This window comes from Pedobacter riviphilus, assembly GCF_014692875.1.
Taxonomy (GTDB): domain Bacteria; phylum Bacteroidota; class Bacteroidia; order Sphingobacteriales; family Sphingobacteriaceae; genus Pedobacter; species Pedobacter riviphilus.
The window spans coordinates 173,014-403,699 of sequence record NZ_CP061171.1; the positions used below are offsets into that span (position 1 = coordinate 173,014).

At 39.5% G+C, this 230,686-nt stretch carries 151 protein-coding genes, 1 tRNA gene, 1 other RNA gene, 5 pseudogenes and 1 riboswitch (2 of these 159 running past the window's edge); of the genes and pseudogenes, 123 read left to right on the forward strand and 35 right to left on the reverse strand.

The window, feature by feature from the left end; translation table 11 throughout:
- Positions 1–107: the beginning of a hypothetical protein gene (locus tag H9N25_RS00785; RefSeq protein WP_190327615.1), read on the reverse strand. The gene continues 316 nt to the left of window position 1, outside the view; the window shows 107 of its 423 coding nt (coding positions 1–107); the start codon lies at positions 105–107; the stop codon falls past the left edge of the window.
- 89 nt (positions 108–196) lie between these two features.
- On the opposite strand from H9N25_RS00785, the gene H9N25_RS00790 reads away from it, so the two are divergent.
- On the forward strand, positions 197–421 hold the full coding sequence (locus tag H9N25_RS00790) for a helix-turn-helix domain-containing protein (protein WP_190327616.1): 225 nt from the start codon (positions 197–199) through the stop codon (positions 419–421).
- A 340-nt stretch (positions 422–761) separates the two neighbouring features.
- On the opposite strand, the gene H9N25_RS00795 is transcribed toward H9N25_RS00790, so the two are convergent.
- Both H9N25_RS00795 and H9N25_RS00800 read right to left on the reverse strand, forming a co-directional pair.
- Positions 762–1,847, reverse strand: a complete 1,086-nt coding sequence (locus H9N25_RS00795) for an AAA family ATPase (RefSeq protein ID WP_190327617.1) — start codon at positions 1,845–1,847, stop codon at positions 762–764.
- Between the two features lie 93 nt (positions 1,848–1,940).
- Positions 1,941–2,786: a hypothetical protein gene (locus H9N25_RS00800; protein WP_190327618.1), complete on the reverse strand. Its 846-nt coding sequence runs from the start codon at positions 2,784–2,786 to the stop codon at positions 1,941–1,943.
- A gap of 134 nt (positions 2,787–2,920) precedes the next feature.
- On the opposite strand from H9N25_RS00800, the gene H9N25_RS00805 reads away from it, so the two are divergent.
- Together H9N25_RS00805 and H9N25_RS00810 are read left to right on the forward strand one after the other, a co-directional pair.
- The gene (locus tag H9N25_RS00805; RefSeq protein WP_190327619.1) at positions 2,921–4,183 is read left to right on the forward strand and encodes a DNA-methyltransferase; all 1,263 of its coding nucleotides are present in this window, start codon (positions 2,921–2,923) and stop codon (positions 4,181–4,183) included.
- Positions 4,164–5,981 carry a DGQHR domain-containing protein gene (locus H9N25_RS00810; protein ID WP_223833523.1) on the forward strand — a complete coding sequence of 606 codons (1,818 nt, stop codon included), beginning with the start codon at positions 4,164–4,166 and terminating at the stop codon, positions 5,979–5,981. Before H9N25_RS00805 ends, H9N25_RS00810 begins: the two co-directional genes overlap by 20 nt.
- Before the next feature lie 29 nt (positions 5,982–6,010).
- Here H9N25_RS00810 and H9N25_RS00815 read toward each other — a convergent pair whose 3' ends face one another.
- Positions 6,011–7,141, reverse strand: coding sequence for a tyrosine-type recombinase/integrase (locus H9N25_RS00815; RefSeq protein ID WP_190327620.1), 1,131 nt, complete (start codon positions 7,139–7,141; stop codon positions 6,011–6,013).
- A gap of 1,281 nt (positions 7,142–8,422) precedes the next feature.
- Here H9N25_RS00815 and H9N25_RS00820 point away from each other — a divergent pair.
- The 4 genes from H9N25_RS00820 (at position 8,423) to H9N25_RS00830 (ending at position 11,608) form a co-directional block, all read left to right on the forward strand.
- Positions 8,423–8,803, forward strand: coding sequence for an START-like domain-containing protein (locus H9N25_RS00820; RefSeq protein ID WP_147226470.1), 381 nt, complete (start codon positions 8,423–8,425; stop codon positions 8,801–8,803).
- Positions 8,804–8,869: 66 nt separating this feature from the next.
- Positions 8,870–9,898: an LptF/LptG family permease gene (locus tag H9N25_RS00825; protein ID WP_330221070.1), complete on the forward strand. Its 1,029-nt coding sequence runs from the start codon at positions 8,870–8,872 to the stop codon at positions 9,896–9,898.
- A 68-nt stretch (positions 9,899–9,966) separates the two neighbouring features.
- Positions 9,967–10,257, forward strand: coding sequence for an LptF/LptG family permease (locus tag H9N25_RS25200; protein WP_330221071.1), 291 nt, complete (start codon positions 9,967–9,969; stop codon positions 10,255–10,257).
- 139 nt (positions 10,258–10,396) lie between these two features.
- Complete coding sequence (locus tag H9N25_RS00830; RefSeq protein ID WP_167292874.1) at positions 10,397–11,608, forward strand: bifunctional 3,4-dihydroxy-2-butanone-4-phosphate synthase/GTP cyclohydrolase II; 1,212 nt, start codon at positions 10,397–10,399, stop codon at positions 11,606–11,608.
- 634 nt (positions 11,609–12,242) lie between these two features.
- On the opposite strand, the gene H9N25_RS00835 is transcribed toward H9N25_RS00830, so the two are convergent.
- A complete protein-coding gene (locus tag H9N25_RS00835) occupies positions 12,243–16,673 on the reverse strand; it encodes a translocation/assembly module TamB domain-containing protein (RefSeq protein ID WP_190327621.1) in 4,431 nt (1,476 codons plus the stop codon).
- A 74-nt stretch (positions 16,674–16,747) separates the two neighbouring features.
- Here H9N25_RS00835 and tsaD point away from each other — a divergent pair, with 74 nt between their 5' ends.
- The 3 genes from tsaD to H9N25_RS00850 all read left to right on the forward strand — a co-directional run bounded on the left by tsaD (position 16,748) and on the right by H9N25_RS00850 (position 20,665).
- Positions 16,748–17,749 (forward strand): tRNA (adenosine(37)-N6)-threonylcarbamoyltransferase complex transferase subunit TsaD, encoded by a 1,002-nt coding sequence (tsaD, locus tag H9N25_RS00840; RefSeq protein WP_190327622.1) that lies wholly within the window; start codon positions 16,748–16,750, stop codon positions 17,747–17,749.
- Positions 17,750–18,034: 285 nt separating this feature from the next.
- Entirely contained in the window at positions 18,035–18,232 is a 198-nt protein-coding gene (locus H9N25_RS00845; RefSeq protein ID WP_167292877.1) for a hypothetical protein, read from the forward strand.
- A 78-nt stretch (positions 18,233–18,310) separates the two neighbouring features.
- Positions 18,311–20,665 carry a TonB-dependent receptor gene (locus H9N25_RS00850; RefSeq protein ID WP_190327623.1) on the forward strand — a complete coding sequence of 785 codons (2,355 nt, stop codon included), beginning with the start codon at positions 18,311–18,313 and terminating at the stop codon, positions 20,663–20,665.
- A gap of 75 nt (positions 20,666–20,740) precedes the next feature.
- Here H9N25_RS00850 and recA read toward each other — a convergent pair whose 3' ends face one another.
- Together recA and nth are read right to left on the reverse strand one after the other, a co-directional pair.
- Complete coding sequence (recA, locus tag H9N25_RS00855) at positions 20,741–21,754, reverse strand: recombinase RecA (protein ID WP_113950465.1); 1,014 nt, start codon at positions 21,752–21,754, stop codon at positions 20,741–20,743.
- A 135-nt stretch (positions 21,755–21,889) separates the two neighbouring features.
- Positions 21,890–22,555, reverse strand: coding sequence for an endonuclease III (gene nth, locus H9N25_RS00860; protein WP_029280284.1), 666 nt, complete (start codon positions 22,553–22,555; stop codon positions 21,890–21,892).
- A gap of 1,948 nt (positions 22,556–24,503) precedes the next feature.
- Here nth and H9N25_RS00865 point away from each other — a divergent pair.
- Positions 24,504–24,980 carry a DUF3347 domain-containing protein gene (locus tag H9N25_RS00865; protein ID WP_190327624.1) on the forward strand — a complete coding sequence of 159 codons (477 nt, stop codon included), beginning with the start codon at positions 24,504–24,506 and terminating at the stop codon, positions 24,978–24,980.
- 16 nt (positions 24,981–24,996) lie between these two features.
- On the forward strand, positions 24,997–27,288 hold the full coding sequence (locus tag H9N25_RS00870; RefSeq protein WP_190327625.1) for a multicopper oxidase domain-containing protein: 2,292 nt from the start codon (positions 24,997–24,999) through the stop codon (positions 27,286–27,288).
- A 1-nt stretch (position 27,289) separates the two neighbouring features.
- Here the strand turns inward: H9N25_RS00870 and H9N25_RS00875 are convergent, their stop codons facing one another.
- Positions 27,290–28,249 carry a hypothetical protein gene (locus tag H9N25_RS00875; RefSeq protein WP_167292881.1) on the reverse strand — a complete coding sequence of 320 codons (960 nt, stop codon included), beginning with the start codon at positions 28,247–28,249 and terminating at the stop codon, positions 27,290–27,292.
- A gap of 206 nt (positions 28,250–28,455) precedes the next feature.
- Between H9N25_RS00875 and H9N25_RS00880 the strand changes: the two genes are divergently transcribed.
- From H9N25_RS00880 to H9N25_RS00890, 3 genes are all read left to right on the forward strand, one after another.
- Complete coding sequence (locus tag H9N25_RS00880) at positions 28,456–29,103, forward strand: hypothetical protein (RefSeq protein WP_190327626.1); 648 nt, start codon at positions 28,456–28,458, stop codon at positions 29,101–29,103.
- A gap of 7 nt (positions 29,104–29,110) precedes the next feature.
- Complete coding sequence (locus H9N25_RS00885) at positions 29,111–29,569, forward strand: hypothetical protein (RefSeq protein ID WP_190327627.1); 459 nt, start codon at positions 29,111–29,113, stop codon at positions 29,567–29,569.
- Between the two features lie 96 nt (positions 29,570–29,665).
- Positions 29,666–30,244 carry a hypothetical protein gene (locus H9N25_RS00890; RefSeq protein WP_169501927.1) on the forward strand — a complete coding sequence of 193 codons (579 nt, stop codon included), beginning with the start codon at positions 29,666–29,668 and terminating at the stop codon, positions 30,242–30,244.
- Positions 30,245–30,432: 188 nt separating this feature from the next.
- Here the strand turns inward: H9N25_RS00890 and H9N25_RS00895 are convergent, their stop codons facing one another.
- From H9N25_RS00895 to H9N25_RS00905, 3 genes are all read right to left on the reverse strand, one after another.
- Positions 30,433–31,617 (reverse strand): MFS transporter, encoded by a 1,185-nt coding sequence (locus H9N25_RS00895; protein WP_169501928.1) that lies wholly within the window; start codon positions 31,615–31,617, stop codon positions 30,433–30,435.
- Positions 31,618–32,588: 971 nt separating this feature from the next.
- Positions 32,589–32,783, reverse strand: coding sequence for a hypothetical protein (locus H9N25_RS00900; protein WP_167292886.1), 195 nt, complete (start codon positions 32,781–32,783; stop codon positions 32,589–32,591).
- Positions 32,784–32,871: 88 nt separating this feature from the next.
- Positions 32,872–33,456: an RNA polymerase sigma factor gene (locus H9N25_RS00905; protein WP_057933765.1), complete on the reverse strand. Its 585-nt coding sequence runs from the start codon at positions 33,454–33,456 to the stop codon at positions 32,872–32,874.
- Positions 33,457–33,716: 260 nt separating this feature from the next.
- Between H9N25_RS00905 and uvrA the strand changes: the two genes are divergently transcribed.
- The 5 genes from uvrA (at position 33,717) to H9N25_RS00930 (ending at position 41,810) form a co-directional block, all read left to right on the forward strand.
- Entirely contained in the window at positions 33,717–36,530 is a 2,814-nt protein-coding gene (gene uvrA / locus H9N25_RS00910; protein WP_190327628.1) for an excinuclease ABC subunit UvrA, read from the forward strand.
- An 8-nt stretch (positions 36,531–36,538) separates the two neighbouring features.
- Positions 36,539–37,192, forward strand: coding sequence for a LysE family transporter (locus H9N25_RS00915; protein ID WP_167292888.1), 654 nt, complete (start codon positions 36,539–36,541; stop codon positions 37,190–37,192).
- Positions 37,193–37,645: 453 nt separating this feature from the next.
- A complete protein-coding gene (locus tag H9N25_RS00920; RefSeq protein ID WP_190327629.1) occupies positions 37,646–38,488 on the forward strand; it encodes a metallophosphoesterase family protein in 843 nt (280 codons plus the stop codon).
- 16 nt (positions 38,489–38,504) lie between these two features.
- Positions 38,505–39,344 (forward strand): hypothetical protein, encoded by an 840-nt coding sequence (locus tag H9N25_RS00925; protein WP_167292890.1) that lies wholly within the window; start codon positions 38,505–38,507, stop codon positions 39,342–39,344.
- Between the two features lie 24 nt (positions 39,345–39,368).
- Positions 39,369–41,810, forward strand: a complete 2,442-nt coding sequence (locus tag H9N25_RS00930) for a bifunctional YncE family protein/alkaline phosphatase family protein (RefSeq protein WP_190327630.1) — start codon at positions 39,369–39,371, stop codon at positions 41,808–41,810.
- 252 nt (positions 41,811–42,062) lie between these two features.
- Here the strand turns inward: H9N25_RS00930 and msrA are convergent, their stop codons facing one another.
- From msrA to H9N25_RS00945, 3 genes are all read right to left on the reverse strand, one after another.
- The gene (gene msrA, locus H9N25_RS00935; protein WP_167292892.1) at positions 42,063–42,551 is read right to left on the reverse strand and encodes a peptide-methionine (S)-S-oxide reductase MsrA; all 489 of its coding nucleotides are present in this window, start codon (positions 42,549–42,551) and stop codon (positions 42,063–42,065) included.
- 829 nt (positions 42,552–43,380) lie between these two features.
- Positions 43,381–44,256: a hypothetical protein gene (locus tag H9N25_RS00940; RefSeq protein WP_190327631.1), complete on the reverse strand. Its 876-nt coding sequence runs from the start codon at positions 44,254–44,256 to the stop codon at positions 43,381–43,383.
- A 3-nt stretch (positions 44,257–44,259) separates the two neighbouring features.
- Positions 44,260–45,507, reverse strand: a complete 1,248-nt coding sequence (locus H9N25_RS00945) for a YdcF family protein (RefSeq protein WP_190327632.1) — start codon at positions 45,505–45,507, stop codon at positions 44,260–44,262.
- 317 nt (positions 45,508–45,824) lie between these two features.
- Here H9N25_RS00945 and H9N25_RS00950 point away from each other — a divergent pair, with 317 nt between their 5' ends.
- The 3 genes from H9N25_RS00950 (at position 45,825) to H9N25_RS00955 (ending at position 50,636) form a co-directional block, all read left to right on the forward strand.
- Positions 45,825–48,047, forward strand: a complete 2,223-nt coding sequence (locus H9N25_RS00950) for a SusC/RagA family TonB-linked outer membrane protein (RefSeq protein WP_223833524.1) — start codon at positions 45,825–45,827, stop codon at positions 48,045–48,047.
- A gap of 68 nt (positions 48,048–48,115) precedes the next feature.
- A complete protein-coding gene (locus H9N25_RS24240) occupies positions 48,116–49,096 on the forward strand; it encodes a SusC/RagA family TonB-linked outer membrane protein (protein ID WP_223833525.1) in 981 nt (326 codons plus the stop codon).
- A gap of 10 nt (positions 49,097–49,106) precedes the next feature.
- Complete coding sequence (locus tag H9N25_RS00955; RefSeq protein WP_190327633.1) at positions 49,107–50,636, forward strand: RagB/SusD family nutrient uptake outer membrane protein; 1,530 nt, start codon at positions 49,107–49,109, stop codon at positions 50,634–50,636.
- A gap of 540 nt (positions 50,637–51,176) precedes the next feature.
- On the opposite strand, the gene H9N25_RS00960 is transcribed toward H9N25_RS00955, so the two are convergent.
- Positions 51,177–51,356, reverse strand: coding sequence for a hypothetical protein (locus H9N25_RS00960; protein ID WP_190327634.1), 180 nt, complete (start codon positions 51,354–51,356; stop codon positions 51,177–51,179).
- Positions 51,357–51,412: 56 nt separating this feature from the next.
- A complete protein-coding gene (locus H9N25_RS00965; RefSeq protein ID WP_190327635.1) occupies positions 51,413–51,823 on the reverse strand; it encodes a helix-turn-helix domain-containing protein in 411 nt (136 codons plus the stop codon).
- 103 nt (positions 51,824–51,926) lie between these two features.
- On the opposite strand from H9N25_RS00965, the gene H9N25_RS00970 reads away from it, so the two are divergent.
- Genes H9N25_RS00970 through H9N25_RS00980 form a run of 3 tightly spaced genes read left to right on the forward strand, consistent with a single transcriptional unit; the run spans position 51,927 to position 53,909 of the window.
- Positions 51,927–53,093, forward strand: coding sequence for a hypothetical protein (locus H9N25_RS00970; RefSeq protein ID WP_190327636.1), 1,167 nt, complete (start codon positions 51,927–51,929; stop codon positions 53,091–53,093).
- On the forward strand, positions 53,068–53,394 hold the full coding sequence (locus H9N25_RS00975) for a hypothetical protein (RefSeq protein WP_190327637.1): 327 nt from the start codon (positions 53,068–53,070) through the stop codon (positions 53,392–53,394). The genes H9N25_RS00970 and H9N25_RS00975 overlap by 26 nt, the downstream gene beginning before the upstream one ends.
- A gap of 11 nt (positions 53,395–53,405) precedes the next feature.
- A complete protein-coding gene (locus H9N25_RS00980) occupies positions 53,406–53,909 on the forward strand; it encodes a HEPN domain-containing protein (RefSeq protein WP_190327638.1) in 504 nt (167 codons plus the stop codon).
- Here H9N25_RS00980 and H9N25_RS00985 read toward each other — a convergent pair.
- Positions 53,906–57,952 (reverse strand): hybrid sensor histidine kinase/response regulator transcription factor, encoded by a 4,047-nt coding sequence (locus H9N25_RS00985; protein ID WP_190327639.1) that lies wholly within the window; start codon positions 57,950–57,952, stop codon positions 53,906–53,908. The two genes, H9N25_RS00980 and H9N25_RS00985, sit on opposite strands and share 4 nt — an antisense overlap.
- Before the next feature lie 351 nt (positions 57,953–58,303).
- On the opposite strand from H9N25_RS00985, the gene H9N25_RS00990 reads away from it, so the two are divergent.
- The 8 genes from H9N25_RS00990 (at position 58,304) to H9N25_RS01025 (ending at position 72,790) form a co-directional block, all read left to right on the forward strand.
- A complete protein-coding gene (locus H9N25_RS00990; RefSeq protein ID WP_190327640.1) occupies positions 58,304–61,621 on the forward strand; it encodes a SusC/RagA family TonB-linked outer membrane protein in 3,318 nt (1,105 codons plus the stop codon).
- Between the two features lie 10 nt (positions 61,622–61,631).
- The gene (locus tag H9N25_RS00995) at positions 61,632–63,392 is read left to right on the forward strand and encodes a RagB/SusD family nutrient uptake outer membrane protein (protein ID WP_190327641.1); all 1,761 of its coding nucleotides are present in this window, start codon (positions 61,632–61,634) and stop codon (positions 63,390–63,392) included.
- A 199-nt stretch (positions 63,393–63,591) separates the two neighbouring features.
- Positions 63,592–65,886 (forward strand): glycosyl hydrolase family 95 catalytic domain-containing protein, encoded by a 2,295-nt coding sequence (locus H9N25_RS01000; protein WP_190327642.1) that lies wholly within the window; start codon positions 63,592–63,594, stop codon positions 65,884–65,886.
- A gap of 89 nt (positions 65,887–65,975) precedes the next feature.
- The gene (locus H9N25_RS01005) at positions 65,976–68,006 is read left to right on the forward strand and encodes a polysaccharide lyase family 8 super-sandwich domain-containing protein (RefSeq protein WP_190327643.1); all 2,031 of its coding nucleotides are present in this window, start codon (positions 65,976–65,978) and stop codon (positions 68,004–68,006) included.
- 20 nt (positions 68,007–68,026) lie between these two features.
- The gene (locus H9N25_RS01010) at positions 68,027–69,211 is read left to right on the forward strand and encodes a glycoside hydrolase family 88 protein (RefSeq protein WP_190327644.1); all 1,185 of its coding nucleotides are present in this window, start codon (positions 68,027–68,029) and stop codon (positions 69,209–69,211) included.
- A gap of 581 nt (positions 69,212–69,792) precedes the next feature.
- Entirely contained in the window at positions 69,793–71,016 is a 1,224-nt protein-coding gene (locus H9N25_RS01015) for a DUF2264 domain-containing protein (protein ID WP_223833526.1), read from the forward strand.
- A gap of 86 nt (positions 71,017–71,102) precedes the next feature.
- Positions 71,103–71,942 carry a 5-dehydro-4-deoxy-D-glucuronate isomerase gene (gene kduI, locus H9N25_RS01020; RefSeq protein WP_190327646.1) on the forward strand — a complete coding sequence of 280 codons (840 nt, stop codon included), beginning with the start codon at positions 71,103–71,105 and terminating at the stop codon, positions 71,940–71,942.
- Between the two features lie 83 nt (positions 71,943–72,025).
- On the forward strand, positions 72,026–72,790 hold the full coding sequence (locus tag H9N25_RS01025; protein ID WP_167292908.1) for an SDR family NAD(P)-dependent oxidoreductase: 765 nt from the start codon (positions 72,026–72,028) through the stop codon (positions 72,788–72,790).
- A 130-nt stretch (positions 72,791–72,920) separates the two neighbouring features.
- Here H9N25_RS01025 and H9N25_RS01030 read toward each other — a convergent pair whose 3' ends face one another.
- From H9N25_RS01030 to H9N25_RS01040, 3 genes are all read right to left on the reverse strand, one after another.
- Positions 72,921–73,547, reverse strand: a complete 627-nt coding sequence (locus tag H9N25_RS01030) for a carbonic anhydrase (protein WP_190327647.1) — start codon at positions 73,545–73,547, stop codon at positions 72,921–72,923.
- Between the two features lie 487 nt (positions 73,548–74,034).
- Positions 74,035–74,643 (reverse strand): hypothetical protein, encoded by a 609-nt coding sequence (locus H9N25_RS01035; protein WP_190327648.1) that lies wholly within the window; start codon positions 74,641–74,643, stop codon positions 74,035–74,037.
- 336 nt (positions 74,644–74,979) lie between these two features.
- Entirely contained in the window at positions 74,980–75,621 is a 642-nt protein-coding gene (locus H9N25_RS01040; protein WP_190327649.1) for a Crp/Fnr family transcriptional regulator, read from the reverse strand.
- Positions 75,622–75,699: 78 nt separating this feature from the next.
- Between H9N25_RS01040 and H9N25_RS01045 the strand changes: the two genes are divergently transcribed.
- The 9 genes from H9N25_RS01045 (at position 75,700) to H9N25_RS01085 (ending at position 81,756) form a co-directional block, all read left to right on the forward strand.
- Positions 75,700–76,395, forward strand: a complete 696-nt coding sequence (locus H9N25_RS01045; protein WP_190327650.1) for an HAD family hydrolase — start codon at positions 75,700–75,702, stop codon at positions 76,393–76,395.
- Positions 76,392–77,036 (forward strand): chloramphenicol acetyltransferase, encoded by a 645-nt coding sequence (locus H9N25_RS01050; RefSeq protein WP_190327651.1) that lies wholly within the window; start codon positions 76,392–76,394, stop codon positions 77,034–77,036. Before H9N25_RS01045 ends, H9N25_RS01050 begins: the two co-directional genes overlap by 4 nt.
- A 71-nt stretch (positions 77,037–77,107) precedes the next feature.
- The gene (locus H9N25_RS01055; protein ID WP_190327652.1) at positions 77,108–77,314 is read left to right on the forward strand and encodes a hypothetical protein; all 207 of its coding nucleotides are present in this window, start codon (positions 77,108–77,110) and stop codon (positions 77,312–77,314) included.
- A 121-nt stretch (positions 77,315–77,435) separates the two neighbouring features.
- A tRNA-Ala gene (locus H9N25_RS01060) sits at positions 77,436–77,512 on the forward strand.
- A gap of 214 nt (positions 77,513–77,726) precedes the next feature.
- Positions 77,727–78,638 carry a helix-turn-helix domain-containing protein gene (locus H9N25_RS01065; RefSeq protein WP_167292915.1) on the forward strand — a complete coding sequence of 304 codons (912 nt, stop codon included), beginning with the start codon at positions 77,727–77,729 and terminating at the stop codon, positions 78,636–78,638.
- 72 nt (positions 78,639–78,710) lie between these two features.
- A complete protein-coding gene (locus H9N25_RS01070) occupies positions 78,711–79,118 on the forward strand; it encodes a VOC family protein (protein WP_190327653.1) in 408 nt (135 codons plus the stop codon).
- A 10-nt stretch (positions 79,119–79,128) separates the two neighbouring features.
- Positions 79,129–79,752: a YdeI/OmpD-associated family protein gene (locus H9N25_RS01075; protein ID WP_190327654.1), complete on the forward strand. Its 624-nt coding sequence runs from the start codon at positions 79,129–79,131 to the stop codon at positions 79,750–79,752.
- A gap of 432 nt (positions 79,753–80,184) precedes the next feature.
- Positions 80,185–80,763, forward strand: a complete 579-nt coding sequence (locus tag H9N25_RS01080; RefSeq protein ID WP_190327655.1) for a Crp/Fnr family transcriptional regulator — start codon at positions 80,185–80,187, stop codon at positions 80,761–80,763.
- Between the two features lie 72 nt (positions 80,764–80,835).
- Complete coding sequence (locus H9N25_RS01085; protein WP_190327656.1) at positions 80,836–81,756, forward strand: DUF4267 domain-containing protein; 921 nt, start codon at positions 80,836–80,838, stop codon at positions 81,754–81,756.
- 23 nt (positions 81,757–81,779) lie between these two features.
- Here the strand turns inward: H9N25_RS01085 and H9N25_RS01090 are convergent, their stop codons facing one another.
- Positions 81,780–83,732 carry a glycoside hydrolase family 97 protein gene (locus H9N25_RS01090; RefSeq protein WP_190327657.1) on the reverse strand — a complete coding sequence of 651 codons (1,953 nt, stop codon included), beginning with the start codon at positions 83,730–83,732 and terminating at the stop codon, positions 81,780–81,782.
- A 371-nt stretch (positions 83,733–84,103) separates the two neighbouring features.
- On the opposite strand from H9N25_RS01090, the gene H9N25_RS01095 reads away from it, so the two are divergent.
- From H9N25_RS01095 to H9N25_RS01115, 5 genes are all read left to right on the forward strand, one after another.
- The gene (locus H9N25_RS01095; RefSeq protein WP_190327658.1) at positions 84,104–85,282 is read left to right on the forward strand and encodes a FecR family protein; all 1,179 of its coding nucleotides are present in this window, start codon (positions 84,104–84,106) and stop codon (positions 85,280–85,282) included.
- Between the two features lie 394 nt (positions 85,283–85,676).
- Positions 85,677–88,967 carry a TonB-dependent receptor gene (locus H9N25_RS01100; RefSeq protein WP_190327659.1) on the forward strand — a complete coding sequence of 1,097 codons (3,291 nt, stop codon included), beginning with the start codon at positions 85,677–85,679 and terminating at the stop codon, positions 88,965–88,967.
- Positions 88,968–88,998: 31 nt separating this feature from the next.
- Entirely contained in the window at positions 88,999–90,489 is a 1,491-nt protein-coding gene (locus tag H9N25_RS01105) for a RagB/SusD family nutrient uptake outer membrane protein (protein WP_223833527.1), read from the forward strand.
- Positions 90,490–90,623: 134 nt separating this feature from the next.
- Entirely contained in the window at positions 90,624–92,156 is a 1,533-nt protein-coding gene (locus H9N25_RS01110) for an FG-GAP repeat domain-containing protein (protein WP_190327660.1), read from the forward strand.
- A 156-nt stretch (positions 92,157–92,312) separates the two neighbouring features.
- Positions 92,313–94,373, forward strand: coding sequence for an RICIN domain-containing protein (locus tag H9N25_RS01115; RefSeq protein ID WP_190327661.1), 2,061 nt, complete (start codon positions 92,313–92,315; stop codon positions 94,371–94,373).
- Positions 94,374–94,602: 229 nt separating this feature from the next.
- Here the strand turns inward: H9N25_RS01115 and H9N25_RS01120 are convergent, their stop codons facing one another.
- Complete coding sequence (locus tag H9N25_RS01120; RefSeq protein WP_167292925.1) at positions 94,603–94,959, reverse strand: winged helix-turn-helix transcriptional regulator; 357 nt, start codon at positions 94,957–94,959, stop codon at positions 94,603–94,605.
- Positions 94,960–95,092: 133 nt separating this feature from the next.
- Here H9N25_RS01120 and H9N25_RS01125 point away from each other — a divergent pair, with 133 nt between their 5' ends.
- From H9N25_RS01125 to H9N25_RS01200, 17 genes and pseudogenes are all read left to right on the forward strand, one after another.
- Positions 95,093–95,242 (forward strand): hypothetical protein, encoded by a 150-nt coding sequence (locus H9N25_RS01125; RefSeq protein ID WP_190327662.1) that lies wholly within the window; start codon positions 95,093–95,095, stop codon positions 95,240–95,242.
- 64 nt (positions 95,243–95,306) lie between these two features.
- The gene (locus tag H9N25_RS01130) at positions 95,307–95,876 is read left to right on the forward strand and encodes an isochorismatase family protein (protein ID WP_190327663.1); all 570 of its coding nucleotides are present in this window, start codon (positions 95,307–95,309) and stop codon (positions 95,874–95,876) included.
- A gap of 293 nt (positions 95,877–96,169) precedes the next feature.
- A complete protein-coding gene (locus H9N25_RS01135; RefSeq protein WP_190327664.1) occupies positions 96,170–96,748 on the forward strand; it encodes an RNA polymerase sigma factor in 579 nt (192 codons plus the stop codon).
- A gap of 100 nt (positions 96,749–96,848) precedes the next feature.
- Positions 96,849–98,024, forward strand: a complete 1,176-nt coding sequence (locus H9N25_RS01140) for a FecR family protein (RefSeq protein ID WP_190327665.1) — start codon at positions 96,849–96,851, stop codon at positions 98,022–98,024.
- A gap of 216 nt (positions 98,025–98,240) precedes the next feature.
- Positions 98,241–101,498: a TonB-dependent receptor gene (locus H9N25_RS01145; RefSeq protein WP_190327666.1), complete on the forward strand. Its 3,258-nt coding sequence runs from the start codon at positions 98,241–98,243 to the stop codon at positions 101,496–101,498.
- A gap of 21 nt (positions 101,499–101,519) precedes the next feature.
- On the forward strand, positions 101,520–103,163 hold the full coding sequence (locus tag H9N25_RS01150; protein ID WP_167292931.1) for a RagB/SusD family nutrient uptake outer membrane protein: 1,644 nt from the start codon (positions 101,520–101,522) through the stop codon (positions 103,161–103,163).
- 49 nt (positions 103,164–103,212) lie between these two features.
- The gene (locus tag H9N25_RS01155; protein WP_190327667.1) at positions 103,213–104,850 is read left to right on the forward strand and encodes a discoidin domain-containing protein; all 1,638 of its coding nucleotides are present in this window, start codon (positions 103,213–103,215) and stop codon (positions 104,848–104,850) included.
- A 320-nt stretch (positions 104,851–105,170) separates the two neighbouring features.
- Positions 105,171–105,776 carry an RNA polymerase sigma factor gene (locus H9N25_RS01160; RefSeq protein ID WP_167292933.1) on the forward strand — a complete coding sequence of 202 codons (606 nt, stop codon included), beginning with the start codon at positions 105,171–105,173 and terminating at the stop codon, positions 105,774–105,776.
- 260 nt (positions 105,777–106,036) lie between these two features.
- Positions 106,037–108,184: an alpha-N-acetylglucosaminidase gene (locus H9N25_RS01165; RefSeq protein WP_190327668.1), complete on the forward strand. Its 2,148-nt coding sequence runs from the start codon at positions 106,037–106,039 to the stop codon at positions 108,182–108,184.
- 65 nt (positions 108,185–108,249) lie between these two features.
- Entirely contained in the window at positions 108,250–110,112 is a 1,863-nt protein-coding gene (locus tag H9N25_RS01170) for a glycoside hydrolase family 35 protein (protein WP_190327669.1), read from the forward strand.
- A 498-nt stretch (positions 110,113–110,610) separates the two neighbouring features.
- A riboswitch (SAM riboswitch) is annotated at positions 110,611–110,708 on the forward strand.
- Positions 110,709–110,757: 49 nt separating this feature from the next.
- Positions 110,758–111,912, forward strand: a complete 1,155-nt coding sequence (locus H9N25_RS01175; RefSeq protein WP_190327670.1) for a cysteine desulfurase family protein — start codon at positions 110,758–110,760, stop codon at positions 111,910–111,912.
- 38 nt (positions 111,913–111,950) lie between these two features.
- Positions 111,951–113,078 carry a TlpA disulfide reductase family protein gene (locus H9N25_RS01180; RefSeq protein WP_190327671.1) on the forward strand — a complete coding sequence of 376 codons (1,128 nt, stop codon included), beginning with the start codon at positions 111,951–111,953 and terminating at the stop codon, positions 113,076–113,078.
- A 405-nt stretch (positions 113,079–113,483) separates the two neighbouring features.
- Complete coding sequence (locus H9N25_RS01185; protein ID WP_190327672.1) at positions 113,484–116,546, forward strand: SusC/RagA family TonB-linked outer membrane protein; 3,063 nt, start codon at positions 113,484–113,486, stop codon at positions 116,544–116,546.
- Between the two features lie 9 nt (positions 116,547–116,555).
- Positions 116,556–117,164: pseudogene (locus H9N25_RS25375) on the forward strand (RagB/SusD family nutrient uptake outer membrane protein); the annotation flags it as partial.
- Between the two features lie 93 nt (positions 117,165–117,257).
- A complete protein-coding gene (locus H9N25_RS25380) occupies positions 117,258–118,034 on the forward strand; it encodes a RagB/SusD family nutrient uptake outer membrane protein (protein WP_407947450.1) in 777 nt (258 codons plus the stop codon).
- Between the two features lie 10 nt (positions 118,035–118,044).
- A complete protein-coding gene (locus H9N25_RS01195; RefSeq protein WP_190327674.1) occupies positions 118,045–118,836 on the forward strand; it encodes a DUF4843 domain-containing protein in 792 nt (263 codons plus the stop codon).
- Positions 118,837–118,845: 9 nt separating this feature from the next.
- Complete coding sequence (locus H9N25_RS01200; protein ID WP_190327675.1) at positions 118,846–120,339, forward strand: PKD-like family lipoprotein; 1,494 nt, start codon at positions 118,846–118,848, stop codon at positions 120,337–120,339.
- Between the two features lie 538 nt (positions 120,340–120,877).
- Here the strand turns inward: H9N25_RS01200 and H9N25_RS01205 are convergent.
- Together H9N25_RS01205 and H9N25_RS01210 are read right to left on the reverse strand one after the other, a co-directional pair.
- The gene (locus H9N25_RS01205; RefSeq protein WP_190327676.1) at positions 120,878–122,251 is read right to left on the reverse strand and encodes a glycoside hydrolase family 43 protein; all 1,374 of its coding nucleotides are present in this window, start codon (positions 122,249–122,251) and stop codon (positions 120,878–120,880) included.
- Between the two features lie 9 nt (positions 122,252–122,260).
- Positions 122,261–123,118, reverse strand: a complete 858-nt coding sequence (locus H9N25_RS01210) for a sialate O-acetylesterase (protein WP_167292942.1) — start codon at positions 123,116–123,118, stop codon at positions 122,261–122,263.
- 426 nt (positions 123,119–123,544) lie between these two features.
- Between H9N25_RS01210 and H9N25_RS01215 the strand changes: the two genes are divergently transcribed.
- Complete coding sequence (locus H9N25_RS01215; protein WP_167292943.1) at positions 123,545–124,645, forward strand: glycoside hydrolase family 43 protein; 1,101 nt, start codon at positions 123,545–123,547, stop codon at positions 124,643–124,645.
- A 189-nt stretch (positions 124,646–124,834) separates the two neighbouring features.
- Here the strand turns inward: H9N25_RS01215 and H9N25_RS24245 are convergent, their stop codons facing one another.
- The 3 genes and pseudogenes from H9N25_RS24245 to uxuA form a co-directional block, all read right to left on the reverse strand.
- Positions 124,835–125,590 (reverse strand): beta-xylosidase family glycoside hydrolase, encoded by a 756-nt coding sequence (locus H9N25_RS24245; protein ID WP_407947451.1) that lies wholly within the window; start codon positions 125,588–125,590, stop codon positions 124,835–124,837.
- Between the two features lie 27 nt (positions 125,591–125,617).
- A pseudogene (locus H9N25_RS24250) lies at positions 125,618–126,498 on the reverse strand (family 43 glycosylhydrolase); the annotation flags it as partial.
- Positions 126,499–126,572: 74 nt separating this feature from the next.
- Positions 126,573–127,756: pseudogene (gene uxuA, locus H9N25_RS25385) on the reverse strand (mannonate dehydratase).
- A gap of 475 nt (positions 127,757–128,231) precedes the next feature.
- Between uxuA and H9N25_RS01230 the strand changes: the two are divergent.
- The 3 genes from H9N25_RS01230 to H9N25_RS01240 are packed head-to-tail and all read left to right on the forward strand — an operon-like array spanning position 128,232 to position 133,569.
- The gene (locus H9N25_RS01230; RefSeq protein WP_190327677.1) at positions 128,232–129,107 is read left to right on the forward strand and encodes an alpha/beta hydrolase; all 876 of its coding nucleotides are present in this window, start codon (positions 128,232–128,234) and stop codon (positions 129,105–129,107) included.
- Positions 129,108–129,132: 25 nt separating this feature from the next.
- Positions 129,133–131,595: a glycoside hydrolase family 95 protein gene (locus tag H9N25_RS01235; protein ID WP_190327678.1), complete on the forward strand. Its 2,463-nt coding sequence runs from the start codon at positions 129,133–129,135 to the stop codon at positions 131,593–131,595.
- A 42-nt stretch (positions 131,596–131,637) separates the two neighbouring features.
- Positions 131,638–133,569 (forward strand): glycoside hydrolase family 97 protein, encoded by a 1,932-nt coding sequence (locus H9N25_RS01240; protein ID WP_190327679.1) that lies wholly within the window; start codon positions 131,638–131,640, stop codon positions 133,567–133,569.
- Between the two features lie 157 nt (positions 133,570–133,726).
- Here the strand turns inward: H9N25_RS01240 and H9N25_RS01245 are convergent, their stop codons facing one another.
- The 3 genes from H9N25_RS01245 to H9N25_RS01255 all read right to left on the reverse strand — a co-directional run bounded on the left by H9N25_RS01245 (position 133,727) and on the right by H9N25_RS01255 (position 138,482).
- Positions 133,727–135,781 (reverse strand): alpha-glucuronidase, encoded by a 2,055-nt coding sequence (locus H9N25_RS01245; protein ID WP_190327680.1) that lies wholly within the window; start codon positions 135,779–135,781, stop codon positions 133,727–133,729.
- Positions 135,782–135,882: 101 nt separating this feature from the next.
- Entirely contained in the window at positions 135,883–137,262 is a 1,380-nt protein-coding gene (locus tag H9N25_RS01250) for a glycoside hydrolase family 43 protein (RefSeq protein ID WP_190327681.1), read from the reverse strand.
- A gap of 131 nt (positions 137,263–137,393) precedes the next feature.
- Positions 137,394–138,482: an endo-1,4-beta-xylanase gene (locus H9N25_RS01255; protein ID WP_167292951.1), complete on the reverse strand. Its 1,089-nt coding sequence runs from the start codon at positions 138,480–138,482 to the stop codon at positions 137,394–137,396.
- Between the two features lie 296 nt (positions 138,483–138,778).
- Between H9N25_RS01255 and H9N25_RS24825 the strand changes: the two genes are divergently transcribed.
- The 16 genes and pseudogenes from H9N25_RS24825 to H9N25_RS01325 all read left to right on the forward strand — a co-directional run bounded on the left by H9N25_RS24825 (position 138,779) and on the right by H9N25_RS01325 (position 170,545).
- Positions 138,779–139,267 (forward strand): endo-1,4-beta-xylanase, encoded by a 489-nt coding sequence (locus tag H9N25_RS24825; RefSeq protein WP_255524539.1) that lies wholly within the window; start codon positions 138,779–138,781, stop codon positions 139,265–139,267.
- A pseudogene (locus tag H9N25_RS24830) lies at positions 139,216–139,877 on the forward strand (endo-1,4-beta-xylanase). Before H9N25_RS24825 ends, H9N25_RS24830 begins: the two are co-directional and overlap by 52 nt.
- A gap of 207 nt (positions 139,878–140,084) precedes the next feature.
- A complete protein-coding gene (locus H9N25_RS01265) occupies positions 140,085–144,260 on the forward strand; it encodes a hybrid sensor histidine kinase/response regulator transcription factor (protein ID WP_190327682.1) in 4,176 nt (1,391 codons plus the stop codon).
- Between the two features lie 557 nt (positions 144,261–144,817).
- A complete protein-coding gene (locus tag H9N25_RS01270) occupies positions 144,818–144,964 on the forward strand; it encodes a hypothetical protein (RefSeq protein ID WP_190327683.1) in 147 nt (48 codons plus the stop codon).
- Positions 144,965–145,304: 340 nt separating this feature from the next.
- Positions 145,305–148,379, forward strand: coding sequence for a SusC/RagA family TonB-linked outer membrane protein (locus H9N25_RS01275; protein ID WP_223833528.1), 3,075 nt, complete (start codon positions 145,305–145,307; stop codon positions 148,377–148,379).
- Positions 148,380–148,389: 10 nt separating this feature from the next.
- Positions 148,390–150,273 carry a RagB/SusD family nutrient uptake outer membrane protein gene (locus H9N25_RS01280; protein ID WP_167292956.1) on the forward strand — a complete coding sequence of 628 codons (1,884 nt, stop codon included), beginning with the start codon at positions 148,390–148,392 and terminating at the stop codon, positions 150,271–150,273.
- 27 nt (positions 150,274–150,300) lie between these two features.
- The gene (locus H9N25_RS01285; RefSeq protein WP_190327684.1) at positions 150,301–153,177 is read left to right on the forward strand and encodes a SusC/RagA family TonB-linked outer membrane protein; all 2,877 of its coding nucleotides are present in this window, start codon (positions 150,301–150,303) and stop codon (positions 153,175–153,177) included.
- A gap of 22 nt (positions 153,178–153,199) precedes the next feature.
- Positions 153,200–154,960, forward strand: a complete 1,761-nt coding sequence (locus H9N25_RS01290) for a RagB/SusD family nutrient uptake outer membrane protein (RefSeq protein ID WP_190327685.1) — start codon at positions 153,200–153,202, stop codon at positions 154,958–154,960.
- Between the two features lie 41 nt (positions 154,961–155,001).
- Positions 155,002–155,970, forward strand: coding sequence for a DUF5627 domain-containing protein (locus H9N25_RS01295; protein ID WP_190327686.1), 969 nt, complete (start codon positions 155,002–155,004; stop codon positions 155,968–155,970).
- A 13-nt stretch (positions 155,971–155,983) separates the two neighbouring features.
- Positions 155,984–157,666, forward strand: coding sequence for an endo-1,4-beta-xylanase (locus H9N25_RS01300; protein WP_190327687.1), 1,683 nt, complete (start codon positions 155,984–155,986; stop codon positions 157,664–157,666).
- Positions 157,667–157,935: 269 nt separating this feature from the next.
- On the forward strand, positions 157,936–159,492 hold the full coding sequence (locus tag H9N25_RS01305; RefSeq protein ID WP_190327688.1) for a glycoside hydrolase family 43 protein: 1,557 nt from the start codon (positions 157,936–157,938) through the stop codon (positions 159,490–159,492).
- Between the two features lie 159 nt (positions 159,493–159,651).
- Positions 159,652–160,224 (forward strand): hypothetical protein, encoded by a 573-nt coding sequence (locus H9N25_RS24255; RefSeq protein WP_223833529.1) that lies wholly within the window; start codon positions 159,652–159,654, stop codon positions 160,222–160,224.
- A gap of 79 nt (positions 160,225–160,303) precedes the next feature.
- Positions 160,304–161,617, forward strand: a complete 1,314-nt coding sequence (locus H9N25_RS01310; protein WP_223833530.1) for a sialate O-acetylesterase — start codon at positions 160,304–160,306, stop codon at positions 161,615–161,617.
- 679 nt (positions 161,618–162,296) lie between these two features.
- The gene (locus H9N25_RS01315; protein WP_190327689.1) at positions 162,297–165,401 is read left to right on the forward strand and encodes a SusC/RagA family TonB-linked outer membrane protein; all 3,105 of its coding nucleotides are present in this window, start codon (positions 162,297–162,299) and stop codon (positions 165,399–165,401) included.
- Between the two features lie 12 nt (positions 165,402–165,413).
- A complete protein-coding gene (locus H9N25_RS01320) occupies positions 165,414–167,348 on the forward strand; it encodes a RagB/SusD family nutrient uptake outer membrane protein (protein WP_190327690.1) in 1,935 nt (644 codons plus the stop codon).
- Positions 167,349–167,627: 279 nt separating this feature from the next.
- Positions 167,628–170,545 (forward strand): annotated as a pseudogene (locus tag H9N25_RS01325) (glycosyl hydrolase 115 family protein).
- 514 nt (positions 170,546–171,059) lie between these two features.
- Here H9N25_RS01325 and H9N25_RS01335 read toward each other — a convergent pair.
- The gene (locus H9N25_RS01335) at positions 171,060–171,980 is read right to left on the reverse strand and encodes an alpha/beta hydrolase-fold protein (protein ID WP_223833531.1); all 921 of its coding nucleotides are present in this window, start codon (positions 171,978–171,980) and stop codon (positions 171,060–171,062) included.
- Between the two features lie 268 nt (positions 171,981–172,248).
- A complete protein-coding gene (locus H9N25_RS01340) occupies positions 172,249–172,839 on the reverse strand; it encodes a GIN domain-containing protein (protein ID WP_190327692.1) in 591 nt (196 codons plus the stop codon).
- Between the two features lie 448 nt (positions 172,840–173,287).
- On the opposite strand from H9N25_RS01340, the gene H9N25_RS01345 reads away from it, so the two are divergent.
- From H9N25_RS01345 to H9N25_RS01475, 28 genes are all read left to right on the forward strand, one after another.
- Positions 173,288–174,178, forward strand: a complete 891-nt coding sequence (locus tag H9N25_RS01345; RefSeq protein WP_190327693.1) for an ROK family protein — start codon at positions 173,288–173,290, stop codon at positions 174,176–174,178.
- A 131-nt stretch (positions 174,179–174,309) separates the two neighbouring features.
- Entirely contained in the window at positions 174,310–174,942 is a 633-nt protein-coding gene (locus tag H9N25_RS24260) for a hypothetical protein (RefSeq protein WP_223833532.1), read from the forward strand.
- Positions 174,939–175,517 (forward strand): glycoside hydrolase family 88 protein, encoded by a 579-nt coding sequence (locus tag H9N25_RS24265; protein WP_223833533.1) that lies wholly within the window; start codon positions 174,939–174,941, stop codon positions 175,515–175,517. Before H9N25_RS24260 ends, H9N25_RS24265 begins: the two co-directional genes overlap by 4 nt.
- Positions 175,518–176,112: 595 nt before the next feature.
- Positions 176,113–179,271 carry a SusC/RagA family TonB-linked outer membrane protein gene (locus tag H9N25_RS01355; protein WP_190327694.1) on the forward strand — a complete coding sequence of 1,053 codons (3,159 nt, stop codon included), beginning with the start codon at positions 176,113–176,115 and terminating at the stop codon, positions 179,269–179,271.
- Positions 179,272–179,282: 11 nt separating this feature from the next.
- Complete coding sequence (locus H9N25_RS01360) at positions 179,283–181,034, forward strand: RagB/SusD family nutrient uptake outer membrane protein (RefSeq protein WP_190327695.1); 1,752 nt, start codon at positions 179,283–179,285, stop codon at positions 181,032–181,034.
- Positions 181,035–181,056: 22 nt separating this feature from the next.
- Entirely contained in the window at positions 181,057–182,817 is a 1,761-nt protein-coding gene (locus H9N25_RS01365) for a SusC/RagA family TonB-linked outer membrane protein (protein ID WP_223833534.1), read from the forward strand.
- Positions 182,818–182,843: 26 nt separating this feature from the next.
- Positions 182,844–184,139, forward strand: a complete 1,296-nt coding sequence (locus H9N25_RS01370; RefSeq protein WP_223833728.1) for a SusC/RagA family TonB-linked outer membrane protein — start codon at positions 182,844–182,846, stop codon at positions 184,137–184,139.
- 17 nt (positions 184,140–184,156) lie between these two features.
- Positions 184,157–186,010 (forward strand): RagB/SusD family nutrient uptake outer membrane protein, encoded by a 1,854-nt coding sequence (locus H9N25_RS01375; RefSeq protein ID WP_190327697.1) that lies wholly within the window; start codon positions 184,157–184,159, stop codon positions 186,008–186,010.
- Positions 186,011–186,035: 25 nt separating this feature from the next.
- Positions 186,036–186,533 carry a CHRD domain-containing protein gene (locus tag H9N25_RS01380; RefSeq protein ID WP_190327698.1) on the forward strand — a complete coding sequence of 166 codons (498 nt, stop codon included), beginning with the start codon at positions 186,036–186,038 and terminating at the stop codon, positions 186,531–186,533.
- A gap of 268 nt (positions 186,534–186,801) precedes the next feature.
- On the forward strand, positions 186,802–186,975 hold the full coding sequence (locus tag H9N25_RS01385; RefSeq protein ID WP_167292976.1) for a hypothetical protein: 174 nt from the start codon (positions 186,802–186,804) through the stop codon (positions 186,973–186,975).
- A 118-nt stretch (positions 186,976–187,093) separates the two neighbouring features.
- Positions 187,094–188,992, forward strand: a complete 1,899-nt coding sequence (locus tag H9N25_RS01390; RefSeq protein ID WP_190327699.1) for a glycoside hydrolase family 97 protein — start codon at positions 187,094–187,096, stop codon at positions 188,990–188,992.
- A 102-nt stretch (positions 188,993–189,094) separates the two neighbouring features.
- Positions 189,095–190,252 (forward strand): L-fucose:H+ symporter permease, encoded by a 1,158-nt coding sequence (gene fucP / locus H9N25_RS01395; protein WP_330221075.1) that lies wholly within the window; start codon positions 189,095–189,097, stop codon positions 190,250–190,252.
- A 272-nt stretch (positions 190,253–190,524) separates the two neighbouring features.
- Positions 190,525–192,021, forward strand: a complete 1,497-nt coding sequence (locus tag H9N25_RS01400; RefSeq protein ID WP_190327700.1) for a ligand-binding sensor domain-containing protein — start codon at positions 190,525–190,527, stop codon at positions 192,019–192,021.
- Positions 192,018–194,675 (forward strand): hybrid sensor histidine kinase/response regulator transcription factor, encoded by a 2,658-nt coding sequence (locus H9N25_RS01405; protein ID WP_190327701.1) that lies wholly within the window; start codon positions 192,018–192,020, stop codon positions 194,673–194,675. Before H9N25_RS01400 ends, H9N25_RS01405 begins: the two co-directional genes overlap by 4 nt.
- Positions 194,676–194,820: 145 nt before the next feature.
- Entirely contained in the window at positions 194,821–195,384 is a 564-nt protein-coding gene (locus tag H9N25_RS01410; protein ID WP_167292980.1) for an RNA polymerase sigma factor, read from the forward strand.
- Between the two features lie 140 nt (positions 195,385–195,524).
- A complete protein-coding gene (locus H9N25_RS01415; RefSeq protein WP_223833535.1) occupies positions 195,525–196,568 on the forward strand; it encodes a family 43 glycosylhydrolase in 1,044 nt (347 codons plus the stop codon).
- A 341-nt stretch (positions 196,569–196,909) separates the two neighbouring features.
- The gene (locus H9N25_RS01420; protein ID WP_190327702.1) at positions 196,910–198,040 is read left to right on the forward strand and encodes an alginate lyase family protein; all 1,131 of its coding nucleotides are present in this window, start codon (positions 196,910–196,912) and stop codon (positions 198,038–198,040) included.
- 335 nt (positions 198,041–198,375) lie between these two features.
- Positions 198,376–200,145, forward strand: coding sequence for a right-handed parallel beta-helix repeat-containing protein (locus H9N25_RS01425; protein ID WP_190327703.1), 1,770 nt, complete (start codon positions 198,376–198,378; stop codon positions 200,143–200,145).
- A 10-nt stretch (positions 200,146–200,155) separates the two neighbouring features.
- Positions 200,156–201,358 carry an alginate lyase family protein gene (locus tag H9N25_RS01430; protein WP_190327704.1) on the forward strand — a complete coding sequence of 401 codons (1,203 nt, stop codon included), beginning with the start codon at positions 200,156–200,158 and terminating at the stop codon, positions 201,356–201,358.
- 68 nt (positions 201,359–201,426) lie between these two features.
- Positions 201,427–203,031, forward strand: a complete 1,605-nt coding sequence (locus tag H9N25_RS01435) for a hypothetical protein (RefSeq protein ID WP_190327705.1) — start codon at positions 201,427–201,429, stop codon at positions 203,029–203,031.
- Between the two features lie 26 nt (positions 203,032–203,057).
- The gene (locus H9N25_RS01440; protein ID WP_190327706.1) at positions 203,058–204,074 is read left to right on the forward strand and encodes a LacI family DNA-binding transcriptional regulator; all 1,017 of its coding nucleotides are present in this window, start codon (positions 203,058–203,060) and stop codon (positions 204,072–204,074) included.
- A 160-nt stretch (positions 204,075–204,234) separates the two neighbouring features.
- Positions 204,235–204,601, forward strand: a transfer-messenger RNA (tmRNA) gene (gene ssrA, locus H9N25_RS01445).
- Between the two features lie 403 nt (positions 204,602–205,004).
- Complete coding sequence (katG, locus tag H9N25_RS01450; RefSeq protein ID WP_190327707.1) at positions 205,005–207,281, forward strand: catalase/peroxidase HPI; 2,277 nt, start codon at positions 205,005–205,007, stop codon at positions 207,279–207,281.
- 949 nt (positions 207,282–208,230) lie between these two features.
- Positions 208,231–211,431, forward strand: coding sequence for a SusC/RagA family TonB-linked outer membrane protein (locus H9N25_RS01455; protein WP_223833536.1), 3,201 nt, complete (start codon positions 208,231–208,233; stop codon positions 211,429–211,431).
- A 26-nt stretch (positions 211,432–211,457) separates the two neighbouring features.
- Positions 211,458–213,014: a RagB/SusD family nutrient uptake outer membrane protein gene (locus H9N25_RS01460; protein ID WP_190327708.1), complete on the forward strand. Its 1,557-nt coding sequence runs from the start codon at positions 211,458–211,460 to the stop codon at positions 213,012–213,014.
- A 372-nt stretch (positions 213,015–213,386) separates the two neighbouring features.
- Positions 213,387–213,884 (forward strand): cupin domain-containing protein, encoded by a 498-nt coding sequence (locus tag H9N25_RS01465; protein WP_167292999.1) that lies wholly within the window; start codon positions 213,387–213,389, stop codon positions 213,882–213,884.
- A 141-nt stretch (positions 213,885–214,025) separates the two neighbouring features.
- Positions 214,026–214,754, forward strand: coding sequence for an acyl-CoA desaturase (locus H9N25_RS01470; protein WP_190327709.1), 729 nt, complete (start codon positions 214,026–214,028; stop codon positions 214,752–214,754).
- Between the two features lie 404 nt (positions 214,755–215,158).
- The gene (locus tag H9N25_RS01475; protein ID WP_190327710.1) at positions 215,159–217,564 is read left to right on the forward strand and encodes an outer membrane beta-barrel family protein; all 2,406 of its coding nucleotides are present in this window, start codon (positions 215,159–215,161) and stop codon (positions 217,562–217,564) included.
- 53 nt (positions 217,565–217,617) lie between these two features.
- Here the strand turns inward: H9N25_RS01475 and H9N25_RS01480 are convergent, their stop codons facing one another.
- Positions 217,618–219,252: an ABC transporter substrate-binding protein gene (locus H9N25_RS01480; RefSeq protein ID WP_190327711.1), complete on the reverse strand. Its 1,635-nt coding sequence runs from the start codon at positions 219,250–219,252 to the stop codon at positions 217,618–217,620.
- Between the two features lie 46 nt (positions 219,253–219,298).
- On the opposite strand from H9N25_RS01480, the gene H9N25_RS01485 reads away from it, so the two are divergent.
- Positions 219,299–219,751 carry a substrate-binding domain-containing protein gene (locus H9N25_RS01485; protein WP_190327712.1) on the forward strand — a complete coding sequence of 151 codons (453 nt, stop codon included), beginning with the start codon at positions 219,299–219,301 and terminating at the stop codon, positions 219,749–219,751.
- Positions 219,752–220,012: 261 nt separating this feature from the next.
- Here H9N25_RS01485 and H9N25_RS01490 read toward each other — a convergent pair whose 3' ends face one another.
- A complete protein-coding gene (locus H9N25_RS01490) occupies positions 220,013–221,350 on the reverse strand; it encodes a sigma-54-dependent transcriptional regulator (RefSeq protein WP_167293011.1) in 1,338 nt (445 codons plus the stop codon).
- Positions 221,351–221,635: 285 nt separating this feature from the next.
- Here H9N25_RS01490 and H9N25_RS01495 point away from each other — a divergent pair, with 285 nt between their 5' ends.
- The 9 genes from H9N25_RS01495 to H9N25_RS01530 all read left to right on the forward strand — a co-directional run bounded on the left by H9N25_RS01495 (position 221,636) and on the right by H9N25_RS01530 (position 230,445).
- Positions 221,636–222,247: an N-acetyltransferase gene (locus H9N25_RS01495; RefSeq protein WP_190327713.1), complete on the forward strand. Its 612-nt coding sequence runs from the start codon at positions 221,636–221,638 to the stop codon at positions 222,245–222,247.
- Between the two features lie 9 nt (positions 222,248–222,256).
- Positions 222,257–223,360: a M20/M25/M40 family metallo-hydrolase gene (locus H9N25_RS01500; RefSeq protein WP_190327714.1), complete on the forward strand. Its 1,104-nt coding sequence runs from the start codon at positions 222,257–222,259 to the stop codon at positions 223,358–223,360.
- Positions 223,361–223,453: 93 nt separating this feature from the next.
- Entirely contained in the window at positions 223,454–225,922 is a 2,469-nt protein-coding gene (locus H9N25_RS01505; RefSeq protein ID WP_190327715.1) for a PIG-L family deacetylase, read from the forward strand.
- Positions 225,923–226,022: 100 nt separating this feature from the next.
- The gene (locus H9N25_RS01510; RefSeq protein WP_190327716.1) at positions 226,023–227,717 is read left to right on the forward strand and encodes a sodium:solute symporter; all 1,695 of its coding nucleotides are present in this window, start codon (positions 226,023–226,025) and stop codon (positions 227,715–227,717) included.
- Between the two features lie 91 nt (positions 227,718–227,808).
- Entirely contained in the window at positions 227,809–228,432 is a 624-nt protein-coding gene (locus H9N25_RS01515) for a class I SAM-dependent methyltransferase (RefSeq protein ID WP_167293015.1), read from the forward strand.
- Between the two features lie 146 nt (positions 228,433–228,578).
- A complete protein-coding gene (locus tag H9N25_RS01520) occupies positions 228,579–229,097 on the forward strand; it encodes a DUF2911 domain-containing protein (RefSeq protein WP_167293016.1) in 519 nt (172 codons plus the stop codon).
- Positions 229,098–229,271: 174 nt separating this feature from the next.
- Positions 229,272–229,406 carry a hypothetical protein gene (locus H9N25_RS24835; protein ID WP_255524541.1) on the forward strand — a complete coding sequence of 45 codons (135 nt, stop codon included), beginning with the start codon at positions 229,272–229,274 and terminating at the stop codon, positions 229,404–229,406.
- A 71-nt stretch (positions 229,407–229,477) separates the two neighbouring features.
- Positions 229,478–229,669: a hypothetical protein gene (locus H9N25_RS01525; protein ID WP_167293017.1), complete on the forward strand. Its 192-nt coding sequence runs from the start codon at positions 229,478–229,480 to the stop codon at positions 229,667–229,669.
- A 317-nt stretch (positions 229,670–229,986) separates the two neighbouring features.
- Positions 229,987–230,445 (forward strand): NUDIX domain-containing protein, encoded by a 459-nt coding sequence (locus H9N25_RS01530; protein ID WP_190327717.1) that lies wholly within the window; start codon positions 229,987–229,989, stop codon positions 230,443–230,445.
- On the opposite strand, the gene H9N25_RS01535 is transcribed toward H9N25_RS01530, so the two are convergent.
- Positions 230,434–230,686: the final stretch of a DNA alkylation repair protein gene (locus H9N25_RS01535; protein ID WP_190327718.1), read on the reverse strand. It continues 851 nt past the right edge of the window; 253 of the gene's 1,104 nt are visible here — the last part of the coding sequence; its start codon lies beyond the right edge, outside the window; its stop codon occupies positions 230,434–230,436. The genes H9N25_RS01530 and H9N25_RS01535 overlap by 12 nt on opposite strands.

The following is a 230,686-nucleotide window of genomic DNA, read 5'->3' on the forward strand; positions in this document are numbered from 1 at the left end:
AATTGATCCATTAACTTAGACTTTTCTACTCCTAAATTTTTCTGCGCACTACAGGTTAGTACACTAAATCCGATAATAATAAAATTGATAAATAATAATTTCCGCATAACGTCATTGATTAGATTGTTAAAGTAAAAGTAATATTATGAAATATACTTCATAATATTTAAATAGATATTGCCTTTCCTTTGGGGTCGTGATTAATATTAGAGATGAAGCGGCTATAAAGGCTTTTGGGCTTAGAGTAAGGCAACTTAGAAAAGATCAAGGTCTTTCTATGGAAAAGTTGGCTGAGCTTTCTGGTATTGATTACAGACAGATTTCTTATGTTGAACTTGGAGATACGAATCCTACTATTTCTACGGCTTCGGCAATCGCTAAAGGATTAAACCTTCATATTAAGGATTTATTTGATTTTTGATAGAGTGTTTGTCGACAGCTTTAGTTGGGGATTAGTAGAAGTGAAAAGAATTAATAGCTATATTAATTTAAAGCAATTTAATGATAAGTAATTGCATTTACTTATCGTTTATCGGATTAATTGATAGCCTAAGAAATATATACTTGCAATTATTTTGTGCTAAAAGTTTACGGCCAACCCGTTCATCTCTTTCGAAATAAAGTGGGGGGCTTTGTTGTAGGCAGGGAATCACAGATATACTCTCTAATTATTTTATATAGTATAAAGTATATAAAGTAGGGTAAGTATCTTCAGTTGATAATTAATAACTCTACTGTATCTACTTACCCTAGTTAACTTATTATGCGTTAAAGCAATAAAAACCTTTTTTTGGTGAATCTAAAACATCTCTTTCTAGTCCCTTTTCAAGATTTTTATATAAGGTCTTTTCCGACATAAAAGCAGGTACTAATATATCCTTAATGTCTCCTGATTTTACTAATTCTGAATCTATTAGTAATTTCTTAACGCAATCTATCACTTGATTATATGTACTATCATCTTTTCTTCTGTCAGCCCTAGGTACAAGTAAATCTTGTTCTTTTACTGTTCCTGTAACGTTAATCCACAAATTCTCATCAAGCTCAAATTTTGCAACGTTCGGGTTATTATCATCGGCATACCTTGCAGATATAAGTTTTATATATCGTGAATTATCCGATGTTTTATTTATGCCAAAGATAAAGTCAACTTCTTGGCTTATTATTCTGCTGCCTGCTACATCTCGTTGGCTCATAGCATTTTCTTGGTCTATTTTAACACTATGATGTATGATAACTAATGTTACTTTATAATCGTTAGCAATATCACGTAATGTTATCATTGCATCTTTTGCTGTGTCTGAATTTTCAATTTGTCCATCCACAACTCTTGTGAGTGAATCGATAAAAACTATACCAGGTTTTATTTCTTCAATTTCATCTCTTAAAAATGCCCAATCCGCTTTTGTCACCAAAGCTTTTGGAGCATGTTCTGTGACTACAAAATAATTACTTTTTATATTTTGTAATTCATTATCACTAAAAATGTCCAGTTGTTTAATATTTCGACCAGTTCTTGGTGCGTAAAATTCTTCTAGAGATACAAACAACACTTTTTTATTAGCTGCATTAATTTGTTTACCTAAGTATTTATCTCTTCCTGAAGCTATACTCATGCCTAAGTTTTCACAGAAAATAGTTTTTCCTGTCTTTGCAACTCCATATACTAACCCTACTGACCCCTCTTTTATAGCAGAGTACAGCATAGGTATTGACGGTTCACTTTTAACCCTTGCTACCATTTCCCCTAATGTACACGTCATCCTTTTGGGTTTTTGTTTTGGGATATTTGTTTCAATAATAGGGCTATTTTCCTCTCTATACCCAACATCACTAACTCTATTCATATATTTAAATTTATTTTTACAGAATACGCCCAATTGCGCATCTATACAAAATAAATCTAAATTTTAAAGTCTATTAGTCCAAAGAGACCATATTTAGACCATTTTATTCTTTTTATAAGTATGTGGGTTTTGTGGATAATCGATGCCAGCATTTTTATCCTTTATTTTAATGCTAAATCCTTTACTCACTTCAGCTTTAGGAGTTTCCTCTCCATAATCCCTTAATATCAACTTTTCTTTTTTTGCTCTTTTCTCTGGTTTTTCTCTATCTAATATTGTGTAAATTGTTGATCTAGAGAGTTGTTGATTGTTAGCGTCAACAAAATTATCTAGAATAAAGTTTGTTATTTTAGTCCTATCATATTCAATTAATGCTTTGCCTATATTATTTTCTTCATTTGAAATATCATAAAAGAGAGTTGCTAAGGTATTTATGTTGCCATACCACTTAAGTTTATACGAATTTGATTTGGTCTGATTTGGGAGTGCGCTATTTGTAAAACTAATAATTAGGGTTTCAAGAGTTACAAGATATTTAGAAATAATATCTATGAAAGCTATGTTTTTGAGCTTTTTAGTTGAAATTTTCAGCTGTTGTATGATATTTAGCAAAGACGTAGAGTAATTTTCACAATATTCATTGCTTTTCGCTAACAATGATATTCTTGTTTCTTTTTTAAATTCATTGTAATATTCCATTAAGTGTTCTTCTAGATAAGCTCCGAGTGTTAATCTAATTTCTTTAGGCTCTCGGTTACTTTGAAAGATTGAAATACTAAAGTATTTTTCTTCGCTAATCCATTTTATCTCTACGAATTGCCCATATTCTTTATTATAATAAAAAGGGATTGTCTGCCCATCGAAAAACTCATGCTCAATTATTTCAAGTTTGTTATTTTCTATTAGGTCAATATAATCTTGTAACGGATGTTTTCTCATTTGATTTTTTTTACTAAAAATAAGTAATGTTGTATTCTGCCATCAAGAAATTAAAGTAATATAATATTCTTTGCATAACTTCGATTTTTTACAAAAGTTAAGTTAGAGCTTAACAAAAATACCATAAGATTTTAATGAGTTCCTACAAGATAAATAATACATTAAACACGGTCTATAATAAAGATGCTAGATCTATTTTAGATACTATTCCTTCTGACATTAAAATTGCGACCACTATTACCTCGCCACCTTATTTTGATATGAAAGATTATAACTCTGATGATCAAGTCGGATACGGTCAGACATATGATGATTATCTAAATGATCTTAAGCTGATATTTAGCGGTGTTTATGAAATTACAGAGGAAGATGGATCTTTATGGATAATAATAGATACTTTCAAAAGAGAAGGGCAAGTGGTGACATTGCCGTTTGATTTGTCGAGCAAATTAAAGGAGATTGGCTGGCTATTACAGGATGTAATAATATGGAAGAAAGATAAAACTGTTCCATGGTCGATGGGAGGGTTTATGCAAAGGAAGTTCGAATACATACTTTTCTTCACAAAGTCGGCTAAATATAAATCCAATAAAGATAATGTACGGGTTTATGATACAGCGCATTTAAAGAAGTGGTGGGTGAAGTATCCTGAGAGATATAATCCAAAAGGGAAAGCACTAGATGAGGTTTGGGAATTTCCAATACCAGTGCAAGGATCGTGGGGTGATAAGTATATCCGTCATTTTTGTCCATTACCAACAGATATGGTTGCTACTATGATTCAACTTAGTACAAATGAAAACGATATTGTATTAGATCCATTTGCTGGAAGTGGAACTGTTTTGTCTCAATCAGCATATATGAAACGAAATTATATAGGTTTCGAGACAAATAAAGATTATATAGAAATGTTCACGGCTTATTTACAAAAAACTATAGATGAGAATAGTGCGGAATACGAATTGGCAAGCACAGGAGTACAAGATGACTTTGAAAATACCATTCTAAATCTACGTGCTTTAAAATATGCCCGTGTATTGGTAGCAAGTATCCAAAAAAAACTAGCTATAAAAGATATTAAAGTGATAGTTGTTAGAGGTGAGAAAAGTACTTTAAGGAATAAACTCATCAAAGTTACCTATCGTTTTATAACATTAACTCCTAGTGATGCAATTTTAGCTGCGGCAGAAAGCCTTATAAATAAACAGCCACTATCTAAATTTGGAATCGAGCCCTCGTTTGATTTCGTGCAGATTGAAGAAATTGATCTAACGGGTAAGAATGGATATACAATTACAAATACATATTCATTTAATAAACAGTTGGATTTGTTGAATCCATCAATAAAAGTTATAAGTGAGATCAAAGTTGATCTTAATGAAAAAGATTATTTATAGTTCAGCTATGGCTAAAAAGAAAATACAGAAGAAAAAAGTTGTAAAAAAGAAGTTATCTCCTCAAGAGAAACTATTTGCCAAAGAACAAAGAGATCAAAGAAATGAAATCTCTAATATCTTAAAAAACATAGGCTTCTCAAGACTTCCATATATAGATGGGAAGCATTTTCTTTATGATGGAAGGTCGTCAGAAATGGATGACATTTTTGTATTTGAAAATATAATTTTAGTTACTGAGTATACATTAGGAGATCCCAATGATCATCTTTTAAAAAAGAACTATTTCTATGACAAAATTAATGAAGATAAAAGAGCTTTTATTGATTTCCTTTTAAAAGAAGAAAAACTAGCTAGTTTTAAGAAATATTACGATGAAAGTATTAAGAATAAATATTCTGTTAATCAGCTACGCCTAAAAATTCTTTATTGCTCGAAAAAGACGATTGGGTTAGAACACAAGGGGTTAGTCCAAAATGTAATTTATTTCGATTACCACATCGTAAAGTATTTTCAAAGTCTAACGAAGGTTATTAAAAGATCTAGCAAGTTTGAATTTCTGGAGTTTTTAGGAATTCCAATTAAAGATTTTGCTGAAAATATAAAATCATCAAAAGAATCTTCAGATAAATTTCAAGGGCATATTTTGCCGGAAGAAAAAAGCTCATTTAAAGAAGGATACAAAATAGTTTCTTTTTACATTGATGCAGAATCTTTATTAAAGCGAGCTTACGTTTTGAGGCAAAATGGTTGGAGAGATGTTGAAAATGTCGGACACTATCAAAGGATGTTTTTGCAAAAGAAGATAACGAGTATGCGAAAATATTTAACTGATAAAGATAGGGTTTTTGTTAATAATATTATTTCGTCTATAGCAACAGATAAAATCAAGTTGTATGATAAAAATGACGAGTTACTTAAGCTTAATAAAAATGGACAATTTGTTGGTGAAAATTCTACTGAGGTAACACCTACCTCCATAGTAATTAATGATGAGTGTAATATAATAGGAATTATTGACGGTCAGCATAGGACATATGCCTATCATGAGGGAGATGATCAATATGAAAACCATATCTCTACTCAACGTGGAGTTCAAAATCTGCTTGTCACCGGGATTTTGTTTCCCAGTGAAGAAAGCGTAGCTAAAAGGCTAAAATTCGAAGCAAACTTATTTCTTGAGATTAATTCTACACAAGCTAAAGCTGGATCTCAATTGACACAAGAAATTGAGCTGATGATTAGTCCATTTTCATCAGTTGCTATTGCTAAACGAATATTACAAGGTCTAAATAAAAGTGGCCCACTTGGAAATCTCATAGAGCAATACTGGTATGAAAAAGGTAAAATTAAAACTGCTTCTATAGTTAGTTATGGGTTAAAGCCATTAATTAAAATTGAAGATATAAAATCAAAAGATAGCACATATCATCTTTGGGAAAATCCAGATAAGGTGAAGTTAAAAATTAAGGATAATGAAGAACATGAATTATTAGGAGAATATGTGGATTTTACTGTTGAGAAAATTAGAGATGTATTAATAGCATTTAAGTCCAAAATGGATAAAGATCAGTGGTGCGCTTACAGTGCTGCTACTCCAAACGGGATCTTAACGGTGACCTTTATTAACGGGATTCTGAATGTTCTAAGGTTGCTTATAGAATCCAATAATGTGTCAACAGTTGAAGAGTATCAGAAAAGACTTGAAGGGATAAATGGTTTTGGATTTAAAAAGTATAAATCAAGTCAATATCGCAAAATGGGATTGGATATTTACAAGGAGTATTTTAAAATTGAATAGAGGGTGATTTTTCCCCTCCATTCAATACTTTAAAATAATGCTAACTCAGGCATAACGTCTTTTAACTCCTCATTTGTAGCTTCTCCTAATCCTCTTAAGTATTTTAGTGTCACAATCATGTTTGAGTGCCCTAAAAGTTGCTGTAGTATGCTTAGGTCCTTTGATTTTCTATAAACTTTCACTGCGGCAGTATGTCTAAATGAATAAAGAGTTTGATTTTTTGATATTAAACCTATTTTGAGCATTTGTGTTTTCGCCCTAGACCACTGAGTCTTGAAGTAATCATCATTAAATGGTTCATTAGTCAATGTGAAAATATTACTATCTAAATTTTCAATTTCTTTTAAATGGTTGAGTAATACTTCTTTTAGATATGAAGGGATAAACACAGTTCTTACTCGACCACTTTTATTTTCTGCTCCAGATAAATTGAACTTGGTAAAATCATCACTTATATGTTTTTTAGTCAAAAATCTTACCTCTTGATGCGGACGGAGCAAACAGCCATAAGTTATTAATGAGCATAGATATAGATTATAATGATTCTCCATTAAATAATTTAAAACATTATTTAATTGCTCGTCCTTATAAATCTCGTGAAGCTTGGCTTTGGCTTTTTGTTTAGGAGTTTTAATAACAGGATTTTTGCCGATAAATTCTTTTCTTACTAATTCTGAGAAGAAGATAGATAGTGAACGCCTTTTATTCATATAATGTCTCCCGGAGCTTTTAAATTGATTTAAAAAGGTTTCAATTGCTGAATTAGGTAATTCATTAATATTCATCTCTGAAAGTTCCTTTGATAAAGAATTTAAGAATTGTTCACAAACTGTTTTTAGATCCCGCTTGTAAAACTTGCTGTAAGGTGATTGCAGCTTTTCTTCTAACACTTTACTAAAGGCTACCTTAGTTGATAACACCTCATCTAAAAAAGGTGAGGCTGTAGGACTCCAGTTGTTATTTAAGGCTTTAGTGTATTCCTGTTGTAGCTTATGGAGCAATTTAGCTCTTTCTTTAACGGTCTTAGCATGATTGGGGAATATGGGTAGATTCAGTTTGTTGCCATTATAAAACTTATAATGTTTTTTGTTATAATAAAAATATACGTATGAACGTGATGCTAAGTTATCATTAGCTGAAATTTGTGGTGTAGTATACACGATTTTGTAGATTGTGCATATAAGATTCTTGAATAGGTTACTCTAAAAATTCTTAATGAGATTGAAATAAATTTTCTCATTCGCAAATCAAAAGATAATTTTTACTCTAAAAAGCTTGGTTTTTGCGTCTAAAGAGCGATGTTGAAAGGGTTATGAATCCTGCGCTCTAACCATCTGAGCTACCCCGCCGGGTAATATTTACTAAATAACGTAAATATCGATGTGGTTATTTTTAAGAGCTGCAAATATAGAATAAATATACATTCTATTAAAAAGAAATTTGAAAAATACTTTAAAGCCTTACTGCTCAGTAAATTTGATTGTTTTTAGGAGGCTGTAATGGTCATTTCGGGCCTTAAGGGAAGCCTGTTTTTAAAAATTAACAACACAAAAAAGCGCAGCATTTCGGCGGATACCCGCAAAATTAACCGCAATCCTGGTCTCAAAATACCATCAAGTGTATGCTTACGGTAGGTGTGAGGGATATTTCAGCGAACCATTTGTGCTGAAATTAATGGTTTCAAAAAGATTGATTACCCCTTGTTGGTACCAAGTTATCCCCAAGGTAACCTTAGCTATAGCTAATATTCGCCAATCCTTTACCTTTTAGGTAATAAATTAGGTAACGCCAGGGTAAAGAAAAGGTAACCGTGGGGTAACCCTGGGGTTAACTTGGTGTACAGAAAGGGTAAATAAAAGGTAAACAAAGGGTAAAGAATAGGTAGAGAAAGGTAAACAAGGGGGTAGAGAAAGGTAAACAATGTCTTGTCCGTATATAGCTATACAGTTTGCTGAATTAATTTTGAATGGGCTATACAGTCTGTCCGATACTGAAAGTAGTTGACAGATTTCAACAATTAACCAATAAAACAGTCTTGAGTTGGTAGCCTTTAGTCGATTAAGGGGGAAGGAAGCGTTTGGTGTTATGCGTTTGGCGTGAATCATCTGGTGCCGAATACCGCATGGTTTGTTACCCTGGATGTAATGAAAGATCTGTATTACAAGAATTTTTGTAAAATTGCTTCAGCTGATGAAGGATCGGTTTCGCAATAACGCAAAAGGAGCAGGTTGGAGTTGGAAGGAGCTAGTCCGAAGTTGGTTTGTCAATTTAAACAATCAACCGATTAAGCCCGATAACCACCAAACCAATGGCAAATGAACCCATGAACTAGCCCTCGGAACCAATAAAAATTATATTGTTGCAGATATAGAATAAATTACCTTTCTTTAGAAAAATAATATTAAAAAATAGTCCGGAAATTATCCTGGTAGTGTACTAACATGGCAGAAAAGAAAAAATTTACACTAGAGTACGAAGTTAGATCGTCACCAAGAATATTGTATAGTTTTATAAGTGAACCAAACGGCTTATCGCAATGGTTTGCGGACGATGTGAATTTCCGCGATCAGGTATATACTTTTACCTGGGACGATGAGCAGCAAAAAGCAAAACTTGTTTCCGTTAAAGAAAATAAGCTGGTTAAATTTAAGTGGCTGGATGATGAGCCTCAATGTTATTTTGAGATGGAAATTGTGCAGGACGAACTAACCAATGATGTTGCCCTCTCGATTACTGATTTTACGACTGATGAGCTTCTGGCAGAGAAAAAATTAATCTGGGATAACCAGATCGATTATCTGATTAGCGTATTGGGTGCATAATATTATCTTCGTATTGTTTACCTTTGTAGGGTGAAAAAAATACATCTTCTATTAATAAAAGCATTTGTGAAGCCATTCATAGCAACATTTTTTGTTATGATGTTTATTCTGTTAATGTTTTTTCTATTTAAATGGATTGATGATTTAATTGGAAAAGGTTTCGAATGGTACACCATCCTGGAGCTGATGTATTACGCCTCGGCGGCCAACGTGTCGATGGCGTTGCCACTATCGGTATTGCTTTCTTCCATCATGACTTTTGGTACACTGGGCGAAAATTATGAGCTCGTGGCCATTAAATCGGCGGGTATTTCTTTGCAGAAAGCCATGCGCCCCTTATTTGTGGTGATTTTGATGCTCACCATAGCATCCTTCTTTTTTGCCAACTATATGCTACCCAAAGCCAATCTCAAATTTGGCTCGCTGCTGTACGATGTCAGGAACAAAAAACTTTCATTTTTAATTAAGCCGGGGGTTTTTAATAATGCTATTCCAGGTTATGCTATTCGTGTCGATTCTAAAGAAGAAGACGGTACGCTGCATAATATCATGATTTACGATCACCGTGAAAATAACGGTATTCCGAAAGTAATCCTGGCCAGAGAAGGGAAAATGAATAAAACTGCCGATGGTAAGTTTTTGGTGCTTTACCTTAAAAATGGTGTACAGTATGAAGAGCAGGCTTCGAAAAACGGTATGTACAACCCAAGGCAGATTTTTACGCGGAACCGTTTTAAAGAAACTTCCCCGCGTTTCGATATGTCGTCTTTTAATGGCAATACTACCGATCCGAATGCTTTCGGAAACAGTACACCCATGTTAAACCTGAAAGGGATTGTAAAAAAGCGCGATTCGCTGACGAAACAGTTGGATACGATGAAAATGCGCACCATTGCCAACCTCACCAGCAACTTTAAGCAGTTTAATGTAACCAAAGGTTATACCAAGGTAAAAGCCGTTCCGAAAAAGATTGATGATGTAATACTGAAGAGTATCCCGAACGGATCGCGGAAACTGGCCCTCGATAATGCAAACAATACGGTGGCGAATATTATGCAGCACGTACCCAACTGGGGCCGCGCCAAACCGATTTAACCGGCGAAATTATATTTACCACAGTAGAGTACCAGCGTAAATTTACCCTGGCCGCATCTTGTATCCTGTTGTTTTTTATTGGTGCACCATTGGGTGCCATTATCAGAAAAGGGGGGATGGGGTTGCCCGTGGTGGTGGCCATTTGTTTCTTCCTGGTATACCACATTATTACTACAGTGGCCGAAAAATCGGCACGCGAAGGTAATTTAAACCCGATATTCGGGATGTGGATTGCCGTAATTGTTTTATCGCCGCTGGCAGCCTTTTTAACCTATAAAGCTACAGTAGATTCGGCCTTGTTTGATGTAAATTATTACAAGCAGCTGTTCCTTCAGCTGTTTAAAAAGAAGGAAAAATAAGGGCTTTTTCCTTTACTTACAGATGATATTTTAATCCAAATATTGCTCAATAAGGTTGTACATTTGTACGGGTTATTGTTTGTGGTATAAATCGGTTTTAATATGCCTAACACACCATTTGCCCCATAATGTTTATAAAATGCAAACAAAATTAAACACAATAGAAGAGGCCATCGCAGATATAAAAGCTGGTAAAGTGATTATTGTTGTAGATGATGAGAATAGAGAGAACGAAGGTGATTTTTTAACGGCAGCCGAAAATGCAACGCCAGAGATCATCAATTTTATGGCAACCTACGGCCGCGGTTTAATCTGTGCGCCCTTAACAGAAGAACGCTGCAAAGAATTAAACCTGAACCTGATGGTGGGTAAAAATACAGCAGCTTACGAAACTAATTTTACGGTTTCAGTAGACCTGGTTGGACATGGTTGTACCACCGGGATCTCAGCAAGCGACCGCTCTAAAACCATGCTGGCTTTGGTTAATCCTAAAACCAACCCTGAAGAATTGGGCCGGCCAGGGCATATTTTTCCTTTAATTGCTAAAGATGGTGGCGTAATCCGTCGTGCCGGCCATACAGAAGCTGCGGTAGATTTAGCGCGTTTAGCCGGCATGAAACCTGCAGGTTTATTGGTAGAGATTTTAAAAGAAGATGGCGAAATGGCCAGACTTCCTGATTTATTTAAAATTGCCGAACAGCACCAGTTAAAAATTATATCAATTGAAGATTTAATTGCTTACCGTTTAACCATAGATAGTTTGATTAAACAAGAGGTTAGTATTGATTTACCTACCGCTTGGGGCGATTTTAAAATGACAGCTTATACACAGTTAGATAATAATGCTACACATTTAGCCATTTCTAAAGGCGAATGGAATGCCAACGAACCTATTTTAGTACGTGTACACAGCTCATGTGTAACTGGCGATATCTTCGGGTCGTGCCGCTGCGATTGTGGTCCGCAGTTGCACAAAGCATTAGAAATGATCGAAAAAGAAGGTAAAGGTATAGTGGTATACATGAACCAGGAGGGTAGAGGTATCGGGCTGATTAATAAATTACGTTCGTATAATTTACAGGATGCTGGTTTTGATACTGTGGAAGCGAATATTAAGTTAGGTTTTAAAGGCGATGAACGCGATTATGGTGTAGGGGCGCAGATCCTGCGATCGGAAGGGGTGACTAAAATGCGTTTAATGAGTAATAACCCTACCAAAAGAGCAGGTTTAATTGGTTACGGCTTAGAAGTGGTAGAAAATATTCCGATCGAAATTGCAAGTAACGTACATAACGAACGTTATTTAACCACTAAAAGAGATAAAATGGGCCATTCGATTATGAAAGGATAATTCAGTTGGCAGTTAACCGTCTGCAGTTGACAGTTTTGGATTGTATGAACTGAAAATTGCTAATTGAAAACTTATACAAAACCAACAGTTGAACAGGGTGTTCGATTGTTGGTTTTTTTTGTTTTTTATTGGTCAGAGTCTCGCTGACCCAAAAGATAATTATTCTATTTCATCTTGTTCACACTGATTAAGTTTCGGTCGGTGGGACACCAACCGATAGGTAAATTAAGTTGGCAGTTAACCGTCTGCAGTTGACAGTTTGGATTGTATGAACTGAAAATTGCTAATTGAAAACTTATACAAAACCAACAGTTGAACAGATGTTCGATTATTGGTTTTTTTGTTTTTTATTGGTCAGAGTCTCGCTGACCCAAAAGATAATTATTCTATTTCATCTTGTTCACACTAATTAAGTTTCGGTCGGTGGGACACCAACCGATAGGTAAAACGCCCCCTTCTGAGTACGTCATCCTGAACTTGTTTTATTAGTTGTGTTTATTGTTTTTAGTGATCTAATAGCTACTTCGTGGTCAGGATCTAAATGATAGATAGTCTATCAAAGAAGATTTCTGGCCCGAACCAATGACCAATGTATGAATGACTAATGCCCCCTCAACACTAAGCCCTAATCTCTCTACCTCCTTTGGTTCCCTTTGCTTTGATTAATAATCGCTTCTTTATTAATCGATTTATTCGTTTTAACAGGGGCCTGGCTTTGCTTTCTTTTCAGGTTTCGGCGGTAAGCACCAGAAATTTTCTGAATAAACTCCTTAAACGTATCAAATTGCTGGGTATACACCAAACCAAAAGAGGTTACGTTTGCGGTTGAACTAATCCCGCTGTTTAAGAATATACTTTGTTGCGTAGGTGGTTTATTTGCCGCTTTTACAGTTAAGCTTCCATCTTTTTTAATCAGGAAAAGTGCCTCAACCTCTCTACCAACATTATCTTTGGAGAAATCGATAACGGTAAAATCGTTCACACTGTTTCGGTCTACAATACCTGCATTAATAATTAAACGATCGTTAAAGAACTTAAACGATGCATTGGCCTCGCTTAATGAACGTACGTTCAGATCGACAAAGTTTAGGTTTAACGAAGAAAGTACGTTGTTAAACTGGTTAAATACCAATTCGGTAGCTGTACTGGTAGCAGTTGAGCTTAGTTGATTCCCAATTGATTGCCCGCCATTTCCGGGTGCAAAACTTCTTCTGATAATTAAACTGAAAGCCTGTAGGTTCAGGTTGTTCTGATCGCTGAAATAGGTTTGCAGTTCTTCCTTAATGGAAGGCTGTGCAGGGAAATTAATATCAAGCTTAATATCGGGTTTTAATAGTAAACCGGTTAGCCCCATTTCTACCTCTGTATTTACCCTTTGGTTAGCATTGCTGCTGGCATCGCGGTTGGCGGCCTTGTAAAGGTCGTTTAAACTTGCCCTCAAGGCATATACTGCTTTTAAGTTAATCTGTGCGGCAGTAGGGTTGCCTGTCCAGCGGATGGTTCCACCTTGCCTGATTTCGAATTTTTTGTTAATTACCTCCTGGGCCGTAAAATCGAAACTTCCTGTCTCGATAATATAATCGCCAGACATTTCAAAATCGCCGACACTGTTAATGTTTAGGTTCAGCTCGGCATTACCTTTCCCACTTAAATTGCCCAGGGTGGTAAATATATTCGCTGTGGTATTGGGGTCGATGGTTAATTTAAAGGTTAGGGTTAAACCATCAAAGTTGGTTTTTTTCTTAACCAATACAGTCGAATCGCGGCTCACAAAATTAATGAAATCTTTATCCGATACGGTTTCTGAACTGTTTAAAGGCAGGTTAAACACCGTTCCTTTTTCCGTTTTTGCCTTAATATCGATCTTCATCTTGTTGGTCGGGCCTGTAAATGTAAATACACCTGTGCCGTATGCACGTCCATAATAGATCGAATTGTCTTTTGCGGTCGTATTTAAGGCCATTAAACTGTTGGCATTGATTTTTACGGCCAATGTGGGGTAATTGATGTTGTTTAAATCAACCGAACCGGTTGCAGTTGCTTCATGTCCTTCCAGATCGTTCAGCGTAAAATCATCAAGTTTAATGACGCTGTTGTTTACCTCTACCTTATCGGTAATTACATAAGTAGTTTTAAGGTAGTTTACCATCAGCTGCCCCTTATCTAATGATACAGTTCCGTTAATTTCTGGTTTATCTAACTTGCCTTTTACCGTTAAATCGGCAGAGATATTGCCTTTTAAATTGGATACCAGTTGTTTAACAAAAGGCTCGAGGATGGTGAGTTTGCTTTCGTTCATTTTTACAGCGAGGTCGATTTCTTTTTCTTTGAGGTCGAGATTTCCCGTCAGTTTAAAAGTCTCCGAATCGTCGGCCATAATGCGTGTAAATACATTAACCTTTTTGCTCTCGTTGTTGTACGATGAGGTATCGGTTAAGGTGCCGATGTAGATATCGTTAAAGTTTAACGAATCGATCTTTAAATCGTCGGCTACCCGAGGCGCTTTTAATACGCCAAACAAATCGGTTGTGCCGTTAAGGTTTCCGCCCAGTTTAACACCAAAGCCTTTGGTAAAAGGGTTGAGGGTTTTTAAGTTGAAATCTTTAAAGCCAACACTAATTAAATCTTTAGGGTCTTCCGAAATTAACCCATCAATAATAACCTGCTGCTTTCCGTTGGTTAAATCGAAATTACTGATTTCGGTTTTACCATTGTTGAGTACGATACGTACTTTCTCCTGGATGCGCCATTCTTCATTATTAATTTTTAAGATCGATGGCAATACGCTTAATCTTGCCGTTGTATCCTGGTTTTTGGTAAATTCTACCAGCCCGTTTAAATCGAGCTGATTGTCTTCGTCGGCATTCGACATTTTTACGTTGAAGGCCAAACTGTCGTTCCGCAGGATATTGGAAATGTTTACATCCTTAATAAACAAACTGTCGTTAATCTGCACCCTGTCGGAAGTTACAATCAGTTGAAGCTGTTGTGTAGTGGTATTTTCATCGAGGATGATATTGTTTACTACAATACCGCTGTATTTTAGTTTCTTTACAAAACCGTTGAGCGTTGCGGTATTATTGCGCGAATCGAAATCGCCTGTTAGTGTAGCGCCCTCTTCTAATTCCAGGCCCGGTAGAAATATCTGCGCAAGCGGTTCGAATTTTTTAACCTTCAGGTTAAATTTAAAGATCTGGTTACTGTGTTTTATAATATCGGTCTTTAGCGAGGGCACATAGGTTTTAGCAATGGTTTTGTAATAAGAAACAATAGAATTTAAATCGTATTCACCTTTAATGCCGGCATCCAAAATATCTGATCGGATATCGAGCACGCGGCTGGCACCCGTACCGTTGGCTGTTAACTGTACCGAATCTACACTATAAACACCTTTCGGATTTTGCAGTCTAATTTCTTCGATTAATAATTTGCCCGATATATTGTTCAGGTTGGTGCCCGAGAAATTGGTCTTAAATTTAGCATCAACCTGCAACGAATCTTTCAGGAGTTTTAAAGCCTTTAATTTTGCTTTGGAAATAGTGGCATTAAAGTTAAATACGGGTAGTTTAGGGTTCAGGTTTACCCCACCATCAAAAACCAGTTTCACATTACGGTCGTTAATGCTCAGCTTGCCATCAAAATACTTTTTGTTAAAAGTTCCGTCAATTTTCACATTGCGGTAACGGTAATTATTAAAGTCGATATAGTCTACAACGCCGTTTATCTTTTCGGTTAAATCTTTAAGCTCGGTACCACGTCCCTTAACATATAATGATGAGCTGATGCGGCCAAGGCTTTTTTCATTAAGCAGGTTACCGAGGTTAAAATCGTAACTTTTTACGTTTCCGGTATAAGATGGAACATCGTTTTTATCGATTTTCATGTTCACATCCGAAACAATACGGCCAAGTTTGGTTTTAAATTCGCCATAGGCAATAAAGTCGTTCTGGAAACCGGTAAAACTTCCGTTAAAGTTAATGTTACCGAATTTGTTTACAATTACCGGAACAATTTTTTTCTTGCTGTTGGTAATACCTGCCAGCACTTCATCCAGGTCGGTTTTATTCGTTCCTGCCATTTCAATGTTCAGGTCCATAAAAGTTTCTTTCCATTTCGGCAGTCCCTTTAAAATAAAATCTCCCTTAATGTGTGTAGCTTTTCCTGTTCTTAACGATAGTTTTTTGGCTTTAAGGTTATTTACTAAACCCGTAATCTGTCCGTCAACATCCAGGTCGAGTTTCATGCTGTTCATTTCAGGTGCAAAAAATGCAACATCCCTTGAAGTGATATGGCTATTTTTAAAAATAGCTTTCATCCGCACATTATCTACATAGTGGTTAAAATCTTTATAACTTTTAAAACGCATTTGATAGTAGTCGGTTAACCGGCTCTGGTTGGTTTCGAGCAGCAGGTTTTTCAGCTCTATCTCATTACTGTCTATCGTGGTTTGGGCCGTTAGGTTTTTCAGGTAAAATCCGCTTCGCTCTTTAAAAGTTAAGTTTTTGATATTGGTTTTAATCAAATGTTTTTTAGTGTCGAGCCCTTCGAAAATTCCGCTAAGTTCTTTTACATCAATATTCTCAAAATTTACGCTTTTGCCCTGAATGGTATCTTTTGCGCCATAGTTTTTATACCTGAAGGCAAATTTGTTTAAAATAATACGGCCAATATTGATATTGTATGGCTTACTTTTCTTTTTCTTTACAGTGGGCTTACCAGAATCGAAGTAGTTTATAATGAAATCGAGATTAGAAGACTTATCTTTGAAATCTTTTAGGAAAAACCGCCCGTTGTTGATTTGAATGGTATTGATATCGATAATCTTTTTATCTATAGATAATCGATTAATATCGACCATAAACTGAGGGGTTCTCAATAAAGTGTCTTTTTGTAAATCCAAAACCAATAAATCTTCGAGTACAATAGATTTAAATGGCTTGATGTAGAGGCTCTTGATTGATACGGTGGTTTTAAGCTCTTTTGACAGGTATGCAGCAGTTTTCTGCGCAAAAAAAGTTTGAACGGGCTTAAATTGTAGCGAAAAAATAAGAAGCGCAAGCAGCAAGATTATTGATGCAATTACCCAAAGGAGTATTTTAAATAGTTTTTTAATAATTTTGCAGCTTAAATATTAATAATTTGTCTGTTATACTTGCTATCGAATCTTCTTGCGATGATACATCCGTTGCTATTTGTAACAACGGCAAAATTACTGCCAATGTTATTGCAAACCAAACAATTCATCAAAATTATGGTGGTGTTATACCTGAATTAGCTTCAAGGGTACATCAACAAAATATTGTGCCTGCCGTACAACAAGCTTTAATTAATGCTAAAGTTACAAAACAAGACATTAATGCAGTAGCTTTTACACGTGGCCCCGGCCTTTTAGGCTCCCTGCTGGTTGGTGTCTCTTTTGCAAAATCTTTCGCATTAGCTTTAAATATACCTTTAATTTCTGTCAATCATATGCATGCGCATATCTTAGCGCACTTTATTGACGACCCTAAGCCAAGTTTCCCTTTTATCTGTTTAACGGTTTCGGGCGGACATACACAGATTGTGTTGGTAAAAGACTACTTTGATATGGAAATTGTTGGCGAAACATTGGATGACGCTGCGGGTGAAGCTTTTGATAAAACAGCTAAATTGTTGGCCTTACCCTATCCTGGTGGGCCACTGATTGATAAACATGCACAGCATGGAAATCCTTTGGCCTTTAAATTTCCAGAACCACAAATTGCCGATCTGAATTTTAGTTTTAGCGGCTTTAAAACTTCTATTCTGTATTTTATCCGGAAACAGGAAAAGGAGAACCCTAATTTTATTACCGAAAATTTAGATGATATTTGCGCATCGGTTCAACATAGTATTGTGCAGATTTTGCTGAACAAGTTAAAAAGAGCAGCAAAACAATACGGAATTAAAGAAATTGCCATTGCAGGCGGTGTTTCGGCAAACTCTGGTTTAAGGAACGGATTGCAACAGGCTGCCGATGAACTGGGCTGGAATATATATATACCAGCATTTCAGTATTGTACTGATAATGCAGGCATGATTGCCATTGCAGGTTACCAGAAGTACCTGAAAAAGGATTTTGTAGGGCAGGATGTTTCGCCAATGGCGAGGATGGAGTTTTAGGGCGAGGGTTCATTGGTCATTAGTTCATTTGTGTAATCGTCTAAGGACTCAGGACTATTGACTTATTGATTATAGTCATTAGTGTAATCGTCATTGCGAAGCTGGGTAGGGTGAGCCGAAGCAATCTTTTAAGAAGAATGATAATTATCCTGAAACACGTTCAGGATGACGCCCACCTAGGGTACTGTGCCATGTAACTCCGTGTTTCTGTGCTTCCGTGGCAAAAAACTGTAAACCGCCAATTGAAAACTGGCAACAAGAATTGTTTAAACTGAATTTATATATATGACTGGAGCATCGTTAATATTTTGGATTGTTTGCGCGATACCGCTAATCGGTATTTTATATTGGTTGATCAGAAATGACAAAAATAAACTAAAAGGAAGCTGGGGTGTGATTATTTTAGGTGCTTTGATTATTGCTGCACTTTTGGTAATTGTATATGTAACCAAAGATTTTAACGCCATTTTTAGCCAGAACTAAAAGATTATTTCTGTTAATCTTATTTAGACCTAATCTATTTAAGGTTGATTATCTATCTTTGCCGCAAATTAAAGATAGATGAAAAAAATTATACTGATCATTGCTGTCTTATTGCTTAATCTCCTTCGCGTGCACGCACAGAACGTTAAGGTTGAAGGACATGTTAAAGACAAAAATAGCGAAATCCCTTATGTAACCGTTTCCCTGTCAGGACAAAAAGTTCAAACAGATAGCAGAGGTTATTACTCCTTATACATCAAAAGCGGTGTTTCTTTTAAAATCGATATCAATGCTATAGGTTACAAAACGTTTACCCAGAATATTTTATCGGTTAAAAATGATACCACTATTAATTTTGTATTGGAATCTGTAGGCAATACTTTAGATGATGTGGTAATTTCTACTTCCAGAAAGGCAGAAAACATTAAAAATATTACTACCTCAGTTAGTATTGTAAATAAGAAAAAACTGGAGAAAGAAATGGCCATCACACCAGATTTAAGTGCCATTTTGGCCAATCAGGTGCCTGGTTTTGCCCCTACGGCACAAACCGGGAATAATGTTGGGCAAAATTTAAGGGGCCGCCCAATGCTGGTGATGGTCGATGGTGTATCGCAATCTTCGCCGTTAAGAAATGCAGAAGTAGATTTAAGATCGATAGACCCTTCGGTGCTCGAGCGCATAGAGGTGGTAAAAGGTGCCACAGCCATTTATGGTAATGGTGCCGCTGGCGGTTTAGTTAATTACATTACAATGGTTCCGGATACAGCAGCCAGGTTTGCCGGTAAAACCCAGCTTAATTTAAGCGGATCGTTGGTTAAAGTCAAAAACTCCGAAGGTGGTAGAATTAACCAAATGTTTTACGGAAAACTGGGTAAATTTGATTACGTGGTGAGTGGGATGTATGAACAAACCGGTGAATATAAAGATGCAAAAGGCGATGTGGTAGGACCGAACTACAGTTTAGGCGAAACCGACAGTTACAATGTTTTTGCCAAATTGGGTTATGCACCTGCCAAAAACCAGCGGATCCAGTTTAGCTATAATACCTATAGCAGTTTGCAGAACAGTAATTTTACGCTGGTAAACGGTAATGTGGCTACTGGTCAGAAAGCTACCGGTGTATTAGGGAAAGCACTTGGGATTCCGACCGGGGTTGATTATAACCACAATTTAAATCTATCATATAAGATTGATAGTACTTTTCTTCATTCGAGTTTGAATGCAGATGTTTACTACGAAACGCGTAAAGATGTTTTTTATGTTTCTTTAGGACGTTTTGATGGAGGTGATGGCCAGTCGCTTGCCAAAAATGATAAAAAGGGTGCACGTTTATTTTTTGAAACACCAATCCTGAACCTTAACTTTCTAAAAATGAATCTGGCCTATGGTGCCGATTTCATGAAAGATAAAACTGCGCAGCCGCTGGTTGACGGTAGGGTATGGGTACCGACAATGGATATGACCAATATTGCACCTTTTGCACAGGCCGATTTCAACATTCTGGATAATTTGGTATTTAAAACAGGACTCCGTTACGAAAATGTAAGTATTGACGTAGATGATTACCGGACTTTAAGAACTACAGGCGCTAACAATACTACCATTACGCCATCTTTTGATGTAAGGGGAGGAGATTTAAAATACAGTACCTACCTCTTTAATGCGGGTTTAAGATATAATCAATTTAATGTTTTTAATCCTTTTATAAGTTTCTCACAAGGTTTTTCGGTAATGGATATTGGGCTGGCTTTACGTGATGCGAAAGTAAACAGCATAGATAAGATTAATACAGATGCGGTAAAGGTAAATAATTATGAAGCTGGCTTTGAAAGTAAAATTGCTGGGTTAACATTTTCTGCATCGGGTTATATCAGTACATCTAAATTAGGCATTGAGGTGGTTTACGATCCTGCTACAGGTTTGTTCAATACGGCCAGAAATCCTGAAAAAATTTATGGTTTTGAATTGGCGGCTGATTACCGTTTGTTTGATCAGCTAGGTTTAGCTGCAAGTTATAGTTATACAGAAGGCAAGCGCGATATTGACAAAAATGGAAAGTTTAACGATGCTGGCGACTTGTATCTGAATGGCCGCCGCATCTCTGCGCCAAAAGTTACCGCCTCGGTAAGCTATAGCCCTTTAAAGGTTTTGGATTTAACATTGAATTATACCGGCATTAATTCGCGTAATAGGTTTGAGAAAAACAGCAATGGTGTGTATAATGGAAACGAAGGTGCAGTAAAAGCTTATCATTTATTCAGTTTTGCCGGGATTTATCAGGTTAAAAAGAATACGAAGCTTACTTTGGGTGTCGATAATATTTTTAACCAGGATTATTTTCCTGCCAGGGCGCAGTGGTTTATGCAGCCAGGTTTCTACTCAAAGGGGAGAGGTGCTTCGGTAAACTTTGGGATTTCGGTTAGTTATTAACTAAGTTCTAAAACAGAAAAAGCGTCCCGATTTTAAATCTGGACGCTTTTTTATGTCAAACGGAATTGATCTGGTTTATTTTTCTGCCAGGTGTTCGCCTGTAACTTCGGCTTTGATTTTAATTTCCAGCTCTTCTGCGAGTTCAGGATTGTCGCTTAACAATTGTTTTACGGCATCTCTACCTTGGCCAAGTTTGGTATCTCCGTAAGAAAACCATGATCCTGCTTTTTTGATGATACCAAAATCAACACCTAGGTCGATAATCTCACCGTTTTTAGAAATACCTTCACCAAACATCACATCAAATTCTGCGATACGGAAAGGAGGGGCCACTTTATTTTTAACAATTTTTACTTTCACACGGTTACCAGAAACTTCGTCAGAATCTTTGATCTGTGAAATACGACGGATATCTAAACGTACCGATGCATAAAATTTCAAAGCATTACCACCGGTTGTAGTTTCAGGGTTACCGAACATTACACCAATTTTATCACGTAACTGGTTAATGAAAATACAGCAACATCCGGTTTTAGAAATCGTTCCGGTTAATTTACGAAGCGCCTGACTCATTAAACGGGCATGTAAACCCATTTTACTGTCGCCCATTTCGCCCTCAATTTCACTTTTAGGAACCAAAGCCGCAACAGAGTCGATTACAATTACATCAATAGCACCAGAACGGATTAAGTTATCGGCAATTTCTAAGGCCTGCTCACCATTATCTGGCTGAGAGATTAAAAGGTTATCTGTATCTACACCTAGTTTCTTAGCATAAAACTGATCAAAAGCATGTTCTGCATCTATAAAAGCAGCAATACCGCCTTTTTTCTGTGCTTCGGCAATAATATGTGTAGCTAAAGTGGTTTTACCAGAAGACTCTGGACCATAAATTTCAATAACACGGCCTTTTGGAATACCGCCAATACCTAAAGCAATATCTAAACTGATTGATCCGGTAGAAATAAAATCTATCGGTTCAATGGCAGTATCGCCAAGTTTCATGATGGTACCTTTACCGTAAGATTTCTCTAGTTTATCTAAAGTAAGTTGTAAGGCTTTTAATTTATCTGGATTTGCAGTGCTCATTTCTTTTTTCATTGATTGCGTAAATATAATCGTTTATCGGCTAATATGCTTAAATGTTGATATTTATAATACTAATATATTTAGCTAAGGTAAATGTTTTTTAGCTAATGTCAATAGTAAAATAAAAATAATTTTTTAAGCTTTTAGTTTATCTCTTTCGTTTTGGGCGGTTAAACGTTCGAAGTACCTGCACATATAAGTAATTTCACAAACGTCGCATTTGGGGCTTCTGGCTACACAAACATAACGTCCGTGCAGAATAAGCCAATGGTGTGCAATGTGGATATCGTGTTCAGGAAGGTTTTTCACTAAATCCTTTTCAACCGCCAATGGGGTTTTGCCATTGGTTAGTCCTAAACGGTTGGCCACACGGAAAACATGGGTATCAACCGCCATTGCTGGTGCATTGTAAATTACTGAGGCAATTACATTAGCGGTTTTACGGCCCACACCTGGCATTTTCTGTAAGTCGTCAATCCCTGAAGGTACCACATCGTTAAATTCGTTAAGCAAAATATTGGCCATGCCCACCAGGTGTTTTGCCTTATTATTGGGGTAACTGATACTTCTGATATAGTCGAAAACAATATCAGGTGTAGCTTCGGCTAAAGCTTTAGCATTAGGAAAGCGCTGAAAAAGTGCAGGGGTTACCATATTTACCCTTTTATCGGTGCACTGTGCAGAAAGAATTACCGCCACTAAAAGCTGATAAGGATTATTATAATGTAACTCGGTTTCTGCATCAGGCTGCTTGGCCGAAAAATGTTCTACAAAAAGTTTGTAGCGTTCTTTTTTAAGCATGTGCAAATATAGGTTAAAGATAGAAAATGTAACTGCTTAATTGGAAGAAGAGCATGTAGAACGGAAGAAAAACTGTAATTTGTCGCTATGAATTATTCAACCGAGGCTAGGTGACTACAGCAGTATTTCATTTTTAGGGTTGCAGGCGGCATAATCCCTTGTTTTCTAAACCCGATTGCAGCGAACACGGAGTGCAACGGAGTAAAGCGTAAAGCGGGGCTGTCGACCTCCAAGCACCACAGGCTACACATTTCCTAACCCTAAAACACTAACATCACTTGAAGCGCAATACTTGTGCAGAACAAAAAGTTCTTTCCCGTTTTGCGCTTTTACGCTTCGCTTCCTCGTACCTCGTTGCTGCAGGGTAACGCTGCAACCAGAGCTAGGTGGGCAATACAGTATTTCATTTTTAGGGTTGCAGGCGGCATAATCCCTTGTTTTCTAAACCCGATTGCAGCGAACACGGAGTGCAACGGAGTAAAGCGTAAAGCGGGGCTGTCGACCTCCAAGCACCACAGGCTACACATTTCCTAACCCTAAAACACTAACATCACTTGAAGCGCAATACTTGTGCAGAACAAAAAGTTCTTTCCCGTTTTGCGCTTTTACGCTTCGCTTCCTCGTACCTCGTTGCTGCAGGGTAACGCTTCAACCGGGCTAAGTGGCCACAATAGTATTTCATTTGTTGGGTTGCAAAGAATACGAACCCTTATTCCTAAACCCGATTGCAGCGAACACGGAGTGTAACGGAGTAAAGCGTAAAGCGGGGCTGTCGACCTCCAAGCACCACAGGCTACACATTTCCTAACCCTAAAACACTAACATCACTTGAAGCGCAATACTTGTGCAGAACAAAAAGTTCTTTCCCGTTTTGCGCTTCGCTACCTCGTGCCTCGTTGCTGCAGGGTAACGCTGCAACCAGGGCTAGGTGGGCAATACAGTATTTCATTTGTTGGGTTGCAGGGCGCAAAACCTTTGTTTCTAAACCCGATTGCAGCGAACACGGAGTGCAACGGAGTAAAGCGTAAAGCGGGGCTGTCGACCTCCAAGCACCACAGGCTACACATTTCCTAACCCTAAAACACTAACATCACTTGAAGCGCAATACTTGTGCAGAACAAAAAGTTCTTTCCCGTTTTGCGCTTTTACGCTTCGCTTCCTCGTACCTCGTTGCTGCAGGGTAACGCTGCAACCAGAGCTAGGTGGGCAATACAGTATTTCATTTTTAGGGTTGCAGGCGGCATAATCCCTTGTTTTCTAAACCCGATTGCAGCGAACACGGAGTGCAACGGAGTAAAGCGTAAAGCGGGGCTGCAATTGCCAAGAACCACAAAGCGCTTATTTCCTAACCCTAAAACACTAACATCGCTTGAAGCGCAATACTTGTGCATAACAAAAAGTTCCTTCCCGTTTTCCGCTTTTACGCTTCGCTGCCTCGTTCCTCGTTGCTGCAGGGTAACGCTTCAACCGGGGCTAGGTGGCCACAATAGTATTTCATTTGTTGGGTTGCATGCGGCATAATCCCTTGTTTTCTAAACCCGATCTGATAGATATTGGTTGAGCGTGGGATATTACTAAAGCGTTTCGCCGTTTTTGCAGCAACCTTTGTTAAATAAACCCGGTAGGCGCGTGCATTCCGATTTAAGCACGTGTTTATGTTATACTTTGGTGTGCTTGCTTGTTTCACAGGTTTCTATCGGGATAAAGCGGATAACGGGACTGCTGCTCCCGAAGAATTACTGGACGTCCGTTTCCAAAAAAAAAAGATATCGTAAGTAACTGCTCGTGTAGAAATACCTTTATAACTGTTTTAATCCGTTTAACTGCTAATGGCTTAACGCCAAACCCGTGGCCCGATGGTAAGGCTATAATTATATAAACATTTTCGGTAAAAGTATAACATCAGGAAAGGCCATACCGCTAGCTTTGTTTAAAATTTAAACACAAAATGAAGACCTTATTTAAATTATGTGCAATCCAGGTTATTGTACTAATGATGGCTGGCGGTTTATCAGCTCAGGAAAAAGCAGCAGCGGTTAGCCCACTACAAGCTTATTACGAAGTTAAAGATGCCTTAGTTGGCAGCAATGCAAGTGTAGCTGGTACCAAGGCTACTGCATTCATTAATGCAATAAAAGCCAACGAAAAAACCAATGCTTCGAAAGTATTGCGCGATAAAATATTATTTGATGCAGAGCACATTGCCGAGAGTAAAGATATAGAACACCAAAGAGATCATTTTACTTCTTTATCAACCGATTTTTATGCTTTGGTAAAAGCGGTAAAACTGAATGATAAGCCTGTTTATTACGCTTATTGCCCCATGAAAAAAAGCTATTGGTTAAGCGAAGGCGAGGCAATAAAGAACCCATATTATGGGAATAAAATGTTAACTTGTGGTAAGGTTGCCGAAGTGCTTAAATAAAAACACAAGCCACAAAATGAAGTTTATTTTAGTTTGTTGCCTTAGTATTTTGCTCAGTAGTTTTGCTTTTGGCCAACATCAGCACAACGAGGTAAAAGCGGCCGACCCTAAAAAAGCCCCCCAAAAAGGTAACGATTTAGAAACTTTAAGTAACAACAAGCCACCAAGGGTGGTACGTTATGATTTGTACATTGCCGATACAACGGTAACTTTTGGCGGGAAAGCTAAAAGAGCCATTGCGGTTAACGGGCAGATACCTATGCCAACGCTAACCTTTACCGAGGGCGATACAGCAGAAATACATGTGCACAACAGGCTAAAAGAATCAACTTCATTGCATTGGCATGGGCTATTTTTGCCCAATCGGTATGATGGTGTTCCGTATTTAACGCAAATGCCTATTGAAACCAATAAAACCCATGTTTACCGTTTCCCTATTATACAGAACGGTACCCATTGGTACCATAGCCATTCGGGCCTGCAGGAGCAAATTGGGATGTATGGCGCAATGATCTTAAATAAAAGAAAAGAGCCCGCTATACCTACTGTACCTGTTGTTTTAAGTGAATGGACAAATATGATGCCCCACGAGGTGGACAGGCGATTGCACAATGCCAATGATTGGTTCGCCATAAAAAAAGGTACAACACAAAGTTATGCCGAAGCCATAAAAAGCGGACACTTTAAGACCAAGCTCACCAACGAGCTGAAACGGATGACTGCCATGGATGTGAGTGATGTGTATTATGAAGCATTTTTAGTAAACGGAAAAAATCAATATCAGGTGCCAAACCACCTCAAAGCAGGCGATAAGGTAAGGTTGCGTATTGCTAACGGAGGGGCATCTACCTATTTCTGGCTCACTTATGCTGGTGGTAAAATAACGGTAGTGGCCAATGATGGTAACGATGTAACGCCTGTAGAAGTAGACAGGCTGATTATTGCCGTTTCCGAAACCTATGATGTAATGGTAACCATCCCCGAAAATAAAAGTTACGAGTTTTTGGTAACACCTGAAGACCGTACCAAATCGGCTTCATTATGGCTGGGTAGTGGACAAAAAGTGCCGGCTCAAAAATTGCCCAAATTGAAATATTTCGAAGGCATGAAAATGATGAACGAAATGATGGATATGAACGGTAATCTGGTGCAGATGGAAGGCATGAAAATGCAAAATCAGGTGATGGATATGAATACCGTGATGTATGCTGAGCTGGATGATGCGGGAGCAGATACTGTAGTTGCTGATGCCCATAAAGGCCATAATATGGGGGGTAACCATAACATGAAGGGGCCCATCAAAACATTAAATTACGATATGTTGCGCTCGCCCGAAAAAACGGTTTTGCCTAAAGCCCCAACCCGTGAAATGGAGTTTCAGTTAACGGGCAACATGAACCGTTATGTGTGGACTTTAGATAATAAAACCATCTCTGAGGAAGATAAAATCCTCATCAAAAAGGGCGAAAACCTGCGGATCATTTTATATAACAACAGTATGATGCGCCACCCTATGCACCTGCATGGGCACGATTTTAGGGTAATTAATGGCCAGGGGGATTATGCTCCTTTAAAAAATGTACTCGATATTATGCCCATGGAGCGTGATACGATTGAGTTCAGTGCTTCTGAAAGTGGCGACTGGTTTTTTCACTGCCATATTTTGTACCACATGATGAGTGGGATGGGTAAAATTTTCAGCTATGAAAACTCGCCGCTAAATCCCGAAATCCCAAACCCTAAACTGGCACAGCGAAAACTTTTTGCCGATGACAGGATGTTTCATTTTATGGCCGAAAATGATTTTGCCAGCAATGGAAACGACGGTATGGCCATGTTGGCCAATACACGGTGGAGTATTGGAACCGAGTGGCGCTTAGGTTATAATAAAATGCACGGCTTTGAAACCGAAACCCATATTGGCCGGTATATAGACAGGATGCAGTGGCTAATGCCTTTTGTGGGGTTCGATTGGCGCTACCGAAAAATGGAAGTTGGCGAACAGGAAAGCAATATTTTTGGCCAAAAAAGCACCAAGGATAAAAGAAGTATGTTTAGTTTGGGGCTAGCCTATACCTTGCCTATGTTGGTAGTAGCGCAGGCAGAAGTGTACCATGATGGTAATGTGCGTTTACAGTTAATGCGCGAAGATATACCGATTTCTAAGCGATTAAGGGCTAGTTTTATGGTAAACAGCGATAAAGAATTTATGGGCGGACTTAAATTTATTACCACAAAATACATGGGTATTTCTGCGCACTATGATAGCGATATGGGTTTTGGCGCAGGCTTAACGCTTAATTATTAAGCTAACCATTGGTGATCTCCCTCAGTAACTTGTCGCATTCGGCAAAGGCATTATACAGATATTTATTGCGGTGTTTTTCGCCCTGACCGCTAAAAGAAACTGATTTCATAATGAGGCCCTGCATCCATTGTTTGGTTTGTTTGCAATAAGCCTGGTCTTCGGTTCTTAGGTAATTAAAAGTATTAAACCTGTTGTAGCAGGCCATGCGGTCTTTAAAATCGACCAGGTAAGCGATACTTCCCAATACATCGCAATTGTACCAGTTAAAGGTATGGTTGGGGTCGATGGTTTTTTTGCTGCTAATGGCGTACATATTCATATCGGTGAGGCAATACCTTACCTGCTCTACAATTTTCACGGCCAGTTCGGTATCCGTAAGGTGCCCGGCTTCGAATGCATACCTGATCTGTTCGAGTGTACCTGTTACGGTATCTTTAGACCATATTTCGGTGCTTGGTATTTCCAAATATGTGGCATGCAGCTCTTGCGAAATTTTAATAATCTCATCGGATAAGAAGGAAGAGCTGAACGGCATTTCCAGGTTGTTTGCGCTATTTGCCCAAAAGAACAGTTTAAAACTGGTGAGTTCAGGATACTTGAAAAAATGAAATAAAGGAATATCGTCAGTAGTAATGGTGATGTGTTTCTTGTTGCTGTTCTTGATGGCTTTTATATTGTCCAGTAAATTCCGGAGATAGCCAATCATATCTAAATCTTCATTTACACTTAAATAGCTAAAAGTAACCGATAACGATTGTTTCGGGCTGTACAGAAACGGGACATCAAAACAATCGGAAAGCTTGATGATCTGCTGGAAAGTAAGGTTGCTATCCCCCCTGATTTTCTTATAGGCCTCATTGGTACTTATTCCCAATTCTTCGGCTACACTCAGCGCCAGGTTCTGGTATTCGGGCAGGGCCGCTCTGATGGCCTGAAAAAATAATGCTTGCTGATTATCCATAAAGATTAATTTATTAATGAAATCTGAATGTTTTTAATAATCGAATGGATTATTATCAGGTGTTAATGTAAAGAATATAATTTATAATTACATTATAGGTGTATAAATTTCTTTTAGAATTAATTTTTTTATTTGGTGTAATCTTTAAGGATAATTGAGCATTGCGGAGTGTTTTAGATTTGATAAACAATTTAAAATACATCAAAATGAATATGCTAATCTCAAACTCAATTCAACCTAATGCCAACGATAATAGGCTGAATAATAACTTCCGCTGCTTTAGGCAGGCTATCTGTGTTATCACAATCTGCCTATTGTTTTCGGGCTGCGCTTCTTTTTCTGACAGGCCCATTAGGCGCCATAAGGTTAAGCTGGACAAAGACGAGGTATCAAAACTTTCAGGTACCTACCAGTTATTTCCTGATTTAACCTATAAAAAGAATGGGGTGGCCGAGACACTTAGTTATCAGCCTACAACCGAGCACTTTCATCAATATATCAGCAAACGTGGAATATATTTTAAGCCTTCTGAAAATGTGACCGTTGATGTAAAGGTGATGGACAATAACCAAATCGGTTTTCACTTTAAAAAGGACAGTATAATTGTAGATAGTGTAATTCTATCGGCCAGGCTACAATCGAGAGGTTTACTGCTTTTAGGAAACAAGTATGTCGAATTTCAGGGTGTACCTTACATTTTAGGCGGTTCAAAAAGTGAGAAGACACGGATTGGACTGGCTAGCGATGGGGGACTTATTTTAAATCATGCCTACGACAATTCTGGTGCGCTTTTACTGCTTATCGGTGCAGGTCTTTCTTACGATTCTGCTTATCATTTTAAAAGAATTAAATAATACAGCTATGAAAAAGATTATTTTATTATCGGTTTTAACCTTGTTGGGCAATGTTGTTAAAGCGCAAAGAAATGTTGATGATTTTTTTAATCCACTAAGTTTTGGTCTCGAATTGGGTGCTGCAACCTTACAAAAACCCTTGGTTTCGGGCTTTATCGCATACAACAAACCGGGTTCTTACCTTAAGTTTAAAATATCTTCTGTAATGCAGGAGAGCTATGAAGTGAATGTAAATGGAGAAGAAACAACTATGCCGGGTTTTTCTGAAGTAGCACTGATGTTAGGTAGGCGGGTTAAGATCAATTCCAATCATAGGTTTGAATTTGGTGGGGGTGTAGCACTAATTGCAGATCTGAAAAAGTACGATGAGTCGAATAGTGATACCAAAAGGGATAAAATTATACAAAAAACTCGGTGGGACTTGTTGCTGAAGCCAAGTATATATTCCGTTTTGTTGATGGTGTAGGAATTTCTTTATCAGTGAATGGCAATGCAAACAGGCAAAAAACTTTTGCAACGGCAGGTTTAGGTGTGGTATTTGGTTCCAAAATGCTTTAATAATATGCAAAAACATGTTTTAACCTTATTACTCGTTTGCATTAACGTTTTTGTTTTTGCACAGCAGGATACCTTACATAAAAATCATCGATTTTATTATGGCATAGGTTTGAGCGGAGGTAAGGGTACTGAAGATGGCGGCTACGGTGAGCTTCATATTTATTTGCAGCGTAAAACCAATTATATCGCATTTAAATCATCAGGTATTTCGAAATTCGAGCTTTTTGGCGATGAGCCTAATCCCAGCATTTCTGATGTTGGGATTATTGTGGGTAAAAGCTATAGTTTCGATCGCTATTTCAACCTGAAGTTTGGTGCAGGGCTGGCATTTACGGAGCAGATATCAAGAGGCGCATTTTTGTACAATACCTGCAAGTCTATGTTTTGCCTGCTCGATCATGATGTTTATGAAACTATTGCCACCCGAACGATCGGTGTTCCATTAGAAGTAAAGACCAGTTTTTTAGTTGGGAGGGCTGCAGCGTTAACCATTGGGATAAGTGCAAATCTAAATGGCGCTAAGAACTTTTGTGGATTTTCAGTTGGTGTTACATTAGGGCGTTTGAGAGATAGGGCGAGGTGATCTGGATTATCACATTCACTCATTCTTGCATTTAGAAATTCTGCTGGATTTTTAATTAATGGCACAGCCTTTTATTGTAAACCTGATGGGAACGGTAGCCCGAGCTTTTTCTGCGAGGCTATAGTGTACAGCAGGGCAGAAATTTTTGCTTGCACTAACCTCTGTTTTCCAAACAGAATAAAAAGGAATTAGTGAAAAGAGGTAGCTGGAACTTTAACCTGTTCCGTTACGCCCTGATTACTTTTGATCAGCCAGAATGCAAAAAATGCGCCTACCAGAGCCATTGCTGCGCCAACGTAAGCCGGCGAGGTATAATCGAAGCCATATACTAACGGAAGGCCGCCGAAGAAAGCACCGAGCGCATTGCCGATATTAAAACTGGCCTGACTTGCCGAAGCGGCTAACATTTCGGAGCCTTTGGCACTCTGGATCATCAACATCTGGATAGGGGCGGCCAATGAGAAAGCAACCGCACCGGTAACAAAAGTCATAATTAAAGCCAATGGCTGACTTGCGGATACGAAGTGCACAATGGTTAGGGTAACAACCATGGTGAGCAATAATGCTGCAGATGCTTTTGCCGGGGAGAATTTGTCGGCCAAACGCCCGCCAATATAATTACCGAACATCATGCCTAAACCAGCCAGCATTAATATATAAGTTACAGCATTTGGCGAGAAACCGGCAACATCTGTCATTAATGGGGCAATATAACTGTACCAGGTAAATAATCCACCCGTTCCGATAGAGATCATGAAAATAATGATCCACGCTTCTCTTTTTTTGAAGAAACTTAATTCGGCTTTTAAATCGCGGTTTTTTGTGGCTTCTAAAGCTGGTAGCCATAATTTTAAACTTAACAAAGTAACCAGGCCAACAAGTACGACAACAGCAAAAGATATGCGCCAAGAAAAGTTATGGCCAATAAAGGTACCCAATGGTACGCCTACAATATTGGCAATGGTTAAGCCCATAAACATGAGCGATACGGCTTGAGCTGCTTTCCCTTTTTCGGCTATTCTGCTGGCCACTACCGATCCTACGCCAAAAAATGCGCCATGTGGTAAGCCCGAAAGCAATCTGGCAATAAACAGGGTATTAAAAGTTGGGGCAAAAGCAGAGAAAGCATTGAAAACCGTAAACATAATCATCAAAGCAATCAATATCATTTTTGGCGGGTATTTACCAGCAATCATAATCAACAAAGGGGCACCGATTACCACCCCCAGTGCATAGGCTGAAATTAAATGTCCAGCCTGCGGGATGGTTACGGCTAAATCTTTCGAGATATCGGGCAATAAGCCCATCATCACAAATTCTGTAATCCCGATGCCTAAACCGCCTAAAGTGAGTGGAAGTAAATTCTTGTTCATAGTACCCTTAGTGTTAAAATTACACTATGCAAAGGTAAGGCTTTTTTTGGTAGGGGATTGTAAAAATTAGGCCATTTATAGGTGAGGGGAAATGTGGGGGTGGCATATAATGTGGAATATGTGATAGGATGATTCACTGCTAAATTTCTTCATTTCCTAATCACTTAAATTCGATTGTTTTGTGTTTACAGGCCAGCCGAAAGAAATTGCTTCGCCGTTCCTCGCAATTGACGAAATACAATCGGATTCAGGTTATACTAAGATACTTTTCGCATTTGGAGCGCAAGGCCTGTACTAAAGAATAAATTTCTTCCCGTTTTACGCTTTTACGCTTCGCTTCCTCGTACCTCGTTGCTGCAGGGTAGACGCTTCAACCGGGGCTAGATGGCCAGTGCGGTATTTTATTTGTGGGGTTACAGGGTGCACAAACCCTTGTTTCTAAACCAGATTGAGCGGAATAGCCCGGAGCGCAGCGAGGACTATAAGCGAAAGCGGGGCTACAAAATGCCAAGAACCACAGACCGCTCATTTCCTGATCACCTAAATTCGATTGTTTTTATACGTCCCTAGATCCTCCATCTTATTTTTTTGATTTGGAGCGCAAGGCCTGTACTAAAGAATAAATTTCTTCCCGTTTTGCGCTTTTACGCTTCGCTTCCTCGTACCTCGTCGCTGCAGGGTAGGCGCTTCAACCGGGGCTAGATGGCCAGTGCGGTATTTTATTTGTGGGGTTGCAGGGTGCACAAACCCTTGTTTCTAAACCAGATTGAGCGGAATAGCCCGGAGCGCAGCGAGGACTATAAGCGAAAGCGGGGCTACAAAATGCCAAGAACCACAGACCGCTCATTTCCTGATCACCTAAATCCGATTGTTTTTATACGTCCCTAGATCCTCCATCTTATTTTTTGATTTTTCAAAAAAAAAGCTTGTCCCACCCTGTGGAACAAGCTTTTTTGCTCATGTAAAATTTACTATTTTGTTCGGCTGTAAGCTAAAATCTTGTTGATGGTTTCATCTTGAGGATTTTTAGCCAGCCTATCCAACTTACCTTTTATTTGATCATAAAATAAGTCGATTTCTGCGTCCGATTCAATATCAGTTTTAGGCTGAAACATGTTGGGGGTAGATAAATTTACATTGTTTTTTGATGTAGAGGTTTTTGTCATAAGCAACTAAATGTGATAAGTTTTATTAACTTAACGATAGTTCAGATGCTTTATTTCAAGCCCTAAAAAAAAATATGTAACATTTATGCTACCCTTTATAGGTCATCTCTTTTGTTTTAAGCATTTTGCGCAAATTACTGAGGGCATAACGCATACGGCCCAAAGCTGTATTAATGCTTACATCAGTTAAATCTGCTATTTCTTTAAAGCTTAAATCTGCGTAATGACGCATGAGGAGCACTTCTTTCTGCTCATCAGGCAATAAATGGATCATTGCTTTTAAATCTTTATGGGTTTGATCGCGAAGCATTTTATCTTCTGCGCTCTCATCATAAAAGTGTAGCATATTGAATACATCCATGCCATCAGCACTGGTAATGATGGGTGTTCTCTTTTCTTTTCTGAAATAATCAATAACCAGGTTATGCGCAATACGCATTACCCAAGGCAAAAACTTGCCTTCTTCGTTATATCTTCCTGATCGCAGGGTATTAATTACTTTTATAAAAGCATCCTGAAAAATATCCTCCGCCAGATATTGGTCTTTCACCAATAAGTAGATAGAGGTATAAATTTTACTTTTATGTCTTCTTAAAAGTTCCTGCAATCCATTCTCGTTCCCGGTAATATATACCTTTACCAGGTCCTGATCATTATATGATTGTAAATTCATAGGTTTACCTACACTAAATCCCGTACTATTTGCTAAAAATTAATTTGTAGATGTTTAATTTCTATAGCTGCTCTCCTATGTTTTTTGATATGTGTTAGTTTGGTTTTGAGGTTGTTAATGTTCAAAGAAAGTTATTTTTTTATCAAAAAACAAAAAATAAAATGTTAAAAAATAAATTAACCGTCTCAGTACCCTATTTTTGTATGTTCTTAAAACCCTAACAACATTATGGGGTTATATATTTATATTCGTTACCATACATGAGCAAAAAAGAGGCCGAAAAAGATCCACATAAAAATATTATCATAAAAGGTGCCCGTGTGCACAACCTAAAAAACATCGATGTTGCCATTCCAAAGAATAAACTTGTGGTGGTAACGGGTATGTCTGGTTCGGGGAAATCTTCGCTTGCATTTGATACTTTATATGCCGAGGGGCAACGCCGATATGTAGAAAGTTTATCATCGTACGCCCGTCAGTTTATGGGCAGGATGAATAAACCTGATGTTGATTATATTAAAGGTATTGCTCCGGCAATTGCCATAGAACAAAAGGTTATTACTTCCAATCCACGCTCTACCGTTGGTACCTCTACTGAAATTTACGATTATCTGAAACTGCTTTTCTCGCGCATAGGGAAAACCATTTCGCCTGTTTCGGGCAAAGAAGTGAAAAAGGATTCGGTAAGCACGGTGGTAGATTACGTAAATGCCATGCCCGAGGATACAACAGTAACGATTTTTTGCCCCTTATATCCGCATAACAACCGTACGATTAAAGAAGAACTGGCTATTTTACTACAGAAAGGATTTTTACGTGTGCTGATCAACGATAAAATAGAAAAGATAGAAACGGTTTTAGACGATGCTGATTTTAAAGATGCAGAACTTACAGATGATAAAACCGTTCAGATCCTGATCGATCGTATTGTAACCAACCAGGAAGAAGAAACATTAAGTAGACTGGCCGATTCTGCGCAGACCGCTTTTTTTGAAGGTAAAGGTGACTGTTATGTAGAGGCTCAGGGTAAAACGAAACATTTTAGCGACCGTTTTGAACTGGATGGAATAAAATTCGAAGAACCTACGCCAAATTTTTTCTCTTTTAACAATCCTTACGGCGCCTGTAAACGCTGCGAAGGTTATGGAAACGTAATCGGTATTGATGAAGACCTGGTTATTCCTGATAAGAGCAAAAGTATTTACGATAATGCCATTGCGCCCTGGCGCGGCGAAAAAATGAATGTATGGTTGCAGAATTTTATTAAAGCTGCCCCGAAATTCGAATTCCCGATCCACCGGCCTTACAGTGCGCTAACAGAAACAGAACAGCAGTTACTTTGGACCGGAAATAAATACTTTGCAGGTTTAGATGCTTTTTTCAAAGAGCTGGAAGAGCAGACCTATAAAATTCAGTACCGCGTAATGTTATCACGTTACCGAGGTAAAACTACTTGTCCTGATTGTAAAGGTTCGCGTTTACGTAAAGATGCATCTTACGTAAAGATTGCTGAAAAATCGATTATTGATGTGGTGCTGATGCCTTTGGCCAAAGCCCTGGTTTTTTTTAAAGAGCTAAAATTAAATACCAACGATACCAAAATTGCCAAACGTTTGCTGGCAGAGATTGATAACCGTTTTCTTTATTTAAACAATGTAGGTTTAGGTTACCTTACCTTGAACCGTTTATCGAATACCCTTTCTGGTGGAGAATCGCAAAGGATTAACCTGGCAACTTCTTTGGGAAGTAGTTTGGTGGGCTCTATTTACGTTTTGGACGAACCGAGTATTGGTTTGCACCCACGCGATACGAACAAACTGATTGAAGTGTTGATTTCGCTCCGTAATGTGGGCAATACCGTTTTGGTGGTAGAACATGAAGAAGAAATGATGCGCGCCGCCGATCATATTATCGATATTGGCCCCGAGGCAGGTACCCATGGAGGTAATTTGGTTTTTAGTGGTAATTATGAGGAGATTCTAAAAGATAAAAATAGTTTAACAGGCCGGTACCTATCGGGATTAGAAAAAATTGCCATCCCGGATAAACGACGGAAATGGAAAGACCATATTCTGATTAAAGGTGCAAGAGAAAACAACCTGCAAAATATTGATGTTAAATTTCCGCTAGGGGTATTTACCGCAGTAAGTGGGGTTTCGGGTTCGGGTAAAACAAGCTTGGTTAAAAAGATTTTATACCCGGCATTGCAAAAAGCAATAGGAAACTATGCTGGTGAACAAACTGGTGCTTACGATGGCATTTTTGGCAATTATGATCTGGTCAGTGCAGTAGAATTGGTCGATCAGAATCCGATTGGCCGTTCGAGCCGTTCTAATCCGGTTACCTATGTAAAAGCCTGGGATGATATCCGGGCGCTGTTTTCGGGTTTGGCTGCTGCAAAAGCTGCTGGCTTAAAACCTGCTGCTTTCTCTTTCAACGTGGAAGGTGGCCGTTGCGATGTTTGCCAGGGTGAGGGTGAGGTAAAGATTGAAATGCAGTTTATGGCCGATATTTACCTGCCTTGCGAGGCCTGTAACGGTAAGCGGTTTAAACAACAGGTTTTAGATGTAACCTATAAAGAGAAAAACGTATCCGAGATTTTGGATATGACCATCGACGAAGCGGTTGAGTTTTTTAAGGATGAGCAGAAGATACTCAATAAATTAAATCCTTTGGTTGATGTTGGTTTGGGCTATGTGCATTTAGGCCAATCTTCTAATACCTTATCGGGTGGTGAGGCGCAGCGGATCAAACTGGCTTCGTTCTTGATTAAGGGTAACAATGCCAATAAAACGCTGTTTATTTTTGATGAGCCCACCACTGGTTTGCATTTCCACGATATTAAAAAACTCTTGAAAGCATTAAATACACTGATAGAGCAGGGCAATACCATTTTGGTGATTGAACACAATATGGATATGATTAAATGTGCCGATTGGGTGATCGATATTGGTCCTGAAGGTGGCGATGGTGGCGGTAAAGTGGTGTTTGAGGGTATACCCGAAGATTTGGTTAAGGTTGAAAAATCGTACACTGGAAAATATTTAGCATCGCATTTAAATTTAAATCCATAATTTCGGCAATGCTTTTTCTAACGTTTTTCATCGGCATCATTCTCAATGCCATGGGGTATATTCCTCCCGGTAACATTAATCTCACTGTTGCACAGCTTGCCATTAACAAGGGCATGCGGCAGGTTTGGTACTTTATTCTTTCCTTCTCTTGTGTAGAAGTGTTTTTTACCTTCGGTATGATGCGCTTTGCCCGCTGGGCCATGAGTGATATTAATCCGAATGAGGCTGTAAGTGAAGTTCGCTTAAGTACTTTAGTGGATTGTTTTATGATTGTGATGTTTTTGGTAATGGGAACCATTACCTGGAAAAACCGCAAAAAAGTACCTAAAACCAGTAATGCGAAAGAGGATAAACGCAGTGGAAGTGTTTTGTATGGATTAATTTTAGGGGTGTTAAACCCCGTTCAGATTCCATTCTGGTTGTTTTTTGGCAATTATGTAATTTTACACCAATGGATTGAGACGGATTACCTCTCATTAGTGATTTTTAGTCTGGGCTCGGGCGTTGGTTCCACACTTGCTTTATATTTATATGCACACTTCGCTACTTACATCCAAGAAAAATTTGCCTTGAGCAGCCTGATTATCAATAAATCTATCGCCATATTTTTATTTGCACTTGCGGGATATTTAATGGTGAAACAAGCGATTGTTATTCTATAGCCTAATCCAGGGTCTGTGTCCTCACAGACCTTCCAGTTGGCTTTTATCAAGTATTCAATAGGCAGGAATTATTTGCTTTCCGTTCTGTGAGGACACAGACCGGGGAATAAGCCTGTATGGTCATAAAGCAGGCGGTTATTATTCTTTAGGGTTTACTACATTAGAAGAACTTCTTAAATGATCTATTAATGGTCCTTCGACAGGCTTAGGATAACATATGCTTTTGTATTTTGCAAAAAAAATAAATCCTTTTTTAACTGTCAGTCTTGAGCTTGTTGAAGACTCATGATACTGTAGTTAAATGATCTCAACATAGCAATCGTTAAATCTTTCTGTTATAAAATTGATACACAGATAAGGTTCCATTAACCTAATCATAACATTAAATTTATGTTTAAGAAGCCTGACTGGCCGAATTTTGCCAGTTGAAACAAAACATATTTATTTAATATTATGTCTAACAGACGGTTTTTTCTAAAAAGTGGCTTAGCTGCTGCAGTAGTGGCAGGTTTATCACCAGTTCTCCCTTCATTTGCTGAAGAACACACTGCACCTGCCAGATTGGGCAAAGTACCTAAATTGCGTTTCGCCATTGCATCAGATGGACATTATGGTCAGCCTGGAACAGATTACAAACTGCACCATGAGAATATGGTAAAGTGGTTAAATGAATCGCACGATAAAAATCCATTAAACTTTGTAATTATCAACGGCGATCTGGTGCATGACAGGCCTGAATTACTGAAAGAAGTAAAAAAGGATTATTACGACCGTTTAAAGGTTCCTTTTTATGCCGTACCGGGCAACCATGACCATGCAGATACCCCACTCTGGAAATCGGTTTTTGGTTATGATGATAACTTTTCTTTCGAAAAAAACGGGGTTGGCTTTGTTCTGGCCAATACTTCGGATACAAAAGGCGCCTATCTGTGCCCGAACAACGATTTTTTAAAGCAGGAACTGGATAAGTTTAAAGATTTAAAAACGGTGTTTGTAGTATTGCATATCCCGCCACATTTCTGGGTGCCAGAGAGCCCCTTTGTTGAGTGCCCTGATACCCTTAAACTTTTGCACAGCTATACCAACGTGAAAGCTGTATTTCATGGCCACGATCATAGTTTAGATGCTGTATTTTATACCGATAAGCTGCCGCATTTTTTTGATGCTCATATTGGCGGCAACTGGGGCACAGCCTATAAAGGTTACCGGATAGTGGAGGTAGATGAAAATGATAAGATCCAAACTTATCAGGTAAATGCAAGTGGATCGCCATTATTAAATGAAACGAAATTCTAGCTATTAAACAATAACCATGAAAAAAACATTTTTGATGCTCATTTTTGCAGGTACCATTTTAAACTGTGCTGCACAGAAAATAGGCGAAACCAAGCAGGAAGTTAAAACCGGCACTGATGCTGCTCAACCCTTTATGTTTTCGCTGAATACATTAACTGCTGAGAATCCGCGCTGGAATATTCATTATTCCGGAAGTTACGGCGAGCGGACAAACGGGCAGTTCGGATACGATGGCTTGGGACAACAGTTTGGGGTTAAAGGTTATTTAGGCAGCAGGTTTACCTTGTATGCCACTGCGGCAATCGGTTTTGCCAATTCTGGAGGCGTAACATCTGCGCAGCAGGCTGAAGTAATTAGAGATTTAGTGGGAGGCAAAGGCATAAGTGGTTTTAGGTTAGGTGCTGGTTTAGGCTTAAGCAGAGATTGGTCGAGTGTTGGTTCTGCCATTAGCAGGATTACCGCTTCATTCGACAAGACAAATTGGAGAATGGCGGGTAATCTTCGTTTCGAAAAAGCCTTTAATAGAACCAGAGATAAGCTTGATTTTATTAGCAGTTTTGGATATCAACATCGCGTTTCTAACGTTTTATACCTTGGCTTCGAAGCCTTAGGACAAGATTTAGAAGGCTTTTGGGAACAAGACGAGGCAGAAGGTGGCGCAAAGGTAATGATCGGGCCATCAATCAACCTGGAACCTAACCACTCGAAACTTTCGTTCTCTATTTCTGGTGGACCTGTTTTCTACGCCACCCGTAGTCAGGTAATCCCATCAGAGGCTATCCGCGAAATCGGTTCTGTCGCCTCAGGCAATGGCTATACCATCAGGGCCCTGGTTAATTTTAATCTTCACCGCTAATGCGGCAATCCTTAACTTAAGAAAATGAAAAAATCATACATATTTATATTACTCAGCTTCCTGTTCATCCAAAAAGGGTTTGCACAATGGCCTGGCAAAAACGAAAGCACCCAGCAAATTTTGTTGCCCAACGGTTGGAAATTAAGTCCGGCGGGGCATTCGTTACAGTTAGGCGATTTGCCCTTAAATATGCAGCTTAGTGCATCGGGCAAATACCTCGCCGTTACCAATAACGGCCAGAGTACGCAGTCGCTACAGCTTATCGATCCTAAAACCGAACGAATTATCGACGAAAAGGTGCTGGCCAAATCGTGGTACGGGATAGCTTTTAGTAAAGATGAAAAACATCTTTATGCATCGGGTGGTAACGACAATTGGATTTTAGATTTTAATATCCAGAATGATAAGTTCGTAAAAAGCGACACCATTAAACTTGGTCCGGTTTGGCCAAAAGGAAAAATAAGTCCGGCAGGGATTGTGGTCAATAAAAATAACAGTAAATTATATACTGTAACTAAAGAAGACAGCAGTTTGTATATTATTAACCCTGTTGAAAGGCAGATCGTTAAAAAAATACAGCTTCCTGCCATTGCTTATAGCTGTACCCTGGCTGCCGACGAGCGTAAACTGTATGTTTCGCTTTGGGGCGGAAAAGCGGTAGCTGTTATCGATTTGCAATCAGAAAGCATTATTCAGCAGATTCCCGTTGGCGATCATCCGAATGAGCTTCTGCTGAATAAAAAAGGAAATATTTTATTTGTAGCCAATGCCAACGATAATACGGTTTCGGTAATCAATACTGTAGATAACAAGGTAATCGAAACCATTGCCACCACGCTTTATGCCACTCAGTTAACAGGTTCTACCACCAATGGCCTGGCTTTAAGTGCCAATGAGAAAACTTTGTACATCGCCAATGCCGATAACAACTGTTTGGCTGTTTTTGATGTAAGCAAACCAGGGGTAAGCCAAAGCCAGGGTTTTATTCCGGTGGGCTGGTACCCAACAAGTGTAAAGGTTTTGGGTTCGAAAATTTTGGTTACCAATGGCAAAGGCAATACTTCTATGGCCAACCCAAAGGGACCACAACCCATTTCTAAAGTAGATAACAGTGGTTATCAAATGGGAAGCACAGCCAACAGCAGGCTGCAATATATTGCTGGCTTGTTTAAAGGCACTTTATCCTTTATTGATGCACCAAAACCCGAGCAGCTAAAATTATATACCAAACAGGTTTATGCCAATACACCTTTTACGGATAAGCGCGCAATAACTGCCGATGGCGAAGCTGGAAACCCTATTCCACGTAAGCAGGGAGAAAAATCGCCTATGAAGCATGTTTTTTATATCATTAAAGAAAACAGGACATACGATCAGGTGCTTGGCGATATGCCAAAAGGTAATGGCGATTCCAGCTTAACGCTTTTTGGCAGAAAGATTACGCCTAACCAGCATGCCTTTGCCGAAAACTATGTGTTGCTCGATAATTTCTATGTTGATGCAGAGGTAAGTGCAGATGGACACAACTGGAGCATGGCTGCCTATGCAACTGATGTTGTGGAAAAAACATGGCCAACCAGTTATGGTGCTCGCGGCGGAAGTACCACCTTCGAAGGTGGTAGGCCTGTTACTTATCCTAAAGGTGGTTTTATATGGGATTACTGTCAGCGGGCAGGAGTAAGTTACCGCAGTTATGGCGAATTTGGCGATTATGGTAAGGCTAATATTAAATCGCTACAGGGCCATATGTGTGCTGCATCACCAGGATTTGATATGGATATTAAGGATCAGGTAAGGGTAGATGCGTGGCAGCACGATTTCGATTCGTTACTGGTTGCAGGCGTTGTACCACAGTTTAATACTTTAAGGATATCTAATGACCATACCAGTGGGCAAAAAAAAGGTAAATATTCGCCACAGGCGGCAGTTGCCGATAACGATTTAGCCGTAGGCCGTATTTTGGAGCATTTATCACATAGCTCGATCTGGAAAGAGTCGGTTGTTTTTATTTTGGAAGATGACGCACAAAACGGACCAGACCATGTTGATGCACACCGTTCGCCAGCTTATGTGGTTGGACCATACGTAAAAAGGCATACGCCTGTTCATACGATGTATTCTACTTCCGGTTTTTTAAGAACGATGGAACTTATTTTAGGTTTGCCGCCAATGAGCCAGTACGATGCTGCTGCCATGCCGCTGTATGAGTGTTTTACAGCTACGCCTGATTTTACACCTTATAATGTGATTCAGCCGCTTATTGATTTAGATACCAGGAATGTGGCGGTGAACGAGAGCAGCAAACGTTCTGAACTGTTCAATTTTGCAAAGGAAGATTCGGCACCGGATTTAGATTTAAATGAAGTGGTGTGGAAATCGGTTAAAGGCGAACAATCGGTAATGCCAGCGCCAAAGCGGAGTGCTTTTGTGATTTTGGAGAAGAAGAAAAAAGATGATGATGATTAGTGATCTGTTATGATTTTATTTAACAAAAAGGCAATTTTCGATTAAGAAAATTGCCTTTATATAATTTTTTTCCATGGTCTGTGTCCTCACAGACCATTTTGTTTTTATACGTTACATCAAGGATTTCTCCACAATGGAAATGAATCTATATCGTCATTTCCTGAAGTGCAACGAAATGGATAAATCTTTTCTAAGAATCTAGGCGGTCTGTGGGGACACAGACCACGGGGATTAGTCGAATGACGATCTTATCTATAATTTCCAGTCTGGCCTTTCGAAATGGCAGGTATAACCGTAAGGGTTTTTCTGTAAATAATCCTGGTGTTCTTCTTCAGCATTCCAGAAATCTGTTTCAGGTACTACCTCGGTTACAATTTTGCCAGGCCATTTGCCAGACGCATCTAACTCGGCAATTAATGCATTTGCGGTGTTTTTCTGTTCTTCACTATTGTAGAAAATAGCTGAGCGGTATGAGGTACCCACATCATTTCCCTGTCTGTTGCGCGTACTCGGATCGTGGATCTGAAAGAAGTATTCCAATAATTTGCGGTAGGTTAAAACAGTTGGATCAAAAGTAACTTCAATGGCTTCGGCATGTGTGCCATGGTTCCGGTAGGTGGCATTGGGAACATCGCCACCGGTGTACCCCACAACTGTTGAGATAACGCCAGGGTAATGACGGATCAGTTCTTCTACTCCCCAAAAGCAGCCGCCTGCAAGAATGGCTTTTTCAGTATTCATATATCTTTCTTTTTTTTGATTAATAAAGATACGGTGAAGATGTGTAAAGGGAAAGTAAAGAAGGGGAGTTGTTTGGTTGTATGGTTTAGTCGGTGAAACACCAACCGATAGGATAAATTAAAAAGCACCAATTTCATTTGGAGCGCAGGGCCTGTACTGAACAGGAAATTTCCTCCCGTCTTCCGCTTTTACGCTTCGCTTCCTCGTGCCTCGTCGCTGCAGGGTAACGCTTCAACCGGGGCTAATAGGTCAAGGCGGTTTTTCATTTGTGAGGTTGCGGGGTGCATAACCCATTGTTCCTAAACCCGATTGCAATGCAAAGCCCGAAAGCGAGGAACGAGTGCGGACTTGAAATGGAAAGCGGGACTGCAAACCGCCAAGAACCACAAGCCCTCCATTTCCTAATTTCAATATACAAACAATTGCGTTTTCGGTCGGTGAGACACCAACCGATAGAATAAGCTTATATTTGGAGCGCAAGATCTGTGCTAAACAGGAAGTTTCCTCCCGTCTTTTGCTTTACGCTTCGCTTCCTCGTACCTCGTCGCTGCAGGGTAACGCTTCAACCGGGGCTAATAGGTTAAGGTAGTTTTTCATTTGTGAGGTTGCAGTGTGCACAAGCCGTAGCTTATAAACCCGATTGCAATGCAAAGCCCGAAAGCGAGGAACGAGTGCGGACTTGAAATGGAAGGCGGGACTGCAAACCGCCAAGAACCACAAGCCCTCCATTTCCTAATTTCAATATACAAACAATTGCGTTTTCGGTCGGTGAGACACCAACCGATAGACGACATGTTATTTAATTTATTGTTGAGCTTAGCACCAAACGCTACCCGCCAACCGCAAAATCCATAAAACTTACATTGTTTTTGCGTGAAGAACTTACGGCAATCCCTTTGCCGGCCTGATCTGTAAAGGTAAAACCTTCCAGTTCATCCGGTTTATCGGTGTCTATAACTTTAATAACAGATTCCTGCCCGCTGGCAAGCGATTTTTCCAAATTAAGAAAGGTCAGTCTCCATTTACGGCCCTCAATTTGGTTCTGGATTAAAACCAAAATACCTTTATCTGCAATCCAGTGTAGATTTTGGACCCATGGTGAGCAGGTGAATTTTTTAAAGAGAATTCCCTTTTCACTTGTTTTATCAGCTTTTGATAAGGCTATTGGGTTGTATAAACGTACTTCATTGGCTTTATTGCCATAATCGGCCGTTGCTACGAACCACTTCCCTTTATAATTTACATATTCTGGTCGCGTACCCTGGATACAGGCATCATCTTCAATGGATTTTATCAAATTTCCGTCCAATGTTTTCGTCTTTAAAAAACCTTGCCAGTTGATGCAGTTAATTACCGCTTTCCAAGCGGTACCTTCTGCATTTTGTTTTACCGAATTACCCACAAATGTGGGTAAACCCTTATGGTAGGCTATCCCGGTAGGGTGTTTGATGATATTTTCGCCTTTAACGGTGAATTGGTATTCTTTATGCATGTAAATCAAGGAATCTTTCCGGAGCTGATATTCGCGCATTACGCCCACTTCTCTGTCGCCGTAAAGAAAATAACGGCCATTTTGGTGAGAAATCCCCTGACATGCACCTAATGAGTCGATTGTAACTGTTTTCGTGATTTTTCCCTCCGTTTTGCTGTATCTGGCCACAAAAAACATCACGATCAGTACTAAAATTGGGTTTAATGTTTTCATAAACTAAGGATCTAAAGGTTCATCAAAATCAATTTGTAAGGATGTTGTATTTAAGTAGAATTCAGATTCGGTATCACTTAAACGTTTTCCGTTTTTATAAGGATAGTAGCCGAGTTCCTTTTTACAGCGTTCGAGCAGGATATCGGTAATGTAGTAACTTTGCGATTTTACGGTGCAAACCATCCCTGCTTTATCTATTGGCATACCGTACCTGAACATCAGTCTGGCACAATTACGCATATTGGTGGTGGTATGGCGGGCATGTGGCTCCATAATAACGGCACTTTCGGGTATCTGAAGGGTTTCCATTAAAAACTTCTTCATTTCGTATGCTTCACTGAACTTGGTTTTATAAGGGTGAACGCGGCCGCCCGAAACCACGATAAATGGTGCCATGCCTTTATGGTATTGCAAGGCTGCTAACCTGCAACGGATCATTCCGCCCGCGCTTAAGGCTACTTCTTTTTCCTCTGGGCCAGCACCTGGAACTAAAATCACACTATAAGGATATTTTTTCCAATCCGTTTTTTTGATCTGGTTAATGGCGGCAAGGTTTACGCCTTTAGCCATCGGTTCGTAATCGGCGGCATCATTGCGTTCGTTCAATTCTAAAGCTTCCAGTGCAAATAACATGGCAGGTTCGAAAAAGAGCTTATTATTGCCCTGCAGGGATAACAATGCATTGGCAGATGTGAGCTCTACAAACGTTTTATCTGTTAAAGTAAAACTGATCGAATCTATTTTCGGGTAATTGGGCTTATTTCCTTCTACGTAAACGCCAATTGCATAATTTACTGCATTGGCATCTTGTTCCCATGCTTTAACTAAAAGGGTTTTGTGCTGTTCTTTGGCAAACATGGCATAACAGCCTGAGGGGATTAGATGATTTTTTACCATATCTCCCAACAGATTATTTTCTGTATAAAGCAGCGCCAAACGGTTTCCAATATGGGCTATTTCCTCATCGGTAAATTTTAAGGCTTTAGCGTAACAGCTAATATCTGTTTTACAGGTTTTCACCGCTTCATTTACCTGTGCCGTTTTTGATTTATAGATGTTGTTGAACGCCGTATCTGTGCTAAGCATTTTGCGCAGTTCGGGCAATTGCTGAAAAAGTGTAAGCAGATAATAATTTTTGTATTGTACTTCGTTCCTGGTCTTAATTAATTGATAAGACTGTTGTGGTACATCCTGTGCAGCTAAGTCTTTGCAGAACAGGCCGAGCATAAGGAAAGCATAGAAGTATTTCATCGAAAAGTTTTGGAAACAAAATTAAAGACCTGCCATTAAAGAAACATTAAGAAGAAGTTATGCTTTGATGGTTGTTAAAACGATTTATTATATATCTAATCGCTTAATATTAATTTAAAGTGCCAGCTCAAAACGGTGTGTAGAGTTAACATAATAAATACATCTTGTTAAAAGTACGCCGCTACTTTTGCCGCTGTAGAACGCTCAAAAATTACTTGTTAACCTTAAAGGATAAGCCTATGTAAATGTGAAAATCTACACTTCTACTTAAAACAAAATCCCAATTATATTTCAAAACCATTACTAAGAACAAAAAGATGACATCATTTTTTTTAACCGCAAGTATAAAAAGTGCTTGCCGGAAATTGCTTTTGCCTATCGGTTTACTGGCCGTCTGTAATTCCAATGCAATAGCGATTAATCATGAAGTAACTGCTTCGGGCATACATAATAAAGTATTTGCCACTGTAAGCGGAACAGTTACCGATCAAAATAAACAACCTTTACCTGGTGTAAGTGTTTTCGAAAAGAAGACAAAAAAAACAACCGTTACCGATTCCAATGGTAAATACTCCATTTCGGTTGAGGAAGGTGCAATTTTAGTATTTTCTTATATTGGTTACGATAATCAGGAAGTTGCCGTTGATGGCCGCCAAAATATTAATGTTACTTTAAAAGAAAGCAGCAATACCCTAAATGAGGTTGTGGCTATCGGTTACCAGAAGATTAGAAAATCGGATGTAACTGGGGCCATCAGCAGTGTTAAGGCCAGTGAGATGAACTTAACTTCTCCTACTGTTGGCCAGGCCCTGGTTGGTAAGGTTGCCGGTGTACAAGTATCGCAAACAAGTGGTGCACCATATTCCGGTACCAAAATCAGGGTGAGGGGCATCGGTTCTATTAATGCCAGTTCCGATCCTTTATACGTGATTGACGGTTATCCGGCAGGAAACAACGTATCCATCAATCCGGAGGACATCGAAACCATCGACATTTTAAAAGATGCGGCTTCTGCAGCCATTTATGGCTCAAGAGCATCGGGTGGGGTGGTGTTAATTACCACTAAAAGAGGTACTGATGGAAAAGGAAAGTTTGAATATGATGTTCAGGGTGGAATTTCCCAGTTGGCTAAAAAAGTAAAATTATTGGATGCCAACCAGTTTATACAGCTTTTAATTGACGGACGTAACAATGCCTATAAAGATTTATGGGTAAACTCGGGCAAAACCTGGAATGATGCCATGTTTAGCGATAACAATACTACCCGTATTGCCAATGTGGGTAATGGCAGTAGTGTAAGCATTCCGGCCGATCTTTATAATTTTAGTGCACAACAGGCTATCCCTGCTGCCTATAATACCGATTGGCAGGATGAACTTTACCGCAATGCAGCCTTTCAACGCCATAACCTTTCATTTTCTGGCGGTACTAAGGATGTAAAATACTTTTTAAGCGGCGGTTACCAGAACAACGATGGTATTGTAACCAACACCAATCAAAAAGTAACCAACTTCAGGGGCAATATTGATGGCAAGGTGAGCGAGCGTTTACGCGTAGGCGCAAATATTGCTTACACAAAAAACGATAACAGAGAGGTACAGGAGGGACGTTATAATTTAAGTCCGATGATGTCGGCATTAATTTATTTGCCTTATCTGCCTGCAAGAGATGCCAACGGTAACCCTGTTCAGTTTGGCATGGGCGCTTTGTCTTCTCAATACGGTATCCAGAACCCCGAAAACCCTTTGGCTACTGTTGAGCAGTTAAAGATTACCAGAAAAAGCAATAGAAGTAGTTATAATGCCAATGCTACTTACAAAATTTTAGAGGGACTTAATTTTAAGGCTAACTTAGGAACACAAACATACAACGAAAAATACGATTATTATTTGCCTACCAGCTTAAGTAGTGGAAATACCCCACCTTACTCGCCCGAATCGATTAGGGCCGCAAATGCCATAGCACAAACCCTTAGTCAGGTAGATCAACTGGCAGAGTTTACTTTAAATTACAATAAAACATTTGGTAAACATAGCATAGATGTTTTAGGCGGTTATTCTGCTCAGAAAACATCCAGTGATCAGATTAGGGTAGCGGCAAGCGGATTCCAAAATGATTACATTGGTGAAATTACGGATAAGGGAGCGGATGCAGGTTTTTTTACACTAGACCGTAACAGAACTGGTAAAACAGTAACCACTTTACTTTCTTACTTTGGCCGTTTCAGTTATAATTATGCCGGCAAATACTTTTTAACCGGTTCCTTCCGTCGCGATGGTTCATCAAGGTTTGGTCCGTTAAACAAGTATGGTAACTTTCCTTCAATAGCTGCAGGCTGGAATTTATCTGACGAAAGCTTTTATAATAGCTTTTTGGGCGAACAATCGAGAGTTAAACTAAGAGCCAGCTGGGGCTTAAGTGGAAATAATAATATTCCAGACTACCGCACACAGCAAGAGCTAAACGCACCAGGTGGTGCAGTTTTCGGTAATGCAATTTCTACCGCCATTTGGCGGGTGCGATACAGGATAAAGGATTAGGATGGGAATCTACCTCTCAGTTTAACTTTGGGACCGATATCAGTTTGTTCAAAAACCGTGTATCGATTATGGCGAATTACTACTTAAGTTACTCTTTCAACTTATTATTTAACAAACCGCTTTCGGCAATTGCTGGCAGTTCAACAATTTTAACTAATCTTACTGATAGTAAGGTGCGTAATAAGGGTTTCGATTTGCAGGTTGATGGCAAAATTATCCAAAATGAAGACTTTACTTTGGGCCTAAGCGGAAACATCGCTGCAAACCGGAATAAGGTTTTAGACCTTGGCGGTAACAGTACAATATTTACGGCCGGTGCAGAGCGTTCGTACATTACACATGTTACCCAAGAAGGCCAGCCAATAGGTATGTTTTATGGATTTAAAGTTTTAGGCAGAATTACATCCGATAATTTAGGAAAGGTTGCCCCGTCAGCTTCTTCTACCAACCCGGCAAAAATCGGCGATTTATATTTTCAGGATACCGATGGTAACGGCATTGTAAACGATGCAGACAAAACCGTTATCGGCACACCATATGCAAAATTCACCTATGGTTTTGCTTTAAACACTTCTTACAAAACGTTTGACTTAAGAGCATCTTTCAACGGATCATACGGAAACCAGGTTTTAGATGGACAGGATTATTACCTGTACAACTTTGAAGGCTCTGGAAACCAATATGTAGAGGTTGCCGACCGTTACAGAAATGAAGCCAATCCGGGCAGTGGTTTAAATTACCGCGCATCGCGTGCAGGTACGCAAAGTAACAGTACGCGTTTATCGTCTTTTTATATACAGGATGGATCTTATTTCAGGTGTACCAATATTACTTTAGGTTACAGTTTTCCAAAGCAACTGGCCAATACACTGAAAGTAAGCAATATCCGTGTTTATGCGAGTGTAGATAATGCATTTACCATTACCGATTATAAAGGTTATAACCCTGAGGTAGATTATAGTGCAGGTAATAATCTTGCCCCTGGTGTTGATTATGGTAACTACCCATTGGCAAGAACCTATAACCTTGGTATTAAATTGACTTTTTAGAACTAAAGAAATGAAAAAACATATTTATAAAGTATTGGCCCTAAGTGCAATTTTAAGTTTGGGTGCCTGTAAAAAAGATTTTCTAAATCAAAGTAACCCCAATGCCATTGCTGTAGAGAACTATTTCAAAACAGAAAATGATGTACTGCTGGCTGTTAATGGGGTTTACCAATCGCTTAGAAGCAGCAATACCCTGGGCGAAAACAGCGGACTGTTTACTGATGAGCGCTCGGATGATGCGGGCAGGAATGATAACCAGAGTAATGCCGGCGAGCCATTTCAGTTTAACGATTTTTCACTCCTGCCAAGCAATTCTTATTTGAGAAGCCATTGGCTGGCACTTTATGAGGCAATTGGCAGAACCAATGTTGTATTGACAAATATTGATAAAGTATCTTTTGCTAATGCGGCCACCAAAGAAAATTACAAGGCAGAAGCCAAGTTTATCAGGGCGATTATGTATTTCGAACTGGTGAGGAAATGGGGACCAGTACCAGTGGTAACCAAGCAGCTTAGCACAGCTGATGAAGTAAAAGAAAACACTTTTCGTGTGCCTGAAGCGGATGTATACAACCAGATTGTAAGCGATTTAAAAGATGCCCTTAACAGCACATTGCCAAACTTCCAAACGGGAGCGAATATAGGTAGAACTTCGAAAGCGGCCATAAATGCATATCTGGGTAAGGTTTATTTAACGATGGCTACAACACTTTCAGCAAATAAGGCCGAAAACCTAAATAATGCGAATACTTATTTAATGGCAGCTTATAATATGAAAGCTTTCGGGAATCTTTCTGAAATTCCCTATACAGATGTTTTTGACGTGGCGAAAAAAACAACCTGTAAGGAACTGATTTTCCAGATTTCAAATAAGCAGGGCGATATCAGTTTTAGCTCAAGCATTGCTGCAAACAACCAGGCCAAAGGCGAAACCATCAATTCGCTTAAACCTTCTACCGGGATTGGTGGTAATGTAAAACTTGATCTAATTAATGAATATGAAGCAAACGATTTGAGGAAAGATTTCTCGGTTAAATTTGCCAATGATCAGACAGTAAAAGATTGGTTTATTACCAAATTCCGCGATGCGAGCCAATTGGCAACCAATGCGGGTTATGGTGGCAACGACTGGATTTTAATGCGTTATGCCGATGTAATTTTAATGCTTGCTGAAGTTAATATGTTGCAGGGCAACGATGCCGTAGCCATTCAATATTTGGATATGGTAAGAACAAGAGCAGGTATGCCCGTTTATGCGGTTGCTAAAACCGACGCCACTTACGCGGCTAAATTCCCGACTTTAAAGCTTGCTATTTTACACGAGCGTAGGGTAGAGTTTGCTTTCGAACACCAAAGATGGTTCGATTTAATCAGGAATTTTACTGCTGCGGAGCTGGTTACTTACTTAAAAGCGAAACCACAGTCGTCGTATGGAATTGCTAAATTGGCTAACGTAACCTTAAAAGACAGGTATTATCCTATTCCTTTTGATGAAGTGAAATTAGATCCGGTTAAAATGTACCAGAATCCTGGTTACTAAAAAGTTAATATATATTATATTATAATAAGCAAAGCGGGCTGATCATTGATCGGACCGCTTTTTTAGTTTGGAGTTCTGAGTGAGCATTCGTTATGAATCGTTATTATAAAAAGGCTTTTTCAGCCGGTGAAGCAATTTTTATAGTAAAGATCATTAGCATGAAAGATTGCTTCGTCGTTTCTCCTCGCAATGACGATTTTTTTTAGGGAGTCTGTCAATGGTAGCTTGTTGAAGGACATTTTTAAGGTGTTTCGACAGGCTCAACATGACAATATATAGTTGGAAAATTATCGTTTATTTATAAGCAGTTTCCAGTTTCCAAAGTAATTGAAACCGAAATAATCACTTTTGGTTAGATCCTGAAACAAGTTCAGGAGGACGTATGGAGCTGAAATTGATCAGGCGAAATGGTTAGCCATTGATACAGTTTCAGTTGGCAGTTTCCATTTAACAGTTTAATCCATTCTACAATTTAAACATCTGGTAAACATTGCATATACAGTTAACCGATTTAAACAATTAACCAGTTAACCCAAATCATTAAATCACATTTCTCGTAATTTTCCCCTTAATGATGTAAAGTGCCTGGATATTCTTTTTGCTGATTACCGTATTGCCTTTAAAATTTGGATTTGAAGAACGGAGGATGAGTTTGCTATCATCAGCGTGCTGAAAAATTAGTTTTATAGTGCGTAAACTGTTACTATCTTCATCCGTCATTACCACATAAGCTTCGCCCCACTGTAAAATTTCGTAATTGGTAATTTCTTTTATGGCTATAATTTCGCCCGCAGCATATTTGGGTACATGCTATCGCCATAAACCGGCAAGTAGGCTGTGCAATCGTTAAAAGGGAGATAATTTACCAGGTATTCTGCCCGTTGCTCTTCTACGATGAGTTCTTTCGCATCCGATAGGCTCATGTCGAAATAAGGTACACCCTCTTTGCTTTCGCCAACGGCTGGTTTCTTTTTGAAAAACGGTTCGCCAATTCCATCCTCAAGCCAGGTTAAATTTACGTCGAATTTCATCTCCAGCTTATCTTTAATCGCATTAGATACATTAATCCTTTCTCTTAAAATATCTGATAAAGAGCCCTGTTTTATATTCAACGCAGCAGCAAAATCTTTCTGAGTTTTAAAATACAGTAAATCCATTAATGTTTTTAAGCGTTGATTTTCATTCATAAGTAAGTAGATATGTTAATAAGTTTTATGTATAAATTATAGTTTAACTTATTTTATTTTGCTAAATTCGTTAGCTAATATAATCATTTAAAAAATATACGCTATGGAAGAAAACCTGAATTTTAAAAAAGAAACAATGGCATTTATTGGTGCGATTGAAAGCTTCTTTTCAACAAATGGTGTAAGCTATCATTTGAATTTTTTAAAGAACTGGTTAATCCCTCCACAGAATGAATTCGATTTTTCGCCACAAAAGCACCCGGCACAGCTGTTGGTTTTTTACGAAAAATTAGTGCCGCTTTTCGATTATTCGGATTTAATTTTTAACCACATTGAAGCCGATACCGCATTTGTGAAAGCGATTGAGGCTGACGAATGTGGTGTGGAACGCGAAACGGTACTGCTTGATTACTGTCCGAAATTGTTAAGCCACGGAGAAATGCAAAATCCAAAACTTACCTTTCTTGATATTTTCCTGTTTTTTCAATCAGATACCTATAAGCTGGTTTACAAAGAATGGCTGTTGGCGGCATTAGAAAATAACCTCGATCTGGACTGGGACCAGTACGTTGCGGCGTTTTACGAAAACACCAAAAAAATGCTGGAGGCTTGCTGGCTCATCCACGAAAGGATAATTACCAGAAATAGCTTTAAAAGTATCGATCGCTATTATCATATGGCCATATTCGAAAGTACATCGCCTTTGGCTCTTGAACCGGAATTACTTGATGATCCGTTTAAGGTAATTGAATTTTTCTTCAGTTTGGATAACCTCAGGGGGCATAAAGCTTATTTAAAAAACTGGTATAAAGCTGCCTTGGCAGAAGAGCAGTGTGTGAGCGATGTAGCCGATTATTTTTTCCTCTATAACCAGTTTACGAAACTGTTTAACGCAGGTTATTTGATCACAGCCAAAAATCTAACTTACCAGGGTGTTTCTTTTGGAGGTTTACCTGCTATTACAGATCAATTTGTAAACGGCGATAGCAAAGAACTATGTGAGGTAAATACCCTGGGTGCAGCACATATGGCAAATCCTTATCTGTTTGTGAGGTCTTTTTTTATTCCCGAAAAAATTAAACAGCTGCGTTTAGGGCTCTTGGAATGGTTATATGCTGCCTTCAGTACCAAGAGTAGCATTAAACTATTAGATAAGGAATTTTTATTTGAGCAGTATGAAGCCATGATGATGATGATGGAAGCTTTTTTTGTGATGATTAGTAAGCCTGTATTAAGTGAAAGTGATGAAAGGGACTATTATGCGGAGTAAATCTTTAAATCTGGGGCATGTTGCGTTAAAAGATAAAAGGATAGTGCTTTTATTAAAGGGCATTACGGCTGCGGTACCTGTTCAGTATATTTATCTCCATAACAACTTTTTGGCCGGTAAGGCCGTGCAAGAAATGCTGATTATGATTCCGTTTAAACAGGTACGTATTTTAAACGAATTAACGCCATTATTAAATATTGTATTTAACGGGCATACGGAATTGAATTATCGCGTTTTCCATGTACACGAGGTGGAGCAGGCATTGCTGGGGGTAGTTTGTTTTTTTACTATGCCACCATAGCTGAAAATTGTTTGTTCAGTAAATCTGGAACTTTTTTAAACGGGGGCTCAACTCAGCTTATTGCAGATCAGGTGAGCACCGCGTACCAGAATGGAATTGATAAGGCCAATAAATTTTTATCGGGCGCAACCTTCTATTTTAAACAACAGCATTTCGAATACTGCGCTTTTATGCTTCATCAGGTTTTCGATCTGATGTACCGGGCAATTGAAGTTCTGGTAATGGGAAAGGATAAAAAAACGCACCGCATTAAAGTGCATCAATTGTATATTAAAACTTATGTTAAGCCGCTTTCCGAGTTGTTTAACTACGGCGCAGAAGAGGTTGATCTGTTACATTTGCTTGATGAGGCTTACCTGGCCGTCCGCTACGAAAACAATTACCAGATCGGTGAACCAGATGTGTTACGCCTGTTTGAGAAGGCAGATTTATTGTATGTGCTTGCAGAACAGGTTTATCAGGGTGTGATGAACAGGCATTTCGATCAACAGGTTAGCAGAATAGGTATGGGTTAAGTGTTGCTGATAAACTCACTCGGTGTTTTTCCGAAATGTTTTTTAAATTCTGAGCTAAAATATTTCCGGTCGCTAAAGCCCACGGAGTAGGCAATTTCTGAGATATTACCAACACCTTGTTTTAATAGCTGTGCAGCCCTTTTAATGCGTATCGATTTAATAAAATCGTTAACCGAAAGATCGGTAAGTGCCCTTATTTTTTTGTACAGTACAGGCTGGCTCATGCCGATTTCAGTGGCCAGGGTAGGTACATCAAACTCCGTATCGGCAATCCGGTCTTCAATAATCTGAATAATTTTATTTAAAAAGTTTTGCTCTGTGGTATTGATTACCATGTTTTTCGGTTCGAGCGTAACTACCTGCGCAAATTTTTGTTTAATGGTTTCGCGTGCATTTAAGAGGTTCTGAATGTTCAGCTCCAGTATTTTGAGGTTAAAAGGTTTCATAATATAGGCATCGGCACCATTTTCGAAACCATTTACCTGATGTATATAAGCAGAACGTGCAGTGAGTAATACCACTGGGATATGACTGGTTCGCTCATCTGTTTTAAGTTTTCGGCACAGTTCCAGGCCATCCATAACGGGCATCATTACATCGCTGATAATGAGATCGGGAATGATTTCCAATGCTATTTCCAAACCTGTGGCTCCGTTTTCGCTTTCGTAAATGGTGTAAATATTGCCCAGTGCGTTTTTAATAAATGCCCTTACATCTTCATTATCCTCTACCAGTAAAATACTGTATTTTTTAGCTGCAAGAGATACAACAGCTTCCCTTTCTGTAGCCTGCTGATGTTCTGCGGCAGCCGGGAGTTCATAATTGGTCGCATCATCGTAATACACATAGTCTTTTACAAAATCTGCCGGTTTAAAATGTGTTTTCCCGGTTTTTAAACTTATGGTAAAGCAGGTAGCGCCATGTTGGTTTTCGCTTTGAGGAGTACTTTCGAAGGTAATCTCACCGTGATGCAGCGCTACAATACTTTTCGAAAAAGATAAACCTAAACCCGTACCAATGGTTGTATTGGTATTGGCCTGGTAGAAATTGGTGAATAAATTGGCCTGGTTCTCTAAAGCAATGCCCTTGCCGTTATCGCGGATCTTAATATTAACCAACTGTTTTTCCACTTCTATTTTTAAGCTAATTTTTCCCTTTACAGGGGTAAACTTAAAGGCATTTGAGAGCAGATTAAACATCACTTTTTCCATTTGAACTTTATCAAAATAAAGTTCAATTTCTGCCTGTTCCGTTTCAAACTGATAATCGATATTTTTAGAAATGGCCATGTTCTGGAAAGCCAAAAATATTTCTCTGCAAAACTTCACTACATCGCCAGGACTGATGTGCAACGCCATTTTTCCACTTTCGGCCTTTCTAAAATCGAGCAGCTCGGTAACCAGGTTCATCAGGCGGTCGGCATTGTTTTTAATGGGCTGCAGTTCACGGTTTAAAGCCGGATCGTCTTTAGCATTTTCGATCAGTTTATCCAACGGGCCTACAATAAGGGTTAAAGGCGTGCGGATTTCGTGCGAGATATTGGTGAAAAACTCTAGTTTATGCTCGTTAATCTCTTTTTCTTTTTTAAGTACAGCTTTTATTAATAAATAACGTATAAATACAATGGAAATGGCTGCAAAAGCGCAAAAGTAAAAGAGATAGGCCCACCAGGTTTTATAAAATGGAGGTAAAATCTTAATATTTAATGTGCTGATTTTGTTGGTCCAAAGGCCATCATTATTACTTCCCTTCACCATTAGGGTGTAGTTTCCGGGCGAGAGGTTGGTATAACTGGCTGATGGATTATCGACATAATTCCAGTTTTTTTCAAAACCTCCTAGTTTGTAGGCATAATGGTTTTTATCGGATTTTATAAAGTTAAGTAGTGTAAAATCTATTGAAAATACATTCTGGTCTGCTTCGAAGGTAATTGATTTAATGGTGCTGATGTTCTGTTTCAGTAAGCCATCTTCGGTGTTTAGTGCTATTGGTTTATTAAACAGTTTTAGTCCGGTAAAAATAACAGGCGGGGTGTTTTTGTTTTCTTTAATCTCGCTGGGGAAAAAGCTGACCATTCCACTTAATCCACCAAAGAAAAACTCGCCTTTGCTATCTTTCAAAAATGATTTGTAATTAAATTCATTGCCAGGCAGTCCATCTTTAATATTGTAGGTTTTAAAAGTTTTCTGCCTGGGGTTGTATTTACATAAACCTTTGTCTGTAGTAATCCACAGGTTATTAAAATCATCTTCAAGTATACCCATGATAGTGTTGCTCGGCAGGCCATCAAGTGTGGTTACCCGCATATATTGGTGCTTTTCGGGAAGGAGTTTAAACATTCCGTTCCTAGCGGTGCCAATTAACAGGTAACCAGCCTTATCTTCGGTAATGCAACTGATTTCGTTGTAATTTAAAATTTCAGGATTGGCAGCCACGCGGTTTACAAATTTAGCTGCACCGTTTTTTAATTGGAAAAGCCCTGCATTGGTAGCCACCCACAAGGTTCGTTTGCTGTCTTCGAAAATGTAAAGGACCGCATCGATAAGGCCGTTTACCCGGTTGCGGATAAATTTACCAGTAGTACTATTAAAGCTATTTAAGCCACTGTTGGTACCTACCCAAAAGCGGCCATAACTATCTTCGAAAACAGCTGTAATTTCATCGCTGCTAATAGATGAGGTATCGTTTTTGTGCTTGGTGTATCTGACAAAAGTTTTGGTATTGGGGTTAAAAAGGTTTAATCCGCCATAATGTGTACCAATCCAAACTTTATTGTTTTTATCACGGATAACTGATTTTACCAGGTTGGCACTTAGGCTTAAAGGGTTATTGGGGTTGTTTTTGTAACGGATGAACGTATTGTTTTTCCTATCGTAATAATTAATGCCTTCACCTTCAGTAGCAATCCATAGGTTTTGGTGTTGGTCTTCCATTATTGAACTTACAACATTGCTGCTCAGGCCATTTGGCGTGGCAGTGCTGCGATAAACCTTAAAAGGCGTATAATTGGGATAAACCATGTTGATGGCCCCATAATAAGTACCCACCCAAATAATACCCTGACGGTCCTGAAAGATATCGTAAACCGAATTTTGGCTTAAACTGGAAGGATTTTCGGGCTCATTCTGTAAGGTACTGAAACTTTGGGTTGCCGGGTTATAGATGTTGATGCCGTGCAAGGTGCCAATCCATAGTTTACCTTCCTGATCGAGCATGATTTTACGCACATTATTACTGTTGATGCCCTTGGGGTTAAGGCTCGAATATTTATAGTTGATAATGCTTTCGGTGCTTAGGTTGAGCTTACTTACGCCAGTTTGTTTAGTGCCAAGCCAAAGGTTGTTTTCACGATCTTCTACCATCGTGGTGATATGGTTATCAATGGCTTTGGCAAGCTCATCGCTATAGACCGTAAAATGCTTATAAATAACCCTGTTCCCACTGAAGCGCATATTCATTAAACCATTGCTGGTACTTAGCCACAAGGTGCCATTGTGGTCTTCGGTAATGGTATAAATTTGTAAATCTTGTTTTTTCTGGTATAAAAAATGTTTAAAACGATAGTGGGTAGTATCAGTTAGTAAATTTAATCCATTTGCCGTGCCTACCCAAACCCTGTTTTTTTTATCCTGATAAATGCAGTTGATCGTAGAGTTACTCAGACTGGAGGGAAGGCTATCATTGTGCTGATAACGGTCAAAATTATCGTCCTTTTCATTGTACTTATTTAGCCCGTTTTGAGTGCCGATTAACAGCGATCCGTTTTTAAGTGATACAATGGAAGAGAGATAGGAAGATGTGCTCAGGCTTTTTTTATTGCCATTTTTATTATTGTAGATTTTAAAAGTTTGAGAATCGTATTTGTTGAGTCCAAAACGGGTTCCGAACCAGAGAAAGCCCCGTGCATCCTGGGCAATTGATAGTACCGAGCTTTGCGAAAGTCCGTTCTCTACGTTTAGGTGTTTAAAGGCGTACTGGTCTTGCGCTTTGCCTGCCATAGCGAAGAGTGTAAATATAAAGAGGAGCAGGACTTTCATATTCATAAAATACAAGGGTGGTTAGCTTAATAGTATTAAATGTACAACTCTATTTTTATTATTAAAATCAAATTGGTTTAGCACGGGCAATTTTAGCACTTTATCTGCTTACCTACCTTGTTTAATGCTGTTTTCTGCCATTATTTAGGATTTTTATACCTATTTGTTTAGGATTTTATCCCCTCAGTTTGCCTCCAAAGCAACAATTTTGAATAGCCAAATATTAAAGCAAAACCAAACTGTTTAAGCCGATATCCTTTTCATAGTAACCAGAATAGTTCTAGCTGGTGGTAGCCGCAGGTTATGCCCATAATTTTTTGCGATTAAAAAAAACAATGTTAATCAACTAAACAAAAAATGGATAAACTTTACAAACATCTCAAAATTGGAGAAGCAAAACTGAGTCGTTTTTACTGCCCGGTAAAACTATTCTCACTAATTATGCTTTTGAGTTTTACGGCATTTACCGCCTTTGCTCAATCTATAAAAATTTCAGGAACAGTAAAAGATACCCAAGGTGGAACAATACCTGGAGTAAGTGTTACGGTAAAAGGTACTTCTACAACAGCGGTAACCGGAGGTGATGGTAAATACACTATTGCTGTGCCATCGGCCCAAAACACATTAGTATTTAGCTATATTGGTTACGATACTAAAGAAGTATTGGCTGGAAAGGCTACAACCTTAAACGTTACGCTGCAAGAGCAAAACAACAGCTTAAATGATGTAGTTGTAGTAGCTTATGGCGTGCAGAAAAAAGTTAATGTAATTGGCTCTGTATCTAGCATTAGTGCCAAATCAATCGAAAATAGACCCGTTACCAACTTATCATCATCTCTTGGTGGCTTAAGCTCGGGTGTGTTTGTTCGTCAATCATCTGGCAAGCCAGGCTCGGATGGTGCCACCCTCAGGATCCGTGGTACAGGAACAATAAATAACAATAACCCATTAGTGGTGGTAGATGGGGTTATCGGTAGTATAGATGCCGTTAATCCAAACGATGTTGAAAGTGTTTCGGTTTTAAAAGATGCGGCCGCTTCATCTATCTATGGTTCACTTGCTGCAAACGGAGTTATCTTAATTACTACAAAAAGAGGAAATAGCGGAAAAACGGTAGTAAGTTATGCGGGTTTAGCATCAATTGCAAAACCTGCCAACCTGCCAACTTTTGTAACCGATTATATTACCCACATGAATTTGGTTAATGAAGGTTACCGTAATTTAGGCCAAAGTCCTATTTATACCGATGCTACCATAGCACAATGGGCAGCAGCAAACGCCAATCCTGATGGATTAACCCCGCAAGGTGTACCCAATTATATTGCTTATCCGAATACAGATTGGGGCAAAGCTATATTTGAAAATAATGTTGTGCAACAACATAATATTTCCTTAAATGGTGGATCTGAAAATACAAAATTCTTATTATCTGCATTGTATCTTAACAATCCGGGTACAATGGCAAATACAGGTTCTGATAAATACAATTTACGTATCAATCTAGAATCGAAAGTAGCTAAATTTTTAACTGTAGGTACGCAAACCTTTGCTTCCTATCAAACCTATGGTTTAGCCAATACCGATAATGCATTTAACTTTCTTCGTCAAACTACTCCAGGTGTATATCCGGTTTGGAATGGTAAATACGGTTTTCCGTCTGCTGCTGAAGAATCTTCAACCGCAAATAACATTGTGCAATACCTATATGGTACTGGCGGTGATGATAATGAGACCCGAATCAACACAACTGTTTTTGCAAGATTTGATATTTTAAAAGGTTTAGATTTCGAAACCCGTTTTAACTATCAAACCCGCCAGGAAGAATTTAATAACCATGCCATTACTTTCGAAAAATGGAATTTTGCAACCAATACATTAAAAGTACCTAAAACTACAGCCGACCAGTTAACCACAAATTACGGTTTTAATAAAAATTATGGGATAACCATAGATAACATTTTAAAATATAACACCACTATAGCCAAACACCACGATATTAGTTTGTTGGCAGGTTACAATCAATACTACTATAACTATTATAACATTGGTGCTACCGGAAAAGGCTTGTACGATGAAGCGGTTACAACACTTGGTGCTGCTACTGCAATAACATCGGGAACTGGTGGTGAGTATGATTATGCTATGCGTTCGGCTTATGGTCGTTTAAACTACGCTTACAAAAGTAAATACCTTTTTGAAGGGGTGTTCAGGTATGACGGATCTTCAAAATTTGCGGAAGATTATCGTTGGGGATTTTTTCCTGCTTTCTCTGCAGGGTGGCGAATTTCTCAAGAACCATTTATGAGTAAATTGAATGATTACATTGGAAATTTAAAACTTCGTGCCTCGTGGGGTAAAACTGGTAACAACATCATGAATACCAACCCGGCTTTAGGTAACTACGATTATCAGGCACTTTACAGTGGTACCAACTATTCATATAATGGTGCACAAGCTAGCGGATTAATATCAACCAAATTTGCCAACCCATTTTTGGTTTGGGAAGCCACCACAACAACCAACCTTGGTTTAGACGGTAATTTATTTCATGGTAAAATGAATTTTGAAATTGATTTGTATAACAAATTCACATCTAAAATTCTATTTATACCAACTATTCCTATAACGGCTGGAACCGCCACTGCAGCAACTCAAAATATTGCAGAAATGTCTAATAAAGGTTTAGAGCTTACTTTAGGTTATAATAATAACATCGGCGATTTTAAATATGGTGTTTCGGGTAATTTTGCCTATAATTTTAACCGTGTAACCAAATACAAAGGTGCTTATCAGGCTGGTTATACAACAGATGCGTTAGGAAACAGGGTTTATACTTCAAATCTGGGCAGTGTTTCAAGCGGAGGTACGAACCGTATTTTAGCTGATCACGAGTTTAATGAATATTACATGCAAACCGTTTATAAAGGCAATGGAAATTATTTTACAGATGGTAAAGTAAATATTAATGGCGGACCTAAAGATGGTATGATCCGTACACCAGCTGATATGGATTGGTTAAATGCAATGATTGCAGCAGGGTACTCTTTCCAGCCGGCAGGAGGTGTTGGTAAAACCAAAATTTATTATGGTGATTTAATCTATGCTGATAACAATGGTGATGGACTTTATGGTAATAGTTTTGATGCGCAGTTTCTGAATAAATCATCTACACCAAGGTTTAACTATGGCTTTAGCATGAATTTATCGTATAAAAACATAGATCTTTCTATGCTATGGTCGGGTAGTGCAGGTATGTGGTATTACTGGAATGCTACCGGTTATAACAACTCTGTTGTATCTCTTGGTAATGCAGTAAGTACCTTAATTGCAAACGATCATTATTATTACAACGATGCAAATCCTAACGATCCGGCTAATAATATTAATGCAAAATATCCAAGGCTTAAAAACACTACCGATGTTCAAAACGCATCAGTAGCAAGTGATTTTTACTTATATAATGCTTCTTACCTAAAATTGAAAAACTTACAGATTGGTTATACGCTACCAGAAAAAATTTCTAAAAAAGCAGCTATGAGCAGGGCAAGAATTTTCCTGTCAGGAGAAAACCTGTTTACCATTACCAATTATCCGGGCTTAGATCCTGAAATCGGTGCAGGAGTATCTTATCCAACTATGCGCCAGTATTCTTTAGGCTTAAATGTTACTTTTTAACGGAAACAAAATGAAAAAGATTTTAACCATATTATTTACAATTGCAGTAGTTACGGGTTGTAAAAAAGATTTATTAACAACTACACCTCCTTCGCAAGTTGCATCAGAAATGATGTGGACAACTGATAACCTAACCGACCAGGGAATGACCGGTGTTTATGCCACTTTAAGATACGGCATGGCATCAGGTGGTGCCTCAGGTTTAGAATTGTATCAAATGGATTGTTTAGGTTTTACCGGACAAACTTCGGGTGCAGAGTCTTTGTTGTCAGGAACAATAACCCCGAGTAATGGCTATTTCAGTGGGCACTGGCAAAACCTTTACGAAGGTATTCAGCGTGCAAATGATGCATTAAAAAACATTGCATTAAAATCGCCTTCTTCTCCTGAGAAAAAAGCAAGGTACATTGCTGAAGCAAAATTTTTAAGGGCTTATTTTTATTTAAGGTTAAATCAATTGTATAAAGGCGTACCCATTTATTTAGAGCCTTATCTTCCTGAAGAAGCATTTAAACCACGTTCTACAGAAGCAGAAGTTTGGGCTCAGGTAATCAGTGATTTAACTGCTGCAATTGCGGAACCAAACCTACCTGATAGATATGCTAGTGGTAATGGAAATTATGGTCATGTTACTAAGGGTGCAGCTTATGCTTTACGTGGCAAAGCCTATATGTATACGCAAAAGTGGGATTTAGCCACAGCAGATTTTCAAAAAGTTAAAGATGCTGGTTATGGTTTGTTTGCAAATTATAGCGCATTGTTTAAAACTGCTAACGAACAATCTAACGAAATGATTTTCTCTATTCAGAATATTGGAGTTACTGGTTTTGGTTCAACTACGCAATTTTATTGCGGTACCCGTTCTTCTTTTGGCTCTTGCTGGAATACTTATCATGTTTCTCCAAACCTGGTAGATTTATATGAAAACGCTGATGGCTCTAAATTTAACTGGGATGCTGTTATACCTGGATATTCGGCACTTTCTGTAGCAGAACGAGAGGTTTACTTTTTAAGAAACAACCTAACAGCAGCCGAAATTGCAGCAGCCACTACAAGAGGTGCAAAAATGAGTTTGTATTTACCAACAGGTAACGAAGCACGTATTATGCAGGCTTATGCTAACCGCGATCCTCGATTGGCTGCAAACGTAATTACACCATACTCAACTTATTTGGGGGTATTTGGCGGAGCAAATGCAGTGGTAACCTCAAGATGGCCTTATCGTGCTGAAGGCGCTACGAATGGTGATTTGCGTACAGATACACAAAGCCTATTCTATTATTTATACCGTAAATATGTTTACGAAGGTGCAACAGAAACACCTGGCAGAGATTATGGACCAACAGATTTTGTATTGATTAGATACGCAGATGTGTTGTTAATGTGGGCAGAAGCGCTGAATGAACAAGGTTTAACTTCTGAGGCAATCGCTAAAGTAAATGAAGTAAGAACGCGTGCTGGTGTAGCTTTACTTCAAAATGCCAACGCGGTATTGCCAACATTTGTATCTGATCAAACAGATTTAAGAGAAAGGATCCGCAATGAAAGAAGAGTAGAGTTTCCTAATGAAGGTATTAACTTCTTTGATGAAATGAGATGGAAGAGCTGGAAAGACAAAGTTTTTTATGCAGGTAACGGTGTAAAACAGGCTTGGGGCAAAGTTGTATATGCCTACTCATTTAAGGGTGATTATCTTTATAATTGGGCAATTCCAGCTGTAGAGATAGAAAGAAACCCCAGCCTGACTCAAAATGCAGGTTGGATAAATTAGATTGTTGGCAGGATTAGTTCTGGCCGCTATTACGATAGCGGCCAGTTAATGATGAATTTCTATGACTCCAGGCTAATAAACATAAAGAAACATCAGTTCGATCTGGTAAAAAAATGGTTAGTATTGTTAGTTTGGGCCACTTTGCCTAGCTTGGTGGCTTTTTAACTCCCTTATTACCAATTAAAAATAATTGAAAATTATGCAGCGTCATAGCTCATTAAAGTATTGCAGAATAATCATTAATTACAGCCTGTTACTCCTGTTTTCGTTGTTGCCGCGTTGGTGTACTGCTCAAATACCAGCTGGCGAAGTAAACTGGTCGGTATTTATGGCCCGGCAAAATTTAAAGTGGGATAATCTTGGCAAAGATTATTATAGTGGTATTATCTTGGGTAACGGGCTGCTCGGTACCAATATTTACAAAGAAAACGACAGTTTAATCCGTTTCGATATCGGTAGGAGCGATGTAGTGGATCATCGGGAGAAACTAATGCCCTATGCTGGTAAATTATATACCCAATCGCGTTTGCCAATTGGGTATTTTACGCTTAAAACTGAGGGTAAAATAACAGGAGCCAAAATAGAACTCGATATTTACAATGCCGAAGCGAAAGGCAGCATATCTACTACACAGGGAACAATCTCCTTTACCGCCTTTGTTGCGGCCAATCAAAATGTAATTAGTATTTCGTTTAATGCAACACAGCAAGAAAAAGTTTTAGCATGGAAATGGAACCCTGGTAAAAGTATCAGTCCGAGGTATCTTCAGGCCTATCCGACAGATAAACCTGCAAACTATCAGGAAAATCCTCCTGTAAAAATGACGACAGAAAGTGGTTATACTGTTTGTCATCAACCCTTATTTAATAACGGTGGTTATAGCACAGCCTATCAAATTAATGGCAATGCCAGTTCGGGCAAACTGCGCGTAAGTGTGGGCTATGATGGGTATAATAACCTCGATGAAACCAAAGAAGCCTTAAATAGCCTTAAAAATTTTAAGTCAGACGAGGAAAGTATTGCAGCACACCGCAATTGGTGGCACAGCTATTATCAGCAGAGCTTTGTTGCCCTGCCCGATAAACGCATGGAGAATTTTTATTGGATACAACTTTATAAACTCGCCTCTGTTACCCGGGCAGATAAACCTATTGCCGACTTAATGGGGCCTTGGACAGCGGCTACCCCATGGCCAGCCATCTGGTGGAATTTAAACGCCCAGCTTACCTATTCTCCAATTTTTACGGCCAACCATTTAGAACTCGGCGAATCGCTGTTTAAGTCTTTAAATGTTCACCGGCAAAATTTAATCAATAATGTTCCTGCACAATGGCGTAATGATGCTGCGGCTATAGGAAGAAGCTCTTCTTACGATCTGGTAAGTCCGATAACCGAAGCAGAGATAAACAAGGGGGCTTTTGAGCCTGCCAACCTTACCTGGATGTTATACTATTATTATCAATATTATAGCTATACCAAAGATGAGCAGACCCTCCGTACTAAAATTTATCCTTTACTGAAAAGATCTGCAAATTTTTTAATCCATCAGCTTAAGCAAGATGAGAAGGGGATTTATCATTTTCCAATGTCTTATTCACCAGAGTACAAAAATGCAGAAGATGCAAATTATACCTTAGCGAGTTTAAACTGGGCCCTTCAAACTTTAATTAAAGTAAATAAAACGCAACAATTAAAAGATGCAGATGCCAGTAACTGGGATCTGATATTGAAAAACCTAGCACCTTTTCCGGTTGGAGATACTGGTTTTTTAATCGGCAAAGATGTGCCATTAAATAGCTCGCACAGGCATTATTCACATTTACTGATGATTTACCCTTATCGCCTGGTAAATTGGGAACAACCAGAAAATAAGGAGCTGGTCAGCCTGTCTTTAAAAAACTGGCTTTCGTATAAAAATGCGCTTGCAGGATTTTCTTTTAGTGGGGCTGCTTCTATTTATGCAGGTATGGAAAACGGTGATATGGCTTACCAATGGTTAAATGAACTGTTCGATCGTTTTGTGCAGGCCAATACCCTGTACCGCGAATCAGGTCCGGTAATCGAAACACCTTTGGCAGCAGCAACCTCAATACAAGAAATGCTGATCCAAAGCTGGGGAGATAAAATCAGGATTTTTCCTGCCATTCCATCCAGCTGGAAAAACGTATCGTTTAAGCAACTTAGGGCAGAAGGTGCTTTTTTGGTCAGTGCTGATATGCAAAACGGGCAGACAAAAAATATTAAAATAAGAAGTTTAAAGGGAGGAGACTTAACACTGGTAAGCACGCTCGATAAATTTTCCATCAGATCGGATAAGCGGAGCAAAATAGATTATCAACAGTATAAAGAAGGTGAAAAAATCAAAATTGAAATTAAAAATACCATAATCGGAGAAACCATACAGCTCGTTTCTACTTTCTTTGAAGAAAAAAAAGTGCCAGGCTTCCCTTATAGTGAATACCAGAACTGGTTTTGGGGCTTAAATAAAAAATAAAGATGTTTGCCATAAATAAAAAAACAAACAATAAAATAAAGGTTCACCGAAAAATTAGATTTGGATTTCTGTTGGGCAGTTTAATGCTGATGAGTGTAGCAGCAAAAGCCCAAAAAGAACCCTTTAATACCGTTCTGCAACGTATTAATAACGATTTGCAGGCTTTTGTTAAAGATAAGGTGCTGAGTGATAAAATTGCCAATAATCTTAAAAACCTGAATGCCGATGGCAGTTGGGCCGATATCAATTATAATGATGCACAATACGATCCGCTAAAGCGCATTAAAGATATGGTAACAGCCTATATCCGTCCGTCCAATAAGCTCTATCAAAACACCCAACTCTATGGTTCAATTGTTAAATCCCTCCAAAACTGGTTGGATAAGAACCCAAAGAACAAGAATTGGTGGTATAATGACATTTTTTATCCGCAAGCTATTGGAGAAACCTTAATATTAATGCGGAATGCCAAAACACAGCTTCCCGCCGATTTGGAAAATGCATTGATCAAAAGAATGATCAGGCGTTTAAAAACGGGTGATGGGGCGAATACTTCAGATGAAGCTTTACATTATCTCTATAGGGCATGTTTAACACAGAACAAAGCAACTTTAGATTCTGCCGCGAAATACCTGTTCGAGCCTATAGCCATTGCCGATGGAAAAGAAGGTGTCCAGATAGATGGGAGTTATTACCAGCATGGAAAACAACAGGCCATTGCCAGTTATGGAAGGGTGTTTGCCGGAAATTCGGTTAATGCGGCTTTCTATTTACGTGGAACCGAATACGCCTTGCCTAAAGATCAGCTAGCAATTTTGGTTAATTATCTTAAAAATACTTTCCTGAAGACGGTGAGAGGATCATTTTATGATTTCAATGTGCGCGGCCGTGGAATTAGCCGTAAAGACTCCTTAAGTAGTGGTATTGGAAGTATGGTAAGCAAGATTAAACTGTTCGATCCTGAAAATGCTGCCTACTGGGATGCTTCGCTAATGCGAACATCAGGCAAAAAAGCAGTTGACTATGGTATTACAGCTTCCCATAGCCAATATTGGAAAAGTGGGTATACCCTTCACCTGCGTAAGGCTTATACTTTTAGCGTGCAGACTGCATCGACCAGGACTTTGCGAACTGAGCGGGGCAACAACGAAAATATACTGGGGAAATTTCTCTCTGATGGGGCAACTAATATTCAGCGTAGCGGATCAGAATACGCCAACCTGATGCCGGTTTGGGAATGGGATAAAATTCCAGGAACTACCAGTAGGGATTATCCGGATGATAATGGTGCAACTATTAAAAGTGATTGGGGAATACCTGGTACAACCCAATTTGTGGGTGGCGTTAGCGATGGTGTTTATGGCGTTTCTTGTTACGATTTAAATTACGACAGCGTTCAGGCAAAAAAGGCCTGGTTCTTTTTCGATAAGGAAGTGGTGTGCCTGGGTGCTGGAATTAAGAGCAGCACAAAAGAAAATATTACCACAACAATTAATCAGACCTGGTTAAGGGGCCGCGTGTTTTCTTCAAATGGAGCACAGAAAAATGATAAAGGCGAGATTTGGGCAATCCACGATAGTATTGGGTATGTTTTTCCTCAAGGCGGAGATTTAGAAATCAGCAACAAAGTACAAACCGGAAACTGGTACCGCATTAATCATTTTCAAAGTAAAACCGAACTAAAACATGATGTATTTAAAATTTGGTTAAATCACGGTGTAAATCCCCAAAATGCCTGTTATCAATACATTGTTGTGCCTGGTGTTGATGTTGCGGGCTTAAAAAAATACAACCGATCGATGATACAGATATTAAAAAATACGGAAGAACTGCAGGCTGTAAAACATACCGGGCTAAACATGTTACAGGCTGTATTTTATAAAGCGGGAACACTGGCGGCCGATGGTCTTTCGCTTCAGGTAGATCAGCCGTGTACGGTTTACATTAAAGATTTAAGCAGTAAAAACCCTATACTATATATTGCAGATCCAGCACAGGCCAATACAAACATCAAGGTGCTTTTAAAGTTGCCGGCCATGTCAAAAACCCAAAATATAAATTGTAACCTACCTGCCGGAGCACTTTCGGGAGCTACGGCAAACTTTAAAATCAAAGAATAATATACACGTACTATTACATTATGAAAAAAATCAACCTCGCTGTCGCATTACTGATATTAGGCAGTTCAATTTCATCTGCCCAAACCACCAAGAAGCCAATGGCGCAGTTAATTAACGATGAATTTAAATTCGCGGCCGACCAATATAAAATACTTGCTAAAAATATACCTGAAGGTAAAACACCCCAAAGTTTCGAAAAAGGTAAATCTGTCAACTACGATATTAAGTGGTGGTGCAGTGGCTTTTATTCGGGCAGTTTGTGGTACATATACGAGCAAACTAAAGATCAGAATATTAAAAAAGAGGCAGAAGCAGCCTTAAAAGTAATAGAACCGAACCAAACCTATACCGGAAACCACGATTTAGGTTTTATGATGTACTGCAGCTTTGGCAATGCTTACCGTTTAACGGGCAAAGCAGAATATAAAGCAGTCATTCAGCGTTCGGCAGAATCTTTAGCAACGCGCTATCGCCCGGTTGTAAAATCAATCCAATCGTGGAACAAAAGCAAAATGTGGGAGTGCCCGGTAATTATTGATAATATGATGAATCTTGAAATGATGAACTGGGCAAGCGATAATGGAGGAGATAAAAAATATAAAGAAATTGCTGTTACACATGCCAACACTACTTTAAAAAACCATTTCCGCCCCGATTTTAGTTCTTTTCATGTGGTAGATTATAATCCGCAGACGGGTGAGGTGATTAAAAAAGCTACCTGGCAGGGCGCCGCAAATTGCTCTGCATGGGCGCGTGGGCAGGGTTGGGCTTTGTACGGTTACACCATGATGTACCGTTTTACCAAAGATGAAACCTATTTAAAACAGGCCAAAGGTATTGCACACTTTATATTGAACCATCCAAATTTACCTGCCGATAAAATACCATTCTGGGATTTCGATGCCCAGGGGATCCCATTTGCAAAACGGGATGCTTCTGCAGGTGCGTTAATGGCTTCGGCATTATTAGAGCTTGGCCAGTATACATCTGGAAGTGAAAAAACAGAATTCAAATCTGCAGCCGAAACCATGATCTATTCGCTTTCGAGCAATGCCTATCATGCAAAATTAGGTGAAAATGGAGGTTTTTTATTGATGCACAGCACCGGTGCCTACCCATTAAACAGCGAAATAGATGTACCATTAATTTATGCTGATTATTATTATTTGGAAGCATTGGCCAGGTATAAAAAATGGTATTTATAGAAAATATTAAATTGGAAATGAGGGTTCTTAGTGTTTGAGAAACAGCAGTCCCCTTATCCGTTTTATCCAGATAGAAAAAAACGGGATGCATGCTACTACCGGGTTTATGAACAGTGTTTTGTACAAAGACTGCCAAAAATTAATGTTGTTGCTTAGGCACCCAGCCATTAATATTAAGATATGCCGTGCCACCTAGACCCGATTGGAGTGGACATCCTGATCCTTCATCAGGATAAAACGGAAAGCGGGAAGAAACCTGAATCGTAGTACAGAAACCTGCTCTCCAAATAATTAAAAATAACTTGAGTTTTGGTGTAAACTTGCATCATAAAGAAAATGAAATATAAACCTTTGTTTATTCTGGAAATGAACGTTCAGTGATGCTTCGGAAACCGTAGCCCCGTTATTCGCTATAGCTCCGATGAACTATCGGAGGCTGCCGCTACTACCGGGTTTACGAACAACTGTTTGTGCAAAAGAATACAGATCGCCAATCTGGTAAAATAGGAACAGAAGAAACCTGCGCTCCAAATAATTTAGAATAACCAGAGTTAGCTATTACACTCACATATAGAATGAAAATGAAATATAAACTGATTTTTTCTGCACTGCTGATTTTCTCGCAGCTTGCAAATGCGCAAAAGAAACCAACAACTGGTACTGAAGACCGTGCTTTTTGGGTGAAAACGCTTAATCGGATTGCTTATCCTGTAATCCATAATTTAGCCAACGAAACGTTGAAAAAGAATATGCCGGTAGAAAAAGCACCTGGTTATGGCTTAAATGTAGCTAAAGTTACCTATCTCGAAGCATTGGGACGTACCATTGCAGGTGTTGCGCCATGGTTGGCTTTGCCAGATGACGAGACAGCAGAAGGAAAGCTTAGAAAAAACATGCGTACCGAACTTTTAAAAGCTTTGGCCAATTCAGTAAATCCCCAGAGTCCGGATTATATTAGTTACCGTTCAGAAAGCCAGCCCATTGTTGATGCCGCTTATGTTGCCCATGCTTTTCTTCGGGCACCAAAAGCACTATGGGAACCGCTTGATGAAGTAACGAAAAAAAGGTTTATTGAAGAATTTAAATCGCTGCGCACCCGTAGCGGTGCTTATAATAACTGGCTTTTGTTTTCTGGTTTAACCGAAGGTTTTCTGTTAAGCATAGGCGAACAGTATGATCCTGCCCGTGTTCAGTTCTCAATTAATAAAATGAAAGAATGGTACGTAGGTGATAGCTGGTATAGTGATGGCGAAAAATTTAGTATGGATTATTATAACTCTTACGTCATTCACCCCATGTTGGTTGATCTTTTAAAAGTATTAGTTGAACAGAAAAAAGCATCACAGGCCGATTATGACATCGCCTTGAAAAGAATGGTACGCTATTCTGAATATTTGGAAAGGATCATTTCACCAGAGGGTACTTACCCTGCCTATGGGCGCTCGATCACTTATCGTACTGCCGCCTTTCAGGCCTTGGCTCAAACGGCTTTAATGGAAAAACTACCAGAATATGTGAAACCAGCGCAGGTTCGTGGCGGCTTAACCGCGGTAATGCATAAACTGTACGATGGAAACCAGAATTTTGATAATAATGGATGGTTGGTACTGGGTTTTAATGGTCACCAGCCCGAAGTGGCTGATACCTATACATCTACCGGAAGTTTATACATGGCCACACTTGGCTTTTTAACCTTAGGCTTGCCTGCCGATCATAAATTTTGGGCAGATGCACCAGCACCCTGGACCAGTTTAAAGGCCTGGAGTGGAGAAGCCATAAAAAAGGATTATAAAGTTGAGTATTAATACAAATAATAAGTATCGTATAAATATATTTGCGGATAAGATCTGGTATCAGTTCAGATCTTATCGCAAAACTCAATTTTTAACCAATGAACAAATTCGAAAGCCGTTACGCTCAAAGCCCTAAAGAAGTTAAACACATGGATACCGCAGCTTTGCGGGAAAATTTCTTGATCGAAAACGTATTTGAGGCAAACCAGGTAAACCTAACCTTATCTCATTTTGACAGATATATTGTTGGGGGTGCAATGCCTGTTGATCAGAAAATAGCACTTCCAAACCCTGATGATTTAAAAGCAACCTATTTTTTAGAACGTAGGGAACTGGGCATTATTAATGTCGGCGGAAAAGCTATTGTTACTGCTGATGGCGAAAAATACGAGCTGGATTATAAAGAGGCTTTGTATATTGGTAAAGGTACCCAGGAAGTATTTTTTGAATCTGCAAGTCCTGGCGAAGCCGCAAAATTATACATCAATTCAGCTCCTGCACACCATAGCTATCCAAACAAAAAGGTAAGTAAGGCTGAAGCTGAAATTGTAGAGTTGGGTACGCCTGAAACCGCTAATCATAGGGTAATCAATAAACTGCTGGTGAATAGTGTTTTACCAACCTGCCAGTTGCAGATGGGTATGACCGAGTTAAAATCAGGTAGTGTTTGGAATACCATGCCTGCACATACGCACGATAGAAGGATGGAAGCATATTTCTATTTCGAAGTTCCGAAAGGACAGAGTGTTTGCCACTTTATGGGCCAACCACAAGAAACCCGTCATATTTGGATGCAGAGTGATCAGGCGGTAATTTCTCCAAACTGGTCTATCCATTCGGGAGCAGGTACAAGCAACTATACTTTTATTTGGGGCATGGCCGGCGAAAACTTAGATTATGGCGATATGGATCACTGTGCAATTAACGAACTGAAATAAATTTACGCTTATCATCTCTACTGGAGCAGGGTCCCGAACATTCGGGAGCGCGCTCTTTTTTAAATGATCAATTGAATAAAAACATGTCTAACATATTTAATTTAGCAGGTAAAACTGCATTAGTTACTGGCTGTAAAAGAGGAATAGGAAAAGCGATGGCTTTAGCTTTAGCCGAGGCAGGTGCCGATATTATCGGCGTTTCTGCAAGTCTCGAACTTCAGGGCAGTACGGTAGAAAAAGAAGTTTTAGCACTTGGCAGAAAGTTTTATGCTTACCAGTGTGATTTTGGTAAACGCGAAAATACCCTGGCTTTTGCCGCTCAGGTAAAAGCCGATCATCCTGTTATAGATATTTTGGTAAATAATGCAGGAACGATTTTACGTCAGCCAATTGCAGAGCACTCTGATGAATATTGGGATGAAGTAATTGCGGTAAACCAAACGGCACCGTTTATTTTAACGCGCGAAATTGGTAGAGAAATGATTGCAAGAGGAAGTGGAAAAGTAATTTTCACCGCATCATTACTATCATTCCAAGGTGGTATTACCGTTCCCGGTTATGCAGCGAGTAAAGGGGCAATTGCATCTTTAACAAAAGCTTTTGCCAACGAGTGGGCATCAAAAGGCGTAAATGTGAATGCAATTGCACCTGGTTATATCGCAACCGATAATACTTCTGCTTTACGCGAAGATCAGGATAGAAGTACTTCTATATTATCGCGTATACCAGCCGGAAGATGGGGAACGCCGGAAGATTTTAAGGGACCAACAATATTCCTGGCCTCAACAGCCAGTGATTATGTTCATGGAACAATCTTAACCGTTGATGGCGGTTGGATGGGAAGGTAAGTTAGTCCTTAGTCTGGAGTCTTTAGTGCTGAGTCGATAATTCAGGAATTATAAAACCTCGCAGGGTTTTAAAATCTGCGAGGTTTTTTATGTCATTACGAGTAAAAACTTTGGATTTGTGACTGTGGGACTAATAAAGGTTATAAATCTCCTTAATATCCTTCAAAATCTTTTCGAAATCGATTTTTAGGTCGATTAACCTGCCTGTATGGATGTCAAATACCCAACCATGAACGGTTAAACCTCGTTCTGCAATTGCTTCTTGCACTGCTGCGGTTTTTAATAGGTTAACGCATTGCTCCTGAACATTCAGTTCTACCAGTCTGTTGTAGCGTGCGCCTTCATCTTCAATGGCATTTAACTCATCTTTGTGGATACGGTATACGTCGCGGATATTTCTTAACCAAGGATTTAATATACCTAAATCTGCAGGTTGCATGGCTGCTTTAACGCCGCCACAATTATAGTGGCCACAAACCACAATATGGTTTACTTTTAAGTGGCGTACGGCATAATTTAAAACGGTCATTACGTTTAAATCCACATTGTTTACCAGGTTGGCCACATTCCGGTGTACAAAAGCCTGACCTGGTTGTATGCCCATTAAATCTTCTGCAGTAACACGGCTATCAGAACACCCGATGTACAAAAACTCAGGGCTTTGACCTTTCGATAATTCAGTAAAATAATCAGGATTAATGGCCAATTTCTCGGCAATCCATTTTTCGTTGTTCTTAAAAACTTCTTCTACATTCATGCTTTTGCTTTAAATAGAATTCTGGGATATATAATTATAATGAATGCTAAACAAGGTGTTTACATTGCCATAAAACTAAAAAAAGATTTCCTGATTTTGGCAAGTTATTCGTGTTTCCTCTTGTTTACTTAACTAACAAGTTTTGCCCCTAAATGTTTAGTGATCCGACAGATATTGAGGAAGGAAACCCAATTCGAGAATTGTTAATAGGTGTTGTGTAGGTTTTAATATTAGAGCCGTCATCCTGAATTTATTTCAGGGGCTATATTGTAGGAAAGATGCTAACCACGAAGCAGCTACAGGGCAATTGAAAACACTGCTACTTGTAAAATAAATTTAGCATGACGATCGTGTTAAGACAAAAGCACTAAAATCTATAATGAATATAAATATTAGCACCCTAGCTGTTAAAGTAATGATCACCAAAATTAAAGCCAATATCAATTACCCTATGCTTAGTAGGTTTTGATATTGGCTTTATTAACTTTTAACTCGCAACCGCAACCGCATTTTTGTTAATGTGGTTTGGCAGTTCTTCAAGTGTGTATAAGTTAACTAGTGACTCTCTTAATACGTTTTTTGCATCGTACCAAGCGTTTTGTTGAGTGAAATGGCAAACTCCATTGGTCAGCTCGGTAATAATTGCACCAATTAAGGTTGCAAAATGATTTTCGAAAACATCTCCGGAATGGTACTTTAAAGAAAATACTTTGCTGTAGTTTTGAAGCTGGGCCTCCACCTCTGCGCTCAATTTTACAGGTTTCGCAACCTTTCTTTTTTTCTTTTTGAATAAACCCAGTATCTTTTGTACGAAACTCTGTTTGATGATTTTTTCTTTAAAAAGTTTTTTCTTGTATTCTTTCAGATCGAATGATTTAAGAGACGCGCTAAAATTTAGTTTTAGGTTATTCTCATTAAATATTTCTAAGCTAGGTTTGTCCCATTTAAAAACAATCGCTAGGTTTCCGTTCGGGTTTCGAAATGAAAAAGACGAATTAATATCCAGAACATTTTCATGTTCATTTAAACGTTTTAAAATTGTTGGGATAAGATCGTCTGTTAAGGAATTGGTGTAGATGTTTATATAAGCACTCATGTTTAATTAAGATTAGCTGAAATCAATTATCGCAAATGGGCATGCCATAAGCTTTATTTATTGATAATTAAGGATATCACAATATTGCAGGGTGACCTATTTTAATAGATAACACTCCTTAATATCGATTAACTTGGAAATCTTAATGTGGATTGAAGGTTGTAGTTTTTCATTTATATGTGTGTTTGTGTGTGTAATATTGATTTTGAGAGAAAGACATAGATTAATTAATTTCTTTTTTTAAATTTTTAACCTAAACGGACCAAACAGCAGAAACGTTACAGTTAATTTTAAAAATACTCTGTGAGCAATAATTATACCATAAAATAGCTGCTATTATTTTAATCGTTCCAATAGTTTTTTCATGTTGCTTAGCTGTAAGATGTTTTTAAATTCAGATGTGTCAAAATCCTCTTTATTTATAACCTGCTTTAAGCTTCTGTTAAAGCTTCTTACAGAAATACCCAGGTAGGCAGCCATGTCTTCTTTTGATATCGAAATGTGCTCATCGGCCTGTAGTTTGAGCAATTTTAAAAGTGCATATTCTAAAGTGTATAGCTGTTGAAAAGACGCACGTGTACTAGTTTGTATAATTCTGGTAGATAATTCCTGGAGTAAGATTGTAGTAAATTCACTACTCTTGCTTATCAACGAAAGGAAAAGATGGTTAGGAATAACATAGGTGGTAACATCACTTATAGCGGCTACATTGCAGAGGCAATCAATCTTTTTTAAAGCTTCTAATTCGCCCACCACTTCGCCCTTACCTAAAAATTCGATAATAAAATCTTTCCCGTTTTCTTCAGAAATAAAACATTTGCTGATCCCATCTTTAATGATGTAGATATTGCTGATTTTTTCGCCCTGCTCAATAAATTTATATCCTGCTTTAAAGTTTTTAACTGTAATGGCTTCTCCTTCATTTTCGGCACAAAAACGTTCGATAAAAGATAAGAAAGTAAGGTTGGTACGTAGCATATTTAATTAGTCGAGACAAATGTCCTTTTTTAAAGGAAGTTGTTACTTTACTTTTGTGGCACTAAAGTAAGCATAACCATGAAAAATCAAATTACTGTAATTGCTTTTGATGCTGATGATACCCTTTGGGTAAATGAACCTTATTTCCGCGAAACGGAAGAACAGTTTGCAGGTCTTTTAGAAGATTTTATGCCTCGACACAGTATTTTGGCAGAACTTTATAAAACTGAAATGGTCAATTTACCACTTTATGGTTATGGAATTAAAGGTTTTATGTTGAGTATGACCGAAACTGCCATGAAAATTTCTTTAGGGAAAATTGACCCAATAATTGTAGAGAAAATACTCGAACTGGGAAAAGAAATGCTCAATAAGCCAGTTGTATTACTTGATGGGGTAGAAGAGGTATTAAAAACCTTAACTGGAAAATATAAACTTGTTATAGCTACCAAAGGCGATTTACTAGATCAGCAACGAAAATTGACGAAATCAGGACTGGATCATTATTTTCATCATATCGAAATTATGAGCGATAAACAGGAAAAAGATTATCAAAAACTGATTAAACACCTGGATTGTAAACCTGAGGAGTTTTTAATGTTGGGTAATTCCTTGAAATCGGATGTTTTACCTGTATTGAATATTGGTGCACATGCCGTTCACATTCCTTTCCATACCACATGGGTGCATGAGCATATCGATCATGCCATTGAACATGCAAATTTTTATCAGATGGAAAGTCTATCTGAAGTTTTACCAAAATTAATTGAATGAAAGAAAAAATAGATATAAACACCTGGATCAGAAAAGATCATTTTAAATTTTTTAGCGCCTTTGAAGAACCTTTCTTCGGCGTAACCGTAGAGGTAGATTGTACTGCCACCTACGAAGAAGCAAAAGAACATAACGTTTCTTTTTTTCTGCTTTATCTGCACAAATCGCTGGTAGCCGCCAATCAGATAGAACCTTTTAGATACCGTATTATTGATGGCGAAGTTTGGAAGTACAGTAGCGTGAATGCCGCAGCTACCATTAACAGGCCAAATGGTACCTTTGGATTTGGATACATGGATTTCTACAATGATTTTGAAGATTTTAGAACAGCAGCCAATAAGGAGATTGACAAAGTACAGACCAGCACAGGTTTAATCCCTTCTTTATCGGGCGAAAATGTAATTCATTATTCGGCACTGCCCTGGTTAAATTTCACTTCTTTATCACACGCCCGAAATTATGCTTACCAGGACAGCTGCCCTAAAATATCTTTTGGCAAGCTTAGAGATGAAAACGAAAGAAAAATAATGTCGGTTTCCATACATGTAAACCACGCCTTGATGGATGGCTTTAACGTTGCCCAGTTTGTAGATCGCTATCAGGAGCTATTAAGCAACAAGGAAGTTAACGCGTATGTTTAACCTAAACCTTTAAGGAATAAAACCTAAAGGATATTTAATGTTCGGTTAATATTAGGAATTTATTTTCGGTGATGTTTATAGCTGCCGTTATTATTCCTTTTTACCTTTTGGCTGTTGTAGCCATGTGTTATATGGATACTGCTTTTAAGGCGATTATGTTTTTTGTACTGTTACTTATTGCCACATTTATACTTTTTCTGTTCATCAATTATCCCATGCAATCGGTTTTTGTGGTAATCTGTTTAATGGCTATGTTTGCTTTTAAACCTAAAGATTAATTAAAAATTGAATTATGATTTGCATTCGAGAAAGTATTTGCTATTTTTGCTGCTCAAGCCAGAAGCTTGTTTCAATTACCGAATGATTATTTAATTTTTTGATAATTGAATATTTAAAATTGGGGGATTAGCTCATTTGGCTAGAGCGCTTCGCTGGCAGTGAAGAGGTGATCGGTTCGAATCCGATATTCTCCACCATTAAAAGCCGATTTATTAAGTTAGATCGGCTTTTTTATTTTCAAAAAAACAAGGATTATGTTAAATAGCCTGCATTATCCCATCTTTCCTGATCTGTATAATCACTTGTACCAAGGACCTACAGCTTGGGTTTTGGTGTATTGTAATAGGATAATGTAAGATTGTATCGATTTCAAAATCTTTGTACTACTTTTAGCCAAATCTTTTTATAGCCATGAGGAAAACCACCGGCATACTTCCTTACTATACCGAAATTAATGATTTTTTGGCCTCCATTCCATGGCCTGAGCGAACAACAAACCCAGATTTTTATTGTCTGAGGTTGAAACCGATCGAAGGTGGTCAGATGCCGGTTTACAGGCCTCCTTTTAAGCGATCGTTTTACTTTTTTGCACTGCTTTTCAATTCTGGTGAAATCAAAGTGGAATACGGGGAGCAGACCATTCAAGACGCTGACTCCTATTTGGTATTCCATTCACCAAACCTGATTTATAGCTTTACCCATAATAATGCGCTGGAGGGATACGTGGTTTATTTTAAGCCCGACGCTTTTTCTTTTTTTAAGCCAGGGTTCCATCGTCAGTTCACACTGTTCGATCCCCATCGCACCAACCTGTTTAAGTTTGATCACGGGATGTTTAGGCAGTTGGCCCCACATTTTGAGTCTGTTTTTGCCGCTTACGAACATTCCGGGAAAGATGCCCACCTGGAAGCACGATTGAAATTACTGGGACTGTTATGTCATCTGCAGAATTGTGCACTGGAAAGTAAACAGAATGAGGGGCCAAACAGTAGGCCGGAACTATTGATGCGTGATTTTCTACAGTTGATTGAAAACAATTATATCCATAAACGAAGTATCAAAGAGTATGCTGCCCTGCTTTCAGTGACTCCAAATTATCTTTCACGGTCTGTTAAGCAGGTTTCCGGTCGTAATGCATTGGCTTTTATCACAGAACGTTTGGTTTCTGAAGCCAAATCGCTTGTTCGCTACACTGATCTGGAGATTTCCACGATTGCCTACCAGTTGGATTTTTCTGACCCGGCTAATTTTGGTAAATTCTTTAAAAAGCACACAAAGTTTTCTCCTTCTGCCTTCCGCAGTCAGCATAAGGGATTAAATTGACCTGTAAAACCAAGATTTAAACCTATCTTTTCAATCCGCTTCTGCCGTTATTTGCTGTAAAAATTTGAATTTATGCCAAGCAAAATATTTATCAATCTGCCGGTAAAAGACCTGGGCAGATCCGTTGAGTTTTTTACAAAACTGGGTTTCTCCTTCAGTGCGCAGTTCAGCGATGAGAAGGCCGGCTGTATGGTCATCAGTGAGTGCATCTTTGTGATGCTGTTGACCGAAACCTATTTCAGCTCATTTATTGATACCGAAATCTGCGATGCCAACCACCAAACCGAAATGCTCATCGCGCTCGATGCCAGCTCAGTAGATGAGGTAAAAGAATTTATCAGCAAAGCGGAATCCCTTGGTGCCAGGATTTATGCAGAGCCCAAAGACCACGGATTTATGTACCAGCATAGCTTCGCTGACCTGGATGGACACAAGTGGGAGTTGGTATTTATGGACATGAATCAGTTTGGACAATCTTAATAACCTGGAAATGGAAAAATTAAAATATGACCCCGCTATTGATGCCTACATTGCCAACGCCGCAGATTTTGCCCGGCCCATTCTCGAACATTGGCGCCGGCTCGTACACGAGAACTGTCCGGGTGTGGATGAGGCAATCAAATGGGGAATTCCCCATTTCGATTACAAGGGAGACCACATGTGTGTGATGGCTTCGCACAAGGCGCACTGCTCTTTCACTTTTATAAAGGGTGAACTGATGAGAGATGCAAGGTTGAAAGCCGCAAAAGACCTAAAAGCCACTAGCCGGTTTCTTGGTAAAATAACAAAGGTTAACGAGCTGCCTTCCGATCAGGAATTTATCGACATGATAAAGGAAGCGGTACAATTGAATGAACAGGGCGTGAAGATAAAGCGCGAAAAAACAGAAGATAACAAACCTAAAGTACTTGATACACCTGGTTATTTCCAGGATGCATTGGATAGCGAGCCAAAAGCCAAAGCAGTTTATCTGAGCAAATCAAATTCATTCCGTAAAGAATATATTATATGGATTAGCAGCGCGAAGACCGATGAAACCCGGCAAAAACGAATACAAGAAGCATTGGCTTGGATAGCCGAAGGAAAAGGCAGATTTTGGAAACACCAAAAGTAATTCTGCGGCTGGAACTCCGAACCAGTCTTTGCGGTCCCGTTCCAACCTTAGTCATTCCATTATTCTGCTAAGAAAAACCTAGGGAGATTGTGTGATTTGAAAATGATGCAATCTCCCTGCAAATCCCTCTAAGGAAACGATACCTTTTAGTTTTTTTTACATCATAGATTAACCCGTTTTCAATCCTAAGAATCAGTGTTTTTTCATTGCCAGCATAAAGCCAATGCCCATTATAGGTAGGAATAGATGATGAAGCAGTTTATACGAAATCTCCAGGCTAATATGTTAAGTCATTAATACACTTTTGCCTTTTTGCAAAAATATTATGAATTTGACTTTAAATCAGGGTAAAACTTACTTGTAGAATATGTTAAAGGAGCGATTAGGACATAAAATTTTTTACGACCTTTAAAGAACCAATTTGGGGATATTATGATGGATATATTGTTGCAGACGATTGAAAAAGCAGTAAATGTAGACCAGGATGAAAAAGAACTCATTGCCAGACTTTTTCATGAAAAAAAGTATGCGAAGGGCGATTATTTTCTGAAGGAAAGTGACGTATGTCGAAATGTTGGATTTATGATAAGCGGCGTAATGCGATATTATATTAACGATGATGGAGAGGAGAAAACTTATGGATTTGCCAAAGAATCTGATTTTGTCTGCAACAATGAAAGTTTTTTGCCTCAGCAGCCATCCCGGCAAATTATCCAGGCGCTGGAGGATTGTACTTTATTGGTTATCGGATACAGTGATCTTCAAAAATTTTATACTTCAATCAAAAGCGGCGAACGTTTCGGGCGGCTTGTTATCGAGCAGGTTTTTGTCAAAACCTTACAGGGACTCAATTCTTTCTATACGGATTCACCAGACCTCCGTTATGAGAAATTTTTAAAAGAATATCCTGATCTGCTACAGCGTATACCACAGTATTATATTGCTTCCTATGTGGGCGTTAAACCACAATCGCTAAGCCGTATCCGGAGCAGAAATACGCGCAGAGAATGAATTGTTAACTCAGGTGCATGAAACGTGAAAAGGATGCAGATAACTTTGTTGTCAACTTAAAAAATAAATATTATGACAACAAGAATTTGTTACCGCATTGCATTTTTGACCGGAATAGGGTTGCTATTTATAGGTCTAAGATTTTTGATTTCGCCGGTTAAAGCTGAATTCGATTATGGCATCTTCACTAATACCAATGAGGATTATTCTTTTCACTACATCAAAGGTATCAGAGATCTATTTTCCGGCATTCTCCTGCTGCTTTTAGTATTAACAAAGGAAAGAAAGGCTCTGGGCATAACACTACTCTCAGCAACTGTTGTACCGTTCGGAGATTTCATGATTGTAATGGGCAAAAATGGAAGCGATTGGCAGCATGCGATAGCTCATTTGGTCGCCATAGCAATCTGCATGATTACTGGCCCGCTACTTTTATTGCAAAAAACCAAAAAAAGTAGTTCCGACAAACAAGTATCCTTCAATTTAATTCGTTCAGCGGCCGATGGTGGGCCTACAGTAGCTGAGTGTGATCTGCTCCCCGGCGCAAAAACGCCCTGGCATTACCATACATTATTTTCGGAAAAGTTTGAAATCCTGGATGGCGAACTGGAAGTTGGAAAGGCCGGTAAACGTTATCAACTCAAGTCTGGGGACGAGATTGTTATATTGGCCAACGAGACGCATCTTTTTTACAACAGATCGGAGAGCGTGTGCCGGATACGGACAACCATAGACCCTGGAAATATTCCATTTGAGCAGGCCTCGTTAATTTTATTGGGGCTCGCAAAGGATGGTTTTACTAACAGGAACGGGATACCAAAAAAGCTTTCAGACCTAGCTTTGTTTATTTATTTGAATAACTCCAAGATGACAGGAATAATGAAAATCGCAGAGCTATTTTTAAGTCTTGTTGCGAAAATTGCTATAAATACGGGCAGGTTGAAGGTTCTTGAGGATGCCTATTGTAAACCTGCCCGCCAGATAATTTCATAACCTTTACCTCCCGGGGAGCTATTTTATTTTGCCACGATTACATTTGCCCCGCCTGGTAAAAGTTTTACTTTCAATTGTTTTGCCTTGTTTAATTTCAACTGTTTTATTTGAGGTGAACGATCGTCTGCATCTGAGTATAAGCTAACATCAGTACCCGATAACATTGGAAGTGAAATTTCGATCGTTTTCTCTGTGGTTTCAGCATTTATGGCTGCAATATACCAGGTATCGCCATGGCGACGTGCCAGTACACAATATTTCCCCGGATATCCATCAACAAAAACAGTGTTGTCCCATGTAGTAGGTACATTTTTCATAAAATCGATTACATGGGGCGCAACATCGGTGAGGTTATTAGGAGTGATGCCAAAATTCTGCACCGGATTCTGGAAAAGGATAGCGGTTGCCAATTGGAATGTTTCTGTTGTTTTTCTAGTTGTTCCTCCGTCATTTTTCCTGTTGTGGCGCTTATTTAAAAGAACTGGCCCGAAATCCATTGCGCCTACAGCATTCCGGATAAATGGATGAAGGCTGGCGCTGATGGCTTCGTTATCATTTGCATGTTGGGTGAATATCAGGTTCTCTGATGCCAATACGGCCTCACTTCCAACATAGTTGGGGTACATTCTTTCCCAGCCTCTGGGTATTGTACAGCCATGGAATATTACCGTTAAGCCAAAGGTGTTGGCATCAGCTAAAATATCCTCATAAAGTTTCATGGTTTCCTGCTTATCGCCACCAAAGAAATCTACCTTGATCCCTTTTATACCAATCTGCTGCATCCATGCCATTTCCTGTTTTCTAGCCGAGGCTGTATTCATTTTATATTTAGGTCCTTGTGGAGCATCGTTCCAAAAACCATTGGAGTTATACCATAAGGAAATACCAACTTTTTTCTCTTTTCCGTAGGCAACCAGTTCCTCGATTTTTTTCCGTCCGATCCTGCTGTCCCACCAGTTATCGATCAATACAAACTCATAGCCCATTGCGGCAGAAAGGTCGATGAATTTTTTCTGATCTTCGAAATTAATGCTTTCATCTTGCCATAACAGCCAACTCCAGGTAGATCGGCCAAAAGTATAGTCTTTTGATGCGGTATATTGTGGCGCTACAACATCGAACGGCACAGTAGTTTCAACAATTGGTTTAAGTGTACGTCCAACGGTAATGGTGCGCCAAGGGGTATTGCCAGGCAATGATATGGTTGGATTTGCACTACCGATACCATTATTTTCTCCCTTCTCCGGAAAAGCAATTTTGTAATGACCATCTTTAGTACCTTCGCTTAGCTTGGAACCACAGTAGAGGGAATTTACACCAGTTTCTGAAAGCAATACCCAGCCTTCATTCCCCAAATGGAAGAGGGCGGGAAAAGTATAACCTAAGCCATATTTTGAAGGGACGCCCATGGCCTGGTCGGGTGTATATTCTTCTTCGTAGCTTGGCTTGGTTTTCATCCAGCCAATCATGGGGGTGGCCTGCGGTGTTAAAAATGTAGTGGTATTTGCCGGGAATTTGTATCCGCTCAATTCTTCTTCAATGACAAAGGTCGCTGCCTCACCGGTTTGGGGAATCTGATATTTAAAGGCAATGTCGTTATTACTTACGCGGAATACGACTTCGAGCTGATTCTTTTTGGCATTTTCAAACTTGCAGATGAGCTCATTTGCCTGATAATTTACACTACTGATCTTGATTTTTGGTTCATTGTAACGCTCATCTATTCGCCGTAATTGCTTACCCGTTAGTTTGAGACCAGATGATAAATCCATTTGGCTTCCACGAAGCCCCAGCGGTGATTGCTCAATCATTTCTTTACCCTGTAATACCACATTGTAATAAAGTTTACCCTCATTTAAATATAGTTTAACCATCAATTTCTGATCCGGGCTTGTAACATTCAGGTCTTGGGCAAAAGATATAACGTGGCTAGCAACTAGTACTATTATCAGTAAAATGCCTTTAAAATAATTCATAGCTAAAGATTTGTAGCATAATTTTGGGATATTCATCACAACGGAATAAGCTTATTTGGTTTAGATTTATCAGATCAGTCTTGAAAACTGAAAATTAGGAAATATTTTTAAATGTTATGATAACGTTTATTGTTTTTTTCTATTATACCCATAGTTAAATAGAACTGGTGCTGCTAAGATATCCTCAGTCAAGATATTATCGATGTTATTAAATTTTGAGTTACTATACCTTAAAAGCTTCTCTTTGAATAACAATATTTTAGTCGATGGATGTAAAGGCGACAACTGTTGTTAACAAAATCTAAAAAAAATAAAATATCGAGCATAGAGTTTTCTAATTATAAACGTATAGTTATTAAAAGTGGCATAAAATGGGACAAATAAGAAAACTTTATGTTAAATACTTACAAGGCAATAGTTCTGCAGAGGAGCTAGCTGAGCTGATGAGGCATTTTGAAAAATATGGAGAAAAGTCCCCTCTTATGGATCTGATTGAAAAGGAACTGTTGCAGGAGCCACCCAATACTGAAGATTCAGAAGCGGTAAAGGAGGGATTGAGTAGGAATTATGCAGTTCTCAATGCCAAATTAACAACTAAAGATGCTAAAAAAACACTACGGTTGTGGTGGCTATCGGCTGCAGCTTGTTTATTAATAACCATAGGCGCAATCTGGGTATCTTATTTTTCTAAGGGAGGAAATATTAAAGAACTTTCTACATCCAAAAAGTATTATACACATGATTTACCCGCTGCATCAAATAAAGCGATATTAACTCTAGAAAACGGTAGGGAAATTAGTCTCAACGATAGTAGTGAGGGCATACTGGCGCAGAACAATGGGATAAGTATTCAAAAAAACAAAGATGGCCAGGTTACCTTCGTTTTAAAAGGAACAGCTGCAAATAATCAGCAAACGGCATATAATGTTATTTCTACCCCCAAAGGAGGTAAATATGATATCGTTTTGTCTGACGGTACTAAGATTTATCTAAATGCATCATCCAGTTTAAAGTTCCCCAACAGTTTTAAAGGAAATGAACGTGCTGTAATATTGACTGGGGAGGCATTTTTTGAAGTTTCAAAAAATAAAAGAATGCCTTTTATTGTAAATGCCAGTAATATGAAAATAAAGGTTCTTGGTACTCATTTTAACGTGATGGCGTATGAGGATGAAAAAAGTGTTCAAACAACACTTGTTGAAGGAGCGGTAGAGTTAAAGGGAAAAAATGACAAGGTCTTATTAAAGCCTGGGGAGCAAGGTTCATTTTCCGATCAGGATAAGAGAATAAATGTTGCTTCGGTAGATGTTAGCATAGCCACAGCCTGGAAAGACGGCTATTTTGTTTTCAATAATTCGAGCCTGCAGGAAGTAATGCGACAGCTTGCCCGGTGGTATGATCTAAAAATCGTTTACGATGGGCAAATGCCTGAAAGCGAATTTAACGGGAGAATTAAGAGGAATTCATCACTTAAAAAGGTCTTACAGGTTTTGCAGAGCAGTAATGTAGACTTTAGTTTAACTGGAAACACGCTGACTATAAAGCCATAAATTAAACAAAATCAAAACAACCAAACCAAAACAAATATTAACCCTAACCAAATTACATATGAAGAAAAAATACTAACCAAAAACAAAAATTAGTCACAGTTAAGCATTAAAAAAACCAGAGCTGACAGGTCAGCCTGGTCTATCCTGATTCAATGGCGTTGAATCAAGCATGCTTTGGCTAATTGAACTATTCGAAATAAACCAATCTTCAACCAAAACGTACAAAAGTATGCAATTAAATCTATGTAGGGAAATTTCGCCTATGCGCAAGTTTTTCCTATCCAAAATTATCCTGATGATGAAATTGATTATAATTTTATTAACAGTTACCTGTTTATCAGTGTCTGCAAAGGTTTTCTCCCAAAAAATTACTCTATCGGAAAAAAATGTCCCATTGATAACAATTATTAAAAAAATAGAGAGCAAGAGTGGTTACCAGTCATTCTACAATTCGACGCTGTTGAAAAATGCAGGTACGGTAACTGTAGATTTGAAGGACGCTACATTAGAACAGGCCCTTGAACAGGTTTTAAAAAATAAACCATTGGGGTTCGAAATAATAGATGATATTTTTATAATTAAAAGAAAAAAGAATGACCGGTTAGCCGTTCCATTATTTGTGTTCGATCAGGTAATCGGAAAGGTGCTGGACGAAAAAGGGTTGCCCATTCCTGGTGCTAGCATAAAGGTCAAGAATAAAAGCATCGGAACTGTTACAGATAACGAAGGTAAATTTCAATTAAATGTTAGTAAAGGCGATGTCCTTTTGATCAGTTACGTGGGCTACGCAGTAAAGGAGATTACTTATACCGGACAGAAAGCTATCGAAGTTTCTTTGGTTGTTGTAAGTAACCAGATGACAGATGTGGTTGTAATTGGATATGGTACGGTGAAGCGTAAAAACGTAACGGGTGCGATATCTTCTGTAAAAACAGAAGATTTAAACACATCGACCTCAACCAATATCGGTCAGGCACTTGCAGGGCGTGCATCTGGTGTGGCTGCATTACAGACAAGCGGGCAGCCAGGGGCAGGGGTAACTTTACAGATTCGGAGTAATCCGTCATTTGCTTCTGCGGGTGCCTTATATGTAATAGATGGAGTAGTGGTTAATGATAATTCAGCAGAACCTATGTCGGGTACCCGTTATGGTGCGGCAGGTGTAGATCGTTCACCTTTGAATTTTATTAACCCTAATGATATTGAATCAATAGATTTCCTAAAGGATGCAAGTGCTACTTCCATTTATGGTGCCAGAGCGGGCGGAGGTGTTGTATTGATTACTACAAAAAAAGGAAAGGGTGGAAAACCTAGCCTTGATTATAGTGGGAGCCATGCTTTCCAAAAAGCATTTGATTTTTATGATATATTATCAACTAAAGAGTACATGGTGGAACGCAATAAGATCCTGCAAGAAAAATGGATGCTGGATAACCGTATTGCGCCTTATGGAAACGTCCCTGCTTCATCTGTAACCCCATTTGTTCCAAAGTTTACGCAACAACAGATCGATAATCAACAGGAATATCCAAGTGCTCTTGATGCAATAACCAGAAAGGGCTTTACCGATCAGCATAACTTATCTTTGTCGGGATCCGCTAACGATGGAAAAACCAAGTATTTTGCTTCTGGCAATTATTTGAATCAGCAAGGAGTTCTGGCGCATTCAGATCTAAAAAGATATAATGGAAGATTGAATTTAGAACAGGCGATAGGCGACAAATTTAAAATAGGTGCCAATATCATCAGTTCAAATTCAAATGCTAATAATGCTAATGTGGGTACAGGTGCTAACGAATATTCAGGCATGATTTTGTCTGCCTTTTATTATCCGGCAAACCTTCCATTGACTGATGCGGCCGGAAATTATATCATCAATCCTGATTACCAAAACTCGCCTAACCCAGCTTCTTTTCTTGATGTGACAGATTATACCAAAAGTGCTAGATTATTAACCAGTGGTTTTGCAGAGTGGAATATTATAAAAGGGCTTTCGGCAAGGGCAAATTTTAGCTACGACCAATCTACGGCAAAAAGGTATTCTTATTTACCGAAAACATTTTTGTATGGTGCAAGGGCAGGCGGACAAGCAACGATTACCGAAAGAAACTCCACATCCAAGTTGATGGAATATGTATTGAACTATTCTCATAATTTTGGAGAAAAAAATAAGATTACAGCCTTAGCCGGACATTCTTATCAAGTGAGCGATTTTGAAGGCTTTAACGCTGCAAACGATCATTTTGCTACTGATAATTTTCTCTTTAATAATTTAGGTTTTGGTACAGCTCCAAGGCCAACTGTCGGATCATATCGTAATCCAACTAAAATATGGAAATCTTATTTTGCAAGGTTAATATATGAGCTTAATGACAGATATATTTTAACGGCAAGTATCAGGAGAGACGGTGCCTCTAATTTTGCCGAAAATAAAAAATATGGTACATTTCCGGGTATTTCTGCTGCATGGATAATATCGGAGGAACCATTTTTTAAGGAAAAAATACCGCTGTTTGATCAACTAAAGCTTAGAGCAGGTTATGGTTCAACCGGAAACAGTGAACTTGAGGGAAGTGCTTTTCAATACTACTCGCCCGATTTAAACTATGTATTTGGAGGTGTTACCTATCCAGGCGTTGTTTTGAGTCAGATCAGTAACCCTAATTTAACCTGGGAAACGCAAAGAGATATAAACGTAGGTCTGGACTTTGGTGTTTTAAAAAATAGAATTTCAGGATCATTCGATTATTTTAACAGAACAGTTAGTAATCTGCTCACATACATTCCTTTAGCTACAGACTTTCCTGTTAAGCAGGCTGCTTTCAATTCAGGAAAAACGAGGAGTAAAGGTTGGGACTTTAACTTAACTACGAAAAATTTTATTAGCAGCTCTAATGGTTTTACTTGGACATCTACTTTCAATCTTTCCCATTATTATGATTCATGGGTAGAGAGAGATCCATCAGTATTGAAAACTCTCGATAAATTTATAGACCCGCATGGTCCATTTAATGGAATTTATGGTTATGTTTCTGATGGGATCTACAATGGTAATGGGGCAGCGCCATCCTGGATGCCAGGCATATTACCTGGTGGTATTGTTTTAAAGGATCTAAACGGATTTGATGCAGCTGGAAACCTAACCGGTGTACCAGATGGAAAGATCACCTCAGCGGATAAAGTATTGTTAGGCGTAAATGGGCCTAGATATAGTTTCGGTTTTAGCAACACCTTCTCTTATAAAAATTTCGACTTGTCTGTTTATATGTATGGCTTTATTCAAAAGAAACTGAATTCGGATTATTCTTCTGCATTTGCAACCTATGCACAGCTTGGTCAGTTTGGTTGGAATGTGTTAAGTATTGCCAAAGACAGGTGGTCGCCTACCAATCCTAATGCAACATTACCTACAGGCCTGCCTGATCCATATGCATCCTATGCTGCTACCTCAGATTACTGGTTGGAAAATGCAAATTTTATCAGATGTAGAGATATCACTTTAGGTTACAGGGTAGATAACAAGTTAATTTCAAAGCAGAATGTCATTAAGAGTTTAAAGCTATCGCTGAACGTACAAAATCCTTTTATCATTACAAAATATAGAGGCATTGATCCTGAACTTCAGAACTACCTTGCATACCCAATGACAAAATCCTTTACAATCGGAGTAAATGCTGGTTTTTAACAAACAATATTTAAGATAAAATAAATAAGTTATGAAATTATTAAGCTTTTTTAGAAATATACTATTGCCAGTATTCGCACTTTCTGTGCTATGTCTGTCTTGCGAAAAAGCCATCGTTGAAAAGACATATGATAAGTATTCTTCAACAAGTTTTTTTCAAAATGCCGAGGATGCAAAATCGGCTGTTACCGCTATGTATTCGGGAATGACGGAGGATGGTACGTATGGTGGCGGTTATGGAGCGGCAAATGAGGGTTGGCTGGTACAATCTAGTTTTACCAGTGACGAACTGATTTGTTCGTGGGGCTGGGATGGATGGCCAAAATTAAATCAGATCAATTTTTCGGAAGATTTTTCACAGTTATTAAACCACTATAACTCGTTAATACCCAAAGTATCACAGATATCAATAAACATAGAGAAGATTCAGCCGATTGTAATGGATAGCAAGCTCAAGATCAGATATACTGCTGAACTTAAAGCACTGAGGGGCCATTATAGCTGGATGCTTTATAACCTTTATGGCCCTGTTCCGATTAGGCTAAGTGCGAGTGAAGCTTCTGATCCCAATACAAAGTCGATTCCGAGACCTACAAAAGAATGGATGGTGACACAGATCATTAAGGATTATAATGAAGCGATACCTGATTTGCCTAAATGTAGTGAGCTTGCCGGATCTGATTACGGACGTATGACTAAAGATGCTTGTTATATGGGCTTAATGAAGTTATACATGCACGAAAAAAGATGGACTGATGCTATTGCAGCAGGAAGGCAGCTACAACAGCTAGGACACAGTTTACAGCCAAATTATAAGGATATATTTACCTATGCCAACAATGGCAGCAGTCAGGAAATAATTCTTGCTATTCCATGCCGTACTGACGCAACTAATACCAATTTATGGCTTGCCCATTCGTTACCAGGTAACTACGTCGATCCAAATGGCTTAAACCTGACACAATGGGGTGGTTATAAAATGCCATGGAAGACCTATGATAAATTTGCTTCTTCAGATAAACGTTTAAGTGTGTTGTTAGCAAAATGGACAACAACAGGTGGAGCTACCTTTGATGCAAGGGCCAATAATTATATTGGTGCAATACCGATGAAATATGGTCCAGATCCAACTGCTATTAGTGAGCAACAGGGAACAAATATTGTGGTATGGAGATATGCAGATGCGCTTTTACTTCTTGCTGAAGCCATTAACGAAACACAGGGTCCTGTACAGGAAGCTTATGATTTAATTAATCAGGTAAGAACCCGTGCCGGTGTTGTAAATTACACACCTGGCCAATTTAATCAGCTACAGTTTAGAAATAAACTAATGGATGAACGTCTTTTCGAACTTTGGTGCGAAGGCAGTAGACGAGAAGATATGATCAGATGGGGAACTTATATTCAGCATGCGAAAGATGAAGGTTCCGTATTTGCAAAACCAGAATTTGTACTTTATCCAATTCCGAGAAAGGCAATAACGGAAAGCAATGGCATAATAGTACAGAACCCGGGATACTAATTCGTTGTAAATTGATTTTTGCCCCGTAATAGGAATCGCATTAACCAGTAAAGCACATTGGGTGGTTATAAAGCCACTCAATGATGCATTCATCTTGTTCCGTTGGATCCGAATGTCTACTCTCAATTAATCAAATGAAGAAAAGGTATATAATAGGCATTTTTGCAATAGCTTGTCTGATAACGTTATATAGCAGCTGTAATCGGTCAACAACTGATCTATCTGGAAAACAGTTATCGAAAATTTATTGTATTTCTTGTCATACCTATCCAGAGCCAGCACTTTTACCAAAATACATCTGGGATAAAAAAGTTTTGCCGGTAATGGGAGCTTTTGCTGATTTATATAAAGATAAGAATGGTGTATATAAGAAAATTCCGAAAGAGTACCTCAACTTAAGAGATCCGGTAATTGACCCTGTTCATGCTAACATTCCCACTGAATCATGGAATAAGATAGTGGAGTTCTATTTGGATCAGGCGCCGGTAAAACTGGCAAACCCAGTTACAGCAATCGATACCATTGATAATTTTGCCGTTTTAGAAGCACCAAAAAAGAGCGCAAAGTCATTCACAACCTGCGTTTATTTTGATGCTTCATCAAAATTGCTGTTTCAATCGAACTATGCAGATAAGGTACTAAATATCTTTGATGAAAAACTAAAATTCAAAACTAGTTTACCTTTCTGTGAAGGTGTTGTAAATGTATCTCCGATTGGTAATCAGAAAGATGGAGATCATTTTCTAATTACTCATATAGGCAGTTTACAGCCTAATGGTGGAACTGCCAACGGATTTGTGGAAGACGTTATAATTAAAAAAAGCAAAATTGTTGGTCGTGTAAAACTTTGCGACAGCCTTTACAGGCCCGTACAAACTTTGCTTTGTGATGTTGACAAAGATGGGAGGAAAGATATAATTGTTTGCGAATTTGGTTTTATGAAAGGGCAATTGAGCCTTTTTAAAAATATCGGGATTAACCAGTATAAAAAAATTACCCTTTCAAATATTGTCGGAGCCGAAAAAATGTACATAGATGACATTAACAATGACGGTATGCCCGATCTATGGGTTCTTTTTGCCCATGATATAGAAGGCATATATCAATTTATAAACAAGGGCAATGGTAAGTTCGTTCAGAAACCGGTAATTAATTTTCCACCTTCTTATGGCTCGAGCAGTTTTGATATTATTGATATGGATAATGATGGTAAAAAAGACATTATATATACCAGTGGAGACAATGCAGATTTTTCTCCGGTTTTAAAGCCCTATCATGGCATTTATATTTATAAAAACATGGGTAGAGATTTTAAACAGAAATTCTTTCTCCATCTGAATGGCTGTTATAAGGCAATGCCTGCTGATTTTAATGGTGATGGTAAAATGGATTTAGCAGCCATCAGTTTTTCTGCTGATTTTGAGAATAATCCTAAGGAAGGCTTTGTCTGGCTTTTAAATCATGGAAATAATGACTTTAAAACTTTTACAGATAGCAGAACCATTGGTTTAGGCAGATGGATCTGTATGGATGTTGCTGATATTAACCGGGATGGCAGACCTGATGTTATTTTAGGGAATATGGCCGCTATTGCCAATAACAATAGGGAATTAATGCAAAAATGGCTAAAAGGACCAGAGCTTATCGTAGTAAAAACCAAGCCATAAACTAAAAACCAAGATTACCTATTTCATTTAATCGTAAAAATACGATCGAGAAACGATCTCGTTTCCCTATGTAAAAAAATGGGCTTATACATTTTAATCGCTCGTTAACAAACATTAAACTTTAATTAACTATTTATAAACCTTTTATTTTAAATCATGAAAACAAACTATAGGTTAAAACTTTACGTTGCCATATTGGCAATCTTGATGCTTTCGTGCAAAAGGGAAACTCCTGTGGATAAAGGGGTTGGTGCGAATGCAAGGGCGGTTACTGCTATCCGTACTTTTTATGTCTCATCATCAACCGGGAACGACAATAATACGGGGAGAACACCAGAAGATCCTTTTAAATCAGTCAAAAAAATTTCAGGCATGACTTTTTCTCCTGGTGATGCCATTTTATTTAAAGCTGGCGATACCTGGAGCGGTGATACAGTACTCCTGAGGCCCAAAGGCTCGGGAACTGTAAGCAATCCGATCGTTATTGACAGGTACGGAACCGGCCCGGCCCCGATATTAAGCATTACCCAATTTCAAAACACTACGGGGGGTGTTTTTGGGGTTGTAATGTTAAGCAATCAATCAAATTGGCAAATTAACAACCTATCAATAATCGCTAATAACGCCAATCCGTTAAGCTATAGCGGTGATAATACAAGCCATGCATCAATTGCTGGTATTTATGTTAAAAACAGCCCTTCTTCCGCTATGCAATCCAATATTTCTATTACGCACTGTGCTGTGAAGAGTTTTAGAAATAACAATAATATTTATACACAGGCAGTATTGGGGATTGGGTTTGAAGGTTCCTTTACCAATATTGTTGTTGATAGCAATACAATTGATAGCTGTTTGGCTGGTATCCACTCAAATACACATCTACATTTTATAAACCCATCCAATCCTAATTATGCATCTACAAATATAACCTTTAAAAACAACCTATTGAGGGATGTATGGGGAAATGGGATCGTAATTGGCAGTATAACCAACGGTCTGATTGAAAGAAACAGGGTAATTAGAACTTCATGGGGTAATGGCGCTTGTATATGGCTAACACGTAGTACTAATTCAATAGTACAATATAATGAAGTAAGTGATCAATCGGGTGGAAGTCAGGACGGAACAGCCTTTGACGATGATGATGATATAGGTGCTTCAAATGGAGATATTTTCCAGTATAATTATTCACATAACAATGCACATGGCTTTATGTTATTAATGCCAGCTGCAAATAATGTTACTGTACGTTATAATATTAGTGTAAACGATGGTGGCAGTAGCGGTGTTACAAAACGGTTATTTGCGTTATCACCAAGCAATAATAACGGGCTTAAAATATATAATAACATCTTCTACATTGGCCAGGGCATTTCAACACGGATCTTGGGTTCTTACGGAGGCTCTTCTTCTGGTTGGGCAATAAAATTCTATAACAACATATTCTTTTTGGATGGGGGATCGCTAACTGCATTTAGTGAAGCACCAATTAGTCAGTCGAGTGAATTTAAAAACAATTGCTTCTATCCGGCTGCGAGTTTTTCTTCCGCTACTAATTATTTTTCTCCACAGGTTAATGCAATTACATCAAATCCACTTTTTGCTGCAGGAAGCAACTTTGGGGCTACATTATTAAATGCAGCCAGTAATAATGTTGATTTTGCCGCTGCAATAGCCGCTTTCAAATTGCAGGCCGCTTCGCCATGTATCAATAATGGATTTTCATTTGCTAATAATGCAACCCTTGATTTTGCCAATACCAATATAACCGGCCAAACCCCAACCGTTGGAGCGATCTGGCCTGTTGGCGTTACCGCTCCTAGTTATTACGTTATTATTAACAGGAATACAGGGAAACTGATTAATCTTCAAAACAACACCGGTAAAGTAGAATGTACCCAAATTAGTGCTGATTCTACATCCGCGCAATGGTCTCAGGAACTGCATAATGGTTACACCCGTTTTAAAAACCGTAAAACAGGAAAATACATGGAAGAGGAGAACAAACTAGGATATGAAGAATACAATGTTCTGGTTGCCCCTGATCAATGGAGCTGCGATTTTTCTTTAGTTGCAAATGGTAGCTACACCCGGTTACAAAACCGCTATACAGGTAAACTTCTAAATACCCAGCAGAATTTAGGATATGTGGAGACTACAGCTTCATTGCCAACTGGTTATTGGAGTGCAGATTGGAGTATCGTTAAACGCCCATAATCTGCAAGTGGTTGTTTATATTTCTTAGAGCTAACCGTGCTTCAAGCAATTGAAGCATGGTTATGTTTTATCATTTAAGTATCTAACCACTTGCCTACATCGCGGTGTAATTGTTTGTGGAGTGCTGTTGAGGGGAATTACACAATTGGAAATGAGTAAGACGAGTACAGACAGGGAAAATAAGGAGCGTAATGTGAGAGCTAATTTTCCGAAACAGTAATGAGGGCTTTTACGATCTAAAAATTGTCTCTCTATAATGAATTCCCCATTTTGCCATTTCTGTAACTATTTTATTTAGGCTTTTTCCATATTCGGTAAGTTCATATTCAACTGTGATGGGCATAGTGTCCAAAACAGTTCGTTTAACAAGCTGATTTGCCTCTAAGTCTTTTAATTCTTTAGATAAAACTTTTGGCGCAATGTCTTCTATATGACGAACTAAATCCATGAACCGTATTTTGGGATTGTAAAATAAGGCAACTACGATAACTTTTTTCCATTTTCCACTTAATAGGTCTTGCGTATCCTTAACACCCTGGATCTGTAAACGGCAGTAATCTGAAATCTCTATTTTCTGTTTTTTCATATAACCAATTTACAAATTAATTACTAAACCGCCTACTGCTTACTTAATGGTAACCGCTTACCAAAAGGTAAAAATCATTATTAACATGATGTAATCCCTTATTTTTGTATAAATAAATTTAAATGCAGATCAAGTGAAAATAGCAATAATAGGATCAACAGGCTTTGTTGGTTTAGCCTTCACTGAGGAATTGGTCAATCGTAGTCAGAATATCATCGGTATTTCACGGGATATAGAAAATTCAGGCAAAAATAATCTGATTGATGCGCAGATGGCTATATAGTAAGCTTGGCTCATGTTCACTATTTTCTTAAAAAAAACATTTACTCTTTTTCAATATATTTCAAATGAATAACGTAAAAAAAATAGATCTAGACAATGTTATCATTGTTTTGGCAGATTTGCAGCCTGAAATCATTCTTGCTGCCAATAAAACAATCGCTGAGGAAAGTCTCCGGAAAGCGGTATCAGTATTAATTGAAGGAGCGGATATTCTTAATATTCCTGTTTTCCTGTCAGGTGTTGCACTTAAGGCAGGTGTTTCTCCAAGTCCTATCGAGGAATTGAGTAAGTATACAATGGTAGTCCGCTCAACTGCAGGCATTTTTGAAGATGACTCAAATCTAAAAGTTATAAAAAAGTACAAAAGATCTTCAATTGTACTAGGTGGCGTGGCAACAGAATTGGCGGTAATTCAGGCCGCTCTTGGTGCGCTAAGAAACAGCTACAATGTATTTTTATTAACAGATATTTGTGGTGGCTTGAGTGACAGGACTGAACAGGCAGCATTTCGTCAACTTGAAAAAGAAGGCGTAATACTTTCAAGCGTGCCCGCATTTTTAAGTAGCCTGATGCCTCAAATTAACGACGTGCAAACTAAATCACTCTTTGCCACGCTTGCTCGATTTTTAGGTTAAAGAGATCAATGCTTATTGGAATAGTAAAATTATTTGGCTTGATTCGAGAAAATGTTCCACTTTCTTAATCATCACTCCAGTAAAGAAAGGATATTGATGGCAATTACGAGGTTTAAACCAGAGTGATCAACGGTTTAATTGAATTTTTGAGAACTTCAGGATGCTTTGTAAAAAAGATATTAAATAAGTCGGCTATTGTATCTGAATAATCATTTTAAACTGTTATGTGGGTGAATTAAAAAAATATCCACGAAATAACTGTAAAAAAATGTTAGTTTCGTTTTTCAGTACAAATGTCGATTTACCAAATATCGGGTCAAGATGAGCTAATCTCAAGATTAAGAGATGGGGATGAGCTGGCATTTAGTGAAATCTACAATCTATATTGGAAACAGCTTTACCGAACAGCTTTTACTATTCTGCGCGATGAAGAAGGTGCATCTGATGCATTACAGGAAATGTTCCTGCATTTATGGCGACGTAGAAAGGAATTGAATATTGTATCCTTAAAGGCATATCTCCACCAATCAGTTAGGCTAACAGTATTAAAGGCTATCCGTTCACAAAAGGTAGATGCCGGTTTTTATAAACGGCTGGCAGAGATTACTACAGAAATTATAGAAGAAGACCCTATGATTTTTAAAGACCACTTGCATTTGCTACAGCGATTGATAGATAGTTTACCCGCCGATTGCAGGCAGATTTTTCTGATGAGTAGAGAAGAGCAGATGTCATACAAGCAGATTGCAGGCAAGCTGGAGATTTCAGTAAAAACGGTTGAGAAAAAAATGTCGAAATCGTTAAAACTCATCCGTGAAGGTTTAAGCATAGAAATGTGCGTTTGTATAATCGTTTCCTATACCTTTATTTAGATTTTATCGTATTGTATATCAGGTTTTTATGATTTTCTTTTAAAGAAAAGTCATTTTGCCATAGGGTCGCGTGTCTTTTTTGGAACATAATATTAAGACCATGGAAAAAAAACAATTCTTATCTCTTATCGATACTTATATAAACGGCGAAGCAAGCGAAAATGAAAAGCGCCTGGTTGAAGCGTACTATTCCAGATTAAGCAAGCCTGCTATTGAAAGCATTGAAACGCAAGATGAAGAACTTTTTAAAAATGTTTTGTTAAACCGGCTCTTAACGCAGATAAGAGCAGAGTCTGAGACAGAACAAACAGCCAGCCTAAGGCTTAAGAAACACATTAATTTATGGTGGATAAGTGTCGCTGCTATATTACTCATCTGTTTCAGCTTAGGGATATTGTTTTTTAGGGACGGGAAGAGCATCAGTAAGGGATCTGTTGATTATGCGCAACTGATTGAGCCAGGAGGAAATAAGGCAGTTTTAACATTAAGTAACGGATCAAAAGTTGTTTTAGACGGTAAGTCCAATACTGATATTGCAGAAAAAAATGGTATAAAAATCAAAAAGAAAGAAAACGGGCTTTTGGAATATGTTCAGCTAAGCGCTCCCGTTACCGATAATCAATACTCAGCCCTATTTAACACTATTGAAACCCCAAAAGGCGGCCAATACCGGATTGTTCTTAATGATGGCACTATTGTGTGGCTTAATGCTGCTTCCTATTTACGCTATCCTTTGCAGTTTAATGGTGCAGAGCGAAAGGTAGAGTTGGCTGGCGAAGGATATTTTGAAGTTGCGCATAATGCAGCTAAACCATTTATCGTGGTAACTGCTAAGCAGGAGGTTCAGGTGCTGGGTACACATTTCAATATTGGTGCCTATACCGATGAAAGTGTGATTAAAACCACCCTACTTGATGGCAGCGTAAAAGTAATCAACAAACAAGGGAAAAAAGAAACTGGGCAGAAGTATCTGAAACCCGGAGAACAATCTGTTCTAATGGACGGTTCCTGGTCGGTAAGGGAGGTAGATGCGGCCGCCCAGATAGACTGGAAAAATGGGCGTTTTATTTTTAAAGATGAAGATCTAAAAAGTGTGATGCGTAAGTTGGCCCGCTGGTACGATATTGAAGTGGATTATGCCGGTTCAATGGAAAACCTGAGCTTTAGCGGGAAGATTTCTAGATCAAAAACCCTTAAAGAAGTTTTAAGGATATTAACACGTACCAATGATGTAACCTTTAAAGTAAAAGAAAGGAGGATTACAGTTATGCCATAATTTTACATGGGATAGGCTGTATAAAGCCGGAAGTGCTGGAGACACTCCCGGAGATCATTCAGTTTGCCTGCTCAACAACATTTTTCAAAATAATATCAACCAAACACGATGGTCCGGCAGCGGAGCATTTAACAACCTAAACTATTCAAATGTATGAAATTTTATGATTTTAAATCGTACAGGATTCCCTGTGCGAAAAATAAAGTCCTGCTAACCATGAAACTTACCGTTTTCCTACTCTTTGCCCTGGTTTTCCAGGTATGTGCAGCTGGCTTTGCACAGAATAAGATTACCCTTTCAGAAAAGAATATTTCTTTGGAGCAAGTATTAGACAAAATTAGTCAACAAAGCGGCTTAGATATTTTTTATAATGCTAACCGGATAAAAAAGATAAACAATATTACCATTAATGTTAAAGATGCCCCCTTATCTACCGTTTTAGACAAATGTTTTGCCAATCAGCCCTTAACTTACAGCATCGAGGCTTCTACTATTGTAATAACAGACCGTAATGAGGCCAAACCCAACAACGTTAAGCATTTGTTTGCCGATATTCGGGGGCGTGTTGTAGATGAGGCCGGAGCAGGGCTTCCGGGAGCAACTATTAAGGTAAAAGGTACTACAACCGTAACATTGAGTGGCGATAACGGAGATTTTCTGCTTAAAAATGTTCAGGATGGAGCTATTTTACAGGTTTCATTTGTCAGTTATCAAACCCAGGAAATTAAGGCCAACCTAAAAGCAGAAATGCTAATCCAGCTAATTGCAGAGGCTGGGAGCTTAAATGAGGTAGTAGTTTCTGGTTTTGGCCAGACACAGAAAAAGGTTAGTGTAACTGCGGCAATATCTACCGTTCAGACAAAGGAGCTTAAGCAGAGCCCTGTTTCCAATTTGAGCAATGCGCTGGCGGGCCGTTTACCAGGGCTTACCACAATTCAATCGTCAGGTGTTCCAGGAGGAGATGCTTCAACCATCTATATTCGAGGTATTGGTACCTATGGAGCAAGCAAAAGTCCTTTAATTGTTATTGATGGACTAACCAGGGGAGACGTCAACTTTGGAGATATCGATGTAAATGAGGTGGCTTCTATTAGTATCTTAAAAGATGCTGCTGCAACATCATTATATGGTATACAAGGTGCAAATGGGGTGATTTTAGTTACAACTAAACGCGGAAAGATTGGGAAGACAAATATCCAGTTTAACGGACAATATGGTATCCAAACGCCACAGCGCATCCCAGAGCGCTTCAGCAGCTTTCAAAAAGCTACTTTGGATAACCAAGGGTCTGCTAATGACGGAAGCAATCCAATATGGACCCCCAAGGAAATAGAACTGTTCGGAAACCAATCAGATCCATATACCTATCCCGATGTTAATTGGTATGATGTAATTTTTGAGCGCAATACCCCGCAACAACAATATAATGCCAATATGAGTGGTGGGAATAGCAGTGTGAAATATTTTGTCTCTTTAGGATACCTAAATCAAGGAACATTGTTTAAAGGGGCAAAAGACAATAAATATGGCATCTCGCAGAAATATGATCGCTATAATTTTAGGTCAAATATTGACATTACTGCAACTGATATGATGACTGTCCGTTTAGACCTTGCTTCAAGAATTGAACAAAGGACAGGCCCGGGACCTGGCTATGAATCAATTTTTAGCGATGTAGCCCTGATGCAGAATTATACAACACCGATATATAATCCAAACGGTACTTTCGGCGCAGGCCGTATAAACTCAGTTTCCGTAAGAAATCCTCTGGGCTCCCTGTTACAGAGTGGCTATTATGACAATTTTTGGAACAGTACCAATGGCACGATAGAGGTAAACCATAAGCTGGAGTTTATTACCAAAGGATTGAATATTAAAGGATTGTATACCTTCGAGAATTTTGGTGCGATTAACTATGGACAGGATCAAAAATTTACGGCCTTCCGTTACCGTAAAGATCCGGTAAGTGGTGTAGAAACCTACACACCATTTTCTACAGAAACGTCCCTTACAAAATCTTCAAGTACTTCTGCTACACGTTATTATTCATATAATGTACAGTTAAATTATGACCGGTCATTCGGCAGTCATGCTGTCTCCGGTCTGGCATTATTTAACAGAAATTATACCTCGGTTACCGGTGACCTGCCAAGGGCCTATGAAGGTTTTGTTGGACGGGTATCTTATAATTATGATTCCAGATATTTTGCAGACTTCAATGTGGGGTATAATGGATCAGAAAATTTCCCTAAAGGTAAACGTTATGGCTTTTTCCCTGCCGTATCTGCAGGCTGGGTAATTTCAAGCGAACCATGGTACAACAGTAAAGCTATGAATTACTTAAAACTCCGCGGATCATTCGGCTATGTGGGTAACGATAATATTGGTGGTTCCAGATGGTTATTTATATCAGATTATAGCAGGGGTGGAGGTTTTGATTTCGGCTCTCCAAGTCCAAATACAGCTGGAGGATATAATGTGAACCGCACAGGTAACCCAAACATTACCTGGGAGAAGGCACAAAAATCCAATATTGGTTTAGAAACCGGATTTTTTAATAATGCGATTAAGTTAGATGTTGACGTTTTTAGAGAAAACAGGACTAACATTCTTACCACACCACAGACTATTCCTACCTATCTTGGTATTGCGGGTTTAGCGGCAATCAATGTGGGCAAGGTATTGAACCAGGGTTTTGAAGCATCATTAAATTTTAATACCCATGTTAACAAAGTTAATCTTTTTGGCTACATCAACTGGACTTACAATAAAAACAAGATCATTGCCCGCGATGAGCCGAATCTGGCATACCCTTATCAGGCTTTAACCGGGCTTCCTGTAGGTTACCAGTTGGGTTATATTGCAGAAGGCTTATTTAAAGATCAGACGGAAATAGATGCTGCTCCAAAGCAAAATTTTGCCGGAAGGGTAATTCCTGGCGATATCCGTTACCGTGATATGAATGGAGACCGTATCGTCAATGAGAACGACAGGGTAGCGATACAGGTAAGCAACTTTCCCAACAATACTTTTGGAGCTTCTCTTGGCGCATCATGGAAGGGGATTGATTTGAGTATACTGGTACAGGGAGCCCTAAGTGGTAAAACAAATGTACCTTACCTTGGCCCCGACAGGCTACAGGATGTTTGGACGCCTGCAACGGCAAGCACCGCAACCTATCCAAGTGTGCATTACAGTTCGGCTGGGGGGCAGAACAATGCTCAATTGAGTACTTTTTTTATCTACAGTTCGGACTACATCAAAATTAAAAATCTGGAGCTGGGCTATACATTCCCAGCGAGTACACTAGCTAAAGTGAAAATAAATTCGCTCAGGATATTTGCCAACGGGCTGAATCTGGCTACCTGGGATAAACTTCCTTACAAAGATTATGATCCTGAGCAAACAGCTAACGGAACTGCCCTTTACCCAACAATGAAAGTATATAATGTTGGTGTATCGATGAATTTTTAACAGACTTAAATTTTTAAAGTAATGAAAAAATATAGTTATGCTTTATTGGTTGTGTTATTGATCTCGGTCGTAACATCATGTAAAAAAAGCTTTTTAGATAGGGTGCCGAGTGATTATATCGGTGAAACAGAGGTGTTTGGCAATATAGATAATGCAGAAGGTTTTTTAAATAACATCTACTCCGCTATTCCATCCTGGAATTATGGTACTGGTAATTCTTATGTCACATCGGCCATGACAGATGAATCGAAACAGCGCTGGGCAAACGGGGCGGTTTTGTTTAACACCGGTGCCTGGAATCCAAGTAATTTTTCTCCATTAGGAGATGATTGGACAAATGCATACGCCAAAATCAGGGCTTGTAACCTTTTTCTCGCCAATTTTGAAAAGATTCCTGAAGATCCAAATGTTCCAAACAGAAAAGCCAGGTTAAGGGGCGAAGCTTTGATGCTCCGTGCTTTTTATCACTTTGTACTTTTCAGGGGCTGGGGTAAAATTCCAATTATGGACAAGCCGCTTTCGCCTGCAACAGATGGAGACGCCGTATTCCTAAAAAGGAGTGAATATGCCGAAGTGGTGGCTTTTATTGAAAGAGACTTAAACGTGGCCATGCAAAACCTGCCAGCTAAACACGATCCCGGTTTATGGGGCAGGGCTACCAAAACCATCTGTCAGGCAATAAAATCCAGATTAGACCTTTATTATGCCAGCACTTTTTTTAATCCAAACAGCGATGCTTCCAAATGGCAGAAGGCAGCGGCAGCTTCCAAGGAGGCCCTGGATGCAGCTTTGGCAGAGGGTTATAGTTTAGAGCCCAAATTTCCTGATGCCTTTCTAAAATATGCAAACACCGAATGTATATGGGGGCGCAATATTGGAACAGGTACAGTGTCAGGAATAGATCAGGTAATGCAGCCTTTAGGTTATAGCGGATGGAACAACTGTGGGCCGATCCAGGATTTTGTTGATGATTTTGAAATGAAAAATGGTATTCCTATTAAGTCTGCAGGCTCTGGTTGGGATCCCAAACATCCTTATAAAAACCGCGATCCAAGGTTTTACGCAACGGTGTTATATCCTGGTGCAACCTGGAAAAACCGGAAGATTAATATTTACGCCAATGATAAGGATAATGCGGAGCAACCAGGAACCAACTATTGGTGGAGGAAATACATGACCGAAGGCCTGAACTTATCTAACAATTCTGGAGGGGTAACCAAGTCTTTCGCAATCTTCAGGACTGCCGAGCTGATGCTGAACTATGCAGAGGCACAAAATGAAGTAGCCGGTGCAGATGCAAATGTATACAATGCTATCAACCCAATCCGCAGGAGAGCAGGGATGCCAGACATACCTGCAGGATTGACTAAAGAAGAGATGCGGGAGGTAATTAGGCACGAACGGAGGATTGAGCTGGCCTTTGAAGGACACCGCTTCTGGGACGTAAGGAGATGGAAGATTGCAGAGGTGGTTGATAACCGGCCTGTTTACGGGGTAAATTATACTATTTCGGCAAGCAATGCTACGGATACCACATTTACTTATTTCGAAGCCCAAAAACGTGTTTTTGATAAAACAAAGCATTATTTAATGCCTATTCCCCAATCGGAAATAGATAAGCTAAACGGCAAAAACCCAGACTTTAAACAGACTGAGGGCTGGTAACCAGCTCAAGAAGTAATTTTTTTATTCTTCAACTTAAAATATAAAATTTATGAAAACAATATTAATTTATGTTTCTCTAGCGATGTTTTTTTTTAGCTCTTGTAAAAAAAACGATGGTGAAGAGCCTGTTTTGAGGCCATCCACTACTCAATCCGTTATTCAACAGGATAGTCTTGTTACTTACACTTCTGATCGAAAATACAATCTAAATGTGATTTATTTTATACCGTCAGATGTTATTCCTCCGGCTAATTATCAAAAAAGACTGAGCGAATTGCTCTTATGGGGCCAAAACTGGTATAAAGAACAAATGGCGCTTAATGGCTATCCCAATAAGACTTTTGGTCTTTATACCAATGCGGCTAAAACTGATGTTAGGCTAATTGTGATTAATGGAACAAAAGGTAAAGCCAATTATCAGTATAATGGTGGAGCGGGTAACGTAATGAGTGAGATTAATAGCTATTTTTCAGCCAATCCATCACTTAAATCAGGTGATCACAATCTCATTATTATTCCTAGTTACTTTATGAAAGCCGATGGAACTCCGGGCGGAGGTAGTTTTGGCCCACCATTTTATGGCAATGGTAAAAGCTGTTTTGCCTTAGACTATCTGGATTTGGATATTAAACATCTCGGAAAATCAGATGTGCTGGGCAACGCATTCAGCGTCTGGTTTGGTGGCATGATACATGAATTGGGACACGGGTTAAACTTAGATCATAATTGTCAAAAGGTTTCGGAAAACAACGACCCTTTAAAAGGAATGTCACTTATGTATGCAGGGAATGGAACATTAGGGAAAAGCCCAACATTTTTGACCGCTGCAGACTGTGCCATTCTTAATGCAAATCAAATATTTAACACTGATACCAAGGTATACTATGGTAGCGTGAATACTACGCTGAAGAAAATTTATGCAAGATATGACGCAGCCAAACAAAGTATAATTGTTTCTGGTAAATTTAGTACAAACGGGAAAGTAACAAGTATCCTCTATTACAATGATCCAAATGTTGATAATGAAGGGACTGGAGTAAATAAAGATTATAACGCAATAACCTGGGAGTCTAAGGCAATCGGGGTTGATAGTTTTTACGTTGAGATGCCTATTGCCGAATTACAGTACAAAACAGATGGAATACCCTATGAATTAAAGATTAAATTCGTAAACGATAATGGAAATATAACGGAGAATGTCTTTTCATATACGTTCAACGCCGGTATCCCGGTGATTGAATTTGGGCTTAAAGCCAGCCAGTATAACAACAGCACTTGGTCGGTAATAGGTTTCAGTTCTAACCAAACAAGCGGCGACGATGGTAAGGCAATCAATATTATCGACGGTAACTTTCAAAGCTCATGGATTTCCAGATGGAGTGACCCCGTAGCAGTTCCTCCACATTTTGTTGCAATCGATATGAAATCGCCTCTACCATTTACTGGGTTTACAATAGCGATGGAATCACGGTATGGTGCGAAATGCAAGGATATTGAAATACAGACTAGCATGGATGGATTGACCTGGCAGAGCGCGGGGAATTTTACATTGAAAGCAATAGCCGGCCCACAACATGTATATCTTTCGTCTCAAAAAACTGCAAGATATTTTAAGATTATTGTTCTTTCATCATACAATGGCGGAAATGCCGCAAATATTGCAGAAATAACAGCTTTTAATGAATAATAACATTTATGGAGGAGATTAAATGCCTGAAAATTTCATGCTAAATAGATCTCTGAGAAATTATGAATAGATCTAAGATTGCTCATTGATCAAAAGTTTTTTATAAATGAGCAATCTTGGTTAAGATTAGTTAGTTAGAAAAACCGGTTAGCTGGATAGCACCGGTTTTTTCATTAATCTTAAGTTGCCATTTCTTTGTTGAACTCATCCAAATTTAACCAGTACTTTTTAATCAATACTTTAAAAAAAGGGCAATAATATATTATATTTTAACTTATATTTATACGGGGTAACTCCTAATCAACTATTCGAATAAATAAATGCCAGTCGGATCATCAAATAATGAAAAAGCGCTTTCGGATGCACTTAGGGAAGGTGATGTCAACGCTTTTAATCTGCTCTATTTGAAGTACGACAGGAAAATCTACTATAACCTTAAAAAACTCGTTCATCTGGAGGATGTAGCTCTCGAATTACACCAGGATGTATTTTTGAAGGTTTGGCTAAACCGCGATAAAATAAATTCAGATTTCCCTTTTGAATCATTTTTGGTTACAATAGCTAAAAATATCGCTATTGATTTTTATAGGAGGGTACTGCGCGAAAAAAAGCTAATGGACCGGCTGATAAACATGACAACCGAAATTTATGATCCTGTGACTGATTTCATGGAGAATAAAGCACTTGGCGAAATTATTGAAGAAAGCATTAATAAGTTACCGCCAAAACGACAGATCGTATTTCGTTTGATCAAGTTAGAAAATAAGAGTTACGAATTCGTTGCTAATGAGTTAGGCGTTTCTGTTGGCACAATTAAAGATCATATGGCGAAAGCCTCAGCATTCCTAAAAGCTGAAATAAGCAAATACGATTCAGAACTGTTGGTACTTTCTTTCATAAGCCTGATTCGGATTTTTCAAAAATAGCACAACATGATTAATCGTGTTTCAGATGAGCCCCTTTGGATGAAAGGATTTTCTAGGGCAATGAAAGACGGGTCATTAACAAAATCCCCTCCCTCCAAAAAAAACAATAAATAAGGTATAATACTATAGCTAGCATAGATTTTTTCCTTTATAAGCGTATAGTAATAAAAAGGTGCATAAAATGAGTCGAAAAAAGGCTTAATATTTAAATTTAATGGGCCTTCAATCAAATATAATCGCAATAACTTTTTGAAATCAGTATGAAACTTGTAAAACTAAATTTATCAATTTTATTTATTGTTATCTCTTTTTCTGTATATGGAGAGGCATATACCGCAGTCAGGGAAATTGCGCAGCGCCGGGTTCCATGGCTTGTTTCATCCCTATCTTTCAGTGTTATACCAACAGAAACAGGCGAAGATATTTTTGAACTGTCCTCAGTTGGAAATATGGTGAATATCGCTGCTTCGAATTCAAATAGTGCGGCCTATGGTTTGGGCTATTATCTCAAGTATTACTGTAACAGAAGCATGTCTCATTTAGGAGATAATCTATCTCCGCTTCTTAATATCCCAAAAATCAATAAAAAGGTTAGGATATCTTCGCCATTTCGCTTTAGGTATGCCTTAAATTATTGTACCATTAGCTATTCAATGGCGTATTACAAATGGGCTGAATGGGAACGTGAACTAGATTGGATGGCACTGAATGGGGTGAACCTGATGCTTGCACCTGTTGGAATGGAGGCGGTTTGGCAGAATACATTAAAAAAATTAGGCTATAATAACAGGGATATCGGCGATTTCATAGCTGATCCTGCTTTTAGTGCGTGGTGGTTAATGGGAAACCTGGAAGGCTGGGGAGGCCCGATTACTCAGAGTGTAATTAACCAACAGGCCAAGCTAGAGCAACAGATCATTAAGCGTATGAGAGACTTAAAGATTGAGCCCGTAATGCAAGGGTTTTATGGCATGGTTCCAACAAGCCTTAAAAACAAGATGAAAGCGAGCGTGATAGACCAGGGTAAGTGGGCTGGAGGTTTTACACGCCCTGATTTTCTAATTCCTACTGATACAGCCTTTAGTCAGGTAGCTGATATCTATTACACAGAAATGAAGAAGCTTTATGGAGCTGATCTTCACTTTTTTGGCGGAGATCCTTTTCATGAGGGCGGAAACTCCAAAGGGGTTGATGTGAGTACGGCAGCTACTATTATACAACGAAAAATGGATCAGCACTTCTCAGGCAGTAGCTGGGTACTGCAGGGTTGGCAATCGAATCCTTCTGAAGCGCTACTTAATGGTTTAGATAAAAAGAAAACGTTAGTGATTGAACTATTTGGAGAAAATACCAATAACTGGGAAAAAAGAAAAGGCTATAATGGAACTCCATTTGTTTGGAGTAACGTAAGTAATTTCGGGGAAAAGAATGGTTTATATGGTAAGCTTCAACGCTTTTCAGATGAAGTGAACAGAGCTAAAGGGAGCGAGTATGGACAGTATTTAGCGGGTATTGGTATTATTCCAGAGGGGATAAACAATAACCCGGTAGCTTTCGATTTTATGCTTGAGCTTGGCTGGCATCAAAATCCTGTATCAGTAAAGAGTTGGATTAAAACCTATCAGGACTACCGCTATGGAAAAAGCAGTTCAAAAATGGACCAGGCCTGGCAGTTATTGTTGCAAACAGCCTATAGCAGTCCAGAAATTTATCAGGAAGGGCCTTCGGAATCTATTTTTTGTGCAAGGCCTGGTGTTGCTATTAAAACGGTTTCAACATGGGGAACCCGCAAAAGAAATTATAATCCGGAACTTTTTTTGGAAGCGGTAAAACTTTTTGTAGCGGCTGGTGATGATTATGCAAATGTTGAAACATATCAAACAGATAAGATTGATCTCGTGAGGCAGGTATTGGCGAATAAAGGAGATAAAAGTTATCAGAATATGATTGAGGCCATACAAGCAAAAGATGTGGTTGCATTTAAAAAAGAAAGTGCTGTATTCCAGAAACTGATACTCCAGCAGGACTCATTGTTGAGCTCAAGCAGGTACTTTTCTTTAAACCGCTGGTTGGAACAGGCTATTAATTTTGCGAAAACACCAGCGGATAGAGAGAGGGCTTTAAGAAATGCAAAAATTCAGATAACCTATTGGGGACCCGAAAATAATCCAAAGACAGACCTACATGATTACGCGCATAAAGAATGGAGCGGTTTGCTAGGCTCTTTATATCTGTCCCGCTGGCAGCGCTTTATTAAGGAGCAATTAGCTAAGATGGAAGGTAAGGAAAGCAATAGCCCCGATTATTTTGCCATGGAAGTGGCCTGGACAAAGTCGGCTGATACCTATAGGCTAAAGCCTATAAATGTTTCTCAGCTAAATAAATTGATTGATAATATATTAAAATAACCGGTTTTTATTCCAAGTAGTTCGCATATAATTAACTAAGAACAACCATTACTGACGAAAAAAATATGAAAATTAAATTTTTACCATTGCTTATATTTATCTGTTTAATAAATAATCTGTTAGCGCAAACTAAATCACAAGATCCAAAACACACTTTCGCTATTGAGGGCGGTAATTTTCTGTTAGACGGTAAACCGATTCAAATTTATAGTGGAGAAATGCATTATGCACGCATTCCAAAACCTTATTGGCGCCACCGCTTGAGAATGATGAAAGCAATGGGTTTAAATGCTGTGGCTACTTATGTTTTTTGGAATTACCATGAAACTGCTCCCGGGGTTTGGGATTTTAAGACTGGTAATCGAGATATCGCCGAATACATCAAAACTGCTCAAGAAGAGGGTTTATTTGTGATCCTTAGACCAGGCCCATATGTTTGTGCGGAATGGGAATTTGGAGGCTATCCATGGTTTTTGCAAAAGGTGCCAGGCATGGTTATTCGTGGCAATAATCCACAATATTTAGCTGCAACAAAAGCTTATTTTACTGCACTGTACGGACAGCTTAAAAATCTTTTAATAACCAATGGAGGTCCAATCATAATGGTGCAGGGCGAAAATGAATTTGGGTCTTATGTGGCTCAACGTAAGGATGTTCCGTTAGAAGATCATAAAAGGTATAGCGCAGCTGTATTTCAACAGTTAAAAGATATTGGCTTTAATGTGCCATTTTTTACTTCAGACGGAAGTTGGCTTTTTGAGGGGGGCGCATTACCAGGAGCTTTACCAACTGCAAATGGTGAAGATGATGTAACCAAGCTTAAGGAATTGGTGAATAAATACAATGGTGGTAAAGGACCTTATATGGTAGCAGAATTTTATCCTGGCTGGTTAGCCCATTGGGCAGAGCCTTTTCCTAAAGTTTCTACGCAAGCAGTGGTTAAGCAAACGCAAAAATATTTAGATGGTGGCGTATCTTTTAATTATTATATGGTACATGGAGGTACAAATTTCGGTTTTACATCAGGCGCAAATTATGATAACAAACATGATATTCAGCCAGATTTAACCAGTTATGATTATGATGCGCCAATTAGTGAGGCTGGTTGGGCTACCGAAAAGTACAATGCTTTAAGAGATTTGCTGAAGAAGCCAGAAACTCCAGCTGTTCCGGCAAAAATTCCTTTAATTGCTATTCCGGATATTATTTTAACAAAAGCAGTTGATTTGGAAGATATTAAAAGTAAAATTACACCAGTAAATGACGATAATCCTTTAACTTTTGAAGCTTTAAATCAAGGACATGGCTACATTTGGTACAGCAAAAAATTTAATCAGCCTATTAGTGGTAAACTAGAGTTGGCTGGTTTGCGTGATTATGCCATTGTGTATGTCAACGGAACTAAGGTTGCTGAATTAAACAGCTATTATAAAAAATATGATTGTGATATTGACATTCCTTTTAATGCCGTTTTAGATATTGTAGTTGAAAATATGGGGCGTATTAACTACGGGGCAAAAATCATTAACAGTACAAAAGGTATCATTTCTCCGGTAATTATTAATGGACAAACTATTAGCGGAAACTGGAATATGTATAAGTTGCCTATGGAGGTTGTGCCTAATTTAGCCTTGGCAAAAAATACGGCAACAGTTGGAAGACCAGCTTTTTACGAAGGAAGTTTTTCTCTAACAAAAACTGGTGATACTTTTCTTGATATGCGTGATTGGGGTAAAGGTATCGTGTTTATTAACGGAATAAATATAGGACGTTACTGGAGCGTTGGTCCCCAACAAACGCTGTACCTACCAGGTTGTTGGCTAAAAAAGGGTAAGAATGAAATTGTAATTTTCGAGCAGAATAATGACACGCTACACAAAGTAATTAAATCTGTAGAAGTACCTGTATTAGAATTACTGAAGCCTTAAAGTATTAACCTAGATGATCTTCGATCATTCCTTTAAGAAGTTATTCCATCGTTTTGGGTGATTTTTATGAAGTTGGATTACACTGCCTTAATGGGAGGCAGTGTAGATCACTATGCGCTGTAACAATTATTATAGCTGTGGCTTAATAAATTATCGGGTCTAAAACGAAACAATATCTAAATTCCGTTAAAAGGAAATAATGCAGTATTACATTACTCAGCTGACTTTTTTCTAGTAAATGTTTTTCGGTTCAGTCAAACTTTTTTACAGCTTAAAACAATGGTTAGATAAAATCTGGCAGTGTTTTAATGTGTTCGGTTCTAAGGTAATGTTTTTCATCAACTGTTTTGAAAAACAGTGATTGCAGAGTTCAAATCTTGTCTATTAATGTCACAACGCTGTAATTATATACATAATATTGGCTTAGCACAAAAAAATCAAATTAAAGACTATAATATCCATAGAAATTATATACATTTGTGCCGTTAATATATTTTTGACTTATCCAGAAAGACGGAGGGAAAAGGCCCTGTGATGTCTTAGCAACCTGTTGCCAAATAAGGTGCTAAATCCTTCCCGTAAGGGAAAGATAAGAATAACTTTCTCCGGAAATCTGAATAAGCAGTGATGATTTAAAATTGAAAGATGAGTATTTATTTAGATAATGCAGCGACCACCCCACTTGCCAGTGAGGTTTTTACAGCCATGAAGCCCTTTATTTTTGAGTCATTTGCAAACCCGTCTTCGGCACACGCTTTAGGCAGGTATGCCAGAGAAGCCGTAGAGCGATCGAGAGAAATTATTGCGGATACTTTATATACAGAACCAGGAAATATTTTCTTTACTTCTGGCGGAACCGAAGGCGATAATACAGCTTTACTTTCAGCAGTTTATAACCATAATATCCGGGTTGTTATTACTTCCAGATTAGAGCATTATGCTGTTTTAAATACACTTAAAGCTTTGGCAGACAGTGGTGTAATCAGATTGGTATATCTGGAAAACGATAGCAAAGGCAAATTATCGCTCGCTGAGCTGGATACTTTGCTCGAAAATGAAGAACCGGCACTAATATCCTTAATGCACGGTAACAATGAAATAGGAAATTTAAATCCCATTTTGGAAATTGCCGATCTTGCTGAGCATCATGGTGCGATATTCCATTCAGATACGGTGCAAACCATTGGCCATATCGATATTAACACCCGCCAGCTGGCGCCCGATTTTCTGGTGGGCTCGGCGCATAAGTTTCATGGGCCGAAAGGTGTTGGTTTTCTATATGCAAAAGAACCGGCTAATCTGCGTGCTTTTATTAAGGGAGGAGGGCAGGAATCGGGAAAGCGGGCAGGTACCGAGAACGTAGCAGGTATTGTAGGGATGGCAGCGGCACTTCAGCATGCCTATGATAACCAAAACCTTTACGAAACACATATCCATTCACTTAAAAAAAGATTGCTTAACGGGCTTACAAGCCTTTCTGAAATAAACTTTAACGGTTATTCAGATCATCCTGATAAAAGCTTATCTACGGTATTAAGTGTTTCATTACCCGCATTGCCCAATGGTGCAGATTTGTTACAAACTTTAGACAGGGCAGGCATATTTGTTTCGGGAGGAAGCGCCTGTTCTTCCAATCATTCATCGCATGTTATTGAAGCATTGGGAACTGGTAAAAATGAAGAAACAATCAGGTTTTCTTTCAGCAGGTTTAATACCCAGGCCGAAATCGATGAAGTGGTTGCACTGTTGAACAGCCTTTACCGCAATCGTCAGGAACAATCAAACCTCCTTTACGCTTAAAAATAATTCCTAATCATACATCAATAAATTAATCTGAAATGAAAAAAACACTACTCGTTGCAGTTGCTGTACTACCACTAGCTGCACTGGCACAAAAACCATTCTCGTTAAACGGAACCCTAAAAAATGATAAGGGGAATGAGAAAATTTACTTGAGCTATTCGAAAGATGGTAAATCGATTTTAGACTCCACTGAATTAAAAAACGGCACTTTTGCTTTTAAAGGTGAGATCGCCGATCCGCTAAGGGCTTCGGTATATAAAAAGCCCGCTGAAAAGAATGGAAAACGCGATTTCTTGTCCATTTACCTTGAAGCTGCCAATATTCAGCTGGTATCTGCCGATTCTTTAAAAAATGCATCGATCAGCGGGTCGAAAGTAAATGCAGATAATGAAAAACTTAAGGCTTTAACCAAACCAGTTCAGGATAAACTGGCTGCAATAAATGGCGAATTTGGCAAATTAACCGCCGAACAAAAGAAAGACGAAGCCTTAACTGAGGCTATTTATAAGCGCTACGAAGCTGCAAGTAAAGAGTTGGAGCCCATTTATATCGATTTTGCCCGTTCCAATCCGCAGTCTTATGTTAGCTTATCAGCCATCTCCCAGATTGCAACCAGCGAATCTGCCCAACCTGAGGCCGAAAAGGCTTATGCTGCATTGAGTCAGAGTCTTAAAGACAGCAAATCGGGCAAAGATATTTCAACTTATTTTGATGCGATAAAGAACACTAAAATAGGCGTTCAGGCTTTAGATTTTACACAAAATGATGTGAACGACAAGCCTGTAAAGCTATCTGATTTTAAAGGTAAATATGTTCTGGTTGATTTCTGGGCATCGTGGTGTGGCCCTTGCAGACAAGAGAATCCGAACGTTGTGGCTGCCTATAACCAATATAAAGATAAAGGCTTTACCGTTTTAGGGGTTTCTTTAGATCGGCCTGGTAAAAAAGAGGCCTGGTTGAAAGCCATTGCTGATGATCAGTTAACCTGGACGCATGTTTCTGATTTGAAATTCTGGGATAATGCTGTAGCTAAACAATATGGCATCCGTTCTATTCCGGCAAATTTCCTTATCGATCCAAACGGAAAAATTGTTGCAAAAGGACTTCGTGGCGAGGCTTTAAAAGAAAAATTAGCTTCGTTACTTGACGCTAAAACCAAATAATCTATTTTAATTAAAATCTATAAAAACCAGAATCGAAAATGATAAAACCAGCTTTTGTGCAAAGGGTTTAAAAGTTTACCGGATAGAAAAACAGGGGCGATTGAGGCCGCCCCTGAATAAGTGATTTATCACGGTATGTGACAACTAATGCTGAATTAATATTTAACCACTTAAAATCGAATATAATGAAAATATCCTAACTGTTTAGTTGTTTCTACAACTTATTAGCAAAAATACATTCTAAGCTATTAGAAATATATGCTAAATACACATTTACGCCCACACATTTTTTTTGACACAGCTTTAATATTAAAGGTTTAACAACAGGGGGTTAATATCGGCTTTGGAGAATAAAATATAATGCCTTTTGGCACCCCTAATCATTGTTAACCTTCTATAAATGAAATGAAACGAAAATTACTTTCGCTTATTATACTATGCCTTGTCGTAGCCTTTCCTGCATTTTCACAAACTAAAGTGATTACAGGAAAAGTTACTGCAGCCGAAGACGGGCTCCCAATCCCGGCTGCATCTATCAAGATTCCGGGAACAAAAATCGGCACACAAACTGATGTAAATGGCAAATATTCCATTGCTATTCCACCATCTGCCAAATCAATCGAATTCAGCTTTCTGGGCTTTGCTACCGTCCGTGAAAATATCAATGCCAGAGCGGTAATTAACATCTCATTAAAATCAGATGCAACTGGTTTAAATGATGTAGTGGTAACAGGTTATTATAAAAGAAATAAAGAGTCTTTTACAGGAGCTTCTACTACGATTACAAGAAAGGAATTAGAAAAATTTAACACCAACAATATCTTTTTATTAATACAAAGTGTTGATCCTGCATTTAAGGTCGCTCAAAATAATGTTAAAGGCTCTAACCCAAATGTTGTGCCCGAAATATCAATTAGGGGGATAGGTAGTGTAGGAAGTAACGTAAACACACCTTTGGTTATATTAGATGGGTTTCAGGTTTCAATGGAAAGGCTTTATGATTTGGATATCAATAGAATAGAGTCAATTACATTGTTAAAAGATGCTAGTGCAACTATCTTGTATGGCTCGCGCGGCGGTAATGGAGTGGTGATTATCGAAACAAGGTTGCCCAAGGCCGGAAAATTTACCGTAACATATGAGGCTAGGCCCACACTTACTTTGGTAGATCTTTCTGCTTATAATTTGATGAATGCCAATGAAAAGCTAACTTATGAGAAATTGGCAGGCGCATACACTTTTACCAATGAAACGGTAAGTGACCCTTTTTGGACAAGCGATTATCAGATGAAGCTAGATAATCTTTATGCAAAGCGATTGATTGATGTTAAAAGCGGAGTTAATACCTATTGGTTAAGTCAACCAGTTACATCATCTATTTCAACTGCACATAGCCTACGTATTGAAGGTGGTAATGAGGAAGTTCGGTATAGCATAGATGCATCTTACCAGGATGTTAAAGGGGCCATGAAAGAGTCTGGAAGGAAAAAATATGGAGCAGGATTTAATCTCGTGTATCGTATTCCTAATAAAATTTCTTTAAGAAATTATGCCAGCTTGACCGGTAATAATGCTTATAACTCTCCTTATGGCTCATTCTCTCAATATGTAAATATGAACCCCTATGAAAGGATATACGATGATAGTGGACAATTGATCAGTATATATAATAAAGTTGGCGAAAATTTTGGCAATACATTTGGTGGAAATGTATACAACCCTTTGTACAATGCTTCTTTGCCTTATAAAGATGATTCGCATAGTGCAATAATTAGCAATAACCTCAGTTTAGAATGGTTTGCCCTTAAAGATTTAAAAGTTGATATTCTAGCTACTATAGAAAAACAGTTTGATGATAGTGAAAAATATATTTCTCCGCTAGACACAAGATTTATTTCGGTAAAAGCTAAAGAAGATAAAGGTTCTTATGTTTTAACCAACGGAGGTGCATTTCGTTACGAAGCTCGGCTGTCTTTGCAGTACTCAAAAAGAATAAAAAAACATCAACTTAACGCGGTACTCGCTGGGGAGCTAAGAGCTAGTACTGTGCAAAAAACTATCTATAGTTTAACTGGTTTTGTTGATGATCGTTTTGTAAGCCCGAGCTTGGCATTAAAATATGCCACTGACACCAGACCAGATTATACGGAAACGCCAGAACGTTTGTTGGGCATCCCATTTAATATTCATTATGATTATGATAATCGCTTTTTGCTGGATTTATCTTCACGGATTGATGGGTCTTCAAAGTTTGGTAAAGAAAATCGCTATGGTAGTTTTTGGAGTGCTGGAGTTGGATATAATCTACATAAAGAAGCATTTTTTGAAAATAATATTGCTTCACAACTGCGCATATACGCTAATGTTGGTGAAAATGGGAATGACAGTTTTTCTGCGAACATGACTTCAACTTCTTACCAATACTCATCAAATGGGGTGTACAATAAACAAATTGTGGCACAATATACAAATCAGGGAAATCCTTCGCTAACATGGCCTAAGGTATTCCAAACGGACTTGGGCTTGCAGTCAAAAATTTTCAACAGAATAGATCTGCGCTTCGATTGGTATAACAAAGTGACTAATCGTATGATTTCACAGATTACCACAGCACCATCGTTGGGTTTCCCAAACAATTCTATTTTCGAAAACTTAGGTAAAGTGCGTAATAGAGGTTTTGAGATTAGTACATCAACATTGGTGACAAATAATGATCGAAACAACTTTTCGTGGTACATAAATCTAAACGTCGTTAGTAATCGTAGTAAATTGTTAGAAATCTCCGATGAACTGAAAAAATTAAACGAATCCAATGTGGTTAGAGATACCATAGGTGGAGTCGCTAATATTGTTAGGCCTTCAGTTTATTTTGAACAAGGCCAATCTATGGGCGTAATACGTGGGGGGCGTTCTTTAGGTATTGATCCAGCTAATGGACGCGAGATGTTTTTAACTTCCGGCGGTCAGGTTACTTACAACTGGAATAGTAATAATCAAACCATCATTGGCAATACTGAGCCGAAAATAGAGGGAGTCCTGGGAACAACTTTGAGTTATGGTAGATTATCGATACAGGCAAATTTTAACTATTCGCTAGGGGGTGATGTTTACAACCAAACCTTGGTAGACCGAGTGGAAAATGCGACTCCATATCTTAATGTTGACAAAAGGGTACTGGATGAACGGTGGAAACAGCCCGGAGATTTGGTGAATTTTAAAGGCATAAGCGATAATACCGTAACCCAGGTATCTTCAAGATTTGTGCAACGAGAAAATTATATTCGATTTTCTAACCTTAACATCAATTATGATTTGGGGCAAGGCCTACTACGTAAGTTAAAGCTGCAAAGAGTTAAGTTTAATCTTTCTACAAATGACTTATTTAGAATTAGTACTGTACACATGGAAAGAGGTACAGACTACCCTTTTTCTCGCACTTATAATGCGGGGTTCTTGATTCAATTTTAAAGTTTTACAATGAAATATATATATATAATACTTTTAGTGCCTGCCTTACTATTATTAAGCGGTTGTAAAAAATGGCTAGATGTAAAGCCAAATAATGTAGTTAACGAGGATGAAATTTTCTCTGACGATGGAAAAGGTTTTCAAAGTGCTTTGGCAGGTGTATATTATAAACTGTCGGCAACAGAACTTTATGGTAGAGAACTGAAATTTGGTTTGTTAGACGCAATGGTTGGTTATTACAACATTAGCGCAACAGGTCATACTTATTCGGATGCGGCGAAGTTTGATTTTACTAACATAACTACACGTCCAAAAATTGATGGTATCTGGAGTGGTCTGTACAACTCGATTAACACTATCAATATTATTTTAAACAATGTTGAAAAGATTAAAGGTAATTCCAATTATGCTTTAATTAAAGGGGAAGCGCTTGGTCTTCGGGGCTTGTTGCACCTAGATTTGTTAAAATATTTTGGCCCAGTGATTAAAACCGATGGTTTAGAAACTGCTGCAATCCCTTATTACAGTACAGTAGGTACACATGCAAAAAAAAAAATAACCAGTAGACAGGTTCTTGACCAAGTAGAAATAGATCTACAAGAGGCTTTAGTTTTGTTAGCCAACGATCCAATAAAAAAAATCGGCAGAACGGGCAATGCAAATGGTAATTCTCTAGATTATAATTCTATCCTAGACAGGCGAGGGGTGAGGATGAATTATTATGCCGTCTTAGCTCTATTGGCTCGTAAATCGCAATGGGAAGGAAATCAACAAGAGGCATTTATACGAGCTAAGAGAGTTGTGGATGAGTTGGCCAATTCAAATGCCGTTGCCTTAATTTCTGGTAAAGATATAGCAAGTAATTATCAGCCCGATTTGCGTTTCGCCTCCGAAAATATTTTTGGGTTATATGTAAATGACTTTAAAAAGCAAAATATAACTAATGGTATATTACCTGGTTTACAGGATGGATATGGTACCAATACTGTATTGCTGCCCGATTATGATTATCTAAATGCCAATTTATATAGTAAAGCGGAAAGTGGAAGTACGAACGATTACCGACTATTGTATTGGTTTGCCAGCTATCAGGGCGTATATCGTTTAATCAAGTTTCAAATCGATGATAATGCAGCAACATTCTACAACCAGTACGAGGTGACCATGATAAGTTTAGCTGAGATGTACTATATTATGGCCGAGGCCAAGCTAGATACCGATCCGCAAAATGCGATAGACATTCTCAACCAATTGCGAAAAAGTAGAAATTTGATTACCCCTATTGCCTATAGTAATACTTTAACTAAACCTCAACTATTACAATACATTATAGATGAAGCCAGAAAACAGTCCATAGGCGAAGGTTACATGTACGGGATGTATAAAAGGCTTTATGTCGATTTTTTTAAGAAGTCTGGGACAGTTAAAGCTAGTAAGAACATTTATGTATTGCCTATTCCTATAGATGAAAACATATACAACCCATAATCTTATCAAGATGAAAAAATACTATCTCTATAAAAAAATAAATGTTTGCATATTGTTTTCGATATTCCTGCTTGGCAGTTGTAAGGAAAATGACAATTTATTAGATTACGATACCAGTACAAGTTATATCTACTTTGCCCAACCCAATGCTGATAAAAGGTCTGAAGAAAAATGGATTGATTCTATCAGCTACTCATTTGCCCTTGATGTACAGGGCTTGAAAGAAAAAACGATTGCTATACCGTTACGTGTTTCTGGCGTTGCTACTGCTCAAAACCGTAAGGTTAACTATGCTGTTAATTATGACAAAAGTAAGGCTAATTTTGAAATTCTAACTTTTTCTGATCCCATTATAAGGGCTGGTAGATTTACGGATACACTATACATGAAGATCCGAAATACTTCCGAGTTAAATACCAGAATAATGAGTGTCGTTTTGGATCTTAAGGATAACGATGACTTTAAAGTAGGTAATCAATCAAATAGAAGCATTAAGATTAGTTTTACCAATCAGTTATTGGAACCAAAATGGTGGAAAACCTGGGTTAAGGTTTTTGGTCCTTATAAACCAGAGGTATACAGGCTATGGATACAGCTTTATCAATTAGGTGCCGATCCCTCTCCAGACCTTTATGGGGTATATCCAGCACCCTATTATTACTGGGATAACATGCCAACATTTGCCTCGGCTTCCTCTTTCCCAGTAACTTACATGTATATAGATGTGTTGCGTAAATACCTCCGGGAACACGAAGTTTACCCTAATGGCGATACAACTCAGCCTCGAATTTATTTACCATAATCAAAAAAAATGACCAAAAAAATAATTTATACCACATTATACGCTTGCTTATTGGTTTGGCTTACTGGCTGTTCTAAGGATACGGGCAATTATGATTATCAGCTTAAAAACACTATAACAATAGGGAATGTATTAAATGGAGATCATAACTCTGAGCGTATTTATAGATTCGTTTATGGGGATTCTATCAATATTGTACCTGATGTAAAAGGTACAATTAGTAAAGACAATCTTTCAGGCTTTAGCTTTCTATGGATAGTTGATAAAGATACTGTAGCTAAAACAAAAGATTTGCACATTACCAGCGATCGTATCGGGTTTGGCAAAAAGGTGGGTAATCTTTACATCACAGATAAAGAATTGGGAGTTTTTTATAACTATAATTTTACTTTTGAGATTACAAGTGATGCCCCACGTGGCCATTTTGTCCTGGCAGAAGATGATCAGGGGCATAGCCACCTGTATATAAAGACAACACTTAAGCCATTGGCTCCATTTAAAACCGTCAGTAAAATCGGTGAAATACAACTTGGGGATAACCCTAGTGGATTAAGTTTGGTTAGAAATAATGGAAATTCTTCTACTAATTATACTTATTCGTTGATTACAGCTACCAAGCAAGGTGCTCCTTATCATATTATACAATTCCTATTAGGGGATATGCTACCTTCTATTTTGTATGGTAATAATTCAATGGCTGATGCGAAGGTTACGTTGGAACCAACTTTCATTGATCGCAATAGATCATCTGGAAGAGTTGGTTATATTTTGAACAAAGGAAAAGCATATACATCAAGTTTAGGAATTGTTAGTCCTGTATTGTATTCACAAGATCCCTTAAATTATGACTTCGGAGAAAAAGGGTTAATTATAAATGCATCGCTGTATGGTTATTATATGGCTGGGTTTGACCAGCGTAATAGCCGGTTTAGGGTATTTGGTAATAACTGGGCAACACAAAATCTATTCGTGAAAAATTATGACAACATTATTGACCCGAGTTTAACTGCTGGTCATACCTTTGTAGGAGGAGCCGAAGGCTACGATGGAAGTGCTTTTTTTTACACCTTACTAACAAAAAAAGGGAATACGCTCTATTTATTTAAGCTGGCATTCGATTCTGCTTATACACCTAAAGAGTTCACTTTAGTAGCCACAAAAGAAATCTCAAATATTGATAAGTTGTCAAATGTATTTTTTAATGCTGGAAATAAGTTTTGGTATTTATCAATTGGAAGAGAAATTTATAGTACTTCTGTGTTGGGCTTAGATCTCCAATTATCTTATAAATTACCTAATGATGATTCTGGAGATATTGTTGCGTTTAACTTCAATTATGATGATGCATCCGCTTACACTTTGCTTGGTGTTGCTACCTATAATCAAGCATCATCTTTACCTCACAAAGGGTCGTATTACATATTTAACTATGGTGATAGACAATTACAAGAAACTTCATTGAATACCATTGATAAAGCAAAAGCAATACAGATCGGATTGTAGAGTAAAATATTATAAATGACATAAAGCCTAAATAAAGCTTATTTTGGCTTTATGTTGCTTGTGATAAATTAGCTGGCATTTCTGTTTGAAATTAGTTTAAACTGTTTTTTATTGATGCCTTATGAAAACAGTACCTGGAAGAGTAGTATGAGCTTAAAAAATTGAAAGTAACACATTGAAGCGATGAGGGCCAAGTATTACTATAGACCCTTTGGAGGGTATTTATATTTGGTAATATGCCTTTTGGAACATGTAATAAGCTCACCAAAGTGCCAAAATATTTTATTATCTGCCTGACAGCAGAACGGCTAAGCATCGCACATTTCTACTGTACCAGCTTTCCTTCAAATAAAATGCTGACCACGCAGTAGTTACAAGGCAATTGAAAACGCGTTATTTCTACTTGTAAAATAAATTCAGCATGAAGCGACACTCAGCCTAGAAACGATAAAAGCAGATACTTACTGTCAATAATAATCGAACTCAGGTTAATATGGTACGATGGTGGTGGATTTTGAAGTGATTAAATGACCAACTATTATCGTATAAAACGCCAGGAATCAAAATTAAAGAGGTTGTTACCCTCACCTTTAAATACCAAATACAGGTCGTGTATGCCGGTGATCTGGTTTATTTTACAAAGCTGAGCTTTCCAGTTTTGAGCATTTTTGGTTGATTTTACCTCCAGGTTTCCCAGCAGCTTACCGTTTAAACTGTCTGCCCGAAGTTCTATATTTCCTTTTGAGGATAGTGAGGCAACAGTTGCTTCGAACTTAGTCGCGCCTTTGCCAAAATCTACGCTGCGGATTTTGATATAATCTCCATGATCAATATTGGATACAAAAATAGTCCCAGTTAAGCTATCCTGATCGGTTTTTACACCTTCTGACCATGCGATGGTTTCAGCTTCAACACGGCTAAACGGATCTAAGTTTGACACACTTTTTAGTACACCTGATTGGGTATGGTTAATTCTGGGAATCGATCCATCAGGGTTAAAACTGAATGGTTCGATACAAACCGAACGTTTGAAGCCTCCGCCTCCTGGTAAACTTCCGTCGTGATAAAATAAATAAGACTGGCCTTTGAAATCGATGTAGCCAGGATGATTGGTGAATGCGCCGCGATCTTCGATCACTTTCATGATCGTATCCCCATATATCCAAGGCCCTGTTGGTCCATTGCTGGTAGAATAAGCTAAATGTTCAGGTACGCCGCCAGCCGGATATATCAGGTAATATTTACTTTTTCGTTTAAAGAACCATGGTCCTTCCTCATATTCCGATGGTCTTTTTTCTGGATCTTTTTTCCGCGCACTAAAGCCTTGCCTGGTTAACGGCACTTTCACAATACCTACTTTTTCATCATAAGAGATCATATCCTTATTAAGTTTTACATAATATAATTGGGGATTACCCCAATACAGGTAGGCCTGTCCGTCATCATCAATAAAAACACTCGGATCAATGTAGCCAAAGCCTGAAAGCAATGGCTTGCCTATTGCATCTTTAAAGCCTGCTGTGGGGCTGTCAGATACGGCAACACCAATGGCGTTTCCGCCATTTTTTTGGTTTACAGGTAAGTAATAGTAGAATTTTCCATTTCTGAATATGCATTGGCCTGCCCATGCATCACCGCGCGACCAGTTAAAAGCTTTGTAAGATAAAATAGCTCCGTGATCCGTCCAGTTAACCATATCCTTTGAAGAATAACACCGCCAATCGTTCATGGTGAAAAAGTTTTTTACGGTAACATCTTCATCATGAGAGGTGTACAGATAAACGGTTCCATTGTGTACCATTGGCGCCGGATCAGCAGTATAATAGGTCTGAACGATCGGATTCTGGGCGAAACCTGCCAATACTGACAGTAGGCCGATGAAAAGTGATATTCCAAATATTTTTTTCTGCATTTTTCGATATTATTTTAATAGGGAAAGCATCGTTTTAGCATAACGCTCGCCAAGCATGCGATAGCCTTGTGCATTAAAATGTAAATGATCTGCCACAGCGGTACAGCCAGCTGATGATATGATGTGTGCGCTAGGAATTGTTGTTGGCAAGGTTGCAATAATTTTATTCATCGAAGCGCATATCCCGCCCTGATCTGCATTAACTACCTCGCCAGCAAGGAGCGGCGTAGATGCTGGATTTAAATTCAAATCCCTGATGAGCTGCCCATAAACTGCCTTCACTTTTTTGGGCCATTCCTGATCTCCGGTATTAGATTCGCCTTGGTGCATCAGAATACCTTTTATAATTCCAGATTGCTGGGCAATCTTGGCTAACTCTACCAAACGGCCGTACGGATTTCCGCCATATTCGTTTAAGGCCGACTTCATCCATTCTGGGGCAGTAGCCGTATAGGTTTGATAATTATCTTTATCAAATAATTCAATTTTGCAACCACCAATTGCTACATTAATAATTCCGATGCGCACATCTTTGGGAAGTGAATCCAGGAGGGTTCGTCCGAAATAGTCCATTGGAGTTAAGCCAGTTTTGCATCGGCACAAAGGTGGTTTAGCAGTATACCAATTTCCCTTTTTTCTGCCTAACTCCGGGCAGTCAACAGCCTGAAGAACGCTGAATCTATTGCTTACTGTTGTATCCTGAGGTTCGAATGGCGCATTTCCTTCCATGTTAGATTGACCGAAGCTCAGAAAAACATATAATTTAGGGTCCTGAGCATATGATTTTTCATTATTGCACAGCAGAGATGCAAGCAACAAGACAATTCCCAATAGTTTGCTGTAGGCTTTAGGTTTGATAAATTCCATAGCAGTGTTATTTAGATGAGTGCCTATCGTTTTTATCGAATATCGCACGCTGTTTATAATGTTTTGTTTCATATTAGTTTAACTTCTATCGTTTAGCCGGGAGCTAAAGTATTAAACACCTCAGATTTGAAGTAGCATTTTTCATCATAAAAAAGGCTCATATGAGTAAAATTTATAGGTCAGCCTGATGCCTTGCGATAAAGTGATTTAGCCAATTGAATAACGGATTATATTACGAAGCACTAAAAAAATTGGGTTCTAAATGGATTTTTTAAGTTTATAATCAACATTTCTGCTATCATATTATTCAAAGTTTCCATACTAAATTCTTCTTTTAATATAGTTTTATCTTTTGCCTAAACTATAGTTTTCGGATCCGTTTTATCCAAAAAAAAGCGGCAAAATTTTAACCAAAAATAAATAAAAATGAATCTAAAAATTAAGAGCCAATCTGCTTTGGCAATTGCCCTAATTGTTGCATTAGGAAGTTCTTGCCAGGAAAAAAACAAACGTTCAGCGGAGAATGAAACGGCGAAGGCCGGAGAAAAACACTACCTTTCTGAGCCATTGGTGAAGGAAATTTATACTGCAGACCCTTCTGCACATGTTTTCAATGGTAAAATTTACATCTACCCATCGCATGATATAGAATCGGGTGTAAAGGAAAATGATAATGGTGACCATTTTGATATGAAGGATTACCGGATTCTTAGCATGGACAGTATAGGTGGCAAAGTTACCATTCATGAGCCTGCTCTATCTGTAAGTGATATTCCATGGGCAGGCAGGCAGCTATGGGCACCAGATGCGGCTTATAAAAATGGCACGTATTATCTTTATTTTCCTGTGAAAGATAAAAATGATGTTTTCAGGATAGGGGTGGCAACAGCTAAAGATCCGGTTGGCCCATTTAAAGCAGCTAAAGCGCCAATTGATGGAAGTTTTAGTATTGATCCTGCGGTTTTTACCGATACTGACAGCAGTAGCTACATGTATTTTGGTGGGATCTGGGGCGGACAGCTTCAACGTTGGAAAGACGGAAAATATGATCCGAATGGTTCTAAAACCGATTCTGAAAAAGAAAATGAACCTGCATTAAGTGCAAAGGTTGTAAAACTAAGCAAGGATATGACAGCTTTTGATGGGAAAGTTAAAGATGTTGTGATTTTAGATCAGCAAGGCAAACCGCTTCTTACAAAAGATCATGATCGCAGGTTTTTTGAAGGCGCCTGGATGCACAAATATAATGGGAAGTATTATTTTACCTATTCAACCGGCGACACTCATTTTCTGGCCTCAGCAATATCGGATAGTCCTTGGGGACCTTTTAAATATCAGGGTACTTTTATGACCCCTGTTGAGGGCTGGACTACGCATCATTCAATTGTTGAAATCAAAGGTAAGTGGTACATCTTTTATCATGATACCCAACTCTCTGGAAAAACACATTTAAGAAACGTGAAAGTAACCGAGCTTAATCACCTTAAGGATGGCACAATTGAGCTTATAAAACCCAATAAAAATTAGTTCATTAGCGAATTACTAAACCTTTACAATTGCGAGGAGGTCTTTAGCCCGACGAAGCCTGCCTGCTGCAGGCACGCAGTCTTTATAGTAGGACCACTATCATGAAAGATTGCTTCGTCGTTCCTCCTCGCAATGACGACTTTTCTACAGGAACCTGCAATGATAGGCGGCGCCAGCGATCATCATTCGTTATTTTGAGTTATAGATTTTATCCTTTCCACTATAATCAATCCATTTAAAGCTGGCTTTATTGTCGCTTTGTTGGCCAGATGATGTAGCATACAATGCGAAAAGAGAGCCGATAAATCCGCCTGCCGCCTGTGTGCTTAAATATTTGCCATCAACATCCTTTTTTAAAGTAAGCCAGTCACTATTTCCTTCGCGGTATTTAAAATCGTACAGACCGCCTTTAGCTTCAATCTCCAGCTGAAGATCGGCTGATGAGTTTAACAGAGGCAATTCAGTAAGTAATGCCATTTGGCCTGTAGCCTTATCGCCTTTAAAAAGCTGAATTACGTTTTTATTTTCTTTAATGGATTTGCACATGAAGTAAAAATTAAACTCCCCCTGGAAGATCATTAACCCTGCTTTCTCATTTTCAGATTTTGGCAGGAAATGAAGCGCTGTACTGGCTGAACAGAACATGTGTTGCTGTCTTTTTCCCAAAAAAGCCGGATTTGTTTTTTCCATGCAGGTTTCGGGTTTAAGTTTCATCGTTAATCCATTTTTCTTATCCAGATTATACCATGAACTGTCGTTTTTTCTTAAAAATAAAACAGATGGGTCTAAGCCTTTATCAAATGTGGTGCGATAAGAAAAGTTGCCACTCTGTGGTCGGATTCCCTTTTGTTTGACTTCTTTAAAATTCGCCTGATATTCGTATTGTACTTCTTTGAAATCTGGATTGATTACTGGCCACCCATTTGCCCATTTTACTGGGGCGATAAAGGTTTCTCGTCCTGTATTGTAAAAATTACCCTCGTACGGGCGTACAGCGAGGAAAATGGCATAAGTTTTTCCGTCAGGTCCCTCAACCAATTCTGCATGGCCGGTTGAGGTTATCGGATTCGCACGGTTCGGATCTAAATCGCGTTGCGTTAGAATTGGATTGTTTTCATAAGGAACATATGGGCCGGTAGCTGACCGACTTCTAAGGATAACCTGTGAATGATTTACACTCGTTCCACCTTCAGCAGCGCATATATAATACCAGTTTTCGCGTTTAAAAATGTGTGGTCCCTCAATCCATACTGGTTTTTTTGAAATATCCACCCACCATTTACAAGCAAATGTTCGGTACCAACAACTTTAAGTGTAGTAGGGTCGAATTCATATGTGCGGATGGTACGGTGGCCACTGTAAAGTGGCTTATTGTCTGGAGCATCACTATTGTAAACAATATAGGCTTTATCCTGATCAAAAAATAAAGATGGATCTATTCCTCGTACTTCGCGAAGCCATACTGGGTCGCTCCATGGGCCTGCAGGATTTTTAGCAGTCATAACAAAATTTCCGCCCTTATCTATATTGGTACAAGTCATATAAAAAGTTCCATTATGGTAATTAATGGAGGGTGCAAACAAACCACGCGAGGTTCCATCGCCCAGAAAAGTCATTTGCGTATTTCGCTCAATTACATTTCCAATCTGTTTCCAGTTTTTTAAATCCTTGCTGTGAAAAACAGGGATGCCCGGAAAATAAGAAAAAGTAGAATTAACCAGGTAATAGTCAGAACCTACTTTAGTGATACTTGGATCTGGATAAAAACCAGCAAGAATTGGATTTGTAAATTTTATTTGTGCAAATGCTTGTGAGGTAAAGCATAACAAGAATAAATAAAAGATTTTTTTCATAATTATATATTTGGTTATTGAAGAAATATGCTCGTTTTTTGTCGATTTTATCTCAAAAAAAATTGATACATGTATTAATGGTATAAGTTATCTGTTTTTAAAGTTTCGCTGATGCCCAATTCGAGTCCGCGTAGTTCGGCAAGTCCTTTCAGTCTTCCTATGGCAGAATAGCCAGGATAGGGGTTTTTGTCCAGATCATCAAGCATTTGGTGCCCATGATCAGGGCGCATAGGGATGGAACGGTTCTGGGTACGCATGAGTTTTAGGATCGCCGTGACTAAAACGCTCATATCGGCATTTCCTTCCAGGTGATTGGCCTCATAAAAATTGCCGTTATCCTCTCGTTGAACGCTTCTCAGGTGTAAAAAATATATTTTGTCTCCCAAGCGTTCAATTATTCCCTTTAAATCATTATCTGGCCGGGCACCAAAAGAACCGCTACAAAAACAGATTCCATTGGACGGTGCAGGCACAGCCTGTAATATTTTATGTGCATGCTCTTCTGTACTCATAATTCTTGGTAAACCTAAAATCGGGTAGGGGGATCATCTGGATGAATGGCTAACTGTAGCCCGTTTTGATCAGCCGTTGGGGTGATTTCCTGCAAAAAACTGATTAAATTATCGCTCAGTATTTCGGCAGAAATGTTTTTATACCCTTCCAGTAAAGTAAGAACCTGATCTTTCGTAAAATGATCTTTGCTTCCCGGCAGGCCCTGCAAACAGTTGCTCATTAAAGTGCTTTGCTCTTGCGCATTGAGTTGAATAAAGAAGCTTTTGGCATCTTCCAATTCCTGTGGTGTATAGTCAGCGGTTGCTCCAGGTCGGTTTAACAAATAAAGGTCAAAAGCAATGAATGCCGTTTTCTCAAATCTTAAGGCTAGTGCGCCGGTGTTTGTTTTAAATTTTAAATCGGTCCGCATCCAGTCTAATACCGGCATGAAATTGTAGGTAATCACTTTAATCCCGCAGTTAGCCAGATTTTTCAGACTGGTTTTATAATTTTCAATCCATAGCTGGTATTCGCCCTGCCTCTTTTTTATATCTTCATGTACCGGCAAACTTTCTACTACTTCCCAAACCAGACCAGAAGATTCAATGAGTGATTTACGAGCCAATATTTCTTTCTCTGGCCAGATTTCTCCAACCGCGATATGATGTAAAGCCGTTACCACTCCGATACAGCCTGCCTGCAGAATATGGGCTAGTGTAACAATATCATCAGGGCCGTACCAGCGCATTGTTTGGATCATTTTCATAACAGAGCGGTGTTGTTTTGAAGGAACTTTTGATCGCACATCATCACATTTATAATCTGCTTTTTAATTTGAATAGCAATATTTTCCAGCGCTTTAATGGTATGTTTCATATTTGGTTTTTAGTCTTGGTACTATAAAAATTATTTTACCTGCATCAATCTGGTTTTTTATGCAATCGATTGCTAAAAAACGTTGCACAGCTTTAATTTTTTCTTAGCTTAGTGCTGTTTAAGGTAAATTATTTTTGAAATACCTTCTGGTTAGGTCCTTTTCCGAAAAGTATCTATTACCGAAGTTCATTAAAGATTTTTAAATAAATGATGATTTGTTCCGCTCAAAGGCATTTTTGAACATTTTTGCCCTCAAAATAATCAATGGTTCCATCATCGTGCGGTCCGATGCACTTAAGTTTGTAGTAATAATTTATTTCTGGCGGGTAATCAATTATTCCTGCCAATCACCTCTAACCAAAAAAATGAAACGATTAATCTCCATCTTAGCAACACTGATTTTTATTCAAATTGCAGTTTTTGCACAAAAGCAGATTCCTACTGCGCCTGCTGGTTTTGATGTTAACCAGGAAACCATCCCCCATGGAAAAATAGATACGATCCAGTATGCGTCAAAAACTGTTGGGGTAGCCCGGAAAGCCACTATTTATTTTCCGCCGGGTTATTTAAAAACGAAGAAGTACCCGGTTTTATATTTGCTCCATGGCATTGGTGGAGATGAAAAGGAATGGCTTAATGGCGGGAAACCTCAGGTAATCTTCGACAACCTTTATGCTTCGGGAAAGCTTGAACCCATGTTGGTGGTGATGCCAAACGGCAGGGCGATGAAAGATGACCGTGCTATAGGAAATATAATGGCACCGGAAAAAGTGGCTGCCTTTGCGAACTTTGAAAAGGATTTGATCCAGGATCTGATTCCATATGTAGAAAAAAGCTATAATGTTTTTAAAGACAGGAATCATCGTGCCCTTGCCGGATTATCTATGGGCGGGGGGCAGTCTTTAAATTTTGGATTGGGTAATCTGGATACATTTGCCTGGGTTGGTGGCTTTTCTTCTGCTCCAAATACCAAGCTACCTGCAGAATTATTGCCAGATCCGGCCAAAGGTAAAGCGATGCTTAAGTTGCTTTGGATTTCTTGCGGTGATAATGATAGATTGATTAATTTCTCTCAGCGTACCCACGAATATCTGGTAGAAAAAAATGTTCCACATATTTATTATGTCGAACCAGGTGTGCACGACTTTAAAGTATGGAAGAATGATCTGTACCTGTTTAGTCAGTTGCTATTTAAACCTGTTGATCAGGCTTCCTTCCAAAAGTATAGTCTAAACCCTTAATAACTGATTATTCTTATTCTTCTCCATGAAAAACTTTGTGATCCTGCTGCTATTCATTAATGTTGTTTTCTCAGGTGCTGCCCAGCAAAAAACAAAATTAAAACTATGGTATAATACTCCGTCTGGCCAAATTTGGGAGAACGCATTACCTGTTGGCAACGGGCGGCTTGGCGCTATGGTTTACGGAAATGTTGTTAATGAAATTATTCAGTTAAATGAGCATACGCTTTGGAGCGGAAGCCCCAACAGAAATGATAATCCTTTGGCATTAGATTCATTGGCCCGCATTAGAACACTTATTTTTCAGGGTAAACAAAAGCAGGCAGAATTGCTCTCCAACAAAGTTATCATAAGCAAAAAGTCTCAAGGGCAGATTTTTCAACCCGTTGCAGATTTACACCTTGATTTTGCGGGGCATGAGGATTACACAAATTTTTATCGCGAGCTAGACATTAGCAATGCCGTAAGCACCACCAGTTATCAGGTAAAAGACGTTGTTTATACCAGGCGTGTTCTGGCCTCACTGGCCGATGGGGTGATTGCGATTGAGCTTCGCTCGAGTAAACCAGGTGCGTTAAGCTTTACGGCCTCATTATCTTCCCTGCAGCCCAGTGCGAAAATCAATACGCAAGTGCCTGGGCAAATTGAAATTACCGGAACCTCCACCGCGCATGAGGGCGTTCCGGGGCTTGTCCGTTTTAATGGGATCGCTGCATTTAAGAACATTGGTGGTAAAATCTCCAGCACTGACCGTACAATTGTTGTCGAAAATGCCAACGCGGTAAGCATTTATTTATCTATTGCTACAAACTTTATCAATTACAAAGATATTAGCGGGAATGAAAAATTAAAGGCTAGGGAAATGCTAAACCATGCATTCCCGAAAAAATTTGAGACGATTTTAAAAGCACATCAATTACAATATCACAAATATTTTGATCGGGTAGATTTATCCTTGGGCGCTACAGATTTTGAACAGGTACCTACTGATATCAGGCTCAAGAATTTCAATTCAGTTAATGATCCGCAGTTTGCAGCCCTGTATTTTCAATACGGACGCTACCTACTTATTTCCAGCTCTCAGCCTGGTGGCCAGCCTGCTAACCTGCAGGGCATCTGGAATAATAAATTATATCCACCATGGGATAGTAAGTATACCATTAATATTAACGCGGAGATGAACTACTGGCCTGCGGAGAAAACAAATCTGGCCGAATTGCATGAGCCTTTCTTGAAAATGGTACAGGAAATGGGAGAAACCGGAAAGCAGACCGCCCACGATATGTATGGTGCCAGGGGATGGATGGCGCATCACAATACTGACATCTGGAGAACTACTGGTGCTGTTGATGGTGCATTCTGGGGAGCATGGAGCCATGGCGGAGGTTGGGCCAGTCAGCATTTGTGGGAGCACTATCTTTACAGCGGAGATCGGGCATTTCTTAAATTGGCCTACCCTACTTTAAAAGGAGCGGCGATGTTTTATGTTGATTTTCTGGTTAAAGATCCTAAAAGAGGGTTTTTGGTCATTAATCCTGATATGTCTCCTGAAAATGCCCCTCCAGCGCATCAGGGCTCCTCGCTCGATGCCGGAACAACAATGAGTAATCAAATTGTATATGATGTTTTTAGCACTGTTATTCGTGCGGGAGAAATTCTTGGCGAAGATAAAACTTTAATTGATACGTTGAAAAAGATGCGCAGCCAGCTCCCGCCAATGCAAGTCGGGCAATATGGCCAGTTGCAGGAGTGGATTGATGATATCGACGATCCAAATGATAATCACCGGCATGTATCTCATTTATATGGTTTATTCCCATCTGCTCAAATATCGCTATACCAAACACCAGAGTTGTATTTAGCGGCCAAAAAGACACTCATCCAGCGCGGCGATATTTCTACAGGATGGAGTATGGGGTGGAAAGTGAACTGGTGGGCAAGACTATTAGATGGAAACCATGCATACAAACTTATTCAGAACCAGTTAACGCCCGTGGGTGGAAACCGAGCGGGTGGGGGCACTTACAATAATCTTTTTGATGCGCATCCGCCTTTCCAGATTGATGGCAATTTTGGATGCACTTCCGGTATTGCAGAAATGCTTATGCAATCAGATAATGGCGCTATTCAACTTCTGCCTGCACTTCCCGATGTATGGAAATCAAATGGACATGTTAATGGCTTAAGGGCAAAGGGTGGATTTGATATCATTAAACTGGAATGGGTAGACGGTATGATCACTAAACTGGTGATTAAATCGCGTCTTGGCGGAAATTTACGGATTAGGGTGCCTAATGAATTAAATTTATCCAAACTTGAAGCCAAAAATGCTACTGGTGAGAATCAAAATCCTTTTTTCTTGATTGAAAAAACGCCAAAACCGAGTATTTCCAAACTGGCGCCTGGCGGATCTATCGATTTGCCTGAAACTCAATTGTATGATATTAAAACAGATGTAGGGAAAACCTATACCCTGTATAAAAAATAAAATAGTTTACCAATTACAATCATTCACTTATACAAGTAAACCATGAAAATATTAATTGGCCTCATTGGCCTCATGATGTGCTGTAAAATAGGCATAGCACAAACCAACAACTATAAACTGTTTAGCCCCAATAAAAACCTGGAGCTGGTGTGTAGCCCGAAAAAATTAAATTATACGGTTTCATATAAAGGCAAGCTGGTACTTGCCGATTCGAAACTTGGCCTTGTGCGCGAGGATGAGGATTTCTCAAATGGACTTGTATTAACCAAAGTATCTAAGCCCGCTACAGTGACCCAAAATTATACGATGGTAAATGCGAAAAAAAGTTCCATCACTTATAAAGCCATCGAAACAACGTTTGAATTTCGAACCAATAAAGGGAGCCGTATGAATCTTATTTTTAGGATGGCTGATGATGGCGTTGCCTTCAGATATGAATTTCCTGAACAAAATAAATCTGTAAAAAAGATTGTGAGCGAATCGACCAGTTTCCGGTTCTTAGCCGGAACAAGGGCCTGGTTGCAACCTAAAGCCGATGCACAGACAGGTTTTGAGCATACCAATCCCTCTTACGAGGCGCATTACAATATGGATATCCCGGTGGGAACGCCTTCGGGCAGCTCAAACGGTTGGGTTTATCCGGCTTTATTTAAATTAGATCAGGTTTGGATGCTCCTCACCGAAGCCGATCTAGGGAGAGGTTACTGCGGAACATCTCTGGCCCAAAACTCGGTTGATAATGAATATAAGGTTAATTTCCCTCAGCCAGCCGAAGGAATTCCAGGAGCTGCTTTGCTGCCTGAATCGGCTTTGCCCTGGAAAACGCCCTGGAGAATTATGGCCATTGGCGATTTAAAGACAATTTCTGAATCTACCCTGGGAACTGATCTTGCCCAGCCAGCAAAAGCAATGGATCAAGCATTTATTCAGCCTGGAAAGGCGGCATGGAGTTGGGTGCTGGAAAAAGACGCTGCAACAATCTATTCTGTACAGAAAAAATATGTTGATTATGCCGCCAAGATGAATTGGCAGTATAGTTTAATTGATGCTAACTGGGATAAAACCATAGGTTATGATTCTGTTGCCGCGCTCGCTAAATATGCAAAAGAAAAGCAAGTAGGCCTGCTGCTTTGGTACAATTCTGCCGGAAACTGGAATACGGTAAAATTTACGCCCAGAGATAAACTGTTGACCCATCAAAGTAGAATTGAGGAATTTAGCCGTTTAAAAGAAATGGGTATAAAGGGCATAAAAGTCGATTTTTTTGCTGGAGACGGACAGTCGATGATCAATTATTACCGGGATATTTTGGAAGACGCTGCTGATTATCAATTATTGGTCAATTTTCATGGTGCCACCCTGCCAAGGGGGTTGCAACGGACTTATCCTAATTTAATGACTGCTGAGGCAGTATTTGGATACGAAATGATTTCCTTCGACCAGAACGCGGCTAATAAAGCCCCTTCACATGCGGTGATGAGCGCGATGGTACGTAATGCTTTTGATCCGATGGATTTTACGCCAATGGTATTGTATAAAATCCCAGGGATAAAACGGGTAACTACACCGGCTTTTGAACTGGCCACCTCTGTTATTTTTCTTTCAGGCATACAGCATTTTGCAGAAACACCTTCCGGTATGTCTCATGTTCCTGATTTTGTTAAAACCTTTCTCATGGAACTGCCAAAAAACTGGGATGATACCCGGTTTATTGACGGTTACCCGGGGCAATTTGATGTTGTTGCCAGAAAAAGCGGTAAAAAATGGTACATAGCTGGTATTAATGGCGAGAACAAACGTAGAGATTTAGCTCTTAATTTATCTTTTTTAGCCAATAAAAAGGCCCGGTTGATTTTTTCAGAAGGCACTGCTGAAGTTAACCTCAAATCGGAAGAAGTTAAAGTAGGGCCGAATGGCAAATTAGATTTAAGTATGAAAGGGTATGATGGTTTTGTACTGGTTTTTGAAGAGTAAGTGAAGCCTGAAAGCTGTTGAGCGACATGTAGAGCTATTTTTTACACTCCTCTTTTTTCTTTTTTAAACGTAAAGTACGCAAAGTCTTCCGCACAAAAAACACAAAGTCGGGTAAATTCAATAGATAAATTGGTTTATGGAAACAGCCTCTTTTTTTCTACTGATAATCCCGGCTTTTAGTGAGTTCCTTCAGCGATTGAAGATCATGGACGGGGCGCTCAATTTCAAATGGAATTTCCCTTTTGCTAAACTGCTGGAAATAGAGTAAGCAGGCATCTTTCCAGATTTGAGCATCTCTGCATTGCGTTCGGAGTTTAGATTGCACTTCTGCGAAACGTTCGTTGTCTATTGATCCCTTCATTTTGTCCCAGTCTTTTTGAAAAGATCTGACCGTCTGAACGCCATGGTCATAGCGAATGCATAGTTCTGTCCACAAATCATTTCCACTTTTCAGGCGGTAAGACCATGGCACATGGTGAAACCAGAGCAGATATATTTCCGGGCAGCTGGAGAGGCTATTGAAGGTTGAACTTAATGGCTCGTGATATTGGTCAACTGCATCGCTTCCGTTACGGGTTCTGTCAAAACCTATCCCCACGGTGTCTGCCTTGTGGTAATAAACAGAGGTCCAGTCTGGACGGATTTTATCATTAGAAAACCATGGTGCAGGGCCATAATGATGGCCTTCGGCGAAAATATGGTGAAGTCCCAGTGGCATCATATAATCAACGGCCGCCTCCCTGCTTTCCAACATGATATTTTGAGTAGTTTTGACAAAGTTAGCGTCGGTTGTTTTTTCTTTATGATCGAGAAAAGTCTGTTTTATCCATTCTGCAGCTATCACTTTGCTCTCTAGTTTGTTATTCCACGCCAGACGCCCAAATGCATACCAATTTGCCTGGGCAAAAGTGTGTCCGGTCCAGTTTACATCATTACCAATGTTAGCCACTCCTGCAATGGCGGTAAAATCAGTTTTGCTTAATGAGCCATCGGTGCAGGCGGCAACGGTACTGCCTTTTCCAATTTTATAAGTGTCGCTATTTAAACATTCTTCCCATAAGGTAGAGAGGAAAACAAGTTGTTTGGAGGCGCCCAGGTACTCTTGGGTTATTTGAAATTCAGGCATCACCGGGGTTTTAGACATTGCTCCAAACAAAGGGCTAAAGGGCTCTCTTGGCTGGAAATCAAGTGGGCCATTTTTTACCTGTAAAATTACATTTTTCCTGAAAGCGCCATCAAGTGGTAAAAATTCTTTGTAAGCTTGTTTGGTTCTGTCCTCAGGAGATGGGTTATAAACAAAGGCACGCCACATCACGATTCCATCGAAAGGAGCCAAGGCATCGGCTAACATATTTGCGCCATCCACGTGGGTTCTTCCGTAATCTTGCGGTCCGGGTTGTCCTTCACTGTTAGCTTTAACCAGAAATCCTCCAAAGTCAGGGATGAGTTTATAAATTTCCACTACTTTATCTTTCCACCATTGTTGAACCTGAGGATCTAAGGGGTCTGCCTTTTTTAATTTACCGATAAGAACAGGGGATGAAAAATTAACAGATAAATAGGTTTTTATTCCATAGGGACGCAGACTTTCTGCAATTACCTTCACTTTTTCCAGGTAAGCCTGGGTAAGGACTTTTGCTGATGCATTTACATTGTTTAAAACCGCACCGTTAATACCGATTGATGCATTTGCCCTGGCGTAAGTTTTCCATTTTTCTCGGTCCTGATTAGTAATCTCCAATCCATTCGCGGTATTGCCCCAAAATATTGAACTTCCCGCATAACCTCTTTCAATGCTGCCATCCAGGTTATCCCAATGGTTGAGGATTCTTCTGGAGTAGGAAGGATTTGAAATAAAGTTGCGCTGTGGGAGGTTAAGGTATTGACGCCTCAACAATTCGTAGGTGCCGTATAATAAACCCAGTTCTGTACGGGCATTGATTGCTGATTCTTCCAATTGGAATCCATCGCCTTTGATAGCGGAATTTTTGCTTAGATTAAGTTTTAAGACCATATTCTCCTTGCCCAACCAGCCTTTTTTGAGTTCATCTGTTGCAAGGTCTATAATAGGGGAGTGGACTGGACAGGAAATACTAACTTTTACTGCAGAATGGTTTCGGAGCCATAGTGCGTGACCATCTTCGGCTTTTGATATTGTTGCGTGACTTAACATCAGTAATGCAACTGTAACCATCCTTTTAATATATGCCATTTTTCTTTCTATATAATGCTTTAAAGTATTTTATCCAATATTCCGGGCTTGCTCACTCCGAGCCTTTGCGTTATCGTATACGGCTTAAAATGCCTGGATGTTTAACGTTGCTGAAAACGCCACCAGTCTATATCAATTGCAGTAGAGGGATCACCGCCGGATATTAAAAGATAAAAATCTTGTTTACCTTGGATAGGTTCGGCTTTTGCAGCGCGTATTTGTAAGTCGGCTGTCTTATCACCAGTAGAAACTAATTTTGCAATTTGTTTTCCATCTAAACTACCTACGCGTACTTCAAGGCTGGTGCCAGGTGAGAGACCGCTCACTTTTGCGCTAAAATCTTTTGGACCTTTTTTTCCAAAATCTACACCTTGAATTTTGATCCAGTTGTTATTTTTCATACCCGAAATCTCCATTCCACCGTCGGCTGTGTTTTTGGTTATAATCCCGTTTTGATCCTGCATGCTTTCCGCTTCGTTTCGTTGATAAGGATTTACCGAGCCAACTTGTGTTACACCATTTGCCGTATAACTTATCTGAACAATCGAACCATCTGGCTTGTAAGTTAATTCTTCAATAGCCAGGTTTCTTTTGTAAACAGGAGGGATACCCTTTTTTATAGCCACAAGCCTGTTGTGGTAGGCATGGTACCATTTTCCTTTAAATTCAAATATCCCGTGGTGATTATTGTTATTATTGTTTGGTGGTTGCGCGCCTATAACGCCTTTATAGACAAATCCAGTGGTTGGACTCTTACTCATCATATAATCAATCCTCATTTCTGCCTTAGGGTTAGAGGAATACGAAAAATAGTAATTGCCGTTTCGCTTATGCATCCATGAGGCTTCAAAAAAGGCAGGGACATGAAAAGAACTTGCCTGACCATTTACGCTGATCATATCTTCATTCAGTTTAATTACCCGCATATTATCTTCACCATTGCCCCCAAAATATAAATATGCCTGTCCATCATCATCCAAAAAAGCCATTGGATCGAATAACCACATGTTTTTTGCAGGTTGTACGCCTGGGGTTTCATTATCAATTAGTTTTTTACCCAATGGATCTTTAAACGGCCCGATTGGAGAGGAGGATGTAGCTACACCAATGCCTGATCCACCATTACCAAAATAAAGATAAATTTTGCCATTTCTGGCGATAACCGAAGGTGCCCAGGTTCTATTTGCCCAGGATACATCGCGGGGCGCCTCAAAAACGACACCGTGATCAGTCCAATTTTTCATATCACTACTGGAAATACAGACAATCGATTTCATTTTATAACCGCTATCCTTATCATCGGTGTTGTCATCATCGTTTGATGCATAAATGTAAACCCTTCCGTTATAGACCAATGTGGCTGGATCTGCCAGATGCCTGTGAGCAGCAATATGGTCATCGGCTTGCACGTGTTGACTTAAAATTAAGAATGAGGAAAATAGGATAATGAGTTTAAAAGGTATTTTACTTAGTTTTTTCATTTTGAGTTGGCTTATAAAGTTTCATCTATCAACGGAATTTTTGCCTTGCTGCCGAAATTAGTGGCATTTGGGTAATGAACCGGATGATTTTGACAGCTAATTGGTTTAATTGATGGTTTTTTGCGTATTGGTTAAAATTTTGTGACCTCGAAATATGCCTTTTTTGGCTTAAGTTCCTGATCAAACAGTAACGGGTAGTTTTTCCGGCCACGGTTATCCAGCCAGCTGTATTGGTCTGATAGGTTCCAGAAGGTTACACCGGTAATATGATCCTTATGTTTCCGGAGAACATCGAAAATCATTTTATATTGTTGGAGCTGCTTTTCTTCCATTTCCGGCGTAAATGTTGCAACTGCTTTTTGCGTATTGCCCTTAATCAATTGCCCGCCCTGATGGCCATCATATACCGATACATCCAGCTCTGTAATCTGAATTTTAAGTCCCAGGGAAGAAAAAAGGGTAATAGATTTTTCCAGTTCCGAGCGGCTCGGATTATTTACAGACCAGTGTCCCTGAAGCCCGACTCCATGGATTGGAACACCCTTAGCCAGGAGGCCTTTAAGCATTCTGTAAATTTTTTCTCGCTTTAATGGCTGTTCCGTATTATAATCGTTGTAAAATAGCTGGGCATTTGGATCTGCCTGGTGCGCGTACCTAAAAGACATTTCTATAAAATCTTCGCCTGCGATTTGGTATAACGGCGATTTCCGGAAATAGGCAGAATCATCTGCAATAGCCTCGTTAACAACGTCCCATGCGTATATATCTTTTTTATACCTGCTTACAACAGTGTTAATGTGCTCTTGAATTCTTTTTAGCAAAGTTTCTTTTGAGGTTACACTTCCATCTTCATTTTTAAATAACCAGCGAGGGGTTTGGTTATGCCATACCAGGCAATGTCCGCGTAGTTTTAACCCATTTGCTCTTGCAAAGGAAGCTATAGAGTCTGCAACTTTCCAATTGTAGGTATTTTCCATGGGATGAATAGGACCCATTTTCATTGCATTTTCAGATGTGATGCTGTTAAACTGGCTAAGAATCAAATTTCGCTTATCTCCACTGAGGTCCCATGGTGTAACGGCCACCCCTATGGGAAAATACTTTTGGTAATAGTCTTTCAGTCCTTTGGCATTATCCCCCTTGTTTTTATATGCACTAAACACCATTCCGGTGATAAGGAGCAGGGTGGCCAGGTAAGGTGTGATATTCGGTTTTCTCATATTTGATTAGGTAAGGCTATAAGGTTGCAAAATCGTATGTTTTTTATGCTGGCCAAGCTTCTTATCGTCAATTTTAGGAAACAAATGTCATGTAATGAATTTATGACATGATGGCCTGGGTACTTATCTGGTTGTTAATTCGGCTAATTTTTGGCTATTTGGCGCTTTTTTGAACATCTGTTGTTATTGTTTTGACAAATATGACTGCTGGTCTATATACTTAGGTCTAAATTTACTGGATTTTTTCCTGCAAGGTTAATAGGATGAAATCGACTTTGCTATTCAACCAAATATAAATGCGTACAACTAAATTTCACATTGCCATATTTACTATTGCTGTTTTCGCAGCCTTTTCCAGTTGCGGCAGTTACAATAGGGCTAAAAAAAGTAACCTCGGACTGAAAGATTATTATCAGTCTTATTTCAATATTGGAGTTGCAGTTTCGGCCCAAACCATTAAGGGAGAACAGGGTGCACTGCTTTTAAAGGAATTTAATAGCATAACACCGGAGAACGCGATGAAAATGCAACCCATTCATCCCCGCGAGGATGTTTATAATTGGACCGAGGCCGATGCACTGGTTAATTTTGCGCTTAGTAACCGACTCAAAATAAGGGGGCATACTTTGTGCTGGCATGAGCAGGTGCCGGCCTGGATTTTTAAGAACAGCTCAGGGGAAGGGCTGATAAAGCACTTTTGCTTAAGCGGCTTAAAGATCACATCACAACCGTTGTGGGAAGGTACAGGGGAAAGGTGTATGCCTGGGATGTGGTTAATGAAGTGATCGGTGACGAAGATGACCAATATTTAAGGCCTTCTCTGTGGAAAGAAATCTGCGGAGAAGAGTTTATTGCCAAAGCTTTCGAATATGCACATGAGGCTGATCCTGATGCATTGCTTTTTTATAATGACTATAACTCGGAACGACCTGCTAAGAGAGCAAAAATCTATAAAATGCTGAAAAAACTGGTCGATGATAAGGTGCCTATTCATGGGGTGGGCTGCAGGGGCACTGGTCTATTTTTGAGCCTAGCGACAGCGAGTTAAGGGAATCTTTAAAATTATATGCTTCTCTTGGCCTGCAGATTCAGATTACTGAACTGGATATGTCTATCTATAAATGGGAGAAAAATTTAAGAGCAAAGAAGCCTGATGAGCAAGACAGCCTGACAGCGGCACTCGAAAAAAAGCAAAGTGATCAATATGCCAGGGTTTTTTCTATTTTCAGAACCTTTAAAAAGCAGATCAGTAGCGTAACTTTCTGGAATCTTTCAGATCGTGCTACATGGCTTGATCAATATCCGGTACCTGGAAGAAAAAACTATCCGCTGCTCTTTGATAAAAACCTGCAAAGAAAAAAAGCTTATCGCGGTGTCGTCAACTTTAATGAATAATTCGTTTTTATCTAAAGAATGAAGAAAATATGCCGTTCGAGCTGTAATGTTGCGATGAACTAAATTAGTTTTTTTATCTTACCATCACCAAACCAAATAGATCATGTATCCAAACAATTTCGAATCTTCTTTAGATTTTAGGTCGCCATGTAATCTTTTAGCGCCTTTGGAATTGAAATTTTATTAATACAGCAAAATCACTAAATTATGCTCAAAGGGCCTGCATATCTATCATTAATTCTATTTATTTATGTGCTTTTTAGCGCTGGGGATACTGTAGCACAACCGAAACTGCAGCAGCCTGAATTGCGTTTTACCTCTCTCACTTCTAAAAACGGGTTGTCATCTAATAATGTAACTGTAATTTTTAAAGACAGATACGGTTTAATGTGGTTTGGTACCGAAGACGGATTAAATAAATTTGATGGCACTAACTTTACAACCTATAAACACCAGGTAAACGATTCTTCAAGTATTCAGGCTAATGAGGTTAAGGCCATTCACGAAGACCGGAAGGGAAATCTTTGGTTTGGTACCAGCGGAGGTTCGCTTGCACTTTTCAATAGAAGAAAAAATTCTTTCATCAACTATCATGCTTCAAATACCCCAACAGGATTCAGTCACAGCCTGATCAGGTATATCACCAGTGATTATTTGGGTAAAATATGGGTGGCAACCTTTACCGGGCTTGATGTTTTTGATCCAGACACTAAAAAGGTTTCCAAGTTTCCAATAGCAGCCGCCCAGTTTGGCAAACTTCCGCCAACAATGATAAATATCATGATGGAAGACAGCAAACACAGGATGTGGGTGGGAACAGACGATGGATTATTTCTTTATAACCGAAAAAAATCTTCTTTTACCAGAATTGGATCTGCAGCAGATAAACCAGTGCAGTTGGCGGGAACTATGGTAAAATCTTTAGCTGAAGATGATAACGGTAATATCTGGATCGGCACCACCTCTGGCCTGAGTATGCTTAAATCGGATGGTATGGGCTTCGAGAATTATCAACACATTCCGGGAGATCCCAACTCACTGAGCGATAATATTGTTCAAAGTATAGCTGTAGCGCCAAACGGTCAATTATGGCTCGGCACCGAAGATGGACTTAATGTTTTTGATCTCGGTACAAAAAAAGTAATGGTATATCGGCCAAATCCCCGAAACTCTTATAGCCTGCGGGGAACCAGTGTAAAATACGTGTATATAGATAAGCAGGGAATATATTGGCTAGGCTTATACCGCGAGGGGATTAATAAGTTTGATAGCAACCTCAACCTGTTTAACCTGATTAAAAGTAATGTTTTCGATGTATATGGTTTAAATGCACCTGTGGTAACTTCATTTGCGCAAAAAAACAACAATAACATATATGTAGCTACAGAAGGGGGCGGATTGAGCATCTTCAATAGAAATACCTCCTTGTTCCACAAAGTAGACCTGGAAAAACTGGGTTTACCCTCACGGATAACCCTCATGTCTCTATTTGTTAGTTCAGCTAAGAAAGTCTATCTGGGTACCTTCGGCTATGGCCTAATCGTTTTGGATTCAACTTTAACCAAAGCCACGTCCTTTAGAAAAACAAATAAAGATTTTGGCCTTAATTCAGACGATGTGTTTTGCATCACCCAGGATAAAAGCGGACTCATATGGGTAGGCACCAATGGCGGTGGGATCAATGTTATGGATTCAAATCACAAGGTCGTTTTCAGGTATATGAGTAAAGCTCAGGCGCCCATAGATCGCAATTTTCCGCTTAATAATTATATACGTTTTATCAAAGAAGACCGGTTTGCAAACATATGGATAGGTTCTCATGGTTCTGGAGCGGCTATGATTAGTGCTGATAAGACCATTATTAAACATTATAACGAGCTTAATTCAGGTCTTCAGGGTGATGTTGCGCAGGCTTTTCTTGAAGATTCCAAAGGACGGATCTGGATCGGAACTGCAGGAGGCGGCTTGAATTTACTTGATCAAAAATCAGGTAAATTTATAAATTTTGCCGAGCGCGATGGCCTGGCAAGTGCTGTTGTTGACGCGATCGTAGAAGATGACAATCATAATGTTTGGTTAAGTACCAACAAAGGGATTAGTCTTTTTGACCCTAAAACACAAAAATTTAGTAACTACGGAATATACAATGGGGTGCAGAACAATAACTTTATCAGGGGGGCTGTACTGAAATGTAAAGACGGTGAAATATTCTTTGGCGGAGCAGAAGGAATGAACTACTTCAATCCGGTCGGATTTAGAAAAAATAAAAATGTTCCCTCTGTGCTTTTTACCGAGCTAAAGATTTCCAATAATCTAATCGAGGCGAGCGAAGACGGACCGATAACCGACCATATATCTGTTGCAAAAAGAATTGACCTGGATTACAAGCAAAATTTTTCACTGAGTTTTGTAAGTGTAAACTATACCGCACCAGAACAAAACCGTTATAGTTATAAGCTCGAAGGTTTTAATAAAGAATGGATTGATGCAGGTACAGCTAAAACCGTTTCCTACACCAATCTCGATCCCGGGGAATATATTTTTCATGTGCGGGCGAGTAACAATGATGGCGTTTGGAATACAACGGAGTCTTCGATAAAAATAATTGTCCATCCACCGCTTTGGAGAACAATATATGCTTACGCCTTTTACCTGCTCGCTATAGCCGGTACTTTACTTTACATTCGTCATCGGGGTATTAAAAACCTGGAAAGAAAGTTTGCGCTGGTTCAGGAGAAAACAAAAATTGAGCAGCAAATTTTGCAGGATAGAAAAGAGGCAGAACGGCTGCATGAACTGGATTCTCTAAAAATTAAATTTCTCACCAACCTCAGTCATGAGTTTCGTACGCCACTTTCACTCATCCTGGGGCCAGTTGAAAAACTCCTTTCACAACAAGGTGATGATGCTAAAAATGCTTCTCTTAAAATAGTGAAGCGAAATGCCCGCCGTTTGCTTAACCTGGTAAACCAAATTCTTGATTTTCGTAAAATTGAAGAAAATGAGCTCAAGATAAATAATACGCCAGGTGAGCTGGTTTCCTTTATAGCTGATGTAATAGAATCTTTCAACGATTTAAGTGAACGTAAATCTATAAGCCTTTCTTTTCAAACCCAGTTCGATAGCTATCCAACTGAATTTGATCATGACAAATTGGAACGTATTTTATTTAACCTGCTTTCTAATGCATTTAAATTTACACCATCAGGTGGTACTATCACCGTTGATTTGAAAAGGACACAACGCGATGGGCAGAAAGAGGCCGTTTTGATAAGCGTTAGCGATACCGGCATTGGCATTAGCGAGGAAGAACAGCAGAAAGTATTTGAAAGGTTTTTCCAGGCAGATACCGAAGTTTCCATTCTCAATCAGGGAAGCGGGATTGGGCTCTCCATCATTAAAGAATTTGTCAAAATCCAGGGAGGTACTATCGATCTGCAAAGCGAAGTTGGAAAAGGTACCCGTTTCATTATTGCCCTACCTTTGCCGCTACTAGACCATATCGAAAAACTTAATCTGGATTTTTCTAGTCCGGAAACCCCATCACAAATTCAGGAAGAAGCCTCAGATAAAGCAGTAAGTGAAACAGACGCAGAAATCCATACCATTCTTCTGGTAGAAGATAATCAGGACCTCAGGGAATATCTCCGAGATAATTTGAAGTCCAATTACCGCATTGTAGAAGCAGCTGATGGTAAGGAAGGTTGGCAAAAAACATTGGCAAACCATCCGGAACTTATTGTTAGCGATATTAGTATGCCAAACATGACGGGTATTGAGCTATGCAAAAAAATAAAAGAAGATAAAAGGACAAAACATATTCCGGTTATTCTACTAACTGCGCTCACTGGCGAACAGGAACAGTTGACGGGGTTGGAAATCGGGGCTAATGACTACCTTACCAAGCCATTTAATATCGATATCCTGAATATTAAAATCAAAAACCTTTTGGTTCTCAACTGGACCCTGAAAAATACTTATACCAAACAGATAAAAATGGAGGCAACAGAAATTTTAGTTGAATCCCACGGCGATAAGTTGCTCAAAAATATTCTAAAGTACATTGAAGATAATATCAATAATTCACAATTGTCTGTTGAGGATTTAAGTAAAAATGTGGGGATGAGCCGGGGCTCGCTCTACCACAAAGTGCTGGAATTAACAGGACTTTCACCTGTAGAGTATATACGTTCGGTAAAGCTCGATAAAGCTGCTGGTTTATTAGTTAAAAGTGATCTGAACATTTCTCAGATTGCCTACCTGGTAGGCTTTGCAACACCAAATTATTTTGCGAAATCATTTAAGTTAAAATTCGGAATGCAACCTTCAGAATATTTAAACCTATACCGTAAGGCAGACAATTCTGCCAGCATAGAGAATTAGGTAGAATTGGTCGTTATGCAATCGATTGTTTCGGGCAAAAAAAACGTTTTACTGGATGTAATATTCTGATAATTAATGCGTTTATTCGTTTTTATTTTGTGTAACGTATTGCTTTTCAGTTGTTTATGTTGATAGAACATTTGTAGCTGATTTATGAACAAATATTCTAACCTTCAGATTCGTTTTTGAGCTATGTTTGGATTTAACCAAATAAACTCTTAAACAATGACTAACCAACTAATCAACTTCTATGAGGAAGGCCGATGCAATCTTGCCCCGCTAAATGGGATCAAACCTGCACCAGCTGTTCTATCCAGATCACCCCAGCACTCCGGTTTCTTTATTTTTCAAGTTTATGGAGTGAGGTATAACTAACCACTCTGTAATGGCTTGCTGTATAAAATAGAAAATTAGGCTTTTGGGTAAAACCCTCAACAGGTGAAGTATATGTCTATTTTTTAAACCCTTTCCATTTACCAGGAAGCATTGATGTATAACAGATCAATCTGAAATTCATTAACCCAGGAATTGTGCAATGCTTTGGTTAAAATTAGTTGGTGAGGGGATTAAATACCGATGGCGTACACCGTAAAATAACAAACTATGGAAGTAAAATTACCTGGACCGGAAATGCTGATTATAAAAATATTGACCCTAAAATGCAATTGGATGAAACCACCAACATAATCGCATCATTTAATTGAAGGGTAACAGTTACCACATCGTGTAGCTAATCATTATTGAAGAAAAATCATTATCAGACTTTTCTTCCTATTTACAAAAAACACTAACCAAATAAATAATGCTAAGAGAATTACTTAAAATTCCATTTAGGAGAACTGCTTTCTTTCAAAACGTTTCAGCGGAAATGAAATGTTTCAGAAAACTATATCGAAACAGATGTCATCAATCTTACCCAACATTCTCAATAAATGATCTCGAAAAATGAAAAGAATTATACTATTGCATTTTGCTGGGGATAACCTGGTTTCGAAAAGGCAACTCTTTAAAAGATGTTGTTTAACAATGCTAACCTTGATGCTGATGATTGAAATAACATTTGCACAGCAGACAAAGGTAACCGGAACAATCTTTGATAATAAGCAAACCCCATTAATGGGTGCCACAGTTACGGTTAAGGGCACAAATATCCGTACCCAAACGGATATTGATGGCCGTTTTGTGATTAATGTACCTGATGATCGGTTAATTCTAGTAATTGGCTATGTGGGTATGGTAAGTAAAGAAGTTTCTACAAAAGGGAAAAATAACCTTAAAATTGTTCTTTCCGAAGATCAATCAAACCTTAACGATGTTGTAGTTATTGGTTACGGTACACAGAAAAAAGCCAGTGTGGTAGCCGCCATTGCACAAACTACGGGTAAGGTGCTGGAACGTGCTGGAGGCGTATCGAGCATAGGTGCTGCATTAACGGGTAATGTCCCGGGTGTGATAACTACTGCCAGTACCGGAATGCCCGGCGAGGAAGATCCTCAAATACTGATCCGCGGCCGCAGTACCTGGAACAATACCGGTCCGCTCATTTTAGTGGATGGAATTGAGCGCCAGATGAGCAGTGTAGATATCGGTTCAGTAGAAACTGTATCCGTATTGAAAGATGCTTCTGCAACTGCTGTATTTGGAGTAAGGGGAGCTAACGGCGTAATCCTGATCACCACCAAACGTGGCCGTGAGGGGCAGGCGTCCATCAGGGGGACCATCAATAATGTAATTAAATCTCCATCGCGCTTACCAGGAAAATATGATTCTTACGATGCCCTGACCATTAAGAACCAGGCTATTGAAAATGAACTTTCCCTAAAACCAGAAAGCTGGGCCGATTATCTGCCGCAGGCTACGATTAATAAATACCGTTACCCGGCAAATTTAGCGGAATCTGAACGCTATCCGAATGTAAACTGGGACCAGGTATTGTTTAAAGATTATGCCATGTCGAACAATGTAAACCTTAACATTTCAGGTGGAACCTCCAAAGTGAAATATTTTGCCAATGCCGATTACCTGTACGAAGGTGATTTGTTCCGCACCTTTAAAAACGATCGCGGTTACGAGCCGGGTTACGGTTTCAACAGGTTAAATGTGAGGAGCAACCTCGATTTTCAGCTGAGCAAATCCACGCTGTTTAAAGTAAACCTATCGGGTTCGAGGGGGGTGAAGAAAAGTCCATGGGGCAATTCCAACAGCGATTATTCTTATTGGATATCCGCATATTCCACTGCTCCGGATGTATTTATGCCGCAATATTCAGATGGTACATGGGGCTATTATGCGCCGAATGTGCAAAAAGGTTTAAACTCTGCTCGAAACCTGGCCATCAGTGGTGTGGGCTATACCACTACTAGCAGGATTACGACCGATTTTACACTTGACCAGGATCTGGGATCTTTGGTAAAGGGCTTAAACTTCAAAGGTACCATAGCCTTGGATAATACTTTTATCGAAGGAAACAGGGGGATTAATGATTTATATAATGGTATGCAAAGCAAATGGATAGATCCGAAAACCGGATTGACCACTTATGAGCAGGCATTTGATGGAACCAACCGCTTCGATTTTCAGAATGGGATTAACTGGACCACGAGCGGTGGTGCTGTGCAGGATTGGTCAACCCAGCGCAGATTATTCTACCAGGGCCAACTCAATTATGCTGTAAAATTGGGTACTAACCACAACATTACGGCTATGGGACTTTTCAACCGGAATGAAGTAGCTACAGGAAGTGAGATTCCAAACTACCGTGAAGACTGGGTGTTCCGTACGACCTACAATTTTGCCAATAAATACATGATCGAATATAACGGTGCATACAATGGTTCTGAAAAATTCAGTGCGAAAAATCGTTTTGCATTCTTTTCATCCGGAGGATTGGGCTGGATGCTGAGTGAAGAGAAATTTATGAAAGGCATCAAATTTTTAGATATGCTTAAGTTGCGTGCTTCATACGGAGCCATTGGCGATGATAATGTAAGTGGTCGCTGGCTATATCTTACACAGTGGGCTTATGGTAGTCAGACCAAACTCGGTGTAACCGGTGAGGGTTCTGAATTAAGTCCGTACACCTGGTATAAAATATCGGCGCTTGGCAATCCGGATGTGCACTGGGAAAAAGTAAAGAAAACCAATTTTGGTGTAGATTACAGTTTCCTTAAAGGTATGTTCACCGGAAAGGTTGACTTTTTCCGCGACCGCCGTACCGATATCCTGATTCTTGGCGGTAACCGGGCCATTCCTTCTTACTTTGGTGTTGATGCACCGGTAGCCAACCTGGGGATTGTACAAAACAAAGGTTATGAGCTTGAGCTGGCTTTCAACAAAAGATTAGGGCAGAACTGGAGACTTTGGGCCAACATAAACTATACCCATGCGAAGGATAAGGTGCTCGAAGCCGATGATGCAGAATTGTTACCCGAATACCAGAAAAGGGCTAACAAACAAATTAGCCAAAGTTATTCCTATGTGAGTGCAGGAAATTACAATACCTGGGATGAACTTTATGGCAGCACGATTCACGATAATAACGACGGGCAAAAATTACCGGGCAATTATTATATCATAGACTATAACGGAGATGGTATTATCGATTCAAAAGATAATATTCCTTATGGTTTTCCATCAAACCCTCAAAATACCTACAATGCTACATTTGGTGTAGATTGGAAAGGTTTCAGTCTATTTGTTCAGCTTTATGGCGTAAACAATGTAACCCGACAGGTGGTATTCAGCAGTTTAGCCGGCCAAAACCATCTGGTGTATAATGAAGGATCTTACTGGACCAAAGATAATCCTAATGCTGATGTACCACTACCCAGGTGGCTATCTACCGCCAGTGGTTATACTTCCGGTAACCGTTACATGTACGATGGATCTTATATCCGGTTAAAAAATGCAGAATTGGCTTATACTTTCGAAAAAAGCAAAAGTTTCATCAAACATATCGGTATGGAATCGCTGCGGGTATATGTAAACGGAAACAACCTGTATGTATGGACCAAAATGCCTGATGACCGGGAATCCAATTTTGCCGGAACCGGCTGGGCATCGCAAGGTGCCTATCCAACTGTAAAGCGATTTAATATTGGGGCCAACATTACTTTTTAATGCTACAATCATGAAAAAATATATCAAAACGTTAGTATGTTGTACCATTATCTGGTCAACAGTATCCCTTTCTTCGTGTGAAAAATACCTGGATAAAGCCGATGAAACCGTGATTTCGGAAAAAGAGGCTTTTAAGAATTTTGTTAATTTCCAGGGCTACACCGAAGAACTCTACAACTGTATTGTAAATTTTAGCACAAACTACTGGACCAACTCCTGGAACTGGGGTGAGGATGAGATTACTTCAACCGCCGGAAACTTTCATTTCATTCATAAAATAGACGATGGAAATTTCTGGGGCTGGCAATCTGAATTCGATGGCTGGGGATCTGGATGGATGAACCACAATAATTTTAGTACCAATAACGACCGTTTTAACAAGGATCTTTGGAAAGCGGCCTGGTATGGTATCAGTAAGGTAAATATGGGGCTGGCCAATATGGATAAGATGACAGACGCTACGGATGAGGAAAGAAACCTCATCAAAGGGCAACTGCTGTTTTTCCGCGGTTGGTTTCACCACAGGCTGATGGAATATTTTGGTGGGTTACCTTATATAGATACCGTTTTGCCTACCGATTCAAAGCTAAATCTTCCACGTTTAAGCTATAAAGCTTGTGCAGACAAAGCGGCTGCAGATTTTAGGGCCGCTGCCGATATTTTACCGGTTAACTGGGACAATACCACTGCTGGTAAACGTACGCTGGGTAAAAACCAATTAAGGATCAATAAAATCATGGCTTTAGGTTATCTCGGTAAAAATTACCTGTGGGCAGGAAGTCCGCTGATGAATTTTGAATCAACCGGTAGCAAGAGCTACAATTCGGAATACTGTAAAAAAGCAGCAGCTGCATTTGCTGAACTGCTTACCCTTACTGAAAGTGGTACCACGCAGTATGCACTTGTAGAATTCAAAAATTATTACCGCAATTTTTACACCAGCGGGCAAAACTGGGATTTACCCGGAAGTACAGAAGCCATATTCCGTGGTCCGTTTTTTAGTGCCAATAACTCTAACTGGGGAACCAGTAAGCAATACACACCAGTAGTCATTTCAGAAGGCGACCTAAAGTTTACGCCTACGGCTAATTATGTAGATTATTATGGCATGGCCAATGGCTTGCCGATCCCGGATATTACAAAGGCCGACAGTGATTCGGGTTACAATCCGGAATACCCCTGGAAAGGAAGGGATCCAAGGTTTTATAATGACATCGTTTTTGACGGAGTAAAATTTGTACAAGGTGCAATGGGTGCCAGCGATGAGAAAAACAGGTATGCCAATTTATACACAAGCGGAAGTTATAGGGATGTAAGTACCGGAAGTAGAACTGGTTACGTTTTACGTAAATTTATTCCTATCACTGCTAATAAATATGATAATGGCTATTCATATGGCAATAGCCTTCACATTTATGTTCCTTATATGCGTTTGGCCGATGTATACCTGATGTATGCTGAAGCTGCGCTGATGGGATACAATTCGCCCACAGGTAAAGACCCGGGTTTTTCTAAAACAGCTGTCGATGCCATCAACGTGATCCGCACCAGAGCCGGAGTAGCTAATGTAGCCAATAAATTCCTGACTTCGGTAGATGGATTTTTGGGTGAGGTAAGAAGAGAGCGTGCCGTAGAATTATCATTTGAAGGCCACCGCTTTAACGATCTACGTCGCTGGTTACTATTAATCGAGAAACCATACACTTTAAAAACATCACTTGAGTTTGACCGAAGCGGAACTTTCAGTACTACTGATCCTACCGCTAACCGGGTGGTCAACATTAAAGAAGTGGTTATTCTTGAGCGGAAGTTTAGTCAGAAACATTATTGGTTGCCACTCAAAAATGCTGACGTGAACATGTATGCAGATTTTAAACAAAATCCAGGCTGGTAAGGGTGTAAACTAATTCAAACGAATGAAATGAAACAGATCAAGATAATAACAGCCTTTTGCCTCGCCGTTGCCTTTTTACTGCCGGCAGCAGGATCAGCGCAAACCAATAGGCAGATCAGAAAAAACAATAAATCCGTTGTTAAAAACGAAAAACGCCTGCCACAAGATACCGCATTTGTAATGCCTCAGATAGATTCTGTACAGGTTGCATTCCGGAAGGTGGCTAAACGAGACCTTTTAGGCGATGTTTCCGTATTGAACCTTTCTCAATTGATGGAAAAAAACTATTCAACCTCCAGCCTTGAAAACCTGGATGCCCTTTTGCCGGGTTTTAACGGTAACATTTGGGGAATGGGTGGCTATCTCGTGCTGGTAGATGGAATTCCGAGAGATATCAATAACATTATGCCAACAGAAATCGATCAGATTAGCGTACTCAAAGGTGTTAATGCAGTAGCGCTGTATGGTAGCCGTGCAGCCAAGGGCGTGCTGTACATTACCACTAAAAGAGGAGGTAATTATGAACAAAAGGTAAATGTAAGGGCCAATATCGGTTTGAATGTTCCTAAAAGCTATCCACAATTTCTGGGATCTGCTGAATATATGACCTTATATAATGAAGCGCGAAGGAATGACGGATTGCCAGACCTTTACAGTCAGCAAACCATATACAATTATGCCTCCGGAACAAATCCTTACCGTTACCCTAACGTAGATTACTATTCTTCAGATTATCTGAGAAACAGCTATGGACGAAATGATCTGACTGCAGAAATTTCAGGCGGAAACAACCGCACGCGTTATTACACCAACATCGGCTATTGGTCAGTAGGTTCGCTACTGAATTTTGGTGAAGCTGTAAAAAACAGCGGTGCCAACCGTTTTAATGTGCGTGGAAATATCGATGTAAAACTGAATAAGATCATTTCCCTAAATGTAGATGCTACGGCCAGTTTCTATACTGGCAAAGGGGTAAATACAGATTATTGGGGCAGCGCAGCAATAGTTCGACCGTATCGTTTTGCACCACTTATTCCCATCAGTATGATCGAACCTGGTGATGCAGCATCGCTGGCACAAGCCAATAACAGCAACAACATCATTAATGGCAGCTACCTATTGGGCGGAAGCCAGCTGGATCAGACGAATACCTTCGCCAGCATTTATGCAGGAGGCCACAACCGGAATGTATCCCGTCAGTTCCAGTTTAATACGGGGATAAATTTCGATCTCAACAGCTTGATGCAGGGATTGAGCTTTAAAACCATGCTTGCCGTTGATTATTCAAGCAGTTTTAATCAATCGTATAACAATACCTATTCGGTTTACGAAGCTGCATGGAACAATTATGCCGGCTTTGATCAGATTTCGGGTTTAACGAAGTATGGCATTGATGCCAGATCAGGCGTACAGAACGTGAGCGGAAGTGCTTACCGCCAAACCATTTCTTTTTCCGGCCAGTTTAATTATGCACGTACTTTTAAACAAAAGCATAACGTTACCGGATCATTGCTGGGTTATGGTTTTAACATTAGCGAATCTTCGGTTTATCATGCTACCAACAATGCCAATCTTGGCTTACAGCTGGGCTACAACTATGATCACCGCTACTATGCCGATTTCAGCGGTGCGTATGTGTATTCAGCAAAATTACCTTTGGCAAACAGAGGTGCTTTCTCCCCAACACTATCTCTTGGATGGCGCATAAGTGAGGAGCCTTTCTTAAAAGGTTCTAATGTAATTGATAACCTAAAAATAACTGCATCAGCGGGGATATTAAATACCGATTTAGATATTAATAATTATAACCTATACCAAGGGTATTATACCTATAATGATGCCGCCTGGTATAGTTGGAGAGATGGTGGTTTGGTTCATACTTTTGATAAAAGGAGGGGTGATAATCCTGAATTGAAATTTCCACAGCGCAAAGAAATTAATTTAGGGATAGATGGGTCTCTTTATAAAAACCTGATCAACTTTACCGCTTCACTTTTCTTAGACCAAACGAAGGGCAATGTGGTACAGCCTGGTATACTTTATCCTTCTTATTTAACAACAGGTTTCCCGGTTTATTCTGATATTCCTTATGTAAATTATGATAACGATCAGCGCAGAGGATTCGATTTTGGCATCAGGATGAATAAAAAAATAGGCAGTATAGATTGGAGTCTTGGTTTAACCGGTACTTATTACGATACCAAAGCTACCAAACGCGCCGAGTCTTACGAGTTTGCTTACCAGAGCAGAACAGGTAAACCATTAGATGCCATTTGGGGGCTGGAAAACTTGGGCTTTTTTAATAGTAATGCAGATATTGCTAATTCCCCAAGTCAATCTTTTGGGCAAGTTAAACCTGGAGATATTAAGTATAAAGATCAGAATGGCGATGGTATTATCGATACCAGGGATGAGATTTATCTTGGCAAAGGAGGATGGTTAGGTGCACCGTTTACTTTAGGGGTTAACTTAACAGCTAAATGGAAAAATTTGACCCTTTTTGTACTTGGTACCGGCAGATATGGTGCTAAAGCTATGAAGAACAGCAACTATTTCTGGGTGGATGGAGAAGATAAATACTCAGCAGTAGTAAGAGATCGCTGGACTCCGGAAACGCAGGCGAGTGCAACCTATCCAAGGCTAACTACGGCCACTAGCGATAACAATTTTCGGGCTTCTGATTTTTGGCTCTACAGTACAAATCAGTTCAACCTCTCTAAAATACAATTATCCTACCAGTTTCCTGTTAGTATGTTTCAAAAAGGTTTCATCAAAGAACTTGGCGTATATGCAAGCGGTATGAATTTATTAACGCTCGCTCCTGAACGAGAAATCCTTGAACTAAATGTGACTTCTTCCCCTCAAACCAGGTTTTATAACCTGGGGTTAAAGGCACAATTTTAATCATCCATAAAATTATCCTGAAATGAAAAGATTAAAACTTCTTTTGTGTGTAGTTACCCTGCTCTTTTGCATCAGTTGTAAAGACATGCTAGAGCCTGAAATAGAGAACAATCTTGATCTAGAAAGCACAACCAACAATGCATCTTATGCGCAAGGTCTGCTATTAAACGGCTATAACCGCATTCCAACTAACAGTTGGTCGTTTAATGATGTAAGCACCGATGATGCGGTAACCAATGATAAAAACAATGCCTACCTTAAAATTGCGACCGGGCAGTGGACAGCGATTAATAATCCGTTATCACAATGGACTAATTCTAGGGCTGCCATACAGTATCTTAACTTGTTTTTTTCGGTAACCGACCAGGTAAAATGGGCGGTAGACCAAAACATAAACAAAATGTTTAATGATAGGATGAAAGGAGAAGCGTTCGCGCTCCGGGCTTTGTTTAATTTTTATCTGTTGCAGGCACATGGTGGAAAAGGCACCAACGGACAACTTTTGGGTATACCAATAGTGCTTCAGCCTGAAGGGCTTGATGCTGATTTCAATAAGCCAAGGGCAACGTTCGATGATTGTATGGCACAAATTTACCGTGATCTTGATATGGCCGAACAATTACTTCCGAATGATTTTGAGGATATTGCAACCGATGCCCAAGTACCAGCGAAGTATGCAGGTGTGGGCAAGGATAATTACAATCGTGTTTTCGGATATTATTTTAGAGGACGTATAACTGCACGTATTGCCAAGGCTATCAAAGCCAAAGCATCACTGTTGGCTGCAAGTCCAGCCTTTAATCCTTCTGCAACTGCCAAATGGGAAAAAGCAGCAAATGATGCTGCTGCGGTAATTGATCTGAGAGGAGGATTAGTAAATCTTAACTTAAACGATATCAAGTGGTACGACAAAGATGCTGGTATTGATGGTTTAGCCTCTGGTGTAAACCCATCAGAAATTTTATGGCGTAGCGATGTAGGGAGTAGTAATGATTTAGAAAGAAGTAACTTTCCGCCAACGCTTTTTGGTAGCGGCAGAATAAACCCTACTCAAAATCTGGTAAATGCATTCCCTATGGCTAATGGCTATCCAATTTTGGAAAATAATAGTGGTTTTGTAGCAGCTAGTCCTTACGATAACAGAGACCCCCGATTAAAGCTTTATATTCTTGTTAATGGTGGTACTTCCGGAACTTCAGGTAGTGTTATTAATACCTCGGCCAACGGAACAACTAACGATGCACTTAATAAAGTAGAAACTTCTACCCGAACAGGGTATTATATGCGTAAGCTACTTAGACAGGATGTTAATCTTAATCCCTCTTCAACAACAAGTCAAAAGCATTACAATCCTCGAATACGCTATACCGAAATTTATCTAGCCTATGCTGAGGCAGCCAACGAGGCCTGGGGGCCAATAAGTAACGGTACACACGCCTATTCAGCTTATGATGTAATTAAAGCCATACGCAAGCGGGCAGGTGTGGGCGCATCTAATAACGATGCTTATCTGGAGTCCATAAAATCAGATCAGGTAAAAATGCGGGCGTTAATCAGAAATGAGCGTAGATTGGAACTTTGTTTCGAAGGATTCAGATTTTGGGATTTGCGCAGATGGAATGCAAACCTGAACGAAGTGGCTCAGGGTATAAGCATAATAGCACCAGCATATAATCCAATTAATGTAGAGAACAGAGCCTACCAAAATTACATGGTTTATGGTCCGCTGCCTTATAGTGAAATTTTGAAGTACAACAATCTTATTCAAAATGCAGGGTGGTAGCTTTTACCACCAATGTAAATAATGAATTAAACTCAAAAAAGATGAAAAGAAGAATAATATTTTTATTAGCGATTTCCATACTCTTAGGCTCGTGTAAGAACCAAGACTGGGAATTCCCTGATTATGGAACCCAAACCGTATATTTTGCATACCAGAGTCCTGTTCGTACCATTACCCTTGGCGAGGATATATATGATACCTCACTAGACAACCTGCACCGTTGCGAAATCATGGCTACCACAGGTGGTGTATATGAAGTTAAAAATGATATTAGTATTGGTGTGGCGGTAGACAATGCCCTTGCCAGCAATCTTAGTTTTGGAGGTGCCGCAAATGTGGTAGCCATGCCGGCAAACTACTACAATCTACTGGGCAGCGCTATAACTATATCTAAAGGCAAAATAGCTGGAGGTGTTCAGGTACAGCTAACCGATGCATTTTTTGCCGACCCTTTGGCATTGAAGAATACCTATGTAATTCCGCTCCGGATGACTTCGGTACAAAATGCCGATAAGATTCTGGAAGCCAAGAACTATACGTTATATGCCATTAAATACATTAATCCCTGGCATGGCTATTACCTGCGCCGGGGTAAAGATATCATCACCGGTAAAAACGGCAATACAAGTTTGAATAAAACCGTTAGCAGGCACATGACCTATGTTGAAAGTGATGAGGTTAATCAGGTTGTTACTACCTCCTTAAAATCAAATACATTTGATGCGGTATTTAAAGATAAAGACAACCGCAATATCACCTGCAAATTGCTGCTTACTTTCGACAATTCAGGCAACTGTACGGTATCTGCTGCTGATAATACATTTACGGCTTCTGGAAATGGCAAGTTTATCAAGCGGGGAGAAAAGAACAGTTGGGGAAATACCGATAGGGATGCCCTTTACCTGAATTACAACATCGACCTTACCGATATGTCTGTAAACACTACTGATACACTTGTAATGCGCAACCGTGGCGTAACAATGGAAACCTTTAATCCGGTTAAAAAATAAAATGTTAATCAAGATGAAAAATATTTATAAAATTGCCTTAATCATCGGTCTTCCGGTTTTATCGGTATCCTGCAAAAAGCAGGAAGCACTTGATTTTTCTGTTGAAAAACCTGCATCAGTTGCAGCACAGGAACAGATAGATGCTTACAAAGCATTGAAATCTTATTTCAACTGGTCGGCCAATCCTGATTTTAAACTGGGTGTAGCCACATCACTTACCGAATACAATAACAAAGGTGTGTTATATCGCCTGGCGAACAGTAATTTTAACCAGATTGTAATTGGTTATGAAATGAAACACGGTGCCATTGTTAAAGATGATGGCAGTATGGATTTTGATAATGTGAAGAAATTACTGGAAAATGCTAAAAATTCAGGAATGGAAGTATACGGACATACCCTTTGCTGGCATGCCAATCAAAATGCCAAGTACCTTAACAGTTTAATAGCGCCTACTATCATTAAAGGAACGGGCGGACCGGCGCTTGAGGATAACCTCATTAGTAATAGTGATTTTGAATCGGGAAATATTTCGGGCTGGTTTGGCTGGGGAAATAGTTCTGTTAGGGAGGTTTCGGCAAAGGGTGATGGATATGGCGGTACAGGTTACGCGCTCAACATGTCTAATCCTAAAGTTGTTAATTCCTGGGAAGCCCAGACTGCCATGGATTTTACAACCCCATTTCAAAGCGCTTCGAAATATAAACTGAGCTTTTATGTTAAGGGAAGTGTAGCTGGATCTGCCTCGGTAGCGGCACAAGAAACCAAAAGTTATGGAGCAGATGACTTTGGTTCTTTTGATGTTTCAACCGATTGGAAGCTTGTACAACTGGAAAAAACCATCACTGCCGGTGATAGAACACGTTTGGTTTTTAGCTTTGGAGCCTATGCCGGCAAAATTTCTATGGATAAAATCTCCATTAACAGAGTAAATCCAAATGGAGGTGATAAGATCATTGAAAAAACGGCCGATGAGAAAAAAGCTATCTTAACAGCTGCGCTTGATAAATGGATTGCCGGAATGCTTGCTGTTAGTAAAGCCAATGTAAAAGCATGGGATGTGGTAAATGAACCCATGTCTGACTGGCCAGATCCATCACAGTTGAAAACAGGTGTGGGTAAAACCAATATCGCTGCCGATGAATTTTATTGGCAGGACTATCTAGGCAAAGATTACGCCGTGGCTGCCTTTAAACTTGCACGCCAGTATGGTAATGCCTCTGATATTCATTTTATAAACGATTATGGTTTAGAAAGCAGCCTTGATAAATGCAGGGGACTGATTGATTATGTGAAATATATTGAAAGCAAAGGCGCCAAGGTTGATGGCATTGGTACGCAAATGCACATGGGTACCGAAAATGATAAAGCGAAAATAGTTGATATGCTCAAATTATTGGCGGCTACGGGCAAATTGATCAAGATTTCGGAACTAGATCTTGGTGTTTCGAATAAAAAGACAGCCGCCGTAACAGAAGCAGAATACAAAGCACAGGCAGATATGTACAAATATGTGATCGATAAATATTTTGAGATTATACCTCCTGCTCAACGCTATGGAATTACGATCTGGAGTCCGTTAGATAGCCCAGCCAGTTCTTTCTGGAGACCCGATGAACCAATTGGACTTTGGACAGGAGGCTTTGTGCGTAAACCTGCATATACTGGTGTTGCAGAAGCACTCAAGGGTAGGTAACCTGTTTTTTATTCGTCATTGCGAGAAGGCTTTTTCAGCCGACGAAGCAATCTTTATAGCAAGAGGATAGCTAACAGAAAAGATTGCTTCGTCGCTCCTCTTCGCAATGACGATGTTTTTAGGTATCCCGTCTTCGATAGCTTGCCGAAAGACTGATTTAGATATACTTTTATGTGTTTAAATACTTTATCAGGTTCTGCTCAACGAGACACTTTAGAGAAACTTGTTTTATGTTACAGCCTTTTTAATAAATCAAATTTGCCCCAATTATGAAAAACCTTGCATTTTATCTGTGTATTGTACTTTTAAATGGGCTGTTTCATTTTACAGCCTATAGCCAGCTCACTGCAAATCCTATCATTGCTGCTGATGTACCCGATCCATCGATCATTCGGGTAGGGAAAACCTACTACATGAGCAGTACAACCATGCATATGAGCCCTGGTCTTCCTATTATGAAATCAACCGATCTTGTAAACTGGAAGATTGTAACTTATGTTTATGATACCCTGGCAAATACTGATCAGCTAAATTTAAATAATGGCAAAAATGATTACGGGAGAGGATCATGGGCCAGTAGTTTGCGCTACCATGAAGGCCGGTTTTATGTAAGTACTTTTTCGGGTACAACCAATAAAACATACATATATTCTACTATAGACATTGAAAAAGGCCCATGGAAAAGGTCTGCCTTCAGCCCTGCACTTCATGATCACTCCCTGTTTTTTGAAAAAGGCAGGGTATTTATGGTTTATGGGGCAGGCAAAATTATGCTTGCTGAGTTAAATGCAGATTTTTCAGGGATAAAAACAGGTACAAGTCCTAAGGTATTGATAGAAAATGCTACCCAGATTGCTGGCAATAACCCCGGTTTGCCTGCTGAAGGTTCACAACTTTTTAAGATAAAAGGCAAATATTATCTTTTCAATATTACCTGGCCAAGAAACAGCATGCGTACGGTAATTATTCATAAAGCCGACAAGCTATTGGGCCCCTACACCGGAAGAATCGGTCTTCAGGATAAGGGGGTAGCCCAGGGTGGATTGATCAGTACACCAAAAGGTGAGTGGTTTTCCTACCTTTTCCGTGATTATGGAGCAGTTGGTCGAATTCCTTATCTCGTTCCCGTTAAATGGGAGCAGGGATGGCCTGTTCTTGGTGTAAATTCTAAAGTGCCAGACTCACTTCACCTCGCTAAAAACTTAAGCCCGATTCCAGGCATTGTAGATTCTGATAACTTCGATGGTACAGGCGAGGGGAGCGGTCTTAAAAAAGTTTGGCAATGGAATCATAATCCAGATCCCGCTAACTGGTCGCTCTCGAGAAAAAAAGGCTATCTCGTGATACAAACCTCCAGGATTGATACCTCGGTGCTTTGGGCCAGAAATACGCTTACCCAAAGAACGGTAGCGCCGGCAAGTTCAGCCGAAACCAGCATCGATCTGGAAAACATGAAAGTAGGGGATTGCGCCGGAATGTTATTGCTTCAGAAAAAATATGGCTGGATTGGCGTTAAATCTTTAAAAGAAGGACTATTCGTCGTGGTTACTACAATGAGCGATAATCAGCCGATAGAAAGCATCAAAATTCCGCTAAAACAGCAAAAAATTTATTTAAAGTTGAGCTGTGATTTTAAAGATCGCCAGGATCTGGCTTCTTTCGCTTATAGCTTAGATGGCAAATCATGGAATACGGTTGGTGAAAAACTAAAAATGTCGTACACCATACCGCACTTTATGGGGTATCGGTTCGGTCTTTTCAATTATGCAACACAGCAAATCGGTGGACATGCTGACTTTGATTATTTCAATATCAAAGTTAACTAGGCTGGGCACTTACAGAATAATGCAAATCTACGCCTATAAGGAGCTGGAGCGGGATTTTACATATTAGTAAAATGAATTTTGAACATTAATTGCAGCATTATGCTCAAATGGCAAAAAAAAGTTCGATGCCGTTGGATAGTTTTGGAAATTGATAAGAATATGAAAATAAAATTAATTTTATGCTGCTTAACCTGGCTACTGGTTTTCAATTTTTCAGTCTCTGCCAAGATTACCTTACCACAGTTGGTATCCAGCCATATGGTGCTCCAGCGGGAAACTCCCCTGACCATATGGGGATGGGCAGCAGCAAAAGAAAAAATAACGATCAGTTTTAACGGAAAAACGTATAAGACCACCACCAATGCACAAGGCTCATGGTTTGTGAAAATGGGTAAGATGAAAGCAGGAGGCCCTTTTAAAATGATCGTTAAAGGTAAGAATACGATTACCCTTGATGATATTCTGTTGGGAGATGTATGGTTTTGCTCAGGGCAATCTAATATGGCCCTGCCAATGGAACGGTTAAAAGAGGCTTATCCACAGGTGATTGAAAAAGATCATTTCCCTTTGATCAGGAACTTTTTCGTTCCAACTAAAGCTAATCTGTCTGGAGAATCGATCGATCTTCCTCCAGGGAAATGGGTTCCCGCCACTGGTACGGGCATATTAAGCTTCGGGGGACAAGTTATTTTTTTGCAAAAACGCTCTTCCAAAAATATAACATTCCGATAGGTATCATCAATTCGAGCGTTGGGGTACTCCGATTGAGGCCTGGATGAGTCGCGATGCATTTTTGACGAATCCCGCGCAGATGAAAAAAATAGACAATTTCAGGGATTCGGTATTTATGGCCAATTACCAAAAAAAAATTAAAGAGAAGAATCTGGCAAGGTCGGCAACATTAGTTCCGGTAGTTGATGAAGGACTTTCTGGCCCGGTAAAATGGATTGATCCGGATTTTAATGCCAGCAGCTGGCGAAAATTTTGGATGCCGGGCTACTGGGCTGATCAGGGGCTACGGAACTTCAACGGGATTTTTTATTTCAGAAAAGAATTGCAAATCCCCGCAGAAATGAGCGGACAGCAGGCTAAACTTTATCTGGGCCGCATTATAGATGCAGATTCGGTGTTCCTCAACGGTAAATTTATAGGCAATACCACCTATCAATATCCTCCCCGTAGGTATGTTATTCCTGCTGGGCTGTTGAAAAGCGGGAAAAACATTCTTATCGTCAAAGTCATTAGTAGCAACGGGAAAGGTGGCTTTGTACCAGATAAAAACTATTCTTTGCTCACTCCCGAAAAAAAAATAGACTTACGTGGCGAATGGAGTTTCGAAGTAGGTTATGCTCAACCTAAGCAAAACCAGGGTTTTAGTGGTGAGGCCGAAATGCCATTAGTGGCGCAGAATGAGCCAACCGGATTATTCAATACCATGGTTTCGCCAGCTGTAAGATTTGCAATAAAAGGTTTTCTCTGGTATCAGGGCGAAGCGAATACCGGAGATCCGAAAGCATATGGGCAATTGTTGCCAGCGCTTATAAAAGACTGGCGTAATAAATGGAAGCAGGGAGATCTGCCATTTATTTATGCCCAGTTGCCTAATTTTATGGAAGCCAGCTATTTGCCCGAAGAAAGTAGTTGGGCACAATTTAGGCAAAGCCAGTTGCAAACACTTTCCGTACCGAATACAGGGATGGCTGTGGCAATTGATGCTGGTGAATGGAATGATATCCATCCGCTGGATAAAAAAGACGTTGGTGAGCGTTTGGCACTATGGGCCTCACATTTAGCCTATCAAGATCAGCAGATTACATATTCTGGGCCTATTTATAAATCAAACCAGTTAAAGGGATCTGAATTGATTATAAATTTTGATCATAGCTTGCCTGGGTTGATGATTAAAGGATCTGATAAACTTAGCGGTTTCGCCCTTGCGGGTGAGGATAAGGTTTTCTATTGGGCCCAGGCCAGGATAGTGGGAGATACAGTTGTGCTCTCAAGTCCCATGGTCTTAAAGCCGGCATTTGTCCGTTATGCATGGGCAGATAATCCCGATCGTGCTAATTTATACAACAAGGCTAATTTACCGGCTTCTCCATTTGAAGCGGAAGTTAATAAATAGAGATAGCCGACGTGCACTTGAAAACTTCTGCATAGAACTGTGAATATGATTAGCTTTGGTCATAAAAATGCTCTTTTTTTAGCCATGATAGAACAATAAAAATAGAGAAATCCTCATCACTTTTTGCTGAGTTGAGTCTTTAACCTGGGCAGCCTGAATTCAAAAAAATAAAAAAATCAACCGATTGCATAAAATAGATTTTTCACCTTTTTTCGAATATTTATATCCTTTTATAAGTCAATTCTATACGTCTTGTTTTATCAAATCGGTTGGCAAATTTTGTTGTTGAGGTAAATATATGATATCGGTTTTTTCATTAAAAATATGCCATAAATCGTGTATTTAAGCGGTTTTTGGTTTGCGTTTTAGATTTTTAAACCCACTGGTTTTTATTTTAATCGCATCGTCTGTCATACCAGCGGCTTGTTTTTTTAGCTGATTTTTTTGTCTCCCCAAGGGCAATAGCTCATTTTCGATTTGAACATTTATTCTATTAATATGCACAATCAAATCATGAGCGGATGAGCAATCTAAATATCTTTATCACAGAATAAATCTGAATTGAACCAGCAAGCGATTATTATTAATTTTTGGTGTGTGATTTAAACATGCACCTGCTGATTTTCCAATTAATACAGCTGGTCTTTTCTTATTCTTTAACCATTATAAACCATTTATTATGAGAAGTGAAGTTTTACAATTTTCTGTAACATCACGTTGGAAATTTTTCAGGTATCTCCCCAAAGTGATGTTATTGGCGACACTGATATTTTCAGCTTTTATTGCACAGGCACAAACTGTGGTAAAAGGTAAAGTTGTTGATGAACAAGGTAAGCCATTGCCAGGTGTGGGTATCGTTTTAAAAGGAACCGGTACAAGTACATCATCCCAGGATAACGGAAATTTTTCTATTACTACAACGGGTGCTAATCCGGTTTTGGTATTCTCCTATGTTGGCTATACCAACAAAGAAGTTCCGGTGAAAAATCAAACTTTACTAAATGTCGCCCTTCAACCAAGCGCTGCAGAACTTGGTCAGGTTGTGGTTGTAGGTTACGGTACCCAGCGCAAAGAGGCTGTTACGGGCTCTGTAGCTTCTATCGGGGGAGAAAAAATCCGTGAAGTGCCTGCGCCTAATATTGCTCAGGCCATCCAGGGACGTTTAGCAGGTGTTAATATTTCTCAGACTTCAACCAAACCAGGTGCCACCATGCAGATCCTGATCCGTGGTCAGCGTTCGCTTTCGGCAAGTAACGATCCGCTCGTGGTATTGGATGGAATCCCATTCCCTGGCTCCATTGGTGACATTAATCCCAACGATATTAAAAGTATCGATATCTTGAAGGATGCATCTGCAACTGCTATTTACGGCTCAAGAGGTGCCAATGGGGTAATTCTGTTAACCACCAACAGGGGACAAGCAGGAGCGCCAGCTAAAATCTCTTACAATACATATACGGGTTTACAAACCTTATTTGCAAAGTATCCGATGATGAACGGACCTGAATTTACTGCATTGAGGAAAGCGTCAGGGTTATTTACAACACTTGGCGTTGATGAATCAAATGATGTAAATACAGATTGGCAGGATTTATTTTATAATAAGAATGCTATTGTAACCAGTCATGATCTGGGCGTAACAGGTGGTTCTGCAACCAGCAACTATAGTTTTGGCGGGGGATATTATAAAAACCAAAGTTTAATTCCTACACAGCAGTATACCAGGTATTCGATGAAAGCATCCCTGGATCAGCAAATTGGTAAACTTTTTCGTGTTGGATTTACTACCAATAATAATTACAATATAAGTGAGGGTAACCAGGTTGGTATTTATGGCAACTTGAGTAATACGCCTATTTCAAACCCGTACAATGCTGATGGAAGTTTAAAGCGTACCATCAGAATGCCACAGGATGAGGCTTTTATTTACACCAATGGCATTGTAAAGAATTTGCATGACCAGTGGTTGAACGAAACCCGCGGTTTTGCAACTTATAATTCATTTTATGGCGAGGTTAAAATTCCGGGGGTTGAAGGCTTGAAATACCGTGCAAACCTTGGTTTGGATTTTATCCAGAGCAATAACGGTAACTTCACCGGTGTTGGGGTGGGCAGTACTACAGCAACTACAGTTTCCACAGCTGGGGTAAGTAACTCGCAGACCTATCACTGGACGTTGGAGAATTTAATCACCTACGATCGCAGTTTCGGAAAACATAGTTTCAATGCCGTTGCTTTATATTCAGCAGAACAAAATAAATTCAATTCTTCTTCCATGACAGCCAGAGATATCCCTTCTGATGCTTTTCAGTTTTATAATCTGGGACAGGCAAATGGTGAGATCACGATTGGCAGCGGTACTCCTCAAAATCCGCTCTATACCCTAAGCGGCCTCGTTTCTTACATGGGCAGGATTATGTACGCGTATGATAACAGGTATTTATTGAGTGCCACACTCCGGTCTGATGCATCATCGCGTTTGGCGCCAGGCCACAAGTGGCATACCTATCCAGCGGTTTCTGTGGGGTGGAATATGATGAATGAGTCTTTTATGAAAGGCATTACTGCAATTGATAAATTAAAAATACGTGTAGGTTACGGTCAGACGTCTAATCAAGCTGTTGCCCCATATCAAACACTGGGTGTGCTTAGTACCCGCCCCTATAATTTTGGCGATAATACATATGCAACTGGTTATTATGTATCCCAGCTTCCAAGTCCGGGCTTAGGATGGGAATATTCTGAAACCTGGAATTATGGTTTAGATTTTTCAATCTTAAAAAATCGCATCTCAGGCACTTTTGAATACTATGACACCAAAACCAAAGATATATTACTTAGTGTGGCACTACCTTCTACAGCAGGGGTGGGTAGTTATACAGCAAATATAGGCCAAACTCAGAATAAAGGCTGGGAGTTGAGCCTTAATGGTGTGATTCTTGAAAATCAGGGTGGATGGACCTGGGATTTAGGGTTCAACATTTCTGCAAATAGAAACAAGCTAACTGCCCTGGCTTCCGGACAGACCCGCGATGAAGGAAATGCATGGTTTGTAGGCCATAATATCAATGCAATTTATGACTATGAAAAAATCGGATTATGGCAGGCAGGAGACCCTTATTTAAATGTGCTTGAACCAGGTGGGAATGTAGGTATGATCAAAGTTAAATATACTGGTGATTACAATGCAAGTGGCGTACCAACAAGAGCCATAGGTGCTGCAGACAGACAGATTATCGACATTGATCCAAAGTTTACAGGAGGATTTAATACCAGGGTTGCCTACAAGGGATTTGATCTGAACGTGGTAGGGCTTTTCAAAAGTGGCGGAACATTAGTAAGTACGCTATATGGTTCGGCAGGATATCTGAACTTATTAACAGGCCGTAGAAATAATGTTAAGGTAGATTATTGGACCCCTGAAAATACAGATGCAAAATATCCTAAACCAGGTGGCATTGCCAGTGGCGATAACCCTAAATATGGAAGCACGCTTGGCTATTTCGATGCTTCATTCTTAAAAATCAGGACCATTTCTCTTGGTTATGATTTTAACAGAGATCTGATCAAAAAATCCAATGTAAAGCTGCGCATGTATCTAACGGTACAAAATCCTTTCGTCATGTTCTCTCCTTATCACAGGGAGTCTGGTATGGATCCGGAAACTAACTCTTTTGGTGATGAAAATCAGGCTGTTAACTCTTATCAGCGAAGAATTTTGACTATTGGTACCAATACACCTTCAACCCGAAATTACGTTGCAGGTCTTAATTTAACATTTTAGAATAAATAGGATATGAAAAATATACAATTAAAAACCGCGGCAGGTATTTGGTTACTGATGGTAATCTTTTCAGGTTGTTCCAAAATTCTGGAAGAAGAACCGCGTAGCATTTTTACGCCCGACTATTTTAAAACTGTTACCGGCGTAAATGGTGGGTTAACTTCTATGTATGCGCACTTGCGAAACATGTATGGTCAGTCGTATTTCTATAATTCTTTGATAACCGGTACTGATGAGGCTACCTGGGGCAAAGATGCTGACGGGAACTTTAAAGATATGGACTGCTCTGGAGTGGGATCTATTTTATCAACAAGTTATCCGAGCAGTGTATTGTGGAGTGAGGCATTTCCAAACATTAACAATGCCAGTGGAATAATCGAAAACGCCAGTGCTGCAGGTATATCAAGTGCACTTGTGGCCGAGGCCAGGTTTTTCCGTGCTTTCGATTATTTTCTTTTGGTGCAAACTTTCGGTGGGGTTCCGCTCGATTTAGGCGCCGGAGAATTAAAATTTAATACCAATCCGTCAAGAACTTCTGTGAGAAATACCGTACCTGTGGTTTATACCAAAGCTGTATTTCCTGATCTTCTAAAAGCCGTGGCAGATCTGCCTACAACGGGAAGGGTTACAGGTGGTGTAACTAAGGTTGCTGCACAGCTATTTTTATCAAAAGCATATCTAACCTATGCATGGTGGCTTCAAAATCCCAATAATATTCCAACCTATCCTGAAGCTGCAAGAACCGACCCCGACGGACATGATGCTAATTACTATTTCCAGCAAGCGTATGATATTGCTACTGCTGCAATCGAAAACCCAGGCACATTTGGGCTGATGGATACCTATTATGACGTGAACTGGGCCGTGAATGACCGCAACAAAGAAACATTATTGTATGCTGATCATACTCAAACGAGTGAGAAATTTAATGGCGGAAGTTTAACCTTTGGAAGCGGCGGTGCGCCAGATAATTTTGCAGGCTGGATGATGACCTGGAACTATCCGAATATCCGTAGTGGAGGCATCAGTTCAGTTCAGCGTGAGGCCGAGCAGCATTTAGGCCGCCCATGGAACCGTATGGCGCCAACAATTGAGGTATTGAAGAATACCTTTGCCGATAAAACACTGGATTCGAGATATGATGGTACTTTTACCACCGTTTACAGAGGTAACTGGCCTAAAGGCTACAATCCACCATCAAGTGCGCCTGCATCATTGGTTAACGCAAATGGATTATCGGTAGTTCCTGGAGATGCAGTACTTACTTTTTTAAATACAGATAACCCTGCTATCGTTTACCCAACGGGTGCAGGCATCAGTAATGTAGGGGCGGGTATTCTACCTGGAAGAGCTGATTATGTGGTGGCTCCGGGTGGAATCAGCAGAATCGTTTATCCGGGACTTTGGAAACTGGGACCTTATCGCACCGATAACGGCACAGGACTAGGGCAGCCAAACGCGGGGAGTACACGTCCTTTTCCGGTAGCTAAATTTTCAGAACTTTACTTTGTTGCAGCAGAAGCCGCGGTAAAAGGAGCAACAACTAAAGCAGGTAAAAGTGCCCGCGAACTCATTAATGTGATTCGTGCAAGAGCTGGTAAATGGCGTTTTGATAATAATGGAAACGTGGCTAAAGTTGCAGACAATAGTGCTGCGATGATGGCAGCAACTCCAGCTACGATAGATATTAATTATATTTTGGCAGAACGCTCAAGAGAATATTATGCTGAAGGCTATCGTAGATACGACCTGATCCGTACCCAAAAATGGGCTGAACTTTCTGCTACGTATACCATTGCTGGAATTGCCTATGGCGATCACACGCCACAGACAGTAACCCGCACAATTACACCGGCATTATATTTACGGCCTATACCTCAGGCACAAATAGACGGAATGCAGATGAGTGCAGATGAAAAAAAGGCTTACCAGAATCCTGGTTATTAAAAAAATACTTTGGTTTAGTTTGGTGGGCGGCGTCAATTGATGTCGCTCATTCGTTTTTATAAAGGAGCCTGCTTTTCTTGCGGCCAGAAGATTTTGGGTAAATAAAATCCTGAAAATTTGATTTTCAAACTTAATTGGTCTTTCTGTTAAATGTTTAGGCTATTGGTTTGCACTATCCTGAAATAAAAAATCCCGACTGCTAAAACGTTACTCCCATATCTAACATACCTTTCGTCCCTAACAAATAACCATAAATCAAGAACCTAATTTATTCTCCTAATGCAAGTAAATTCTTTAAAAAAAAGCCAGATTTTCTTTGTGCTTCTTATCCTTTTCACTTTTTGGATTGATTACACGAAGGCCCAGACAAGTTTGGGCTTGGAAAAACAATTTATTCATGAAACCAGAAGTAATAAAGAAGATTTTGCATTGATAGAAAAAGGAAGAGCGGCGAATATTTTTTATGATGTAAATGATTATAAGGGCGTTATAAGAGCAATTGGCGATTTAGGTCAGGATTTTTTTAGCGTATCAGGCGTAAAGCCAGAATTGAAAAGCATTAAGCCTTTGGAGAAGGCTATTATTCTGATCGGAACCCTGGGCAAAAGCAAACTTATCGATCAGCTGATCAGTTCCGGAAAGCTCAACAAATCAAGCCTTTATGGCAAGTGGGAGAGCTTCTTAATATCGACCGTTAAAAAACCATTTCCTGGAGTTGACCAGGCATTGGTTATTGCAGGAAGCGACAAAAGGGGAACAATATACGGCGTATACGAACTATCGGAGCAGTTAGGGGTGTCTCCGTGGTATTGGTGGGCTGATGTTCCACCCAAAACCCGGAAAAGTGCATTTGCTGTTTCCGGAAATTACAGTTCAGGAGAACCGGAAGTGAAATACCGTGGAATATTCATTAATGATGAAGCCCCCGCAATGACTGGATGGGCTAAGGAAAAGTTTGGCGGGATGAATAGTAAAATGTATACACATATGTTTGAGCTGCTGCTTCGCCTGCGGGGCAATTACCTTTGGCCAGCCATGTGGGGCAATGCATTTAATGAAGATGATACCGAAAATCCACGTCTCGCCGATGAATATGGCATTGTAATGGGCACCTCGCATCATGAACCGATGATCCGTGCGCAACAGGAATGGAAAAAACACGGAGTGGGTGCCTGGAATTACGCAACAAACCCCCAGGAACTAAATGCTTTCTGGCAGGAGGGAATTAAAAGAAACAAAAACTACGAAAGCCTGGTAACCATGGGCATGCGGGGAGATGGAGATGAACCCATGGTTGAAGGTGGAGATATGGCATCCAATGTGAGACTGCTGGAAAATATTATCGCTAATCAGCGTAAAATTCTTTCCGAAAATATGGAAAAGCCTGTAGAAAAGATACCACAGCTCTGGGCTTTATACAAAGAGGTAAAAGACTATTACGATTTCGGAATGAAAGTTCCTGATGACATTACCCTGCTGTGGGCAGATGATAACTGGGGCAACTTACGGCATTTGCCCACCACCCAAGAACGCAATCGGAGCGGAGGATCTGGGATATATTATCATTTTGATTATGTTGGCGCACCAAGAAATTATAAATGGCTGAATACCACTTCGCTGCCAAAAGTTTGGGAACAGATGAATTTGGCCTATAATTATGGCGCCGACCGTATTTGGGTGGTGAATGTTGGTGATCTGAAACCAATAGAAATTCCAATAGAGTTTTTTTTACGGATGGCATGGAATCCTAAAGCGATGGACCGGGAAAAGCTGGCTGGTTTTCTCCTGCAGTGGGCAACACGTGAATTTGGATCTGGCCAGGCGAAAGAAATTGCAGATTTGGTACGCTTGTACTCCAAATATACCACCAGGCGCAAACCCGAACTGCTGGGGCCAGAAACTTTTAGCTTGATAAACTTCAGTGAAGCACAGCGCGTAGCCATGGAGTGGAGCACACTAAGTAACAGGGCAGCGCAGGTGAATAACAAGCTGCCACAGCAGTACAAAGATGCGTTCTATCAATTGGTACGCTATCCAATCCAGGCGATGAAAACAGTTACGGATTTATATATTGCCGTTGGTAAAAACAGGCTGTATTTTAAACAGGGAAGGGCTGCTACCAATCTTCAGCATAACCTTGCTCTTGATCTTTTTAAACAGGATCAGCAGCTTAGTGATGAATATAACCTTAAAATGGCAGGCGGTAAGTGGAATCATATGATGGACCAGGTAAGGATTGGTTACACAAGCTGGAATGATCCAAAGAAAAATATCATGCCCAAAACAGATGAAATTCAGGTGCCTTCAAAATCAGGCTTTGGAGTAGCAGTTGATGGTTCATCCGCTAGCTGGCCATCAACATCGAATGTTCCGGGGCCTACGCTTCCGAAATTTGAATCTTTAAATAAATTTCAGTCCTACTTTGAAGTTTTTGCAAAGGGATCCGCTCCCATCAATTTCAAACTGAAATCTGATAACTGGATTCGTTTGAAAAAAGAAAGTGTTCCCGGAACAAATGATTATAAGGTATTTGTGGATATTGACTGGACTAAACTCAGCAGTGGAAAACATCAGGGTAAAATCCAGATATCTGATGACTCGACCCTGGTAGTGATAAAAGTTGAAGCCAACAAGGCAACAGCTAAGCAGTTGGCAGCAGCAAAAGGAACCTTCGCAAGTTTAGGTGCGCCAATTTCATTTGAGGCTTTCCAGGCAAGTAAGCAGGTAAGCAGGAATGGTGTAAGCTGGGAAGCTATACCAGGTTATGGAAGAGGAAGTTCGGGTATGTCGATTTTTCCTGTCACTTCAACTTCGCTTAATAAGCCTGGTACGCCAACATTAGCATATCCTGTTTTCTTTGCTGAAAACGGTGAAGTTAAAATTGATCTGGTGGTGGGGCCGACTGTAAATTTTTCCCCGGAAGGTTTAAGGGTTGGAATCTCTGTAGATGGCGTGGCCCTCAAATCCTGACCATTATAGCCAAGCCCAGTGCCTCAGGATCTGATGCAAGCTGGGCAAACGCAGTTAAGGATAATGCAAGAACGCTTACTTCTTCACATTTCCTTAAAGTATCTGGAAGGCATACCATAAAAATATGGATGGTTGATCCGGCAGTAGTGTTAGAGAAAATAATAATATACAAAGGAGAACTTCCAACTAGTTACCTCGGGCCAATTGAAAATGAAATTATCAGATAGTTATTCAAGATAACTTAACGTGGATTTTGGGCCTTAACTTCGTCATGGCGAACTGAAGAAGGGAGCTTTGCGCTGGAGTAAAGCCATTTTTTTGATAAACTGAGTTCGATTAATAATCTGTTCTGAAGATGTTTTATTGAAAATTTTTATTTTCTGGTCATCACCCTGACTTGTAGCGCAGCGGAAAGCTACGCCGTTAATTCATCAGGAAAGATGCTGACCACGAAGTAGCTACAAGGCAATTGAAAACATTTTTGTATTTGAAAAATAATCGAACTCAAGTTTATAGCAATCAGCCTGATTGCTAGGATTACCTACATCTATTTAAATAATAGCGGAGCAAGTTCACGCAGGCTCCGGCGCCAGGTCTGAAATTCGTGCCCAGTATTTTCCGAAACATAAGAAACTGCATTGTAGCCCGCTTCTTTTAATGCGGTAACAGCACTTTTTACGCCTTCAGGACGTTCTTTGCTTCCACAGCTAATAAAGATTAATCGCGGTTTTGCTTTGTCTTTCAGCTCGGAGGGGTGAAGGTACCGCCACTCAGTAGCGCATAATAGCCAAAGAGTTCCGGTTTGTTAAGCGTAATGGTATGCGTTTCCATACCGCCCATCGACAGTCCTGCCATAGCACGACCGTTTGCGGTTGTTATAGTTGAAAAGTTAGCGTCAATATACGGGATGAGTTCTTCGGTTAATAAGGTTTGAAAACCATCGATCTTAAAATCTTTCATGTGTCCCCATTTGGTTTCATTCGTCATTCCGTAGGTCATAACGATGATAAATGGCTTACTTTTCCCTTCTGCAATCAGGTTGTCCATAATCAGGTTCGCCCGGCCCTGATTACTCCAGGCAGTTTCGTCTTCGCCCCATCCATGTTGTAGATACAATACCGGAAAACGTTGTTTATCTTTGCCATAGCCTGGCGGAGTGTAAACGTATGCCCTGCGCGAAGAATTGGTACTCTTTGAAGGAAAAAGTATTTGCTGCACATTTCCATGAGCTACATTTTTATTGGCATAAAAATCTTCATCCTTAGCTGGGATTTCAATACCGCTTTCCCATCTCGATGAGCCAAAATAGTTCATAGCACCGGGGTCATTAAATATTCCACCATCAATGGTTAGATGATAATAGTGGAAGCCCTCATCCATTGCACCGGTAGTGGTACCGGTAAAAAATCCGTCAGCCGCTTTGGTGAGCTTGGTTCCTCCCTGTCCCCCAAGACCGAGGCTTACCCTGATACTGTCTGACTGAGGTGCTTTGATGCGGAATCGGGCGTAGCCTTGCGAATTAACCTGCGGAAATTGTTGGCCGGGCTGATTCGTTGCAGAAGGTTTAAAGTCTTCTTTAATCGTCTCCAGGTTGTTTTGAGCTTGGCATACGCCATAGCTAAGGCTTGCTCCTAAAGCAATTATAATAAATTTGAATTTCATAATATTTGGTTAATTAAGTTGTTTAGTACTCCTTTTCTTCTACTATATGAAGTGTTAAGCGGATTTTCCTAAAGATAATTGATGTATCCATTGAGGATTGCTCAGATTGTTTAGTTTTATAGCAGAAATGTTTAAGTATGCGTATGACTATTTAGCAAACCTTTTGCAGGGACAAATACTTCTTAATTATGCCGAATGTTTGGCTTTCGTGGCAAACAAAAAAGGCGGCCCGTAAACAGACCGCCTGAACCAAAAATATAATTCTTTTTTATTTACTAAGAGAGGCTAGTGCATTTTCAGTAGTTAAGCTGGTTTTTGTGTTAGCGGCAACAAATTTGTCCATAGTTAGCTTTTGCTCTTTGCCCATTACCAGCATATGGTCGCCAGTTGAGCCACTTAAGGTTAAATCAGCGTGATCTTCAATCACAGTATACAACCCTTCAGTTTGTGAATTTAAGTCTAACGATGCATTTCCGCTTAGAAAAACCTGCAGGTATTGCGTATTGATTTTACCCTGTGTTTTCACTTTCGCATTATCCATTGCATGGATGCGGTAAATATCATTTACATAAACGGTAAGTTTCGCAGTGCTATTATCCAAAGCTGTAATTTCTAAACCATCTCCGTTCTGCATTACCTTTACTTTGCCAGTGTTTTCATCTGCATAACTGATGCCTGTACGTTTTCCCTGTATAATGGTCAGCTCTACATTTCCATTTACTTTGATGCGTTTGAAGTGTAATGCTTTTGAAGCGTGAACAGGTTTGGTGGTTTCAGCCGCATGAGCTGATAATACTGATGAAGTAGATAATACCAATGCCAAAGATGATGCGAATAATGTTTTGAATAAAGTTTTCATATGCTTAAGTTTTAATTTTTATAATATTTTATTGATTTTCTGATATTAAGACGTGCAATTGCAGGAAACGTTTCAGCGCAAATCGCAGCTTTATACCAGCCCCGAAAGCTGATCGACGAACGCCAGGAATTTAGAGACAAAAAGATGGTGGTCTTTAGAAATTTTTTACGTTTTCTTTCCAGAATGGATGAAGTAGATTCTTTTTTACCTTGAGGATAAGTCTTATAGTTGTCTGTATGTCGGTACTTTTCCAGTTTCAACAACAATCCAATCTATAAAGGTACACCAGCTTTTACCAATTTTTGGGTGCAATTGCCAATGCTGAATTAATGATTTAGGGTTAAGAAATAAAATCTGGAAGAGTATAGAACAGCGGTTTTTATGTCTTTATTCATATGGTAGATATGCCAATAGGGCATGGATAGTGTTATAAAAAATACTTCAACTAATGAATAGAAAAACAAAGCCGCTTATGATAGGTGTTGATATCGGTGGCTCACACATTACAGCTGCAATTATTGATTTTCAGTCAAATTCAGTTTTAAACCACTCCCGTGTACGCAGTCATGTGAATACGCATGGCACAAAAGAAGATATATTGGCCACATGGATCAGCTTGCTTAAAAATATTATCGGAAACCATTCCACAGACGAGATTCTACTTGGGATTGCCATGCCAGGCCCCTTCGATTACGCAAATGGGATATCGCTGATCAAGAACATGAACAAATACGAATCGCTGTACCTTGTGGATATAAAAGGCGTTTTAATTGAGCAGCTGGGGCTGCTACCCGAGAATATTATTTTTAGAAATGATGCAGAAGCTTTTCTGCATGGAGAAGTTAACGGGGGTAATGCTTTGGGATTCGATAGGGCTATAGGCATCACATTGGGTACCGGACTGGGATCTGCCGTAAGTATTGCTGGGAAAACCACAGATGCAAACCTCGGGGTGAGTTTATTTAAGAACGGGATAGCAGAGGACTATATTTCTACCAGGTGGTTCGTGAAACGCTATGAAGAACTCTCCGGTAAGCAAGTAAAGGATACAAAATCTCTTGTCGATTTATATGATAATGATCCTTTAATACCTGTGCTATTTAACGATTTTGCCAGAAGCCTTGCAGATTTTCTTTTCTCATTTATTGTAACGCACAATGCAGAAGTGGTCATTATTGGAGGAAATATTGCCAAAGCGCATGCTTTGTTTCTGAACAAGACCCAGAATGCACTCCGTCAGCAGGGAATTCAGGCTGAATTGAGAATAACTGGATTATGGGAAGACGCTGCAATGCTTGGTGCTGCTTACTCGCATGCAGCAGTAACTTTGGCTTCATAACATACTGTTTACGTTTTTTACTTCATCTCATTTAAGAGGTTGAGGCACTTTCGGCATCATACCGGAAAATCTTTTACAGCTAGTTTAAATTTAATGAGTATGTTTTTCTTTTTTTGTTGTCTAGGTAATATATGCACAATCCGAAATATTTAGCTTTTGCTATCATTACCTTACTGTTTTTTTCAGGCAAAGTTGCTTTTGCTCAGCTTAATGCGGCAAGAGAGCTGGCTTACTGTGCTGAACAGGTAAAAAAGACTTTAAAAGTTATTCCTCAGCAGGGCAACAATATTCCAAGGAGTATTGTTCCGGGTTCATCCAAATGGAAATTTGTAGGGTATAAAGACTGGTGCAGTGGTTTTTGGCCCGGCATATTGTGGTATAGTTACGAGGCAACCCGATCAAACGTCTTTTTGTCGAAAGCAAAGGCTTTTTCCTCAGAACTTATACCGCTTTCTCAGCAGCCGGCTTTCGATCATGACCTGGGTTTCCAGATCTTTAATAGTTATGGGAACGGTTACAGGCTCACCAAAAATCCTGAATATAAAAAGATTATACTCAAAACAGCCGATACGTTGGCTACCTTGTTTAACCCGAAGGTGGGTACTATCCTTTCATGGCCGCGGGAGGTTGCCGGAATGCAATGGCCACAGCATAATACCATTATTGATAATATGATCAATCTGGAAATGCTTTTTTGGGCAGCTAAGAATGGGGAGGGAAAAGATTATATGATATTGCTTTTTCTCACGCCAACATTACTATGAAAAATCATTTCAGACCTGATTATTCTGCATACCACGCAGTAATCTATGACCGTGAAACTGGGAAAAAAATTAAAGGAGTAACCCACCAGGGATATGCTGACGACTCCATGTGGGCACGTGGCCAATCGTGGGCTATTTATGGATATACCATGTGTTTCCGCGAGACGGGTAATCGTGCATTTCTTGAATTTGCCCAAAAAGTAAGCGATGTTTATCTAGCCAAATTGCCAACTGATGGAATTCCTTATTGGGATTTTAATGATCCTTCTATTCCTAATGCGCCAAAAGATGCATCTGCAGCAGCAGTAGTCGCCTCAGGTCTTTTAGAGCTTTCTACATTTGTTAATAACAAGGCAAAATCGCAAAAATACAGGAAGGCTGCCGAACTTATGCTCACCTCGCTTTCTTCAGTAGCATACCAAAGTAGGAATAAAAATACAGCCTTTTTACTGCATTCAACAGGTCATAAGCCTAATGGATCAGAAATAGATACCTCAATTATATACGCCGATTACTATTACATGGAGGCGCTGCTGAGATTGAAAAAACTTCAAAAAGGAAATAGGCTAAAGTAATCTTTAGTGTAATAATAACTGGTATAACGCACTCAACGGAATATTGCTGGGCGGGACGTCTGATTTAATTTCTGACTGTCTCTTTTTCATATTTAGTTTTAGTCGATTTATGTGTCTGGAACTGTCAGAATACCGAGACTTAATTCAACAGTCCCACCCACAATATTTTTATAAAAATTATCCAGGTTCGGTTATTACCATAAACAGGATGAGTTATTTCTTCAATAAAATAATGATCTGAAATAAAAAAGGCAGAATATTCTTTAATTCTCGAAGCCGCTATAAAGATATAAATCTGCATATCAGATTTTATATTTGGTTAATGAGGTACGTTCTGGATAGAATGTACCTTATATGTTTTAAACTTACCACGGGTTTATTCAATTTTCTTCCCTATAAATGAGTATCAAATAAAGTCAACCGTGTCTATAAACTGTTGTACCCTATATCTGGCCAAATCAAAAAAAATATAAGATTAAACACTGTTTCTATGCAGCGCGTTTTTTGAATCCCCATCATTTAGGTACACCCATTACAAGTAAGAGGACCTAGTCGTCCGCACTACTTTTATGCTAACCAATTAAGATATCATTTTATGATAAAAAAATACATTTTAGATAGGAGAATCCTTGCACTAAGTTTTGTTTTTCTAATCTTTCATGCTTATGCCTTCGGCGCAAATGGATTTACTCAACTTCATAGCGATACAGTCAAGATCGTTTTGGACTCACTGAAAGGGACTGTTGTAGATAATAACGGCAAACCTTTAAAAGATGTACGGATTTCGAATACTGCGGGTGGAGTTACCGTATATTCCACCATCAACGGATATTTTGCTGTACATGGTGCCATTGGTGATAAGCTTAAATTTGAACACCCTGATTTTTATATACTCGAAAGGGTATTTACAGGAAGAAAAAGATCAATTATACAGCTTGCCGGACGTTACCTTCCTTCAAAAGATGTTATCGGGATAGACCCAAAGGATTCTTTGGCAGTTGACAGGGCTTCGGTTGAGGTGCTGCACGGACGTCAGTTAAAAGAAAACCAGCTTCAGTCTGCGGTTACTGTTAATACCAACCAATTAACAACAACTCCAGCCTCGCAATTTCTTCAGGCGCTGCCCGGAAGGATTGCTGGTCTGAACATCGGTTTTACCAGCGGTGGCCCAGGCCTTGATGGAAATGGCTTGAACTATAATGTGCGTTCTGCTCTTGGTAATAACATTGTGCTAATTGATGGTGTGCAGCGACCCTATATTTCTATAGACCCTGATCAGATCGAATCGGTTTCAGTTTACAAAGATGCACTGGCTACAGTAATGTTTGGCATGCGCTCCTCAAATGGGATTATAGCGATTACGACTAAAAAGGGAGATAAAGGAGCACCGCGTATTTCGTTCTCTGTGCAGGGCGGTATTGAAAGACCAATTACCCTTCCAAAGTCGCTTGATGCAGCAACTTATGCAATGCTTTATAATGAAGCCAAACAGAACGACGCTCCAGCCGGCGTAACGTTAACACCTTCTTATTCTGCTGGAGATATAGCACTCTACCAAAACCAGACTGATCCTTTCCGTCATCCCAACGTGGATTGGTATAATACTGTGCTGCGGAAGCAATCGTATATCAACAGATACAATTTCAATGTACAGGGTAGCGGTAAGGGGTTTCGTTATTTTGTAGATCTGGATAATTTAAAGGAGACAGGTTTATTTAATACCAACGATTCATTAAACACTTACAATACCAATGCACAGCTTGATAGGTATATTGTAAGGAGCAACCTGGGGGTAGATCTAACCAAAACCACAGTAATGCAGCTCAATCTTTTCGGAAGGATTGCCAAAAATAATCAGCCTGGGGGCACAACTGCCACGGTTTTTTCGAGTCTTGCTGCTACTCCAAACAATGCCTATCCTGTATTTAACCCAAATGGTACGCTTGGTGGTACCAGTACTTATAACCAAAATCAAAATCTTTACGGACAGATTTTGCAACGTGGGTATCAGTTTCAGGATTCGAGGGATGTTTCAGTCGATCTTCAGCTAACTCAGCGCCTTGATGTGTTCTTGCCGGGACTATATGCTAAAATCCAGGGTTCGTACAATAATTCGACACTTTATAAAACCGATCGGTCAAAGAACTTTGCATCTTTTCAACTTAATCCAGACAATTCTTATACCGCTGTAGGCACTATTACAGAGCAAGGTACAACAGGAACACCAGGTGTACGCAGCAGGGTTATTTATACCGAAGCCGATCTGGGGTACGAGCATAGTTTTGAAAAGCACAACCTATCGGCCCTTGTTTTGAGAAACGAACAGAGCACCATGCAGTTCGATACGGGTACACTTCCGGAAATTTATACCGATTATGCAGCCAGGTTCCAATACAATTATGATCAGAAGTATCTTTTTGAAGCGGCAGGTAGCTATGCCGGTTACAACTGGTTTGCGCCTGCCAATCGCTGGGCACCTTACTGGGCTTTGGGAATGGGTTGGAATATCCACAATGAAGAATTTGTAAAAAACAATTTAAAATGGGTAAGCAATCTTAAAATCCGTGGTACCTATGGGCAAACCGGACAGGCAAATGCTGGCTATTACACCTATATCCAAACGTATTGGACACCGGCTACCAACACCAATAATGGAGATGGGTATTATTTTGGAAATACTGGTGTGGGTGTTACCCGCAGTACCGGAGAAAATAGCCTTGCCAATCCCGATCTTGCAGCTGAAAAGGCAAAAAAGACCAATATCGCACTCGATCTGGGTTTTTGGAATAATAAATTAACCATTAGCGCCGAATATTTTAACAACAGGTTTTATGATTTAGTAGGTGCTCCGGGCATAAAAACCAACATACTCGGTGCGGCCTATCCCAATAAAAACTTATATATCTACAATTATAAAGGAACTGATATTTCCCTCACTTATCAGGATAACATCAGCAATTTTAACTTTTTTGTTTCAGGTAATTTCTCGCTTGTTCAATCGAAAGTTATTTACATGGATGAAATTACCCGGAATTACGACTACCAGCGCCAAACAGGTCAGCAGGTGGGTATCATGTATGGTTATACCGCAATGGGCCTTTTCCAGAGCCTTGCTGAAATTAACGATCCGGCAACGGCTGTACTTGCGGCAACTCCAAAATCTTCGTTAAGGCCTGGCGATATCCGTTATCTGGACAGGAATGGCGATGGAATAATCAATGATTTAGACAAGGGGCCTATTGGCAGCGGAAAACCGACCGTTTACTACGGTGCCACAATTGGTTTTAATTTTAAAGGCTTCGATTTTAGTGCACTGTTACAGGGCGTAATGAATCGCCAAACCGCATTGGGAGGGCCAACAGCACAATATGGCGATTTCTATAATGGTTTTGGCAATGGCGGTGCGGCAAATGCTTTTGAGTTTAATCTGGGGCGTTGGACACCCGGAACAGCAGCTACTGCTAATCAGCCGCGTTTATGGTTAGGTGCAAATGCCAATAATCAGGAGGTATCTAGCTATTGGCTTCAGAATACCAGTTTTGTTCGGCTTAAAAATGTCGAAATCGGGTACACTATCCCGGCATATCTCTCCAAAAAGATTGGTGTTCCTTCGATCAGGTTCTTTAGCAACGGGCTAAACCTATTAACGTGGTCGCCGCTATCTAAATTCAGGAATGACGTTGATCCTGAGTCACTAAACCCAACCTATCCAATGTTAAAGGTTTTCAATTTTGGAATCAACGCTAAGTTTTAATTAAAAACGATATGAAAAAATTAGTTATCAATCTTTCGCTTGCCTTTTTCATGGTTTTATCTATATCATGTAAAAAAGTTCTTGAAGATCATCCGCTGAATATAAATAAAGAAAGCGACATATGGGACCAGTATGATGCAACAGGAACCAATGCGCAAGCTTGGGTTATTAAGATATACTCCCAGCTACCCAATGGTTTTATACGTTTGAATGGAATGGAACTGGATTGTGCTGCGGGAGATGGTGTGCCGAGTAACAGGGCCAATGCTGTTTGGAACGTGATTAACGGTGGATACAATTCGATTAATACTTTCGATGATAACTGGGCAAACTGTTATAGCGCAATACGCAGGGCCAACATTTTCCTGAATAATTATAAACGTGTGCCCTGGAGCGACCCGACATTACCCAAGTGGCTTGTGGCTGAGGTACGCACTTTAAGGGCGTATTTCTATTATGAAATGATCAGGCGTTATGGCGGTGTTCCGTTGCTGGGTGAAAAAGTTTACAACCCTGATGATCCTGCCTTACTACAGTTAAAACGCAGCAGTTTTGCCGCCTGTGTAGATTACATTGTATCAGAGTTAGATGCCGTAAAGGATCAATTAAGGCCCGATGCCTCATTGGCAAACCGCGGCAGCGGCAATGGGGTAGCAGAGGGTACTGATAACGATGCCGGTCGTATGCGCCCAACTATCGCTATGGCCATCAAAGCTAAGGTATTGTTGCTTGCTGCAAGTCCACTTTTTAATCCTTCAGCTACTCCCGCGCTTGATTTTACCGGATACCCAAGTTTCGATGCCAACAGATGGAAAGCAGCGGCAGATGCCATGAAAGCGATCATGGACCTCAATATGTTTGCATTAGAGCCTAACCGCTACGTTCTGAATACGACCCATGTAAACAAAGAATTTGTTTTTATGCGTTACGGAGCAAGCTACCAGATTACTTGGGGCAACCAGGCCTCACCTGTTGGTTATACCGTGGGTAATGTGGTAAGTGGTGGCATTGTAAGCCCAACACAAGAGCTGGTAGATGCTTTTCCGATGGCAAATGGCAAGGCTATAGCCGATCCAACTTCAGGTTATAATCTGGCCAATCCGTATGCAAACCGCGATCCAAGGCTTTCTCAAACCGTATTCTACAACGGAGCTACCTGGCTCAGAAGACCTGTACAAACTTATGAGGGTGGCTTAGACAAACCGAATAATACCAATATTGCTGGCGGTGTACAAACGCAAACCGGTTATTACCAAAAGAAATTTCTGGCACAGGATGATAACAATACAGCCTTTACACCAACCATGTATCACCCATCCGGCCTATCAACTTTTTGCCTCATCAGATATGCTGATATTTTGCTAAACTATGCCGAAGCACAAAACGAATTTGCAGGGCCTGATGCAACTGTTTATGCAGCCGTTAACGCGGTAAGACAACGAGCCGGTTTAAATCCTTTTGCAGCCCCTACAGGGTTGAGTAAAGAGCAGATGAGAGGCCTGATTCAGAATGAATGCCGTTTGGAGTTTGCTTTTGAAGAAAGGCGCTTTTACGATATCCGCAGATGGAAGATTGCCAAAGAAGTATATGGAACGGGTTCGCTGCATGGTGTTAGCATCGTTAAGAATGCAGATGGTTCTTTAACCTACACGCCAATTACGGTGGCTACTCCTTTCTTCAATGCCAATAACATGTACCTTTTGCCAATTGCAAATAACGAGATATTGGCTAATCCAAATATTGCTCAAAACCCCAACTACTAATCGATAACAACAAATATTAGTTATGAAATTTATAAAGATAATTTGTTTGTTCCTACTTGCTTTTACGTCCACAAGGGTATATGCTCAGGTAAGGACAATAAGAGGGCATATTGTGGATGAAAAAAATATAGCTTTGCCTGGCGTTACCGTTTCAGAAGAGGGAAATCTGCGTAACGGAGCAATTAGCGATGAAAACGGAGATTTTGTAATTACCTTAAAATCAGTTAATAATGCGATCCGTTTTACCATGGTAAGTTACATCACCCTTACCCTGCAAGCCGATGCAGAGAAAAAAATGGCCGTAAAAATGAAGCCTGATACCAAAGGGCTTGATGATGTGGTAGTTGTAGGTTACAGTACACAGAAAAGAATTACCAACCCAGGTGCAGTGAGCTCAATCAAAGCAGCCGAGATCGAAAACATCCCTACCTCGAGCATTCAGAATACACTGGCAGGGCGTTTGCCCGGTTTTACGGCGATTCAGCGTAGCGGGCAACCAGGATCAGATGCAGCCGAATTTTTTATCCGTGGGGTAAATTCAATGAACAATGATAACCAGCCACTCATTATTGTTGATGACATTCAATATACTTATGCACAGGTTGCCCAGCTTGATCCCAATGAGATTGAAACCATTACGATCCTGAAAGATGCATCCACTACAGCAATATATGGTGTAAGGGGGGCAAATGGTGCCATGGTAATTACAACCAAACGGGGCATGATTTCTAAACCTTCCATTAACGTTTCCACACAATTTGGTGTAAACCAGGTAATTCAGTATCCCAACTATTTGGATGCTTATGCAACTGCAGTTTTGCAAAACGAAGCTTACATTAACGACAGTTATAAACTAGCCTCACCGCTTACGCTGCCATGGACTGCTGCCGATTTGAAAATGTTTAAAGATGGATCGGATCCTTACGGACATCCCAACGTGAACTGGCAAAACGAATTGTTAAAAAACAGCTCAACGCAGAGCAACTACAATGTCGATATCCGTGGCGGAAACAGCAAAGTGAAATATTTTACATCCTTTGGTTACTTTAAGCAGAACGGGTTATTACGCGATTTTACACCTACAAATCCAGATGATGACGGTGTTGAACCCAATTATTTCTATAACCGGATAAATTTTAGATCCAATTTAGATATCACACCAACCAAAACCCTCAATATCAGGTTTGATTTAAACGGGCGTTTTGAAACTATTAATAATCCTAATGGACCGATTGATGCGGCCGGCTTATTTAAGGAATTAATTTCTTTCAGAAACCTTTCGGCATTTAGTATGCCCATCGTTAATCCTAACGGAACCTATGGCTATGCAAACCAAAGCTGGGGAAATGGATATGTTAACCCCATAAGCCGGCTCGCCAACAGCGGATATAAACGTAATTACAATAACAATTTTAATATTGTAGCTGGTGCCAACCAAAAACTCGATTTCATTGCCCAGGGCCTGGAAGCAAAATTAAATGTATCTTATGCCAGCAACATTAACGAACACCGCAATCTACAGCGCGATCCGGCAACGCTCCCGGCTTTTTACTATAACTCAGCAAATAACACTTACAGCAGCAAAGGCAATAACCGATTTCCGGTTTTTACACAAAATGTTGGAAACGATGTCTTCAATAATTCTGTAAACAGTCAGTTATCACTAAATTACGACCACAATTTTGGTATCCACAGGGTTTATGCGCTGGCACTGGTAAATGATATCAGCACCATTAACGGTGGAAATGTTCCGGTAAACTTCAGGGGATTTCTGGTAGGTTAGGCTACAATTTTAGGCAGACCTATGGTATTGAATTTGATGTTGCACGAAATGGTAACGATTTGTTTAGAAAAGAACAACGTTATGGCTTTTTCCCATCAATTTCTGGCTTCTGGAATTTGGGGGAGGAAAAATTCTTTAAAAAACTGTTCCCTTTTATTGATCTTTTTAAGTTCAGGGGATCTTATGGGCTTACCGGAAGCGACTTTGGTTACCCTACAGTACTTACTTCAATAGCCTATACACTGCCCGGGTCAGGAACGATTTTTGGAAACGGTGCAACCGAAGGTGCATTGGTAAATGCTGATGTAACCTGGGAAAAATCGAGAAAAACAGATGTCGGAGTCGATATCAATATGTTTGCCGGGAAACTCACCATGTCTGCAGATTATTTTTATGAATATCGGTACGATCAGCTAATTAACCAAGGGGCAATATCTGCAATAATTGGTCAGGCCGTGCCAAGAAGAAATGTTGGAATATCCGATAACAAAGGATTTGAGGTAGAACTGAACTACCGCGACAAGATCGCGGCAGTTTCCTATTCAATTGGTGGTAATCTTTCGCACTTTAAAAATAAGATCATTTATATCAGTGAGGCGCCCGATTATCCTTATTTGGCACAAACCGGAAGACAGATTGGTTTAACTAAGGGTTACCAGTTTATTGGCTTTTATCAAGCTTCAGATTTTGATGCAAACGGATCGGTTAGATCTGGGGTGGCTTACCCTTTATGGAGTACCATCCAGCCGGGCGATATGAAATATGCCGACCTGAATGGCGACGGCTTTATCACCGCTGCCGACCAGACTTTCCTGTCGCAGCCTAATATTCCAACCTATACTTATGGAATAAACCTGGGGTTAAACTATAAGAATTTCTCACTGCGTGCCCTGGTACAGGGAGCATGGGGTTATGCCATTAACGTTTTTGCCGAAGGGACTGATATTTTTAATGGTGTGCCACAGCCGCTGCATCTCCAAAGTTGGAGCCCAAATAATCCTGATAACGCTATTTTTCCTAGAATTGGTTTTAATAACAATATTAATAACAGGACCTGGCAAACCATATCCGATTTTAGCCTTACTCCCGGAAGTTATGTCCGTCTGAAATCGCTCGAACTAGGATTTCAGCTGCCTAAAAAGTGGATAGATAAAACGCATTTTATTCAGAATTGCAGAATCTACACGGCAGGTTATAATCTCTTTACCATCAGAGATACGGGTAAGTTTCAGGTTGATCCGGAAATTGCCCAGGGCAGTAACGCCGGCACAGCATACCCAATTACAACGAACTATACTTTTGGACTGCAGGTAGGTTTTTAATTTTAAAGGAGAGAAAAATGAAAAAGACAATTTTAGTGTATAAAAATATAAGTGCGGGTTGTTTAAGCCTAATGATTGGATCTGGATCTAGGTTAATGTTTACAGCTATGCTTATTGCTGGTTTGAGCGCATGCAGGAAATCAGGCTTTCTCGACCAAAAAAAATTGAGTCAGATAGATGAAAATACCGTTTTTACGGATAGTTTAAACAGTTGGAACTATGTAAACAGCAGGTATAGCAATCTAAGTTATTCATGGGAGCCAAATAGGTGGGGAAGAGGTGGTGTTGATGCTGCAAGTGATGAAGTACAGTCGGCAAATGCCCCAACCGAACAGGAAACCTATTGGGCCGGTGGGGCAATAAATCCAAGCAACGTAACTGCCGAGATCTGGACAATTACCTGGCAACAGGTGCGGGCGGTTAATATTTTTCTTAAAAACCAATTGCGTATCCCCATGACCGCCAATACCAAAAAACTTCTGGAGGGGCAAATGCGGTTTTTAAGGGCGTGGTATTATGCAACTATGCTGAAAACTTATGGAGGCTTCCCATTAATAGGTAACACCATTTTTAGCGATGGAGATGCGATTGATTTGCCACGTAATACTTACGAGGAGTGCTTGAACTACATTATATCAGAGTGCGATGCTGCTGCAAGCCTGCTGCCTGTTGATTTTGTGGCGGCTACAGGTAATCCGGCCGACTATGGCAGGGCTACCAAGGGAGCCGCTCTGGCACTAAAGGCCCGCTTACTTTTATATGCGGCAAGTCCTTTGGTAAATGTATCAAGGGGCGACGATCCTGCACGGCTGGTTTCATTGGGGAATACCGATCCTAACCGTTGGAAACTTGCCGCCGATGCAGCACAAGCGGTAATTAACCTGGGGCAATATACTTTGTTTCGTAGGGTTACGCCATTTTTCTATAATCAGTTTCTCAATGGGCTTACCGCTGCTACACCAAATTCAGAGGCTGTTTTTTCTTTTTTACCCGCAACCACCACTCAAAATAATATGATCAGGGAAACGCTTGCCAATCCGGCAACAAGGGGCACAAGATATCAGAGTACGCCCAGTTGTTTTCCCTTACAGGAACTTGTAGATGCTTTTGGAATGGCTAATGGAAAAGCAATTGACGATCCTGCCTCAGGATATCCGGGTACTGGAAATAATATGTATCTCAACCGCGATCCCCGTTTTTATGCCACCATTACTTATAACGGAGGGCTGCGCTTTTTGAATGGTAAAGCAACAGATCAGCCGGTATGGACTTACACCGGAGATATACCCTCTTCACCTACGAATGATGCATCCATCTCTGGCGCAAGAACTGATGGGATTTATACTGCAACAGGTACAAGTACAGGTTATTTTGCCTATAAAATGCTCGCCAATAATGTGGCTAACGGTGGGGTAGAATTAAACCGGCCAAGAATTCTGATTCGCTATGCCGAAGTGTTATTGAACGCCGCTGAAGCCAATAACGAATTTAGTGGGCCATCTTCACAAATTTACACCTGGCTAAAGGATATAAGAGACCGTGCAGGTATCGCAGCAGGTACCGATGGCATGTATGGAATGAAAGCCAGCATGACACAGGCAGAAATGAGAACATTTTTACAACGCGAGCGTCAGGTAGAACTTGCCCTTGAAGAACACCGTTTCTGGGACGTGCGAAGATGGAAAACCGCACCTCAGGTACTCAACCAGGATCTTCATGGGATGGAAATTACCAGGGCAAGTAACGGAAGTTACAGCTACCGTACAATTGTAGTGAGGAAAAATGTTTTCAGGGATAACATGTATTTCTTTCCAATCCCACAGGCAGAATTAACTAAAGCACCTTCGATGAAACAAAACCCAGGATATTAACCTAATAATCACTAAGAATATAAAAATGATGAAAAACAACATATTTAAAATTCTGGTTTTATGTGCAGTCGTCATATTTACAGGCTGTACAAAAGGAAAAGAACTGAAATCCTTAACCGGGGCAACTTATACTGTTACCGGCGCTGCAGATGGAACGCAAATGGTACCCGCTACAGGTGTTAATGCTACAGGAAGTTTTAATGGCTGGTACGATGAACAAGCAAATGTGCTAACCTTTACCCTAACCTGGAGCAATATTTTTACGGGTGCTCCTGCTGATGTAATCACTTCGGTAAAATTTTATGGGCCTGCAGCAACAGGAACTAACGGCACGCTGATCAAAACAGTAACTTTTTCCAACAGTAATGCATCAGGCTCGGTTAACCTTGGGCTTGGCGGATATGCCGAGCTAAGCCCAACAGAAATACCTGTATTACTTAACGGAAGTTGTTATTATGTGCTTTGTACCCAAAAATACCCAACAGGCATAATCAGGGGGCAACTTAAATCGATCAAAAACTGATCCTAATCGGCAAGAATAATAAGTATAGCGGAAGAGGGTGTATCATAAAGACAATTTTACCTCTGATGCTGTCGTGTTTAACTCGGCCTGTACTGAGTTTTACGAAGTATCGAAACACATTAAGACTATTAATATGGGACATTCAATAGGTCATCCGTAGAAGTCCCTTTGACAGGATGAAAATTCTCTTTGTTTTGGATACTTTTTTAAATTATTCGGTTTTATCGATTAATAGAGTATTAAAAACACTACGCTGTGTCATAACAATATGAAAAACGAAAATCTGCCAGAAAAAACTGATAAAGAGCATCTGCCTTTCAACTTTAAGCGAAAGTTAGTTTCAGATGAAGATATCCGAAAGCATTGGAATCGCATTGCGACAAGAATTTTTAGAGATGGAGAAGCTGAACATCCCCTGGAGCCAAAGGATAACAATATTTAATTGATTTAGCGGATAACGAAGTTTTCCAGTACTATATTTTTTACCCGTTTATTAGGGTTGTCTTGTTGATAACCGCATCTGATTTTTAAAACAAATGCCCCAATACGTCTAACATTTTATGAAATTTTACCAATATACTTTTCTTACACTATTTTTCTTTATTACATTTTTTAGGGCATCAGCGCAAAATATCAATCCTGGTTCAGAACAGATACTTTATTCTCCTGACAGGTCTCTTATGGTCCGTTTTTATCAAAAAGAATCAGCAGATTATAAAAAAACATTTTTTTATCAATTGTCTTATAAAGGAAAAAATGTTATTCTAGAGTCGAAACTTGATCTGGAGCTTGATAATCACCTGTCAGAAAGTGCAATGGCACTTCCAGTAGATACCCATCAAAAATGGTTTGAGAATCTCGAGATAAAGAATTCAGTGCGCATGCAAAAAGATACCACCTGGACTCCTGTTTATGGCGAAAGGAAATTTATCCGTGATCATTACAACAGTTTGGTGATTAAAACGGTGAAGGATGATAATCCGATATACGAAATGAATATCGAATTCAGGGCCTATAACCAGGGTGTAGCATTCCGCTTTTTCTTCCCAGAAAATGTTAAGGGAACCTATTACCGGATCATGTCTGAAAATACTGAATTTAAGTTTGAAGAAGGTACATCAGCCTGGAAGGCAAACTGGGCACAGGCACCATATAATAAGGTGGCACTAGAAAATTGGGATGCAGAAGCCGAACGACCACTGACTCTTGAACTGAAAAATGGTCTGTTTGTATCTTTGTTAGAGGCCCAGATGGTAGATTATTCCAGAACAAAATTTAAACTGAAGGAAAAAAATACAATAGTTACCTCTATGTTTACCCCTGTAGATCTGATTTCTCCAGTAGCAAGCCCCTGGAGATCGGTAATGGTTGCCGAAAGTGCAGCAGGCATCGCTGAAGGAACAGATCTGATCTTAAACCTCAATGAATCATCTAAAATAAAAGATCAAAGCTGGATAAAACCAGGTAAGATTATGCGCGTGATGACGCAAACTACAAAAGATGCACTAGAGAATATCGATTTTGCAAAAAAACGCAACCTGCAGTATGTCCTGTTCGACTGGAAATGGTATGGCCCCGCCTTCAGTTTCAGTTCAGATGCATCAAAAGTGGCCATCAGCGATTTCGACCTACCTGCAATTATTAAATACGGAAAAGAAAACGGAATAGGGGTGTGGTTATATGTTAACCAACAGGCGCTCTTGATGCAGAGTGATAGCCTTTTTTCAATCTACAAAAAATGGGGTGTTGCAGGGGTTAAGTTTGGCTTTGTGCAATCAGGCTCACACCGTTGGACAACATGGGTAGAAAAAGCCATACAACAGGCAGCACAGAACCAGATAATGGTTAACATTCACGATGATTGGCGCCCAACGGGCGAGCAACGCACCTGGCCCAATTTAATGACAGCAGAAGGAATAAGGGGAAATGAAGAAATGCCCGATGCCACCAGTAATACCGTAATGCCGTTTACCAGGTATATTGCAGGAGCTGCAGATTATACCATCTGTTATTTTAATAATCGGATTAAGACTACTCACGCACATCAGCTTGCTTTGGCTGCCATTTATTTCAGCCCCATCCAGACTTTATATTGGTATGATAAACCAGCCCTTTATAAAGGCGAACCCGAGCTTGAATTCTGGGACAAGATTCCTGTTACCTGGGATGAAACAAAGGTTTTGTCGGGAAGCCCTGGTGAGTACGTTACAACAGCAAGGCGCAGTGGCGAGGAATGGTTTTTAGGTAGTATTACCAATAACGAGGCCCGTAAGGTAGAATTGAAGTTCGATTTTCTTCCGAAGGGACAAAAATTTGTTGCCCGGATTTATAACGATGACAACACTGTTGCCACTGCCACTAAAGTGGGGATAAAAGACATAACAGTTGATTCAAAATCTATCCTGAAACTGGATCTCCAGGCTTCAGGAGGTGCTGCAATCTGGCTCCATAAAAAATAATGATATAAAGGATTACAACCACATCAAAATGAACAACAAACCTGCTTTTACAGAAAAGAAATTCCTTTTAACTTTTATCCTGGTTACTTCCCTATTTATGTTATGGGAGTGGCACACTCCATGAGCGATGTGCTCAATAAACATTTTCAGAATGTACTTAACGTATCAAAAGCACAGTCTGGACTAATCCAGTTTTCCGTATTTGGTGCCTATTTTATCATGAGCATTCCTGCTGGGATATTTCTGAAGCGCTTTGGTTATAAAGCCGGTGTAATATTGGGGCTCGGGCTTTTTGCGCTGGGTACTTTTCTTTTTGTACCAGCTGCAAATGCAGAAAGTTTTGGTTTTTTTAGGATAGCATTATTTATTCTTGGCTGCGGAATGGCAACATTGGAGACTGTTGCACATCCCTTTGCGGCCTCACTGGGCGATCAGCGTACCAGTGATAGAAGGGTAAACTTCTCTCAGTCTTTCAATGCAATAGGTGCAATAATTGGCCCGGCGATAGGAACATTCTTTTTACTTCGAGCAACTTCCGGAGGACACGAAAATTCCCTCGATTCGGTAAAATTGCTTTACGCAGGACTCGGAGGATTTATTTTGATCGTTGCGGTGGCTTTTTTCTTTATCCGCATTCCCGATCTGATCGATCCGCACCACATTTCTGATGAACCCATAGCAGCACAGAATATCGATATTGCTCCTGGAAAAAGCCTTTTTCAGAACAGGCACTTTGTTTGGGCAGTAGCGGCTCAGTTTTTTAATGTAGCTGCACAGGCGGGTACTTGGAGTTATTTTATAAATTATGGACATGAGAAGATGGGCTTTTCTGATGAGAAGGCCGGAAACTTTATGGTATTGTTTATGGTAATGATGGCGCTCGGAAGATTCGTTGGGACTTACCTGATGAAATTTATAGCCCCGAATAAGATCCTTGCAGCATTCGCCATTTGTAGTATTGTTGCCTGTCTTATTGTAGCCCAAAGCTGGGGCTGGACATCGTATTGCGCACTGCTAAGTATCAATTTTTTCTTTAGTATTATGTTCCCTACCATTTTTAGTCTCGGCCTGAAAAATCTTGGTTCACATACGCAACAAGCTTCCTCGTATATTTCTATGGGGGTGGTTGGCGGAGCGGTAATGCCTTATTTTATGGGTAAGATAGCCAATGTAGATGTTGCCCATGCTTATTATCTGCCCATTATCTGTTATGTAGTGATCTTTCTTTTTGCTGCCAGATTTTTTAGGGTAACCAGGTAAACAATTTTCAGCATCCCATCTTAACACAGGAGTTGGCCTTAAACCCAGCGCTGATCTAAAGTCCCGGATGATAATTTTTTAGTTTTAGTTCTATATTAACCTGGTTACCCAATGGTGGCTGGGTTTTTATTCTTTAAAATTTTTGAGAAAACTGGGTTTTATCAATGGATTAAACAGCGTTTGAGAAGAGAAATCGACAGAGTATGAATTAAGCTTAAATATGTCCTACTATTATAATGTTTCATTATTTTAGTAGCCAATAACCCAAAACTGTGCGAAGAATACTGCTGATTTTTCTTTTACTATATGCCGGTATGAGTGTGGCCTCAGAGCGAGACTCGATCAGCGTACGTCATCTGGAAATAGAAGATGGGCTATCCAATAATTATATCCGCTGTGTTTACCAGGACAGAAAAGGATTTTTCTGGTTCGGTAGCAGAGATGGCCTTAACCGTTATGATGGATATGGGTTCAAAGTATTCCGAAATGAGATTGGCAATAAAACTTCTCTGATCCATAATATTATACATGCAATTAACAGTGATGCAGACAATAATATATGGATAGGTACCAGGAAGGGATTAAGTATTTACGACGATAAAAAAGGCATTTTTACAGAAGGTTCATGGCATGGATCTGTAGAAGGAACAGATTTACCCATTACAAATGTAATCAGAGATCTTGTTCCCGGTACAAACCACACCATGCTTGTGGCTACCGAAGGAATTGGACTGCTACGGTTTAAGAGAGGTAAAACCGTGGGTGAGCAAATCCCCCTTCTTATAAATGGAAAGCGCACTTTTTCTTATGGTGTGCAATCGGTGAGGCTTGATGATAAGGGAAGAGAATGGGCATTTGTACAAAACCTTGGCCTTTATTATGTTGATCCCAAAGTTGGTGCACTGGTGCTGGCTAATGCAGATATTGTGCTTGCGCTTTCTTTGGGGGTAAGTAGCGGACAGGTGTATATTGGTACTAACAATGGTTTATACCACTATGATCCGGTAAAAAGGGAAAATACAGCTGTTCCAGGCAGTGGAATTAAACTACCGGGCAAAGCAATTTCAAGCATTACAACAGATAAGCATAATATGCTCTATCTGGGAACATATGGAGAAGGAGTATTCTGTTATGATCCGGCAAGTGGAAGGGTGCAGGTGCTGGATAATGAAATTAATAACAGCTTGAGCGGTGAGCAGATATACGCTATATTTATCGATAAAAACGATAGAAAATGGATTGGGACATATTCTGGCGGAGTAACCATTCTCGATCCTGTAAAAAAAATATTCCATACCTGGGCGCATAATCCGCAGGGAAATTCTATCCCCGGAAACTCCATATCATCATTTTTAGCGCCAAAAGATGGAAAACTTTATATCGGCACGGATGGTACGGGACTTAGTATCTGGGACAGGAAGTTAAACCAATTTACCAATTATAAACACACTTCAGACCCTAATACTATATCCAGTAATTTTATTTCATCAATGGTCTCTGACAATGATGGAAACATCTGGATCGGGACTTTTACAGAAGGAGCTAACCGTTTCGATCCGAATACAAAGAAATTTACTAGGTATAAGATCGTAGATCCGCAGACAGGAGTAGAAAGTAAGGTTGCTTTTACGGTATTTGAAGATAGAGACCATGATATCTGGGCAGGAACCCTCAGGCGTGGAAGTCTTCTTGGCGGACTTTATCGCTTTAATCCCAGTTTGGATAAGTTTGAACTTTTCGACAAAAACTGGGTGACCTGTTTACCATGATGCAGACCCGGGATGGACACATTTGGGCCGGCAATCTCGATCAGCTGATCGAAGTTGATAAAAAAGGGAAGAACCACAGGTTTTATGATCTTGGTTATACCGTTAGGGTGATATTTGAAGACAAAAAAGGATTGCTCTGGATAGGAACAGAAGGTGGTGGGCTCATTGTTTTTAATCCTTTTAAAAGAAAAATAGTTTCAAGGTTAACTACTGCTAATGGCCTTTGTAATAATTCGGTACTGAGCCTCATTCCCGATAATCAGGGAAATCTATGGATGAGTACCTATTTCGGGGTATCATGTTATAACCTTGCTAAAGGTACTTTCAGAAGTTTTTACCAGAGTGATGGGTTGCAGAGCAATCAGTTCCAGATCAATGCGGGCATCAAACTCAGCACCGGGGAAATCGCTTTTGGGGGCATAAAAGGGTTTAGTCTTTTCGATCCACAGGAAATTATGCCACACAGCCAGATGCCAAGCCTGTTTCTTACCGGAATAACCATTAACAATATGCCGCTGGAAGAGAACCTGAAACTGATTGTTGATGAAGATAATATTACCATTAAGGAAATAGAGGTCCCCTATGATCAGGCCGTATTTTCCTTTTCTTTTACCGCACTCGAATTTTCATCCCCAGAAAAGATTTCCTATAAATATTTTATGGATGGCTGGGACAGGGGCTGGACAAATTCGGGGAAAGACAGAAAAGCAACTTATACGCATATTTCCGAAGGTAACTATACATTTAGGGTTAGAAGTACCAATGCGGAAGGGGTATGGGGGCACAATGAAATTATCCTGAAAATTAAGGTTCTTCCGCCATGGTACAGAACATGGTGGGCTTACTTGGGCTATATAGCTATTATCTCATCACTTATCTATGTATATCTTCGATATAGGTCTGCGCAGACCCGTTTAAAGTATGAAGTTCAGATTGCGAACCTCGAATCCCAAAGGAAGAAAGCAGAATATGATACGGAGGTAGCCCAGCATAAAATGGAGCGTTTAGCGCATGAAAAGGAGCGACTGATTAATGAGCAGGAAAAGGCACTTGCAGAGAAGCGCATGTCATTCTTTACCAATATTTCTCATGAATTCCGTTCCCCACTTTCTCTGATCATCAATCCAATTAATGACCTGATCAAAAACGGAAACGTGGAAGGTAATGGAAATGCAGCGCTCAGCATGATCCAGCGTAATGCCAAAAGGATGCTGTCACTGGTAGATCAGTTGCTGCTTTTTAGAAAAGCAGAAGAAGGTTTTGAGAACATCACAGCGGCTAAACTTGATCTTGAAAAATTATCCAGGGAGGTTTTTTATTGCTTCGTTCAACAGGCCTCAGCCAAGCTCATCGATTATAGGTTTGAAAATTCTGCAGTAAATAAGGAAGTATATGCCGATAGGATAAAGATCGAAATTGTGCTGTTTAACCTGATTTCTAATGCATTGAAATATACGCCAAATGGTGGTGAAATAGTGGTAAGGTTAACCGAAGAGGATCAAAGTCTTTTGATTACTGTCCAGGATTCAGGGTCAGGGATTCCCCTCACAGCAGGAGAAAAGATTTTTGATCGTTTTTATCAGGCGGAACGGACAGACGGGAACCATAAATCTGGATTTGGGATCGGGCTCTACCTGGCTAAACAGTTTATGGAAGCACATTCTGGGCGTATTTCTTATAAAAACAGGGCCGAAGGCGGAAGTATATTCAATGTCTGTTTCTTGAAGGGAAAAGCGCATCTTGTTGGCCATGTTATGGAAGAAGAACAGGAAAGTTCTGAAGCCCTTTTTAATGAAATGTATACCAGCGCATTGCCCGAGTCTGCTGAACAAAATAATATCAGTCTGGATGTAAACCTGGTTAGCGATCGGCAGTCTATTCTGGTTGTTGATGATGAAAGAGATATCCGGGAATACATTTCTGGTCTTTTCTCCAACCTGTACACTGTTTATCAGGCCGAGAATGGCGAACAAGGGCTTCAGTTCGCAGCAGAAAAACTTCCAGACCTGATTATTACAGATTTTAAGATGCAAGGGATAGATGGGATAGAATTCTGTCAGATGATCAAATCCAATCCTACGCTTTCTTATATCCCTGTTATTCTGTTAACCGCAAGTTCATCTCAGGAAGTGAAGCTGAAAAGTGTTCACGGTGGTGCTGATGATTATATCAACAAACCCTTTGAACGCGAATACCTGATTGCCAGGGTGGCCAATCTGCTTCGAAACCGGAATAATCTTCAAAATTACTTTTATAACGAAATCACGCTGCAGAGCAATGCTGTGGTCGTATCCGAAGAGTATAAGAAATTTTTGGATACCTGTATCTTAGTTGTTGAAAACCACCTTACAGATTCTGACTTCGGCATTAAGGCACTTGCCGATGAGATAGGGATGAGCCACTCTAATTTATATAAGCGTGTGAAAAGCATTTCCGGCCAATCGGTGAATTCCTTCATCCGCTTTATCCGTTTGAGGAAAGCTGCAGAGCTGATGATCAACTCTGACAATAATGTAACCGAGGTGGCTTTCCGTTCGGGATTTAATGACGCCAAATATTTTGGCAAACAGTTCTCAAAACTTTTTGGAACCACCCCTTCAGCGTTTATCCGGAAACACCGCAAGACTTTCAATAAAAGGTATAAAATGAAATAGACTGTTTAATTGATTTAGGAACATAAAATGGCTTTTTTGGCCTTGCTAAAGCGGTTTGGCGAAAATACACTCCTATTTTACGAATTTATACCCATCATTTTTTCTAGCACGTACCATCTTCGTATCAACCAAATATTGATATGTTATGATGACTGAGAAATTAATTGCATTATGGGAAGGTACACTTGTGGGGAATGAGCGAGATTACGAGCAATTGCATGCAAAACTTTATCCAAAACTTTTCGTTTTTACCTCCAGGATGTTAGATGATGATGATCTGGTAAACGATCTGTTACAGGATCTTTTTATTAAATTTTGGGAGAACAAAGAAAAAATCGGAGCAATCAGAAATGTGGAAGCTTACTTTTACAGGTCTGCCAGGTCGATCGTACTTAATCATATCCGTTTAACCAAACACCGTGAAACTAAGTTAACCTTAATGCCCGCTCCAAGCTTAGTATTTTCAGCAGAGGATATTATGGTATCTAATGAATCAGATTCGCTGATGAAACAGCAAATGGTAGTGGCACTTAATACGCTCCCTGCTAAACAGCGTGAAATACTTACCATGCGTTTTTATGATGATCTTAGCTATCCACAGATTGCCGATATCCTTAAAATACGTTATCAATCCGTTATAAATCATGTTTACCGTGCAGTACAAGCGCTTAGGCAGGTCTCAGACCTTTCATCCGTTTATGCAGCTTAACCAAGCATAGCCTAATGTCCTTAAGTTAAGGAGAAAACAAAAAAGCATTGCCATCCTTGACAACATCTGTATTTCAGGGCAGTTACCAAGTATTACGGTAGAAACCTGTTCCGATGTTATGCACCCGTTCTGTTAAAAGAATGAAACCACATAAAATGAAAATAAACCATGCAGGCAGATGCCTGCTCAGATTTGTCTTTGCCCTGTTTGCATTGTTATACACGGCAACAGGTATGGCACAGCAGCGAAAAGCAATCTTTCCGGGCGAACTTTGGCCAGATGATAAGGGAAATCATATCCAGGCGCACGGTGGAGGGATTACTAAGGTAAAGGATACCTATTACTGGTATGGAGAAGAGCGTCGCCAGGGGTTGGATTCCAATTACAGGTACGTAAGCTGTTATTCTTCAAAAGATCTGATGAATTGGAAATTCAGGGGAGATGTATTTAAAATGACCGATCCCGATAGCCTTGGAAAAAAATGGGTACTGGAACGCCCAAAAGTTTACCATAACCTCAAAACTGGAAAATACATTATGTATATGCATATAGATGGGCAGGTTAAGGGCGAAGTAGGTAATTACAAGTATGCGCGGGTAGGTGTAGCTATTGGCAATTCTCCGACTGGGCCATATAGGTTTATCCGCACATTCCGTCCCTTAGGTCAGGTAAGCCGTGATATTGGCCAATTTATAGATGATGACGGATCTGCATATCTTATTTTTGAAGACAGGCCGGTTAAAGGCTTCCACATTGCAAAACTTTCTGAAGATTATCTGGATGTTGAAAAAGATATCTGTATCATTAAAGCACCATTGGAAGGTGGAGCCGTGGTAAAATATAATGGGCTTTATTATGCAATTGGATCGGCACTCACCAGTTGGAATCCAAACCCCAATAAGTATGCAACTGCTAAATCCCTGGAAGGCCCATGGTCTGAGTTTGAAGATATTGCTCCACCTGAAACCAATACTTATGGCTCACAATCTACCTTTATGCTTAAGGTTGTGGGTACAAAATCAACCGCAGTAATCTTTGTGGCCGACAAATGGAAACCCCGTACCCAATGGGATTCCCGCTACCTTTGGATGCCTCTGGAGATTGGCGATGGTAAACTCAAACTCCCTGAACCTAAACCATGGCGTATCAACGTAAAAACTGGAGAAACAGTGCTCTTTAAATAAGGAGACCAGCATAGAAAAATAGCATCCATTTTACTTTCGTCTTTCCCGGATAAGTATATCGTGTGGACATATATCTTATCTATCTATGATTGCATTTTTTTCTTTGTTTAAGGCGATCTTTATGCTCAATTTATTTTAATATACGACTAAGATTTGTTTTTGTTCCCATCTGCTACAAATGGACTTAGTCCATTTGTAGCAGATGGGTGACTTATCGACAAAAGGATAAGTAAGCGATACTCTATAGCGTATATTTATATCTTAGGTATTACAGTGTGAGTATGGTCTTATATTTTTCGTGTCGTATAACGTATATTTCAAAATCCCATTAATTCATAACAATGAAAAAATTGCAGTCTCTTTATTTAATTGTCTATTTCCTGTTTTTTTTAAGCTCCGTTTCATTTGCACAGAAGAAATTTATACATCCTGGTATTTTGTTTTCAAGCTCAGATCTACTAAGAATACACCATACCGCTCAGGATAAAAACTCGGCCGGTTACGCATCATTTCAACTACTAAAAGACAATCCTCTGGCCAGTTCAGATTATAAGATGAAAGGGCCATTTAAGGTAATATCCAGAGATGGAGAATTTGGGAACACCAAGAGCCGTATGGAAGCAGACTTTAGTGCGGCTTATCTTAATAGCCTTATGTGGGTAGCTACCCACGATCAGAAACATGCCGAAAGAGCCATTGCCATTTTGCTGAGCTATGCAGATTCCCTGCAGCGAATTCCGGCTACCAATGATGCTCCATTGTTGGTGGGTTTGGAAGGAATCAAGATTGTCAATGTTCTGGAAATCCTGAAATACGATTTTAAAACTGTTGATCCAAAAAAGCTTGAACAGATAGCCCGCATGGTAACTGGAATCTTTTTACCGGTGTGTGAGCAATTTTATGCAAGCCCTGCCTATACCAATGGAAACTGGGGCCCAATTGTAACCAAATTTTACCTCTCGGCTGCAATCTATCTTGATAATCAGAAAATGTATGATAAGGCGGTACGTTTTTACCTTCATGCTAACGATAACGGAACTATAGCCAACTACGTAGATGGGAAAAGCGGACAGATACAGGAAAGTGGTAGAGATCAGAGCCATTCCCAGTTAGGTATCGGGGCAATGGCCACTGTTTGCGAAATTGCATGGAAACAGGGCAATGACCTTTATGGTGCGCTTGATAACCGACTATTAAAAGGATTTGAATATACCGCCAGCTATAACCTTGGCAACGAGGTTCCTTTTAAAACCTGGAAGGATATTACCGGAAAATATAGTGAATGGACGCAAATTTCTACTGCCGGAAGGGGTAGATTTATCCCTATTTACCAAATGGTTTATAACCATTATGTACGCAGAAAGGGGCTTTCAATGCCGTTTACCCAGCAGGTAATCGCAAAAACGGGTGCTGAAGATTATGATCGGGACCAACCGGGCTTTGGCGACCTACTTTACCTTGGCAGCAAATAAGTTTACAATACAAATATTTTGTTTTTCTCGACCAGGCTAAGATTGATAGATATCTATAGAGAGGTCGTCCTTGCGAGGCACGAAGCAATCTTACAACGATCGCTAATAGCGTGCGCATTAAGATCGAAAAAGAAGTTCATTTTGCTAAACCGGTTTTGTTTAATTAAGTTTGGCTGGCCAGATAAGCAATTCACATAACCGGGAAATTCTCCGACAAACAATTTTCGGATATCTAGAGTATCCCATGAGCAACCAGGTGTCATTATTCTGTGGAATCCAAAATCTTTTATCCTGTCGGATATTTCATTAACATAAAAGAAGCCCTATAAACATTGATGAGTAAAATTTTCTTATTTCTGATTTTTCCCTTACTGATGCAATTTACGGACAAAACTACTGAATATGTCCCGGCTCCAGTTCCCCTTAAAAGTATTTATGTTTCCGTATCAGGCAGCGATAAGGCAGAAGGTTCGGCAGCTAAACCTTTCAGAACGATCAGTTATGCTGTTTCAAAGGCCATGCCTGGAGACAAAATACTCGTTTCAGCAGGCGTTTACCGTGAATCGGTGGTGTTTGAGCGCGGTGGAAGTTCAACAGGTAAAAGGATTACACTGCAAGCATTGAACCGCGCAAAAGTGATGATCAAAGGCTCCGATCGGAAAACAGGATGGGTAAAGGATAAAAACAAACTTTGGAAATGTGTGCTGGATACTCCCCAGACCAGGATGATGCTCTTTTTTAACAGTAAGAAACTGGTGAATGTAACTACCCTTCAGGAATGCAGTAAGGCACTGCGCTGGACTAAAACCCTTGAAGACGGGAAAGCGGTAATTTGGGCCAATTTCGGTGCATTAGATCCCAATGTAGGGCTAACGGAGCTTTCGGTTAGGAATATCGGAATTAGTGCCGGGCCCGGTGTAGATTATATTAACATCGAGGGAATTGCCATCAGCCAGATAGCCAATGGTTATGCCTCTATTTATGCAGAACAGCCTGGCGCAATAGATACCAAAAATGGAAAATACTGGAGCATAATAGATTGTTCTATTAGTGAATGCCATGGTGTGGGTATTTCTATAGGCACACCAGGGCATGTTTATACAGATGTTAACGCGGGCAGGCCAGAATTTAACGATTATACGGATCTGGCGTCTGTTGGACATCACAAGATTAGCAAAAACCATATTTTTAATTGTGGGCAGGCAGGTATTTTTGGATTAATTGGAGGTACATCGAGCATTATAGAAGATAATCTGATAGAGAACATCAACCAGGATGGTGGTTATACAGGTGATGAATCTGCAGGTATCCGGTTGGCCATGGCGGTTGATGCTACCCTTACGCATAACCTGATCCGTAGGGTTTATGGAAAAAATGGTTATGGTGTATTTTTAGGGCCGATTTTTCAGGGCGCCCGTTTATCAAGGAATATTATTTCAGATAGTAATGCCGGACTGTTATACCTGTTTAAAAACCACGGACCAACTCTATTTGACAACAATATACTTGCAATGACAGATACCGCAGATAAAAAGGTTGATGGCGTAAAAATGGAGGCATCTGAGGCAAATGTTTTTGTTCAGAACCTGTTCTATAACTGTAGTTTTCTCAATGGCCGACAACCTGGTATGCCAGTATCAACATCCAATTTCTTGCCGCATAGCCTGGTCATCAAACAGACAATCCCTGCGCTAAATATAGACCACAGATGGTACGGGAATCTTTTTGTCGGCAAGGGGGCAGGCATAGCTAAGTCAACGGGGTGTGAGGCAGATTTTAATCTTTATGCAGATGGAGCGCTGCCGCTAAGCTGGGCCGATGAGAATAGCACAAAAGCCAAAAATAGTTTATCCTTCCGCCTGGAACATCATCAGAAAGGTGTAGCATTATTATGGAAAAAAGAAGCATTAAGGCCAATAAAGATTCCGGCATTAACAGCTAACTTTTTAGGTTTTTTTGCGCTGAGTAAGCAATACATAGAATATCCTGATGGAAAAAAGATAACGATTAATAGGGATTTCCTGAATATGGCGGGCACTTCAGTAAGGCCTCCGGGCCCTTTTTATCCAGGGCAGGGCCTTAAACAAAGAATAAAATTATTTTAAAATATTGAGCATGCATAATTTAAATGTTTGTAGTAGGTTAATCCGTCACACTAATTGGATGTTAACCCTTATCGTCTTTTTTCTCTTTATAGTAGATACGCATGGGCAAGTACTGAAACTGGGGGTGCCAGTTGCATACCATCCAAAACCTTTTACCCATCCTGGCCTGTTGCATTCAATTAGTGATCTTCAGCGGATGAAAGATATGGTGGCCATAGGCAGGGAACCGTGGAAGAGTGCTTTTGAGAAATTCAAATCGCACCCGTGGTCAAGCGCTTCCTGCGAACCTCATGCCGTTCAGCATGTAGAACGTAGCTTATTGATTGGTGCCGGTAAAAATATAGGAAACCTAGAAAAAGATGTTTGTGCCGCTTATCAAAATGCAATAATGTGGAATATTACTGGCGATGAAGCCCATGCTAAAACCGCCATAAAAATAATAAATGCCTGGTCTGATACTTTTAAAGTTTTTGATGGAACAGATGTAGAGTTAGGGGCAGGACTGAATGTTTTTAAGATGGCCAGTGCCGCAGAGATCATGCGGGCTACCTACCCTAAATGGAAACAGGACGACATCGAAAAATGTAAAGTGATGTTCAGAGAGGTGTTTTATCCTCCCATCCAGTATTTTGCGCTTTGGGCCCACGGTAACTGGGATCTGGCCTGTATGAAAGGTATGATGGCTATTGCCGTTTTTAATGATGACCATGAAATGTTCGACCGTGCAGTTGATTTCTATTATAAGGGCCCTGGAAATGGTAGCCTGCTGCATTATGTCGTAAATGAAGATGGCCAGTGTCAGGAGAGTGGGCGTGATCAGCCACACTGTATGCTTGGAATCGGCCATCTGGCAGAAATGTGCGAAATTGGGTGGAATCAAGGGATGGATATGTACAGTTTTGCGCAGAACAGGTTGCTCAAAGGGTTTGAGTATACAGCCCGGTATAATCTAGGAGAAGATGTGCCTTTTGAGCCTTATAACGATATCAGTGGCAGATTTCCTGCCGATAAGATATCCATCAATGGAAGAGGAAAGCTGCGCTCGATCTTTGAACAGGTATACAACCATTATGCTTTCCGCGTAAAGGGTATACCTGCAGATCAATACCGCTATACAAAACGGGCAGCAGATGAATTGAGACCCGAAGGGGCAGGATTTAATGCCGACAACGCAGGTTTCGGGACACTTTTCTTTTCCCTGCCCCACCTATAGTAATCTGGATAGCAAATTAATAACCTAAAATAACGTTCGAACCTGATAATACACTGATCTAAAGTGATATGTACAGAATAATTTTTATCTGCTTTACTTTTTTATTGCTATGCCAAAACATTTTTGCTGCAGAATGGCAATGGTCTGTTTCCGTGCAGGGTAATATTTCTTCCGAAACAGGAGAAAAGCCGACGGCATTTTTATGGATACCGCCTGATTGTAAACAAGTAAGAGGGGTGGTTATTGGCCAGCACAATATGCTTGAAGAAGGAATATTGGAGCATAGTGCTTTTAGAAAAAATCTTTCTGCGCTTGGTCTTGCCGAAATCTGGATGACGCCGTCGGTTGATATGGTTTTTAACCTCAGCTCCTCGGCAGTTTTTTTCGGAACAATGAAAAACCTTGCAGACCTATCTGGTTATGAGGAACTCGCATTTGCTCCGGTTATCCCCATTGGGCACTCTGCTGCGGCAAGCTATCCCTGGAATTTTGCTGCTTTTAATCCCGATCGTACAATTGCCGTGTTATCTATTCATGGCGATGCACCATTAACCAATATGACCGGGAGCGGTAAACCCAATCCTGATTGGGGCGAAAGAAATTTAAACGGTATCCCCGGGCTTTTTGTGATGGGGGAAGATGAATGGATTGAAGGACGGATTAGCCCGGCAATGAAATATAGAAAAGATAACCCCAATACACCCATTGCATTACTTTGTGATGCAGGCCATGGTCACTTTGACTATTCTGATGAACTGATTAACTACCTTAATCTGTTTATCTCTAAAGCAGTAAAAACCCGGCTTCCCCAAAAAACACCTTTACATACTTTTCCGATACTTTCTGCTGTTAAGCCTCAAAAAGGATGGCTGGTGGATAGATGGAGGAGAAACGAATTGCCAAATGCCGTTTCAGCACCCTATCATGATTATCAGGGAAACAAAGCTGAGGCCGGATGGGTATTTGATGCGCAGATGGCAAAGGTAACCGAGGATCTGTATCGGGCTGCGCGGGCAAAAATAAAACGCTCAATCGGATTCACTCAACAGGGTAAACTCTTGTCTCCTGCAGGATCTGCTGGTTTCAGGCCGCTTTTTCATCCTCTTGCAGATGGGATTACCTTTCATGTTTCGGCAATAAATACCGATACCACAACCCATCAGATTGATGTGCGCTATCGTCCCGAAGAGAAAATTGTGATTTCCAGGATCTGCGGGCCGGTCAAGAAAATCAATGACTCCACATTTCAGTTGTCTTTTTACCGAATGGGATTTAATAACACCAAGCGGAGCAATGATATCTGGCTAATGGCCAGTCAGAAAGGCGATGCTAAATATCGCTCATCAGTACAACAGGCAAATATGAAGATTCCCCTTACCAATCTGAAAGGGATGCCACAGCAAATTATTTTCCCAGAAATCCCTGACCAGAAAAAATCTGTGAAATCCTTGAAACTGATTGCCCATTCTGACGCTGGATTGCCCTTACAGTATTTTGTAAAGGAAGGGCCTGCAGAAATTGTAGATGGTATACTTTATTTTACAGGCATCCCGCCCAGAAGTAAGTTGCCGTTAAAAGTTACGCTGGTCGCATGGCAATATGGATGTAATAGTCCCGCGAAGCAGGTCCAATCGGCTGTCCCGGTTCAAAGGACATTTTCGATAATTAACTGATCGGTCACTTTATCTAATTTCCGGTAATGGCAAAAAAGATTTCTATAGGCGATGTAGCAACTGCCCTTAATATTTCAAAGTCTACAATTTCCTTCATTATCAATGGCAAGGCTAAAGAGAAACGGATCAGTTTGGCTTTGACCGAAAAGGTACTTCAGTACATCGATGAGAACGGATATAAACCAAGCCGCCTGGCTCAAAGCCTGAGCACTGGTAAAACCATGATTATTGGCCTGATGGTGGAAAAAATATCCGATTATTTTTTTGCACAGATGGCCTATCATATAGAGGAAATTGCCTACCAGAGCGGGTATAAGATTTTCTATTGTAGCACTGATAACGATCCGGATAAAACCAGGGAGCTCATCCAGCTTTTCAGAGACCGCAATGTAGATGGTTACATCATAACGCCTCCGCCCGGGATGGAAAAAGAAATACAGGCGCTTATTGACGAAGGATCTCCGGTTGTACTGTTCGATAGGTATTATCTTGATGTTGAATCGAGTTATGTAATCCTCGATAATTTTAAAGCCAGCTATAATGCTTCCAAATACCTGGCAGAAAACGCTTTTGCCCATATTGCATTTATTACACTGGATAGTAACCAGAGCCAGATGGAAGAAAGGAAACTGGGCTATACCAAGGCAATGGCCGAACACGAGTTGGAAGTTATTATAGAAAAAGTACCCTATGGAAATGATCCTGCCCAAACAGTTAAACAGCTTGTTAAGTTCCTCAAGCAGAATAAAAGGGTCGATGCAGTTTACTTTGCTACCAATTATCTTACTTTTAGTGGCATAAAGGCGATTAATCAGCTTGGATATCATATCCCTGGTAAAATGGGTATTATTGCATTTGATGATCATCAGGTTTTCGATTTTTACGAGCCCACCATAACCGCAGTCGCCCAGCCTATATCTGAACTTGCGCGGCAATCCATCGGGGTGCTGCTCAGCTTGCTCAACAAGCCTTTAGAGGAGAGGGCTGTCCAAAAAGTAACCGTCCCGGCGCATTTCATTATTAGGGGGTCAACCACCAGATGATTATAAAATACCATAAATATCGTCTGGTAAATTAGAATTATGATATGCCGGTCTTGGTCTGCTACATTCCCTTTTTATGGGCAAATGAGGTAAAATTGTTATTTAACACAGTTTTTCGTATATTTGTGGTCTGGTATTTTTTGCCAGGATCACTTTCTCTGGGGCCGTTCTTGGATTTGACGGGGTGGCGAAAGTTATGTTAGCATGCAGTGCGTTGTTCGGAGAGCACTTAAAGTGAACGATCACATTTTAGTTGGCGAAAATACTTACGCCTTAGCTGCCTAGTTTAGAACTAGCTTAGCTTTTGTCCCTCTAACTGCTGCATTGTTGGGTTAGAATCTGGGGCATCGAAACAACAAAGCTGGCTTTAAGGAGATACGACTTAAAGTGAGATAAAGTATCTAAGGATTTAAATAAGGTCGGTTTTCAGCCCGTTTATTTCCCGAAAATCAACTGAAAAATAAGCATGTAGAAGGTATAATTTATCTCACAACTGGACAAGGGTTCGACTCCCTTCGGCTCCACAGAGTAATCTAATTTCAGAAGGTTACGTAATTAACGTCCAACTACGCCCATATAAGTGTAGTTGGGCGTTTTTTTTTGAAGGCTTTATTACAACCGATCAAATTTTTATTCATTTTCTTTCCAATATCAGGCTGTTTGAAAAAGCGCTCATGATATTTTTATAATGCCTTCAAAAATTTAATCAATTTACAGCAGGATTTTATTTTAAGATTAACATCAAGTTAAATTTTTGCGGCCACATAGGCTGCCATCCACCTAAATCGCTGATACAACGTAGTAATAGATTCTAACTATTCCATTATAGAATTAAATGATTGTGATTAGTTATTTCAATTCTCTAAATTTATAATCATCTGGTTAACCCATAATAACGGATCAGATTTTTACTAACAAATATTATACATAATGGAAAAAGAATCGAATGATATCAGCAAATGCCCGTTTCATAATGGCAGCATGAAGAGTAATGTAGCTGGTGGTGGTACCAGAAATGGCGATTGGTGGCCAAAGCAGTTAAAGTTGAGTATTTTGCGTCAGCATTCTAACTTATCTAACCCAATGGATGGTGAATTCAGTTATGCTGAAGCTTTTAAAAGTTTAGATTTGGCAGCGCTAAAAGCAGACCTTCATGCACTGATGACCGATTCGCAAGATTGGTGGCCTGCAGATTTTGGTCACTACGGAGGCTTATTTATCCGAATGGCATGGCACAGTGCCGGAACCTATAGAGTGGGCGATGGCCGTGGTGGTGCTGGTGCCGGATTACAACGTTTTGCACCCCTTAATAGCTGGCCAGATAACGTGAGCCTCGATAAAGCCCGCAGATTACTTTGGCCAATTAAACAAAAATACGGACGCAAAATTTCGTGGGCAGATTTAATGATCCTAACAGGTAATATTGCCTTAGAATCCATGGGTTTTAAAACCTTTGGTTTTGCCGGTGGACGTGAAGATGTTTGGGAAGCTGACGAATCTGTATATTGGGGTTCGGAAACGACCTGGTTGGGTGGCGATCTTCGTTATGGACACGGCTCTGAAGGAGCAGAAAAAGCGCATGGGGTGGTGGTTACAGACGATGATGCAGATGGAGACGTACATTCGCGTAATTTAGAAAAACCACTTGCAGCAGTGCAGATGGGATTAATATATGTAAACCCAGAGGGACCAGATGGAAACCCAGACCCAATTCTTGCCGCAAAAGATATCCGCGATACTTTTGGTCGCATGGCGATGGATGATGAAGAAACGGTAGCATTAATTGCCGGTGGACATACCTTTGGCAAAACCCACGGTGCTGCTTCAGCAGACCATGTAGGCAAAGAGCCTGAAGCTGCTGGTATAGAAAGCCAGGGTTTAGGATGGAACAACAGTTATGGTTCTGGTAAAGGTGCTGATGCGATTACCAGTGGATTAGAAGTAATCTGGACCACCACACCGACGCAATGGAGCAATAATTTTTTCGAAAACCTTTTTGGATTTGAATGGGAATTATCGAAAAGTCCTGCCGGCGCACATCAGTGGAAAGCAGTCAATGCAGAAGCTATTATTCCTGATGCATTTGATGGATCAAAAAAACACCTGCCAACCATGCTAACCACCGATCTTTCTTTAAGATTCGATCCGGCGTATGAAAAAATATCAAGACGTTTCTTAGAAAACCCTGATCAGTTTGCTGATGCGTTTGCAAGAGCATGGTTTAAACTAACCCATCGCGATATGGGACCTGTAGCGCGTTACCTGGGGCCAGATGTACCACAGGAAGAATTGCTTTGGCAAGATCCGATACCCGCGGTTAATCATGTATTAATCAACGAAAGTGATGTTGCCGCATTAAAGGCAAAAGTATTGGCTTCAGGATTGAGTGTATCCGAACTGGTTTCTACCGCTTGGGCTTCTGCCTCTACTTTCCGTGGTTCCGATAAACGTGGGGGTGCCAATGGTGCACGGATCCGTTTGGCTCCGCAAAAAGACTGGGCGGTTAACAATCCTCCACAATTGCAAAAAGTATTGGGCGTATTAGAAGGAATCCAAAAAGAATTTAATGGTGCACAAGCTGAAGGCAAAAAAGTTTCACTGGCCGATTTAATTGTATTGGCAGGTGCTGCTGCGGTAGAAAAAGCGGCTGCTGCTGCTGGCCATTCAGTTACAGTGCCTTTTGCACCAGGTCGGATGGATGCCTCACAAGAGCAAACCGATGTAGAATCTTTTGGTTATTTAGAGCCACTTGCAGACGGCTTCCGTAATTACCGTAAATCTAAATCTACAGTTCCTACAGAAGAATTCCTGATCGATAAAGCCCAGTTGCTTACTTTAACTGCACCCGAATTAACGGTGTTGGTAGGTGGTTTACGTGCACTGGATACCAATTTCGACGGTTCTAAAAACGGGATCTTGACTACAAAACCGGGTCAGCTTACCAATGATTTTTTCATTAATTTATTAGATATGGAAACGGCATGGAAAGCCGTTGCTGAAGATAAAGAACTATATATTGGAAGCAGCCGCTCAACTGGTCAGCCAAAATGGACAGCAACCCGTGCCGATCTTGTTTTCGGTTCCAATTCAGAATTAAGGGCAATTGCAGAGGTGTACGCAAGTTCTGATGCGCAAGGTAAATTTGTAAAAGACTTTGTGGCCGCCTGGAATAAAATAATGAATGCAGATCGTTTTGATTTAAATTAATCAGAAATAGAACACAACATTTAAAGGCACCGGAAATTTCGGTGCCTTTTTGTTACCGATGTTTTCGGCATGGTACGATACAGATTTCGCTTTACAGTTTTTTAAGGGTAATTCAGTACAAGACACTGTATTCTTTTTAGAAAATGGCCTGTTTTTTACCTTGAACGCGATTGAGAATGGTAGTTAAGCGGCATTTATTTTTTCTGAAATAACCTAAATAAAAAAATATTGAAAGATTTTTTTATTTGTTAAAACAATTCTCAAACTTATTTGTCTTTTAGTTTCATTAGTTTGTTTGGTTTGGTCTTATTGGTGGATGCGAATAAGACAAAATAATTGGCCTCATAGAAATATGGGCTTTCTCGTTTTTATAGGCAATAGTCCGCCATGCAACATTGATAATATCTGTACTGATCAATATTATCTATAGGAAAGCCTGATGAGCTTTTTTTTGAAAAAAACTAAATTTTTTTATCTAATTATTAAAAATAGACTTAAATAGGTGAGGCATAATGAATTTGGGGCAAGCCATTTCCTGATTTACATAGAGCATTTATTCAAAAAAATTAGCACCTGTAAAAGTAATCATACTGTAATCGGATTTATACGATAACGTATTTCTAATTATCAAAATAATATTCTTGATTTTGTGATAAAATATTTAATATTGAATTGATAAATCGATTTATCAACAACCGAATATGATGATGAGCTTAGGTATATTTATGTCCTATGGGATAATGTATGTCTGTGTAGTTTATTTGTGTGTAGTTTTTAACCCGTTTAAAAATGCGATCTCCCAGCACACAATTGCTTTTAACTCGAAGCCCTTCTGATTAAAAATGATTATTTGCCTTCGATTGTTTTTTATTGAACAATTGATAAAACGTTTTAGCTGTTAGCGGCTGAATTATATATTATTAACTAACCATTTCTAAACCTAAAACCGATGAAAATCAATCTATTAAAGATTTCAGGGCTTTCTGTGCTTTTTTTGCTCAACAGCCCTGCTTTTTCGATGAATCTGGTTGCTGAAAAATCCGAGGGGTTTTCCGAGCTAAATATGCCTTTAGTGCATATTCAAAACCGAAAAGTAATTACAGGAACCGTATTAGACGAAAAAAACATGCCAATTCCAGGCGTTGGCATCAAAAACATTTCTTCAGGTAAAACTGCTGTAACTGATGAAACTGGTAAGTTCAGTATCGAGGCGAACCCGAATGATGTGATCCGCTTTTCGTATGTGGGCTATCAAAATAAAGATATTACAGTAGGCAACGAAGCTAACGTAAGCGTTAAAATGATACCTGCCGAAGCCAATAAGTTAGACGAAGTAGTGGTAATTGGTTATGGATCAGTGAAAAAGACAGATCTTACCGGCTCCGTTGGTGTGGTAAAAGCCAGCGAACTTCAGGAACGTCCGTCTTCATCGCTAAATCAGGCATTAGCTGGCCGTATTTCTGGTGTACAGGTAAATACCAACTCGGGTAGGCCTGGTGGGCAGACAAACATCAAAATCAGGGGTTTTAGTTCCATCAACACGAGTAACAATCCACTTTATGTGGTAGATGGGGTGGCTTTGCCAGTAGGATCTCAAACACAGAACAGTAACGCCATCGATTACATTAATCCAAGCGATATCGCTTCGGTAGAGGTATTAAAGGATGCATCTTCTACAGCCATATATGGTGCAAGAGGTGCAAATGGTGTAATTTTAATCACTACTAAAAAAGGAACAGCAAATGCTCAACGCATTACTTATGACGCAGATTTTGGTGTAAATACGCTGGCCGCCCACCATGTTAAGATGCTTGATGCCTTTGAGTATGTTAAAGTGCAGGATCTGGCTTACGATAACATCAAGGTGTACGATCCGGTAGGTTGGGCCGCAGGTAACTATGCTTCAACCCCTGTTCCTAAAGCAGCAAGGATCGCTTTGCCTCAATTTTTCGATAGCAATGGAAACCCATTATATAACACCGATTGGTTGAAAGAATCTACACAGAACAAACTTTCGCAAAATCACCAGCTGGGTTTTACAGGTGGAAACGAAAATAGCACTTATGGTGTTTTTGCGGGTTATCGCGACGACGAGGGTCTTTTGCTAAACTCTTATCTAAAACGTTATTCGGGCAGATTTAATTTCGACAGCAAAATTAAACCATGGTTAAAGGTAGGCGGTAATTTGAGTTATAATAACCAGAACGAAAACATTGTTGATCAGGGAACAGGCGGCTTAAATTCAGTCCGTATGATTACCGAAGCATTCCCTTTTCTGCCCATTAAACTGGCAGATGGCAAGTGGGGCGACAATAAACTGATTCCATGGGCAGAAGGAGGCTCCAATCCGGTGCATATCTTAACTGATCAAAAATATGGAATGGTTACCCAAACGGCTTTAGGAAGTATTTATTCTACCATTAGCTTTAGTAAAGATTTAGAATTCCGCACCCAGTTAGGGGCCAATATTGTGAGCCGCAACATTAACGAGTACAACGCCAAACAATTGTACGGTATTTCTGACGGGCAGAATGGAACAGCCAATGTAACCAATGATAAGGAAACCTTTTGGTCATTAGAAAACTATTTAACCTATAACAAACGTTTTGCAGAATCGCATGCCATTAATGCTTTATTGGGTATCTCTTGGCAGGCCACCAATTTCTTTAGCAATACCAGCCATGCCGAGAATTTTGTAACCGATTTTTACGGAAACAATAATATGGGCTCCGGAAGTAAATCGATTACGGTGGGCTCTAGTCGCAACAGATCAGCTTTTAACTCTTATTTTGGAAGGTTAAACTATGCCTTTAAAGATAAATACCTGGTTACTTTTACAGGTAGGGTAGACGGATCATCCAAATTCGGTGAGAACCATAAATTTGCATTTTTCCCTTCGGCAGCACTGGCCTGGAAAGCCTCAGATGAAGATTTCCTTAAAGGCAACAAAACCATCTCTAACTTAAAACTAAGAACCAGTTATGGTTTAAGTGGTAATTCAGAACTTCCTGCCTATCAGTCGTTAGCTACATTGGTTAATAACTCAGCTATTATCAATGATAGTAAGGTAACCGGTATTGGTATCGGCCGTTTGGCCAATCCAGATCTGGTTTGGGAAAAAACAGCACAGGTTGATGCGGGTTTAGAATTGGGTTTATTTAACAACCGAATTAATTTAGAGGCCGACCTTTATTATCGAAAAACAACCGATATGTTACTGGATGCCCCGGTGCCACGTACCACAGGATATGCGGTGATCAGAAAAAATATAGGGTCTATGCAGAACAAAGGTTTAGATTTAGGCATCAATACGGTGAACGTACAAACCGACGATTTTACTTGGAAAACCAGCTTTAATATCTCTCTTAACCGAAATAAGGTGCTTTCTTTGGCAACGCCTGATGATATTTTTGGTGTGGGTAATCCAAATTTCACCAATCAAACAGGTATTATCAGAGTTGGTGAGCCTGTAGGGTCATTCTGGGGCCTGGTGCGTTTAGGCACCTGGAGCGAGGCCGAAAGAGCAGAAGCAGCTAAATATGTAAGTTATCGCGGTGGTAAAACTTTGCTTCCGGGCGATATCAAATATTTAGATGTAAACGGCGACCACGCCATTACAGATGCCGACCGCCAGATTATTGGTAACGGAACACCGAAAGGTTGGGGATCGTTTGGTAACTCATTCCGATATAAAAACTTAGAGCTGATTGTAGAACTTCAATATTCTTATGGTAACGATGTATTGAATATGACCCATCACTCGGGAGAAGACAGACAGGTACAGGCCAATAGTTTCGCCAGTGTATTAAATGCCTGGACTCCCCAGAACCAAAATACGCCGATTGCTGCAATCAGGGATCAGTCTGCCGGTTATGTAACCAACGTAGATACCCACTGGTTAGAAGACGGTTCTTTCATCCGTGGAAAAAACCTTTTACTGGGCTATACTTTTGATAAAACACTTGTCGAAAAATTGCGCTTGAGCAAACTCCGTGTTTATGCATCTGTTCAGAATTTCTTCCTGGCCACCAAGTATACCGGTAACGACCCTGAGGTAACTACTTATGGAAATGCATTTGCACAGGGGCAAACATTTTTCGATTATCCAAAGCCTACTACTTTCATGGTGGGTTTAAACATTGGATTATAAACATTAACTAAAGAAAGGATATCAAAATGAAAATAAACATAAAAAATATCGCTGCTTTGTTGTTGCTAAGCGGTGCTATAATCGGGAATTCGGGATGTAAGAAGTTTTTAGATGAAACAGATCCCACCAATCTTTCACCCAATAGTTTTTATACTTTACCAGAGCATGCAGAAGCAGGTATTGCTGCTGTTTATGCAGAGATCAGGTTTATTGGAAACGGTGCTGGTATTTATTCCAACAACTGGCAGATGTTTGATGCCCCAACTGGGATACAATCTACCGAAACAGCACAAAACTCCGATCTGAACAATTTGTATGCACTAATTTATGATGGAACAAACCTTCATGTTAACCAAACCTGGAACGGATTTTATAAAGTAATTGCGCAAACCAACCTGGTATTGGATAAAGTTCCAAGCATTAACCCGATGGACAATGCACAGAAAAAAAGAATTTTAGGAGAGGCTGCTTTCATTAGGGCCTGGGCCTATTTTTACCTGGTACGTTTGTGGGGCGATGTACCTTTGATTACAAAACCGATTACCAGCCCAAATGATCCCAATTTTTCTCCTTCCCGTACACCACAAGAACAGGTTTACAAACAGATTGTTGACGATCTGGTTGCTGCAGAAGCAGCGGGTTTGCCTTTTATGGATGCAAGCGGACGTATTTCTACAGCGGCAATTAAAACTGAACTGGCAAAAGTATATTTAACCATGGCCGGACAACCCCTTAACAAAGGAGCAGCTTATTATAAACTAGCTGCAGATAAGGCCAAAGAGGTAATCGATTATTCAACCGGGAATCCTACATCGCTTGGCTTATTTTCAAGTTACGGCGCCCTGCACGATGCAAAGAACGATAATAAAATGGAGCATTTATTCGGAATCCAGTACAATGATGCTGCCGGATCTGGTAACCCTTTGCAGTCATCGTACCTGCCATTGCACCAGCCTTTGGTTTCTAAAATTGATGGAATTGGAACTTCTATCCCAACTGCAAGTTTTTATGGTTCTTACGAAGCAGGAGATTTAAGAGCTAAAAACAGAGAAGGTTATTTCTTTACAGACTATTATACCGATGGATTTAAAATGCCGTTGATTAACCGTGGCAAGCCTTATGTTTTCAAACACTTCGATGTGGTTGCCAATGGAACGTTAGGGGTAGAAGGTACCAGCAGGAGTGATCTGAATATCCCACAGATCCGTTATGTAGAAACCTTATTAATTTATGCCGAAGCACAGAACAGGGCCGATGGAAGCCCGAATATTGCTGCCTATGCTGCGGTAAATGCAGTGCGAAAAAGGGCTCAATTGGCTGATCTTGCAGGCCTAAGCCAAACACAGTTTGAAGAAGCCGTATGGAGGGAACGCTGGCATGAGCTGTGTTACGAGGGCATTATCTGGTTCGATATGGTGAGGTTGCGTAAAGTGTACAACGAAAGTACCAATGGTTTTGATAATTTTGTTGGCCACGTTAATAAAAGTGTAAACCAGCCTTTGCAAACCAAACATTTATTGTTCCCCGTTCCTACTTCAGAAATCAAAAATAACCCTAATCTGACTCCAAATCCAGGTTATTAACAACAACATTTCTAGTGGTTGGTATCACACCAACGATAAAAAAACGGATGCCCGATATGAGGTATCCGTTTTTTATCATCGTTTCGGCTGAAGCACAACTGAATAGAGATCCTTCGATGTCGCTCGGGAGCATACTAATGCAAAACGAGGTGTCGGGCTTGCTAAAAGAGGTTTATTGGCAATTTTATAGCCTTTAACTATTGTATAGGCAGATTTTACGGTAACTCGTAAATTGAGCTTAAAAAAATAAAAAGCACAAAATGGCTTTTTTAATTTATTAGGCTTATTTTTGCAGCAAATTATAGAACCATACAGGAGATTAATTAAAGCCTGTGAACCTCGATAATCATTAGAAGAACTCATATTTTATCAATGACAAACGACAAAAAAGAAATATTCGAAAGCGTAGCACAACGTTTAAAAATTGAAGGTTTTAATGTAGTAAACCGCGATGAAACCCGCCCTTGGGGTGGTTTCTTTGTGATAGATGAGTCGCAGGCGCAACAATTTGCCGATACTTATTTTGATGGATTAAATGTTGAAGACCTTAAAATTGGCGGTAAATTAAGCCCGAAAATTTTAATCGTTGCGCCCAATACACGTCTTTCGTGGCAATATCACCACCGCAGAGCTGAAATCTGGCAAGTGGTTACTGGTACCGTTGGTATCAAAACCAGCCAAACTGATGAAGAAGGAGAAGTAAAAAAATACGCGCCGAAAGATCAGATCAAATTGCAACAAGGCGAACGCCACCGTTTAATTGGTTTAGAAGACTGGGGCGTTGTAGCGGAAATATGGCAACATACCGATGCTTCAAACCCATCAGATGAAAGCGATATCGTACGTGTTCAAGACGATTTCGGTAGATAATAAAATAATTGAAAAATGGAATCCTGTTCTATACATTGGAACAGGATTCTTTTTATCTGAACGTTTAAGCCGGAGTAGTTTTTTACACCTTAAAACTAAACGCTTTCAAAATACGTTTATATATAGCATACACACCCATACATGATCATCCTCATTTTTTTTCTTTGCCATTGGTTTTTATCCCTCTTTAGCCAAACCTTTTTCCTTCACCGTTACTCTTCACACAAGATGTTTAAAATGGAGCTTTTTTGGGAGCGGTTTTTCTACCTGATATTGCTGATCTCGCAAGGTTCATCATTTTTAAACCCGAGGGCTTATGCCATTTTGCACCGGATGCACCATGCTTATAGTGACACAGAGAAAGATCCGCACTCACCGCATTTTTTTAAGGATGTTTTTGGGATGATGATTGCAACAAAGAACATGTACATGAATTATCTGCAATTTAAAATACAGCCAGAACCAGCTTTTCAGGGGAATTACCCCGAATGGCCGATTGTTGATAAGATTGGAAATTCATGGGCTTGGAGAATTGCATGCGGGCTGTTTTATATTGGCTTTTATGTTGCTTTTGCCAACCACTGGTGGATGTTTTTATTGTTACCAATTCACTTTTTAATGGGACCTTTACATGGAGCAATTGTAAACTGGTGTGGTCATAAATATGGCTATTCTAACCATGATAATGATGATCATAGCAAAAACTCATTGCCTTGGGATTTCTTGTTGATGGGCGAGCTTTTTCAGAACAACCACCATAAAAAACCAAACAGTCCTAACTTTGCTACCAAATGGTGGGAATTTGATCCAACTTACCCGGTAATGAAGGTATTGCACTGGATGCGTATTATCAAAATCAGAAAAGTTTAAAGGAAGACTAACGCTTAGCGCTAAGTGCTCCGTCATACTATCCCGAATGTTCGGGATTTATTCCATGGTCTGTGTCCTCACAGGCCATTGGTTTTTCCTGTTTGGTTCACTAAACTGGCCATAGCTTTTTTCGCTACGGAAGCACTGAAACCGCGGATAACGCTTTATCATTTGTCCTTCTTTTCTAATTAAAAATATACTCTGCTTCTTGAAACATTCATTTTTATGAGTAACCCCGAGTGTGATCAAAGAGCAATAAGGAAACTACTGTCATCCATAATTCCTTTTACCGATGAAAGCGTAGTGTTTGCCGACTAATTAGAAGAGTTAGGGTAAAAAGTATAGGTTATAATTGTAACAAAATGCAATTTGCGTAGACTAATTACAAAAGACTAACTCTTAACATGAAAAAACTTTTATTATTAACTTTAATTCTTGGAATATTTTTTACCGCACATGCCCAGTTTCCGAGTGGTGGCTTTGGTGGAGGGCAAAAAAAAACTACTGTTACCGGACGTATCACGGCCACTATACTCGATTCATTAACTAAAAAACCTATTGATTATGCCACTGTATCGTTGATTAACGCAAAAGATAATAAATCTGTAAATGGTGGTGTAACTGACGAAAAAGGAAAATTAACCTTACAAAATGTATCGCCCGATTCATATAAGCTAATGATCGGTTTTATGGGGTACAAAACAAAATCGGTTTTGGTTACCACCACGCCATCAAAACCCGATAATAATATAGGTACGATTTACATTTCATCAAGCGAAAATACTTTGGCCGATGTTCAGGTTCAGGGAACCAAAGCAGTTATCGAAAATAAAATTGATAGGATGGTATATAATGCAGAGGCTGATGGTACAAACGCCGGTGGCGATGCAACAGATGTAATGCGTAAGGTGCCGATGTTATCGGTTGATATTAATGGCAACGTACAGTTGCGGGGTGGCGCCGTTCGTGTATTAATTAACGGTAAGCCTTCCGGTACCATGGCCAGCAGCGTTGCTGATGCATTGAAAATGATACCTGCAGAGCAGATTAAGAGTGTTGAGGTCATTACCAGTCCATCTGCCAAATATGATGCAGAAGGTTCGGGTGGTATCATCAATATTATTACTAAAAAATCCAATGCACAAGGCGTAAGTGGTTCGGTAAATGCTTCTGCAGGTACACGTCAGAACAACGGTGCGTTTAACTTAACTGCAAAAACGGGTAGATTAAGTGTAAACACAAGTTTGGGAACAAATCTGGCTTATGCACAGAATTCGAGGGTAATTATGAATAACATCACACCAACCACAAATATTTATCAAGATGGTTACTCTAAATGGAGTAGGAGTGGCTATAATGGTAGCTTGGGCTTGGATTACGATTTTAACGCTTATAATAACCTGAGTACCAACATTAAATTTAACCGTTTTTCTAACGGTGGGCCTGGTGAATCAGATATCTTGATCAATCAGGTAGCCCAAAAAAATATCTCAGATATGGATATGGCCTTTTCAAATATGGATTGGAATGTTGATTATAAAAAAACAAGTAAAAAAGAAGGTGAGGAATTCAGTATTTCTGGACAGTTATCACAAGGAAGAAATACTACCGATTATAATAATATTTTAAGGATACCAAATGTTGGAGATTTTCCAGACATAAGAAGCAACCTTGGAAAAAACAATGAGTACACCATACAAACAGATTATGTACTCCCCATTACTAAAAAGACAACTTTAGAAACAGGGATAAAAGGTATTTTCAGAAACATAACGAGTAATAACGATGAGGTTGCGCAGGATTTCGATTATAATCAGGACGTAGCATCAGCTTATGGTGTTTTGGGATTTGATTTAACAAAAAAAATAAAGGTTAAAGGCGGCTTAAGAGCAGAGTATACTGACATCACTGGTGTTTTTGCTGGTTCGCTACCAATTAAAAATGATTATTTTAATCTTTTTCCAAGCGTAATTATTTCTCAAACTTTAAAAGGCAATTCAACTTTAAAAATAAGCTATAACCGTAGGGTGCAGCGGCCAAGTTTATTTTATTTAAATCCTTTCCGTAATAACAGTAATCCTTTCAGCCCTTCAGAAGGTAATCCTAACTTGGCCCCTGAGTTAAGTGATAATATAGAATTAGGTTACTCTACTTTTATTAAAGGATCGGTAATCAATGCTTCAGTTTTTTACCGTCGCACAGGTAACATTATAGAAAGTTTTATTAGAGAAATTAATGAAGATAATGTTGATAAGGTACTTACTACTTACCGGAATATTGGTACAGCAGAAACTTTTGGTTTCAATGTTTTCGGCTCTTATAATCCAAAACCAAAATGGACATTAATGGCAAATATCGGCTTAAATACTTATGAAGTAAATAACGAATTAACAAACCAAAGCTCAGGTACATTTGCAAATTATAATCTTTTTGCCAGATCTGCTTACGGTTTTGGTAAAGGCTGGAATTTTGAGCTGTTTGGCGTGGTAAACTCTCCTCGCAGAACTTTTCAGGGTAAAACCGATGCAATGATCTTTTATGGCGCTTCTATCAAAAAAGAAGTATTGAAGAAAAAAGGATCAATAGGATTTAATACCTTAAATCCATTTAACCGTGATTTAAATATCAAAACGATTAATACAACTGCAACAACTTATCAAAAAACCGATATCTACTATCCACTACGCTCTTTTGGCGTGAACTTTAGTTATTCTTTCGGTAAGCTTAAATTTACGGAGAAGAAAAAGATCAAAAACGACGATGTAAAGCAAGATCAGCAACAAGGAGGTATGGGCGGCGTTCAACAATAAAACCCAATCTAAATATATAGTTCAGGCCTCTTGATCAAAATCGGGAGGCTTTTTTAGTTTTTCTTTATTCGCTTTAAAATCATCAGACTCAATGGGTTGAACGAATATCCGCTAATATTGTTCTGTAGCATCACTACAGACTGATCGTAGAACAGCGGAACAACCGGGGCATAATCCATTACCATCTGATCCATTTTTCGGTACAACTCAAAGCGTTTTTCGTTATCGGTTTCATAATAGCTTTTTTCGAACAGCTGATCAAACTCCTTGTTGTAAAAAGCCGTATAATTTGGTCCGTAAGGGACTTTATTTTTGGAGTAAAACATAGAAAGGAAATTCTCTCCATCGCCATAATCGGCCAGCCAGGAACCACGGAAAAAATTTACATTGTTTTTCGACATTAAATCCCTAAGGCTAGCACTTGGACTTACATCAATTTTAGTTTTAATACCTACAGCAGTAAGTTCACCCTGAATAAATTCGATCAGATCTTTATAAGTTGTGGTTGTATTTAGGGTTACCTCTCCCATACCTTTTCCTTCTGGGAAACCAGCTTCCGCTAAAAGCTTGGCAGCAAGTTTTGGGTTATAGGCATACCCCCGAACAGCCAAACTATCAAAACCAGGCATACCTTTAGGAATGAAACCAGATGTTGCAGCTACGCCAATACCATTCCTTAAGTATTTAATTAATCGGTCACGGTCTATAGCATAATTAATGGCCTGCCTGATTTTTTTTAAGCGCAATGGCGATTTCTTCACAATCAAAAGATTGGTATCAACCAATATACCTACGTACTCCGTACACAGGTATGGGCTTTTGGTTAATGTAAATTTTCCTTTGTATTTTGAGGTCATTTTTCCGCTTTTGGTTAGAATATCATCACGGTAACTACCGTCAACATTATAATAGAAATCCAGATCCTTTTTCAGGAAACTCATAAAGCCACTCTGTTTATCGGTGATGAAGCTGGCTTTTACGGCATCAAGGTAGGGTAGGGCCATCCCTTTGGCATCTTTTTCAAAATAATGCTCATTTTTTAAAAGCACTAATATTTCACCTTCTTTCCAGTATTTAAATCTAAACGGGCCAGTTCCAATGGGGTGGCTCCTAAAATCCTTACCGTAATGTTCTACCACTTCTTTGGGTACAACAGAACAATATTGTGTGGTAAGCAAACTCATAAACGGTGGAAAAGGACGTACCAGTTTGATCTGGAAAGTAGAATCATTTAATGCGATAAAATTATGCTTATCCTTCACTTTATCACTAAAAATCCATCCGCCTGAGGAGGCTATCTTTGGATCGATTAAACGATAAAAACTATATGCAAAATCGCTTGCAATTACTTTTCTGCCCTTTCCGTTTTTAAAAATCGGATCATCATGAAAATAAACATCATTACGCAGGTTAAAAGTATACGTAAGTGCATCTTTCGAAACCTGCCAGCTTTTGGCAATGCAGGGGGTGGTTTTCAAGGATGAATCGATCTGTACCAAACCATTAAAAATCTGGTTGGTCATCCAGATCGCATTCTGATTGCGCGCAAATGCCGGATCAATAGAGGTTAAACCCTGATCGAGGTTGATATTGAAGACTTTTTTGTCCTGATGATCAGCATTCTCCTTACATGAAAAGAATAAGCTTACACAAAAAAACCAAAATATATACTTAAATGAGCCTCTCATGCGATCAGGAATGTTATTTTTGCACAAATTAATAAATTTAATGCAGATGTCTTTTTTAAACGATTTATTTATTGGCCTCAATGCGGCTAAACAGGAAGAATTACAGGAACGTTTAGATTTAGTAGAGCACAAAATTAAATTTATGGATAAAATGCCTGTGGCTTGCTTAGATACCGGTAATTATCCAGGTTATCTTTTATCAGAAGAAATCGCATTGGCAGGCGGCATGTTGGAAACAGATACTTTAAATGCTGTTTTCATCATTTATTATCAGCCAGGTAAAACGCTTACTGATTTGATGCGTGAAGTACCTTCGGTATTGGATGCCGACTGGCCAGCCGTAAAAAACAACCGTATTATTTTATTGAACGACGACGTAGAACGCGAGAGAACTGCCGAAAATGCCGTTTCCCTAATCGAAGATATTGCTGAGATGTTACACCCAGGCTCATTTATTTTTGGGCATGAGGGCGATAAGTGGATTAGGTTTGAAGTTTAAGAGGTTAGGTACGAGATCTGAGATTTGAGACGGATGAAAAAAGTAATCATGATATGTTCTTTGATTCAGAGACCTTTAAACGTTGCAGAACGCTAAACTTAAACATTGTACTTTGCTATATGGTCACATCTGCCAGTGCGCTAAAGGCCGCCCAGACTTTTTTACCACCTAAGGAATCTAAGAGTATTTAAAGGGGAATATCATATTCGACGCCTGGTCATCCAACTTTGGACTCCTGACGTCCGACTCATCTCCCGTTCTTTAAACCTCCCTAATCTGATACTCTTCTATCTTCCGGTAAAGTGTGGTCAAACCGATTCCCAATAACCTCGAAGTTTCAGTTTTGTTCCCTTTGGTATGAATAAGTACCTTTTGTATGTGCTGTTTTTCAATTTGTTGCAGGTTATAATCGTTTTCTATTGGTGTAAACTCAAAGAATTCGGGTGGGAGGGCAGTTGCACTTAGCGCATCGCCATCTGCTAAAATAACCAAACGCTCGATTACGTTTTTTAACTCACGGATATTTCCTTTCCAACTGTGACTGCTCAATATGGATAAGATTTTATCATCCATTTTTGGTGTTGATCGATTTACCTTATCGGCAAATTCTTTCAGGTAGTATTTAGCCAGTGCAGGGATGTCGGCTTTACGTTCACGGAGCGGAGGTAAGGTGATGGTAAAAACCGACAGCCGGTAATAGAGATCGGATCGGAATTTTCCGGATGAGGCATCGGCTTTTAAATCTTTATTGGTAGCGGCTAAAATCCGAACGTTTACTTGTTGCGTTTGGGTATCACCCACTTTGATAAATGTCTGGCTTTCAAGTACACGTAATAATTTTGCCTGCAAATCGAGGTTCATCTCACCGATTTCATCCAGTAATAATGTGCCACCGTTGGCTTCTTCCAATAATCCTTTTTTGTCTTTATTGGCACCCGTAAAAGCCCCAGCTTTGTATCCAAATAATTCGCTTTCTAATAAATCTGGACTAAAACCGCTGCAATTTAAGGCAACAAAAGGCTTTGCAGCCCTCGGGCTTTCGTAATGGATAGATTGAGCGAAAACTTCCTTTCCGGTTCCTGTTTCGCCCAGTAACAAAACGGTAGTGTCTGTTGCGCTCACTTTTTTAGCTAGATCAATCGCTTCCATCAACGATTTTGATTGACCAATAATGGTTTCGAAGCTATGTTTTTTAGCGATTTTGTTTTCCAGGTCGGAAACCCTGCGCTGCAGATTTGATTTATCCATCGCCTTGTACAAAAGCGGAATAATCTTCTCGTTATCATCGCCTTTTACGAGGTAATCGAATGCCCCATTCTTAATAGCCAAAACGCCATCAGAAATGGTACCGTAAGCAGTAAGGTTTATAATTTCTATATAAGATTTTATCGCTTTAATATCTTTAACCAGTGCAACGCCATTTACATCAGGCAATTTTACATCACTGATAACAATACTCACATCATTGTTTCTAATTAATTTAAGGCCTTCTTTCCCAGTACCTGCCTGTAAGGTTTTAAAACCTTCGAGTTCTATAATTCTGGAAAGTAAACTGCTGATTTTCTTTTCATCATCGATGATGAGGACCATCCCATTCATAGGTAAAATTTATGCTGCAATATTAACAATAAATATACCGAATAATTAACGATTGTGATAATTCAGTCCTTCCGGCTTTAGCTCGAAACCCAACCAATCAAACAGGAGATAAAAATAGCTTTTCAATATGGAAAGAAGCCTTTCAAAACGGTACGATTTTGTTTATGCTTACCATGATGTTATCTGTTGTTTTTAAGTTTTTATGTTGATAATCAGTATTTTATTGTTTTTTTTTACTACATGGGTATTGCTTTTGATGACTGGCAGTTATGAAATTTTATTAAAATGAACAATTCAATAATTTTTGTCAGGGTAGCAACCAACGCAGATGCAAAGTATGCAGATGAAATTGTAGCAGAAACACAAAGTTCCGCATTGTTAAGGGGTTCAGGAATTGCGAAAAGAACGCCGACTTCAATTGTCGAAAAAATGAATGCCGGGAAAGCCGTTATCGCAGTAACTGCGGCTGGCGAATGGGTTGGGTTTTCTTATTTCGAAAGCTGGCAGGAAAACACCTTTATTTCCAATTCAGGATTAATTGTTGCACCTAAATTTAGAAATTCCGGTGTTGCCAAAAGCATTAAAAACCGGATTTTCAGTCTCTCCCGTCGCTTGTACCCCGAAGCCAAAATATTCAGCATTACCTCTGGCGCAGCCATTATGAAAATGAATAGTCAACTAGGGTTCGAGCCCGTAACCTTTGCACAAATTACCCAGGATAATGCCTTTTGGGAAGGTTGCAAAAGCTGTGTTAACTATGCTATCCTCGAAAGTAAAAATAAAAGTAACTGTTTATGCACAGCCATGTTGTTCAGTCCCGAACATATCGATCAAATTATCGCCAGTGCAGAAAATACCCTACAATTGAAACAAAACCTAAACCTTAAAAGCATTTAATAAACCGTTATGAATACTGTAGAAAAACAACTAGTCAGTCATCCTGATTTAAACCACTTATACAATGAAGCGATAGAACTTTTGTCTGCTTTAATTGCCATACCATCTTTTAGTGGTTCAGAACAGGGCACTGCAAATAAAATAGAATTGCATTTGGCTAAACATGGCATTACTACCATTCGCAAAAACAATAATGTATGGTGCTACAATAAGTATTTCGACCATGCAAAACCGACTATTCTGCTTAACTCGCACCACGATACTGTAAAACCGAATGAGCAGTATACATTAGATCCTTTCCATGCCATAATTTATGATGAAAAAATACATGGCTTGGGCAGTAACGATGCAGGTGCTTCGCTGGTATCGCTAATCTCTACCTTTATTTATTTTTACGAATCGACTGATCTCGCTTTCAATTTATGTTTGGCAGCCACTGGCGAAGAAGAAAATTCGGGTTTAAACGGCATCAGAAGTATTCTGGACGACCTCAAACCCATTTCTTTTGCAATAGTAGGCGAGCCAACAGGTATGCAAATGGCTATAGCCGAAAAAGGTTCGATGGTAATTGATTGTGTAGCCAAAGGCCGATCAGGACATGCCGCACGTGAAGAAGGTGACAATGCCATTTACAAAGCCATTAAGGATATTGATTGGTTTTCACATTTTCAGTTTCCGATTGAAGACGATTTACCTGCTCCGGTAAAAATGACCGTTACAGAAATAAATGCAGGTTTGCAACACAATATTGTACCGGGCGAATGCCATTTTACGGTCGATATCCGTTTCGATCACAATTATACCCCGCGCGAGATCTTAAATGTCATCATCAACCATACTTTAAGCAGTTTTAACGTTCGCCCTAATGTGCTTCATCCTTCCAACATCGATGTGTTACATCCGCTGGTAGTGGCCGGAATGGCACTTGGCAGAAAAACCTATGTTTCCCCTACCAGTTCCGGTCAGGGTTGGCTGACCATGCCTTCTGTAAAAATGGGACCTGGAGAATCAGCCAGGTCGCATACTGCAGATGAGTTTGTACTGATTGAAGAAATTGAAGAAGGAATAACGCTCTACATCCATTTGCTCGAATCTGTTTTTAAGATATTGTAAATCGGAGAAACGCCATTTTTTGTACCTTTTTCGTTTCGGAGGCACTAAAGTAAAAGCTTTTTGAGCATATTTGAATTTCGCAAAACAAATAGTATGTTCAAAAGATTAACTGCCATATTCACGCTATGTTTACCGGTAATGTTCTGTTCGGCGCAACAAGTTCGCCCTGCAAAATCTTCGGAGATTTATAGAGAGCTTAAAACATTGAAACACCTGCCTAAGGTTTTATATTTGGCGGCCCATCCCGATGATGAAAATACTGGTTTACTTTCTTGGTTAATTAACGATCAGAATGTAGAAACAGCTTATTTATCGCTTACCAGGGGAGATGGCGGGCAAAACCTTTTGGGTACCGAACAAGGTGCAGCATTGGGCTTGATCAGGACACACGAACTCCTGGAAGCCCGTAGATTAGATGGCGCACAACAATTTTTTACCAGGGCGATTGATTTCGGCTTTTCTAAGAATACCAGCGATACTTTTAAACAGTGGGATGCTGATAGTATTACAGCCGATGTGGTTTGGGTGATCAGAAAATTCAGACCTGATGTGATTATCTGCCGTTTTCCGCCAACTGCTGCTGCGGGGCATGGGCAACATGCGGCTTCTGCAGTTGTTGCCGAGAAGGCCTTTAAGGCTGCTGCCGATAAAAATATGTTTCCTAATCAGCTTAAGTACGTTTCTGTTTGGCAGCCAAAAAGATTGTTATGGAACACCTTTAGGTTTGGTACTGTTAATACAACAGCCGAAAATCAATTAAAGGTTACCGTTGGACAGTATGATGCCCAGTTGGGAATGGGGTATGGTGAATTAGCCGGATTAAGCAGGAGCTTGCATAAAAGTCAGGGGGCAGGAACACAATCGGTAGCCGGTGTACGTTCCGAGTATTTTACCAATGTTTTGGGCGATCCTGCCAAAAGAACTCTTTTTGACGGATTAAGTGTCAACTGGTCGGATAAAGGTATAGGCGATATTGATGAACTGATTGATATTATATTGTTATCATTTAATTACAATCAACCTGATAAAAGCCTGCATGGGCTGTTGATGTTAAGGAAGAAAATCGCAGAATTGCAGGATGTAGCGTTGAGGAAAGATAAACTTGCCGCAATCGATAACATCATTTTAAGCTGTATAGGTTTTATGGGCGAGGTGGTTACCAATCAACCTGAAGCGATTGCAGGCAGCAGTTATAATTTTCGTTTAAACTTAATTTCAAGATCGGCTACTCCAGTAACGGTAGAAAGTGTGAATTGGTTAAACCAAACAGATAATTTAAATAGAAAGCTTACCAACGATTCGCTGATAACCCTTGAACGTAAAATCCAAATTCCTGCAGATGCTGCACCTACTGAGCCTTACTGGTTAGCCAAGCCTGCAAAAGATGCGGCTACATTCAGTGTAGCTAACGATACTTTAATCGGGCTTCCAGAAATGCAATCGCCTGTTAATGTGCTATTATCATTAAAAATCGAATCGGAAAAATTTGAGATCAAATTGCCTTTATCGTATAAAAAATTAGATCCTGTTAAAGGTGATGTTGTAGAAACATTGAGGATTATTCCCCCACTTGATTTAAGTTTTAGTGAACCTGTTTATTTCGCAAAAGAAAAAGAAGCTTTAAATGTTAGCCTTCGCTTAAAGGCCAATAAGAACATTAATTACGGTAAAGTGAGTTTCAAGATCGGTAACCAGGTAATTAAAACTTTTCAGGGAATTAACCTTGCCGAGAATACGATTACCACTAAAGATTTTCTGATTCCGGTTGAAGATCTTGCCAAAATAAAAAGCAACCAGAATAAACTCGAAGCAGTTTTTTCTTCAGAAGCGAATGAATATTCAAAAGGACAGGTATTAATTCAGTACCCTCATTTGCCAACCCTACAGTATTTTGTTCCGGCCGCAACGTGGTTGATTAAGGGAGATGTAAAAGTATTGGCGAAAAAAGTTGGGTATATTGAAGGAGCCGGAGATTTAATTCCCGAGTTTTTAAGGCAGGCAGGTTTACAGGTTGATGTACTCACAGAAGCGGATATCTTAAATCCGGCAAAACTGGCAAGTTACGATGCTGTGGTAACCGGAGTAAGGGTAATTAATACCGAGAAAAGAATTAAAAACTGGCAAACTGCTTTGCGTAGTTATGTAGAAAACGGTGGAACCATTGTAATGCAGTACAATACCACACAGGATATGGCACTTCAGGATTTCGGTATTTATCCCTTTAGCATCAGTGGTAAAAGGGTAACCGAAGAAAATGCCGAGGTTAAGTTTTTGAAACCTGAACATAAGCTGTTAAACTATCCAAATAAAATTACCACTGAGGATTTTAAAGGCTGGGTACAGGAGCGTGGCGCTTATTTTCCAGATAAATGGGATGCCAAATACGAACCGCTTTTCGAAATGCACGATACAGATGAAGAGCCGCTTCAAGGATCAACGCTTTATGCTAAATATGGCAAAGGGAACTTCATTTACACCCCTTTGGCATTTTTCAGGCAACTGCCTGCCGGAAACGTTGGTGCAGCCAGGTTGTTCTTTAACTTTTTATCAGCTGGAAAGTGATGAAAAATCGATTCAAAAACTGGAATACCTGGTATATTTTGCTCGCTTTGGCGCTACTGTTCCAGATTGTATTTTATTATCTGTTTACTAAATTCTGGTCATGAGTAATATCGATTGGGCAGTATTGATATTCACCTTGCTTGCTGTTGTAGCTTACGGCGTTTTTATTGGTCGCGGGCAAAAAAGCAATGCTTCCTATTTAAAGGCCGATAATAAAATGCCCTGGTACATTGTGTTATTGGGGATTATGGCTACGCAGGCCAGTGCCATAACTTTTTTGTCAGCGCCTGGGCAGGCTTATACAGATGGCATGCGCTTCGTGCAGTATTATTTTGGTTTGCCGCTGGCAATGATTGTTATTTGCATTACTTTCATACCGATTTTTCAAAAGTTGAATGTATATACGGCCTACGAATACTTAGAGAACCGTTTCGATAAAAAAACAAGGGTTTTAACTTCATTGTTATTTCTGTTCTCGCGGGGATTATCAACCGGCATTAGCATTTATGCCCCAAGTATTATCCTCTCAAGCGTTTTAAACTGGAATATTTATTTAACCAATATCCTTACAGGAGGAATCTTATTGATTTATACTTATGTTGGTGGTGCAAAAGCAATTGCGCATACACAAAAACTGCAGTTTTTGATCATTTTAGGGACAATGGCCTTTGCCGGATATCTTTTGGTGCAAAATATGCCTAATGGAATCGGATTTAAAGATGCACTTTACCTGGCCGGGAAATCGGGTAAATTAAATGTAATTACCACCGGATTCGATTGGAAAGATAAATATAATATCTGGAGTGGTTTAATCGGAGGCTTTTTCCTTGCACTTTCTTACTTCGGGACCGATCAGAGCCAGGTGGGAAGATACATTACCGCGAAAGACAATACCAATGCTAAAATGGGATTACTGTTGAATGGACTGGTTAAGATCCCGATGCAGTTCGCTATCCTGTTGATCGGTGCATTGTTGTTTGCTTTCTTCTCATTAAAGCCGGCGCCGATTTATTTCAATGAACGCTCCTATCAATATTTAAAAGAAACTCAGCCTCAACAAGCGGCAGCTTTCGAAAAAGAACACGATGCTTTAGCGCAGAAATTTAACCAGCAATCAAAACGTATTCTGGTAGAAAAGGAAAAGCAATTACCATCTTTAAATTCTTCGATAGAAAACTTTAAATCGACCCAAAAGCAGGTGAAAGAACTGCACGGCAGGGTAGAAGAGGCCATCAACAAATCGAATTACAATGCGGAGAAAACCGATACCAATTATATCTTTTTATACTTCGTAAAGAATACCCTTCCGGTCGGGATGATCGGCCTGCTTTTCGCCGTCATCTTTTTGGCTAGCTGGGGTTCTATTTCTGCAGCGCTGAATTCGTTGGCTGCATGTTCGTTAAAAGATGTACACCTCATTTTTGGTAAAAAAGAGGTAGACGATGAAACCGAACTAAAATACAGCCGTTTACACACTTTGGCCTGGGGCATTTTTTCGATAGCTGTTGCCATGTTTGCCACACAGATGGGTTCGTTAATTGAAGCTGTTAATGTACTGGGCTCGCTTTTTTATGGGCCAATCCTAGGTATTTTCCTGGTGGCATTTTATTTTAAAAAGATAAACGGACCTATCGTATTTATTGCGGCTATCTTATCCGAAATTGCCGTTGTCGCTGTATATGAGTTCGATATTGTTTCATTCCTTTGGCTCAATGTAATCGGCGCAGCAGCAGTAATTATGTTCTCGGTAATGGGCCTGTTGTTTTCTAACCCAAAAATCGCAGTCGACAGCTAAACTTAATTTTTACTTGCAGCAGATATTTGCTCTCCGAGTGCAAGCCTAAAATTTAATACCTTTATTTTCGACAAAATAGATAACGCTAAATATGAACGAAGCCTGGGTTGATAGGTGGAATGACCGATACAGTACCGATGAGTTTGCTTATGGCGAACAGCCGAATAACTATTTAAAAGAGCAGTTGATACAGCTCGAGACCGGAACAATACTTTTTCCGGCAGAAGGAGAAGGCCGAAATGCTGTTTTTGCCGCTAAACTCGGTTGGAAGGTTTCGGCCTTTGATATCAGTATTGAAGGAAAAAACAAAGCACTTCAACTCGCAGAAAACAATAACGTTAGTATTGATTACCAGGTGGGCGAGCTCCAGGAGCTGGATTATAAAACTGAACAGTTTGATGCCATTGCCTTAATTTATGCACACTTCCCATCGGCAATTAAATCAACTTACCACAAAACACTGAGCAATTATTTACGCAAGGGCGGTTTGCTTATTTTCGAAGCTTTTAGTAAGAAACATCTTGATTATCTTGCCAAAAACGAAAAAGTTGGAGGACCAAAAGAAATCGATATGTTATTCTCAATCGAAGAAATAAGAGCTGATTTCGAAAATTATGAGATTCTGGTGCTGGAAGAAAGGGAAATTGAACTGAAAGAAGGTTTGTTTCATAATGGACAGGGCTCGGTAATCAGATTCGTTGGAAGGAGGAAATAAAGTGGTTTGGCCTATAGGTGAGAAATGAATTCAAAAAAACAGTGAAGTTTTGCACATTTTTTTAGATACTAGAATTATAGTTTTTATCAACCGAAAGCTATAAATTCGTAAAATTAAAAACAACAAAAACAGATAAATATAATACTATGAAAACGATGATTAAATCTATTACATTGCTATTTACGGCGATTACCATTTCTGTAAGTGCAATGGCACAAGATGCGCAGCCTAAGCCAAGTCCTGCGGCCACAACAACAGGAAAAGTTAAGGGTGCAACCATTACCATCAACTACAGCAGTCCTGCAGTAAAAGGGCGTAAAATCTGGGGCGGTTTAGAAGCTTTTGATAAAGTGTGGCGTGCAGGTGCAAACGAGGCTACTACTTTCGAAACCGATAAAGATATTGTAGTTGAAGGAAAAGCTTTGGCAGCTGGAAAATACAGCTTCTTTTTAATCCCTAAAGAAAGCGGAATCTGGACAGCTATCTTTAACAAAGAACCAAAACAATGGGGTGCTTACAAATACGAAGAAGCTAAAGATGCTTTGCGTGTTGATGTTAAAACCAAAGCGTTAAAAGCTACACAAGAACGTTTGGTTTACAAAATTACCAAAAGTGGCTTTGCTTTAGAATGGGATAAAATTTCTGTTCCAGTTAATATTAAATAATTAGATAGAATTATTCAGAGCCGCCCCAGCTTAACATTTGGGGCGGCTTTTTTATGCATTGTTTTTTGAAAGTGACTGTGCTGTAATTTTTGGCAGCTTGTAGTTCCGCTTTACTGCGTTGCACTCCGTGTTTGCTGCAATCGGGTTTAAGAACAAGGGTTTGCGCTCTCTGTAATGGAGCCTTACAAAAAGAACTATAAGCTCACACAAGAGGAAGTTAATGGCGGAGAGGTGTTGAAAATCGTTGCTTCGGCCGTACCGGTTAAAATTTCGGCTACCGAAAACTGGATTTCGAGTCTTGGGAAATAATTTTAAAAAATTACAAAAAACGGCAAACTTATTCCAGATAACCCTGTTGTTCTAGTATAAATTTCAAGATCATGGCACCTTTAAAATTAAGCGAAGAACAGCATGCTACATTAAGCAATAAAAGCACATTAGAACAAGTTAACGAACAGCCTTTAGAACTTCATCCGGAAGCCTATAAGGTAAAAGGCCCATCTCCTGATAAGATGAAAACGGTTTCATCTTCATTAAGGAACTACGCCCACGGTTTGTACGGATTGTTGTAAAAACGTCTCCAACAAAAACTCCTCATACCAGATGATATAAAGCAGCCAGGACTTAAAAAACTGGCTGCTTTTTTATAGCAACAAACTGTAGATCTATTTTACATATCATCATTCTAAACAGTTTTGTGTTAGTGAACGTAATCAAGAGCTCGTGTTGCAAAACAGATGCTGAAACAAGTTCGGCATGACGTAACGCGAGATCAGACATGGTAAATTCAAATAGACTATCGTCATCCTGAACTTGTTTCAGGATCTTTGCCGAAAGATGTTAAGACAAACTCAATTCCTTTTCAATTCCAAATGCATACCTTACCCTTATGAAACAAAGTGCCGGAATATTGCTTTTCAGAAGAAAAGATCTGCAGGTGGAATTTTTTCTTGTTCATCCGGGCGGGCCGTTCTTTGCCAAAAAAGATCTTGGCTTTTGGACAGTGCCAAAAGGAGAATTGAACGAAGGTGAGGAAGCTTTAACGGCTGCGATCCGCGAATTTAAAGAAGAGACCGGCGAAAGCTTAACCGGAAATTTCATTGAATTAACGCCTGTTGTACAAAAAGGAGGAAAAAAAGTACTGTGTTGGGCTGTGGAAGGAGATCTTGATCCTTCAGCAGTTGTTAGTAATACTTTCGAAATGGAATGGCCACCCCGCTCGGGTAAAAAGCAAAGTTTTGCAGAGATAGATAAAGCTGATTGGTTTACTTACAGCGATGCCATTACATACATTAACGAAAAGCAGATCGCCTTACTCGATGAATTAAAATCTAAACTAAGCCGTTAATTCAAACTGTGAAATGTCTTTTTCGGCACCGTTAATAATTATCGAAATCTGATGGTTGCCCAGATGAAATTTACGTGTAGTAATCAGTACGAATTTTTGTTTTCGGAGAATGTTTATCGTTGCACCTGCAGGATAAATCCGCTCAGAAATCTTATACACCTTTTTAGTGTTCTGTCCATTTTGCTTTTTATAGTAAATAGCATATTCCAATCTCACCTTTTGTTCGAAAGGATTTTCATTA

Coding starts and splice junctions, on each gene's coding strand:
- H9N25_RS00795 (WP_190327617.1), bottom strand. CDS start 1,847: ATGAATAGAGTTAGTGATGTTGGGTATAGAGAGGAAAATAGCCCTATT.
- H9N25_RS00800 (WP_190327618.1), bottom strand. CDS start 2,786: ATGAGAAAACATCCGTTACAAGATTATATTGACCTAATAGAAAATAAC.
- H9N25_RS00805 (WP_190327619.1), top strand. CDS start 2,921: ATGAGTTCCTACAAGATAAATAATACATTAAACACGGTCTATAATAAA.
- H9N25_RS00810 (WP_223833523.1), top strand. CDS start 4,164: ATGAAAAAGATTATTTATAGTTCAGCTATGGCTAAAAAGAAAATACAG.
- H9N25_RS00820 (WP_147226470.1), top strand. CDS start 8,423: ATGGCAGAAAAGAAAAAATTTACACTAGAGTACGAAGTTAGATCGTCA.
- H9N25_RS00830 (WP_167292874.1), top strand. CDS start 10,397: ATGCAAACAAAATTAAACACAATAGAAGAGGCCATCGCAGATATAAAA.
- H9N25_RS00845 (WP_167292877.1), top strand. CDS start 18,035: ATGACTGGAGCATCGTTAATATTTTGGATTGTTTGCGCGATACCGCTA.
- H9N25_RS00850 (WP_190327623.1), top strand. CDS start 18,311: ATGAAAAAAATTATACTGATCATTGCTGTCTTATTGCTTAATCTCCTT.
- recA (WP_113950465.1), bottom strand. CDS start 21,754: ATGAGCACTGCAAATCCAGATAAATTAAAAGCCTTACAACTTACTTTA.
- nth (WP_029280284.1), bottom strand. CDS start 22,555: ATGCTTAAAAAAGAACGCTACAAACTTTTTGTAGAACATTTTTCGGCC.
- H9N25_RS00865 (WP_190327624.1), top strand. CDS start 24,504: ATGAAGACCTTATTTAAATTATGTGCAATCCAGGTTATTGTACTAATG.
- H9N25_RS00870 (WP_190327625.1), top strand. CDS start 24,997: ATGAAGTTTATTTTAGTTTGTTGCCTTAGTATTTTGCTCAGTAGTTTT.
- H9N25_RS00875 (WP_167292881.1), bottom strand. CDS start 28,249: ATGGATAATCAGCAAGCATTATTTTTTCAGGCCATCAGAGCGGCCCTG.
- H9N25_RS00880 (WP_190327626.1), top strand. CDS start 28,456: ATGAATATGCTAATCTCAAACTCAATTCAACCTAATGCCAACGATAAT.
- H9N25_RS00885 (WP_190327627.1), top strand. CDS start 29,111: ATGAAAAAGATTATTTTATTATCGGTTTTAACCTTGTTGGGCAATGTT.
- H9N25_RS00890 (WP_169501927.1), top strand. CDS start 29,666: ATGCAAAAACATGTTTTAACCTTATTACTCGTTTGCATTAACGTTTTT.
- H9N25_RS00895 (WP_169501928.1), bottom strand. CDS start 31,617: ATGAACAAGAATTTACTTCCACTCACTTTAGGCGGTTTAGGCATCGGG.
- H9N25_RS00900 (WP_167292886.1), bottom strand. CDS start 32,783: ATGACAAAAACCTCTACATCAAAAAACAATGTAAATTTATCTACCCCC.
- H9N25_RS00905 (WP_057933765.1), bottom strand. CDS start 33,456: ATGAATTTACAATCATATAATGATCAGGACCTGGTAAAGGTATATATT.
- uvrA (WP_190327628.1), top strand. CDS start 33,717: ATGAGCAAAAAAGAGGCCGAAAAAGATCCACATAAAAATATTATCATA.
- H9N25_RS00915 (WP_167292888.1), top strand. CDS start 36,539: ATGCTTTTTCTAACGTTTTTCATCGGCATCATTCTCAATGCCATGGGG.
- H9N25_RS00920 (WP_190327629.1), top strand. CDS start 37,646: ATGTCTAACAGACGGTTTTTTCTAAAAAGTGGCTTAGCTGCTGCAGTA.
- H9N25_RS00925 (WP_167292890.1), top strand. CDS start 38,505: ATGAAAAAAACATTTTTGATGCTCATTTTTGCAGGTACCATTTTAAAC.
- H9N25_RS00930 (WP_190327630.1), top strand. CDS start 39,369: ATGAAAAAATCATACATATTTATATTACTCAGCTTCCTGTTCATCCAA.
- msrA (WP_167292892.1), bottom strand. CDS start 42,551: ATGAATACTGAAAAAGCCATTCTTGCAGGCGGCTGCTTTTGGGGAGTA.
- H9N25_RS00940 (WP_190327631.1), bottom strand. CDS start 44,256: ATGAAAACATTAAACCCAATTTTAGTACTGATCGTGATGTTTTTTGTG.
- H9N25_RS00945 (WP_190327632.1), bottom strand. CDS start 45,507: ATGAAATACTTCTATGCTTTCCTTATGCTCGGCCTGTTCTGCAAAGAC.
- H9N25_RS00950 (WP_223833524.1), top strand. CDS start 45,825: ATGACATCATTTTTTTTAACCGCAAGTATAAAAAGTGCTTGCCGGAAA.
- H9N25_RS24240 (WP_223833525.1), top strand. CDS start 48,116: ATGGCGAATTACTACTTAAGTTACTCTTTCAACTTATTATTTAACAAA.
- H9N25_RS00955 (WP_190327633.1), top strand. CDS start 49,107: ATGAAAAAACATATTTATAAAGTATTGGCCCTAAGTGCAATTTTAAGT.
- H9N25_RS00960 (WP_190327634.1), bottom strand. CDS start 51,356: ATGACGGATGAAGATAGTAACAGTTTACGCACTATAAAACTAATTTTT.
- H9N25_RS00965 (WP_190327635.1), bottom strand. CDS start 51,823: ATGAATGAAAATCAACGCTTAAAAACATTAATGGATTTACTGTATTTT.
- H9N25_RS00970 (WP_190327636.1), top strand. CDS start 51,927: ATGGAAGAAAACCTGAATTTTAAAAAAGAAACAATGGCATTTATTGGT.
- H9N25_RS00975 (WP_190327637.1), top strand. CDS start 53,068: ATGAAAGGGACTATTATGCGGAGTAAATCTTTAAATCTGGGGCATGTT.
- H9N25_RS00985 (WP_190327639.1), bottom strand. CDS start 57,952: ATGAATATGAAAGTCCTGCTCCTCTTTATATTTACACTCTTCGCTATG.
- H9N25_RS00990 (WP_190327640.1), top strand. CDS start 58,304: ATGGATAAACTTTACAAACATCTCAAAATTGGAGAAGCAAAACTGAGT.
- H9N25_RS00995 (WP_190327641.1), top strand. CDS start 61,632: ATGAAAAAGATTTTAACCATATTATTTACAATTGCAGTAGTTACGGGT.
- H9N25_RS01000 (WP_190327642.1), top strand. CDS start 63,592: ATGCAGCGTCATAGCTCATTAAAGTATTGCAGAATAATCATTAATTAC.
- H9N25_RS01005 (WP_190327643.1), top strand. CDS start 65,976: ATGAGTGTAGCAGCAAAAGCCCAAAAAGAACCCTTTAATACCGTTCTG.
- H9N25_RS01010 (WP_190327644.1), top strand. CDS start 68,027: ATGAAAAAAATCAACCTCGCTGTCGCATTACTGATATTAGGCAGTTCA.
- H9N25_RS01015 (WP_223833526.1), top strand. CDS start 69,793: ATGAAATATAAACTGATTTTTTCTGCACTGCTGATTTTCTCGCAGCTT.
- kduI (WP_190327646.1), top strand. CDS start 71,103: ATGAACAAATTCGAAAGCCGTTACGCTCAAAGCCCTAAAGAAGTTAAA.
- H9N25_RS01025 (WP_167292908.1), top strand. CDS start 72,026: ATGTCTAACATATTTAATTTAGCAGGTAAAACTGCATTAGTTACTGGC.
- H9N25_RS01030 (WP_190327647.1), bottom strand. CDS start 73,547: ATGAATGTAGAAGAAGTTTTTAAGAACAACGAAAAATGGATTGCCGAG.
- H9N25_RS01035 (WP_190327648.1), bottom strand. CDS start 74,643: ATGAGTGCTTATATAAACATCTACACCAATTCCTTAACAGACGATCTT.
- H9N25_RS01040 (WP_190327649.1), bottom strand. CDS start 75,621: ATGCTACGTACCAACCTTACTTTCTTATCTTTTATCGAACGTTTTTGT.
- H9N25_RS01045 (WP_190327650.1), top strand. CDS start 75,700: ATGAAAAATCAAATTACTGTAATTGCTTTTGATGCTGATGATACCCTT.
- H9N25_RS01050 (WP_190327651.1), top strand. CDS start 76,392: ATGAAAGAAAAAATAGATATAAACACCTGGATCAGAAAAGATCATTTT.
- H9N25_RS01055 (WP_190327652.1), top strand. CDS start 77,108: ATGTTTATAGCTGCCGTTATTATTCCTTTTTACCTTTTGGCTGTTGTA.
- H9N25_RS01065 (WP_167292915.1), top strand. CDS start 77,727: ATGAGGAAAACCACCGGCATACTTCCTTACTATACCGAAATTAATGAT.
- H9N25_RS01070 (WP_190327653.1), top strand. CDS start 78,711: ATGCCAAGCAAAATATTTATCAATCTGCCGGTAAAAGACCTGGGCAGA.
- H9N25_RS01075 (WP_190327654.1), top strand. CDS start 79,129: ATGGAAAAATTAAAATATGACCCCGCTATTGATGCCTACATTGCCAAC.
- H9N25_RS01080 (WP_190327655.1), top strand. CDS start 80,185: ATGATGGATATATTGTTGCAGACGATTGAAAAAGCAGTAAATGTAGAC.
- H9N25_RS01085 (WP_190327656.1), top strand. CDS start 80,836: ATGACAACAAGAATTTGTTACCGCATTGCATTTTTGACCGGAATAGGG.
- H9N25_RS01090 (WP_190327657.1), bottom strand. CDS start 83,732: ATGAATTATTTTAAAGGCATTTTACTGATAATAGTACTAGTTGCTAGC.
- H9N25_RS01095 (WP_190327658.1), top strand. CDS start 84,104: ATGGGACAAATAAGAAAACTTTATGTTAAATACTTACAAGGCAATAGT.
- H9N25_RS01105 (WP_223833527.1), top strand. CDS start 88,999: ATGAAATTATTAAGCTTTTTTAGAAATATACTATTGCCAGTATTCGCA.
- H9N25_RS01110 (WP_190327660.1), top strand. CDS start 90,624: ATGAAGAAAAGGTATATAATAGGCATTTTTGCAATAGCTTGTCTGATA.
- H9N25_RS01115 (WP_190327661.1), top strand. CDS start 92,313: ATGAAAACAAACTATAGGTTAAAACTTTACGTTGCCATATTGGCAATC.
- H9N25_RS01120 (WP_167292925.1), bottom strand. CDS start 94,959: ATGAAAAAACAGAAAATAGAGATTTCAGATTACTGCCGTTTACAGATC.
- H9N25_RS01130 (WP_190327663.1), top strand. CDS start 95,307: ATGAATAACGTAAAAAAAATAGATCTAGACAATGTTATCATTGTTTTG.
- H9N25_RS01135 (WP_190327664.1), top strand. CDS start 96,170: ATGTCGATTTACCAAATATCGGGTCAAGATGAGCTAATCTCAAGATTA.
- H9N25_RS01140 (WP_190327665.1), top strand. CDS start 96,849: ATGGAAAAAAAACAATTCTTATCTCTTATCGATACTTATATAAACGGC.
- H9N25_RS01145 (WP_190327666.1), top strand. CDS start 98,241: ATGAAACTTACCGTTTTCCTACTCTTTGCCCTGGTTTTCCAGGTATGT.
- H9N25_RS01150 (WP_167292931.1), top strand. CDS start 101,520: ATGAAAAAATATAGTTATGCTTTATTGGTTGTGTTATTGATCTCGGTC.
- H9N25_RS01155 (WP_190327667.1), top strand. CDS start 103,213: ATGAAAACAATATTAATTTATGTTTCTCTAGCGATGTTTTTTTTTAGC.
- H9N25_RS01160 (WP_167292933.1), top strand. CDS start 105,171: ATGCCAGTCGGATCATCAAATAATGAAAAAGCGCTTTCGGATGCACTT.
- H9N25_RS01165 (WP_190327668.1), top strand. CDS start 106,037: ATGAAACTTGTAAAACTAAATTTATCAATTTTATTTATTGTTATCTCT.
- H9N25_RS01170 (WP_190327669.1), top strand. CDS start 108,250: ATGAAAATTAAATTTTTACCATTGCTTATATTTATCTGTTTAATAAAT.
- H9N25_RS01175 (WP_190327670.1), top strand. CDS start 110,758: ATGAGTATTTATTTAGATAATGCAGCGACCACCCCACTTGCCAGTGAG.
- H9N25_RS01180 (WP_190327671.1), top strand. CDS start 111,951: ATGAAAAAAACACTACTCGTTGCAGTTGCTGTACTACCACTAGCTGCA.
- H9N25_RS01185 (WP_190327672.1), top strand. CDS start 113,484: ATGAAACGAAAATTACTTTCGCTTATTATACTATGCCTTGTCGTAGCC.
- H9N25_RS25380 (WP_407947450.1), top strand. CDS start 117,258: ATGAATTATTATGCCGTCTTAGCTCTATTGGCTCGTAAATCGCAATGG.
- H9N25_RS01195 (WP_190327674.1), top strand. CDS start 118,045: ATGAAAAAATACTATCTCTATAAAAAAATAAATGTTTGCATATTGTTT.
- H9N25_RS01200 (WP_190327675.1), top strand. CDS start 118,846: ATGACCAAAAAAATAATTTATACCACATTATACGCTTGCTTATTGGTT.
- H9N25_RS01205 (WP_190327676.1), bottom strand. CDS start 122,251: ATGCAGAAAAAAATATTTGGAATATCACTTTTCATCGGCCTACTGTCA.
- H9N25_RS01210 (WP_167292942.1), bottom strand. CDS start 123,118: ATGGAATTTATCAAACCTAAAGCCTACAGCAAACTATTGGGAATTGTC.
- H9N25_RS01215 (WP_167292943.1), top strand. CDS start 123,545: ATGAATCTAAAAATTAAGAGCCAATCTGCTTTGGCAATTGCCCTAATT.
- H9N25_RS01230 (WP_190327677.1), top strand. CDS start 128,232: ATGAAACGATTAATCTCCATCTTAGCAACACTGATTTTTATTCAAATT.
- H9N25_RS01235 (WP_190327678.1), top strand. CDS start 129,133: ATGAAAAACTTTGTGATCCTGCTGCTATTCATTAATGTTGTTTTCTCA.
- H9N25_RS01240 (WP_190327679.1), top strand. CDS start 131,638: ATGAAAATATTAATTGGCCTCATTGGCCTCATGATGTGCTGTAAAATA.
- H9N25_RS01245 (WP_190327680.1), bottom strand. CDS start 135,781: ATGGCATATATTAAAAGGATGGTTACAGTTGCATTACTGATGTTAAGT.
- H9N25_RS01250 (WP_190327681.1), bottom strand. CDS start 137,262: ATGAAAAAACTAAGTAAAATACCTTTTAAACTCATTATCCTATTTTCC.
- H9N25_RS01255 (WP_167292951.1), bottom strand. CDS start 138,482: ATGAGAAAACCGAATATCACACCTTACCTGGCCACCCTGCTCCTTATC.
- H9N25_RS24825 (WP_255524539.1), top strand. CDS start 138,779: ATGCGTACAACTAAATTTCACATTGCCATATTTACTATTGCTGTTTTC.
- H9N25_RS01265 (WP_190327682.1), top strand. CDS start 140,085: ATGCTCAAAGGGCCTGCATATCTATCATTAATTCTATTTATTTATGTG.
- H9N25_RS01275 (WP_223833528.1), top strand. CDS start 145,305: ATGATTGAAATAACATTTGCACAGCAGACAAAGGTAACCGGAACAATC.
- H9N25_RS01280 (WP_167292956.1), top strand. CDS start 148,390: ATGAAAAAATATATCAAAACGTTAGTATGTTGTACCATTATCTGGTCA.
- H9N25_RS01285 (WP_190327684.1), top strand. CDS start 150,301: ATGAAACAGATCAAGATAATAACAGCCTTTTGCCTCGCCGTTGCCTTT.
- H9N25_RS01290 (WP_190327685.1), top strand. CDS start 153,200: ATGAAAAGATTAAAACTTCTTTTGTGTGTAGTTACCCTGCTCTTTTGC.
- H9N25_RS01295 (WP_190327686.1), top strand. CDS start 155,002: ATGAAAAGAAGAATAATATTTTTATTAGCGATTTCCATACTCTTAGGC.
- H9N25_RS01300 (WP_190327687.1), top strand. CDS start 155,984: ATGAAAAATATTTATAAAATTGCCTTAATCATCGGTCTTCCGGTTTTA.
- H9N25_RS01305 (WP_190327688.1), top strand. CDS start 157,936: ATGAAAAACCTTGCATTTTATCTGTGTATTGTACTTTTAAATGGGCTG.
- H9N25_RS24255 (WP_223833529.1), top strand. CDS start 159,652: ATGAAAATAAAATTAATTTTATGCTGCTTAACCTGGCTACTGGTTTTC.
- H9N25_RS01310 (WP_223833530.1), top strand. CDS start 160,304: ATGAAAAAAATAGACAATTTCAGGGATTCGGTATTTATGGCCAATTAC.
- H9N25_RS01315 (WP_190327689.1), top strand. CDS start 162,297: ATGAGAAGTGAAGTTTTACAATTTTCTGTAACATCACGTTGGAAATTT.
- H9N25_RS01320 (WP_190327690.1), top strand. CDS start 165,414: ATGAAAAATATACAATTAAAAACCGCGGCAGGTATTTGGTTACTGATG.
- H9N25_RS01335 (WP_223833531.1), bottom strand. CDS start 171,980: ATGAAATTCAAATTTATTATAATTGCTTTAGGAGCAAGCCTTAGCTAT.
- H9N25_RS01340 (WP_190327692.1), bottom strand. CDS start 172,839: ATGAAAACTTTATTCAAAACATTATTCGCATCATCTTTGGCATTGGTA.
- H9N25_RS01345 (WP_190327693.1), top strand. CDS start 173,288: ATGAATAGAAAAACAAAGCCGCTTATGATAGGTGTTGATATCGGTGGC.
- H9N25_RS24260 (WP_223833532.1), top strand. CDS start 174,310: ATGCACAATCCGAAATATTTAGCTTTTGCTATCATTACCTTACTGTTT.
- H9N25_RS24265 (WP_223833533.1), top strand. CDS start 174,939: ATGAAAAATCATTTCAGACCTGATTATTCTGCATACCACGCAGTAATC.
- H9N25_RS01355 (WP_190327694.1), top strand. CDS start 176,113: ATGATAAAAAAATACATTTTAGATAGGAGAATCCTTGCACTAAGTTTT.
- H9N25_RS01360 (WP_190327695.1), top strand. CDS start 179,283: ATGAAAAAATTAGTTATCAATCTTTCGCTTGCCTTTTTCATGGTTTTA.
- H9N25_RS01365 (WP_223833534.1), top strand. CDS start 181,057: ATGAAATTTATAAAGATAATTTGTTTGTTCCTACTTGCTTTTACGTCC.
- H9N25_RS01375 (WP_190327697.1), top strand. CDS start 184,157: ATGAAAAAGACAATTTTAGTGTATAAAAATATAAGTGCGGGTTGTTTA.
- H9N25_RS01380 (WP_190327698.1), top strand. CDS start 186,036: ATGATGAAAAACAACATATTTAAAATTCTGGTTTTATGTGCAGTCGTC.
- H9N25_RS01385 (WP_167292976.1), top strand. CDS start 186,802: ATGAAAAACGAAAATCTGCCAGAAAAAACTGATAAAGAGCATCTGCCT.
- H9N25_RS01390 (WP_190327699.1), top strand. CDS start 187,094: ATGAAATTTTACCAATATACTTTTCTTACACTATTTTTCTTTATTACA.
- fucP (WP_330221075.1), top strand. CDS start 189,095: ATGGGAGTGGCACACTCCATGAGCGATGTGCTCAATAAACATTTTCAG.
- H9N25_RS01405 (WP_190327701.1), top strand. CDS start 192,018: ATGATGCAGACCCGGGATGGACACATTTGGGCCGGCAATCTCGATCAG.
- H9N25_RS01410 (WP_167292980.1), top strand. CDS start 194,821: ATGATGACTGAGAAATTAATTGCATTATGGGAAGGTACACTTGTGGGG.
- H9N25_RS01415 (WP_223833535.1), top strand. CDS start 195,525: ATGAAACCACATAAAATGAAAATAAACCATGCAGGCAGATGCCTGCTC.
- H9N25_RS01420 (WP_190327702.1), top strand. CDS start 196,910: ATGAAAAAATTGCAGTCTCTTTATTTAATTGTCTATTTCCTGTTTTTT.
- H9N25_RS01425 (WP_190327703.1), top strand. CDS start 198,376: ATGAGTAAAATTTTCTTATTTCTGATTTTTCCCTTACTGATGCAATTT.
- H9N25_RS01430 (WP_190327704.1), top strand. CDS start 200,156: ATGCATAATTTAAATGTTTGTAGTAGGTTAATCCGTCACACTAATTGG.
- H9N25_RS01435 (WP_190327705.1), top strand. CDS start 201,427: ATGTACAGAATAATTTTTATCTGCTTTACTTTTTTATTGCTATGCCAA.
- H9N25_RS01440 (WP_190327706.1), top strand. CDS start 203,058: ATGGCAAAAAAGATTTCTATAGGCGATGTAGCAACTGCCCTTAATATT.
- katG (WP_190327707.1), top strand. CDS start 205,005: ATGGAAAAAGAATCGAATGATATCAGCAAATGCCCGTTTCATAATGGC.
- H9N25_RS01455 (WP_223833536.1), top strand. CDS start 208,231: ATGAAAATCAATCTATTAAAGATTTCAGGGCTTTCTGTGCTTTTTTTG.
- H9N25_RS01460 (WP_190327708.1), top strand. CDS start 211,458: ATGAAAATAAACATAAAAAATATCGCTGCTTTGTTGTTGCTAAGCGGT.
- H9N25_RS01465 (WP_167292999.1), top strand. CDS start 213,387: ATGACAAACGACAAAAAAGAAATATTCGAAAGCGTAGCACAACGTTTA.
- H9N25_RS01470 (WP_190327709.1), top strand. CDS start 214,026: ATGATCATCCTCATTTTTTTTCTTTGCCATTGGTTTTTATCCCTCTTT.
- H9N25_RS01475 (WP_190327710.1), top strand. CDS start 215,159: ATGAAAAAACTTTTATTATTAACTTTAATTCTTGGAATATTTTTTACC.
- H9N25_RS01480 (WP_190327711.1), bottom strand. CDS start 219,252: ATGAGAGGCTCATTTAAGTATATATTTTGGTTTTTTTGTGTAAGCTTA.
- H9N25_RS01485 (WP_190327712.1), top strand. CDS start 219,299: ATGTCTTTTTTAAACGATTTATTTATTGGCCTCAATGCGGCTAAACAG.
- H9N25_RS01490 (WP_167293011.1), bottom strand. CDS start 221,350: ATGAATGGGATGGTCCTCATCATCGATGATGAAAAGAAAATCAGCAGT.
- H9N25_RS01495 (WP_190327713.1), top strand. CDS start 221,636: ATGAACAATTCAATAATTTTTGTCAGGGTAGCAACCAACGCAGATGCA.
- H9N25_RS01500 (WP_190327714.1), top strand. CDS start 222,257: ATGAATACTGTAGAAAAACAACTAGTCAGTCATCCTGATTTAAACCAC.
- H9N25_RS01505 (WP_190327715.1), top strand. CDS start 223,454: ATGTTCAAAAGATTAACTGCCATATTCACGCTATGTTTACCGGTAATG.
- H9N25_RS01510 (WP_190327716.1), top strand. CDS start 226,023: ATGAGTAATATCGATTGGGCAGTATTGATATTCACCTTGCTTGCTGTT.
- H9N25_RS01515 (WP_167293015.1), top strand. CDS start 227,809: ATGAACGAAGCCTGGGTTGATAGGTGGAATGACCGATACAGTACCGAT.
- H9N25_RS01520 (WP_167293016.1), top strand. CDS start 228,579: ATGAAAACGATGATTAAATCTATTACATTGCTATTTACGGCGATTACC.
- H9N25_RS24835 (WP_255524541.1), top strand. CDS start 229,272: ATGGAGCCTTACAAAAAGAACTATAAGCTCACACAAGAGGAAGTTAAT.
- H9N25_RS01525 (WP_167293017.1), top strand. CDS start 229,478: ATGGCACCTTTAAAATTAAGCGAAGAACAGCATGCTACATTAAGCAAT.
- H9N25_RS01530 (WP_190327717.1), top strand. CDS start 229,987: ATGAAACAAAGTGCCGGAATATTGCTTTTCAGAAGAAAAGATCTGCAG.